This is a genomic window from Methylocystis sp. H4A (genome assembly GCF_015709545.1).
Taxonomy (GTDB): domain Bacteria; phylum Pseudomonadota; class Alphaproteobacteria; order Rhizobiales; family Beijerinckiaceae; genus Methylocystis; species Methylocystis silviterrae.
This window is the reverse complement of sequence record NZ_JADNQY010000028.1, coordinates 721269-947577: the sequence shown is the minus strand read 5'-3', so window position 1 is coordinate 947577 and position 226309 is coordinate 721269. Positions and strand designations below refer to the sequence as shown.

Here is a 226309-nt window from a genome sequence, read left to right as displayed (position 1 = left end):
AACTCGCAGCCGCAAAAGCCGCTGCGCGCGTTACAGACGCCGCATCGCTGGCGCGGGCCGCGCACTATCTCCTCTCCGAACCATCGCGCATGCGCAAAATGGGGCGCGCCGCCGGCGAAACTGTCGAGAGACTGGGCGGCGCCTCGCGCGGCATCATGACCGCCGTCGAACCCTATCTCGCGCAAATGGCGGTGGCCCAGCAATGAGCGTCGCGCGCGGCGCCGCTTTTTGAGATGCGCGCGCCCGCCTTCTGGCGTGAAGACGGCGCGGCGGCGCGGCTGCTGTCTCCGCTCGGCGCGCTCTATGGCGGCATCGCACGCAAGCGGCTCGCGCGCGAGGCGCCGCGCGCCAATTTACCGACGATTGTCATTGGGGGACTGACCGCAGGCGGCGACGGCAAGACGCCGCTCGCCATCGCCATCGCTCAGCGTCTCAACGCGGCGGGAGAGCGCCCTGCCCTTCTCACCCGGGGTTATCGCCGAAGGCGCGGCGGAACGTCCTCCTTCTTGGTGGACCTGACGCGTCACGGCGCCGACGACGTCGGTGACGAAGCGCTGCTGCTTGCGCGCGCCGCGCCGACGATCGTCGGCTCTGACCGACTTGCGAGCGCAGACTTGGCGCAGCGCCAAGGCGCCACCGTCGTCATTCTCGACGACGGCTTCCACAGCCGTCGCATCGCGCCCGACCTGACGCTCATCGCGATCGACTCGGACTATGGCGCCGGCAACAGCCGCTGCATCCCGGCCGGACCGTTGCGCGCGCCGCTCGATGCGCAGCTTGCGGCGGCGGATATTCTGGTCGTGATCGGCGACGGCGAACGCGGGCGCGACATCGCTGCGCGCGCGAACAAACCAATTATCGCCGCGCGTTTGGCGCCCGACAGCGGAGCCGCCGAAGCGATGCAAGGCGCGCGCGTCGTCGCTTTCGCCGGCATCGCGCGGCCAGAGAAATTCTTCTGCTTGCTGGAAGGATGCGGCGCCGAAGTCGCGGCGCAGGTTTCATTCGGCGATCACCGCCGCTTCACTCGCGACGATTACGCGATGCTATCGAAGTTGCGGCACGAGCATGGCGCGCGGCTCGTCACGACGGAAAAGGATGCGGCGCGGATGGGCCGCCAGCTTGCGACGCTCGGCGTCGATACGCTACCCGTCACTCTCGTTTTCGATGACGCCGACGTTCTAGACGAGGCGCTTCGCGGGCTGTGCAAGGCGCGCCGCTCTGAGCCTTAATCGGGCTTCTTCACGCCAAGACGCATCAGCTTAGCGTGCGGCCCGCTGTAAGGCTCCTGCAGATCGACGTTCCAATAGCGCAGATCCTCGAGCGGGATCGGCTCGCCGGTCACCGCGCAGCGCACATAGGCGCCGGGCTTGCGCACGCGATATTCGCCGTCAAGGTATTCGACGACAGCCTCTTCAGCGGGCTGAGGCTGGCGGTCATAGCGGTTCATGCGCGTTCTCAACCCGTAGCGCCGGGGAAATGGACGCCCCACGAGGCGCCTGAGCGTCGTCACAAGCGACCTCATCGGCGAAGCCGAACGCTCCCTTTCGGCGGATTAGATTCCACGAGATATAGCATCGCAGGGCGTATAAGGAAACGCCCGCCGGCGGTCGTTTGCCTGAAGGTGGCGCCGCTTACCAATAAATCTTGGCGCGAACCTCGAACAAATTGGGATGCGCGCCGGTATAGTTGGCGCCGAGAAGCATGGGGAGCGGACCGCCGTTGTAAAGGTTCAATGGCGCGACGATGTTCATCACGCGCGTCCAGTTCGCCTGGAATGCGATGCCCACGTCCGGGTACCAGTTCACGCCGATCGTAAGATTCTGCTGACGGCCGCCGTTGATCCCGGCGTTGGCGATGTAGGTCCGGGCGAATGGATTTGGCGTGACGAAGGTCGTCAGCGCCAGCAGGTTATAGAGGGTATTCCCGTTGTAGGGCCCGTTGTTGAGGTCAACGGAGCTGAAGCGCGCAGCCAAGCCCCAGGCTCCGTAACCGCCTGCGCTGAGGGGATTTTTGATCTTGAGCTGATTAAAGGTTGCGCCGTTCTTATCGCGGATATCATAGGACTGCGCGCGCTCCTCGCCGGTGATCCAATATGTGCCCTGGATGTAATAGCCGTCGAAATAGGCCGACCGTCCTCCCGGATTGAACGGAACCAGAGAGCCGTTAACGGGAATGACGCCGGTCGCCGCCGAAGCCGCCGTTAGATAGGTCGCACGGTTGATCGCGTTTTGATCGCGGTTGTAAAAGGCGCCGAAATATTCCGCCTGGATGCCGAACGGCCCATGCGACGCCGCCAATTCAACGCCGAAGGATTCGACGCTCTTGGTGCATTTTCCGGCGAAGGCGGAGCTGTTGAAGAGGTTTTGGGGGATTGGTCCCACGATCGTTCCGCAGGAAAGATCCGGCGTGCCAATGAGGCCCTGCCCGAGGATATTGGCTTCCGATCTGACGCGGTTGCCCAGCGCAAGGACCCGGTCGTTGTTCACCGCCGTGGAGTCGTTTGGCTGATGGTACCGGCCGGAGGCCCCGACGTGGAGGAGATCATGCTCGGTGTGGATCGGCGCATAGGTCAAGCGGCCGCTCACGTCGAAATACTGCCCGCCGCCTGTGGCTTGGAACCAAGTCGTGTTGGACGGGAATGGCGCGCCGCCGCCCGCGTTGGGTATGTAAAGTCGCGGAATGCCCCAGGTCGCCGGATAACCACGCGCGGGGTTCAGGCTCGCATCGCCAAAGCTGGTGCTGAATATGCCGCCCTTGAAGGTCCAGTCGTCGCCGTAGGCGCCCATTGCAAGGCCGATATGACGATCCGGCTGGAAGGTGTCGACCGCAAGCGAGCGTTCGATGAAATCGCGGTATTTTGAGGAATTGATCGCCTCGACGCTGAAGGGCTCGAACATGCTGCCGACCATGACGTAGGCCGGCTCCTTGGCGAAAGGCAGCGTGAACAGCGGGCTTTGGATGCCAAAATAGGCGTCGCGAATGCCGCCGTACACGTGATTGACGCCGGTGATCTGACTTGTTCCGGTGAAGTCGTATTGCAGCTTGTAGAAGTAGATCTGCGCGGCCTTGCCTTCGACCTCGAGCCGAAGCTGGCGCCCGCCGACCTGATTGTCGAAACCGTTGAGCGGCAGAGCGATGCCGCCGCCGTCGATGATGATGCGGCCGCCGACCTTGAAGCTATACGCCTTGTCTTCGGTCTCGACGAAGAGGCCGTTCTTGAAGCTGACGAACACTGGCGGCCGTGGGGGCGTATCGGACGCCCCCTTGGACGCCGCGGCGTTGGCGATATTCGATGCGCTTTGCTGTGAATGATCCTTCGCTGTCGCGCTTTGCGATTTTGCTTTGCGTGCGTCCTGACGAAGCTTGGCGACCTCGGCTTCCAGTGGACGAAGCCTGGCGATCTCCGCTTCCAGCATGCGCAATCGCGCCTCGATGGCGCTGTCGGATGCGCGAGCGCCTGTCGAGAGCAACGCCCCTATCGCCGCCAGGACGGATGCTTGCTTCGCCCGCCGAATCGCCAAATCCAGCCCCGCACGTCCCCTTTATGTTCGGCCACAGGGTGCGGCGTTAACCTTAACGAATGGTTAGCGACATTCTTGCCTCCTCGGCGCTGGTCCTCCAACAACGCCTGCTCGCGCTTGCGTTAGGCGAACTCCGCCATCGCGAGGACCGAGTCCTGCTCCTCCAGACAGCCAGACTTGCTGCGCCCGCGATCTTTAGGCATTTTGCCGTGCACTCCAGTATGCAGCCGATGCAAGATCGGAAGCTCATAGGCCGATCACAACGCACTCCGCTCGGCTTTATCGTAACGGCATGTTCTCGTAGAGCGTGGCGAGGGACGGATGCGACATATTCCTGTAGAAAGCGACGAACGTGCTGCTCATCGATGATTTCCTCGACGAAGACCAATGCGCGCGGTTCCGCCAGCGCATTCTCAACGCGCCCTTCGTTTCGGGGGCGTCCACGGCCGGCGGAATGGCGGCGAACGTCAAGAAAAATCTTCAGCTTGACGAGCGGAAGGCAGGCAAAGTCGTCGACGAGATCAAGTCACTGATTCTTGCGCACCCGGGCGTCGATCTTTTCGCGATGCCGGAGAAGCTCGTCGGCGTGATCATCAATCGCTACGACGAGGGAATGGAATACGGCAATCATTCGGATTCGCCGATCATGGAAGGCGTGCGCTGCGATTTGTCCTTCACTTTGTTTCTGGAGGATCACAGCAACTACGATGGCGGCGAACTTGTGCTCGAGCAGGAGCACGGGCTCATCAAGGTCAAACCGAAAATCGGCAGCATCTTCGTCTATTCGACCGGCCTGACGCATCGCGTCGCCAAGGTGACGCGCGGCAGCCGTCTCGCCTGCGTCGGCTGGATCAAGAGTCGCATCCGCGACGAAGGCCGCCGCAAAGTTCTACGCGATCTTAATGCCGTCCTTGGCGCCTATATGGAAAAGAACGGACATGACGCGATCGCCGATCTGCAGCTCAAAATCATCGGCGATCTGATCCGCATGTGGCACGAGTGATATGGATTCCGGCTAATTCGTTCGCTTGGACGGCGTCATTCCCGGCAGGCCAAAGGCCTGACCGGGAATCCAGAGCCAATTCAAGAAAGCTGGTTTTGCTCTGGATTCCCGATCGCGCATGGCGCGCGTCGGGAATGACAATCCGAGCCGTTCGAACGGATTTCGTGTGAAGCCCTGCCCCTGCGCGGTTCCCGCAAACGTAGATCAAAACAAAAATCCCGCCGGGAGAACCCAGCGGGATTGCTTGAGAGTCAGATGGGAGAGACTGTTACCACCAGACTTCCGCGCGGGTGAGGAAGGAGTTGGTGTCGTTCGCGCTGAGCCAGGGCTGGTTGAATGGCGCGACATTGGCAAGGACGCGGCCGTAATTGAACAGGAAGCGGTAGCCCTTTTCCGGATACCAGTTCAGACCCAGCGTGATCTTGTTGACGCGACCGCCGGTGAGCCCGACCGAATTCGCGGCGAGAACAGCCGGGAATAGACCACCGGGGGTGGCGACGCCGGGAACGAGGCCAAGCGCGCCATAGGCCGGGAGATAGCTCCAGGCGCCTTGCGAGCCGTTGTCGAGGTTGATCGAGCTCCAGCGCGCCGCGACTTCCCAAGCTCCATAGCCGCCCTTGCTGATCGGATTGAGGATCTTGGGCGCCGTCGAGAAGGTATAGGGCGTGTTGATGTTGTGCTCGATGTCCGTGTAGGCGGTGATGCGCGTTTCGCCGGTCAAGAACAGCTGAGCCTGCGCATAAAAGCCGTCAAATGCTGCGGAACTTTGGAGACCCTGTCCCGCAGCGAGCCGCGACGCCTGAAGCGCGGGAACGCCCGTAAGCGCACCGGGGGTAATCAGCAGAGCAGCCGAGTTGTAGGAGTTGCGGTTGTAGTAGGCCTGAGAGTATTCGGCCTGAATGCTGAAGGGCCCGTGAATGGCCACGAATTCGACGTTGAACTGGGTGGAGTTTTTTAGACAGTTGGTCTGAACGAGCGAGCCGCCGAACGCCGGGTTAGACGCCCACACTGAACCAGCGAGATTGAACGGACCGCCCGGATTGCACGCCATATCCGGCGTGCCGAGCAGCCGCGTGTTGAGCGCATTGGCTTCGTTGCGCACGCCGCGTCCGACGAGCAGTTCGTCGTTCGAAGTGCCGCTCGCGCCATTGTTTTGGTAATAGCGGCCCGTGGCGCCGATATGGATCAGATCTTCTTCGGTGCGGATCGGCAGGAAGACCGCGCGGCCGTCAACTTCCCAATACTGACCCAGTTTATTGTTGGTTGGACGGATGGCCGCGTCTTGCGGACTGGTGCTGTAGATGCCGGCCTTGACGCCCCAATTGTGACCGCCGCTGGAGATCGACGCGCCGAGATGTCGTCTTGGCGTGTTGAAGGCGTCCGACATCATCGAACGCTCGATGAAGGTGATGCCGGAGTTCGAGGTGCTCATCGCCTCGAGACCAAGAGGCCGAAGCTGGTTGGCCAACTGAATGACGACGGGCCACTGGTAGGGAAGTCCAACGGTGGTCAAAAGCGGGTATTTGAACGCCAACCAAGCGTCGCGGACGTTGGCTGAGCTTACGGAGCCGCTGCTTCCGCCGAATTCAAACTGCGTCCGGTAATACCAATATTTGAACGCCTTGCCGGCGATGTCGAGACGGGCGCGGCGCAGCAGCACATTGCTCGCGTCGCCATTGGCCGGATCGCTCTGCCAGCCGCCGTCCGCGTGGACACGGCCGCCGATATGGATCGAGAAGGCCTTGTCCTCGGTCTCGACGAACAGGCCGTTCTTGAAGCTGACGAAGACCGGCGGCGGCGGCGGATGGCCATGACCGTCCTTACTGACATGCGCCTGAGCGGCGTTCGCGATATTGGTCGCGTGCTTGACCTCGGCGCGCTGCTTGGCGACCTGCGCTTCAAGCTGCTGCAGCCGCGCCTTCAACTCGCGAAGTTCGGACGCGGTGTCGGCCGCGGCCGGAGTGGCCGAAGCCGTCGCAATTAAGCCGAACGCAGCGATGGCGAGCGCGCGTTGTCCAACTCCAAGTTTCATAAGTTTGATCCCCCGGTTAACTTTCGGGCGACAGTGAAGCCGACGCTGGATGACAGAGCCGTGACAATCTTTGCCCTAGCTGTAATGTGACGCTGCAAGGGACAGCAGGTGTGGCGCCAGCGCCACAGTCCTGGCGGCTGATCATTGTTTTTTGTGGCTTTGCCGCCACAGCAGCCGTTTTTTTTGGATTCGTCGCCGCAAATTTGGGGCTGTTTCGGCGCGACTCATCCCCTGGGGAAGAATCGATCGGCTACTTCTTTCGGGGTTGGCGTGGCATCACGGGTCACGCGTAATTCGGCGCGCGCAGCCGTACCACGCTGACTCCGCCGCCTCGTCGCTCGACGCAGATTTTCGTGGCGATGCGCTGCTGGAGCGAATCGACATGGCTGATCACCCCCACCCGCCTGCCCTGCCCCTGCAGCGTCTCCAACGCGTCTATGACGACGTCGAGGGTCGCGGAATCGAGCGCGCCGAATCCTTCATCGATGAACAGCGTGTCGACGAATGAATCGCGCCCCTCGAGTCCGGCAAGCGCTAAGGCAAGCGCCAGCGACGCGAGGAAGCGCTCCCCGCCGGAGAGCGAACGCGTCGAACGGCGCTCGTCGCCAAGATCGCGGTCGATGATCTGGAGGCCCAGCGATCCGGCGTCGCCCGAGCGCTCCAGGGCATAGCGCGGCGCAAGCAGCGCCAGGCGCTGATTGGCGAGCGCGACGAGATGCTGCAGCGTCGCGGCCTGCGCGAAACGGCGGAACTTGTCGCCGCTCGCCGATCCGATGGCTTCATTGATCTCGCCCCAGAGTTTGGCGCTTACGCGCGCCCGTTCGAGCTCGTCGGCGAGCGCTGTCGCGCGTTCCCGCGCCTCATCGTCCTTCGCGCCACGCTCGCGCAGCGCGCCGAGCCGCGCCGACAATTCGTCGAGGCGACCAGCGATACTCTTCTCCTCCGCGGCGAGCTGCTCACGCGAAACTTCCGCCGGGGCGACGGCCTTGGCTTCATCGTAATCAACCTGCCGCGCCCTGACGGCGGCCTCGGCCGCCGCGCGCTCGGCTTCCGCCGCTTCGACGGCGCGACGCAGCTCCGTCTGCTCTTCCCGCGACATTGCAAGAAGAGGCGCCGCAGTCGCCTCGTCGACGCCAGCGCCCGCGAGCGCCATTGCAAAGACCGCGCGCGCTTGCACGGCGCGCGCCGCCGCGCTTTCCGCCGCGCTTGCACAATGGGCGTGACGCGTCTCGCAGGCGGTTTTCGACTGCTGGGCTTCAGCGAGCCGCTGGCGCGCCTCGTCGCGCGCCGCAATAGCCGCCCGGTGGAGATTCTCAATACGCGACCGATGCGCGGCCGTCGCTTCTCCCCCCAGAAGCAGCGCGCGCGCATCGCGCGCCTCAACGAGACTCCTTGCGCGCGCCTCGTGATCGCCTTTGGCTTCGGCCTCGCGGGCGCATGCGCTGTCTGCTTCCGCCGCAACGCGCTCCGCCTTCAGTCCGATCGCGGCGAGGTTTGCGCCGACCTCATCTGACCGCCCCAGCGCCTCCCGATAATGCGCACCCGCCGTCTCGAGCCGGCGGCGCGCAGAAGCGGCGTCGCGACCGAGATCCGCGGCCGAGAGGTCGCAAAGCTGCAGATAAGGCGCGAGCGACCGATCGAGTGATTCGAGACGCTCGACGAGTCCGGCGCCTTCCGCTTCGGCGCGGGCGCGCGTCTCGCGCGCCGACTGGAGCGTCTGGGCGAGCCCCGCGCGCTCCTCCTGGCGTGCGTCCAGAGCCTGGCGGGTCTCCTCGCGCGCGCCGCGCAGTCGATCGCGCTCCTCGCGCAGCCGGCGCGCGACGAGAAGCTTTTGCGCGACGCCGTCGCGCGCCGCCGCCGCCTCCCTCGCCAGTTCGTCCAGCCGCGGCGAGGCTGACAGGATCGACGGCGGCGGCGCAAATTGGCGCGCAATGTTTCGCGCGCCATCGTCGCCGAGCGTCGACGCATATTCGGCTTCGGCGCGCGCGCGCGCCGACAGCGCTTCCGCCGCGCGACGCGACGCGTCCTTATGAAGCGCTTGGGCTTCGGCGGCGCGCGCGCGCAGCGCGAAAATCTCTTCGTCCATTTTGATGACCGTCCGCCGCGACTCATCGCGTCGTGCGCGCAGCTCTTCGATCAGTGCATTCGCTGCGTCATGGCGGTCGGCGAACGGGTGCTCCAGCGCGCCGCAGACCGGGCATGGCGCGTCGTCGCTGAGCGCCGCGCGCAGTCGCAGCGCATCGGGATCGGCCGCCGCGTCCGCCAGTTCGCCCAGGCGCTCGGCGTCGGCGCTCTGCGCCACATGTTGCGCGCGGCGCGTCCGCAATTCCTCCAGCGTCCGCCGAAGCGCGGCTTCGTCCTCGGCGCTGCGCGCAATCTCCTGATGCGCCGACGCCGCCGCCGCGCCGGCTTCGTCAAAGGCGCGCGCCCAGCGGCGCAAGCCGTCGACCAGCTGGATCGACGCCGAAAGGGCGTCGTCACGCGTGAGCAAACCCGGCTCATCGAGCGCCAGTAGCGCGCGATCGCGCTCGTCGATCTGCGTCGTCAGTCTCTCGCTGGCCGCTCGATCCTGCATATCGCGAGAATAGAAATCGGCGAGCGTCGCTTCGCTGCGGCCGAGTTCGGCGGTCGCCGCCGCCAGCGCGCCGTCACATATGCGCTTGGCCTCCAGAAGCTCGCCCCGCTTCGTCAGCCATTCGTCGATTTCCGGCCAGCGCTCGCTGAGCGGGCGCGCCGGCGCGAGGCGCTGAAGTTCGACGTTCGCCGCCACCTTCTCAGTTTGAACGTCGGCCAGCCGTGCGACCGCATCGGCGCGTTCGGCGCGCTTCTCCGCAGCGCGCAATGCGGCGCCCTCGGCGACGCCGCGCGCCTTCCCTTCCTCCTGCGCCAGATTGGCGATGCGCGCGTCGAGCGCCGCCGCTTCGCTCCATATCGGCGCGAACCGGGCCATCTCCGCTTCCGAGGCGGCGACCTCCTCTGAAGCCGAGCGCGCGCGCGTCTCCTCAGCGGCGAACGCTTCTTGAGCGGCGCCCGCTTTCGCTTTGGCGTCGGCGGACTCTTCGATCGCCGCGTTTTGCGTTTCCTCGGCGCGCCGCATCTCGTCCCGCGGGGCGCGCAGCGGCTCGACCTGCGCCAACGCCGCGAGCGTTTCGCGCCGCGGCGCCATCTCGTCAAACGCCCGTAATGCGCCCTCGCGCGCCGACATCGCCTGAGCAAGCTTTGCGTGCGCCTGAGCCAAGGCGTCGAACCGGCGCAGCGCATCGGCCATCGCGCTGCGCCTTTCGGCGACTTGCGCGCGTTCGGCTTCGGTCGCTGCGACGTCTGCGTCGATCGCGGCGCGCTCATCTTCCGACATCACGCCGATCTGGGCGCAACTGCTTTCGATAAGAGCTGTCGCCTGCTGCGCCTCGCGGGCGCGTTCAAAGGCCCGCTGCGACAGAACGCCATAAATTTCGGCGCCGGTGATTTTTTCGAGAAGTTCGGCGCGCTCCTTCGCGTCGGCGCGCAGAAACGCGTCGAATTCGCCCTGCGCCAAAAGCGCCGTGCGACGAAACTGGTCGAAGGTGAGATCGGTCAATTCGACGACGCGGGCGTTGACCGGCTCTATGCCGCTCTCGACCGGCGCGACGATTTCGCCGGCCTCGTCGATTCGCCACAGCGACCTGACGCGCTTTTGCAAGGCGCCCGACGCTCGACCGCGGGCGCGCTGCAGGTCGCAGCGCGCGCGATAGCGCAGCCCGTCCTTGCCAATAAAATCCACCTCCGCGAAACCGCGTCCGGCGCCGCGGCGAAGAATTGTGCGCGGGTCGCCAGAGCCGAGCGTCTCTCCAGACGGATCTGGCGCGCCTTCGCTCGCGCCGGCCGCGACGACGCGCGGGAATTTGTCGTAAAGCGCGAGACAGATCGCGTCGAGAATCGTCGACTTGCCCGCCCCGGTTTCTCCGGTGATGGCGAAGAGGCCCGCCGAGCGCAGCGGCTCGCTGTCGAAGTCGATGGCGAAGCCTTCGGCGAGACTGGCGAGATTAGCGCCTCTGATCGCCAGAATGCGCAATGTCACGCCTCCTGCAGAAGACGCTCGAAACAGTCGAAATGATTGTCGGTCGGGGCGACGCCGTGCGCCTGCTCAAAGGCTTCGCGAAATAAATCCATCGGTTTGCGCTCGGCGAGGCGCAGCGGCGTCGGGGCCGCCGCAGGGGCTTCCGGCCGCTCGACGCTGGTCGAAACGACGCGCAGCGGGAATTTCTCGCAAATGGCGTCGAGCTCGGCTTTCAATCCGACAGCGGGGCCGTCCACCCTGATCGCGAGATGCGCGAAGGGCCAGGCGTCGATCGGCGCCGAGGCGTCCAAATCGAGCGCCGCAAGCGCGGACTCAAGTTCAGCAAGGCGCAGAGCGCCGCTCGCCGGCGCCCGCAAATGACGGACGGGGCGGATGATCGGCGCATGTTGGACGACAACGGCGCCGCTGGCGTCGACATCGACGATGCTGACGCCATGCGCATAGCCGATTTCGGTCTTCGACATGGGAATAAGCGAGCCGGAGTAGCGGATCGTCTCGCGGCCGACGGATTGCGGACGATGCAGATGGCCAAGCGCAACATAAGCGATATCGGGCGAAAACATGTCGGACGGAAGCGCGTGTTCGCCGCCGATAAGAATCCGTCGTTCGGACCCTTCCGATTCGAGCGCGCCTGCGACATGAAGATGGCCGGTGACGATGAGCGGCGCCGCGCCGATTTCGCGCCGCGCGCTTTCGACCGCCTCTCGATAGGCCTCGCGCACGGCGCTGGCGGCCCCGCCTCCGCTCGTTACGGGCAGATCCACCGCGCGCGGATAAGGCAGCGCGAGCAAATATGCGCCAATTCTGCCGCTGGCGTCGCGGATTGGCGAAAGATGCGCGCGGGCGTCGAAGGCGCCGTCGCGACGCGCAAAGGCGCCGATCGAAACGACGTCCGCCATCTCGAACAATGCGCGCGGCGCTTCGAGTCGCGCCGCCGGGTCATGATTGCCGGCGACGAGCGCGATGCGCGCATGCGGACAGGCGACGCGCAAGTCGCGCAATGTGTCGTAGAGCAGTCGCTGGGCGTCGGCGGAAGGATTGAGGCTGTCAAAAACGTCGCCCGCCACGATGACGGCGTCGACCGCCCGGTCCCGGGCGATGGCGACAAGCTGCGCCAGCGCGTCGCGGTGCTCGGCGTCGCGCGACCAGCCCTGCAGCGTCGCGCCAAGATGCCAGTCGGCCGTGTGAAGGAGGCGAATCACTCCAGCAGTAGGCGCCAGGCCGTCGGCCGTGGGCAAGGGCCACGCTTGGGCGCGCTGGCCTGCGGACGAATAATTCGCGGTTTTTCGCCCCGATCCGACAGCCAAGGACGAGCGGCGAATAGGCGAGCGGCGATAGGTCAGCATAGAAGTCGTCGAAACAAAGACATACCGATTACTTTTTAGATCCAAGCCGCTTCTTGCAGCTTACTGTTTCGCCAGCATTTATCTCTTTCTAGAGACGTGGCGCTCCTCAGCGGCGGAAGTCGCGGCGCGGGCCTTCACAACCCTGTCGTCGTGCCTGTAAAATATGCTCCATCGCAAAGGGCTGGACCTTGGCGCGGTCCGTCAGGCCCCTCCATCCGAGAGGAAGCAGGGTGACTGCACATTTTCGTCAACAGACCGTGTCGCCGCAGGCGTGCCCCGCGCTCGTGCTCAACGCCGACTACAGGCCGCTGAGCTACTATCCGCTCTCGCTGTGGGGGTGGCAGGACGCAATCAAGGCGGTGTTTCTTGACCGCGTGAACATCGTCTCGGAATACGACAAGACCGTCAAAAGCCCGAGCTTCGAGATGCGTCTGCCCTCGGTCGTGTCGCTCAAGGAATATGTGCGGCCGACCCGTCAGCCGGCGTTCACACGGTTCAACGTGTTCCTGCGCGATCGCTTCACCTGCCAATATTGCGGAGAACATGACGAACTGACGTTCGATCACGTCATTCCTCGATCGAAGGGGGGCGCGACGACGTGGGAAAACGTCGTCGCGGCGTGTTCGCCGTGCAATCTGCGCAAGGGCGACCGCCTGCCGAAGGAGGCGCATATGTCGCCGGCGCAGGCGCCCTTTCAGCCGAGCGTCGCGGACCTGCATCGCAACGGGCGGCTGTTTCCGCCCAATTACCTGCACGAAAGCTGGATGGACTATCTCTATTGGGATTCGGTGCTCGAACCATAGCTTGGCGCGCCAGGAAAGACGGCATCCAATGATGCGCCGAATCGTGGTCATGGCTTTCGGCTTCGTCCTCGCTGTGGGCGTCGCCGCCATTTTTCTGATCGTCTCGGCGCTCCTTGATCCGGCGACGCGGGAAGCGGGATTTGCCGCCGCGACGTCCGGCCTGTTCGCCTTTGTCGACGAAGATGTGCGCGCCGGCGGATGGAGCGATCCTCTGGCGACATTCGGATTCATCGTTTGGTCGATGATCATCGCCACCTGCGTCGCGCCCCTCGCGGTCGCGGCGTTGATCGGCGAGATCGCCGGCGCACGCTCGCTCCTCTGGTATTCAGGCGCGAGCGCGACGCTCGCCGGCGCGTCGCCGTGGATCGCCCGCGCTGCAATGGGACTTGATCGCGCCCGCGAAGCGAGCCCGCTCGAATTAAGAATCGCGCTGCTGTTTTTTCTGACCGGCGCTCTGGCGGGGGCGATTTACTGGTTGATCGCCGCGCGTCCGCCCGCTCGTCAGATGGCGCGTCCCAAACCGCCGCTTGGCGAAGTTTAGCGCGCAGCCTTCCCGTGGCTGCGGCGCCAATAGACGCGAGCGGGTCGCAATAATTTTCGCGCGAGACGTCCGGCAAATCGCCGGCCATCTGAACGAGCGTCGAGTCGCAAGAATCCTTCATGCTCGAGGTCTTATCCATGCACAGCGTGCGCTGGCGCGCGAACGAAGTAAGCGAACGAAGCAAGAATGAGCGCTGAAGCGATCATTGCGCCAGGGAGTGCCTGATCTCCATTTGTCGATACGTTGAGTGAACTGAGGCGCATATGCGATCAAGACGCGCGGACGCCGGGAAATCCCCGGGTTTTCTTGGACTCCGGCGGCGTCAGGATTGACGCCAAAAGCCGGAAGTGCTCTTAACCGAACATGGCAGACTACCATTCTCTGATCGCGAGAGCGGTCGCCGCTCTGCCGCAGTCCACGCCGGACACGCGCCAAGCGGTCTATGAACGCGCCCGCAAAGCGTTGTTCAATCAGTTGCGCGGCATTCAGCCGCCGGTCGCAGAAGCCGACATCGCCGCCGAAGGCCGCGCGCTCGAAGACGCGATCCAGCAAGTCGAAACGGAGCGCGCCGCAAACGACGCGCAAGCGACACGGCCTCGCGATGGGATGTCTGCGCCGCAGCGCAAACCACATCCGATCAGCACGGCCAAGCCCGTCGAGCGCGCGCCGAGTGATGGCGCAGAATCGACTAGGCGCGACGCGCCTCACTCCTCCATCGCGGGCGACGACGATGTCCCGCTGCGTGAACCACAGAGGCCGCCAGCGCCGCTGCCGCCGGCGCCGAGGCCGCAGCGCTCGATGCGTCTCATTCTGTCCGTCGCCGGCGTCGTCGTCGCGCTCGTGGCGGTCGTCGGAACGCTCGCCTGGCAGCTTCGCGAGCAGCCCGAGGATTTGGCTAAGCTGAAACCGGAGCAGTCGCCCTCCAACGGACCAGAAAGCGGCAAGATCAACGATCGCGTCGGACGCGAAAGGGAGCCGGCCAAAGCGACCACGCCGCGCAGCCCCGCCGTGCCGGTGGCGCAAAAGGCGGAGATGTGGGTGGGCTCGCTCGCCGAGCCCACAAAAGTCGACAAGATCTACAATGGCTCCGCCGTCTGGCGCCTTGAGAACGTCGGCGGGCCCGGCGAACCCGTCGGATCGGCCATCCGCGGCGACATCGACGTCCCCGACGCGAAGCTGAAGATGACTCTGCTGTTTCGCAAGAACACCGACGCCACCCTTTCGGCCTCGCACACCATCAATGTGTCGTTCACGGTGGCGCCCGGCAGTCCCATCGGCGGCGTCAAGGCCATCGGCCCCATCCAGATGCGCCGCTCCGATGCACAGTCGGGAGAAAAAGTCGCCGGCATTCCCGTGCCGATCACCGAGAACAATTTCCTCATCGGCCTGATGCGCGGCGACCACGAGGCGCGCAATATTCTCCTGTTGCGGTCGCTCGCGGCGATCGACCTGCCAATGCAGCTCGCCGACGGCCGCGCGGCGACGATCAACATGGAAAAAGGCTCCTCTGGCGAGCGCGTCTTCGCTGACGCCATCGACGCCTGGGGAAAATAAATCCCGGCTTCGCTGCAACGGACGCGACGACAGCGGGCTTCGTTCTTGAGCGCTTCCCGATCACATGGAATCATGTGATCGATAAGGAATCGCTCGAAATCAAAATGGTGGAGCAGGTTCTCATCGAAAAAGTCTGTCAACTTTTTCGGAACCTGCTCTAAGCGTCACATGACGAGCGTCAGTCTCTTCGCGGCGCGCGTCACGCCCGTGTAGAGCCACCGCGCCCGATGTTCGCGGAAGGCGAAGGACTCATCGAAAAGCGTCACGTCGTCCCATTGCGACCCCTGCGCCTTGTGGACGGTGAGCGCATAACCGAAATCGAACTCGTCCGAGTCCTTGCGAAGCGCATAAGGAATGTCGCTTTCCGCGCCGAACAGTTGCGGCACGACCGCCACGCGCTGAAATTTAGCGGCTTCGCCATCTTCCGGCATCACCAGCATTCTCACCTTGCCGCGGCGCAGGGCCCCGGCGCTCTTTACCGTAAACAGCGCGCCGTTCAGAAGTCCCTTCTTGCGATTGTTGCGCAAGCAGACGAGCTTCTCGCCGGACTGCGGCAACTCGCCCGAAAAGCCGCGCAGCTGGCGCAGGCGTCCGTTATAGGCGCGCCGCGTTTTGTTCAGGCCGACGAGCACCTGATCGGCGCCGGTCACGAGCGCGGGATCGAGCGAGTCACGGCTGATGACGCGCGTATCGCCGAAGACGCCGCGCTCGACGCTCTCGCCCGCGCGGATCGCCATTGACAGGCGGATGATCGGATTGTCCGCCGCCTGCCGATGCACTTCTGTCAGCATCACGTCAGGCTCGGCGTCGGTGAAGAAGCCGCCGCCTTTCACCGGCGGCAATTGCGCCGGATCGCCGAGCACCAGCACCTTCTTGCCGAAGGACAGAAGATCGCGGCCGAGCTCCTCGTCGACCATCGAGCATTCATCGACCACGATGAGTTTCGCATGCGCCGCGGCGCTGTCGTCGTTGAGAACGAAGGACGGCTCTTCGGTCTCAGTGTCGGTCGCGCGATAGATGAGGCTATGAATCGTGCGCGCGTCCTTGCAGCCCTTGGAGCGCATGACGAGTGCCGCCTTGCCGGTGAAGGCCGCGAAGGCGACATCGCCGTCGACATGTTCGGCGAGATGACGCGCGAGCGTCGATTTGCCCGTTCCGGCGTATCCGAACAGCCGAAACACCTGCCGCGCGCCGGGCGTTTCAAGCCAGCGCGCGACGGCGGTCAGCGCTTGATCCTGTTCGGGCGTCCAGATGGGCATAGCTACGGCGTCGAATCCAGGCGTCACGATGGCGGAGGCGACGCCGGCGAACAAGCGCCATTATCACTCTTGTCAGGCGCTGAAGCCCGCGATCAACAGCGCGCCGCCGAGCGCGAAGGACACGAGCGCAAACACGGGATAGCGCTTTTCATATGCCATTCGGGCGAAAATGTCGCGCACCGTCTGCGGCGGCAGAAAGAGCGTCAGGAAACCGCTGATCAGCGTAATCCAGCCGACAAGCGAGACGAGCGCCGCGGCCGTGTCGCTCCAGATGTCGTGGCCGATCACGATGGCGAGACCGATCGCGAGGCGAATCATGCCGACGAAGGCGATGGCGACGGGCTCGCGCGAAACGCTCTCGATCATCTGGAGCGCCACGTCCCTGCGCACCAGCATCCAGGCGGACATGATCAGAGCGTAAGCGCCGATCAGCTTTGCGAGAAAAAGCGTAAGCGGCGGCATGAACGCCTCCTTGCCGAATCGCCTTCACACCACCGAGGAATGGCGGGCTGGCGCTGACTGCAGGTAGGCGTCAAAGGCGGCTGCGACAAGGCGAACGAAGGGCTTTCCACGTTCGGTGACGACGAGTCGTCGGTCCTGTACGTCGATGACGCCGTCGTCCGCAAGAGCGTCGAGAGAGGCCTGCGCAGCGTCGAAGGCGTCTTCCGCATAGCCATGACGCGCAGCCACCGCGCCGTAGTCGACGTCGAAATCGCACATGAGGCGTTCGATCAGATCCGCGCGGGCGATATCCTCGCGCGTGAACGCGACGCCGCGCGTCGTTGCAAAACGTCCTGACTCGATCGCGCGTCGCCATCCCGCAAGATCGGTGGCGTTTCCGACATAGCCCTCCGGAAGACGCCCGATGGACGAAACGCCAAACGGCAGCAGCGCGTCGGCGGCGTCAATCGTGTAGCCTTGAAAATTGCGGCGCATGCGTCTTCCCCGCGCGGCGATCGCCAGCGGGTCCTCTGGACGCGCAAAATGATCGAGTCCGATCGCCTCGAATCCCGCGCCTTCAAGGGTCGCCCGCACGGCCGCCGCCTGCGCCAAACGCTCGCCGGCGCCCGGCAGCGCCGCGGCGTCGATCAGCTTCTGGTGCGACTTGAACCAGGGCACATGCGCATAGCCGAAGACCGCGAGCCTCTGCGGTGCGAGCGACGCCGCGAGCGAGGCGGTGCGCTGGGCGTCTTCGACGCTCTGCTTGGGCAGGCCATACATCAGATCCAGATTGATCGCGGCAATCCCGGCCTCGCGCAGCAATTTCACGGCGCGCGCCACCGTTTCATAGGGCTGTATGCGGCCGGACGCCTCCTGCACATGCGCGTTGAGGTCCTGCACGCCGAGCGAGGCCCGCGTAACTCCGGCGCCGGCAAGCGCCTCGACGAGTTCGGCGTCAAGAATGCGCGGATCGAGTTCGATCGCGTGTTCCGTTTCAGCGGAAAGATCGAAATGATCGCGCAGAACTGCAACGATCGCACTGAAACGCGCAGGGCCGAGAATGCTCGGGGTGCCGCCGCCCCAATGGATGCTGGCGACGCGACGCGCGCGCGTCGCTTCCGCGGTCAGCACGATTTCGCGCTTGAGCGTCCGCGTATAAGCCTCAAGCGGGGCGTCCTGGCGCACCGCCTTCGTGTGACAGCCGCAATAGGCGCAGATTGCGGTGCAAAACGGAACGTGGAAATAGAGCGAGAGCGACGAGGAAGGATCGAGGTTCGCGAGCCACGCACGCGCGTCGTCGTCGCCGATCGACTTGGAGAAATGCGGCGCCGTGGGATAGCTCGTGTAGCGCGGCGCGGATCTTTCGGCCAAGGCCAGGGACGCTGGGTCCATCCTACTGACTCCCTCGCCGCCGCGCGGCGCCGCTCAAATTGATAGCGCGCCTCGGTCTGGCGCGCAAAAGCCCCGCCTGCCGCACTTTGACGCGGGCGCGCGCGAATCGGCTGGACGCAGGCCGGGAAAAAGGCAAAGTGAGGCAATTTCACGAGGGTGGGAGCATAGCGCAAATGGCGATATTTTCTGAGCGACGACTGCAACGGCTGGTGTTCTGCCTTGTCGCCGCCGCGAGCGCGTCGGCGCCGCTCGCGTATGCCGCCGGTTCGACGGATGCCTCTGGCCGCTACTCGATTCTTCGCGAGGGAGACAAGGATACGGGCTGCATGCTGACGCTCGACGCGCGCACGCGCGGCCGCGCCGGCCTGAAGGCGCAGCTTGCGCCGGCCTGCAGGGACAATGGCGTGGTGATTTTTGATCCGGTCGGCTGGGGGCTCGACCGGGGGCGTCTCGTGCTCACCGCCCGCAAGGGCCACAAGGCGCATTTTGACAAGGGCGCCGACGGCGTTTGGCGGCGCGACGACAAGGAAGGCAAGGCGCTCGGCCTTCGCCCCCTTTAGCAACCCTTAGCTCTTCATCAGTGAGAGACTTCTGCGAAAGAAGCCTCCCGGATTTCTCCGGGAGGCTCTCCGCCGTCGCCGCGCGAGAGGGGCGGGGTGCCGGCGACGGATCGTGTGGCGCGGTCGTCGGCTAATCGCAAACTCGTACCCGGCGATAGTCGACGATCTCGCCCCACTGCCCAAGAACCGGCTCCTGGAGGAAATGGCATTCTCCATAGCCGTAATAGGCGTCGGCGTGATCTGACCAGGAGCCGCGATAAGGCTCCGGAGCAAACCAGGCTTCGCGACCGTCATCATATGGATCGTAGCCATGACCAAAGCTTTCGCTTTGGTGGCGGCCATGACCAAAGCTCTCGCTTTGACCCCGGACATGACCAAAGCCTCCGCCTTGATAGGGAGCATGGCTTTCAGAGGAGTCGTCGCCCAGATCCTGCGCGACGACCGGGGAAGCCGCGAGCGCCAGGATGACAGCGAGGACGAAAGGCTGGCGCGACATGCTTGGCTCCGATCACTGGGGGAGAGCAGGCGTCGGGGAGGACAGTCATGCTCGCCCGCCCAATACGCACAATCTGACGCACGTTAGCTGAACCGGACATGGCCGCGTCGTTCATCCGACAGTCAGCTTTGCAGTGGGCTGCTGAGTTCTGCTGACGTCTGAGGCCACGGCGCCAAGGCGTATCATTTTGGTCCAGGCAGATCATTTCTTGCCTGCGCTGTCTCAAGATGGAACGCCTTTCTGCGTCTCGGCGCCGGCGTCAACAACCACTCGTCCACGAAATCGCTGTGCATGCAGCGTCCCGCGAAGGTGCGGCTCAAGCGCCGCGCGTTAGCACGCAATCTGCAGAATAACGAAGATATTGCGCCCAGTTGCGTCAAATTGGAACGTGCGGCGGCTTCTTGTCGATGCCTGAGATGCGCATTGAGAAGAGAGCCATTCGGAAATGCGACCTGCCGCACTTCTGAGCAATCAGGTTCCGACGCAAGTTGAGCGCAATCCCTCGGCCAAGCGGAAAGGCAAACCCCGCTTCCGGCCCAAAACTGGGGATTAGTGCGCTGATGTCGATCGCGAATCCAAAAGAGATGCTGAAGCCCTTCGTCGCGCGCGCCAATGGCGACGAAGTCGAACATAAATCGGCATCGCATGAAGACGGCGCGCGCGGCACGCTCACGCGCGAAGACATTGCGCTGGCGATCCATCGCCGGCTTGAAGGCATGTCCCGCCGCGAAGCCAAGCGCCTGACCGACCTGGTGATCGAGGAAATGGCGGCGACTCTGGCGTCCGGCGAGTCGCTCAAGCTGCACGACTTCGGCTCGTTCATCGTGCGCACGAAACGCGAGCGCGCGGGCCGCAATCCGCGCACCGGCGCGCCGGTGCCGATCGAAGCGCGGCGAGTCATTACGTTCAAGGCGTCTCCCAATATGAAGGCGGTCATTAATGGCGAAGTTGCCTTGACGAAGGTCAAGAAGCGCGCCCGTGGCCGCCTCGCGCCGCAGAACGGCGGCGCCGAAGTCGTGAGAATCTTCGCCCCTTGAATTTCCGGTAGTCCGCGCTCCTCCCTGTGAGCGGACGTGGGGCCCGATCGTTCGCCGCTCGCCCCGGCGAATCTTCGGGCCCTCTCTCTTTACGGCAAGGCCGCGCGATTGAGCTTGCCATTGGCGTTGCGTGGCAACGCATCGAGGAACATGACCGCGCGCGGACATTTGTAGGCGGCAAGATGCGCGCGGCAGTAGTCGAGAATGGCCGTCTCTTCCCGCGCCGCGCCGTCGCGCATCACCACATAGGCCTTGATGATCGTCGCGGTTGCGTCGCGGCCTGGCCGTTCCGCCGCCGCCGCTTCGACGACGCCGTTGATCTCGAGCAGCCTTTTCTCGACTTCCGCCGGCGAGACCCGGTAGCCTCCCGCATTCATGACCTCATCGACGCGGCCGTGGCGCCACATGTAGCCGTCGGCGTCGAATTCGACGATATCGCCCGAGACGAACCACTCGCCGCGAAACGCCTCGCGCTCCTCTTCTTCACGGTTCCAATAGCCGAGCATCATTCCCGGATCGTCGCGGCGCACGGCGAGGAGGCCGGTTTCGCCTGGCCGAAGGGGAGTCTCGCCGCCCTCTTGCGGCAGCGCCGCCACCGCCCTGCCCGGCTGCGGCCTGCCGGGCGAGTCGGGACGCACCGGCGCCGTCGGCCCACTGGAGACGAAGGTCGAAATCTCGCTCATGCCGAAGGCTTCGAAGATGTCTTTGCCCGTACGGCCGCGCCAATCGGCGAGCAGGCTCGACGGCAGCGCCGCGCCGGCCGAGAGCGCATGGCGCAGGCTCGATAGATTGGCGGTCTCCGGCGCGCCATATTTGAGGATCTGCCGAAAGACGCCTGGCACGGCGGCGAAGATCGTCGCGCGATACGTTTCGATGAGACGCGGCCATGCGGCAGGATCTGGATGCCCGTTGTAGAGCACCGCGCTGGCCCCGGCCGACAGCGGATCGACGACGCCGACGCCAAGCGTATAGGTCCAGTTGATGGCGCCGGCGTGCAACATCACGTCGCCGGGGCCAAGCCCCGTCCAATGCTCCCGCATCGGCCTCCGGCCCCAAGCGGCGCGATGCGCATGCAATACGCCTTTCGGCCGGCTCGTCGTGCCGGAGGTGTAAACGAGATAAGCGGGATCGTCGGCGGCGGTGTCGACATAGTCCGGGATGGGCGCGCTCTCGGCGAGCCGCGCCAGATCGGCGCCGCGCAAGACGTGGAAGTCTCCGCTATGCGGCTCGTTCTCGAAGGATGCGCCCAACGCCAGCGCGGACGCGCCGCAGTCGCGCGCCATGAACTCGGCTTCCTCGAAAGTGAGCTGAGAGGACGCGAGCAGCGCCACATAGCCGGCGGCGATTGACGCGAAATAGGCAAGCGCCGCATTTGCTTCGTTGCCCATGCGGATCATCACGCGCGCGCCCGCCGGAAGGCCGAGCGACTGCAAACCGGCGGCGAGACGCCGCACTTTCAGATCGAGTTCAGCGTGGGTCCAGCGCTGCGCGCCGGCGTCGCCGACGACGGTGAGCGCAGTGGCGTCGGGCCGCAGCCGCGCATTTTCGGCGAGGCAATAGCGCGCGAGATTGAAGCGCGGCGGAACGGGTTCGCGAGCGGAACAAATATTCGAAGGCACGCCGTCTTCTCGCATTTGCGGACATTCCGGCGCAAGGCCGACGCGCGCATACGCAGCGCGTCCCGACAAAACGGTTCGCAACACATCCGTTCGGAAAGTCCAGCTAGGCGCTGTGGACTCATTAGCGAAATTACGCTATACAACCCTGGGTTGTGATTTGAAGTTTATGAACGCGAGCTATTTCAATGAAAGTCGTATTGTTCGCACCGCCAATTATGGATGATTTCTTTTGGGGTGAACCCCAACCCATCGCCATGGATGCGGTCCGGGAATGCCCGCCATATGGCGTTTATCTTCTGCAGGCGGTTCTACGGCGCGCAGGATTTGACGCGATTGTCGCGGACCTGATCGCGGCCGGCACCGCGCGCATTGATCAATTCGCTCCCGAGATCGATGACTGCGGATTGGTTGGCATTGCCGCAACGTCGATGTCCTGGCCGACCGCCGTGAAGGTCATCGAACAAGTCAGATCGTTACGTCCCGACGTGCCGATTGTGCTCGGCGGAATCCATCCGACGATGTTCGATCATTACATCATGAATGCCTTCCCGGTCGATTTTATCATTCGAGGAGAGGGAGAGATCGCAATCGAAGCGCTCTGCGTCGCTTTGGACAGAGAAATTGGTTTTGAGGACGTGCCAAATCTAACTTGGCGACACAAAGATGGGAACATTTGTCGTAATCCGATTGGACCGAAAATCGCTAAAACGCAGTTGGCTGACTTTCCGTTGCCGGATTTCAGCGAAATCCCTTTGAACGTCTACAAGTCGCTCTCAATTGAATCGTCGCGCGGATGCGCCTTTGATTGTTCCTTTTGTAGCACGTCTTACCGTCAAACCTGGAGAGGCATGCCAGCAGACGCCTTTCTTGATCGGCTTGAGACGTTGATGAGTTACACGTACAGGACCCAGCACGACTTTATACATATTATCGACGACGAATTTTCGATGAATCCAAAGCGTGTTCTGCAGATGATCGAACTCTTTCGTGAACGAGATCTGCGCCCCGAACTGGTCTATGACTCAAGAGCCACCGACCTGCTCTACGACGGATTCGTGTCTCAAGTCGCCGAATACACCAGTCAATTTCTGGTCGGCGCGGAGGCTGGTTACGACGCTGGCCTAGACCTGATCGGCAAGGGCACAACGACCCAGATTCTCGAAGACGCAGCGCGTCTTCTCTACCGGCATAATCTTTCGGAAAGAGCCGATTTTTCATTTGTGCTGGGATTTCCCTGGGAGACGAAGGCCGAGGTTCTCAAAACGTGTCAATTCGCCTCTCACCTATTTTCTACTTACGGCGTAAGAATTTTATTGCAGTGGTATTGTCAAATTCCCGGATCTCGGCTTTGGGAAGAGGACCGAGGAAAGGGGCTGGTGAACGAGTCCATGTACAATAGCTTCGGATTTTTCCGGGATTTATATTTGTTTCGATCCGGCGTTAAACTAAGTCCGTCGGAAATACGTGACATCTCCACTGCCGTCATCGGATTGAAGACAGTCTCAAAACTCAAATATGGCGAGAGGCCGATGGTGGAATACGGCCATCCGGAACCGATCGCCCTCTATTTTCCCCAAGAGATACATGACGGGCAAGGCGGCCTTCAAAATCTTCGGGAAGTTTCTCACGGCGGCGAAAAGCGACCGATGCGCGAAGTGCTGGAATCGCGACCGCCGAAACAGGCCTCCATGGAGCGACCCCTTCGCCACATCGGAGTGTAGAGCCGCCTCAACAGCTGCAAGCCAGCTTTGGGCGAAATCACGGAGGCAAACATGACGCAAGCACAAAATGAAGAACATTTGAGAGCATTGGTTGGTCGTATCTTCACTGATCAAAAGTTCGCGCACCAACTGGAGTCTGATCCGGAAAACGCTCTGAAACAGGCTGGAATTAGCCTCTCGGAGCCTCAAAGAGAGGCTATCCAGGCCGGCGCTCGTCAACAACTGGCGGTCCCTGGCGCGGGAGAAGCTGTCGCGGCCTTCGTGTCGCCGGTCGTACGCGTCGTGACCCAGGGGACGAGACCGGTCGTCAACGTAGTGGTGTCATCGGCGGTCGTCGCCGAGAAAAAGTGATCTCCACACAGCCAACGCACAATTAATCACATGAGCTCTCCAGGCGCTGCTGGCCGATGGAGCATTCAATCCTGGGCGGCGGTCGCGGCGATTTGCGTCGCGCCGCCGTTGGCTTGCGTAGTTCTGTGGCGCGATTGGAAATCGGTCGCAGCAGGAGCCGCCGTTTGGGCGCTCTCCGTGACGGTGAAATACGCCATCGCGATCTTCCTAACGCCTCGGCTCCGAACGAGGCTCTCAACTAAAACCATCGCCGTGTTTCACGGGGCGCTCTCGGCCGTCACCGAGCTTGGGGCAGCTTTACTTTTTTTCTACTACGCCTGGCCAATAACCCTTACGCAGGCAATGGCTTTTGGCGTCGGCGCTGGCTCTGTTGAAGCAGCGTATGTATTCATCGTTGGGGTGTTCCTGAGCAAAGACGATCCGCAAGAATCCTCCGAGTGGGCGGCTGGAGCCGCAGACTCCTACTGCGTCAGATATATGGTGCCAATCGAGCGAGGGTCCGCGCTGTTAGGCCATATCAGCTCGCGCGGACTGGTCTACGTCGGGCTTGCGGCCCCAACTTACGCCGCTCAAGCGAGCCTCATAGCCATTGCGTTCCTGTTATTCTCTTGTGTGGACGGCGTTGCCGCCTACGGAATTCTGAAGCGCTGGAATTGGTATGATCCCAAGATATGCTTTCGCGCGCACCTGTTCTTTTTCTCAGTTAGCGTCATCGAGGGCATGTTATTTCTGGGCTCGTCATATATTTTGCTTAGCTGAGAATGAGACAACAGACTGAGTATAGAGCGCGGCCCGGCTATTCAGCCTGCATCCGCATCTCGCGCGCGGATTGTCCAAACCGCCGGCGAAACGCCCGGCTGAAGTGGGAAAAATCGCTGAAGCCCCAGCGAAAGGCGATCTCGCCAATCGGGGCGTGCGCTCGGGCGTTGAGGTCGGCGCGACAATGATCGAGACGCCTCGACCAAACATAGCGCATCAGCGATACGCCCTCAGCTTCGAAGAGCGCGTTGAGATAGCGGATTGAAAGCCCCAGCGCCTGGGCCGTCATGGTCGGATCAAGCTGGGGATCGCCCAAGCGGCCTTCGATGAAGCGCTTCACCCGTCGCAGCGTGGCGTCGCGACTGCGGGCGGTCGCGGGAATTTGTTGCGAATCGGCAACGGAAAGGGCGATGAGGTCGGCGCAATGGTCCGTCGCCGCCGCGAAGGACTCATCCGTGAGTACGGCGGCATGCGCGGCGATAGAACGGATATGCGCGGCGGCGATCGCGCCAAGTCCGCGCGCGCCGGCGATCGGTGTGGCCAAGCGACGGTCCATATCGGGCAAACGCATTCGCATGGCGGCGCGCGGCAGAGATACGATCAGTTTCGAGAATGAGCCAGGACAATAGATTTTGTGCGGCCGGGTGGCGTCGTAGATCGTCATGTCGCCAGGACGCAACGCCGCTCGCCGCTCGCCTTGCTCAAGAAAATATTCGCCCGAGAGCAGCACAACGGCGAGATACACGTCCTGACTGTCGGGCAGCGAAGGCCGCTTCGGTCGTTCGATGAGGATGGCGTTTGAGCGGATCGCCGAGAGTCGCACGTCAATTTCGCCATATATCGTCATTTCATTGAACAGCGGCTGCGTCGGCAGGGCGCAAGCGTCTGCGCGGGCGTATTCACGTCCGATCACCTCACAGAGCCACTCACGGCGCCGGGCATGCGGCACGCCTTCGGTCGAAAGGAATTGCGCTTTCGTCATCGACTCCCTTCCTCGCGCCCGGCAGATCCATTTCAGACAAGTTTTTCAGCCGCCTCGGTCAAGCATTGATTCGATCAATGTTGCTTATCCGCCCTACGGCGAACCGCCGAAATCGGCAGGAATGTCAAAATGAGTCAAAACGCGCGATCGGTCCAAGAAAACAACATTATTTTGCTAAGAGGCGCCGCCCTTTGGGTGCTCGTTGCGCTCGTTCTGGCCTGGTGTCTGGTGGCGCTCAAGATGGAAGCGCCGCTCATCTCGGCGATCTTTCCCGGGAAATTCTCGCGCGTCTTGCAGGCCCATATCGACTTCCTGCTGATGAGCGCGCTCCTGCTCGGCTTCTACGGAACGCGAATTCCTTTCGCCTGGCCCGTGCGCTGGGCAATGGTCGTGGGCGCATTCACCAATTCGAGCCTGTTCATCTTGCAGGCGGCGTTTCCAATCCTCGACGGCCCGCCGGCGGAAGGCTGGGGTCCGAACGTGTTCAGGCTCTATCTCATGGCGAGCATCGTAACGACCAGCTTCGGTTTCGCCGGCGCCTGCCTCACCGTCCTGCGTGCGAGCTTCCGCTCGGAGTCTTATTGACTCGATTGGCCGAGAAAGCCGCCTTGTGGCATATCCTCACGGAAGGCCTAATCGAACAGACTTGAGACGCTCTCCTCCCGCGCCGTGCGGGCGATCGCCTCGCCGATCAGATGGCCGATCGGAATGACGCGAATGTTGGGGGCGGCTTCGACCGCGGCCGTCGCGCGGATCGTGTCGGTGACGACAAGCTGCTTCAGCTTCGAGTTGGTGATGCGCTCCGCCGCCGCGCCCGACAGCACGCCATGGGTGATGAAGGCGTAGACGGAGCCGGCGCCCGCCGCGAGCAGGGCTTCGGCGGCGTTGCACAACGTTCCGCCCGAATCGACGATGTCGTCGATGAGGATGCAGTTGTGGCCGCTCACGTCGCCGATGATGTTCATGACCTCGGAGTCGCCGGCGCGCTCGCGGCGCTTGTCGACGATGGCCAGCGGCGCGTCGATGCGCTTCGCCAGCGCCCGCGCGCGCACCACGCCGCCGACGTCCGGCGACACAACCATGACATTCTTGAGCTCGAGGTGCGACTTAATGTCCGCCACGATGACCGGCGCGGCGAAGAGATTATCCGTTGGAATGTCAAAGAAGCCCTGAACCTGGCCGGCGTGCAGATCCACGGTCAGAACGCGATCCGCGCCCGCCCGCGTGATCAGATTGCTGACAAGCTTGGCCGAGATCGGCGTGCGCGGTCCCTGTTTGCGGTCCTGCCGGGCGTAGCCGAAATAGGGAATGACCGCCGTGATGCGACGCGCTGAGGCGCGGCGCAGCGCGTCGATCATGATCAGGAGCTCCATCAGATGGTCGTTGGCCGGCGCGGATGTGGACTGGATCACGAACGTGTCCTGCCCGCGCACATTCTCCAGGATTTCGACCCAGATTTCCTGGTCGGCGAAGCGGCGAACCTGGGCGCGACAGAGCGGAACGCCGAGGTGAGCGGCGATCGCCTCCGCGAGCGGCCTGTTGGAGTTGCCCGCCAGGAGTTTCATCGCCGCCATTTAGATCCATCCCCGCGCCCTAAACGCCGCGGCGTCATAGCAGCGATGGCGGCTGCGAACAATATGACGCCGGGATGGCGGCTTTCTCTGTCGAAAAATATCGACAGGATTGCCTCTTGGACGGGTAATGCTCTAAATGGTGACAGCGGCCTCACCGATGCGCGGCGGCCGGGCGCTTGATTTTCGCGCCTCCACCCATCTCGCCCACTTTCCGTGCTAGACAGGCGTCGCTTCCGTAAATGACGAATAGCGTATCGGATCATGCGTCGCAGCCCTCCTCGCCGCGCGAGACGCGCGTCGTCGTCGCCATGTCGGGCGGCGTCGACTCGAGCGTCGTCGCCGCGCTGCTGCAGGAGCAGGGCTACGACGTCGTGGGCGTCACGATGCAGCTTTATGATCACGGCGAAGCCACGCACCGCAAGGGGGCCTGCTGCGCCGGGCGCGACATTCACGATGCGCGAAATGTCGCGGCGCGACTCGGCATTCCGCACTTCGTTCTCGATTACGAGAGCAAGTTTCGCGAGAAGGTGATTGACGAATTCGCCGCGAGCTACGCCAGCGGCGAGACTCCCGTGCCTTGCATCGCCTGCAACCAGTTCATCAAATTCGCCGATCTCATGGAGACGGCGAAGGACCTCGGCGCGCACGCGCTCGCGACGGGCCATTACATTTCCGCCCGCGACGACGGACGCGGCGGCCGCGCGCTCTACCGCGCCAAGGATGCGGCGCGCGACCAGAGCTATTTCCTGTTCGCGACGACGCGCGAGCAGCTGCGGATGCTGCGCTTTCCGCTCGGCGACTATACCAAGGCCGAAGTTCGCGACATGGCGCGTCGCTTCGGGCTCGAGGTCGCCGACAAGCCGGACAGCCAGGACATCTGCTTCGTGCCGACCGGGCGCTACACCGACATCGTCGAAAAGCTTGCGCCCACGTCGGTGGTGCCCGGCGAGATCGTGCATCTCGACGGCCGCGTGCTGGGGCGCCACGCAGGCGTCATCCACTACACCATCGGGCAGCGCCGTGGCCTAGGGCTGGGCGCAAAAGTCGCCGGCCGCGACGCGGAGCCGCTTTACGTTTTGCGCCTTGACGCCGCGAAGGCTCAGGTCGTGGTCGGCCCGCGCGAGGCGCTGGAGACTCGCGCCGTGAAGCTGCGCGACGTGAATTGGATTGGCGAGGGCGCACTCTCTTCTCTGCCGTCCGAGGGCATCGACATTATGGCGCGGGTGCGCTCGACGCGGCCGCCAGTTCCGGCGCGGATGATCGCGGACGGCGACGGCAGCGCGCTGGTGGTCTTCGCGGCAAGCGAATTCGGCGTCTCGCCGGGGCAGGCATGCGTGTTCTACGACGCCGACGAAAACGAAGCGCGCGTGCTCGGCGGCGGATTCATCGCCGCAATCGAGCCTGCAACGATAACGATGACATCACATGCGCCGCCGCTGCGCGCCGCAGAAGCGCGAAGGTCGCCTCGATGAGCGAAGCAAGAAATTTTCTGCGCGAAGTGGAAACGCTGGACAACGGCAATGTCGAGGCCGCCTATGCGCGCTGGGCGCCGATATATGATCTGACGTTCGATATCTTGTTGAAGCCCGGCCGCCGCGCCGCCGCCGCCGCGGCCTCGAAGGCGCACGGACCGATCCTCGACGTCGGCGTCGGCACGGGACTCGAACTGCCGATGTTTGCGGCCAATACGCAGGTCATTGGCGTCGATCTGTCGGAGCCGATGCTGCGCCGCGCCGCGCAGCGCGTGCGCCGCGAGCGCCTCTCCCATGTCGCCGGCCTCGTGAAGATGGACGCGACGCGAATGGCGTTCTCGGACGCGAGTTTCGCTTGCGTCGTCGCGCCTTACGTCCTGACGGTCGTGCCGGAGCCGGAAGCCATGCTTGACGAACTCGCGCGCGTGCTTCGGCCAGGCGGCGAGATCGTGCTCGTCAATCATGTGAGCGGCAAGGACGACGCCATCGCGCTGTTTGAGGCGTGGCTCGACCGCCATATGGCGCCCAAGCTCGGCTGGCGTCCGCAATTTCCGTGGTCGATCATCGGCGACTGGATCGATCAAAATCCGCAAATGAAGCTCGTCGAGCGTCGCCCGCTCGCGCCCTTCGGTCTGTTTACGCTGACGCGGATCGAGCGTCTCCCAGTGGAGAGAAAAGAACGCGAAAAATCCGCGCCATTGGAATTGGCGCTCGCCTAGCGAATCTCTCAGACGCCACTGGCGCCCGGCCGCGCGCGGCGCTACATTCATCTGGCGGCGCTGCGGGGTGCGTGCAGGACTATTATTCCCCGGGGCCTTATCGATCCTTATGGGAGCTGTCCCTGGCCTCGCCCGTGGGCTTGGTCATATGGCGCCCACCTACGTTGTAGGTTCCCGGGATCGATGTCCCACGGCTCTTGTGGCCCGCACTCTCCTTCCCTGTTATTGCTCTCGCATGAGCGATTTGAAAGCCGAGCTGCGGCGCCGTTCGCTGGCGCGCCGCGATCTCATCGCGCCGCATGAAGCGCATGAGGCGGCCGCGTCCGTCGCGCGCCGGGGCGTCGCGCTGGTCGCCGACTTTGCGCGCGATGCGAAACTGAGCGCGCCGCCTGTCGTTTCCGTCTATTGGCCGATCCGCAGCGAGTTGAACACGCGTGCGCTCATCGATGCGCTTGCCGCCGAAGGCTATCGCGTGACGTTGCCGGTGATGCACAAGGTGCGTCAACCCTTGGTCTTTCGCGCCTTCGCGCCTGGCGACGACCTCGTCAAAGGGCCGTTCGGCCTGTCGGAGCCTTCGGACGACAAGCCTGCATACGACCCCGATATTGTGTTTTCGCCGCTCGCCGCCTTCGATCGGCGTGGTTTTCGGCTCGGCTATGGCGGCGGCATCTATGACGCCACCCTCTCCACCCTTCGCGCCAAAAAGCCGGTCGTCGCCGTCGGCGTCGCCTATTCCTGCCAGGAAGCCGACCATGTGCCGATCGAACCGCATGACCAGCGGCTCGACGCCGTCATGACCGAGCAGGAGACGCTGCGGTTCGCAACCGCGGTCGCCTAGAGCGCGCTGCGAAAAAGTGGGAACCGATTTTCCGCGTAGAGCGCGCTCTAAACTTTGGGAGTCGATCAATTTATCTGCATTTGGGCGATTCCGCCCAAATGCAGCGTGATCTAGGACGCGGAACCAATCAGAACGCGGCACGTTAACGGGGAGATGCGGACTATTTAAATTTCTTTTTCGGAGAGTTTGAGATGAAGGCTTGCTATACAGCGGCCGCCGTCACGGCGGCCCTCTTGTTTTTTCCGGCCAGCGCGCAAGCGACCTGCCGGATTTTTCAGCATCGAGACTATGGCGGCTCTGGCTACACGCTCCACAATTTCGAGCGGATGAAGATGGTGCGCGGCGAAAGCCTCGGATGCACGACGAACGGCCACGGCGGCGGGTGCGAAAGCACGATTTACAATCCGTCTTGGAACGATCACGTCTCGTCGTTCCGCGTGAAGAATGGATGTACGCTCACGTTGTGGCAGCATGTCAATCAGGGCGGCGCGAGATTTCGCTCCAACAGGAGCTACCGTTACGTCGGCGACCGCTGGAACGATAAGGCCTCCGAAGCGCTCTGCATGTGCTGATTTGGCGCGGAGCCGATCGGCAAGCGCAAATCGGAGACGTCTCGGCGGTTCGACAGGAGCCGCCGAGAATTGACCGTTCGCACATCACCGCGCCGGCGCCAGCGGCAGGTTGACGAGTTGACCGGCGCGCAGCCTTTTCGACTTCAGGTCGGGATTGAGTTCGGCGATCGCGCGCCATTTGCTTGTTGCGCCATAGAGACGCTTGGCGATGGATTTAAACGTATCGCCTGCGCGCGCCGTATAGATTCCCGGGTCCTTCGCCACGGTCGGCGGGGACTCGACAGGCGTATGGCCCGCGGCTTGCGGGGCGTCCGCCGGTGCGCTTTCCCGGCTCTCTGTCTTCGGCGCTTCGTTGGTCGCAGACGGATTCGCCTCCGAAGCGGGTTCCTCGCTGGTTGTCGTCTCGCCGCTCGCAGCGGTCTCTTCGGTCTGCGCCTCCTGCTGCGACGCCGAATCCGCTTCCGGATCGATATGCGCCGCTTGCGGCCCAGCGATGAGCAGAAAGGCGATGGCGATCGCCGCGGCCGCCAGTGAGGCTTCTGCGAAACCACGACGGCGCAGGGGCGGGAACAGCGGCGGCCGCGCGCGATCGCTCGCTCCCGGGGACTCTGCCGGCTCCTGCGCCTCGCGGCCGCGCAGCCAGACGAGCGCCTCGAACAGAAAATACAGGAACAGCGCCGCCGTCACCGGCGGCTTTCGAAACGAATCCGGCGCAAACATGTAAGCGACGACGCCGAGCTGGATCAGCGCCGAAAGCCAGGGCAGCCCAATCGCGCCGAGCGTCATACGGCGACGCGCCGCAATCCCCGCCGCGAGAAGGAAAAGCGCGAGGTAGACCCAAAGCAACGCGCCTTGTCGGTCGAACGTCCAGCCGAAGGCGGTCGCGCCCAGGAGATAAAACAGCCCCAGTGCGGCGGCGGCATAGGCCGCGTGAAGCAGCCGCTGCGGACCCAGTATCCGATTGAGATGAAAGGGCAGCGCCGCCGCAAGCGCCGCCATCAAGATCACGGCAGCGTAGGCGGATGTAAGATTGGAGTTCATGCAACCGCGCTCCTCAGGGGTCGGTTTTGACATTCAATGCGCTGCGGATGTGACAGTTTCTTGAGAGCAAGCCGCTGGCCATCCATGAATCATTCCGATTTTTCCGATACGCCCGCGCTCTCAAAAGTCGCCATATCCCTATGACACGCGAGCGCGGCTTTGATCAGGCCAATGGCGAGCGCCGCGCCCGAGCCTTCGCCAAGCCGCATGTCGAGATCGAGCAGCGGGCGCTTGCCAAGCCGCGTCAGAACGTCGCGATGCGCCCCCTCCGCCGAGACGTGGCCCGCTATGCAATGCGCGATCGACTCGGGCGCGATCGCATGGAGCAGCGCGGCGGCGGCGCAGGCGACATAGCCGTCAAGCACCACGGGAATGCGGTTGAGACGCGCGGCGGCGATCGCGCCCATCATGGCCGCGATTTCCCGCCCGCCGAGCCGGCGCAGGATTTCTAAAGGATCGGCGAGATGCGGCGCATTCAGCGTCAGCGCGGCGTCGATCGCGGCGTTCTTGCGCGAAAGCCCGGCGTCGTCGACGCCCGTGCCGCGTCCGGTCCAGCGTGACGCCGGCCCGCCGTAAAGCGCCGTATAGATCGCCGCCGCGCTCGTCGTATTGCCGATGCCCATCTCGCCAGGGGCGAGGAGATCAATATCGCCCTGGATCGCCTCCATCCCATAGGCGAAGGTCGCCGCCGCTTCGCGCTCGTCCATGGCCGGCGCCACAGTAAAGTCGGCCGTCGGCCGTTCGAGCGCCAGCTCATAGACCTTCAGGCCGACGCCATAGGACTTGCAGATCTGATTGATCGCCGCGCCGCCAGCGAGAAAATTCGCCACCATCTGCTGCGTGACGCTCGCCGGGAAAGCCGAAACGCCCTGCGCCACGACGCCGTGATTGGCGGCGAAAACCGCGACGAGCGGGCGCTCGATCGCGGGCTCCGCCCTGCCCTGCCAGGCTGCGAGCCATTCGACGATTTCTTCGAGACGACCGAGCGCGCCGGGCGGCTTGGTGAGCCGGCCGTCGCGCGAGCGGACCGCCGCCGCGGCTTGCGGATCGGGGCCGGGCAGAGCCGCCAGCAGGATACGGATTTCTTCGAAGGGATGAATGGCGTGAGACATGCCGCCGGCTTTACCGGGTCGCAGCGACATTGGCGAGCGCTCGCGGCATTCCGGCGCAGCGAAGCCATTTAGCCGTCATCGCGAGCGAAGCGAAGCAATCCAGATCTCGCGTCTCCTGGATTGCTTCGTCGGCTTCGCCTCCTCGCGTTGCCGCTATGCAGGTCGCAACGCCGCCTGGCTCCGCACGGTCTCGAAAGCGGCGAGCGCGCGCTCGCGGGCTTCGGCGTGATCGACGATCGGATGGGGATAGGTGACGCCAAGCACTACGCCGGCGGCGCGCAACACGTCCTCTGGCGCCGTCCACGGACGATGGATGTAGCGGACGTCAAGCGCCGCGAGCTCCGGCACGTAACGGCGCACATAAGCGCCATCCGGATCAAATTTTTCGCCCTGAAGCGCCGGATTGAAGATGCGGAAGTAAGGCGCGGCGTCGGCCCCGCAGCCCGCCACCCACTGCCAATTGGCGCTGTTGTTGGCGAGATCGGCGTCGACCAGCGTGTCCCAGAACCAGCGCTCTCCCTTCCGCCAGTCAATGAGCAGGTGCTTGATCAGGAAGCTCGCCGAAACCAGACGCGCGCGATTGTGCATCCAGCCCGTGATCCATAATTCGCGCATCGCCGCGTCGACGAGCGGATAGCCGGTCTGACCATTCCGCCAGGCGTCGAGCGAGGTCTCGTCGTCGCGATAGGGAAAGCGCTCGAAGGTCGTATCCAAAGGGCGGTCCGGCAGGTCCCAGTTGGAGATCAGCAAGTGATGGCAGAACTCCCGCCAACCAAGTTCCCTCAGATAGGCTTCGCCGCCGATGCTCTGAGGCTCGCTGATCGCGTGCCAGACTTCGCGCGGCGACAATTCGCCAAAGTGCAGATGCGGGGAAAGCCTGGAGACGCCGACGCGGCCCATGAAGTCGCGTTCAACCTTGTAGTCGACGACATGGTGGCGCGCGAAGTCTGCAAGTTCGGCGCGCGCGGCCGTCTCGCCGACGAGCCAGACCTTGCGCATGCCGATCGCCCAATCGGGGTTTTGGGGCAGCAGCCGCCACGCGTCGAGATCGTCGCTGTCAGGCGGAAGCGGCGCGGCGTGCAGGATTTCGGGCGCCGGAAGGGGCCGCTCCGGCGGCGGCGAGGCGAGGCAGGCCCGCCAAAAAGGCGTGAACAACCGGAAATTCTCGCCCTGTTTGGTGCGAAGCTTCTCCGGCTCGAAGAGTACAGAATCATGGAAACAATGAGTTTCTACGGCATCATCGCGCAGCTGCGCCTCGAGTTCAGCATCTCGCCGGATCGCCCAAGGCTCGTAAAGCTTGTTCCAAAAGACGGCGTCGGCGCCGGTTTCGGCGACAATCTGCTCGAAGACGTAATGAGCGCGCCCGCGGCGCAGGGTCAGCGACACGCCCCTGCCGTCGAGGCTCTGGGACAGCGCCCTCAGAGAATGGTGCAGCCACCAACGCGCCGCGGCGCCGGTGCGCCATTCTCCGGGACTCTCATCGTCCAGGATGTAAAGGGCGACGAGCGGCGCTCCCGTTCGGGCAGCCGCCAAAAGCGCCGGATTGTCAGAGATGCGCAAGTCATTGCGAAACCAGACGATCGCCGGCGCATTCATATCGCGAGAACCCCGATTGACGTTCCGAAAGGTCACGCCCGATCGCTCCGCTGCGACGAAGGATCGGGACTAAGTCGTAACCTCGCCGGCGGCCAAGGGTTCCCCCATCCGCGCTTTCATACCGTCAATACAGTCGCGCCAGCCGCCTAATGGAGGCGTTTGGCGTGCTTGAGGCCATAAAAGAGGTAGATCGCGACCCCGATGACGGTCCAGATCAGCAGCCGCAGCCAAGTATCGAGCGGAAGCGCGACCATCAGCGCGAAACAGGACAAAATGCCGGCGACCGGCAACCATGGGATCCCCGGCGCGCGGAACGGGCGGCGGAGTTCCGGGTGCATTCGACGCAGGCGCAGCACCGCCAAGCAAACGAGCGCGAAAGCCGCCAGCGTCCCGATGCTCACCATTTCGCCGAGAATATCGAGCGGCAACAGACCCGCCGCGAGCGCTACGACCACGCCGACGAGGATCTGGCTTACGGCGGGCGTGCGCCATGCCGGGTGAAGCCTCGCAAAGATCGGGGGCAGCAGGCCATCATGCGCCATGGCGAAGAAAATGCGCGTCTGTCCGTAGAGCAGCACCAGAATCGCGGTCGTCAGTCCGGCCAGTGCGCCGAGCTTCACCGCCCAGGCGAGCCACGAGACGCCGGTGCGATCCATGACCAGCGCCATCGGGTCCGGAACGCCCAGCTCCTTGTAGTTGACGACGCCGGTCGCCACCGCCGCCACGGCGATGTAGAGAATCGTGCAGATGATGAGCGAGCCGATGATGCCGATCGGCACGTCCCGCTGTGGATTATGCGCTTCCTGCGCCGCGGTCGAGACGGAGTCGAATCCGATGTAGGCGAAGAACACCACCGAAGCGCCGCGCACGACGCCGCTCCAGCCGTAAGTTCCGAACTCGCCCGCGTTCTCCGGAATGAGCGGCGACCAATTGGCTTGGTCGATATGCGCGGCGCCAAACACGATCACCATCAGCACGACAGTGACCTTGATAGCGACGATGACGTTATTGAATAGCGTCGACTCGGAGGTGCCGCGCACCAGCAGCGCGGTGAGCAGCAGAACGATTCCGGCGGCGGGAACATTGAACAACCCATGCACGGCGCCGGGCGGCGCCCCATGCGCGGTCGGATCGGCAAAAAAGGCGGTCGTCAATTCGGGCGGCACATGTATGCCGAGCCCTTGCATGACCCGATTGAAATAGCCGGCCCAACCGACCGCGACCGTGGCCGCGCCGGCGGCATATTCGAGCACCAGATTCCAGCCGATGATCCAGGCGAAAATCTCGCCGAGCGTCACATACGTATAAGTGTAGGTGCTCCCCGAGACGGGAATGAGCGACGCAAGCTCCGCGTAGCAGAGCGCGACGAAGGCGCAGGCGAGCCCCGACAGCATGAAGGAGATCATGACGCCGGGCCCGGCGTAATTCGCCGCCGCCGTGCCGGTCAGCACGAAAATGCCGGCGCCGATGATTCCGCCGACGCCAAGCGACATCAAAGACGCCCAGCCAAGCGCGCGCTTGAGGCCGTCTCCTTCGGCGGCGTCGTGATCGGCGATGATCTTGTTGACGGACTTGCGGCTCAGATAGCTCTTGCTGGCGCCTTGGAACAAGCGTCACCTCTTCGAATTCGCGACGTGGCGAGCGCGCCGCGCCTTCGGCGGCGCCGATTATCATTGCGACGCCAAAACATACAAGCGGAAAGACTGCGGGAAGCGGCGCGCGATCGCTCGCGCGTCAATAAGCGTTCCAGATCCGTGACTTCGCGCTCATCTGCCCACCGCGGCGCGGTCCGTCCGGCTTGCCTTGCAGCAGCCTTTGCTGTAGCACGACGCGAGCGCGGCGTTGGCCGCCTGTTAAGGGGTTGAGCTCGAGAATGACGTCATGAGCCAGAAGCCCATCAATTATCTGCGCCTGTCGACGCTCGTCGCCGTGGCGATCTTGGTCGGCACCGAGCTGGTCGGCGCCTCCTGGGCCGCCGGCTGGGCGTTGGGCGGCCTTTTTCAGCTTGATCCCCTCATCAGCCGCTCGCTCGAAATCATCTTCTCCCTCGCGGGGCTGATCGGACTCTATTTCTTCATGCGGACCGCCATCCGCAATGAGCCGATTCGCGGCTAATTAAGGTCCTGCGCCTTAATGTCTCGCGCCCCCCGACAGGCTCGCGGCGGCAGCAGACCCAAGCGCGCATCTGCCAAACTTCGCAACAAGGACGCCGAGATGGTCGAGAAGCAGGATCGTCGCTCGTTTATCAAAGCGGCGGCGGCGACGAGCGCGTTGGGCGCCGTAAGCGCGCCCCGCAGCGCGGCGGCGACGAGCGTCTCCAATCTTCGGCTCGGCGAAGCGCGGCCATTCTCCTTCGAGACGCTCAAGCAGACGGCGCAGCGCCTTATCAAAGAGCCTTACCGCAAGCCGAATATCCCTGCCCCCGAGATCACCTCGCAGATCGACTACGAGAAATGGGGACAGATCACCTACAACACCGATCACGCGCTTTTCGCCGACACCAAGGACCGCTTCCCCGTCGAGTTCTTCCACCTTGGGATGTTCTTCAAGAAGGCCGTGCGCATGAACGTCGTTGAAAACGGCGAGGCGCGCGAGGTTCTTTACGATACGAGCTACTTCAATATGCCGGCGGATTCGATCGCGCGCCAACTGCCGCCGGGCGCCGGCTTCGCGGGATTTCGCATTCAGGAGGCCAAGGACGGCGCGCTCGACTGGAAGAAGAACGATTGGGTGGCGTTTCTAGGCGCGTCATATTTCCGCGCGATCGGCGAATTGCGCCAGTATGGCATGTCGGCGCGCGGCGTCGCGCTCGACACCTGGCAGGCGGGATCGAATGAAGAATTCCCTGATTTCACTGAAATTTACATCGGCCCGGAAACCGCCGACGGCGTCGTCCTGCATGCGCTGCTCGAAGGGCCGTCGATCGTGGGCGCCTATCGCTTCCTGATGACGCGCGGCAAGGGCGTCGTCATGGACATCGATTGCTCGCTGTATCTGCGCGGCGCCTTCACGCGCTTTGGCGTCGCGCCGCTCACCTCGATGTTCTGGTTCTCGGAGACCGCAAAGCCGACGGCTGTCGATTGGCGGCCGGAAGTGCATGATTCCGACGGGCTGAGCATGTGGACCGGCGCAGGCGAGCGCTTGTGGCGGCCGTTGAACAATCCGAACCGGGTCATGGCGTCGGCGTTTGGCGACACCAATCCCAAGGGCTTCGGCCTGATGCAGCGCGACCGCAATTACGACCATTATCTCGACAATGTCTTCTATGATCGCCGTCCGAGCGTGTGGATCGAACCCAAGGGCGACTGGGGCAAGGGCGCGATTCAACTCATCGAAATCCCGACGGACGATGAGATCCACGACAATATCGTGGTCATCTGGGCGCCCGAGAAGCCCGCCGTTCCCGGCGCCTCCTTCGAATATTCCTATCGGCTGTATTGGCTTGCGGACGAGCCCTATCCGACCAAGCTCGCGCGCTGCGTCGCGACGAGGCTCGGCAACGGCGGCCAGCCCGGCAGGCCGCGGCCCAAGGGCGTCCGGAAGTTTATGGTGGAATTTCTCGGCGAGCCCCTCGCCAAGCTCCCCTTTGGGGTGAAGCCCGAACCCGTGTTATGGGCTTCGCGCGGAACATTCTCCTACGTTTTCACCGAAGCGGTTTTTGACAATGTGCCGGGCCATTGGCGGGCGCAATTCGACCTCACCGTCGAAGGCTCTGAGCCTGTGGAGATGCGCCTGTTCCTCAAGAACGGCGATGACGTGCTTTCGGAAAATTGGCTGTATCAATACCACCCGTTGTAACGTCGAGTTATTTTCTCCGGAGACAATTATGGACAACAATAGCGCCGTAAGCCGCTACTTTTTAGATGTTTTATACAGAGAGTATTTTTATCTGAAGAACGACAAGAAACCAAAGAATAACCGGCTCAGAGATTTTTTTTTGAAGCATATGCTCGAGCTCTATTGGTCGATAACCAGATTTATTGGCCTGGGTTTTTTGCATGATGGCCGACGGCAAGCGACGAACCGCGTCGATCAGCTCCTTGGCCAACGCCCGTCCACCCCACGCAGCTCCTGCATTCAGGCTTCAGAAAATGGGAGGATGTTGATCGATGTAACGTCCACCCATTTGTCGGGAAAAGAAACTGGGATCCAGCGGGTGGTGAAGGAGATTGCTTTCGCTGGCGCTGAAATGGGCGCGGCTCTCCCGGTTCTTCGTATTGAGGACAGGTTTTATCCATATTTCAGGAATGCGATCTCCTCGGATTCTGTTGAATTGGCGCCCGGCGACATCTTGCTACTTTTGGATGCGCCAGCGGCGGATTTGGAGAGCTATTCTGCGGCTATGAAGCAGTCAGAAGCCTAGGCGGCCAAAACGTCGTCTGCATATATGATCTGCTACCGAAAACGATACCATGGTCGTTCAGTCCCGAGCAGCTGCAGCATTATGAAAGTTGGTTCAGCGCAATAGTTTGCGAGTCCGACGCAGCGGTTTGCATCTCCGAATCTGTAGCGCATGAACTGAAGGCGCACTTGGCGGGCTTGCCGCAGCCCGTTCGAATGCCGGTCGGTTGGTTCCAGCTCGGAGGCAATTTCCGCTACAGTAAAACATTGCCCGTAGGCGCTGACGTCGCCGCTATCACGCGAACATCATCTCCGTTTTTTTTAAGCGTCGGAACGCTCGAGCCGCGCAAAGGGTATCATGTTTCACTTGATGCGATGGAGGAGTTGTGGAAACACGGAATCGACGTTCATTTCGTCATCGTTGGCCGTTACGGCTGGATGAGCGATGTTTTGCAACGAAGAATTCTTGAACACGAGGAGCAAGGAAAGCATTTGCACTGGTTGCAGAATGCAAATGACGCAGAATTGCACTGCTTGTACAGTTCCGCGCATGCGCTGGTCTTTGCTTCGATTGCAGAAGGATTCGGTCTTCCCATTATCGAGGCAGCAAATGACGGGCTGCCGGTGATTGCATCCGACATTCCCATTTTTCGAGAAGTGGGCGGCAAAAATATCTCCTATTTCAGAGCTTTAGATAGCTCAGACCTCGCGCGCAAATTGCGGGAGGCCATGACTAAGGAGAGGCAACCCCAAAAAATCGAAGTTCCCGGTTGGAAGCAGTCGACTCAGCAGCTTCTCGATATGGTGCGAACACAATCTTATCAGTTGAAATAGGTTCGTCCGCTTCATTCGGATTCGGCAAGCGCGCCCTTTGCTCCGTCGATAGCCGATATTCAGTGGCGCCATGATGCATTGCTAAGCGGCCATGAAGAGTTGTTGAACCGCCCCGGGTTTTGCCGGGGGCTGTTTCGCTTGGGGCACGCGCACGGGTATTTGAGAAGTTATCCAGACGGTTTGGGCCTGCGCATATTCACGCTAATAATTGCGGACCCTTATGCAATGTGATGAACGTGCCAGCGCCGGACGTCATCGAAGCCGCCTTCGCTCGTCGCAGCCGCTATAAGGCAAAGGACAGCGACGAAATATTCCCACGCTCCTTGATTCGACCAATGACCCACGCTCAGCGGACATCGTCATCGGGGCGTTCCGATTCTAGGAAGCAGCCGAATGGAGATCATTCCGTATCAATCCCAGTAGCGCCTGGGACGATTGCTTCCATGATAACACCGGCAGCGGTCTTCCGCGTCTTCCTGATGCAAGCGATTCGACAATCCGCGTCCCCAATGAATCGGCGTCGAGCATATTAAAATAGGTGATCGACTCGCCTCCCACTTCATGGAAAATTTCAATGTCGCTTGCAATGACGGGCGCGCCGGCGCGCGCCGCCTCTATCAGCGGCAAGCCAAAACCTTCCGCATAGGATGCGCAGATGACGGCATGAGCCTTTCGATAAAGGCAACCCAGTTCCGCGTCGCTCGCATCGCTGAACCAAAACAATCGGCGGCCATGCTCAACATGCTCGCACAAGCGCCGCTCGAGAGCCGCCGTGTTCCATCCACGTCGGCCGACGATCACAAACGCCACGTCGATCCCCCGCGCCCACAGGCGCTCAAATGCCGTAAGCGAAAGAGCCTGACCTTTATTTGGCGCGAGCGTTCCGACGCTTAGGAAAAAAATACGAGAACCGTCACAGATCATTCGAACGCGCGCCGTAGGCTCTATTTTTTCCTCTTCAGTAAAATCCGCGCCAAGCTTCCATACTCCGACCCTTTGTCCCTGCTTTCGCGCTAGAGCGCGTTCCTCGCAATGCTGCTCAAACTCCTGCGCGACGCTGCTCGAAATTGCTGCGACGGAATCGCATGACAGAACGATCTCCTCGAACCATTTGCTGAAGTCACTCCGCAGCCTCGCAGGAAAGCCCGCCGCGTAAAGAATGGGAAAAAGATCGTAGAGACAGACGACGTTGCGACCGCCGTTGGCCCAGACCAAGTCAATGATCGGTCGATATTCTGAGACGTAAATCCAGCCAGCATCGAGTAGAAGAAAAGTATCCCCGCTTCGAATATCGATAGCTACAGGCTCACTGGCGTCCGCGGTATGGCAACAGAGGCGGCCGTCGATAATCGTCACGGGAAAGCCTTGGCCCGACGCGATCGCCGCTTTCGCGACTTCCCGAACGACGCGCTGAATGCCAGTGCCGACGTCGCTACGGTATGTTGGCGTTACGTCGATTAGCAAGCGTCCGCAGTCCGCGTTGCTAACTCTGTTCTGATCGACCAACATCCACGACGGCGGCGCCTTTTGTTTCTCCCCACCCCATCCAATAAATTTCCAGACTCCCCGCAAAAGCCTGGAAATCGTCCAATATAGTTCACGCATCCGATCGTAAATCGCCTTGAAGCGAGCGTCGACGCTTTGGCGATCTCGTTCACAGACCTCCTCATAAAGTTGGCCGAGGAGGTAAGAACGTATGGCTTCTTTCACTGCCCTACCTCCACGGCCGAGTTCTTGGAAGTTAGGAGCCGCACCGCTTCGGCGTCGATTTGATAGGCGTTGTCCCGCAACATCCCAGCCAAGGCGTCAGCCGAAGCCTGCCAACTGACGAAGGAAATCCGGTGAGGCGCCTTCTTTGCGGCCAGTTCCGCTCGCACATGCGTTGCGAGCGAATGGGAATCGAGCAGGTCGAAATAGACATGGCCCTCGCCGCCAATTTCACGCAGCACTGGAATGTCGCTCGCGATGGCGCGCGTCCCATAATATGCAGCTTCCACCAGCGGCATGCCAAACCCCTCGGCAAAAGAAGGAAAAATTAGCGCCCGCGCAAGTGGATAGAGATATACAAGATCGACGTCGCTGGCGTTATCAAGCCAAAAGAGCTTCCGGTTGAATTCCGCGTGTTCAATGATCCGGCGTTGTAACGCGCGTGTGTTCCAGCCACAGCGGCCAGCGATCACATAACGCACATCACACCCTTCCGCCCAAAGCGCTTCGAATGCATCCAGAGCGATGGAATATGCCTTTCGCGGCTCGAGCGTGCCGACGCTCATGAAGAACGGCGTCGGCGCTGAAGCGATGCGCTCAGCGGCTCTTGAGGGCGCTTTCTCAGCGCCCGCGCGAAAATCCGCGCCAAGCGGCCACCAGCCAATTCGCATGTTGGCAGGGGGCGCAAGATGCTCCTCACGTATATATGCCACAAGATCCAGCGCCACGCTGTGCGAGATGCAGACGATCGCATCGCAGCGCATCAGAACATCTTTAAACCAGGGAACAAAGGGAGCGCTATTTTTCGGCGCCGTAGCGGCGGGGTAACGTAAGGGAATAAGATCATAGAGGCAGCCGACGACTTCGGCGCCTGCATCATGCGCTGCGCTCAAGAGCGGCGGATATTCCTCGACGAAGCCCCATCCTGAATCGAGCAGCAACAGCTTATCGCCCGATTGCAGTTCAACCGCGTCGGGCAAATTGTCGTGCTTGAAATGCCCGTAGAGCCGCCCGCCTTCAAGATAGACCGGAAGCGCTTCGCCGCTTTCAACGCAGGCGCGCGCGATTTCGCGCACGACGCGCTGGACGCCCGTATGGCCGCGAAAGCGATGTGTCGCCGTCATATCGATGAGGAGACGATTGCGCGCCGCCGGCGCCGGGATGTCGCCTTCAAGCCGCGTGCGCAGCGCCTGCGCTTTGACCGCATCCGGCTTGCGCCAGCGCCCGTCATGCAGGCGGCCAAGACCAAAGAAGCGCGAGAGCGTCCAATAAAACTCCAGCGCCTTCCCGTAAATGAAACGCGTGCGCGGATCGACGTCATACTGCTCGATATCGCTCAACTCGCGATGCATTTCTTCCAGCAGATAAGCTTCGATCTTTTCCTTCATTCCCGCTCTCCACACGTAGCTCCCGCCGCCAGCCGTTCGTACGGCGGCGCGTCGGCCGTAACAAGGGCTCCGCGCCAATGATGCTGGCTCGCTTCAGAGCGCTGACTGACCTAACGTTCAAGTGGGCTCAGACGCAGGTTCGCCTGATACAGACGGTAGCTCGTGGAAGAATTTTACAGCAGTGGGCGGATTGACTCGAGCTAAAGCGTGCGGCCAACGGCCACTCTGCTGGAAGGCATCGGAAAAATCACGATATTTCCGCCCTGCCCCGATGCGGCGATCACCGCCGCAGCAATCTCCGCCGACGCTTCGCTGACACAGCGCCGGAAAAATGAATGGGCGGCGCCTTCGTAATTCATGCTCAGCAAGTCATGGGCGCATTGTTCCGCGCGCATGAACGAGACTTCCGCCAGTGGCGGCACAGGATCAGCGCCCGACAATTTGGAGAATGCGTTCAACTCGCTTTCAAGCGCTCGGCGCGCAAAATCCGGCAGCGCCGCGAGCACTTGGCGCTCGAAATGGGTGCGAAGCTTATTCGCGGCGTCTTCAAAGAATGCGCACGCTCGGCTGTCCGTCAAAAGCTTAGCATTATTCGCATTCATCCTACACCCTTCCCGAAGCGCAAAGTCTAGGCTTTAAGACGCAAGCAGACGGAAACCTTATTGCTCAGGCATCTACCTCAAATACATAATTACGGCAAACAAAAGGAGACGCTAAAATCATCGATCCAGCCGGCGCTTAGGCGCGGCGCTCAGGGTGTGGGACGCGTGTGGCATACAAGCAACGCCTGCGCCGCTTACGCGAAAACCAATGATGCTGACCGCTCACGAGATTAGATCTTCGGTTGCGCCGATGACGGAAGGGAAAGGCATGATCCAGGTCGAACCCTCCCCTCAAGGGGGGGTATGCTCAATCCTGAAACGGATTGTGTACGAGGATCGTGTCGTCGCGTTCGGGACTCGTCGAGAGCAGAGCGACCGGCGCCTCGATCAGCTCCTCGATGCGACGGACATATTTGATCGCCTGCGCCGGCAGATGCGCCCAGGAGCGCGCGCCGCTCGTCGATTCCTTCCAGCCGGGGAAGCTTTCATAGACCGGCTGCACGCGCGCCTGCGCCGCCTGCGAGGCCGGCAAGCGCTCGATGCGCTTATCGTCGAGCATGTAATGCGTGCAGATTTTGATCTCGTCGAAACCATCGAGAATGTCGAGCTTCGTTAGCGCGACGCCATTGATGCCCGACGTCTTCACCGCCTGACGAGTGAGCACGGCGTCGAACCAGCCGCATCGGCGCCGCCGTCCGGTGTTGGTGCCGAATTCGCGGCCGCGATCGCCGATCAACTGGCCGATCTCGTCATGAAGCTCGGTCGGAAACGGGCCGCCGCCGACGCGCGTCGTATAGGCCTTGGCGATGCCGAGCACATAGCCGATCGCGCCGGGGCCAAGTCCCGAACCGCTCGCCGCCGACGCGGCGACGGTGTTGGACGATGTCACGTAAGGATAGGTGCCGTGGTCGACGTCGAGCAGCACGCCCTGCGCGCCCTCGAAGAGGATGCGCTTTCCGGCACGGCGATTGTCCTCGAGCAGTTCCCACACCGCGTCCATGAACGGCAGGATGCGCGGCGCGACGGAGAGGAGTTCCTCGCGCAGCGCCGCGGGGTCGACCTGGGGCAGGCCCAGGCCGCGCCGCAGCGGATCGTGATGCGCGAGCACGCGCGCGATCTTGTCGTCGAGCAGATCCGGCTCGGCGAGATCCATGAGCCGAATCGAACGGCGCCCGACTTTGTCCTCATAGGCGGGTCCGATGCCGCGCTTCGTCGTGCCGATCTTGGCGCCGCCGCCCGCGTCCTCGCGATGCGCGTCAAGCTCGCGATGCAGCGAGAGGATCAGCGGCGCGTTTTCCGCGATCTTGAGATTCATCGGCGAAATCTCGACGCCCTGCTCGCGCAGCCGGTCGATCTCGCCGACGAGAAAATGCGGGTCGACGACGACGCCATTGCCGATGACGGAAAGCTTGCCGGGCCGCACGATGCCCGAGGGCAGCAGCGCCAGCTTATAGGTCACGCCATCGATGACGAGCGTGTGCCCGGCGTTATGGCCGCCCTGAAAGCGCACGACGACGTCGGCCTCCAGCGACAGCCAGTCGACGATTTTGCCCTTGCCCTCGTCGCCCCACTGGGCGCCGACCACCGCCACATTCGCCATGGCCGTATCTCGATCTCCAAACAGAAAAAGCCCCGCGCGGTAACGCCGGGGCTCGTTACCGCCGGGGTTTAGCGCATGCCGCCGGGTCGGTAAAGGCCCGGCCAACCGGCCCGCAAGCAGGAACTTCGAGCGGTCTTTTCGGTTGGAAACAAATAAGGGGAGGTAGATGCATGCCGACCACGGTCGCTCGCGTTGCACAAAACACCGATGAGGACATCAATCGCGCCATTCGCAACGAAACGCAGGCGCGGCTGTCATACTTCGCCAAACACCCGGAGAAGATCGACGAACGTCTGGAGGAGCTTGATCGGGAGTGGGACATTGAGCGGGCGCTCGAAGCCAACGCCTCCTCTTTGGCGCTCGTTGGGCTTGCGCTCGGCTTAACGTCAGATCGCCGCTGGCTGGCGCTGCCGGTTCTGGTGAGCGGCTTCCTTTTCCAGCACGCGCTGCAGGGCTGGTGCCCGCCTCTGCCTCTCCTGCGTCGAATGTCGTTCCGAACGGCCGAGGAAATCGGTCAGGAGCGCAACGCGCTCAAGGCGCTGCGCGGCGATTTCGACAAGGTCAAAAAGGCCGGCAACAAGGTTCAGGAGGCGGCGCGCGCCGCCGGGCTGGGCTGCGAGATGCACGGGCGTACCGTGCATTAGGAGCGCGAGCCTCTATAAGAATTTTCGCGAAACTCGACGTGAACGAAACAGCGGAGGGAAGCGTCGCGCGTATATCGAAAAAAGCGCGCGCATGTATCGAAAGGTACATTCAATTTAGCGTGCAGCCAGTTTAGCTTGGCGCCGAAGATTGCATTGCTGACAGCTTGGCTGTCGAGGGGCGATCTTTTTTGCCTTGTCGAATTTGCCCGATAAGTTTCAATAAGCAGGGGTTTCAGAATGAAAAAGCCCGTTTCCATTTCCATAAGCAAGTTCACTGAATCCGTTCAGGCCGCCGTGAAGGCCGCGAGCGCGAAACATCCAAAATTCAAATTGGAGGTTCCTGACGCCGTTTCGGTGTCTTATTTAATTCGCGGCATTCCCGTTCCAGAGTTGATCGCTTCACAAGTGACGCTTGGCGAGACGCAGGCGCTTGCCAACGACATCGCAGGCCATCTGGGAGCGTTCGCGGGCGAACAGGGCGGCGCGGTCTATTCCATTGGTCGCCACATCATTGTCGGCATTCCCGTTCCCCCTGAAATTCTTCAGTTTGAACAAAAATAGCTGGATCTAAGCCCATGTCGAAACTTTGTCCGAGCGCGCAGCCCGGCATGGATCGAGCGATGGTCTTGGGCGTCGTTCAGCAGGACGGGCCGAGTCCCGTCGTCCAATATCTGAACGAGCGGCTTCCTGCGACGCCCGAGGTCCTTGCCCTGTCCGCCCCTTTAAAGCCGACCGAAGTATTTCGACTCGCGGCGACATGCGCTGAGCATAAATGTCCGCACTTCGACGGCGCAGATTGCCAGTTGGCGACGCGAGTCGTGAAAATGCTGCCCACTGCAGTCGACAGTTTGCCGCCATGCGCTATCCGAAAGGAATGCCGCTGGCATGCTCAGGAGGGCGAAGCGGCGTGCAAACGATGCCCTGAGGTCACCACTTTGAGCTACGACTTGTCCCAACATGCGCAGGACGTGTCAGGACTGCCGGTTGTCGAGGAGTCGATAGGGTAACCGCTTCGCGGGGGGATACGGCAGCCATCTTATTGCCGATGATACGGGTGCCCCGACAAGATCGTCATCGCCCGGTAAATCTGCTCCGCCGCGAGAATGCGCGCCAGCTGATGCGGCAGCGTCATTGCGCCGAAGGAGAAGACGGCCGTTGCTCGCGCGCGAACGCTCTCGTCGAGCCCTTCGGCGCCGCCAATTGCAAACCACAGCGCCTTGCAGCCCCTGTCGCGTTCTGAGGCGATGAATTGCGCGAAGGCTGCGCTCGTCTCCGCCCTGCCCCGTTCGTCAAACGCCGCAAGCCGCGATTCAGCGGGCAGCGCCGCAAGCAGTTCCATCGCTTCGCGCGACGCCCGCTCGGCTCCGGCGGCCTTGCTCTCGTCGATTTCCTTGAGTTCGAGACCTTCGAGGCCCAGCCGCCGCAAGGCGCGGATGCGCTCGGCATAGCGCGCGAAAAGCTCTCGCTCGGGACCCGCCTTCAGGCGGCCGACGCAGATCAGTCCCAGTTTCATCCGACGCCAGGCGAGACCAGAGGGTACAAGCGATCCCAAGGGGCGCTTGCGTCCGCTCCCGTCAGACCAGGCGAATCTCCACCGGTCGGTCGCCGCCCCACATCTTTTCGAGATTGTAGAACTGGCGCACCTCGGGACGGAAGATGTGGACGATGACGTCGCCGGCGTCGATCAGCACCCAGTCGCACTGGGACAGGCCTTCGACGCGCGGGGCAACGACGCCCGCGGCCTTGAGGGCCTTGATCGCCTTGTCGGCGATGGCGCCGACATGCACGGTCGAACGGCCCGTCGCGATGACCATGTCATCGGCGAGCGCCGTTTTTCCGCGCAGATCGATGGAGACGATGTCCTCGGCCTTGGTTTCGTCCAGGCTGGCGAGAACCTTTTGCACGATTGAGCCGGCCAATTGGGCGCTTGCGCCAATTTCCGGTCGGAGCGGACCACGAGCCGCCCCCGGATGAACACCTGTCGACAGCGTTGCAACCCTCATGCTTCGCGGCCCCACGCCCGTAAGAGAGCCGGCCGCGACACAAGGATGGGGCTCTTGCCGAAAAATTGCAATAGAAACTGGGGGGTTGTCGGGAGGGGCTAAGAAAAAAGCCCGGCTCAAGCGCCGGGCTTTGGAAGGCGGTTCGGGCTAATCGAGAGGCGGGAGGAACCTCAAAGCCGGAACATGGAAAGCATAATCGATTTGCGCCAAAAGCGTAGGAAGAAATTGTCGACTCGCCAGTCGACGGCGCGAAAAGCGGGGAAAAACTGCTGAACGCGTGCCGCGAGAGGCGCGCGGACGGCGCCCGATTCGGCTAAGCTAACAAAGCGTTGCGAAGCGCATCCGTCGGCCCAGTGCTTAAATTGCAACACAAGTCAAGTTTGTCGCCAGAGCCCTGCTTTCGCCGGTCCCTTTATGGCGAAATCATGGAATTAGAACCATGGAGCCGCTGGTGGCGCGTGATTCGAGCGCGGCGTGCACCTTGGCGGCGTCGGCGAGCGGATACCGCGCGGGCTCGGCGAGAGTCACGAAGCCCCGCTTCACCGCATGGACGAAATCATCCATCATCTCCTCATAGTCGCGCCGGCGGGCGATATGGGTGAAGAGCGAGGGACGGGTCGCATAGAGCGATCCTTTCAGCGCCAGAAGGCCGAGGTCGAACGCCGCGATCGGACCGGAGGCTGAGCCAAAACTTACGAACATGCCGAACGGCTTCAGGCAATCTAGCGAAGCCGGGAACGTCGCGCGCCCGACGCCGTCATAGACGACATCGCAGAACTTGCCTTTGGTGATGTCGCGCACGCGCTCGACGAAGTTCTCCTCGCGATAAAGAATCGTATGCTTGGCGCCCGCGTCTTCTGCGATCTTGGCCTTCTCAGGGGAGCCAACCGTCGCGATGACCTTCGCCCCGAGCGCGTTCGCCCATTGGCAAAGGATCTGCCCAACGCCGCCGGCGCCGGCATGGACGAGAACGCGATGATCTTTCTCCACCTTGAACGTCCTGCGCAGCAGATATTGCGCCGTCAGCCCTTTCAGCATCATCACCGCGCCCTGCTCGTAGCTGAAGGATTTCGGCAGATGGACTACTGAGCCGGCGGCGATGTTGCGCGCTTCCGAATAGCCGCCAAGCGCGCCGACATAAGCGACCCGATCCCCGACCTTGAAGTTCTTCACGTTCTCGCCGACGGAGATCACCTTGCCGGCGCCTTCATGTCCCGGGATAAACGGATATTCCGCGGGATAAGCGCCAGTACGGCGGTAGACGTCTATGAAATTGACGCCAATAGCGGCGTGGCGGATTTGCACGTCGTCGGCGGTCGGAGCCGGCAGATCGACGTCTTCCATGACGAGCGCATCCGGCCCGCCGGGTTGATGCACGCGAATCGCCTTAACCATCGTCCTCCCCTTTCGCGATCGCGCCGCCCTCGCGAAAAAGCGGCAAAGCGAGAAAATAGCACCCCGTCACGACCAGAGCCGCCTTTACGAAGAACGAGGCCGCCGCAAGATCCTGTGCGACCGCCGCGATCGCCGCCGCGCCCCAGACGCCGGTGACGAAGAGCGTTACCAGTCGTAGCCGCTTAACGCGCAGCGGATGAACAAAGGCGACCGGAACGAACATGAAGGCCGCCGTCACGAGAACCAGCATGAGACTCGCGGCGGCCGGCGGCCGCAGCACGAGAAGATAGAAGACCACGATGTTCCACAGCGACGGAAATCCGCGAAACCAGTAGTCCGCCGTTTTCATTCGCCGATCCGCGAAATAGAGCGCCGAACAGGCGCAGACCGCGGCGCAAACGGGCGCGGCGACCGCCGGATCCAAGAGGCCGGAGCGCCACAGCGCCACAAGCGGCGTGACCACATAGTTGAGAAAGTCGACGACGAGGTCGAGCGCGACGCCGTCGATGAAGGGCGCCGTTTCAGTCACTCTGAAATGCCGCGCCAGCGTTCCGTCGACGGCGTCGACGACGAGCGCCGCGCCAAGCCAGGCGAACATCGCGGCAAAGTGGCCGTCCGCCGCGAGGAACAGCGCGATCAGGCCGAGCGCCGCGCCGCTCGCCGTGAACAGGTGGACAGAAAGGCCGATGAGGCGAGAAGACGTCACGAGGCGCGGCGACTGGAGAAGCGGGACGTCAGCCTAGCACCGCCCCCGCGCCGAGCCAAAGCCATCCTGCTCGCGCCGGTCCTGCTCGCGCTCCGAAGAGTCTCCCGCTATAACAAGCGAAGGAGACGGATGAGATGACAGCGGCGCACGAAAACATCAGATCGGAAATTCTCGTCGCCGGCGCCGGGGCGACCGGCCTTGCAGCCGCGCTGGCCTTCGCGCGTGCGGGATTGAAAACGACCCTCGCCGGTCGCATTCCGCCGCCGCTGCCGGGACGCACGGTCGCCTTGTTCGAAGCGTCCGTCCGATTTCTCGATGCGCTCGGCGCGCTGGAGCGCGTCAGAGCGCGCGGCTGCGCCGTCGAAGCGATCCACATGATCGACGACACCGATCAGTTTCTGCCGGTGCCGGAACTCAGCCTGCGGGCGCGCGAGATCGGTCTGCCGGCGCTCGGCGTCAATGTGTCGAACGACGACCTCGTCGCGATCCTGCTGGATCTTTGTCGCGGCCGCTCCGAAATCGCGTTCGTCGACGCCGACATCGCGGATTATGAATTCAACAGCGACGGCGCCGTCGCCATTCTCGCAGACGGACGCCGGCTCCAGGCGGACTTCATCGTTGCGGCGGACGGGCGCAACAGCCGCGCCCGCGCGGTCGCCGGCATCGACGTGAAGGAGTGGACCTATCCGCAGATCGCGCTCACGATGATGCTGCGCCACGAGTTCCCGCACGAAAACGTCTCGACGGAATATCACACGCGCTCGGGCCCTTTCACGCTGGTGCCGCTGCCCGCGCGCGAGGATGCGCCGAATCGTTCGAGCCTCGTCTGGCTGATGAGCGTCGCCGACGCGCGGCGGCGCCTCGCGAAGCCGCGCGAAGACCTCGAATATGAAATCGAGGATTTCGCCAAGTCGGAACTGGGCGCGATGCGCATTGAAGGCGACATCGGGCAGTTCCGCATGGGCGGCATGCAGGTGTCGAAGCATGCCACGGGCCGCCTCGCGCTGGTTGGCGAGACATGTCACATTTTTCCGCCGATCGGCGCGCAAGGACTAAACTTAAGTCTGCGCGACGTGGCCGATCTCGAGGATTGTCTCGCCAGCGTCGATCTCAAGAATCCGCGCGAACTGTCGCGGGCGCTGGCGCGCTACGACCGTCACCGGCGCGCCGACATCGGCTTCAGAACGCATGGCGTCGACCTGCTCAACCGGTCGCTTATCATTCCCTATCTGCCGGTGGATTTGCTGCGCGGCGCAAGCTTCATCGCCATGGCGGCGCTCGGGCCGCTGCGGCGGGCTGTCATTCGCGAGGGCGTGTTGCCGCATCTCGTTCTGCCGCGCCTGATGCGACGGCCGGCGCACAAGCCCGAAGTCGCCGGCGCTCCGCACGGACGCGCCGGCCTGCGATCTTAGAGGCTGCGCTTGAGCGCCGCGTCTAACGCGGCGCTACTTGGCGGCAATCTCGATCTTCTTTTCTTCCTGCTTGGATTCCGGCGTTTTCGGCAGCTTGATTTTCAGCACGCCCTTTTCGAAGTCCGCGGTGATTTTCTCCGCGTCGACTCCTTCGGGAACCCTGAAGGCGCGGCGGAAGGAGCCGTATCGGCGCTCCGAACAGTAATAGCCCTCCTTCTTTTCTTCCTTCTCTTCGCTCTTCTCGCCGGAAATCGACAAGACGCCGTTCGAAAGCTTCACATCGACGCTCTTTTCATCGAGCCCCGGCAGTTCGGCGGTGATCTCGTATCCACCGTCCTTCTCGACGAAATCGACCGGCGGCGTCGCCGGCAGCTGCGACATCAGACGATCGAACGGTTGAAAGTCGGCGAGTCCTCTACGCGACGGAAAGTCGTCAAAGAGCCGATCGAACTGGCGCCGGACGGATTCCAAAGGATGCCAATCGAAAACGCCGCCCTGCGTGGACTCTCGTGACGCTGGCAGCTTGCTTTGTTCGGCCATGCTGATCTCCCTCCTTACGGACGATCGCCAAGCAACCGAAAATTCAGCAACGATGGCGCTGACGATCGATGTGGAAACGCTAGTGAAGTGGAGCGTCAGAGGTGTGACTTCAACGGGCGTGTTTGCGCCAATTTGTCGCGATCAAGCTCGTCGGAGTCTCCGAGCGACAACAGTCCCGCGTCGCCCCCCGAAGACGCGGTGTTGATCGTCAGCGTCGTCTCAAGAAGGAAGCGCAGGAGATAATCCGGCCCGCCGGCCTTGGGGCCGGTGCCGCTCAAGCCGAATCCGCCGAAAGGCTGACTGCCGACGACCGCGCCGATCATGTTGCGATTGACGTAGATATTGCCGGCCGGCGCTTGGCGCGACAACGCGCGAATGCGCTGTTCGATGCGCGTATGCATGCCGAGCGTGAGGCCATATCCGCTGGCTTCGATGTCCGTGAGCAGTTGCGACAGACGCTCGGACCGCCACGTCGCCACATGCAGGACGGGTCCGAAGATCTCTTCCTGCAAATCCTCGACGCGATCGAGTCTGACGATATGCGGCGCGACGAAAGTTCCCGTCGATGGCGCAACGCCAGCGTAAAGAATTCGCCCGGCTGCGCGCTGACGCGAAACATAGGCGTCGAGTTTGTCCTTCGCCTCGGCGTCAATCGCCGGGCCGACATGCGTGCCGATCTCGCGCGGATCGCCGACCCGCAACTCGCGCGCAGCGCCGATCAGCGTTTCGAGACAGACGGGCGCGATCTCCTCTTGCAGGCACAAGAGCCGCAATGCTGAACACCGCTGGCCGGCCGATCGGAAGGCTGACGTCATGACGTCGTCGACGACCTGTTCGATCAGCGCCGTCGAATCGACGATCATCGCATTGATCCCGCCGGTTTCGGCGATGAGCGGCGCGATCGCGCCATCTCGCTCGGCGAGCGTGCGATTGATCCGCTGCGCAACTTCGACCGAGCCGGTAAAAACGACGCCGGCGGTCAGCGGATCGGCGACAAGCGCGGCGCCGATCGCGCCGTCGCCCGGCGCAAAGAGCAGCGCGTCCTTCGGAACGCCGGATTCGCGCAGGAGTGCGATCGCCATGGCGGCGACGAGCGGCGTCTGCTCGGCGGGCTTGGCGACGACGCAATTTCCCGCGACCAGCGCCGCTGCGACCTGGCCGATGAAAATCGCGAGCGGGAAATTCCAGGGCGAAATGCAAATAAAGACGCCGCGTCCGTGCCGGCGCAGGACATTGGCTTCACCCGTCGGGCCCGGCAGCGGCATGTCGGCGCAGAGAATTCGCGCTTGACCGGCGTAGTAGCGGCAAAGATCGGCCGCCTCGCGCACCTCGGCGAGCGCATCGTCGAGAGTCTTGCCGCCCTCGCTTTGCAACAAGGCGATCAATGGGCCGCGTCGCGCCTCAATGAGATCGGCCGCGCGTTCGATCATCCGCGCCCGCGCCTCGAACGGAGTCCTGGACCATTCCGGGAAGGCGCGCGCCGCCGTCGCGACCGCAGCATGCGCCGCAGCTTCATCCGCTTCGACGACCTGACCGACGACGGCGCCGTCGATCGGCGACAGGACCGGGCGCGCCGCAGCCCGCAATTCGACGCTCGGTCGTGCATCTGGCGGCGGAAAAGGCGCGCGCGTCTCGTCGATCAGCGCCGCAAGCGCAGTCCGATCGCCAAATTCCACGCCTTTCGAATTGGCGCGTTGCGGCAGGTAAATCTCGCTTGGCGGCGGAAGGCGCGGATGACGCGCACGATTTGGCGCGCCGAGCGCTTCATAAGGGTCCGCGACGAGCGCGCGCTCCGGCGTCTCGGGATCGGCGGCGCGCGCAACGAAAGAGGAGTTGGCGCCGTTCTCGATCAAGCGCCGCACGAGATAGGCGAGAAGATCGCGGTGCGGGCCGACCGGCGCATAGATTCGAACGGCGACGTCACTCATTTCGGCCAGCGACTCATAGAGCGACTCGCCCATGCCGTGCAGGCGCTGAAACTCGAAGTCGCGCCGCCCGCCCGCCAGCGTTAGAACTGCGGCGACGCTCCGAGCGTTATGCGTGGCGATTTGCGGGAAGAGATGTGATTGGGCGAAGAGCCGCGCCGCGCAGGCGTCGAAATTGAGATCGGTCATCGCCTTGCGCGTGAACACGGGATAATCGGCGAGACCGCGCTCCTGCGCGCGCTTGATTTCGCTGTCCCAATAGGCGCCCTTGACGAGACGAAGCATGAAGCGCCGATGGTTCGCTTCCGCGAGCGAGGCGACATAGTCGATCGCGGCCATCGCGCGCTTCAGATAGGCCTGCACCGCGAGCCCGAATCCGTCCCAGCCGGAAAGCGACGGGTCTTCGACGACGCGTGCGATCACGTCCAGCGAAAGTTCGAGTCGATCCGCCTCCTCAGCATCGATGGTGAAAACGAGATCACGCTCCTTGGCGAGGCGCGCCAGATCGAGCAACCGCGGCGGCAATTCCCGCAATACGCGTTCGCGCGAAATCGCCTCATAGCGCGGATGCAGCGCCGAAAGCTTGATCGAAATTCCAGGGCGCACAGGGAGCCCGGAGCTTCCGGCCGAGTCGCCGATGGCTCGAATGGCGTGGGCGTAGGCCTCAAAATAGCGCTCGGCGTCTTCCGCCGTCCGCGCGCCCTCGCCGAGCATGTCATAAGAGAACCGCTCGCGCCGTCCCTGCTCCCGTCTGATCGCCGCTTCGATGGTTTCGCCAAAGACGAAATGCGCGCCCATCAGCCGCATCGCCTGACGCGCGGCGGCGCGCAGCGCCGGCAGGCCGAGACGCCGGGCAATGTCGGCGACGAGCCCGCGCGGCTCCGTGACGTCGACGATGCGCGCCGAAAATCCCAGCGCGAAGGCGCAGGCCTGAATGAGCAGCGCGTCGCTCGATATCTCGTGATGGGAGAAATCGCCCTCGGCGAGCTTATCCGTAAGGAGTTGATCGGCGGTCGCATCGTCGGGCACGCGCAGCAGCGCTTCGGCGAGCGCCATAACCGCCAGACCCTCCCGCGAGGAGAGGGAGAATTCGTGGAGGAAATCTTCGACGCCGCCAAGCGGATCGCGTTGTGCGCGAATGCCGCGCACGAGCGTCAGCGCAGCTTCTTCTACGACCCGTTGTGTCGCAGCATCCGGACGCGAACCGAGAAAGGCTTCAGCGAAGCTCTCGTCGGGGGGCGCGTAAGGCGCCGCAAAGGGCGCCGGCCGATCGTCTTTTCGATTCATTCGCCATGGAACCGACCGCGCCCGAAGGGCGCGATCAGATCTTGTCGCCTTCCGCTCCCGGCCGCGCGCAACGCCACTTCGTAACCGTCAGTTGCGGGTGTTCGCCGCACCATTGAGCGATATATGGCATCGCCTGCATCACGCAATTGCTGGTCGAGCCCGTGGTCGATTCGAGGACGAGCTTGCGCTCGTCGCAGGCGGCGGGCTGCGCCAGCGTGCAGACAGTAAGGATGAGTTCGACGAAAATCATCGCAATCTCCTTGCTCAGCGCCCGCTCGAGGGCGTTTCGCTTTCTAGCAAGGGTAATGCCCGTCAGTCGGCGGTCAATATCTCGCCCTTGCCAAAGACCGCCGTGTCGCCGCCATAGCGGCGCAGCTTGCGCGACAGGAGATCGGCGGCGGGGGTGCTATGATCCCTGAGAGAGCGTGCGAAAAGCCTTGCGAAAGTAAGCTCATGCGCGCCGCAGTCGACATAGGTCGAACCGAAGCAGCCGCCGTGCGCAAGGACAATCGAGCCGCGTTTGTTGAGATAGCCGACGCGCCCCTTGGCCTCGCCCAAAACCAGGATCGTGCCGGCGATGACGCGTGCGCCGAGATCTTCGCCGGCGTCACCCTCGATGACGAGAATGCCGCGACGCAGCCGGTCGCCGGCGCGTGCGCCCGCCTTGCCGCGCACGATGACGCGCCCGCCAGCCATGCCGGCGAGTTCGCCCGCGAGCGGACCGGCGAGGAAATCACCGACGTCGCCTTTGATCTCCATCTCGGCGCCAAGGTTGCCGGAAGCTGCATGCGGGCCGGCGTTTCCGGCGACGGTGATCCTGCCGCCCTTGGCGAGACGGCCGCACTGCGCCCCGACGTCGCCTTCGACATGAATCGCAAAGCCAGGCAGAAGCTTCGCGCCGAGACAATCGAAGCGCGCCGAGCCGCCCTCATAGCGAACAGTCTTCAGATCGCCTTCCGAAACTTTGAAGAGGTCGCCGACTTTCGTCGAAATGCGCGTCACGCCGATCTCGATCGCTTCGATCTGCGCGACGGATTTTCCCGCAAGGCGGTCGGGCGTCAGCGCCGAGAGATCGACACGCTGCGGCGGCTCCTGGCGAAGCGTGAAGGTAAAGGGCTTCACGGCAGCAATTCCTTCAGATGATAGTGAAACGGTCCGAGCTTACCGCCGTAATTGCCGGCGCCGACGCGCTTGGCGCCCTGCTCCGGCCCCATGTCGATGATGGCGTGAAGCCCCGCGCGCATCGCCTCGCGAACGGCGTTGTCGGTCAAGCCGTCGATGACGATTTCGAGCACGCAGCCGATATCCGCGTCGAGCTCGCTTTTGGTGACGCCCCGCAATGTCGGGCAATAAGCGTCATTGGTCGACGCGCTCATGCCCTTGTATTTCGAACCGACCTTTGAGCCCGAGCGCACGATGCCGCCGGGGAACGGCGCAATGGCGTCGGCGACGCCGTCGATCGCCGAGACGGCGGCCTCGGTCGCGCGCATGGTCTTGTCCCAGTCCGCGCCCATAATCAAAAGATTGCCGCCACCCACGGATTTCTTGGTCAGGCCGACCTTACCTTCGCAGAAAAACTCTCCGTCCATGACGGGCACGCGCCAGTAGCGCCGGTCGTCGACGACCTTGGACATCTGCCACTTGTCGCCGAACTGGCGCAGCGCGTCGCCGACCTTGATCTCGAATTCGCCGGGGACCGTCGAATAGACCGCGGAGCCCGGGCACGTCAGCACGCATTGGCCGAGTCGGTTGACGAGCTGCTTCTCGGCATCCTTCGATGACATGGCGAAGAGCAGCGCGCGAACGCCCGGACGTCCGTCCGGCGTTTCTTCGGGCGGCACTTCGCGATCGATTCCGGCCTCGCAGCCGCAGCCGATGACCGACGTTGCAAAACCCGTCATCGTCAGCGCCGCCTGCCGCGCCCATTTGGCGTTCGGCGCGGTGATCAGAATGCCCGTCCCGCTCATCGGGAAGGCTTCGGCGAAATTGTCGTCTATCGTCACGCCGTTGCGAATTATATCCGGCATGGAACCTCCGCAAAGGCGTCCTTGTGCGGCAGCGCGGCGTCAGGCACGTCGAAAATGCTGCGCGGCAGGCCGTAAAGGTCGTCGTAGTATGAATCGAGACGCTTCGTAATCTGCTGATCGTAGCGCGGGCGAATATGCAGCGTCTTGCCGTGCGTGTAATGCGAGACTTGGCCATCGCGCACGACGAGGGCGCCGTCCTTGAAGACGAGGGCCGCGCGCCGGAACATGCCGGCGACGTCGCGTCCGGGCTTATAAACGGCGATGTCGGCGACGGCGCCTGGACTGAGCCGGCCGCGATCGACAAAGCCAAAGAGCTTCGCGGCGCCGGAGCGGCTCATCTGCGCGATCTCGTAAAGCGTGTATTCGCGCGAAATCGACGGCAGCGTCGTGTGCTCCAGCACCTCGGCCGGAAGGCGCGCAAGATGCTGCGCGCGAAGGTCGGCGCTCATCAGCAGCGCAAAGAGTTCCGGATAGGTCGTGAAGGGACCGCCGTTCGGATGGTCGGTGGTGAAGAACACCTGCTCGGGATTGTCAATGAGCAGGAAGAGCTCGAGGCCCGCCGCCCATTGGATGGCGTTGTAGTAGTTCGAAATCTTATAGGCGTAAGGAACGATGCCGCCGCCATTGGCGTCGCCGTCGAAGATCGCGCCCTTCTTGGGGATCGCGCCGGGCAGGCTGTTGAACTGCTTCAGAACGTCGGACGAGATCGTCACCGTGTCCGAAAACATCACTTGGCCGACGTCGACGCTCACATTCTTATTGGCGTTGATCTTCTCGGCGAAGACCGCGCCGGCCGACGAGAAGCCGTTCTTGCCTTCCTTGCCATAGGCGTAGAACTGCACATGGGCGAGATGCAGCGGCAGCCCCTGCGCCGCGTCGATCGTGGCGAGCGCCGTGTCGATATTGCCGGCGAGCCCGAGATTGTTCATGTGCAGATGCAGCGGATGGGCGATGCCCACCGCCTGAGTCGACTTCTGCAGCGCCTGGAAAATCTGGCGCGACGTCAGCCCGTAAAAAGGCACGACGTCGTCAAGCCCGAAGGCGCGCATGTTCTCCTTGAAGGCCTCGACCCCGCCGGGATTGATGCACTTCAGTCCGAGCGAACGGGTGTTCTCGACGGTCTGCGCGACATAATCGTTGATCGCGCCGTCGGTCTCGCCGTCGCGCAACATGCCGAGCAGAAAGTCGTCGTTGCCGAGCACGGTGAGCGCGCCCTTGTCGATGATCGGCACGTCGTTGAATTCGAGATGGGTCTGCAGCGCGTGATGCGGCGCCATCGCCGGCTCGACGACCGTGGTGAAGCCCATCTGCGCGTAGAGACGGCCGGTCTCGTAGCTCGACCATTTGGCCGTCGACAGCGGCGTGTCGGCGAGCCGCGCGCGAATCGCGCGATGCAGCTCCGGCAGCAGCAGTCGCGCCGTGTTCACATTGCCGCCGGCGATGTGCGAATGGATATCGATTGCGCCGGCCATAACGATATGGCCGGAGACATCGATCTCGTGATCGGCGCTGCGCCCTTCGGGCCGCTCGACGATGCGGCCATCCTCGAACCACACGTCGCCGATCGCGTCCTGGCCGGTCGCCGGATCGACGATATGGCCGCCGCGCAAAACTGTCAGCGCCATGCGCCCTCCGAAACTTCCGCCATGATGGCGCCGATCGCCTGCGCGACGCTCGGCGCGTCGGTCGGCGCGCTGGCTTTGCGCAGCGTCATGCCGCCGGTTTCCTGACTCATCAGCACCGCGTCATGCGTGACTCCGGGCTGACCGACTTTAATGAACAGCCCGCGAGACGGCGAAGTATGCGCCGGCGCGAGCGTGATGAGCGGGATGTCGGGGCGAGACCAGGCGGGCTTCTCGCCGTCAAAGGCGGAAATCCACAGCGCCGCATCGGCCTCGCCGCTATCGACGAGCCGCGAGGCTTCGAAGCGCCACGGGTCGTGCTCCGGATAACCACGGCCAAAGCCCGTGCGCGGCGGAAAGCCCGTCATCCAGCCCGCCGTCTGTGTCACGCCCGAAGCGCCGCTGCGGCCGCCGATATGGACGCCGGTGAATCGGGTCGTGGCGTTGAGCTCGATCACCAAAGCCTGCATCATTTCGATCGCCAGCGGATCGAGCGTCGACGCCGACCAGACGAAGACGCCAAAGCGCGCGTTTCGCAGCGTCTCTACGAGGCCGTCGATGAGCGCGACTTTTTCGGCGCCAAGCGCCACCGGCCGTCCGCCGAAGCGGGCGCGCCACGCCGCCAGCACGCCGGAAAGTTCCTGCACAGAGGCCGGAATGACCTTTGCGCCGGGGACGGCGTTCGCTTCCTCGCCTTCCGGCCCGACCCAAATCAGCTTGCGCGGCTGCTGCGCTTGCGCCCCGCGGCGCGGCGGCTCGGCAAGCGCAAGGCGCTCCAGCATCCCGGGCCAGGCTTGAGTCAGCCCCGGGCCGATCAGCACGACGCAATCGCCGCGAAGGCGCGCTTCGTTCGCCGTCGTCGTGAACATGCCGAAGGAACGCTTGACATCGATATCGGCGAGCGTTTCGCGCGACGCGAGATGGTCGAAGGCGCCCTTCAGCCGCTCGGCCAAGAGGATCGCGGCGCGCACGCCGGCGACGTCGGCGCCGAGGCCGGCGACGAGCGGAAAGGCCGCCCCTCTGAGAATTTTGGCGGCATGTTTATAGGCGTCGCCAAGCGCAATCGCCTTGCCGTCGAGCGTCGCTGTCTCCATTCCTACCCCGATTTGCGACCTGCCCCGGCCAAGCTCAAAAGCTTAACGGCGAAGTGAACGCTATCCATTTGTTTTTTAGCGTCTACTCGCCGAGCCGGGCGGCTCCTCCCGTGTTTTGCTTATGCCTATCAGCCGTCACGGCGACTGTCGAGACGTTCGGCTGCGTCATTTGCATTCGAGGCTCCACAGAAGCGTTCAGCTGTCGTCGCCAGCGGCCGATATTGTGCGCCGCATCCCATTTGCGAAGCGGCGGCGATCATGTTAAATGCTGCGCCGAGCTTAAACCTGCGGGCGCGATGCGCCACATAAGCAGGCAGAGCCGTAAAGAGTCCTAATACGGAGGAAAAAATGGCCTGGACGACTCCCGTGATTGTCGAAGTCTGCGTCGGCATGGAAATCACCAGCTACGAGTCCGCCGAGATCTAAACTTGGCGCGGCCTTCGCTTGGTCGAAGGCGCCAACGAATTCCAAAAATCGAGCCGGCAAGAAGAGCGCTGCGCAATGCGGCTGCGCTTCGCATCGCCGGCTCGAATCATTTTGGCCAACGTCGGCGAGACGAGTGGCCGCGAACAGGAGCGTCGAATTTGCGCTCGCCTTCTTTTTTCATCGCCCTTGTCTCTCTCCTGTTCATCGCTGCGACCGCCCGAGCGGAAGGTCCGAACGCGAAGACGCTTCTTGAGGACGCGAAACAGAATTTCCAGCCGATCGTCGTTCCCTCCCCTGGCAATGATTCGGTGACGGCGGCGCGAATCGCGCTTGGTCGCCGGCTGTTTTTCGAAAACCGCGTGTCGATGGACGGCAACGTCAGTTGCGCGCATTGCCATTTGCCGGACAAGCAGGCGAGCGACGGGCTGCCGAAGGCGATTGGCGTGTTCGGCAAGGAAAATCCGCGCAACGCGCCGTCGATCTTCAACGCCGCGCTGAATTTCAAACAGCATTGGCGCGGCGAACGTGAATCGCTCGAAGACCAGGCGGAAAAATCGCTCCTCGGCCCTGCGAGCTTCGGCAATCCCGATCAGGCGACGGCGATGAGCAAGCTCAAGGCGATTCCCGCCTACGCCGGCGCTTTCGCAAAGGCGTTCCCCGGCGATCAGGACCCCATCAATTCGAAGAATTGGGGCGTCGCGGTCGGCGCCTTCGAGCGCATGCTGCTGACGCCCGCCAAATTCGACGCCTTCCTTGCGGGCGACGTTTCGGCGCTGACGAATCAAGAGCTGGCCGGGCTGCGCAAATTCATCGATCTCGGCTGCGCCTCTTGCCACAATGGCCCGGGCGTCGGCGGCAATTCCTTCCAGAAATTTGGCGTCGTGAGCGACTACTGGAAGGCGACAGGAGTCACGACGCCGGACAAAGGTCGCGCGGACGTCACAAAGAATGACGCCGACCTTTTTGTCTTCAAGGTCGCGGGCCTTCGCAATGTCGCGCAGACGGCGCCCTATTTTCACGACGGGTCGGTCGAGGACCTGACCAAAGCCGTGAAAATCATGGGCAAGACGCAGCTCGGGCAGGATCTGTCGGAGAAGGACGCGGCCGACATTGTCGCCTTTCTCGGGGCGCTGACGGGACCGATTCCGGCGAATTACGCGCCGCCGGAGCCCTATCCGGACGCCGAGACGAAATAGGCCGCGCGTCCCCTCTCCCGCTCGCGGGAGAGGGTGGCCCTGCAAAGCAGGGCCGGGTGAGGGCCCTCATCCGTCGTCGCTTCGCGACGACACCTTCTCCCGCATGCGGGAGAAGGGATACGCCTCTCACGTCAGTTTGTGTTCCAGCGCGATGCGCATCAGCTCCATCGGCGTGCGGGCGCCGAGCTTTCGTTTCATGATCGAGCAGCTGTTGGCGATGGTCTTGTAGGAGACTTGAGTCGCGTCGGCGATCTCCGTCGTTCCGAGCCCGCGCCCGAGCATTCGCAAAATCTCCAATTCGCGCGCGGTCAACGCGGAGAGCGGACTGGCCGAAGCGCCGCTCTTTTCGAAGGCGAGCTGGTTGGCGATTTTGGGCATGAGGAAAACGCCGCCGGACGCGACCTCGCGCACCGCCGTCAGCAAGAGATAGGGATCGTCGTTCTTCGTCACATAGCCTTTGGCCCCCATCTGAATCGCGCGCGCCGCGAAGATCGGATCGTCGTTCATGCTGAAGATGACGATGCGCGCCTGCGGATCAGCTGCGAGAATCCGCCGCGTTAATTCGAATCCCGAAACCCCCGGCAGACCGATGTCGACGACGGTCACGTCCGGCTTTTGCGCCGCGAAGACGGCAAGACCCGTCTCCGCGTCTCGCGCGTCGACGACGTCGATGTCGCCTTCACCGGCGAGCATCGCCGCGCAGCCGGAAACGATGATCGGATGGTCGTCGACGATAAGAACGCGCATAATCGAACGTGGCTCCAAGTCTCCCGGGCTTGCCGAAGGCAGGCGGCGAAACATTGCCGGCATTTGGGGCCTTTCGTAAAGTCGCATGCTTCTCTAGAGAATTGGCCCATGCTTCGAAGGCTCTCCCTGCGCCTTCGCCTGTCGCTGCTGCTCGGCGTCGTGCTTGCGCTGGGATTGGCGCTCGGCGTCGGCCTGCTCGTATTGCATGCGGGCGCGCGCGTTCGCGCCGAAGCCGACGGCGCGACGCGCCTTGCGCGCGAGCTCATAGAAGCGACGCTAACGCGGCTTGACGCGGCGCCAGACCCGCAGGCGGAGATCGCGCGACTTCTCGCTGACGCGCGGCGGCTGCGCCATGTTCGCGTCACGCTCGCCGGAGAGGAGACGCCCGCTCGGGAGGACGTTGACCGCGCGCCGCAGTGGTTCACCCGGCTCGTGCTGCCGAACGCCGCCGTGACCCGAATCGAAACCGGCCGCGGGGCCGCGATCATGATCGCTCCCAATCCCGCGGATGAGATCGCCGAGATTTGGCAGGAGATCGTCTGGCTCGCGATCGGCGGCGCGGGAATCGCCGTCGCCGCCTTCGCGCTCGTTTCGCTCGCCGTGTCGCGGACGCTACGCCCAGTCGCGACGCTCGCGGAGGGACTGAAGCGTCTGGAGCGCGGCGAACATTCGATGCGCGTTCCCGCCGACGGGTCTCCGGAATTCGTCATCATCGCCGAACGAATCAACGCGCTCGCCGCAACGCTGCAACGACTCGATGAAGAAAATCGCAAGCTCGTGCGGCGCATGATCCATGTGCAGGACGAAGAGCGAAAAGACATCGCCCGCGATCTGCATGACGAAATCGGCCCCTTTCTGTTCGCGGTGCGCGCTGGCGTGGGCGCGTTGGCGCGACGGGTGACGGCGTCGGGCGCAGACCCGACCCGGCTCGCCGAAGACTGCGCCCGCATCGACGCGCAGATCGCCGCTCTGCAACAGGTCAACAGGCGCATTCTCGGCCGGCTGCGTCCCGCCGCCCTCGAGGAGATGGGACTTGCCGACGCGTTAGAGGCGCTGGCGCAAGGCTGGCGCGAAACCAACCCGAAGGTCGCCATCGCGCTTTCGCTCGACGGCGCCTCAGGGGACATCGAAGAAGCGACCGCGCTCACCGCCTATCGCATCGTGCAGGAAGCGCTCGCCAATGCGCTTCGACATTCAGGCGCCAATCGAGTCGAGGTCGCCGTCAAGCGGTCGACGGGCGCATTGCATATTGTCGTGCGGGACAATGGGGCGGGTCTCCAAGCGACTCGTTCCGCGTCCTCGAGCGGTCTCGGCTTGCGCGGTATGAGCGAACGAGTCGGCGCGCTCGGCGGCGCGCTTACGCTTGCGAACGACGCAATGGGCGGCGCGCGGCTAACCGCGTCGCTGCCGATGCGCGAGGGCGGAGCGGCGCGTCACTGAGCGACAATCCAGTCGCGCGCCTGATCGGCTTGCGTGGTCGGAAACGCCTTCATGTCGCCGGGCATCATGAAGCTGAAAAACTGCATCGTGTGCTTGATCCACTCAACGTCCGTGACAAGCGCGACACGTTCCCAGCGCGTGAGATGCTCCATGCCAACCCTAAAGTCCTCCCACATCGCGCCCGGATCAAATCCCGAAAAATCAGGCGCGATTTCGTAATAGATCCTGACCTTGTCATATTTCTCGAGCGCGTCCCGAACCGCCGGCACAAGAACGGCGTCATAATCGGCTTTCGTCACGCGTCCCTTGCAGACGATCGCAACGACGTTCGCGGGAAAGTTCGAGAGCTGCTCGATCACCGGCATTCTCCTCAAATCTTCGCCGCGCAAGATGCGGCTATGCGCAGGACTCCACTTTGAGCGCAGGCATGAACGATCGCACGTCGGACATCGCGTAATTGTGCTGTCCGCCAGGAATTTGAAGACAATCGCCAAAATTTGGATCGGGCGATCATCCGCTCCGGCAGACGGCGCCGGGCCACCGTGAGGGTCAAGCCAAGGGCGCTCGCCCTCTCGCTTCAGCTCGCGGTCTTTCGCCTAACTGAGACTCAACTCGACCGGCGTCGCTTCGCCCCTATATGCGGCTTAACGGTCGACGCACCGCAATGCACGGGGTGGCGCGTGAACTCACAACATGTTGATTATCTCCCGCTACCGCCCATCCTCTATGCGGTCTTCCTGGGCGCGCTCATTGCGCTGTTCCTGCTGATCCAGTTTGGGGTGCTTCGCTATGCTTTCGGCCGCATCGGCCTGAGCTCGAAATTTGCGACGCTCCTCTTGCTCGCGTCGCTTCTGGGAAGCTATGTGAACATTCCGGTTGCGCACTTCGCTCAGGAACGCGTCGTTCCTCTAGAAATGGTCGACGATTTTGGCGGGCGCTATGTCGTTCCAGAGGTCGTCGACTGGCCAGGAATGATATTGGCCGTCAATGTCGGCGGCGCCGTTATTCCGCTATTGCTTTCGATCTATCTGCTCGTCCGCAATCCTATCTGGATCGTGGCGGCGCTGGCGACGGCGGTCGTCGCTTTGGTTGTCCATTACTTTGCGCGGATTGTGCCCGGCGCCGGCATTAGCGTGCCGATCCTGGCGCCGCCGCTGTTGTCGGCGGCTCTCGCGATCCTGCTGTCGCGCGATTTCGCTGCGCCGGTCGCCTATGTCAGCGGCAGTCTCGGCACGCTCATCGGCGCCGACTTACTCAATCTTGATAAGATAGAGGGCATCGGGACGCCGATCGTCTCGTTTGGCGGCGCCGGAACATTCGACGGCATTTTCGTCACAGGAATTCTTGCGGTTCTGGTCGCGAGCCTGCCCTTGCGGCGGAAAACCACTGGCGTTTCGGCGACGACTTAATCCGATCTGCGCCGAGCCAACAACAGCGTGCGAGCCGGCCTGTTCGACGCGCTCGACGGCAAATTTGCGCCGGACAAACACATTTATCCCGCCGGCATTCGGCTGTTGACGCTGGAGCGCACGGCCGTTCGCCCTCGTCGCGCGGTTCGGGATATCTTCCCGAAACATACGGGAATGTATCCGCAGATTTCCGTTATTTTTCAGAAGTGTAGCGGTCGTACAACAGACGGGAAATATTGCCGGTTTGTCGTCTCTGACCACTACCCGCAGCGAGCCGCGTCGATATAACTCGTTCAAACACGGTTCGAATTCCAGGTCTCTCATGCGCTACGTCAAACAGGTCTCGCTGATCGCGCTTTGCGCCTCCATCGCCACAACGGCCCGCGCGCAGCAGGCGCTGCCGACGATCGAGGTGGGAGGCGCGCCTCTGCGTTCGACCGCGCGGCCGCCGGTTCAGACGACGCCCTCGACCTCACGCGCGCCAGCAGCATCGGTGACGTCAGCGCCAGCGACGCCTGCTCTGCCGGCGTCTCCCATCGTGCGTTACGCTGTTCCAGCGGCGACCTATACGATCACCGGCAATGAGCTGCAGAACACGCGCGCGTTTAATCTCACGGACAACCTCGTCCGTCAGGCGCCCGGCGTCATCGTCAATGACGTAGCGGGCGGCCCCTTCCTGCCGGAAGTCGATTTCCGCGGCTTCGTCGCCTCGCCCATCGCCGGAACGCCGCAAGGCCTCGCTGTTTATCAGAACGGCATTCGCGTCAACGAAGCCTGGGGCGACAACGTCTACTGGGACATGATTCCGAGCGTTGCGATTGATCGCTTCACGCTCGTCACCGGCAACCCGCTGTTCGGCCTCAACGCCATCGGCGGCGCCGTCACGCTCGACATGAAGAACGGCTTCACTTGGCAGGGCTTCGAAATCGATGGGCGTTTCGGCAGCCGCGGCCGCCGCCAGGGCACGATGCAATATGGCGTGCAGTCCGGGCCCTTCGCGACCTATATGGCCATGGAGGCCTTGGGCGACGACGGCTATCGGCAGTTTTCCGGCGCGCATATCAAGCGCTTCTATGGCGATGTCGGCTATCGCGGCGACAGCGGCGAGATTCACGCGACCGCGACGCTCGCGCATAATAAATTCGGCGTCTCGGGCCCCGCGCCTGTCGATCTGACCAATCTCGACGAAAGCGCCGTCTTCACCACGCCGCAGACGATCAAGAATTCGCTCTCAATGTTCGACCTCAACGGCGTGTTCCAGGCCACGCCGACATGGAAACTCTTCGGCGACGTGCATTACCGCGCCTTCGATCAGGCGCGCGTCGACGGCAATACGACCGAATTCGAATGCGAGGAAGGCGAGGAGCGCTGCGAGTCCGACGCGGGCGACACGAACATCCCCAATTTCTTCAATGGGCAGGCGCCGCTCGGGGCCGTCGACCGCACCTGGACGCGCTCGCGCACGGTCGGCGGCACGGTGCAGGTCACGAACGACGATCTTTATTTTGGCTTCCACAACAAGATCACCTTCGGCGTCAGCTACGATCATGGTTGGACCGCCTTCTCGGCCAATGAGGAGCTGGGCATCATTCAGCCCAATCTCGTCGTCGGGGGCTTCGGCTATATTGTCGAAGAGCAGGCGACCGGCATCTCCAGCGTCTCTGTGCGCGCGGCGAACGATTATCTCGGCGTCTATGCGCTCGACTCGCTGGATTTGACCGACGATCTAAAGGTCACAGCGGGCGCCCGTTTCAACCGCGCCGGCATCGCTCTCTATGACATGAGAGGCACGACGCTGAACGGCAATGGCATTTTCACCCGCATCAATCCCGTCGCGGGCCTGACCTACAAAATACTGCCGAACGTCTCCGCCTACGCCAGTTACTCCGAATCTAACCGCGCGCCAACGCCGCTCGAACTCGGCTGCGCCGATCCCAACCGGCCCTGTCTGATCGACAACTTCCTCGTCGCCGATCCGCCGCTAAAGCAGGTGGAGGCGCAAACGATCGAAGCCGGCTTTCGGGGCGATCTTGCCATGCCCACGGTCCTGCCCGCCTATGCCGACGCGCTTCCCGGCAATCTCAACTGGAGCCTTGGCGTCTTCCGCACCTATAGCTTCAACGACATTCTGAGCGTGCCTAGTTCGATCAATGGCCGCGGCTATTTCACCAATGCCGGCACGACTCTACGCCAAGGCTTCGAATCGTCCTTCCGCTACACGACCGAAAGGGTGAACGCCTTTCTGAACTACACGCTGACGGACGCGACTTTCCGCTCGACGATCATGCTCGGCGCGCCCGATAATCCGCTGACGGGGATTTTTGGGACCGGCGGCTCCATCCTGGTGACGCCAGGCGCCAATCTCACCTCAGTGCCGCGCCACCGCTTTAAAAGCGGAATCGATTTCGCAGTTAACCCGCTGTGGAAAATCGGGGCAGACGTCGTCTACTCCTCCGGCCCATGGATTCGGGGCGACGAAATCAACGTCGCAGGCACGCTGCCCTCCTATGCGATCCTCAATTTTCGTACATCCTATCAGCTTGGCCCGAACATCCAGGTCTATGGCCTGCTCGAAAATGCCACCAACACCCGCGCGCGCAGCTTCGGCACGTTTTTCGACACGAATGACATCTCCTTCCTCGCCTTCAACAATCCGCGCATGGTCTCGATCGGGCCGCCGCTCGGCGTCTATGGGGGCGTGAAGATCACCTACTGACGCCAGAGGGCAGGAATGTCGCGGGCCGCTAGCCGGTTCGGCAGGGCCCGCGCTATATTGCGTGCGATGACCTTACCCAAAAGGAGTCGCACATGAAGAAAGCATTGCTGTTCGGCGCGCTCGCGCTTGCTGGCGTCATGGCGCTGCCGGCGACGTCCGCGCTCGCGAAGAAGGCGGCGGGCGCCGTGGCCGCGCTCGACACCGACGACGACGGAACTGTCGATCTCAAGGAAATCAACAAGTCTGCGACTGATCTCTTTGCGAGTCTCGAGACGGACGCTGACGGGACGGTCGATTTTAAAGAAATGAAAGGCCGCGTCTCAAAGAAGGATTTCAAAACGGCCGATCCGGACAATGACGGCACGCTCTCAAAGGACGAATTTCTGACGATGGTCTCCACCCTGTTCAAGGATGCGGATCCCGACAATGACGGCACGCTCGACGCCAAGGAACTCGCATCCAAGAAGGGTAAGGCGCTGCTGCGCGTGACACGGTGAATCGAGGAAGGCGCGCGGGCTCTGAAGAACTTGATCCTGCGCGCCAAAGCGGCCATCTAGGCAATATGAAAAGCTTGGTCGCCGCCTTCTGTTTCGTGCTTTTCGCCGCGCCGGTCGCGGCTGAAACGGTCAACGTCAAAGTCGGCGTCTTGCGCGAAACGCACGCCCGAGAAACCCTCTCCATTCTCGATATTCCGGCCGCCGACGATACGCTCGCGGGGGCGCTGATAGGCGCAGCCGACAACAACACCACAGGCAAATTCACCAACCAGACGTTCGAGGCGATCGACGCCAGGCTCGATGACGGCGATGACGTCGTGGCGGCCCTCGATGCGCTCCTGGACAAGGGCGCGCTGTTCATCATCGCCGATCTTTCGGCCGAACGTCTGCTTGCCGCTTCCGAGCGCGCGAAGCCGAAAGGCGCCCTGCTTTTTAATGTCTCCGCGACGGACGACAGGCTGCGCGAAAATAACTGCCGCGCCAATGTCATCCATGTCGCGCCGACGCGTTCGATGCTCGCCGATGGTCTCGCGCAATATCTCATCTGGAAGCAATGGCGCCGTTGGCTCCTCATCAAGGGCTCGCATCCGAAAGATGAACTTTTGGCGCAAGCCTTCCGTAACAGCGCGAAGAAATTCGGCGCGAAGGTCGTCGAGGAACGCGTCTATGAAGACACCGGCGGCGGACGGCGCAGCGACTCCGGCTCCGTGCAGACCCAGCGGCAAATCCCGGTCCTGACGCAGAACGCGCCCGCCTATGACGCGCTCATCGCCGCCGACGAGAGCGAGGTCTTTGGCGGCTATCTGCCTTACCGCACCTGGGACCCGCGTCCTGTGGCAGGCTCAGGCGGCCTGATGCCGACAAGCTGGGACGCCTCACATGAGCAATGGGGCGCGCTACAGTTGCAAAACCGCTTCACCAAGACGTTCAGGCGCCTGATGAATGCGCGAGACAATGCGGCGTGGACCGCCATGCGGATGATTGGCGAAGCAGCAACGCGCACCGGGTCGAACGACCCCGAGAAACTCCGCCTCTACCTGCTCGGCGCGGACTTCTCCATCGCCGCATTCAAAGGCGTGCGGCTTACGCTGCGGCCCTGGAACCAGCAATTGCGCCAGCCGATCCTGCTTTCCGACGGGCGGATGGTCGTCTCCGTTTCGCCCCAGGAAGGCTTTCTCCATCAAACGAGCGAACTCGACACGCTTGGAGTCGATCAGCCGGAGACGAAATGCAAATTGAAATGAAGAACGCCCCCACCTCGATACTGAGAGGCTGCAGACTCGGCCTTTCCTTTCTGCTTGCTCGCTTTCCGCGTCATGGCCGGGCTTGTCCCGGCCATCCACGCGTGAGTCCCAACGGCGTGGATGCCCGCGACAAGCGCGGGCATGACGCGAGTTATGCGATTAGCATGACGATATCCGCCTTCGTCTGCGCGATGTTCTCTTTGACGCCCGCCCACGCCTACAAGGCGTACGTCAGCAACGAGAAGGGCAATTCCATCACCGTCCTCGATACGGAGAAGATGGAAGCGACAGCGACCGTGAAAGTCGGCCGACGCCCGCGCGGCATTGCGCTCAATAAGGACGGCTCCGAACTCTATATCTGCGCCGGCGACGACGACGCCATTCAAGTGCTCGATACGAAGACTCTCAAGGTCACCGGCAAGCTGCCCTCGGGCCCAGATCCCGAGCTTCTGGCGCTCAGTCCCGATGGCGACGTGATTTATGTCTCAAACGAAAACGACAATCTCGTCACGCTGATCGACGTGAAGAAGAAGGAAATGATCGGCGACATTCCCGTCGGCGTCGAACCCGAGGGCATGGCCATCAGTCCCGACGGCAAGTTGCTCGTCAACACCTCGGAAACGACCAATATGGCGCATCTGATCGACACGCAGTCGAAACAGATCGTCGCGAACATCCTGGTCGATGCACGGCCGAGATTTGCGGAGTTCAAGAAGGACGGTTCGGAGCTTTGGGTTTCGTCGGAAGTCGGGGGGACGGTTTCGGTCATCAATCCTACGAAACGTGAGTTGAAGCAGAAGATTGCCTTCGACATTCCGGCGATGTCGAAAGAGGCGATCCAGCCGATCGGCATTTCATTCACGCGCGATGGAAAGCGCGCCTTCGTCGCGCTGGGGCCAGCCAATCGCGTCGCGGTGATCGACGCCGAGACGAAAAAGGTCGAAAAATATCTTCTCGTCGGTCAGCGCGTCTGGCACCTCGCTTTCACGCCAGACGAAAAATATCTGCTCACCGCCAATGGCGTCTCCAACGACGTCTCGGTGATCGACGTCGCATCGCTCAAAGTGGTGAAGTCGATCCCGGTCGGGGCCTTCCCCTGGGGCGTCGTCGTGGCACCGCAATGAGTGTGGGTCTTCCCGCCTGTCATTCCCGACGCGCGGAGCGCGATCGGGAATCCAGAGCCGCGATCGGCGCTGTTGGCCGCGGCTCTGGATTCCCGGTCATTCGCTTCGCGAATGCCGGGAATGACAATCCTGTCGGAGCGCCGCAATGACCCCCGCGCTCGCAATCAGAAATGTCAGCCACGCCTATGGCGCGCGCAAGGCGCTCGACGACGTCAGCTTTTCCGTCCCGGCGGGCAGCTTCACGGTGCTGCTTGGATTAAACGGCGCGGGCAAGAGCACGCTGTTCTCGCTGATCACGCGGCTCTATGCGGCGCGCCACGGCGAGATTGACATCTTCGGCCATAACGTCATGCGCCAGCCCGGCGCAGCGCTGCGCCAGCTTGGCGTCGTCTTTCAGGCGCGCACGCTCGATCTCGAACTCAGCGTGATGCAGAACCTCCTTTACCACGCAGCCCTGCATGGCATTGGCCCGATCGACGCGCGCCGCCTTGGACAGGCGGCGCTATCGCGTGCGGGCCTCGCCGACCGCGCCAAGGACAAGGCCCGCTCTCTGTCTGGGGGACAGATGCGCCGCGTCGAAATTGCCCGCGCGCTGCTGCATGATCCGCGGCTGTTGCTTCTTGACGAGCCGACCGTCGGGCTCGACATCAAGGCGCGCGCCGATCTCCTCGCGCTTGTCCGCGGTCTGGTGCGCGATCGACATCTCGGCGTTTTGTGGACCACGCATCTTGTCGACGAGATCGCCGACGATGATCAGGTGATCATTCTGCATCAGGGTAAGGTTCTGGCGACGGGACGCGCCGCCGAGATCGTCGCGGCGCAGGGCGCGGCGACCATTGGCGACGCTTTCGCGCGCATCGCCGGGATCGGTCAGGAGAAACTTTCGGCATGAGCGAAATTGCTGCGCCGAGAGGCTTCACCCTTCGCCAATATCTCATCTGTCTCTCGGGAGTCGTCTGGCGCGAGGGCCTGCGCTTTCTGCACCAGCGCGAACGCTTCGTCTCGGCGCTGGTGCGCCCGCTCGTCTGGCTCTTTATTTTTGCGGCGGGCTTCCGGCAGGTGCTCGGCGTTTCGATCATCCCGCCTTACGAAACTTACGTTCTCTACGAGGTCTATATCGCGCCCGGCCTGATGGCGATGATCCAGCTGTTCAACGGCATGCAGTCCTCGCTCTCGATGGTCTACGACCGCGAAATGGGCAGTATGCGCACGCTGCTCGTCTCGCCCTTTCCACGCTGGTTTCTGCTCGGCTCCAAACTTCTGGCCGGCGTCGCCGTCTCGATACTGCAGGTCTACGCCTTCCTGGTGATCGCCTATTTCTGGGAGATCGAGCCGCCAACGAAATGGGGCTATCTCACCCTGCTGCCGGCGCTCGCGCTCAGCGGCCTGATGCTCGGCGCGCTCGGCATGCTGCTGTCATCGCTGATCAAACAGCTCGAAAACTTCGCCGGGGTGATGAATTTCGTGATTTTTCCGATGTTCTTCGCCTCCTCCGCGCTCTACCCGCTGTGGCGCGTAAAGGAGTCGAGCCCCTGGCTCTATTACGTGTGCGAGGTCAATCCGTTCACGCATGCGGTCGAACTCATCCGCTTCGCCTTTTATGAGAAAGTCGCGTGGACCTCGCTCGCGATTGTCTTCGCCTACACGAGCGCCTTCCTCATCGCGGCAATCCTCGCTTATGATCCAGCGCGCGGCATGTTGATGCGAAAGGGATAGTGTCGCCTCGAACCTCCGGCGGCATTTGAATTCGTGACCAACTGAAAACATGATCGACGGAGCCGAGCGCATCATCGGGCTTTATCGGCGTCACGCGCATCTTTGGGCGGAGCGCCGAGGTGACCGGCTGATGGAAGCTCGTTGGCTCGATCGATTCAGAAATCTTCTGCCCGCCAAAGCCAACGTGCTCGATCTCGGCTGTGGCTCGGGCAAGCCCATCGCCCGCTATCTGGTCGAAAAAGGATGCGAGGTGACGGGCGTCGACTCCTCGCCCGAGCTCATCGAGCTGTGCCGGGAGAGCTTTCCTAAAAGCGAATGGCGCGTCGCCGACATGCGGGAGCTTTCGCTAGAGCGCCGCTTCGACGGAATCATCGCCTGGGACAGTTTCTTTCACTTGGGTTTCGACGATCAGCGCCAGATGTTTCCGATCTTTCGCGCTCACGCCGCGCGGGACGCCGCGCTGATGTTCACGAGCGGACCCGCGCATGGCGAGGCGATCGGCGAATTCGAAGGCGAGTCGCTTTATCACGCAAGTCTCGCGAGCGAAGAATATAAATTCCTGCTCAGCGCTAACGGTTTCGAGGTCGTCGCTCATGCGCTAGAGGATCCGACCTGCGGCAAACACACCATTTGGCTCGCGCGACAACGGTGATACCGGCGGCGCCTTGCTATTTCTTCTCGTCCTTCTTCGTGTTCTCCGCCGCGACCTCTTCGGCGACAGCAGGCGGCAACTTGACGCCAGCGGCGAGCTGCGCGCCAAGCGCAATGGCGCGGGCTTCGGTCAGTCTCAAGGCGCAATAGCCGAAATCCGGCTCGCGCGCATAGGACCGGCACACTTCCTCGCGCCAGGAGGAGAACCCCGCCTGCTCCTTCACGATGAAGTTGCGGATCGCCTTTTCCTTCTTGTTCTGGTCGTAAAGCGCCCGGAATGTGCTTCGCACCGTCTTCTCGACACGCGCGCGGGCGCCGAGCATCTCTTCGCCCTTCTTGGGGTCGATTTCATCCGCGCTCATCCCCCAGAGTCCTTCGGGATCAGCGCGGCAACCGGCGTCCTTCAGTTCACACGCCTTGCCCTCGTTGGTGACGAGAATCGCGCCGTCCAGAACGTCGAATGTGAAGGCGCAGGCTGGAAATGCGATCTGATAGCGCCGCAATCCGGTCTCGCTCTGGCGGGCCGTGAGCTTCAACGGCGTTCCGGCCACTTCGACTCGGCAGGCTTCGCCGGAGCGCCGCAAATCATCCCCGACGAATGTGAGCTTGGCGACCTGCAGGTCAGCTCCGGCTCGGGAGAATTCTATGGCGCTGCCCTCGCCGTCGCGTTTGATAATTTTTCCGACGATCGCGTCTTCGGCGGGCGCCTTTGGCATGATGGCCGGCCCCGCGGCCGCTCCCATCTCGCCGCCGACGCTTCTTTTCTTTGCTTGTCCGGGACTGGCGACCGTCCCTTCGGGAGTCGGGGCGACCGCCCCCGGGAGCACAAGCTGTGCTCTGGCCGGCGGGACGCCCCCAGCGATCAGCGCCGCCACGCCGAGAACGCAAGCGCGACGCGCGGTCAGAGTGCGAAATTGAAATCCAAACATAGCGATCGCCACCCCTCGGCCGCAGCCCGGCCCTGCCCTTGCGGCGAGACGCGCGCTATCGAGGCGCCAGCACCATCACCATCTGCCGTCCTTCCATGGACGGTTCGAGTTCGACCTTGGCCAGCGTGGCGGTCTCAGCCTTCACGCGGGAAAGAAGCCGATAGCCGATGTCCTGATGCGCGATTTCGCGGCCGCGAAAGCGAAGGGTGACCTTAACCTTGTCGCCTTCTTCGAAGAAGCGGCGCACCGCCTTCATTTTCACGCCGTAATCATGGTCATCGATGCCGGGCCGAAGCTTTATTTCCTTAACCTCGACGACTTTCTGTTTTTTGCGGGCCTCGGCGGCCTTCTTTTGCTCAGCGAAGCGAAAACGCCCGTAATCAAGAATTTTGCAGACGGGGGGCGTAGAGTTGGGCGCGATCTCGACGAGATCGAGTCCCGCCGCTTCGGCGATGCCCAGCGCGTCCGGCAATTGGATGACGCCGTGATTTTTCCCCTCGGAATCGATTAGCTGCACTTCTCGCGCGCGAATTTCCCGATTGATGCGCGGCCCTTCCTTCTGGGGGGCTGCGATGCTCTTCATTGGACGGCGAATGGATCATCTCCTTCTCTTGGCCAAAAGCCGGCCGCTGAGCCAAAGGCGCAAAACAGCTACCGCCGGACGCAGGGGTCCGGGACCATTGAACAGATTCCCACGCCAGCGCGCCAAGTCAACCGTTACTGGCCCCGGCACGCTGCTTTTTGCGATGGGAAGGTCGAATATTTTAAACAAAGCCCAAAATCAGCTCATTAACTTTTTCCGGCGCGTCTTCGGGCGTCCAATGCGACACGCCTGGCAGCCGCTCGATTCGCAGATCGCGAACATAGCATTCCGTGCCGTCAAGACAGGACTCGCCAAGCGCCACATCCTGCATCCCCCAGACCACAAGCGTCGGCGCATCTATCGGCGCCTCGAGGTCTTCCGCCGCCAGAATGTCACGTCCGGCGGCGCGATACCAATTGAGCATGGCGCTGGCGGCGCCTGGCGCCGCGACATTGGCGCGGTAGATGCCCATCGCCTCTTTTGAGAAGACGCCGTCCCGGCCTGCGGCGCGTTGCATCAGCCACGCGGCGCCGGCGCCGCGCCGCGCGGACAGCAGTCGTTCAGGCAGCCAGGGAAGCTGAAAGAAGGCCGCATAGGCGGACTTCAGCTTCTGTCTCCATTCCTGTTCGAGGGCGCGCCGGAAGCACAGGGGATGCGGAATGTTCAGAACGACGAGAGCGTCGATCGGCCGCAGCTTGCGAATGGCGACGACCCAGGCGACGAAACCGCCCCAGTCATGGCCGACAAGCGAGACCGAGGCGGGATTGGCGGCGTCGATCAATCCCGCGACGTCGGCTGTCAGCGCCTCGAGGGAATAGGCGTCTTTCTCCACGGGGCGCGTCGTGGCGCCATAGCCGCGCTGATTGACCGCCCAAACGCGATATCCGGCGGCGGCGAGCGGTCCGACGAGATCACGCCACATGACGGCGTGCTGGGGAAAGCCGTGCAGGAGCAGCGCGAGCCGATCGCCCGCGCCCGCCTCAAAAACCTCGAACTCAATTCCGTTGGCTGGAACGACCAGGCGACGCGCCCCGAGTAGAGTCGCCGCCGCGGACGTCACACCTGTCCCGCCAACGCCGGGCAACTCGGACAGGGCGAACCGCCCGCCATCGCGGCGCAGCTCTCCGCGGACTCGCCGCCCGCGGCGGGTCGCGCGATGAGCGACAACTGGCGCTCGACATGGGCGCCGCCGCACGCGGGGCACTCGGGAATCTCGTCGAAACGCGACAGGGTCTCGAACTGATGCGCGCAGTCACTGCAGCGATAGGCGAAAAGCGGCATTTGTCCCTCGGATCCGCCGAATTGGCGATCCGCCGATTTTACCGGCCGGCGCGCCTCGCGCAAGGCGGCGATTCGACATAGGCGAGCATCCAGCGCGCCCGCCGCGCAACGGCGGGATCGCTGCGCGCCGCACGGATCCGCAGCTCCTCTTGCAAGCCTGGGTGGTTAACCTTTGCGGCCAGTCGGCAATAGCGCCGAAATTCCTGCGACGCGCGCCGGTCGACGATCGCGAGAGCAACCGCGCGTAGGCGCTTCGCCTGATGCTCGGTCAGCGCCATGCGGTTAATGAAACGAATGAGATCGGCCTTGGCGTAGCCAGAGCCAAAAAACATCGGATCGGCTTCAAGAAAGCGAATCACGCCCTCGAGTCCACGCGCGTCGCCTGCTTTCAGTCGTTCGATATCCTCTCCGAAATCAGCCGGATAGGCGAGGCGCAATGCGTCACGAAAGCGGGCGATTGCCGCCTTCCAGGCGATCGTCGCAGGATCTTTCTCGTCATTGCGATTCTTGAGTCGCGCGAAAGTGCGGCCGATTTCCTGATGCGCCGCGCGCGCCGCCGCCGCCCGCTCCTCATAATTGAAGCGCCCTTTCTTACCCATACCTCTGCGAATGCCAGACCCATAAAGCGAAATATGCGTTTTGACGCACATAGAGGGGATGGACCTTACGCCCTCGCTGGCGCGCTAGATTCCGTGCAACGATTCGGATTGGAGAAAATCGGATGACTTACCGCGCGCCGCTCGACGACATTGTTTTCGCGCTTCGCCTCGCGGCCGGCGAAGGCGCGATCGAGGCCAACGGCGTCTACCGCGATCTCGCCGACGGCGTCGCCGAACAGACGCTGGCCGAGGCGGCCAAATTCGCGGAACAGGTTCTGCTGCCGCTCGATCAGATCGGCGATCGCGTCGGCGCGACATACGCCAATGGCGCCGTCACGACGCCTCCCGGATGGCGTGAAGCCTATGCGCAATGGCGGGATGGCGGCTGGAACGCCATCGCGGCCGGCGAGGACTATGGCGGACTGGACCTCCCTGCTCTGCTCAACGCCGGCTGCACGGAGATCTGGAACGCCGCCAATATGGCGTTCGCCGTTTGCCCGCTGCTCGGCCATGGCGCGATCGAAGCGATGGAGGCGCATGCCAGCGACGCGCTGAAGGAAACCTATCTGCGTAGAATCGTCAGCGGCGAATGGACGGCGACGATGAATCTGACCGAGCCCGGCGCGGGCTCCGATCTCGGATTGATGCGCACGCGCGCCGAACGCGCGCCCGACGGGTCCTATCGCCTCTTCGGCCAGAAGATTTTCATCACCTACGGCGAGCACGATCTCGCGCCGAATATCGTGCATCTCGTCCTGGCGCGCCTTCCCGACGCGCCCGAAGGAACGCGCGGCATTTCGCTGTTCCTGGCGCCGAAATTCCTGCCCGACGAAACGGGCGGCTTCACGCGGCGTAACGATGTGCGATGCGCCGGCATCGAGCACAAGCTCGGAATCCATGGCTCGCCGACCTGCACCATGATCTATGGCGATGAGGACGGCGCGGTCGCTTATCTCATCGGCGAGGAGAACAAGGGCCTCGCCTGCATGTTCACCATGATGAACAACGCCCGCCTCTCCGTCGGCCTGCAAGGCGTGGCGCTCGCCGAGCGCGCGACGCAAATGGCGCTCGGATACGCGCGCGAGCGCAAACAGGGGCGCGCGCCCGGCGCCCGCGAGACGAGCGCGATCATCGAGCATCCGGACGTCGCGCGCATGCTGCTGACCATGGCGAGTTCAACGGCCGCGGCGCGGGCGATTTGCTACGAGACGGCCGCCGCGATCGATCGCGCGCATCGGGAAAGCGATCCCGCGCGCGCAGCGGCGGCGCATGAGCGCGCTTCTCTCCTGACGCCCGTCGCCAAGGCGTTTTCGACCGATATCGCCAATGAGACGACCTCGCTCGCGGTGCAGGTCTTCGGCGGCATGGGCTACATCGAGGAGACCGGGGTTGCGCAGCTGATGCGCGACGCGCGTATCTGCGCCATCTACGAAGGCACGAACGGCATTCAGTCGATTGATCTCGTGACGCGCAAGATCCGCGGCGGCGACGGCGTGGCGCTCGCGCGCGAGATCGACGACATGCGCGCCATCGCGAGCGAAGCCGATGCCACGCGCGAGGCGTTGCGCGAGAGTGTCGAGGCGCTGGCGCAGGCGAGCGCGTTTTTGACGAAAGCCGAACTCGCCGGCGCGCTCGCCGGCGCGACGCCCTATCTGCGCCTCTTCGCGCTGGCCCGCGGCGCGACGCTGCTCGTCAAAGGCGCCAAGGTCGCGGCGAAGGAGCAGGATCCCAATGCGGCGCGCTACGCCGCGCTCGCCCGTTTCTTTGCCGAAAATATCGCGATCGCCGCGCCGGGATTGGCGAAAAACGTGATCGACGGCGGCGCTTCGGTGAACGAGTCGCATGCGGCGCTTGGGGAGTGAGGAAATTTGGAAGGCAGTCCAACGACGTCATGGCCGGCCTTGTGCCGGCCATCCACGCAAGGACATCGCGGAGCGATCGTCACAGGACCGTGACGGCGACGCGTGGATGGCCGCGACAAGCGCGGCCATGACCCGCGGGGATTGTCAGGCGCCGATAAACTCCCGCAGCGCCCGCTGCTGCGCGTCGCTCATATGCAAGCCCAGCTTCGAGCGGCGCCAGAGAATGTCGTCGCCGGTCCGCGCCCATTCTTTTTCGCGCAGATAGGCGATCTCCGCCTCAGTCAGGCCGCAGCCGAAATCGCGGCCAAGATCGCTCATTGTCCGCGCATCCTTCAAAATCTCGACGACTCGCGCTCCATAGGCGCGCGCAAGGCGAAGCGCGAGAGCATCTCCTAGAAAGGGCTTGTCGCGCTTGAGATCGTCGAGAAATCTGTCGAAGCCCTCCGGCATGTCGCCGCCTGGAAAGATCGCGTCCGCCGTCCAAGCCCCGCCATGCGCGGGAAGAAAAGGCGAGAGTTCGCTCAGCGCATGTTCGGCGAGCCGGCGCGCCGTGGTGATCTTGCCGCCGAAAATCGACAGCGACGGCGCCGCGTCTTCTGGCGCATCGAGATCGAAGGCATAGTCGCGCGTCACGACCGACGCTTTCAGCGCCCCGTCGTCATAGAGCGGCCGAAGCCCGGCGTAGCTCGACACGATGTCGCCGCGAGTCGCTGGAACGCGCAAGAAGTGATTGAGCGAATTGAGCAGATAGTCCGTCTCTGCGTCGCTGATCGCCACGGCGCCGGGAGGAGCGTCATAGGAGACGTCGGTCGTGCCGACGAGCGTGAACTCGCGCTCATAGGGGATCGCAAAGACGATGCGGCCATCGGGGTTCTGCAGAATATAGGCGTGCGCGCCCTCGAAGAGCTTGCGCAGAACCAGATGCGAACCTTTCACGAGCCGCACATGTTTGCGCGAAGGGATGTGCAGCGCGTCTTCGATCACCTGCGACACCCAAGGGCCGGCGGCGTTGACCAGCGCGTGCGTTTGAATCGTCTCGCCGTCCGCGAGCGTCGCCCGCCAGCGGTCACCCTGTCGCGCTGCGTGAACAAGCTTTGAGCCGACGCTGATCGTCGCGCCGCGTTCCGCCGCGTCGCGCGCGTTCAACACGACGAGGCGCGAATCGTCCACCCAGCAATCGGCGTAAGTGAAGCCCACACGGTAAGCGTCGCGTAGCGGCGCGCCGAGCGCATCCTGCGAAAGCCTCACCATATGCGAGGCTTCGAGCTGCTTGCGGCGCGCAAGGTGGTCATAAATGAAAAGCCCGAGACGCAGCAGCCAGACGGGCCGCAGCCCCTTCTCATAGGGCAGAACGAATTTTAAGGGCCAGATGATGTGCGGCGCGGCGGCAAGCAGCAGTTCGCGTTCGGCCAGCGCTTCATGCACCAGGCGAAATTCGTAGAGTTCGAGATAGCGCAAACCGCCGTGGATGAGCTTCGTCGAGGCGGACGACGTGCCCTGCGCGAGATCGCCCTGCTCGACGAGCCTGACGGCGAGGCCGCGGCCGGCGGCGTCGCGGGCGATGGCGCAGCCGTTGATCCCGCCGCCGACGATAAGAAGATCGTAGAGCATGGCCGTCCTCGATTCGGAACGGCCATGACTATAGCCTTATGCCTGCGGGCGGCTCGCCTGCTTGTACCGCGCGCCGCCATTGGCGCGCCGCTTCTGGCCGTTGTTGGCAGGCCCGTCGGCGCGCTTCGGGGCGGGACGCTGCCCATCGCGCCGAGGATGCTGCGCGCCGTTTCGATGCGGCGCCGGCGAATTCGGCCTCTTGGGCGCCGGGCGTGCGGAGTCGCCATCATCCTGGCGGGCGCCTTCGGCGCGCCGGTCAGTGAATTCAAGCGTCTGACGCGTCAGCTTTTCGATGGCGCGCAGCAACGGCCGCTCGCCATTGTCGCACAGCGAAATCGCCTGGCCGGTCGCGCCCGCTCGCGCAGTGCGGCCGATGCGATGCACATAGGCTTCTGCAACTTCCGGCAATTCGAAATTGACGACATGCGTTACGCCGTCGACGTCGATGCCGCGCGCGGCGATATCGGTCGCGACAAGCACCCGCGTGCGGCCCTTGCGGAAACCGTCAAGCGCGCGCAGCCGCTGGCTCTGGCTCTTGTTCCCGTGGATCGCGTCGGCGCCGACGCCGGCGCTCTCCAGATGCTGCGCGACGCGATCGGCGCCGCGCTTGGTGCGCGTAAACACGATCGCGCGCGAAATCTGGCGGTCGTTCAACAGTTCGACGAGCAGGTCGCGCTTGGCGCCGCCCGAGACCAGATAGACATGTTGCGCGACACGCTCGGCGGTGGTCGCCGCCGGCGTCACCGAGACTTTCGTCGGATCACGCAGCATGTCGTCCGCGAGCGTGGAAATCTCCCGCGGCATTGTCGCCGAGAACAGCAGCGTTTGGCGTTGCTTCGGCAATTTCGCGACGATCTGGCGGATCGGAACGATAAATCCAAGATCGAGCATATGGTCGGCTTCGTCGAGAACGAGCACTTCGGTCGTCCCGAGCTTCAAACGGCCGCTGCCGAGATGGTCGAGCAGACGCCCAGGCGTCGCCACCAGAACGTCGAGGCCGCGCGCCAGCATTTCATTTTGCGGACGATGCGACACGCCGCCGACGATGACGCCGACGCTTGGGCGAAAGAAATGGCCGTAAGAGCGGAAACTATCGGCGATCTGCGCCGCAAGTTCGCGTGTCGGCGCGAGAATCAGCGCGCGCGCCGTGTTGGGCGCCGGGCGGCGCTTGTCGGCCAGCAGCCGGTGCAGGATCGGCAGAGCGAAAGCCGCCGTCTTGCCGGTGCCGGTCTGGGCCACGCCGAGAAGGTCGCGACCTTGCAGAAGCGCAGGAATCGCCTGCGCCTGGACCGGGGTGGGCGTGGTGTAGCCTTCGCGCTCAAGCGCGCGGAGCAGGATCTCGTTCAAGCCGAGATCGGAGAATGTCATCACTTCAGTTGTTGCTTTCAGTTGTCGATTCGAGCCACGAGGACCGGCGAGGAGAGCGCCAGCTCAGGACCAAAAAAGAGTCGGCCCCGCGTAACGGGCCTCGGCGTGGGAAAAGGGGGCGCTCGACAGCTCGTCAACGGAAACGTCGACCTACGCGGCTGGAGCGCCTCATGCTGCGGCGCAGCGCAGTCTTCATACAGGAGCGTCGCCTCAGGGTCAACATTCCGCGAGACCGCGGCGTCGGCCGCGACAAGCTTCGTCCCGCCTTCTATAAGCCGAGCAGCGGAACGCCGATGGATTTAGGCCATGAACGCCATTGCAAATTTCGACAGCGCGGAAATTCTCAATACGTTTGTGTCGCTGCTCGTGGCGTTCGTTCTCGGGACCGCGATCGGCGCGGAACGCCAGTATCGGCAGCGCACCGCCGGGTTGCGGATTAACGCTCTCGTCGCGCTCGGCGCGTCCGCTTTCGTCGATCTCGGCATGCGGCTCATGGGCAATCAGGGCGCGACTCAGGTGCTGGCCTATGTGGCGTCGGGCGTCGGCTTTCTCGGCGCTGGCGTGATCATCAAGGAAGGCATGAATATCCGCGGACTGAGCACAGCGGCGACCGTCTGGTGCTCGGCGGTGACGGGCGGCTTCGCCGGCGCCGACCGTCCGGCGGAAGCCCTATTGCTGGCGGGTTTCGTGCTGGCTGGCAACACGCTCCTTCGACCGCTCGTGCGTCTGATCGAACGTACGCCGATCGACGAAACCGCAACGGAAGCGATCTATGAGGTCCGCGTCACGGCAAGCGGCGCCCGACGCGACGCCATTCGGGACACTTTGATCGAGCGGCTCGAAGCCGCCTCTTATCCGATCCAGGACATCGCCGAGAACGAACGCGAAGACGACGTCGAGATCGTCGCGACCCTCGCGACGTCGAGCGCGACGGGCGAACAGCTTGACGCGGTGGTCGAGGCGCTTGCCGCGCTCCACGGCGTCTCCCACGCGACCTGGTCCTCCCGTACAAGCGACTGAAATCGCGCCGCGAGTAAGCAGCGCCGTCATTCCCCGTGGTCCACGATCTTGACCCGGAGCGGACGCTTCCCGTCGAGGCTTAGGCAGGAATCGCTTGCGGCCGGAATGCTCTTTCGCTGGCGCGCCGCATGGCCTAATGGCTACCCAAACTTTCCTTCCCGGGTCCCCTGCACACATGATTCGTCTCGAAAACATCGGCAAACAGAACGGTCATCAGATCCTCTTCATCGAGGCCTCCGCGACGCTCCTTAAGGGCGAGAGGGTCGGCCTCGTCGGTCCCAACGGGGCCGGCAAGACGACGCTTTTCCGGATGATTACGGGACAGGAGCACCCCGACGAGGGCCAGGTGGCCGTCGATCGGGGCGTGACCATCGGCTACTTCAATCAGGACGTCGGCGAGATGTCGGGGCGCAGCGCCGTGTCCGAGGTGATGGACGGCGCGGGTCCGGTCAGCGCGGTGGCTTCCGAGTTGAAGCAGCTGGAGGACGCCATGGTCGATCCTGACCGGGCGGACGACATGGAAGAAATCATCGAGCGTTACGGCGAGGTGCAGGGGCGCTTCGAGGAACTGGACGGCTACGCCCTGGAAGGCCGCGCGCGCGAAATCCTCGCGGGCCTGAGTTTTACTCAGGAGATGATGGACGGCGATGTCGGCGCGCTGTCGGGCGGTTGGAAAATGCGCGTGGCGCTCGCCCGCATCCTCATCATGCGCCCCGACGCCATGCTTCTCGACGAGCCGAGCAACCATCTCGACTTGGAAAGCCTCATCTGGCTCGAGGAATTCCTCAAAGCCTATGAGGGGGTGCTGCTGATGACCTCGCATGACCGCGAGTTCATGAACCGCATCGTCACCAAGATCGTGGAAATCGACGGCGGCGCGTTGACGACCTATTCGGGCAATTACGTGTTCTACGAGCAACAACGCGCGCAGAACGAGAAGCAGGCGCAGGCGCAGTTTGAGCGTCAGCAGGCGATGCTCGCCAAGGAAATCAAATTTATCGAGCGATTCAAGGCGCGCGCATCGCACGCGGCGCAAGTGCAGAGCCGCGTGAAGAAGCTCGAGAAGATCGACAGGGTCGAGCCGCCCAAGCGCCGCCAGACGGTCTTGTTCGAATTCCCGCCGGCGCCGCGCTCCGGCGACGACGTGATCACCCTGAAGAACGTGCATAAGAGCTACGGCGCCCGGAGAATTTACGAGGGACTGAATTTTCAAGTGCGACGCAATGAGCGGTGGTGCGTCATGGGCGTCAACGGCGCGGGCAAGTCCACGCTGCTGAAATTGGTGGCTGGCTCCTCGCTGCCGGACGACGGCGCCGTCGCCCAGGGCGGCAGCGTTAAAATGGGCTATTTTGCGCAGCACGCCATGGAGGTGCTGGACGGCGAGCGCACCGTGTTCCAGTCGCTGGAGGACTCGTTCCCTCAGGCAGGACAGGGTTCACTGCGCACATTGGCCGGCTGCTTCGGTTTCTCCGGCGACGACGTTGAGAAGAAATGCCGGGTGCTGTCGGGCGGCGAAAAAGCGCGACTCGTCATGGCGAAATTGCTTTACGACCCGCCGAACTTTCTCGTGCTGGACGAACCCACGAACCACCTGGATCTGGCGACCAAGGAAATGCTCATCACGGCGCTGTCGCAATATGAGGGCGCCATGCTGTTCGTCTCGCACGACCGGCGCTTCCTGGCCGCGCTATCCAATCGGGTACTGGAACTGACGCCCGACGGCGTTCACGTTTATGGCGGCGGCTACACGGAATATGTGGCGCGCACGGGCCATGAGGCGCCCGGCCTCCGTAGCTGACGACAGCACGGCCGGCGACAAGGCTCGCACGGCGCTCAGACGACGTGAATCACGACGCCCTGACTCATGTGCTCAGGTTGGTGACTCCGAGGCGAACAAATTTTCTAACTCTGAGATCTTGATCGGTTTGACAAAATGCCGGTCAAATCCAGCCTCGGCGCTTCGTTCAAAATCCTCGGCCTGGCCCCAACCCGACAACGCTACGATGAAGAGAGAATCTCCGCCGGGAAGCTGTCTGATCCTCCGGACAGTCTCGTAACCATCAATCCCGGGCATGCCGATATCGACAAAGACGATGCGGGGCTGGAATTTCGGGATGACTTCCAGCGCCTCGGCTCCGCCAGCGACAACCTTCACCTCCATCCCAAAGGAGGCGATCAGCTCGCCAGTGAGTTTGCCGACAAGGTGTTCGTCGTCCACGACCAACACCTTCGTCTGGGACGCGCGCCGCTCCCTTGTATCTTGCGCGGGTTCAACGTTCGGGGCGACGCGCGCTTCGCTCAATGGAAGCCGGACGATGAACTCGCTGCCCTTATCCGCGCCGCCACTTCGGGCTTCGATTGCGCCTCCGTGCAGCGCTACAAGATTGCGGGTGAGCGATAGACCGACGCCAATCCCGCCTTGCGCCCTTCCGAGATTGCGATCGACCTGGGTAAAGATGTCGAAAACCCGCGTGATCATTTCGGGCGGAATGCCGACGCCCGTATCCTTGACGATGACCACCGCGGAACCACCGTCCCGCGTCACCGTTACGTCGATCGCGCCGACATCTGCTGTATATTTTGCGGCGTTGTTGAGAATATTTACAAAAACCTGACCCAGACGAATGGGATCACCCTCGATGAAAAGCTCTGTCGAGGGCGCGTAAAAGTGTTTGCGATGTTTCCCGGCCTGAAGCTTGTCGGCCCCATGTTCAAACACTTCGCGCACGAGCGAGACAAGATCCAGGCGCTCCTTGTGAAGCTCTAACTTGCCGCGGCTGATGCGCGAAACTTCCAGAAGGTCGTCGACAATACGCGTGAGCTGCTGAGTTTGCTTCTCGATCGCCGATAGCATGTCGTCGTCGTCCCCGTCGGCTGAGCGCCGCTTCTTGATGTGAATCGCCGCGCAAATCACAGCGAGAGGATTGCGCAGCTCGTGGGCCAGCACGGCGAGGAACTCGTCCTTGCGGCGATTGGCGGTCTGTAGCGCGTCCAATGCATCGCGAATGGCGTATTGCAGACGACGGGCTTCAATCGCGTTCTTGAGCGCGCTGATCAGCGAGCGCTTTTGCGCAGGGCGTTCGATGAAAACTATACTCGAGCGCTTTTCGATCGTTCGTAGCAAAGCCCAATCTTTTTGAGCGTGGCCGCGGGCGAGAAGCAACACCACGGGCAACTGGGACCAGGCCGGTTCAGGACCGAACAACTCGTCCCAGGTCACCGCGCGATCGCGCGGCAATGCCTCTTCCGCCATAAGAACGCAGCCTGCGCCTTTCGCGATCTCTCGGCGCAGTTCTTCTTCGTTGCTGCAAACGCAGCAGGAAAGACCGCTACGCTTGAGCGCGTCTTCGGCGAGGGCGGCATCGCGTCCCGTTGGCGTCATAATCAGAACGCGCAGGCTATCCTCGGCTCTCGGGACGACCTCCGCTGCGCTACTCTCCGCCGTCATTGAATCGGAACGATGGGCTCAGGATGATACACAGGCGTCCCCGTGAGGACCCCTGTAAAGCCTGTAAGCGGTTCGCTGACGTCGACGCCCCCCGCTCTCATCGTCAGTTTCCGGATCGTGTGCTCATGTTGGCCGCTACGCTTCTTGACGACCGACAAGGCCTTGTGCAGCGCGCCGCTAAGCTCGAAAAAACGTAGCAGGAACACATTGTCGGCCAGGAAGCTGAAGTCCATAGGCGAAGAGAGCTCCGTTCCGAAAATTCCGTGCTGTGTCAGCGTCATGATGGTGACAATCTGACGACGACTCAGAAAAGAGAGCAACTCCCGGATGTGAAGAATAACACTCGGTTCTTCCATCGCGGATTGCATATAGCCGTTCAGCGTGTCGATCACGACGAGCTTCACGCCCTGATTCTCGACTCGATCCATGACCAGGGCGGCGATTTCGCCGACGCTCAGTTCGGCCGGATCGAGATGCCTGAGTTCAATGCGGCCGGCTTCGACTTCAGCGCGCATGTCTAATCCCAATCCCTCGCTGCGACCGATATAGCTCTCCTTGGTCTCGTCGAACAGAAAAAGGGCGCATTTCTCGCCGCGCTTGGCCGCGGCCATCGCGTAGAGCGATGTTATGGTGGATTTTCCGACGCCTGCCGGCCCCGCGATGAGCGTGTTCGAGCCCCGGGGAAGTCCGCCTCCGACAAGCGCGTCAATCCCTGCATTGCCGGAGCCGAGCGCCGGCGCGGCCACGAGGTTCGGAAAGCTCTGTGCGACGAGGCGAGGGTGCACGGTCAGCCCTCCGGCGGCGATCGTTACGTCGTGTGAGCCGCTCACATAGCTGCAGCCACGCAGTTTGATCACGCGTAATGCGCGTCGGTCGGCCCCGTACGAAGACTGTTTTTGCCGCAATTCGATGATGCCGTCAGACAGCGTCTGGCTGCGAAGATCCTTTTCCGTCATCGATGCTTCGTCCAGCATCACCGTCGTGCAGTCGCGCGCCGCCATGAAGTCGCGAATACGCTTCAGTTGGCGCCGATGGAAAGCCGGCGTCGGCGCTACGACACGCAGACTCGAGATCGTATCGAGCACGAGCAGCTTCGGCTTCAACCGTTCGACTTCGGAAAAAAGATGGTCGAACGTCTCGCCGATCTCCACTTCCGCTTCCGGGAAGAGCGTGTAATCGAGCCCTTTGTCGTCCGCGCTGGGTGGCTCCGACAGGCCCGTGATATTGATCCCGTCGAGACTCCATCCGTGCGACGCTGCGATCGACCGCAACTGTTGCGGCGACTCGGCGCTCGTCGCGAGCAGGCAGCTTTCCCCGGCGCGAACCGCCTGGATCAGGAACTGGAGCGCCACGGTCGTCTTGCCGCTGCCGGGCGAACCTTCGACGAGAATAAGAGCGCAGCGTGGAAGTCCGCCGTGAAGAACCCTGTCGAGCCCCGGAACGCCTGTCGCAAAACGCGGGGTTGTCTCTATCGGCACGGACACTGTGGCGCTCCCGATAATCGTGAGTGTTCAGCTTACAGAACAGCAAGTATTTGACAACATTGCTTTCCGCAACGTGTCCCTGCCGCGGCCAAACAGCCCATCGCAGCCGTGGCCGCAAGGGCGTGGAATAGGTATTGGGAAGATAAAACACGGCTTCGCGCTCTCAACCCATCTTGCCCCCAAACCTTTTCCCGCTTAGCGTCTTCGTCCGAGTGCCGGTCGATTCGTCGAGTCAGCTGTCGTGAACGCTGAAAGTTCACGCTTCCGAGGGATCAGAACATGGATCGGGACACGCTCAGCGATATCGCCGAATCCGCCCCGCTGCCGGACGCAGGGGCCGAATTGCGCGGCTCCTCCGCTTCCGCCGCCAGCAAAACGTCGATCAGCGTTCCGGCGCAACTCGTTTCTCAAGGCGCGCACCGCTTCTATGCGCTGGTGCTGCCGAGTAGCCTGCTCGCCGAAACCTGCACGGTCGAACCGCGGGTCGAGAATCCGGAAGAGGGCTTCCAGCGCCTGCTCGATCCAAAGCGCGCGAAGTCGATCGCAAAATATATCGACGCCGGGTTCGGCACGGTTCCCGGCGCCGTGGTGCTGTCGGCTCAGTCGCGCGCGCATATGCATTATGACCGCGCCGCCGGAACGCTGACATTCCGGCAGGATCCCCGCGCCTTCCTGATCATCGACGGGCAACATCGCATTTTCGGCTTCAAGCTGGCGAAGCGCGCCGTCGACGTGCCGGTGGTGATCTACAACAAGCTGAAGCGTTCGGAAGAATGCCGGCTGTTCATGGACATCAACACCAAGCAGCGGCCGGTGCCCAATGAGCTGTTGCTCGACATCCGCCGCCTCTCGGAAGTCGAGACTAAAGCCGACGCGCTGCTGCACGACGTCTTCGATCTTTTTCACACACGCGGCGACAGCGCGCTCAAGGACCTGCTGAGTCCGGCGGAACGGCGCAAGGGCACGATTTCGCGCGTCACGTTCAACGCCGCGCTGCGCTCGATCAAGGGCGCATTCGTCGATGCGCGGGCGGAGGAAGTCTACGCGGTGCTCAACGCCTATTTACGCGCCTGCCGGCACGGCCTTGGCTTGCACAACGCCGATGAGCAGATCACGCATCCGGCCTTGTTCAAGGCGCTGGCGCTGCTGTTCGCCAATGTCGCCGAGCGGGTCGCCGATCGCCACGGCGGAAAATACACGGTGACGAATTTCGAGGACGTGCTCATTCCCTTCTTCAAACGATTGAAGAAATCGGATCTGCCGCGCGCGGGCATGAGCCATGTCGCGCTGCACGAGCATTACGGCAAGGCGCTAAGCGCCGGCTTCTTGATCAAACAGTGGCTCTTCTCTTGAGACGAATGGGCCGACGTCTTTTTCCGCCTCGACAACGCCGCGCGCGGTGAGGCCGTGCTCGGTCTTTTCCCAGTGGAAAGGGCGCCGACAGAGCTCATAAAGGGCGCGCCAGGCCGCGATGCTCAGCATCATCAGCCACAGCGGCAGATAGATCAGCGCACGGAGAAACCGCGTCAGGCCGCGCCGGCGCATCCCCATGGCGAGCGGCAAGATCAGCGAGATCGCTCCGGCGATCGCCAGACAGCACCAGAGCGTGCTCAAGGCGATTTCAAATGGCGCGACCGGCGCCAACAGAGCCCCAAAGATCGCGTCATAGGTCATACGCGCCGCCAGGAACGGGCCGAGCAACGGACCAAACAATCCGCTCGCGAACATTGCGAGCACCGCGATCGCGCGCCGGGAACCGAGATCGACGAAAAGCCGCATAGGCCGACGGCAGTGCACGATGAATGTCTGCATCCAGCCTTTGAACCAGCGCGTGCGCTGTTTCACCAGCGCGCCGAAGGCCGCCGGCGCCTCTTCGAAAGTTTGCGAGGCGAATGTGCGCACCTCAAAGCCCGCGCGCGCGAGCCGCAGGCCGAGATCCGCATCTTCGGTGACGTTGAAGGCGTCCCAGAAGCCGATGTCGCGCAGAGCCTCGATGCGAAAATGCGGCATTAGGTAGCAAACGCACCTAGCGGATTCTCGCGGATTGAGAGCGGTTTTGCAACAATCGCGGCATGGCCGACACGATCAAACTGGCGCGAACCGCCACCTATGAGCACACGATTTCCGGCTTGCTGACGAAGCGGGCGGACCTGTTCAACGAAGCGCAGCGCATCCGCGACCGGCTGGCAGAGATCAAGAACGATATCGGCGCACTGGATCGTGTGTTGGGAACGCTCGGCTATACCGGCAATCTGGACGCCGAAATGCCGCGCCAGAAGCGTCATGTGCTCTTTGGGCCGGGGGAGCTAACGCGGGCCATCCTAGACGTGCTCAGGGGCGCCACAGAGCCAATGGCGACGCGCGATATTGCGCGGGCTATCTTGGCCGTAAATGAGCAAGATGCGCGAGATAGGCGACTGCTCACTGAGCATACGCGGCGGGTTAGTAAGGCGCTGCGCATGTTATCGCGTAAAGGTTTTGCTGGACATTCGATAAATCATCCAGGCGCTGTCGTCTGGACGAGACCATCAAAAAAATGATTTGCTTCCACATGGATCGAAGCGTGGGGGCAATATGCCAGATCAAAACGGCAAGTTGACGGAATCTGATAAGCAAAAGGCGACCGACTGGTTAGAGACTAAGGCGCCCACGCTGCGATGCCCATCTTGCGGGCAAAGAAACTTTTCGCTTGGCGACCATTTGCTGTCGCCGACCATATTTACTGGCACCAACCTAATAATAGGCGGGCCATCATACCCAATGTTTTTTCTAGTGTGCTCTAATTGTTCTCACATTCTGACTTATAGCGCGGTAGCATCTGGTGTTTTGACACCCCAAAGTATCGGGGAGTCGAAAAATGACTGAGGCTCTCGATAACGGACCAAATATTCAGGCCCAAGGCGGGCTTTCCATCGCTCTCCCGGACCACCGGATGAGCGCACCTGAGCACGTGGATTGGCACATGATCTTAGATAGCGAACTGTCGCAACTTGAGCGGCCGGAATCAGGCATATTTGGAAGCGTTGGGTTCACTACGCTCGGCGCGTCAATAGGCCTAATTCCATCGGCCTTACAAGTTCTTGAAAAGATAACGACGGCCCCAAAGTCAATCGCAGACGCAACGCCGCCATCTATATTAGAGATATTAGCGGCCGTTGCGTGCCCGGTAGCATTTTCTATCTCAATAGTCTGTTTGATTGCATGGGGGATAAATAAATACAGAAATTCTGGGTTATCATCCAGCATTCGGAACAGAAAGAAGCAAACGGTTGGATCAGGCACCAACTGATCGTTACCAATACCCCTTCCACTGGCGTGACACGGGATGCGCCAGAGCAGCGTTCGCGATCATAAGATATTGCTCGCCATTGCTCACGCGGCGGTGATCTTCCCGCCAAGCCATTTCGCGGGCATAGGCTTTGAGATACGGCCCGGCGATGTGGTGATGCGTCCCAATTTCAGCGCGGCGCAGGCGAGAGAAGAAACTTTCAGCCTTGTTCGTGCAAGCGCCTTCGTCTGAATACGCCCATTCGTGATTGATGCGCTTCGTCAGGAAGCGAGCATGTAGGCGGTCCCAATGGGTCGCTTCGTCGGCATGAACTGTCGCGCTAGCGTCGATACGCGCCTCAAGCGTCGGCAGCGACTCCGCTTCGCTCTTGAAAACGAAAGGCAGCGTGCGGCCTTCACGCTCGCGCATGATGACGACGACGCGGCGCTTGCCGGTCTGATTGACTGCAAGGCGGCGGTCGCGGCGGTTTTCTTTGTAGTTGGCAGGCTTCACGTAACCGCCGAAATACGCGCCGTCTATTTCGACTTCGCCGCAGGCTTTCATCGTCTCGACTTCCGCAGCCATCGCCTCGCGGATTTTGTGGGCCATGACGTAGGCCGTCTTATACTGGCAATCGAGATCGCGGGAGAGCTGCAGGGCGCTATGGCCCTTGGCGCCGTTGACGAAGATCGCGATCGCCAGAAGATAGGTCGAAATCGGCAGCTTGCGGCTGGCGAAGATAGTGCCGGACGTGACGCTGAATTGATGGTCACAAGCCTTGCACTTGAAAACCGGACGGCTCTTGTAGCTGTAGACGCCAAGGCAGCCGCAGTGGGGGCAGACCGGCTCGCCTTCGGTAGAGGCCCAACGAATTTGTTTGAAGGCGTCGCGGGCTTCCTCTTCGGACATGCGAGCAACCCGAGCTAGGCTCAGGCTCCTTGCATGTTTCGAGAGAAGGAAGTGCTGCGACACGGTTCGAGGCCCAACGTTTTGCGTTGACCTCATTAATAAGTGACAAAAGTGCTGGCGTCAATACAAAATGATGACCTTGACGCTTTATGTTGGCGTCGCTATGTTTCGGGCATGACGCCGGGACAATGCCGCGCCGCGCGCGCATTTCTTGAAATTTCGCAACCCGAGCTGGCGAAAGCCGCGAACGTCGGCGTTTCGACTGTGCGGGATTTTGAGGCCGGGCGCCGGACTCCGATGGCGAACAACCTAAAGGCAATTCAAGCTGAGTTTGAGCAGCGGGGCGTTCGGTTTGCTGACCGTGACGGGAGCGGCGCATTGGGCGTCCTTTATGCCGAGCCGCTTAAAGACGCTGCGGCGAGAGACTGATTCTGATAAAAAGGAAGGGTGGAGACGGGGGGAGTCGAACCCCAAGGGGAGACGCTGCAAATCGTTCCTTGGCCCGGCCAACCGTCCCCATCGAGGGCTCCGATACGCGAGTATCTGAGCCCTCATTTTTTGGATTTTGGCTTGATCTGCTCCAGATCGTCGAAGGCCATACTGAGAGTTGTTTCCGGTTTTGGCAGCGCTCTTTGAAGCATCTCCTTGAACTGATTCCAGTGCGTCGCCGCGTTCAATAAAGCCATCACCGCAGAGAGGTGATTTTGCAATTCAGGTATTCCATGCCGCGAAGTCAGATAACGGTGTAACTGGTGTTTCAGTCGTCCACTTGCATTTCGACCGGCATATTCATGCAGTTGCTCACGCAAACCCGGACCAAGGCGGTCATAGATAATGTCGTTGGTCCATATGCCGATAACTCCGGGTCGAGAAAGAGACTCTGGGTCGTAATCCCACTCATTCAACTCAAATATTCGTTTGTAATATTGATCTGGGAACTGTTTGCGCCACGGTTGCAGCTCTTTTGTAAGCCATTCATCAAGTATTTTTTCAAGAGCATTACGCGCTCTAATGTATTGATAGCCTGTTGCTTCATCAACTAGACCAATAATTCCGAGCCTAGCTAACCCCCTCGTCAGTATCTCGCATCTTTGCGCTATTCCCATTTGCTGTTGCTGTAAGACGCCAGCCTGTCGTGCTGCAAGAACAGCTTCACATAGATCAACCAATATTTGAGCGTCGTAGCCGTATGCTTTCGCTCCGGTCGGAGTGAGGAAAACAATAGGGGAGCGGATTCGCTCGTATAACTCCTTGGAAATAAATGGATTAATCCTGTCTCTAGATACAAAAAGCTCTAAACGATTCATGCCCGCAATCATTGAACCGCCGCGAGCCAAACCTAAACCATCACTCATGCCTGTAGCGGTCAGGACTCTGATTTCGTCCTCAAGAACGTAGCAGGGGATTTGTATCTCACCGATGCATAACGGGCTTTCCAAGGAGCCGCATACGGCCCGTGAAAGGCTTACGCGAGACGGGTCCGCCTTTGCCCACCTAGCCTGCGCTCCAAGCGAGCCAATGGATTTCCTTTCGGATGGGGAAAGACTGGCCGCTCTGTTTTTGCCGCCCTTGCGCTGGCCAGCCATGCGAATCTCCATGCTTGGTAAAGCAAGCATAGATGCAATGCTTGCTATTGCAAGCATGCGGTGTCGATATCCACAGTTTCTCCTAGGTGCGTTTGCTACCTAATGCCGCGAAAATGATTGGACGTGCCGCCAAGGAAGAGCGGCATTCGCATCGCTGCGAGGCCCTTGTTGTACACGTCGAAGAGCGCCGCATATTCAAGCGCGAACATCGCCGTCATCCAATTTAGCTCGCCGTTGTCGATGGCGAGGCTCGCCTGCAGACAGGCGACGCTCGGCGGCGAGGCGGCGAAGAGCGTCGCGGCGCGGCGCAATTGGCGTGGCTCGGGCAAATCTTCCGCGTCGAACACCGCAACGAGCGAACCCCGGGCGAGCGGCATGGCGACGTTCAGCGCGCGTGGCTTGGTGCGCGGAGCGCCCTCGGGCGCAATGACGATCTCATGCGGCGCATGCGGCGGATGTGACCGCAACGCCGCAGCTGTTGGTTCATCATCGGCTTCAATAACGAATTTTATGTCGAGCTTGGCTCTCGGATAATCCGGTATTATGGCGCAAACGCCAGAAGCGATCTAGCCGGCAACGCCTTATTTTCTCGGCATGGCCGAGATTCGCACAGTCACCACGCTGCGCAGAAAGCGCGACGAAATCATATCCGTCATCAGGCTCTATGAGCGCCAGCTAGAACAAGCCCGCGCCGATCTCGCGCATGTTTCGGCGGCGATGCGGATATTTGACGCAGGCGAAGACGTGAAGCCCTACGTCGACATTCATCGCATCTTTAAACGGACAGAGAAGATCGCCCTATGCCGTGATGCACTCGCCGATGGACCGATGACGACGAAGGAACTGGCGCTGTTCCTGATGCGCAAGAAAGGCTTGGACGCGGGCGACAAGGTTCTTGCCAAGGCCATCGCCAACAATCTCATTCATTCGCTACGGATGCAGGCCCAACGCGGACGCATCGTTATGGACGGGAAGCGGAAGGGCGTTTGTGTGTGGAGCATCGGATAAGGATATAAGTACATATTTATATCTATTGACTAACTTGGGTTAATCAGGCAAAAGAATATTGGCCATGTGCCAAAAAAAGACCCCGCCGATTAAGGCGGGGCCGAGATAGTCAAACGCCGGTCCGGCTTAGCGCTCATGAACGGGGGCTGTGCCGGACCCCTTCACAAGCGCGATCGCGTGTTGGCAGTCGGTCTTGTTAAAGTAGCCTTCCCCAGAATTGGCTATCTTCTTGTTATTCGCGGAGAAAAGCGTCCAGCGCCACTGATGCGCGGCGTCTCGATACATGACGAAGTAGGATGTAGTCATCGGAGCATTCCCTATGGGAGTTGAGTTTAAGCGATACCTTTTCGAGTATCGCCACGAAGGCTCGGAATGGGGGATAGAAGTCGTCGCGTCATCGCCATCGGATGCGCGCGAGCGGCTTAAAGCCCTGACCTGGGCCAGATATCAAGGTGAAATCAAAGCAAAGGTCGCCGTCCCGAGCGCCGGTATGCTAGTGGGAGCTGCAAACCGGCTCGCTCGCTTACTCCAACTACGATGATTCGCATAGCCCTATAGTCCAAGCCTATTAAGCCGCGACATGCCGCTGCCAATAGCCCGTGAAATCCGGGCTGGCCTTTTTCTTCATCGCCAGACCGGCAATGCGGCTCGCCTGTTCGCCGTTGGACATGCGACGATGATCCTCTCGCCATGAGCTTTCCTGCGCATAGCGGAGCAGATACTGGCCAGCGACAGAATGGTGGTGGCCGATCTCGGCGCGGCGCAGGCGCGAGAAATAGGACTCGGCGTCATTCGTACACGCGCCGTCTTCACTGTATGCCTCTTCGTGATTGATCCGGCGCATTTCGAAGTTCTTATGCAGCGCATCCCAAGAACCGGCTTCGTCGGCATGAACGATTGATCCCTTGGCGATACGCGCGCGGATGAAATCGAGCGCATGGCCTTCCGCGCGGAAGACGGCCGGGACCGAGCGACCGTCGCGGGCGCGGACGATGACGACGCATTGACGCTTGCCGGTCTGATTGACGGCAAGACGACGATCGCGGCGGTTCTCGCGCATGTTGGCCGGCTTGACGTAGCCGCCGAAGTAGCCGCCGTCGATTTCCACTTCCTCGCCGGCGCCGCCGACGACGCGGCCTTTCATTTCTTCGGCCATCGCTTCGCGCAGTTTGTGCAACAGGACGAAGGCGGCCTTATAGGACGTTCCAAGATCGCGGGACATGGCGAGAGCGCTCTTGCCCTTCACCTCATTGGCGAAGATGGCGATAGCGGCGAGATAGACGCGCAGCGGCAGCTTGTGAGACGCAAAGAGCGTCCCGCTGGTCACGCTGAAATCCTTGGCACAGGCGCGGCAACGGAAGCGCGGCGCGCCGCTCGGGCGGCGACAATCATAGGCGTCAACGCCGCCGCAATGCGGGCAGACCGGCTTGCCGTCCGTCTCTGGCCAGCGAACGCGGCAAAACATTGTCTCGGCGTCCGCATCCGACATGCGGAAGATGCTGGCGAGCGAGAGTGTCTTAGCGGCGCGGGAGAGAAGGAAATGTTGCGACATGTCACCACATCCGATGATGTTATGCATCGGATATAGCGGTAGACGTAGCCATAAGCAAGGACTAATATCATCATATATGATGATATTTTGAGGATCCTATGGCGGCGAAGTCAGACCCTGCAACACAAGCGTATGAAACGAAGGCAAAAAACCTCCTGAAAGGGGAATTGAAGCGACGTGGCGTCACCTATGCGCAGCTTGCCGAAAAGCTGGCGGCGATCGGCGTGAAGGAGACAGACCGGAATCTGAACAATAAGATCAGTCGCGGCGGGTTTACTGCCGCGTTCATGTTCCAATGTATGGACGTCATTGGATGCAAAAATATCCATTTGACTGATGAATAATGGTTTCTGACCGCATAACATTGAACTTAAGTTCGGTTTTAACCACAGTATACTTGGATTTGGTGGTTTTGAATGATATAGTTACGCGATTTGAAAATCGAATTTCTTTTGATAATAGTCACGCTTTAACTCGGCCCAGCTCCGCTCTGTAAGGCTAAAGCTCCAATAGCCAATTTCGTCCATGACGATTCCGTTATTCATGGAAGGATCACGTTTTAGTGGATCAAAATTGAAATGAGGTCGTCGCCATTGTCTATCCCCAAGATCGACAGAAAACGGGAGCGTCCGTTCCGCTAGAACTTTTCCATCAACTCCAATACGTATTTCAGTGGACCTACCTGATATACCTATTTCTGCCATTAAATAAAATCTTCTGTTAATTGGTATCCCATCCGTTCCTAGCGGCAATTCCAGCGAATAGGTTTCACCATATGTATCCGTCACAGCAAACGTGAAGCGATTACTGGCTGAAATGTAGAATGCCGCGACAGCATTCCGGTTAGTCTTCCAATCCATAATTGGAAATCGGCTAGAGCCAGACGGTGCAGGCAATCGCAATACCGTGTGGAGCGACAAGCCTGGCAAATTTTCTTTTACGATCGATTCTGGCCTAGGTAGTGCGTTTGTGCTGCCGTTCTTTGCATCTTTGTCTTGGTTGAGGGTTTGCGCCATAATACCGCGAATTTTGAAGTGCCACAAAATCATCCCCACGCCAACCAAGGCGGCCAACATTGGGAACCATGGAGGGGGAGAGAGGATAAGTCCGATCACAGCCGGCCATCCTCCGAGATCATGGTAGGTCTGAATGGCTGCGTCGTAACGGCCTCGCCAATCAAGGATCGATAGTATCGCGTCCTTCGCCGGCCAGATAAGCGCGACTGCGCCAGCCAAAAGCTTCCAATATTGAAGCAACCAAGATCGCATGAATGATTTCTCCTGCGCTTAAAGATCAGCGCGCAGGGACAATGCCACAATTTGTGCAGGTGAGTCCCGAGCGCCGCAATCACTCTGCGGCTCCCGTTCTGGCGTTTGCGCCATAATACCGGGATAATCCAAACGGTCGATCGCTCGAGCGAGCTGGCGCGCCACGGCGGCTTCCTGGTAGAGCGCAAGCACGATCGTGTAGATCGGCAGTTGCGCCTCGCTTTCGAGCGGTTCGGCGTCTGCGCAGTGTTGAAAACTCGCCGCGCAGGCGAAAAGCCTCAGAAACACGCCGCAAAAGAATGCGCCTGCAAGGAGCAAAGCCGATGCAAGGCGTAGAAAGAAGAAAGGCGCGTAAAGGCTCGCCGCCAGTCCGACCAGCGCGACGAGCAGCAGTCCCACCTGTCCGCGCCGCAAGCCGCCGCGCGCGCATAGGTCCCTGTCGACGCGCTCGACGAGAAAGGCCGCGTTGCGCGCGACCTTGGCCGGATCGGCGCGGCGCACCGCCTCCAGGAACCGCGTTCGGGTGGTGATCGCGAAAAGCGGCCGGCCTCTTGCCGCACGCCGCGCGCTCATCAACCGAAAGACGCCGCTGCCGCTCGGCGCGAACAGCCAGAGGTACCCGCTCGACGGGTCCCGAACCCGCGCGTAGCCGCATTCGGCCGTCGCAACGCCTGACGCGGCGACGTCGACAGGACTGTCGATGAACTCGACCTTGAGATGCTTCGCCAGCGCCCGATAGAAGACTTCCTCGCAGACGAGCCCTTCGGCGAGCAGCGCTTCGTCGGCGCAAACGCCCTGGCGGCGCGCCGTCGCAGCGGCGAATTGCAGCACTTGCTCCGGCACGCCATGCGCCAAAAGAAAGGCGATTTCCACAGGAATGGATCTCGACGCGGTCGCACGCGACGGCGACGGCCGGCGAACGGCCGAGGAGTCAGCGAGCGCGCGGCGTCTGAATGGCTGAGGAGGAAGTTCGTCCTTGATCTGCGAAGCAGAGGAAGCAACACTATCGATCGGCACAAAATTCATGCAATAAATCCGGCAAGCGCAAGCAGCCTGCGCGCGACTATCGACCTCCAGCAAAGGCCAAGCAATCCTTTTATGCGCCGTCTCCCTCAGCCGCGCCGAACCGGTCTTCTCGCCTCCATTGGTGCGGCGCTCGCCGCGCTGTTCCTGACGTCCTGCTTCACGGCTGCGGCGGCTGACGGCGCGCCGCCCGCGCCGGCGCCCCCCGCGTCGACGCCGCCGGCCGCGAATACGCCCTCATTTTGGGACCCCAACCGCACGCCGGAAAAGCCGGATGTTTCCGGACTGCGCCAGATCCGCTTCCTGACCGAGGACGACTATCCGCCGTTCAATTTTCTACTCTCGGATGGGCAGGTCGCGGGCTTCAACATCGATCTCGCCCGGGCGATCTGCGTCGAACTCGACACCGCCTGCACGATCCAGCGGCGGCGGTGGGATCTGCTCGTTCCCGCGCTCAACGACAATAGCGGCGACGCCATCATCGCTTCGCTCGCGATCAATGACGAAACTCGAAAACAGGTCGATTTTTCCGGACCTTACATGCTGACGCCCGGCAGGTTCGCCATGCAGGCCGATACGACCCTGAAGTCGGCTTCTCCCGCCGCCCTCGCCGATCGCCCGATCGCGGTTGTCGCGGGCTCGCGACACGAGGCGTTTCTGCAAGCCTTCTATCCGCGCTCGACCTTGGTGACGTTCGAAACGCCCGCCCTCGCCCGCAGCGCGCTCAAGAACGGCCGCGTTCAGGCGACTTTCGGCGACGCGATCGCCCTTTCCTATTGGCTGAACGGCGCCGAAGCGGCCGGCTGCTGCGTCTTTCGGGATGGCCCCTTCACCGATCCGAAATATTTCGGCGAAGGCGTCGGCATCGCCGTGAAAAAAGGCAATGCGCCGCTGCGCCGGGCGCTCGACTACGCGCTCTCCCGCCTCGCCCAGCGCGGCGTTTTCGCCGAGCTTTATCTGAAATATTTCCCAGTGGGGCCGTTCTGAGCCGCGCCGCCCAGCAATAGGGCGATGGCGCCGCGCGCGCGGCCGATGGCGGCGCCGAGGATCTCGGACTTCTCTGCGGCGCTCGCATCCGCGCCGCGCAGCGCCTGTTCGTAGGCCTCCGCCGCCTGCCCCACCTCGAAGGCGCCGATCGCCCGCGCCGACCCCTTGATGGTATGCGCGAGCGCGATGCGCCAGTCGGCGTCGCCCTGCGCGGCGGGCGCGCGCAAGCGCTTCGCAAATTGCGCCGCCTGTGCGTCGAAAAGCGCCAGCAGCTCCCGTTCGAGATCATGATCGCCGAAGGTCTGTCGGGAGAGATGGACAAGGTCGATCGGCGACTCCGCGTCGGCCTCGGATAACGGCTGCGGTTGAGCTTCGCAATTTAGAAACGTGGAGTCCGCCAGTTTCGCCATCCCCATTCCTGTTCCCCTTGATATCTATCGCAAAGCGGTTCGTTTTGCAGCCCCGCGGAAAGGCCTGCCAAAAGCGGCGCCCAGAGTGGAGACTGACGCGTCGATCCTGAAGGGCGCGTTAACGAAGTTTCCCGATACGGCCCCGCCGGATGTTTCAATTGCCAGGGATGGGCTGTAAAGTTTGGTTAATCTTTATTCACTGGCGGTCGCTGAGCGGCGGGCCGTGAGATCGGGCCGGGCGACGCGTCTGCGCCGGCTGGAGAGGGCGAATGGCGACATCGGGAAAGATCCAGGACGCGGCGTCCGCCGCTCTGACGGCGATTGAGGAGGCGCTCGATATCGGCGCGCCGCCGGACGCCGCAGGCGCTGCGGATGAGGCGAACAGCCGGACCGGCCCAGCCCAGAGCCGGAGAGCGGAAGCGCACGCCGGGGACCAGAGAAGGCCGGCCTCGGCGGCTTACAGCGAGCCGCAGAACCGTGTTCAACCGCAGCCTGGAGCGATGACGCCCGCCCTTGCGCCCGCGAACGACGACCGCCGCACGGTCGGCGAGTTGCGGCAAGCGCTTCAGATCAAGCCCAATCGCTCGATCATGGCGCTCACCGTCGCTTCCATGGGGCTGTGGGCGGGCTGCTGGGCCCTGTACGTTTATTTCCATCAAGGCGAAATCCTTGACTTCGACGGCTCGATGCTCGCGCCGAAACCGGTTTTGACGCTCGCAGCGCTGATCGCGCCTCTCGTCTTCCTCTTCCTCACGGGATTGATGGCCCGCCGCGCCCATGAGATGCGGCTCATCGCCAACTCCATGACCGAAGTCGCCATTCGGCTCATCGAGCCCGAAACGGTCGCCACCGAACAGGTGGTCTCGCTCTCTCAGGCGATCCGACGCGAAGCCGCCTCCATGGGAGACGGCATTGAACGCGCGCTGGCGAGGGCCGGCGAATTGGAAGTGATCGTGCGCACCGAGGTCACCAACCTCGAACGCTCCTACACCGAGAATGAGCGGCGCATTCGGCTTCTCATCGACGAGCTGACGCGCGAACGCGAAGCGATCGTCGTCAACGCCGACAACGCCCGCACCGCGCTCTTTGGCGCGCGCGAGACGCTGTCTCAGGAACTCGCCACGACCTCGGTCCATCTCGCCGAAGCGGTGAGCCAGGCGGGAGCGCGCGTCACCTCCTCGCTCGGCTCCAAGGGCGAGGAGATCCGGCTCGCGCTTGACGAAGCGGGCGACGCCTTTGAATCGACGTTGGCCAGTCACGGCGAAAGAGTGCTGATCGCCCTGACCCAGACCGGCGACGAAGTCGCGCAGAAAGTGACCGGCGCGAGCGACGACGTCAGCCGCCGTTTCGCCGATGGAGTCGAGGAAGTTGGCCGCAAGCTGGAAGCCGCGAGCGAAGCGATCGCCGGCGATTTCGGCGCGCGCGGCGCAGATGTGCTCGGACGGTTCGAAGAGCTTGGCGCGAGTTTTTCCGAGGCGATCGGCGGCCAGGGGGAGCGGATCGTCGCGCAGCTCACGGAAACCGGCGGGGCCATTCGCGACACGATCGAGACGCAGGGCGGAGCCTTTGAGCGCTCGCTCGCCGAAACCCAGGAACGGCTGACGACGCGCGTCGCCGAACATGTCGAAAACGCCAGGGCGACATTCGAAACGGCGGAAACCCGAATCGTCGGCCTGCTCGAAGACACGCATCAGAAGGCGCAGAACGAATTTCAATTGCGCGGACAGGCGCTGCATGACGCAATCTCGTCCAGCTTGAACCAGAGCTCAACGGCGCTCGTCGAACAGGTCGACGCCGTGCAGGCGCGTTTCGTCGCCGCCGCCAGCGAAGCGGTGTCCGCGATCGGGGAGCATGGCGATCGAGTCAATGAAACGCTGGCCGACAACTTCCAGGCCTTCGAACAGACCGTGCTCGGCCGCGGCGGCGAAGTGGCGGAACGGATCGCCGAACGAGGGCTGCAGATCGAGACCACTCTCGCCGAGCGGCTTGCCGCCTTCGAAGACGCCGTGGTGCGCAACAGCACGGAAGCGGCCATGCGCGTCGCTGAACATGGCAACCGTGTCAGCTCCGTCATTTCGGACGGTCTTGCCGCCTTTGAAGACACATTCGCGCGCGACGGAGAGGAAGTCGTCTCGCGCGTCGCCGAACACAGCGAGCGAGCCGCGACGACCGTCGCGACGCAGCTCGCCGCCTTCGAGACGGCGGTTGCGCTGCGCAGCGAGGAACTTGCGCAGAGCGTCGGCGACCACAGCGAGCGCGCCACGTCGGCGCTCGCCACGCAGCTCGCCGCATTCGAAGAGTCGGTCAATAGCCGCAGCGAGGAAATCGCCGAACGGGTCAGCGAACAGAACATGCGCGCGACGGCGACATTGTCGTCTCAGCTCGCCGCATTTGAGGAAGCGATCACGCAGCACAGCGACGACGTCGCGACGCGCGTGAGCGAACATGGCGGACGCGCGACGTCGACCATTGCAACCCAGCTCGCCGCCTTTGAGGACACGGTCGCCCGCCACAGCGGGGAAGTCGCCCAGCGCGTCAGCGAACATGGCGAGCGCGCGACATTGACGCTGACGTCGCAGCTCGCCGCTTTCGAAGAGACAGTCGTACGCCACAGTGACGACATCGCCCTGCGCGTGAGCGAACAGAGCGAGCGGGCGACATCGACGCTCGCGGCTGAGCTGGCCTCGTTTGAAGACGCCGTCACGCGCCACGGAGAACAGATCGCGCAGCGTGTGGGCGAGCAAGGCGAACGCGCAACATCGACGCTCTCGGCGCAACTCACCGCCTTTGAGACCTCCATCATCCGCCACGGCGATGAGGTTGCCGAACGCGTCGGCGAGCGTGGTGAACGCGCCGCATCGACCCTCTCCGCGCAGCTCGCCGCCTTCGGAGAGGCCGTCGAGCGTCACAGCGAAGAAATCACCCAGCGCGTCAGCGAGCACGGCGAACGCGCAACGGCGGCCTTTTCGCAAGGCGTATCGACGTTCGAAGATGTCGTCGCGCGCCAGGGCGAAGATTTGGCGGCCCGGGTCGCGGCCCGTACCGAGCGCGCCGCCGCAGAACTTGGCGACAAGCTCGCCGCCTTTGAAGACAGCGTCGCTCGCAACAGCGGTCTGGTCAGCGAAGCTGTCGCGCAGAGTCTCGAAGCGATTGAAAACGTGCTTGTGCGCCAGGGCGGCGAGATCGCGCAGCGCCTGGCGGCGCGCGCCGACGGCGCCGAAATCGACATCGCCGAAAAGCTCGGCGCCTTCGAAGAAGCCGTCAGGCGCCATAGCGAAAGCGTGGCGTCGGTCGTCGGCGAACATGCGACGCGCGTCGACGAATTGCTCGGCGAGCGGCTCAACGCGCTCGAGACGGCGGGAATGCTCGTCGCCAAAACGATGGAGACGTCGCGCGAACTCGCGCTGCAGGAATTCGAGACGCACGGCGCGGCGTTGCGCGACAAGCTTCGCCAAAGCGTCGCCGACGCCTCCTCGGCTCTCGCCGAAAACGCCACGACGATGCATGAGCGCTTCGCAAATACGGCGAGCGACGCCGTTCTGGCGATCGCCACGCAGGGCGAGCGGCTGCATGAATTGGTGAACGATCGATTCGGCGCCTTCGAGAACGCCGTCCTGTCCGAAAGCAAAGACGTCGTGGCGTCGCTGGCCGACCATGGCGAGCGCATCGCGGTCACGCTCGGCGAACAGCTCACCCAATTCGAGAATGCGCTGCTGCGCGACGGCGGCGAACTCGCCGATCGGGTCGGCGCGCATGCCGAACGCCTCAGCGCCGAACTCACGCAGCGCTTCGCTGTCGTCGAAGACGTGATCGGCGGCCAGGGAACGCAGCTTGTCGACAATCTGACGACGCGGACGGTGGACGCGGCCGCCCGATTTGACGCGCAAGCGCAAGAGATTACGCATCGGATCGACGACCAGCTGCAGTCGCTGGATGAGACTATCCGCATGCAGGGCGGCGCGCTCGTCGAAAGGCTCTCGGCGCAAGTCGAGCATTACAACGCCCGGATCGGCGATAATTCCCGCCATTTCGCCGATCAGATCGACGCGAGACTGGCCGAAATCGACGGCGCGATCGAGAGCAAAGGCGGCCATCTGGTCGAAAAGCTTGGCGCGCGCGCGATCGACATCGCATCGACGATGTCGAACAAGATCGAAGCCTTCGAGAACGTCGCCAACGCCAGGACAATGGAGGCGGCCGACCGTATCGACGAACTGGTCGGCCGCGTTGACGCGGGCCTCGGCGTCGGCGGCCAGATGCTGCAGGAGGCGCTCTCCAAACACGCGGCTGAAGTCGCGCGGGTGATGGAGGACGGCGGGCGCCAAGTCATGCAAACGCTCGACGCAAAGATCAAGGACGTCGACTGGGTGCTGCTGTCGCGCTCGAGCGAACTCGCCCATACGATCGCCTCCAGAACAGAGGAAATCAACGAAGCGCTGGGTGGACACGCGAAGGAGCTGGAAACGACCCTCGACGGCCGTATCGCGCTGCTCGAGAACAATGTGATCAGCCGGCTCGGCGCCGTTTCTTCGGAGATCGACGAAGGAGGCCGACTGGTCGTGGACACGATCGGGGCCCGTCTGCAGGACATCAAAGACGTTCTGGCCGTCGCGCGGCGCGAATTCGATACGACGCTTCATGCGCGCACCGGCGATCTCGGCGAGTCGCTCGCCGAACGCGTCGCGGAGATCAGCGGCGCGCTGGATGAGCGCCTCACGCAAATGCAGACCATGCTCGACGCGCGCGGCGGCGCCGTCGCCCAGGAATTGACGACGATCGGCGATCTCGTGACGACCGCCGTTGAAAATAGCAGCGCCGCCCTTGTCTCACGCCTCGGCGTCAAGCGCGACGAGCTGACGAATGCGCTGGACGCCTCCCGCGAGGCGCTGGCGCTGACGCTGGAGACCAGCGCGCAGACCTCGATTGCGGCGCTGCTGGAGACAAACGAAAGGATTCGCACCGAGCTGCCGACCCTGCTCGACACGCTCGGCGAGACAAATGCCTCGCTCCATGCGGTCATCGACAAGACCGGCGGTAATCTGGTCACGCTCGAACATGAACTCGGCAGGCGCCTCGCCGAGTTCCACGGCGCGCTCAACGAGGCTTCGACGCAGGTTGAACATATCAGCGCCGTCGCTGGCGGCACGATGCAAGACGCTAACGCCATCGTCGCGGCGCTCGACGAGCGACAGCACACGCTGGCGCAGAGCGCGGAAAAACTGGCGCATAGCCAGGAGGCGCTCGACGCCGTGATGGCCGCCCGCCGGCGCTCGCTCGAAGAATTGGTGACGCTCATCGAAGGCCGCGGCGCCGAGATGGAAAGCGCCATGACAAGGTTCAGCGAGCTGATGGATCATTCGTTCCGCTCCATCGAAGCGCGGTCGCGCGACCTTGGAGGAGAGTTGAGCGAAACCTCCAGGCAAACCGCCGATTTGATCGAGACGCGCTTTGCAGCGGTGCGCGCCGCTGCGGAAGGCGAACGCGAGCAGACTTCGGAGGCGCTGCGCGCCGCCTTCTTCGAAGCCAATGAAGAGATCACCCGTCTCTTCGGCGACGCGCGCTCGAAATTCGACGCCGCGACAGACGAGATTCGCGGCCTCGCACGCAACATCCATCGCGAGATCGAGGAGACCCGCGAGGAGGTGCGCCGCGGCGCGACCGAAATTCCGCGCGAAACCGCACAGCAGGCGGCGGCGCTGCGGCGGGTCGTCGGCGATCAGGTGAAGGCGCTGAACGAGCTCACCGACATCGTGGCGCGCTCGGGCCGCGTCTATGACATCGCCGAACAAAGCGCGCCTTCGCTTCGTCAGCCGGTCCTGGATCAAGCGACGCGCGCCGAGGACGCAGCGCCACGCGTCGCGCAGAATCGCTCGGCAGAGCCGACACGCGAGCCGCAGGGCGGATGGTTGAGCAACCTGCTTGCGCGCGCCTCCTTCGACGACGCCGCGCCGCAGCCGCCGCGCACGGCGCGGTCACTGGCGACGGCGGGCGCCCTCGACAGCCTGACGCTCGACATTGCGCGTATGGTCGACAACGCCGCCGTGGCGGAGCTATGGCGCCGCTATCAGCGCGGCGAGAAGGGCGGACTTTTCGGTCGCCGTCTCTACACCGCGCAAGGCCATCAGACCTTCGAGGAAATTCGTCGCCGCTATAGCGTCGATCAGGCGTTTCGCGCGACCGCCGATCGCTACGTCACGCACTTCGAGGATCTGCTCATCGAGACAAGCCGCGGAGATCACGACGGCTCCAAAGCGCTCGACCTGCTGACGGGCGACGCCGGCAAGGTCTACACCATGCTCAGCCACGCCTCCGGACGCTTCGAATAGCGAGAGCCCTATTCGATCGATTCCGGCGGCTCGGCGCCGATGCGCGCTTCAAAAGCGACTTCGGCGCGCAGATTGTCGAGGTCGCGACCGATGGTCGCGACGGCCAGCAGCCGATCGCCCTTGAAGTAGGAAACGGCGCAGTCGGCGGCGGCCGGATCGCCTGAAATCTCCAGCCGGTCCCACGACGCGGCGTTTCCGATATAAGAAATCGCCTCGTCGTAATGCTGGCTCCAGAAGAAGGGCGCGGCGTCAAACTTTTCCTTGCGGCCGAGAATGTTACGCGCGGCTGTCTGGCCCTGACGCTCCGCGACCACCCAATGTTCGACGCGTATCCGCTCGCCCGTGATCTTGTCGGGCCAGCTGGCGATGTCGCCGGCGGCGTAAATATCGGGCGCGCTTGTCCGCAGATATTCGTCGACGAGCACGCCCCGGTCCACGGCGAGGCCCGCGGACTGGGCGAGCGAGAGATCTGGCCTCACGCCGACGCCGATGACCACGAGATCGGCGTCCAAAGTCGCGCCGCTTTTCAATTGGAGCGTGCGTTCGCCGATTTCCGTCGCTGTGTCCCCGAGATGGAAGATGACGCCGTGGCTCTCGTGAAGCTTTCTCACATGCGCGCCGATTTCAGGGCCGAGAATGCGCGCCATTGGTATCTCCTCGGGCGCAATGACGCGCACGTCGAGACCGCGGGCGCGCAGCGACGCCGCCACCTCAAGGCCGATGAAGCTCGCGCCGATCACGGCCACGCGGCGCGCCCCAGCGGAGGCCGCGATGAGACGGTCGGCGTCGGCGAGCGAGCGCAGATAATGAACGTGGCTCCGTTCGGCTCCCGGCGTCGGCAGCTTGGTGGGGAATGCGCCCGTGGCGAGAAGCAGTACGTCGTACGACAGCGTCGCCCCGTCAGCGAGGGTCAGCCGCTTGCCCGCCGGGTCGAGCGACTCGACGCGCCGTCCCAGACGCAGTTGGACGCCGTTGTCTCGATACCAGGTTGAGTCGCGCAACGGCAGCCAGTCCGCCTGCGCGGTTCCGGCCAAATAATCCTTGGACAGATTGGGCAGATCATAGGGCTCGGCCGAATCGGCGCTGATCAGCTCCAGAATGCCGTCATAGCCCTCCGCCCTGAGCATCTGCGCAGCGGCGAAGCCCGCGGCGCCGCCGCCGACGATGACGACGCCGCGCGGCTCGACAGCGCCGCCGTTGGGCCTTGCTGACGCGGAGTCCGGCAGCCTTTCGCGCGCAAACACCCTTCCATCGACCTGCTCGACCCGCCACCGCGGCAGCGGATCAAACGCCGGCGCGCGCAACGCGCGGCCGCTACGCAAGCTGAAACAGGCATGGTGCCAGGGGCACCGGATCGAGCCGCCGACCACGAGGCCCTCGGCCAAGGGCCCATGATAATGCGTGCAATGAGCGCCGATCACGAAGAAATCGTCGCCCTGTCGCGCCATCACGGCGTCCTCGCCGGCCACATGGCCAAGCACCGGGCGGCCTTCGGCAACCTCGGCTGGAGCGACTCCCTGCGTGAAGTCGGGGCCCCCGGGTTGATTTTGCCCCTCTTCCGCCATGTCGCCCTCTCCTGTTCCGCGCCGTCGCGCCCTGCGCGCCCGCCTATTGCCACGCTTACTAAAGAGGGCGGCGCTTGAAGAGAGGCAAGGCTCGATCTGGACGGAAGCGATCGTGATTCGTCAAGAAACGAACATTTGTCATCTTTTTAACGACGAGAGGCGCTATGAAATCAGCATCGGCCGCCGTGGAACCATCAAAAATTGTGACATTGCCGCCACACTCATTAGAACAATTTTTCGTCAGGGCTATTTTTGCTTAACAATTGAGCAGGTGCGCGGACGTTGGGCTTGAACGGAACTTCACTCGCGAGTGATATCAATCAGATCTCGCCTTCCAGACGGAGTTCCCAGCAATGAAATGGCCCTATCTTTCGACCGTCGCTGCACTTTCGCTAGCAACCAGCGTCACGAGCGCTGCTCATGCTCAGTCGAAGCTGATGGAGGTCGACCCGACTCTCATCGAAGAGAATCAACCCGCGCCTCCGTCTGCGGCCACGCCCGTCAGAAAAGGTAAGATCGTCAAGGGTCCGGCCGCGCCGCCGCCGTCGGCCTGGATCGATACGCTGACCATCGACGGCTACGTCGAAGGCGGCGTCGCCGTCAACTTCAATCAGCCGTTCAACAAGCTGAACTGGGGCCACCTCTATACGGACCGCGCCAACTGGCCGACGTTCAACGGCGCCCTCCTGACCGTGCAGCGTCCGCTCGATCCGAAGGCCGAAGGCTATGACTTCGGATTCAAGTTTCAGGGCATGATCGGCGAGGACATGCGCTACAACCACTACCTCGGCGTTCTCGATTATGCGATCGCCTCGCGCACGCAAATCGGACCGATCGAGGCCAATCTCCAGGCGCATCTGCCCTGGGTTAGCCCGATCAGCGAAGGCGGCGTCGACGTCAAGGTGGGCATGTTCGCCACCTACAACGGCGCGGAAGTGATCCCGGCGAAAGACAATCTGTTCTACAGCCACTCCTACATCTTCAACTACGGTCCGTTTATTCACACCGGCGCGATGGTCACCACCCACGTCAAGCCCTGGCTCGACGTCTATACGGGCGTGACCAGCGGCGTGAACACGAGCCTCGGCTGGCCTGGGGACAATAACGCCGCTGCGTCCTTCCACGGCGGTTTCGGCTTCAACCTGCTCGACGGCAATCTGACCATTATGGCGATCACCCACACGGGTCCGGAGAACCAGAGACAGACCGACCCGCTCGGCGTCGGCTGGCCCGTCGGTTTCGCTAACGGAACTCCGTTTACCCAGACCGGCTGGCCCAACGCTTTCACGGCGGGCTGGCCAGTCAACCAGGGCGGTTTCGGCGCCCCTAGCCTCTGCGCCTGCGACGTCAACACGGCGATCCGTTCGTTTAACAACCTCACGACGACCTGGAAGGCGACCGAGAATCTGACGTTCATCACCGACATCAGCTTCATGCTGGAAAGCGGCTGGAACAATAGCTCCTTCGGCCTGCCGCAGAAGGCTTGGGCCGCGGCCAACGCCATCACCGGCACGGGATTCTGGGGCACGGCGCCGGCCTATCCGATGGGAGCGCGCGCCTTCGGCATCGCGCAATATTTCTCCTATAAGATCAACGATATCTTCAAGCTCAACGGGCGCGCCGAATTCTATCGCGACAACAACAACTTCTTCGTCAGCGCCTATCCGGGCTATTTCGACGCGGTCAATCTGGCGCACGGCTTCTGGTGTCCGTCCTGCATCAGCCAGAACCTAGGAACGGGCCTTTATGCCAATCGGCCGGCCTATTCCGGCACGAGCTATCTCGCCTTCACGCTCGGCATGACGATTACGCCTGAACTGCCCGTCAAACTGCCCTACATCACCGGCCTGATCATCCGGCCGGAGCTGCGTTGGGACACGACGGTCAACGGCACCACGCCGTTCTTCAGCCGCAGCGGCCTGAGCTCGAACCAGGGCATGTTCAACATGGACGTGATCGTTCCCTTCACGCTCCTCTAGAACGCAGTTTTCAAGAGCGACCCAAGCAAGCCGCCCGGTTCGCCGGGCGGCTTTTTTTATTGTGGAAGTTCGTCGTTCGCGTGATTGCGCGGCTGATCGCGGATCAGAATTTCGACGTCCGAGTCCTTGGTCGACTGCACGCGGAAAGCGCCCTGATAGGTTTTGCCCTCGTGGCGCGCGATAGCGACATATTCGCCTTCAGCCAAAACGAGCGACGGGAAAGCGCCGATCATCTCGCGGATGACGTCGCCGCCCGGCGTGAGCACCGAGAAGCTGGTATTGGCGAGCGCCTCGCCGCCCGGCTGCTTGACGAGCTTCAAGGTCATGGTCGCCGCGCGATGGCGCAGTGTCGCTTCGATCAGCTTTCCGGCCGGGATTTTCAAATCCGCCGTAACCACGGAGTTGGTCTGGTTCGTCCCGCCCTGAGCGCCCTGCCCCGTGTCGAGTAAAGTGGAGACGATGTGATAGGCGCCCTCGGGGAGGCAGATCACTTGATCGGCGTTGGCGTTGGCGAGAATGAGCTTCGCTTCGGAATTGCCGCGTTCCGGCACATAGATCGAAATTGACAGCCGCTGAGCGGGAATTTGCGCGTCGCCCAGCTTATCGATGAGCTTCAGCCCGCCGGCGTTCAGAACGATCCGCTCGGACACATTGCCGCCCTCCATGGTGACGCGGCGCGTGACGCCTGCAAGCCCATAGGCGGCATGGACGATATAGGAGCCGTCAGGCAGCGGCAGCGTCGGGACCGCCTCCTCCGATTGCGCCACAAGCTTGTGCGATCCGTCCGGCTGGGCGCTCTCCTCGAAGACACGCCAAACGAGGCCCGAGTGGACCGGCTGCTGGTCGTTGGCTGCAAGCGTCGCGCTCAGCCGCAGCGTGGCGCGTCTTTCGGTCGGCGGCGCGGCCGGTCCCGCCGCTTCGCCGGCGCTATGCGGCGGATGGGGACGGCGCGGCGGCTGTTGCTGCGCTTGCGTCGGCTCGGGGAGAAGCGCTGCGCCGGCAAGCGCCGCCGCGGCGGCCCGGCCAAGCGCGTCCAATCGGAGCTTTTTCATCGTCCTGTTCTATGCCGACGATTGCGGTCTTTGTCGATTCTCGCCCGCCGGGAAGACCTCGTGGATGGCCGCGATCTGTCCGGGAAAAAGCGCCATCGCCCCCTGAAAACCGTCGCGGCGCGCCGCCGCATAGGCATTCTCCTCTCCGGTTTGCACGGGCGCAGCAAGCGCCGACACGCCGGCCGACGCCGCCGCCAGAACGACGGCCGCCCGCGCCATTTGAGCAGCGGCGCCGTCGCCGCAGGCGAGGCCCAGCGCCGCGCGCAGCCCAGCGTCGTCGAAGGCCAGCGCCGCGAGACGCGGCGACGCGCCGGCGAGGGAACGCAACGCCAACACGGCGGCGGGATCGCCGCCGGCGAAGGCGCCGATCCTGGTCGCGCCGTCGGCGAGGCCCGCTTGCGCCTCGCGCACGGCGAGCTTCACCGACATGCGCAGCAGGCTCGCGGCGCCGTCGCAGGAGGGAAGAAAGACGCCGTCCGGTCCCGGGCCGAACAGCGCGTCGAGGTCGGCCTCGATGAGTTCGCTGTCGAGAGAGGCCAACTCCACGAAGAGCTTCGGCGCCGCGCTCTTGCCTCGCGCCTCATTGATCAGCGCGCAGGCGCGGGCGCTGCGCCGCGCAGCGTCCTCCGCACAGGGGCCAAGCCGCAACAAAAGCGCATCGGCGCCGCAATCGAACGCCGCCGCGAGTTCCTCATCGCTGGCGTCGGACTCAAGGATCAAACAGGAGCGCATGCGATTGGGGCTTGTTGCGGGAGACGTCGGATCCCTTCTAGCACGCTCAGCGGGGCCGCTGATCAGTCCGGTGCCTCAATCGCCTCCAGCACGAAGCGGATCAACTCGTCGGCCGACGAATAGCTGATCCATTTCCCGCCAGGATAGACGACCGCGACAGGGCCGTGCTCGCATTGGCCGAGGCAGCCCGACTGCGACAGGCGCACGCCGTCGCGCTTGGCGAAGGGCAGCGCCTTGAGCGCTTCCTTCACCTTCGCCAGCGCCTCCTTGGCGCCGTGGTCCTCGCAGGCGGATCGTCCGTCGCGCGTGTTGACGCAGACGAAGACGTGGCGGCGGAAGGGTTTGATCGCGGATTCAGTCATTGTCCTTAGTATCCGAACTGCTCGCGGAGGATTCGCTCTTCCAGCGAATGGCCCGCATCATGGAGCAGGATCAGAGTGGTGGCGTGGTCCATCACAACGTCCACATAAGCAAGGTCGCGGAATTCGTCATGATCGGCGACGACAGAGACCGGCCGCTTCGCCGCTTCGAGGACCTCGATCCGCACCTTTGCGAGGTCGGGCAGCAGAGCGCCATGCCAGCGGCGCGGGCGGAATGCGGAGATCGGCGTCAGGGCCATCAGCGGCGCATCGAGCGGCAGGATCGGACCATTGGCGGAAAGATTGTAGGCGGTGGAGCCGGCGGGCGTCGACACCAGCACGCCGTCGGTGACGAGTTCCGGCAGGCGCTCCTGGCCGTTGACCAGAATGCGCAGCTTCGCGATCTGCGAGGTCTGGCGCAACAGCGACACCTCGTTGATGGCGTGCGCCGAAAACTCGTCGCCGCGCACATTGACGGCGTGCATCAGCAAGGGGTGAATGATCGATGGCTTGGCCTCGGCGATCCGCTTGCGCAGCCCTGTCTCGCGATATTGGTTCATCAGAAAGCCGACAGAGCCGCGATTCATGCCGTAGATCGGCTTGCCGGCGTCCATGAACCGATGCAGCGTGCGAAGCATGAGGCCGTCGCCCCCGAGCGCGACGATGCAATCGGCCTCCTCAGGCGGGCAGTCGCCGTATTTTTCAATGAGGCGCTGGCGCGAGTCCTCCGCCTCCGGCGCGCCCGAGGCGAGAAAAGCCAAATGGGCCCACGGCTTCTTCCCGTGATTCTGCCGATCTCCGGCGGCGCCCATCGCAAACTCCCCCTCACGCTCGCCGCAACCGCCGCGATTGCTTCGGCATACACCGGCGCGAGGCCGGAGGGAACGGCGCCGGCGCAAGCTGCACACGAGGCGCGCCGCGGCGGCCTCCAAATGTGCAACTCATTGGTCGGCCTCGCCGGCGCCCCATAGCCAGGCGGCGCCGCGCACGCCGCCCGAATCGCCATGCGCATTCGGCAGGATTTTCGTATCAAAGGCGTCGGTGACGGCGTTCTTCCCCACGCGCGCCGCGAGCCCCTCATAGAGGCGCGAGATGTTGGAAAGCCCGCCGCCGAGCACGATGACGTCAGGATCGATGAGATCGACGACCACCGCCAACGCCCGCGCCAGACGGTCCTGATAGCAATCGAGGCTTGCGCGCGCGGCGGGCTCGCCACCATCCGCCAGCGCGGCGATTTCGGCCGCAAGGCGGCGCTCGCCGGAGCGCTTCTCATAGTCGCGCGAAAGGCCGGCGCCGCAAAGAAACGTCTCGATACAGCCGCTGTGCCCGCAAAAGCAGGGGCTCCCTGGATATTCCTGCGGAGTCATCCACGGCAGCGGCGTATGGCCCCATTCGCCGGCGACGCGATTGCGCCCCTCGAGGATCTTTCCATTGACGATGACGCCGCCGCCGACGCCGGTGCCAAGAATGACGCCGAACACCACGCCGGCGCCGCGGCCGGCGCCGTCAATCGCCTCCGACAGCGCGAAACAATTGGCGTCATTGGCGACCCGCACCGGGCGTCGAAGCGCCCGCGCGAGATCGACGTCGAGCGGCTTGCCGTTGACGACGGCCGTGTTGGAGTTTTTCACGAGGCCGGTATGCGTTGAGATCGCGCCAGGCGCGCCGACGCCCACGACGCCGCGCCGCCCGATATGGGATTCGATCTCACGTACGATTGTCGCGACGGCTTCGATGATCGCCGCATAATCGTCGGCGGGCGTCGCGACGCGGCGGCGCGCCAGCGTCTCGCCCGCGGCGTCGAGCGCGATCGCCTCGATCTTGGTGCCGCCGAGATCAACGCCGATGCGGATAACGTCGCGCGTCATTTCACGCGGGCGCGATCGATGTTTTGCGCGCCTGCGAGCGCGCTCCCGGCGGCGGCGTCGATCTGCGCGGAATCGAGATCAAGACCGTCAGTCGTGGCGCCGGTCCAGTTTACGCCAGTCAAATCCGCGCCGGCGGCGTCGGCGCCCTTCAGATTCGCCTCGGAAAAATCCGCGCCTGCGGCGCGCGCGAAGCGCAAGTCGGCGCTCGCGAGATTGGCCTTGTGAAAACGAGCGCCTTCGAGCGCGGCCGAGCGCAGCACCGCGCGCATCAATCCCATCGACTGGTTCTTCATGTCGGCGGAGAGATCCGCCTCGCTGAAATTGGCGCCGCGCGCCGATGCGCCGGTCAAATCGCCGGCGAGACGCGCATGCGCGAAGTCCGCGCGGTCGGCCCGCATACGCTGCATTTGCGCAGCGAAGGCGTGCGCACCCTTCAGCGATGCGCCGGTGAGGTCGGCTTCGATCAGCCAGGCCTGATCGAGGATCGCGTCGTCGAGCCGCGCGCCGGCGAGCGATGTCTTGTTCATGCGGGCCGCGCGGAAATCGACGCCGTGCAGATCGAGCCCGGAAAGATCGAGCCCGTTGAGGCTTTTTTCCGAAAGATCGATCTTATGTCCGCTCTTGCGATGCAGCAGCGCCGCTTCGATGTCGGCGCGCGTCAGTTCAGCCTTGGAATAAGCCGGCTGCGCAAGATCGACGCCTTGCAGCATGTCCTGCGCGCGGAGGTCTTGGGCAGACAATGACGCGACGCAGATGAGGACGAAGCTCAGACCCATACGCATACGCACGAACTCGTCCCTCTGCCAACCTATGCCGCGTCGGCCTTGCGATCAGCCGAGGCGCCGCCGCTTAGCGCTTGCGCCTGCGCGATCCATCCGTTGCGCTTCACCCGTCCCGCCGCGCCGATCGACGCCTCGATCCATTTGATGTTGTCGTCGCTCCAGCCGGCGATCTGATCATAATGGAAAACGCCGAGCGCGTGCAGCTTCTCGACGCTCTTTGGTCCGACGCCCTTGATTTTTGCAAGATCGTCCGCCGCGCCGTCGCGTGGCGCGGGAAGCGCGGCAGGCGGTGCGCCCGGCGCCATCTTGCCGCCCGGCGCGCGCATTTGCGCGGCTTTTTCATTCAGCGCCTTGACGGCTGAAGCCGCGGTCTCTAGCGCCGGCTCAACGCTCGTCGGCGTCGCTGACTGCGCAATCGCGACAATCTCATCTTGCTCATCTTGCTCATCTTGCGGTTCGGTCGACGGCGCGACAGTCGATTCGTAAACGTCGCGCGTCGCGCCGCGCAATACAACAATCGGCCGCTTGCCGACATAAGCGGGCGCGGCCTTGGTCGTCTTGAGCGCGGCGCCAACCGGCAGACCGACGAGATAAGCGAGCATCGCGATCAGCGACACCTCCATCATCAGCGCGGCGCGCCCGTCGAGGAGCCCCAGCCAGGAGGCGGCTGCGCCGGCGCCAAGCGTCACGGCGATCGCGATAAGGTTCCAGCCGGGCGCCGCAGGGGCGTCCTTCGCCCGCGAGGTCGTCACATAGCCGGCAAGCGCGCCAAGCGCACAGGCAGCGGCGAACCAAGGCCAACCAAGCGTCAGCAAGTAGGACATGAGCCGTCTCCTTCTCTGGCGCTACTTGACGACGATTTCGACGCGGCGATTGCGCGCGCGATTTTCGTCGCTGTCATTGGAAGCGATTGGGCGCTCGCCGCCGTAGCCGACGGCGCTTATTCTGAACGGGTCGAGTCCGGCCTTCGCCAGGCGTTCGACGACCGCCTGTGCGCGACGCTTGCTGCGCCCCAGATTCACTTCGGCAATGCCGACGTTGTCGGTGTGCGATGCGATCTCGAGAGTGGCGCCCGGGCAGCGCAGCGCCGTCGCAGCGATCGCATCGACGAGAGGCGCGGATTCAGCGGCGATCGCCGAATCGTCGGACGCAAAGACGATTGGCGATTTGGCGAGAAGCTCGGAGAGCGCCGCGCCACATTGGCTTGCAACAAGCGGCGAGCCGACGATGCGTGTCGAGAGCTGCGCCTCGCCGCGGAAACTCTGCGGCAGCGCATCGGCGAAGCTCGCCGCGATCTCGGCGCGTGCGCTCTGATGACGCGCGACGCCCGCGAGCGAGATAGTCGAGTCGCTGATCGCGAGCTTGCCTTCGTCGAGCCGCGCCAATGCGGCCAGGGAACGATCCGTGGCGTCCGCGAAGTTTTGCGGCGCGCCTTTCGCGATCATGAGCCGGTCAACGACTTTCGCGTCGAAGAAATTCCTGCGCGCGGTTTCGACGAGGCGATTACGGACGGCCTCATCCGGCGCATAGCCGGAGAGCGTAACGTCTCCGCCGGCGCGCTGGGCGCTGAAAACATATGGCGTCATCGGACCCGCCATGACGTCGAGCCGCGCGATCTCAAATCCTGAAGGCAACCGCGCTTTCGCATCGGCCCGGATCGTCTCGCCCAATATGTTCTGGCGCCCCTGCCCTTCAATGATGATCTTGCCATCGGATACGGCGACTTTGCCTTGCGACAACTTGCCGAGTTCGCCCACCGCGAACGCAAGCGCTCCGGCGAAGTCTCCGGCGGGCGCGCCGGCGCCAAGCTCGGTCGCGTCGCTGACAGCGGCGCCGGCGCCCACGGTGGCCGCCATAGCGATGACCTGTTTGCGCAGATCGTCGCTCGGCAGGTGGCCGGAGAGGCTGATGACGCCGTCGCGCGCCGCCGCGGAAAACACGTAGGGAGAAACACGCGGCGGCGACACGTCCACTTTTACCGCGCTCTCAAACGGCGACGCCTTGAGCGCGGCGAGCGCCTTGTCGTAATCGGCCGCGCTGCGCGCTTCGCCGGAAACAGCCAGACTCGCGTCGGTCATCGTCGTCGTCGCGGGATCGAGTTCGGCGAGGCGACGCACGGCGAAGGACGCGAGATCGGGGAAGGATTTCGGCGCGCCGTCGGCGTAGGCGGCGGAGTCCGACACTTCCAGGCCTAAGGCGGCGATCTCCGCGCGCAGCTTTTCGCGCGCGCCCGTGGGAGGGACGTTGCCCGAGATCATCGCCTTGCCGCCGCGGCGTTCGAGTCGCAGCACGAAGGGCGTTGCGCGCGAGAGAGCCTGCGTCGCGTCCATGATGCGCCGCGCTGGCGTTTCAACGCCCAGCGCCGTCAAAAGCTGAGCTTTGACATCAGGCGACAGCGAAATGCCAGCGAGGACGACGTCACGGCCCGAGACGCGGACCTCCGGCCTGTCGATTGCGTCAGGCGACTGTGCGACTCGCAACAAGATCGCAGCGCGCAGATCGTCCTCTAGACGAGGCGCCAACGCGCCTTGCGCAAAATAGGCCAGTCCAAAAAGGACCGGCAGTCCAATCCACCATTTTTTGGGAAGGTGCATCGACGTCTTGCCCTCCATCGAAGAGAGAATCAGCAAAGACGCGCTTAACTCAACCGCACATGCTCGTTTTGCGCGGCGACGTGTCAATATGATGGCAAACAAAAATGGGGAACGCGGCCGCGCCGCGCTCCCCAAAGGCGAAGAAGAGTCCTGGTCGACTGTGAGATAGGCTTCGCCCGCTCTTCGACAAGGCTATCTTGATGAAAAGCGCGCGCTTGCAGGCGGCCTGCCGGGGAGGAAAGGCGCCATGCCGGCGCGCGCCAGTTCGTCGGCGCGCTCGTTCATGTCATGGCCCGAATGGCCTTTGACCCAATGCCAGTCGACGTCATGCCGCTCCGCCGCCGCTTCCAGCCTTTGCCACAGATCGACGTTCTTGACCGGCTTTCGGTCGGCGGTGCGCCAGCTGCGCGCTTTCCAGCCGGCGATCCATGAGGTGATCCCGCCGCGCAAATATTGCGAATCGGTATGCAGATCGACCGCGCAAGGACGCGTGAGAGTTTCAAGCGCCATGATCGCCGCCATCAACTCCATGCGGTTGTTGGTGGTGAGCGGCTCGCCGCCGTTGATCTCTCGTTCGCGATCGCCAAAGCGGAGAATCGCGCCCCAGCCGCCCGGCCCCGGATTGCCCGAGCAGGCGCCGTCGGTCCAGATCTCGACGCCGAGCGTCATGAACCGACTCCGTAGACGCGCGCATCGGCGGCGGACTGGTGAAACCGGAGCTTGGCGAGATATTCGCGCGGATCCTTGGGACGCACCAGCGCGCCCGGCGGCACGTTGAGCCAATCGACGTAGCGGGTGAGCAGAAAACGCAGCGCGGCGCCGCGCGCGAGCATGGGAAAGGCGTCGATCTCGGCGCAGGAGAGCGGCCGAATCCGCTGATAGGCGTCGAGCAGCGCGGCGCCCTTGTCCGGCTGATAGCGATGCTCGGCGTCAAAGCACCAGGCGTTCAGGCAGATCGCCAGATCGTAGGCGTAGGAGTCGGTGCAGGCGAAATAAAAGTCGATCAACCCCGAGATGCGCTCGCCGAGAAAGAAAACATTGTCGGGGAAGAGATCGGCGTGAATGACGCCGCTCGGCAGGTCCCGCGGCCAGCTCCGCTCCAGATGATCGAGCTCCGCGTCGACGAGCGCGCGCAATCCCGTCGCGACCTCTTCCGCACGGGACGCGCACGTCGAAAAGAGCGGCCGCCATCCCTCGACAGAAAGCGCGTTGCGGCGCCGCTGCGCGAAATCGGCGCCGGCGAGATGTAGTTGCGCGAGATTTGCGCCGAGCGCGGCGCAGTGCGCGATTTCCGGATGGTGAATCGAATAGCCGTCCAGAAAAGTGACGATGACGGCGGGTCGGCCGGCGAGGCGCCCCAGCGCGAGTCCGGCGCGGTTCTTCACCGGCAGCGGGCAGGTCACGCCCCGCGCCGCGAGATGTTCCATGAGGTTCAGGAAGAATGGCAAATCGGTTTCAGCGACGCGCTTCTCGTAAAGCGTGAGGATGAAGCTGCCGGCGCCGGTATGGAGATAATAATTGGAATTTTCGACGCCCTCGGCGATGCCTTTGCAGGAGAGCAGCGGCCCGAGATCATATGTCGCGAGAAAAGCGATCAGCTCCTCGTCGTCAACCAGCGTGTAGACGGCCATGGGCGCCGACCGTTCACTGCGGGCCGCCCTCAGGCGATCGCCCGCAGCTCCTTGGGCAGAGGGAAGGACACGTTCTCGTCGGCGCTGGAGATGGTTTCGACGACAATGTCATATCGCTCGGCGAATGCGTCCATGATCTCCTCAACCAGAACTTCGGGCGCGGACGCGCCGGCGGTAATGCCGAGCGACGATATGTTGCCAAAAATCTCCCAGTCGATCTCACCCCGGCCCTGCACGAGCTGCGCCGGCGCGCCAGCGCGCTCGGCCACCTCGCGCAGCCGCTGCGAGTTCGACGAATTGGGCGAGCCGACCACGATCACGGCCGCGACATGCGGAGCGACCTCCTTCACCGCAGCCTGGCGGTTCGTGGTCGCATAGCAGATGTCTTCCTTGTGCGGGCCAATGATCAATGGAAAGCGCCGCATCAGCGCGCTGACGATCTCCTGGGAATCGTCGAGCGACAGCGTTGTTTGCGTCACATAGGCCAGATTCGATTCGTCATCGAGTTTGAGCCGGTCAATGTCCTCCACGGATTCGACCAGCACCACCGCCCCGTCCGGCAGCTGTCCCATGGTGCCCACGACCTCAGGATGGCCGGAATGTCCGACGAGCAACACCCGGCGGCCGCGCCGCCTGTGAATTTCCGCCTCTCGATGCACCTTCGTGACGAGCGGGCAGGTCGCGTCGATGGCGAGGAGTCCGCGTCCCGCCGCTGCGGCCGAAACTGATTTGGCGACCCCGTGCGCCGAGAAGATCACCGGCGCGTTGGTATTGGGGATTTCGTCGAGCTCCTCGACGAAAATCGCGCCCTTCGCCTTAAGCGATTCGACGACGTAGCGATTGTGCACGATCTCATGGCGCACATAAACGGGCGGGCCAAACTTGGCCAGCGCCCGCTCGACGGCGTCGATCGCGCGCACGACGCCTGCGCAAAATCCCCGCGGCGAGCAAAGCAGAATCTTGAGCGGCGGCTTTGTCGGTCGGGGGTGAACGTTCATCTTCGCGCCTTTGGCAGAGGCGGCGCCGAGGCGGCGAGCCGCTCAAGCGCCAATCGCGGCCATCCGGATCACCCGGCTGAATGCCGGCAAGCAATGTCGCGCATGCGCGACGGTGTCAAGCCGCCGGCGCAGCGCGGATCCGCTGCGGGAGACCCCTCGGCGAACGCGGTCCATGCGTTGCTAACGCCGGCGCGGCGCAACAAGTTTCCAGCTCCGCCGCCGATTGGCGCGACCGCCGGACTGTGACACCATGACGGCGGGCTCGCCTTTCGGGCTCGCGTGAACGGAGCTGCGCGCATGTCCTATCTCGATGAGATTTTGCAGTCGGCGCAAGGCGGCCAGTTGGTCTCCAATCTCGCTCAGCGCTTCGGCCTCTCCGACGAACAGATGGACCGCGCCATCAAAGCCCTCTCCCCCGCGCTCGAAGTCGGCCTGAGCAACGCCGCCGAACAGCCGTTGCTGTTCGAAAAGGTCTTGGGCGACATCGCGTCCCCGCTGCGCGCGGCCGCCTTCGAGGACCCTGGCGCCGCGCAGGACGCGGACTCTCTCGCCCAGTCGCGACAGCTGCTCGAAGATCTCTTCGGCTCGCCGGCGGCCGCTGGGCAAGTCGTGCAGGTCGCGGCACGCGAGTCGGGGCTGCGTCCGGACATTCTCTCGCAATTGCTGCCGGTGCTCGTTTCCGTGCTCATCGGCGGATTATTCAAAAATGTGAGCAACCGGGGCCTCGGCGGCGTGCTCGGCCAGCTCGTCAACTCAGGCGCGCTCGGCTCCATTTTGGAGCAAATGCTCGGCGGCGGGCGGGCCTCGCAGCCCGAACCCGCGCCGATGCCGACGCCTCAAGGCGGCGCAACTGGCGGCGCAACGAGAGGCGGCGGCCTGCTTGGCGGACTTCTGGGGTCGATTCTGGGCTCGCTGCTCGGCGGCGGCCGCCGGCCCGCGCCCGACCCCTACGGCGGACCCATGGGTGGACCCATGGGTGGACCTGTTGGCGGACCGATGGGCGGCCCGCTTGACCTCGACCCGGGCGCTGGGCGCTCTCAAGGCCTGCCCGAGGACATGGATCAGGAGTCGATTCAGCAGGCGATCGAAGAGATCAAGCAGACGCTGCAGATCGGACGCGGCGGCGGCGGCGAAAACGCCGGCGCGCGCTCGGACTTTGAAAGCATTCTCGGCCAGATCTTCGGCAAGCGCTAGGGGCTGGCCGCCAAGCTCGGGACGGCCCGCGAAGTTCTAACCCAGGACGCCCTTCGGCGGGTCCCGGCGAGCCGGCGCGGGCGGAGGCTTGCGCAACGCCCGCTTTCCTGCAATCCATCGGCGCGATTCCTGCACCCGCGAGGCGCATCCCGCGCCGCAATCGCGCGTCTTCCTCTAGCATGGAAAATTCCCCGTAGATGGCCCGCGACGTATCCGACACGACGCCGATCACGTCGCGCAACATGTTGGTCGAATGGCTCGAATCTGGCTCCAAGACCGGCGGCGCGCCGTTGCTTATCGGCACGGAGCACGAGAAAATCCCTTTCTATGCGGCCGACGATTCGCCGGTCCCCTATGAGGGCTCCGGAGGCCAGGGCGGCGTGCGGGCGCTGCTAGAAGGCCTGCGCGACACGCTCGGCTGGGCCCCCATCCTCGACCGAGACGCGCTGATCGGCCTCTATCAGTCCGATGGCGGCGGCGCGATTTCGCTCGAGCCCGGCGGACAATTCGAACTCTCCGGGGCTCCTCTGGCCGACGTCCACGCCACGCATGACGAGCTCGACGCGCATTTCGCGGCCCTTGCGCCCGTGGCGCGAGCGCTGGGCGTGCGGTTCCTTGATCTTGGTTGCAGTCCGAAGTGGTCCCGCTCGGAGACGCCGACGATGCCCAAGCAGCGCTACGCCATCATGCAGGCCTACATGCCGAAAGTTGGCGCGCTCGGGCTCGATATGATGTTTCGCACCGCAACCGTGCAGGTCAACCTCGACTTCGTCGACGAGGCCGACATGGTTCAAAAAACGCGCGTCGGCCTCGCTTTACAGCCGCTCATCACCGCGATGTTCGCCAATTCGCCGTTTCTCGACGGCAAGCCGACCGGCCGGCTGTCGCAACGGTCCTACATTTGGCTCGACACCGATCCCGACCGAACCGGCATGCTGCCCTTCGCCTTCGAGAAGGGATTCGGCTTCGAACGCTACGTCGACTATGCGCTCGACGTGCCGATGTATTTCGTCAAACGCGGCGACGTCTATCACGACGTGGCGGGAGCGAGCTTTCGGGACTTGATGGAGGGCCGCCTTCAGCAACTTCCTGGCGAGCGCGCCACAATGTCCGACTGGGCCAATCACCTCTCGACGATCTTTCCGGAGGTGAGGTTAAAGACCTATCTCGAAATGCGTGGCGCGGACGCAGGCCCGCGCGCCCATTTCACCGCCCTTCCCGCGCTTTGCGCCGGTCTGTTCTATGACGCCGCCGGGCTCGATCAGGCGCGCGAACTGACGAAGGAGTGGAGCGCCGCCGCGCGTCAGGCGCTACGCGCGGATGTGCCCGGTCTGGCGCTCGATGCGAGAATCGAGGGCCGTAGCCTGCGCGACGTCGGGCGCGACGTTCTTGCGCTGGCGAAGGTCGGATTGCGCCGGCGCGCCCGCCTTGACGCCAAAGGGCGCGATGAGAGCGTTTTTCTTGCGCCGCTGGAAGCAATTCTCGAAGACGGACGCACCTTGGCACAGCGGCGCTTGGACGCCTATTACGGCGGGTGGGGGCAGTCGATCGACGCCGCCTTCACCGACTGCGTGCTTCCGCAATAATATTGGAGCCGGCGCCGACGCGATGGTTAGCGTGGGAAGAGGTCGTGCAACCCGAAGGGCGCCATCGGCGGCAGCGAGGAACGCGCGGCGGCATGCTGCATGCCGTCCCGGCGCATATCCGTGTAACCCAATGGGGCGACAGGGGTGCGAGGCATAGAGACGCGGACGTGACCGCCGAGCCGAACACAACCGTTTGACCCCGCGACTGCGACATAATCGGCGCCATATCGCGCGCATTGGCTGACATTATCGGCATGCGCCGGCGAAACGGCGATGGCCGTAAGCGCGATGGCGCCGAAAAAGCCCGCCGGCAGAAGACGGATACGGCGGCTGATGTTGTCTAGGGTCATGAGTTTTGGGCCTCATTTCCGAAAGTTCGCGCGCGTCGCGCGAGATTTCCGGAGCCTTGCGATCCCGACGGAGCCTTGCGATCCCGACAATTCTCGATACGCCGTAATTGCGCTGGCGGCGACGAGAACCTCCTCGCCTTCGAGCGGCGCATTCCGGCGCTGCAAATCCAACTAGAGCCAAACATCGTGGCAGGATCGTGTCTTGGACGCCCACGGGCGAAACCTATCGGCGCCACATGAGAACTACCCTTTATTTTCTATTTATTTATTTTTGGTTTAGACGGCGGCCGTCCGAGAACGCCAATCGCCGATCGCGGCCTGGACGATCGCCAGAGCCGCGACGGCGGCGGTGTCGGCGCGCAGCACGCGCGGTCCGAGCGAAAGGCGCGCGACGTTCGGCAGACCGGCGATGGCGGCCCGTTCGGCGTCATCGAAGCCGCCTTCCGGTCCAATGAGCACGCTCACGCCCTCTCGCGCCGTACGGCCCTCGAGCGCGTCCAAGGGGTTGGCGAGCGCGGCGCGTTCGTCGCAAAAAACCAAGAGCCGCCGCGCCGGCCAACGCGCTATAAAATCGGGGAGTTCGACGGCGGCTGCGACTTCGGGCACGGCCAGCACGCCGCATTGCTCGGCGGCCTCGATGACGTTGGACTCGAGCCGCCCCGTGTTGAGCCGGCGGACCTGGGTTCGGCGCGTCATCACCGGCAGGAGACGGCCGGTGCCCATCTCCGTCGCCTTCTGCGCCATGTAGTCGAGCCGCGCCTGCTTTAGGGGAGCGAAACAATAATCGAGATCGGCGCGTTCGGTCTGGGGGCGTAGCCGCTCGCCGACGCGTAATATTGCGGAGCGTCGTGAGACGTTCGCGAGCGTCGCGCGAAACTCGCCGTCGCGGCCATTGAACAGATGGATCGCGGCGCCCTCCCGCATGCGCAGGACATTGAGCAGATAGTTCGACGCCTCAGCTGAAGGCGCGAGTTCGACATCCGGCGCGAGATCGTCACGAACGAACAAGCGCTGCGCAGAAAAATCGTAAGCTGACACAATGGCTTCCCAAGCGGAGACGCGAGCGCAAGGCGCGCTCGCCATGAAGCCGCCGCTTTGTTGCGTGCAGGTTCGCCAAAACTTGCGTCGCCGGCAAGCCTGCTGGTAATGCTGCGAGCCTGATGAGCGGACCAAGACACATGATCATCGGCGCTGTCGATATTTCTCGCGCTCTCGCGCGACTTTCGCTGTTTGCGATGCTGCTCGCCTCTACCGGCGCGCATGCGCAGCAAGCCTGTCAGGAAGACTTCCGGAAGCTCACCGAGAAGCGCATGGCGGGAATCGAGGCGCTCAACACGCTCGGAAAGGCTGGCAAGGGCAAGATGGATCCCGAAGCCGCCTGCCCCGCGGCGAAACGTCTCGTCGCCGTCGAAACCGAGATGATGAATTACATCACCAAGAACAAGGAATGGTGCAACATTCCTGACAATGTCGCCGACGGCTTCAAGGAAGCGCGCGCCAAAACTCAGGGCTTCGCGTCGCAGGCCTGCGCGGCCGCAGCGAAGATGAAAGAGATGCGCGATCAAGCGGCGGCTGGGGGCGGCGGCGGCATGATGGCGCCGCCAAAGTTGCCTGCCGGACCGCTGTGAGCATAAGGCGAAGCGGCGAGTCGGCGGGAGCGACCGCGCTGCCCGACGCCATCGCGGATCATCCGTTACTGCGCCGCGCGCCGCCAGCATTCCTGCCCTATATCCAGCTTGCGCGCCTCGATCGGCCCATCGGCTGGTGGCTGCTGCTGCTTCCCTGCTGGGAAGCGAGCGCGCTCGCCTCAGTCGCATTGGGGGAGGCGCCTAACCTCTGGCATCTGACGCTGTTTTTCATTGGCGCCGTCGCCATGCGCGGCGCCGGCTCGACCTATAATGATTACGTTGATCGCGAGATCGACGCCAAGGTGGAGCGCACGCGCCTGCGGCCGCTCGCCAGCGGGCGCGTCACGCCTGCGGCGGCGGTGGGCTTCCTCGTCGCGCAATGCCTCGTCGGGCTCGCGGTGCTTGTGTCGTTCAACGGTCTCACGATCGGTCTTGGACTGATATCTCCGCTGATCGTGTTGATTTATCCCTTCGCCAAGCGCTTCACGTCCTGGCCGCAGGCGATCCTCGGATTAGCCTTCGCCTATGGCGCGCTGCTCGGCTGGACGGCGCGCACGGGCGAACTCGGCGCGCCGGCGCTTTTTCTCTATGCGGCGGCGATCTCATGGACGATCGGTTTCGACACGATATACGCGCTCCAGGACATGCGTGACGACGCGATCGTCGGCGTGCGCTCCACGGCGCGACTGTTCGGACCGCGGGTGCAATTGGCGGTCGGCGCGCTCTACGCCGTGTCCGCCGCATGCGCCGCTTTCGCCGTTTTTCTGGCGGGCGGCGGGTGGTTCGCCTATGCCGGAGTCGCCGCCTATGCGACGCATCTCGCCTGGCAGACCGCGCAGACCCGAGAAGATGTCGCGCCGATCACCGCTCTGCGCCTGTTCCGCTCAAATCGCGACGCCGGTCTGTTGCTATTCGCAGGCTTTTTTGCGCAGAGCCTCGCCTTTCTTTTCTAGAGGGCCTCGGGCGACGCGCGATGCGGAACCGCTCTACTTCTCGAGCTCCTTTTTGCGATCGACGCAAGAATCGATTTGTTTCTTGTCGAGCTCCCAATAGGAGCCGCCGCAAAGCGCCTCGTAGCGACTGCTGACGAAGAAGGACCAGATGTAATAGCCGGTCAGCACCACCGCGGCGACGGCGGCGATTTTCATGATGAAGTTGAATCGCGCTTCCGCGTCTTGGGTGTCCGACATTGTTTGTCTCCGCGCCAAAGTTAAGCCGCCGAAAATTGGGCCGTCAGTCCAGCGTCTGCCGGAAACGCATCACCGCGACGCTCATCGCAACAAGCGTAAAGGCCGCAAGCGCCCCGGCGTCGACGGCGAGATCGCCGAAGTTAGAGCCCTTCAACATCACCGAGCGCACAATGCGCAGATAATGGGTGAGCGGCAGCGCCTCGCCCGTATATTGCGCCCACATCGGCATTCCGTGGAAAGGAAAAAGGAAGCCCGAAAGAAGCATGCTCGGCAGAAAAAAGAAGAAGGTCATCTGCATCGCCTGCAGCTGATTTACCGCGACCGTCGAGAAAGTGTAGCCCACCGACAGATTGGCGACGATAAAAAGCAGAGTCAGCACGGTGAGCGTAAAGAGCGAGCCGACCACCGGCACCTGAAACAACAAGGAAGCGACGATGAGGATCGTCGACATCTGCACGGCGCCGACGACCACATAGGGCGCGATCTTGCCGAGCATGATCTCGACCGGGAGTATCGGCATGGCGAGCAACGCCTCCATCGTTCCCCGCTCGATTTCCCGCGTCACCGACATCGCCGTATACATCAGCATCGTCATGGTGAGAATCGTGCCTATCAGTCCGGGCACGATATTGCGGCGCGTCTCTCCGGCCGGATTGTAGCGCCGATGCACGCGGATCTCGTAAGGCGGCGCATTCTGCGCAAGCGACGCCAGCGGTCCGGTCAGTTCACGGTCGAGCGCCTGATTCGCGGCGCCAAGCGCGGCGGCGACCGCGCCCGCCGTCGCCGTCGGGTCCGTGGCGTCGGCGATGAGAAGCAGCCCGGGTTTTTCGCCGCGGACGAGCTGGCGAGAGAAATCGGGCGGAATTTGAATGACGAATTGCACCTTGTTCGAGAGGATCAATTTGTCGGCGTCGGCCTCGCCGCGCGCGACATATTTGATGTTGAAATAATCGGTGGCGCGCAAGGCGCCGATCAACGCGCGCGCGATCGGGCTGTCGTCGCCCGTCAACACCGCGGTCGGCAGATGTTTGGGATCGGTGTTGATCGCATATCCAAAGAGCATCAGCTGAATGAGCGGAATGCCGACGATCATCGCGAAGGTCGGCCGGTCGCGCCGAAGCTGAATGAATTCCTTGACGAACATCGCGACGACACGCTGCCAGGACTGCGCGAGCGGGCCGCGGCGCGCCGGACGCGGGACGACGCTCGGCGGGTCTTCCTGCGTGCTCACGGGTCGGCTCCAGCGCGAGTCATCAAATCAATGAACACGTCTTCGAGCGATGGCTCGTCGCGTCTCCAATGATGAACGCCTTCGGCGCTATAGCGATCCGCGACGCGCTCCATCGCCGCCTCATCGCGGCCGCCGACATGCAGCGCCGAGCCGAAGCGCGCAACCATGTCCACGCCGGGTTGACGTTTCAATTCGCGGCTGAGCAGATCGAGGCCTTCGCCCGTCACGACCCAGGTCGAGAGATTCGCGCCGGCGATAATCTCCGGAATCGTGCCCGAAGCGAGCAGCCGCCCATTGGCGATATAGGCGATCCGGTGACAGCGCTCCGCTTCGTCCATGTAGTGCGTCGAGACGAGCACCGTTAAGCCTTGCGTCGCCAGATGATGGATCTCGTCCCAGAAGTCGCGTCGCGCCTTCGGATCGACCCCCGCGGTCGGTTCGTCGAGGAGGAGCAGCGACGGGCCAGGCAAGATGCATGCGCCAAGCGCCAGACGCTGTTTCCAGCCGCCGGACAGCTCGCCGGCGAGTTGGTCGGCGCGCGCGACGAGGCCGAGGCGCTCGAGCGCCGCTTGAGCCGCGTCCTCCGGCGCTTCGAGACCGTAAACGCGCGCGACGAACTCCAGATTTTCGCGAATGGTGAGGTCGCGATAAAGCGAAAAGCCCTGCGTCATATAGCCGACATAGCGCTTGATCTCTTCCTGCTGCCGGCGAATGTCGTAGCCAAGACATTCGCCCTCGCCCGAATCGGGCGTCAGCAGGCCGCAGAGCATGCGGATCGTCGTCGTCTTGCCGCTGCCGTTCGGGCCGAGAAAGCCTTGGATGTGACCGCGCGCCACCTGCAGCGTGAAATTGTCGACGACCTTTTTGGCGCCGAAGGATTTGGTGAGCCCACGCACATCGATCGCGATGTCGCTCTCAGCGCTCACGGCGCCGCTCCCGTCGACTCCGGCGCCGGCCCGATGGCGACCGGCATGCCAAGGGGCAACGCGCGCGCCGCGCCTTCGAGCCGCGCTTCGGCCTTAAAAACGAGTTTTGCGCGCTCCTTGTCGCTGAAGATCACGGGGGGCGTGTATTCCTGCCGGCTGGCGATATAGCTGACGCGCCCAAAGAGATCATCGGCGCAGCCGTCGCAGGTGACGCGCATCCGCTCGCCCAGCGAGATCTTCGGCAGCTCCGGCTCTGAAATGAAGAAGCGCACCTTGCGATTATCGGGCGGCAATAGCGCAACGACCGGCTGACCAGCGTTGACGATCTCGCCGGGGCGGAAAAAAATGTCTTGCACGACGCCGTCGGCGGGCGCGACAACGCTCTGGCGCTTGATGCGGATGTTCAGCGCGTCGAGTTGCGCGCGCGCCTGTTTCAGACTGGCTTCAGCGGCTTCAATCTCCTGCGAGCGACTCGCCATGCGCGAAGCCTGAACCTGCCGGCGCGCTTCCTCCACGCTCGCCTCATCGCGCGCTCGGGCCATTTCGGCGCGATCTAGCGCGGCCTTCGCGACATGACCTTTGGCGTATAGTTTTCGCTGCCGCTCGTAATCAGCGCGGGACAATTCGAGGGCGGCCTCGGCGCGCTCCAGCGCGGCCTGCAGAACGGCGATCTGCTCGGGCCGATTCATCGCCGCCTGCAGATTTTCGACTTGCGCCTCGAGTTGGGCGAGGCGCGCCGACGACTCGTCGCGCACGCGATCGAGAAGCGTCGTCGACATCGTGAACAGCGGATCGCCCTGTTTGACCTGAGCGCCGGCCGAAACCGCGAGGCTCGCGACCCTCTCGGTCTCGTAAGGGCCGATGTAGAGCATCTCTCCTTCGACATAGCCCAGAAAGACATCGGCGAGAATCGCCGGACGATAGGCGACGCGCCAAACGACGACGGCGAGGAGCGCCAGCGCGATGAAGACCGCGAGACGCTTCATGCGGCGGGGGCGTAGAGCGGGTCGAGCATGGCCGGATTATGCACCTTCCCCGCCGCGCGACGAAACCTTGCCGCGAGGCGCCTCCAAAAGCCCCTCCCAAGGCGAAACTCCTTTTGCCGCGGCGGCGGCAAAAAGGCTAGAATGCCTCCAAGAAAAGGCAAAAGGGATTGAAAATGGCTGAAGATACGGAGCTGCCGCCACGCGAATCTATGGAATATGACGTGGTCGTGGTCGGCGCGGGCCCGGCCGGCCTCGCCGCGGCGATTCGCTTGAAGCAAGTTGCGCCGGATCTCTCCGTCGTGGTCATCGAGAAAGGCTCCGAGCCCGGCGCGCATATTCTCTCCGGCGCGGTCATTGATCCAATCGGCCTTGACCGGCTTCTGCCCGAGTGGCGCACGCGCGACGACGCACCGCTGAAGACGAAAGTGCATGAGGACCATTTCCTGTTGCTGTCGGAAAAAGCCAGCATTCGCATTCCTAATATTTTGATGCCGCGGCTGATGAACAATCACGGCAATTTCATCGGCTCGCTCGGCAATGTCGTGCGCTTTCTCGCGTCGGAAGCGGAAAACCTTGGCGTCGAGATCTATCCCGGATTCGCCGGCGCCGAAGTTCTTTACGGCGACAAGGGCGAAGTCGTCGGCGTCGCGACCGGCGACATGGGCGTGGGACGCGACGGCAAACCCAAGGACAGCTTCACCCGCGGGATGGAACTCAAAGGCAAATATACGATCTTCGCCGAAGGCGCGCGCGGTTCGCTCACCAAGCAGTTGCTGGCCAAATACGACCTTTGCGCAAACAGCGAGCCGCAAAAATTCGGCATCGGCTTCAAGGAGCTTTGGCGCATTCCGAAGGAGAAGCACAAGGATGGACTTGTGCAGCATTCCTTCGGCTGGCCGCTTGCGGCCGATACTGGCGGCGGCTCTTTCCTCTATCATTTCGACGACGATCTCGTGTCGATCGGGTTCGTCGTGCATCTCAACTATTCAAATCCGACGCTCTCTCCCTTCGACGAGTTTCAGCGCTTCAAGACGCATCCGATGATCGCGCCGACGCTCGAAGGCGGCGAACGTCTGTCCTATGGCGCGCGCGCGCTGACGGAAGGCGGGTGGCAGAGCGTGCCAAAGCTCGTCATGCCGGGCGGCGCGCTGGTCGGCTGCGCCGCGGGCTTCATGAACGTGCCGCGCATCAAAGGGTCCCACAACGCCATTGTTTCGGGCATTCTTTGCGCCGATCATATCGCGGCGGCGATCGGCGAAGGCCGCGCGCATGACGCGGTCGACGCCTATGACTCCGCCTGGCGCGCATCCGAGATCGGCCGCGATTTGAAGCCCGTGCGCAACGTGAAGCCGCTTTGGTCAAAATACGGCACCTATGTCGGCGCGCCGCTCTTTGGTCTCGACATGTGGACGAATGAGCTGTTCGGCTTTTCCTTCTTCGGCACGCTCAAGCACGGCAAGGCCGATTACGAGACCTTGAAGCCGCTCTCGGAAGTCACGCCGATCGTCTACCCGAAACGCGCCAGCGCGGTCGCCTTCGACAAGCTGTCGTCGGTGTTCGTCTCGAACACCAATCACGAGGAGGATCAGCCGGTTCATCTGAAGCTTGCCGATCCCGCGATTCCGATCGCGCGCAATCTCCCGATCTACGGCGAGCCCGCGCGACTCTATTGCCCGGCGGGCGTCTACGAGGTGGTCTTTGCCGATGAGGAGACGCGCCGCGATCCGCGCTTTGTGATCAACGCGCAGAATTGCGTGCACTGCAAAACGTGCGACATCAAGGATCCGGCGCAAAATATCACCTGGGTTCCGCCGGAAGGCGGCGGCGGACCGAACTATCCGAATATGTGACCGGTCGCAGCGAAGGGAATGGCGCCGTTAAGCGGCAGCATTCGGCGGATCGCGCGCCGATGATGCGACGAGGAGAAGCGTGAACCGATGTTCTTCATCGTCTCGAAAATCTTCGCGTTCGTTCTGGCGCCGGTCCACTTTTTCATTTTCCTCGCCGTCATCGGCGCGACGCTGCTGTTCACGCGCTGGAAAACTTGGGGACGCGCGCTCTCGACCGTCAGCGCGTTCGCCTTGCTGCTGATCGCCTTCGGACCGCTCGGCGGTCTCCTTGCGGGCCCGCTCGAAGCGCGTTTTCCCCCGCCGCCCGACGATATGCCGGCGCCCGACGGCATCATCGTTCTCGGCGGAACGATCGACGAGCGGCTGAGCGCCAGCCGCGATCGTCCGACGCTGGTCGACGCCGCCGAGCGCCTGACCGCGCCGATCGCGCTCAAACGCAAATATCCCAATGCGCGTCTCGTCTTTACCGGCGGCTCCGCCGCGCCGCAGGCTTCGCCCTACTCTGAAGCCGACGCCGTGCAGCGTTTCTGGCGTGAGATCGGACTCGATCAGGGCGACGTTCTCTACGAGCGCCGCTCGCGCAATAGTTACGAGAACGCCGTCTTCACGCGCGAACTGCTTGGCCCCAAGCCTGGCGCGCGTTGGCTGCTCGTCACCTCGGCGATTCACATGCCGCGCGCCGTCGGCGTGTTCCGCCAGGCGGGCTTCGACGTGATCGCCTATCCGGTCGACTATCGCACCAGCGGCGACTCTGGGCTCGAATTCCCGCGTTTCGCGACGAAAGCGCTCGGACTTGTGGAATTCGCCGCGCATGAGTGGGCGGGACTGGTCGCCTATCGGCTGACCGGAAAAAGCGACGCGCTGTTTCCCGCGCCATAGTCCGGCCATTGCCCATAGAGGGCGCCGCCCATGCGCGCCTAAAGCGCGGCTCGCGAAAAAGCGCGAACCGGTTTTTCGCGTTGAGCGCGCTCTAACCTTTTGGACTCGATCAATTTATCTGCATTTGGGCGATTCCGCCCAAATGCAGCGTGATCTAGTCCGAACGGTGCCGTCTTCCGCGCGACGCCCCGGCGGGCTCCATGCTGCGCCCGCCGGCCCCGCCTGGATATGCGCCGTGCTTCATCTCCAGGAAGAGCGCGATCGCCTGCGCCCGATTGCGCACATCGAGCTTTTCGAAAAGATTGCGCAGATGGAATTTGATGGTGTTGATCGAGACGCCGAAATCCTTGGCGAGCTGACTGTTGGTGTGGCCGGAGCCGAGCGCCGATAACAGGCTCCGCTCCCGTAGGGTTAGATTTTCCAGCGGGTCGCTCCGCATCTTGCGGATGTCGACGAAGGGAAACACCATGTCGCCCGCCGCCACCGCGGCCAACACATCCAGAAGCCTCTCCGGCGGCGCGCGCTTGGAGACGAAGCCTGCGCCGCCAAGCTGCAGAGTTTCGGCCGGCGCGGCAGGATCATTGGTGCCGCTGTAGACGACGATCTTGGGCGCCGCGACTTGCCGCGACAGCGCGCGCAAGACGTCGCGGGCGTGCAGCGTCGGCAATTGCCAGCCGATGACGGCGATCGTGAATTTCTGCTGACGCGCCGCTTCGAGAAATTCTTCGCCGTCCGTCAGCTTCGCCACAAGTGTGAACCGGCGGTCGTCCGACAGCAGCTTGTCCAGCCCAGCGAGGATCAGCGGGCTCTTATCGGCGATGGCGACGTCGATACGATCCGCCTCCGCCGTCGCGCGGACGCCGTCGGCGCCATTGGGCCGAGCGGCGCGCGCGCCGTCCCTGTGGTCATTCGCGGCCCTGATCGAAGAGGTAGGAGCCATTCAGCCTCCGCCGCTGCGCGAAGCGCAGCGTATTGGTCGAGATCGCCCCGCACTGGCCTTGGACGCACCCCAATCCTGGAGCCCGGCGGGTCCGGCGCGCCCTGCCCGTTAGAGGTGGGAGCGTAGGTCACAATACCGCAGGCTCCCACGGATGCAAGCCTCTTTGCGCGCGCCGAACGCGGGCGAGCAGACAAACGAAAACGGCGCGCTGGCCCAAGGCCAGCGCGCCGCGTTTTGAATGCTGAAGCTTGTTTTTAGTCGCTGAACACCCAGCGGGCGGCGAAATACGCGGCCGCGCCGATGACGATGATCGCGATCATGCCGACCGGGGTCGCTGCATAGCTCGTCAGTTCAAGAATAGCGCCCATAGTTTCCTCCTTCTGTCACACACACTGCCGGTTTCGCCACTAGCCGAGATTCAGGCTGCAATCCGCGACCGCGGCGTTGCTTTCTTCGTCGAATTGGTCAAGTGGAAAGCATGGCTGACGTCGGCCCGCCTCGGTTTTGGTTCAACGTCGACCTCACCTAGGCGGGAACGCGTCTGCATCGCTTATTCGGCCCTAGCCGCGTCCGGAGAGCTATAATGCTCGCAGCTCTCGGCCGCGGTTCCGAAATGCGGTGGTTTCGGAGTATTGCAGACGCAAAGCGCTGTCAAGCGACCGACAGGGCCGCCGCTGCGCTGCATCGCCGCATCAAAGCTCATACAAGCGCTCAGTTTGCGCTTGCCGCCGCTGCGCGCCGACGACTATCTATCGGAGCGCGGCAACAGTCCATCTCGCGAGCGTGACGTCCGATGTTCAAGTTTTTCATCATTGCTGTCGCTGTCGCTGCTGCAGGATTTTCAGCCTACTACGCGTTCCGACGCTCGCCCGTCTGTTCCGCCGACGGCAAATATATGGCGACGCAAAGCGACTGCGAGGCCTGGGGCTTCAACTCCGACGTCTGCAAGCAGGCGATCGAAAAAGCGCGCGCCGTCGTGGCGCGGGCGGCGCCAAAAAGCGAAACGATGTTTCAGTGCGAGGTGCGCTTCTCGGATTGCTTCGAGGCGCAGGACGGAGGCTTTTCGCCGCGCCCGTCATTCTGTCTGCGCCCGAATAAGGGCGCCGACCCGCTGGAAGTCAGATATCTCGAATATGAATCCGACCGCATGAACCGGAAAAAGACCAAGGAAGTTCGCGTCGAGTGAAATCGGCCGAAGCCGGTCAGCGCCTGAAATCGGCGCGGCGCTGCTCGATCTGGAAATCCGACGCGTCGATGACGAGCTTGCCGGCGGCGGTGCCGATCGCGATGTGAATCGGCACCACGACCCGCGCGTCGGGAAGCGGCGCGAGCCAGACGCTGATGTCGTTATTGTTCGCCATATAGCGCGTCGCGGAGCTGTCGGGGCGATGCCCGGCGATCGGGGTATAACGCGCCGAACATACGGTGACGGGGCCGGCATAACCTCGCGTTTGCGCCGTGTGATCGCCCGCATAGGCGAGCTCCACGTCGAAACGCGTCACGCCGTCAAAAACGGAAATGGTTCGGTTGCACGCCGAAGGACCCGTGAGTTCCTCTCCAGGCGGCACGCGCATGATCAGCGCGCTGACCGGATCCACGACGTGGCGCTTGGCGCTTTCCGTCACGGGGACGCGCGCTTCGGCGTCCCAGGGCGCGGGTCTCACCTCCACCGCGCGCACCGCGTTGCCGGCGAGCGACATGCGCACGGTGCGCGTCTCGTCGCTGTTCGAGGTGGTGTTGGCGTAATTTGCCGGCGACGGACCGCCGGCGGTCAGGCCGCCGCTCGCGCTGGCGGCCCCCTTGGCGTTGTTAATGAGATTGGCGAGCCCCGTCGTCCGCATCGAGATCTCAACGCGGTAGTTCTGCGCGTCGACGATGCCGGAAGCGGATGCGCTGCCGATGGAGAGCCCCATGAGACTCAGGGCGTAGTGCGCCCTGAGCATCTCCGCGGCGGCGGGCGCGCAGAGCGCTACCGACATCGCTGCGGCGGCGCAGCCGCCGCGCGCCGCAAGGCAAGAAAGCCGGGCGGCCGCTCTCATAGCCTCGAAGCGTCGCTCGGCGCAGACAATTCCTCGGAATTCTCGGTCGAACTCTCGGTCGAATTCTTGGTCGAATTCTTGGCGCGCGCGGCTCTGAGGCTCAGGCCCATTCTTGCCACCGTCCGTCGTCGAAAATGCGCCATGCCCGCAACCCCGCCTTTGCGACGACGAGCCGTCCCGCCTTCGCCTCGGCGACAAGATGCTTGAATACGAGAGGATTGCGCCAGGAAAACGGCTTTTCCGGGTCGCAGACCGCGTGGTATTCGTCGCTGTCCGGGTCGTCCATCAGCAGCGTGCCGACCTTGTCGGGTCGCAGTTGCGACGAAAAGCTGCGCTCATCTTTCCATCGGCAGTAGTAGTCGCGACACACGTCCGGACGCGTGTCATAAACGCCGCAGCCGCCCGTCAGCACGCAATGCTCGCAGAGCTTGCCCGCCGGCTTCTTGAATTCATCGATTTCAAGAACCTTGCAGCAGAAGAAGCAGGAGCCGCAGGCCTTGCCTGGAATGTCGAGCATGGATCAAGCGCCGATGGCGTGAGAATCGAATCGGCGTATTGTGAACGCCGGACCGCTGGATGCAAGCAGCGTCGGGCGCAGCGAGCGGACGATGTCGCGTAGAATTGATCCCGAAAAGCTTTTCGTCACCACGGCGTGGCTCGCAGAGCGTCTCGATGCGCCGGATCTCGTGGTCTTCGATGCGTCGTGGCACATGCCGGCGACTGGCCGCGACGCTCGCGCCGAGTTCCTTGCGAAGCATGTTCCCGGCGCGCAGTTCTTTGATATAGACGCGATCGCCGATCCGTCCACCGACTTGCCGCATATGTTGCCCACGCCCGAAGTCTTCGCGGCGGAAATGCGCCGGCTCGGATATGGAGATGGAATGCAGGCCGTCGTGTACGACAGCGTCGGCATATTTTCAGCGCCGCGTCTCTGGTGGACGCTTACCGTCTTCGGCGTGGAACGGGTCTCGATCCTTGCGGGCGGACTTCCTGCGTGGCAGGGCGAAGGCCGTCCGCTCGAACAGGGCGAGGCGCGCAAGAGAGCGCCGGCGGTTTTTACGCCCCGTTTCGACGCGAGCCTGGTCGCCGACGCGCAGGCGGTGCGGCGCGCGCTTGATCTCGGCGGGCCGCAGGTGGTCGACGCGCGCGGCGCGGAGCGTTTCCACGGATGGGCGCCTGAGCCGCGCCCGGGCCTACGCTCCGGCCACATGCCCGGCGCGCTGAACCTTCCATTCGGCAATGTCCTCGAAGGCGGAAGACTGAAGGACAAGCCCGGGCTCGAAGCGGCCTTTTCCTCGGCGGGCGTCAATCCCGACGCGCCGGTCATCGCCACCTGCGGCTCCGGGCTCACGGCTTGCCTCATCAGCCTCGCGCTCGCAGCGGCGGGGCGTCCGCCGGCCACGGTGTATGACGGCTCCTGGTCGGAATGGGGCGCCCGGGAAGACCTTCCTGCCATCGTCGACGATCGCAGCAGCGCCTAAAAACTAGGCTTATAGATTAAAATATGAGCATACAGTATATCAGATAGGCGCCAAGCCTAAGGTGGGCGCCGGAACTTTGGCCATGGCGCGACTAGGGCGGCAATGTTAGAAGCTCGGCGGCTCTTTCAGCAGAGCCAAAGTCGCTAGCGGGCCGGGGCTTAAGCTAAGCGCGCGGGGGATTTGATGAAAAAGGTCGAGGCGATCATTAAGCCGTTCAAGCTCGATGAAGTGAAGGAAGCGCTGCAGGCGGCGGGCCTCCAGGGGATTACGGTCACCGAGGCGAAGGGTTTTGGCCGTCAAAAAGGGCACACGGAGCTCTATCGCGGCGCCGAATATGTCGTTGATTTCCTACCGAAAGTTAAAATCGAGATCGTTCTTCCGGACGACGCCGTGGAGCGCGCCGTCGAGGCCATACGCACGGCGGCGCAGACGGGCCGAATCGGCGATGGCAAGATTTTTGTTTCCAACGTCGAAGGCGCGATCCGAATTCGCACCGGCGAGACCGGCGCGGACGCCATCTAGCACGAGCCCCCCATGAGCTTTCTCGCCAACATCTTCAGACGCTCCGCCGCGCCCAATACGAAAACAGCTAAACAGCAAGATCAGCAAAGAGAGGCATCGAACCACATGACAACGGCCAAGGACGTTCTTAAGCAGATCAAGGATAACGACGTTAAATACGTCGATTTCCGATTTACCGACCCGCGCGGCAAGTGGCAGCATGTGACGTTCGACGTTTCGATTGTCGATGAAGAAGCTTTGACCGAAGGCATCATGTTCGACGGCTCGTCGATCGCCGGCTGGAAAGCGATCAATGAATCGGACATGACGCTCCTTCCGGATCTGAATTCCATCGCCGTGGACCCCTTCTTCGCGGCGTCGACGCTCTCCGTCGTCTGCGACGTCGTAGAGCCCGCGACGGGCCAGCCCTACAACCGCGACCCGCGCGGCATGGCCAAGAAGGCGATGGAGCATCTGAAATCGACCGGCGTCGGCGACACGGCTTTTTTCGGTCCTGAGGCCGAATTCTTCGTCTTTGACGACGTGCGCTTTTCGACCGAGCCCTACGATACGGGCTTCACGCTCGATTCGACCGAGCTGCCCTCCAATAGCGGCACTGCCTATGAAGGCGGCAATCTCGGCCACCGCGTGCGCACCAAAGGCGGCTACTTCCCGGTGCCGCCGGTCGACTCTGCGCAGGACATGCGCAGCGAGATGCTCGCCGCCATGTCGGCCATGGGCGTCAAGGTCGAGAAGCACCATCACGAAGTCGCCTCCGCCCAGCACGAACTCGGTCTGAAGTTCGAGACGCTCGTCACGGTCGCCGACCACCTGCAGATCTACAAGTATGCGATCCATCAGGTGGCGCATTCCTACGGCAAGTCGGCGACCTTCATGCCGAAGCCGGTGTTTGGCGACAACGGTTCGGGCATGCACGTCCATCAGTCGATCTGGAAGGACGGCAAGCCGGTCTTCGCAGGCGACAAATACGCCGGCCTCTCTCAGGAGTGCCTGTGGTACATCGGCGGCATCATCAAGCATGCGAAGTCGCTGAACGCCTTCACCAACCCGTCGACCAACTCATATAAGCGTCTGGTTCCGGGCTATGAGGCGCCGGTGCTGCTCGCTTATTCTTCGCGCAACCGCTCGGCGTCGTGCCGCATCCCCTTCAGCTCCAACCCGAAGGCGAAGCGCGTCGAGGTTCGTTTCCCCGATCCGACGGCGAATCCCTATCTGGCCTTCGCCGCCATGCTGATGGCGGGCCTCGACGGCATCGCCAACAAGATCGATCCGGGCGGACCGGCCGACAAGGATCTCTACGATCTCCCGCCGGAAGAGTTGAAGGCCATCCCCACGGTGTGCGGCAGCCTGCGCGAAGCGCTCGAGAATCTCAAAGCCGACCATGCCTATCTGACGGCCGGCGGCGTCTTCAACGAGGACTTCATCAACTCCTACATCGACCTCAAGATGCAGGACGTGATGCGCTTCGAAATGACGCCGCATCCGGTCGAATTCGACATGTATTACAGCTACTGACGAACAGACGCGGCCGCGCCGTCGCGCACGGCCGCATCACGTCAAACCGGAAGGCGACGCCTCGCCTTCCGGTTTTTTTTTGCTTTTTTTCTTGAGCTGCACGCTGCGCGGCCGCGCCGTCGCATAGGCGTCACGCGCCTGTCATTTCGCCGAGCGAAATTGCGGCGAAAGCAAGAACGACTCACTGAACATCCGCCTTGAGGGCGATCCCCCAGCCGTTCCACGTCGATCGCGCACTTGCCGCCGCGAGGTGGTTTCGGCCGCAATGATTTGATGCAACGGAGAAAAGCCATGAAACTGCGAGCCCTCTCCGCCGCCATCGCCGCTTTGGTGGCTTTGACCGCCGGCGCTGTTGCGCTCGATATGGAGCTAACTCCGTACAAGGTCGTCAACGGACTGTCGGGAAAATTGAGGTCGGTCGGCTCGGACACGATGCATCACGAAATGGAGCTCTGGGCCGAAGGGTTTCAGTCGATCTACCCGAATGTGTCGATCGAACTTGTCGGCAAGGGCTCCAATACGGCGCCGCCGGCGCTCCTCTCGGGAGAAGCGCAACTCGGTCCAATGTCGCGACAAATGACGCCGGACGAGATCGCCGCCTTCCAAGCGAAATTCGGCTACAAGCCAACGGCGGTTCTGGTCGCGATCGACGCCCTCGCGATTTATGTCCATAAGGACAATCCGCTCCAATGCATCAGCATGGAGCAGATGGAACGGGTTTTTGCGGCCGATCCGAAAAGCGGCGGCGGAAAAAGCATCCGCACCTGGGGCGAGCTTGGTTTGACCGGCGAGTGGGCGGCCAAGCCAATCGCCATGTATAGCCGCAACACGCTTTCCGGCACTTACAAGTTCTTCAAACAGCATGTCTTGAGCGGCGCCGATTTCAAGGACGACATCAAGATGCAGGTTGGATCGGAAGCCGTCGTGAGCGCCGTCGGCGCCGACAAGTCTGCGATCGGCTATTCAGGCATCGGCTACAAGACGGCCGGAGTTCGCGCGGTTCCGCTGTCGTCGGGCAAGAGCTGCTATGACGCCTCCTTCGACAACACTTACTCGCGCAAATATCCGCTGGCGCGAGGCCTCTACGTCTATCTGCTGAAGGATCCCAAGAAGCCGATCGACACGCTGAGCGGCGAGTTCGTCACATATGTGCTTTCGAGAGATGGCCAGACCCAGGCGAAAAAAGGCGGCTACTATCCGATCACCCGCAACATTCGCGAGCACGAGCTGACGCGCCTCGGCCTACTCGCATCGGCGAGGTGAATTGCGACGGGTGAGACCGGTCTCCGTTTGACCGCGCTCACTTCGCCGAGTTCGTCCTGTCCGATCGTGCGCTCAAGGCTCGAGCGTGACGAGCTTGCCTTCTTCGGTCTCGACATGGACATAGCGCGGTCCGAACGACCGATAGCGGCCGCTCGCGATCGAGACGAAGTCGCAGAGCGGCAGTTGCGCCGCCTCCCCGGCGGGACGGGAAATGTAGAGGTCGGCGTGATAGAGGCCCTCCGCCTCTAGGTCATGCGTGTCTTTTCCGAGGGCCGCGAGAGTCTGCAACGTGCGCTCGAATTCATCGCCGTTTCGGAAGCGCCGCTGGATGAAGGTGGCCCCGTCGAGGTGTTCCGTGACGTAACCATGCTCGCCGAGAGCATGCGCGACGCCATCGAAAGGAAACATGCGCAGTACGAAGGAGATCACCCATGGCCGCCGCTTCATCTGCGCCAGCAGCTTGCGGAAAGTCGCTTCGCCCAGGTACCCGATGCAGCCCGTTGAGAGGATGACGTCCGCGCGGGAGACGATGCGCGCAGCGTCCGACGTCAACTCATTCTCCTCGAGATCGGCGATGACGCCGTCCGCGATCAGACCAACGCTTTTTGCGTAAAGGATCGCAGGCTCCGAGACGTCGAGGCCGATAAAGCTCGCCAGGCCGCGATCCGGCCAGGCCGCGAAATAATTGGCGTCGAGCCGCAACAAATCATCGGAGGATAGTTCCACCAGTTCGCGCCGTGCATATCGACGCCTCAGCGTATCGAAACTGAGCGGAAAACGGTGCACTGCGGCATTGATGCCGTACGAGCAACCGACGTCGAGAACGATGGGCTTTTTCCCGTCGGAAGCCTTGGCTGCGAGCACCTGACGAATGACGGGCGCCGCGACATCGGGAATCATGTAGTCCAACCCGCCCAGGACAGAATAGTACGACCTTGGGTCATCCATTACATAGATTTCGTCGAAGTTCGCCTTGGCTGTGTTGATCTCGCCATAGTCATCGATCACGATTCCAAGCCTCCCTGTGTTGTCCATCCGAAGTGACAACGCTGCATCGCTGCGGCGTGCCACGCCGGCGCGGCGCGTTCACCATGAAAGATGAACAGCACCTTAACGTTTCAGCGCAGGGAATTCTATTTTTTTCGACTATTGGCAGATTCGATAGCCGCCATTCGATCCATGGCGCTCGATGTCGAAATGAAGATGGCTCGCGTGATAGAGATCTGATCCAGGGCCAAGGACCGTGGTGAACCAGCCGCACGCCGCCGTTCGTAGCCCTCTGACGTAAGCGGTCGATTGAGCATCCGGCTGAGCGTCGACGGCGATCTTTCGACCGTCCGAGAAAACAAATGCGCCGACATCAAGAGCGAGCCCTTTGGCGTGCGCGCTCAGCTTGGCCCCGTTATCATGATTGCGGCCGCGGCATTCGTAGCCTGGACCTGTGTCAATCGCGACGAGCGACGCGCCCATCGTCCCGGCGCCGAGCGGCGCGAGCAGATTTTTCACATAATCGGAAAATTGCAGCGCGAAGGCGCACCCCAGCAGCGGCTTTGCGTTGAGCGCAACGCGCCGTATGCCGACCGTGACCGACGCGAGACGCACGGGCGCCTCGATCGCGCAACCGTCAAGCGCGCCGGCCGGCGCTTGGGCGGGTTCGAAAGCGACGCCAGCTGCGCGCAGATTCGCCATGCAATCCTCGGCGGACTGGGGCTCCACTTGCTGCGGCTTGGCCCCGACGGCAGGCTTTGCCTCGGGTAAGGGGACGGTCTGAAATTCCGGACGTCGTGGCGGCGACGGCGCGTCGAGCGCCCCAACGGAAGTTGCGACACCGCTCAACGCCAGAGCCAGCGCAACCTCGACTATAAAGCGTACACGCTCGCGCGAGATCGTCGTCCTCATCATCGCCTTTAGCCGCGCCATTCTTCTAATCCCCCAGAGGGGCGCCTACATTGGGGCGAGTGGAGGAAGCCAATGTCGAACGCCATCACCGTCACAGTGCCGCACGATCTCGGCGTCGACGCGGCGAAAGCCCGCGTCTCCGAACAGCTGGCAAGGATGCAACGCGAATATGTGGACAAGGTCGCGCATTCCGAAGTCACCTGGGCCGGCGACGTCGGAACGGTTCGGGTGACGGCGCTCGGTCAAACGGCGACGGCGCAGATCACGGTGCTGAAAGATTTGCTGCGCATCGACGTTCAGCTGCCCTGGGTGTTGGCGGCTATTTCCGGCAAGCTGCAGCAGGTCATCTCGCGCAACGCCGGCGACGCCTTACGCATCGGCCAAGCGTCGCAAAACGACGCTAGCGCCGCGCGTAAAACACCGTGAAGCGATGGCGCTTCCAGCCGATGTCGGCGTAGCGGAATCCCGCGTCTTCGAGCCAGGCGATCTGATCTGCGAAGGTCGCGCTGCGATCGAGTTCCGCGCGCTTTCTCGCCGCCGCGAAATCATCGGCGGCGATTCCTGAGCCTCGGACATCCGCTTCCCAGCGGCGTTGATAGGCGTCCTCGATTTCACCGGTCGCGCCGAGCGACTGGTCGGCGTTGATGAAAACGCCGCCGGGCCGCAGCGCATCATGAATCCGCCGGAAGAGGCGGCGCTTCGCCTCGTGATCGAGATGGTGGATGGAGAGCGCCGAGACGACGGCGTCGAGCGGCCCAGGGAGCGGCGCGGTTGCATAGTCCGCGAGCGACAAGCGCAGGCGCGCGCCGTAAATCGCAAGCCGTTCGCGCGCCGCATCGAGCATCTTCGGCGCGAGATCGACGCCTTCGACCTGCGCGCCGGGAAACCGGTTGAGAATCATTTCCGACAAGAGACCGGTGCCGACGCCAAGGTCGACGCATCGAAATTCTCCCTCGCCCACGACCTCTTCGAGAAGGTCGAGCGCGGTCCCATAGAAGGCGTCGAAATGCGGAATGAGTTTGCGTCGCAGCGCGTCATAGCCGGGAACGGCGTTTTCGAAAGCGGCGCGCAGCGCGTCGAAATTCGATTCGGTCATATGTGATTCCCGTGAAGACAGCGGCCGTGGAGAGACGGTTTTCACCGCCCTTCCGCTCGCCTTCCGAAGTCGGGCGCAGCCGTGTCCTGGCCCTGTTCGACGATCGAGCGGCGGATGTCGCGCGTGCGCGAGAAAAATTCCAGCAGTCCCTCCCCGTCGCCCCGCCTGATCATCCGCTGCAGCGCGCTGAGATCCTCATTGAAGCGTCCGAGCATCTGCAGGACGGCGTCCTTATTGGCGAGGAAGATGTCGCGCCACATGATGGGATCCGAGGCGGCGATGCGCGTGAAATCGCGGAATCCGGACGCCGAGAATTTGATGACCTCGGAACGCGTCTCATCGCCGAAATCATCCGCCGTGCCGACGATGTTATAAGCGATGAGATGCGGCAGATGGCTCGTGAGCGCGAGCACGGCGTCATGATGCGCGACGCTCATCGTCTCGACGTTCGCCCCCAAGCGCATCCAGAATTTCGTCAGCCTTTCCACGGCCGCGGCGTCGGCGTTGTCCGGCGGCGTGAGAATGCACCAACGGTTCTGAAACAGCGTGGCGAATCCTGCGTCCGGCCCGGAGAACTCCGTGCCGGCGATCGGATGGGCGGGAATGAAGCGCGCCGGTTCGGCAAGATGCGGCGTCATTTGCGCGACGACGGCGCCTTTCACCGAGCCGACGTCGGAAAGAACGGCGCCCTTTTCCAGATACGGCGCGAGGCTTTGTGCGACGTCGCCGCAAGCGCCGACAGGCGTGCACACGATGACGAGATCGGCTCCACCAACCGCCTGCGCATAATCTTGTGTCGCAACGTCGGCGAGACCGAGTTCGCTGGCGCGGCTGACGACCTTCGGCGATGAATCCATCACCGCGATCTGCCGCGCCGCGCCAAACTCACGCGCCGCGCGCGCGATCGATGAGCCGATGAGTCCGACGCCGATCAGCGCCAGGCGTTCACATACAGGATCAGCCATGAACGCCTGCTTGCGCGTCTTGCGGCGTCCGGGCGCTCTGCATGAATTCAGCAAGCGCTTCGACGACGCGTTCATTCGCCTCCTGCGCGCCGACGGTGAGCCGCAGGAATTCTCCCATGCCATAGGCGCCGATGGCGCGCAGCACCAGGCCGCGCGACATGAGGAAGCGGTCGGCGTCGAGGGCCGTCAATCCCGGCGCGTCGGGAAAACGTATGGCGACGAAATTGGCGACGCTCGGCAGAACGTCGAGGCCGAGTGCGGAAATTTCTCGCGAGAGCCACGGCAGCCAGCGGTCATTATGCGCGATCGCCGCGTCGAGATGGGCGCGATCCGACAGCGCGGCGATCGCCGCTGCTGAACCCACGCTTGAGACATTGAAGGGCGAGCGGATTCGGTTCAGCGCGTCGATCACATGCGCGGGTCCGTAGGCCCAGCCGACGCGCAGGCCCGCAAGGCCGTAGATTTTCGAGAAGGTGCGGGTCATCACGACATTTTCATGCGCATCGACAAGCGCGACCCCCGCCTCATAATCCTCGCGCAGGACATATTCGGCATAGGCGGAATCGAGCACGAGCAGCACACGCGCGGGCAGCGAACGCGCCAGCCGCGAGACTTCATTCGCGGGCAAAAACGTGCCGGTCGGATTGTTCGGATTGGCGAGAAAAACGATCTTTGTTCTCTCGCTCACAGAGGCAAGAAGCGCGTCAACTTCCGCTGTGTAGTTCGTCTCGGGAGCGACAACCGGCGTCCCCCCCGCGGCGAGAGTGACGATCTTATATTCAAGGAACCCATGCTGGCTGTAGACGCCCTCGTCTCCGGTCCCGATGTAAGCGAGCGCAAGCAGCTCCAGAAGATTGTCCGAGCCGGCGCCGGCGATGATCCGGTCCGGGTTCAGCGCGTAACGCGCGCCGATCGCCTCGCGCAGGGCGCGCGACGAGCCTTCGGGATAAAGCGCAATCTCGCCGGCCATGTTGCGCAGGGCCTCCACCGCGCGCGGAGATGGCCCGAGCGGCGTCTCATTGGCCGACAATTTGAACACGCGCGCAGCGCCTGGCGCGGCGCTCCTGCCGGGCACGTAAGCGTCGATCGCGAGAACACTGGTACGGGGAGCGGGTTTGGTCATGATCAATCGCCTGGCGCGAAGACGCCGCTGCGCGCATCGTTAAGTTGGAAGCGCATCGCATGGCTGCCGATCACGTCGACGCGCGCGCCCTCCACCCCTGCTTCGGCCAACGCTTTGGCGAAGGACTGGGCGTCAGCGTCGCCGGCGGCGGCGACAAGCAGCGCCAGCCCTTCCGGATGGGGGGCGCTCGCGAGGATTTCGCCTTTGAGCGTCTGGAAAGCGGCGGGCAGCGCGTGCGTCCAGCGCGCGAGGCCGACCGCATAAAGCGTCACGCCATGCGCCATCGCCTCGGCCGGAAGCCGCGCGACGACGAACATCGGCAGACCTGCGGGATGATTGGGCCGCTCGACGAAAGGCAGGCGCGCGATGATCTTGGGGGCGCCTTCGCCAACGAGGCGCATCCACCAGGCGCCATCCGATAGCCCGCCCGTCGCGCGCAAGATCCCCAGATCGCCGGTCGACGCGGCGACCGCGTCGATCACCGCGCCAGCGCCGTGATGCGCGACATAGGGAACGGTGAACCCGAAGTGGAAGCGCGCCGAATCGCGCATCTGCGCGTCGCCGCCGGAATCATCGGCATGCACCGAATAATTCGCCTGAACATAGGTGAAGGTCGAGACGATGACGCGCCAAACGCCTTCGACGGCGTCGAGCGGCAGGAGCCCCTGGTGACGCTCGACCAGCGCGCGCATCATCTGCGCCTCGCGATCGGGTCGAAAGGCGCAGCCGACGCCCTGCGCGCGCTTCACGGCGATCAGCCGGTCGATGATCTCGCCGCGCTCCATCAACAGCCGATGCATATCGCGATCGATCCGGTCGATCTCGTCGCGCAATTCGGCAAGCGTGTCCGCGGCGGGCATGAGCAAAGGCGCATTCTGCATGGCGCACTCTCTTAGGCCAGCGCGGGACAGGAGGCAACGAAAGGCGACGCGCCGTCCTCCCGGATATTGCTGAATGACAATTGTCGCCGACAGGCGGTGTGTTATGCTGTGTACATGCAATCACCGGCTGCAAAGATCAAGCGCACAAAGCGCGAAACATCCGAGACCTTCACCGTGAGGGTCGGTCCAGAGATCAAGAAGCGGCTCGCCAGCCTTGCGGCGAGCACGGGCCGCAGCCGCTCCTTTCTCACGGCCGAGGCCATCGCCGAATATCTCGACGCCAACGAATGGCAAGTCGCTGGAATTCGCCAAGCCCTGGGCTCTCTCGATCGCGGCGGCGGCGTTGAACATGAAGAGGTGCGTCATTGGATCGAGAGCTGGGAAACGCCTGACGAAACCCGCCGGCCGTGAAGATCATCTGGTCGCCCGAGGCGATCGACGATCTCGCCGCCCTACGCGCAGACATTTTGCGGGACAATCCCGCGGCTGCGCGACGCGTCGCCCTTCACCTTCTCGAAATGATCGAGACGACTCTTGCGGAGAATCCGCCTATCGGCCGCCCCGGCCGCGTGCCTGGAACGCGCGAATTCGTCATCGACAAGACGCCCTACAGCGTTCCTTATCGCGTCAAGGACAACGCGCTTCAGATATTGCGCATCTATCATGGCGCGCGTCGCTGGCCGGAGTCGCTGTGAAGTCAGCCACCCCTTCCAAAAGGCGGTAGGTTATCGGTTTGATTTTCAGCTTGCGACCCGCAGCAATCGTCCCGTTGAGCGGATGATGAATGGCTTGATTTGACCCTAAGCAGTCATATCTGGGCTGCGCGTCGCTTCAGCTTTCTCCTGAAAAGCGATTGCGGCTTTCTGTATGATTTCGTTGGCTCGTTCCTCGAAGATAGCTTTCATGAAAGCCTGCTTATCAGTCTCCATTTTCAATCGGTAGAAATCAATCGTTTGAGCGTCAGACAATTCGATAGGTACAGTAACCTCGCCTTGTTGTGGTATGCTTACAGTAATATCGACGATGATTGGGCGGGGCTTGAAGACTCGCATTACCATTTGCGCATCCTTCAAATCCATCGGTTCAGCGTATCCTTTAGTCGCATCAAACTTCAGAATTTGCATGTTGCTACGAAAACGTATCGTATTCAGCACATCAAACTCTAAGCTCTTGGTGTCCTTGCGTTGAATAAAACGAACTCCCGGCGTCAGAGGAACTGGAACCTGTGGGTATGTGACAATCCCAGCCCGCGACAAAAAGCCGGACCAAAAATTAAGAGCGTTCGTGAGCGCTAAGTCGAGATTACGCTTTGTTCCATCCGAGCATTTTGCCATTATGAAGGTTTGAAAATCCGAGTAGATTCCTTCGGCGTCTTCAAACAGCGTTATGGCAACTACCTCTTGAACATCATCTGCAGAGGCTATCAACGAAGTGCCCTGCGGAGTCCTTCGTTTGACTTGTGCGTGTTTGGTCGCATTCGCTACATCTGCGATAAGGCGATAATCGGGACATGCAGACTCAATGTCTCTTCGTGATTTGGCCAACTGGGCGGGCAAATGTTCCCGGATATGGAAAAGAGCAGTTGCTAAGCCTATAGCTGCTCTAAGATGCTGGTCCCTCCCGGACTTTCTTTCGTCACGTTTGACGACGTATTCATCATGTGCTGCAATGACACTATTCATAAACAATGCTCCGAGATCGTCGAACATTGTCGCCCTCCCGTGCTTTGCCGTGAAGCGGCCACTATACAGCACGGGCGGTTGCACCGAAGGCATGTGGTGGCGGAGCGCGCGCTTAGTTGCATAAGACCAAATCCGGGATCTAAAGCGATGTCCGGTAATGGCGCGAAGTGGCCACCTCCCCGCCAGCCAAAAGTTTCCGCTTCCCGCCAAAGGCCGAACTCTAGCGGAAATACCGCCCAAAGGCGGCCGTTAACCCGCCCCTTCCAGCAGCCGCGCTGCGGCGGCGCGCGCTTCTTCGGTGATGGCGGCGCCCGAGAGCATGCGGGCGATCTCCTCGCGCCGCTCGCCCTCGGCAAGCACCGCGACGCTGGTCGCGACGCGCTTGTCCTTGCCGGTCTTCGCCGGCGCGCCCTTGCTGATGCGTAGATGCTGGCCGGCGCGCGCGGCGACCTGCGGCGCATGGGTGACGGCCAGCACCTGCGCGCGCGCGGCGAGACGCGCCAGCCGCTGACCGATGGCGTCGGCCACGGCGCCGCCGACGCCCGTATCAATTTCGTCGAAGACGAGCGTGGGGGCCGAGCCGCGATCGGCGAGCACGACCTTTAGCGCCAACATGAAGCGCGCGAGTTCGCCGCCCGACGCGACCTTGGTCAGCGGACCGGGGCGCGATCCCGGATTGGTCTGCACCCAGAATTCGACGTGATCGATTCCTTCTGGCCCGGCGGACTCCGGGTCGCTCGTCACCTGCGTCGAAAAATGCGCGCCCTCCAGTCGCAGCGGCTTCAACTCGGCGTCGACCAGCGCATCGAGTGTCTTCGCCGCAGCGCGGCGCGCCGCGGACAGGGCCAAGGCCGCTTCGTCATAGGACTGCTTGGCGTCTGCAAGCGCGCGCCCCAGCGCGACCAGCCGCGCTTCGGAGGCGTCGAGCGCGGCGATGTCATCGGCGAATTTTTCTTCAAGCTTGGCAAGGTCGGCGACCGCGACCTGATGCTTGCGCGCGGCGCCGCGCAGCGCGAACAGCCGCTCCTCGACCCGCTCCAATTCCGCCGGATCGAACTTCGTCTCAGTGAGCGCCCGTTCAAGCGCTTCCTCGGCGAGACCCAACGCATCGACAGCCTGCGTCAAGGCGCGCGCCGGCGCGTCCAGCAGTTGCGGCGCCTGCGTCAGACGCCGCTCCAGCCGCCGCGCCGCCTGAGCGATTTCCCGCGCCGGCGCCCCGTCATTCGAAAACGCCGAGAGCGCATCGGAAATGTCCGCGGCGACCTTCTCGGCGCGCTGCATGAAGAGCCGCCGTTCGGCGAGCGTCTCTTCCTCGCCCTCCTGCGGCGCCAGCTCCGAAAGCTCGGCGTGGGCGTGGCGTAGATAGTCGGCGTCGGCGCGCGCCTTGGCGATGCGCGCTTCTTCTTCAACAAGCGCGCGGCGCGCCGCCTGCCACGCGCCATAGCGCGCGCGTACGCCCGTCGCTTGCGCGACAAGGCCGCCATGCGCGTCGACGAGCGCGCGATGCGCATTCGGATCGACCAGCGCGCGTTCGTCATGCTGACAATGAATTTCGACGAGTTCGCGCCCAATCGCGCGCAGCGCCTGCGCCGTCGCCGGCTGGTCGTTGACAAAGGCGCGGGTGCGCCCGTCCGCCGATTGCACGCGGCGCAACACCAGCTCGTCCTCGCTCGCGAGGCCGAATTCGCGCGCCGCGAGATGCGCGGGATGATTCGCCGGCGTATCGAACGCCGCCGTCACCTGTCCCTGTTCGCAGCCGGCGCGCACGAGCGACGCGTCGCCCCGCCCGCCGAGCGCCAGCACGAAGGCGTCGAGCAAGATCGATTTTCCCGCCCCGGTCTCTCCCGTAAGCGTCGTCAGACCCGGCGCGAATTCCAGGTCGAGCGCGTCAATCAGCACGATGTCGCGAATGGAAAGACGGACCAGCATGAGTCTTTGCTCAAATGCCTTGGGCGCGCACATGCGCCGGAAGCCGCGCGTCGGCGACGCGCGGACGGCTCTCGATTATAGTCGCCAGCGCCCTTTTCCAAACGGAGATTTTATGGCCGATCTCGGCATCGACGACATTCGCGCGCTGCTGAGCGCAAAACCGCGACCCGTCGGCTGGCCGGCGCGGCGCGTCCGCATCGAGGAAGTCGGCGCCGCTTGGCCGAGCGCGGCGGATGTCTCATTGGCGCGCGCGTCGATCGACGGCGTGGCCGCCGAATGGTCTTGCGCGCCAACGAGCGACCCGTCGCGCGCGCTGCTGTTCTTCCATGGCGGCGGCTATTGCTCCGGCTCGATCGTCAGCCACCGCCGGATGGCCACTGAAGCCGGACGCGCCGCGCGCGCCAGGGCGCTTGCCGTCGAATTCAGACTGGCGCCCGAGCATCCGTTTCCGGCCGCCTATGACGATGCGCTCGCGGCCTGGCGGTTTCTTCGGCAACAGGGGTTTGCCGCGCGCCAGATCGCGGTCGGCGGCGACAGCGCCGGCGGCGGCCTGACGCTTGCCTTGCTGATGCGGCTGCGCGACCTCAAGGAAGCGCTTCCCGCCTGCGCCTGGCTTGTCTCGCCTTGGACCGATCTCACCCTCTCCGGCGAAACGCTGGCAACGAAGGATGGCGTCGATCCGCTGCTGCATAAGGCCTATCTCGAGGAACTCGTGCAAGCTTATGTCCCGACCGGAATCGATCGCCGTGACCCGCGCGTCTCGCCGCTTTTTGGCGACCTGAGCGGCTTGCCGCCGCTCATGATTCAGGTGGGCTCAAACGAAACGCTGCTCGCCGATTCGACGCGACTCGCCGCTGCGGCCGGCGCCGCCGACGTCTCGGTCACGCTGGAGATCTGGCCGCGCATGATCCATGCGTGGCACTTATGGAATGCGAGGCTTGAGGACGGCCGACGCGCGCTCACGCACGCCGGCGCATTTATCCAGGCGTGTCTTTCGGAAGACGGCTAGATCGCGTGCAGCGTCTTGCCGATCTTGGAGAGCCACGAACCTGTGTATTCGTGCGGCTCGAGACCGTCGGTTTTCAGCAGCGCGTGAGCGTCCTTATACCACTGCGAATCCGGGAAATTATGCCCCAGGATGGCGGCGGCGGTCTGCGCTTCGTTGGTGACGCCCATCGCGAGATAGGCTTCGGTGAGACGATAGAGCGCCTCTTCGGTATGGCGCGTCATCTGATATTTGCCGAGAACGTCGTGGAAACGGTTGATCGCGGCGGGGTAGTTCTTGCGAAGCAGGTAGAAGCGTCCGACGTTCATCTCCTTGGCGGCGAGTTGGTCTCGCGTCACCTGGATTTTGTATCTGGCGTCGTTCACATATTCCGACTTCGGAAATTTCTGTATGAGCTGCGTGAAAACCTCCAGCGCCTTCTCCGCCGACTGCTGATCGCGCATGACGTCCGGCACCTGACTATAGAAGGACATGCCCGCGAGATAGTAGACATAGGGCGTGTCGGCGGAGTTCGGATAAAGCCCGATATAACGCATCGCCGACTGCACGGCGTCGTCATATTTGGGGTGCTCGTACTGCGCGAAGGTCGTCATCAGCAGCCCTTTGCGAGACCAGTCCGATGACGGATATTGCTTCTCCAATTCGCCGAATTTCTTGGCTGCTCCCTCGTAGTCCTTGGCCTTCAGCCGCGCCAGACCGGCGTTATAGAGATCCTCGGCCGGGATGTCGGGCGTGATCTCCGTCTGATATTTCGTCCCGCCGCTGCCAAAGAGACCGAAACCGCTGGTGATCGAGTCCATGAGGTCGGCGCGCGCCGGCGCCGCGCCGATCGACAAGGCCGACGCCAAAGCCAACACTTTGAATGAACGAGCGAAAACCGACATGTGTTGCCCCATTGCGGCGCTGCGCGAAGCTCGCGCGGTCCCGGCGCCTCGAAAGCTATCAGCCAAATGGCGTCGCAGGACGCCCCTGCCCTGCCTCACGGCGCGCGTCGGGGCGCCGATCCCGCCTTTGCGGTCGGCTGAAAGAAGAACCTTCATCTGGCGAGATTATGGCGATAGGCTTCGGCCTGTCGCACTCTTGCCTTCGTTATGCGCGTCGAGTTCGAGCGCCAGGGCGCCCGCGCGCGCCGCAGCTTCGAGCAGCGCGAGATTAAGGCTATGCCCGCCGCGATAGGAGCGGAAGGCGCCGATGATCGGCGCCCCGGCCAGCGCCAGATCGCCGACGACGTCGAGCATCTTGTGACGCACGCATTCGTCGGCGAATCGCTCCCCGTGCGGATTGATGGCGGCGCGCGCGTCAAAGACCAGCGTATTGTCGAGATTGGCGCCAAGCGCCAGACCTTCTCGCCAAAGCCGCTCCGCATCGCGCAAAAATCCGAAACTGCGAGCTCCGGCCAATTCGCGCCGAAACGTCTCGGGCGTCAGATCGAGCGCCAGGCGCTGGCGTCCGATTGGACAGGGGAAGGCGATTTCCACATCCAAACGAAGGCCGGCTTCCGCTGGCCGCAGCTCCGCCCAGCCGGCCCCGTCGGATACCCGCGCGGGCTTCACGACTCGCAGCGCGCGCCGCGGCGCGGATAGAGCGACGACGCCGGCTTCGTCGATCGCCGAGACGAAGTCGCGGGCCGAGCCGTCCATCGCCGGAACCTCGTCGCCGTCGAGCACAACCAGCGCATTGTCGACGCGAAGCGCCGCAAGCGCGGCCATCACATGCTCGACCGTCGACACGCTCGCGCCGTCGCCGGCGAGCCGTGTGCGCAATGTCGATGCGTCGACGCGCGACCAATGCGCTTCGATCTCGGCTCCGGCGACGCCGAAAACGATCCTGACGTCAGCGCCGGCCGGCGCGAGCGTCATCCTGGCGGGACGACCGCCATGCACGCCCTGGCCGGTTAATGTGAAGCTTCGTGCGAGTGTCTGCTGAACCGCTGGCGCGGCCGCGCTCCCGGGATGCGCGGCGCGGCGCGCGCGCAACGCAGGTCGGCGTGAATCCGATCGAATGGCGCAACCCTCCCCTAAAGCCCGGACGAACGATAGCAAATCCGGGCGCCGACGCTCCAGTCACGCTTTCTTACAGTTTGTTACAAGACCCAGCGGCCAAAATGAAAAGGCCCGCGCGAGGCGGGCCTTTGCCGATTGTCGAGAATGTTTCAGTGGTTGGCCTGGCGACGCAGGAAGGCCGGGATCTCCAGATGATCCTCCTCGGACGGGCGCGGCTGCAGGGCGCGACGACCGTGCGAATCGAGCGCGGCATGTCCGCCGGGAACAACCGGCGCCGGCGCGGCCGGTCGCTTGCCATATTCGGCGTGCGTCGCCGAAGGCTGGCCTGGGGGAGCCATTTGCGGGCGCGGGGTCGGCGCCGCAGGCGCGCCATGCATCGAGTCTTCCTGACGGCTCGCTCCGAAGGAGGCGAGCCGCTCGAAGATCGACTTGCGACGAGGATCGCCAGCGCCCATCTGCTGACGCAGCTGTTCCTGGATGGGCTGGGGAAAATCCTCGATCTGAGGCATGCGCGGCGCACGCGGCTGCTCCGGGGCCGGCGGCACATAGGCGCCGGCCGGCGCTTCGTGGCGCTCGGCTTCGAACCTCGGCTCGCCATAGGCGAGACGCGGCGGCGCCGGCTCGAGGTAGACGCCATGCGCCGGCGCCTGCTCCGAATAATAGCCGGCTGCGGCCTGCGGCTCTTCGCGATGACGCAGAACCGGCGCGGCCTCGACGGCCGGCGCCTGCTGCGCGCGCGCCTGCTGCAATTGGGCGCGCAGGCGCTCGGCGGCCTCGGCGAGACGCGATTCGCTCGTCGGATCATCGGCCGTGATCGCGGTCAGGTCGATGCCCGTCGCGACGACGGAGACGCGCACCACGCCTTCAAGCGACGAATCGAATGTCGCGCCCAGAATGATGTTGGCGTCCTCGTCGACCTCCTGGCGAATACGACTCGCCGCCTCGTCGACTTCATAGAGGGTCAGATCGTGGCCGCCGGTGATCGAGATCAGCAGGCCGCGCGCCCCCTTCATCGACACTTCGTCAAGCAGCGGATTCGCAATCGCGGCTTCCGCGGCAAGATTGGCGCGATTTTCGCCCGTGGCTTCGCCGGTGCCCATCATCGCCTTGCCCATGCCGCGCATGATCGAGCGAACGTCAGCAAAGTCGAGGTTGATGAGCCCTTCCTTGACCATCAAATCCGTGACCGAGGCGACTCCCGAATAGAGAACCTGGTCGGCCATCGCGAAGGCGTCGGCGAAGGTCGTCTTCTCCGTGGCGATGCGGAAGAGATTCTGATTCGGGATGACGATCAGCGTATCGACGCATTTTTGCAGTTCGGAGATGCCCGATTCGGCGATGCGCAGGCGACGCTGACCTTCGAAATGGAACGGCTTCGTGACGACGCCGACGGTGAGAATGCCCATTTCGCGCGCGATCTGCGCGATCACCGGCGCGGCGCCCGTGCCGGTGCCGCCGCCCATGCCGGCGGTGACGAAGCACATATGCGCGCCGGAGAGATGCTCGCGAATTTCTTCGCGCGCTTCTTCCGCGGCGGCGCGGCCGACTTCTGGCTGAGCGCCGGCGCCCAGTCCTTCCGTCACCTGCAGGCCCATTTGGATGATTCGCTCGGCCTGCGACGACGCGAGCGCCTGGGCGTCTGTATTGGCGACAAGGAAATCGACGCCCGACAGACCAGAGGTGATCATATTATTGACGGCGTTACAGCCGCCGCCGCCGACGCCGCAAACCATGATGCGGGGCTTCAATTCCCTGAGTTCGGGAGCTTTAAGGTTGATCGTCATCTGCCAGGCCTCTCACCAATGCGTTCACAACTCGGCGCCCGTTGTCCTTCGCCCTTGGACGCCCGGTCGCCGAACGCGTCGTCCTTGGCAATCATGCTCGGCGCGTCGAAGGGCGCGCCGGGTCGAAAGAATCACTCTCACGCGATACTAGAAGCTTTCTCTTAACCATCTCCCTACGCGCGAGATGTATCCGTCAGTTCCCGTCGCCGCGCGCTCGATCCGGCGCGGCTCGAAATATTCATGCGCGGCGACTTGCGGATAGACGAGCAGCCCGGCGGCGGCCGCGAAGGCGGGGCTCTTCGAGGAATCCGGCAAGCCTTCGACGCCGATCGGCCGTCCGACCCGAACCTGTCCGCCGAGAATGCGGCGCGCCGCCTCGGCGACGCCTGTGAGCTGGCTCGCGCCGCCCGTCAGCACGATACGACGGCCAGGACCGCTCGGATGGCCGGCCTTCGCCAAGCGGTCGCGCAGGAACTCCAGCGTTTCCTCGATGCGCGGGCGGATGATGCGCACGAGATGCGATTTCGGCGCATGCGCCTTGTGATCGCTCTCGCCGACGTGATCAAAGGAAATGGTTTCGCGCTCGTCGGAGGTCGAAGCGATCGCCGAGCCGTGAAAGGTCTTCAGCCGCTCCGCGTCGGAGAGCCGCGCGTCGAGTCCGCGCGCGATATCCATCGTGACGTGGGCGCCGCCAAGCGTCACGGCGTCCAGGTGAATCATCTCGCCCCGCGCGAAGACGGCCACGGACGTTGATCCAGCCCCCATGTCGACGACCATGACGCCCATCTCGGCCTCGTCGGGTTCGAGCGTGGAGAGCCCGGCGACATAAGGCGTGGCGGCCATGGCTTCGACGCTGAGATGGCTGCGCTCGACGGCGACGAGAAGATTGCGGGCGGCGGCCTGATCGCAGGTCGCGACGTGGAGATCGACCGCAAGCTCTTCGCCGATCATGTCCTTGGGCTCGCGGATGCCGGACACGCCGTCGAGCGAAAAGCCCGTCGGCAGCGAGTGAATGGCGACGCGGCCGCGATGGAGATGATGCGCGGCCGAAGCTTCGAGCACCCGATGAATATCGTGCTCGGCGACTTCGCGGCCGCCAATCACGCGTTTCGCCTGAAAATGCTGCGAGGACAGTCGGCCGCCCGACGCCGTGACGATGACGCGCTCCACCTGCATGCCGGCCATGCGCTCGGCGGCGTCCACGGTTTGCCGGATCGCGGCGTCGGCGGCGTCCATGTCGACCACCAGGCCGTTCTTCACGCCCAGAGAGCGCTGATGGCCAATGCCAACGACGCGAACGCGATGCGTGCGCCAATCGCCGGGCGCGACCGCGCCAAGGGGCGTGAGCCGCGCGATCAGGCAGGCGATCTTGGACGTGCCGACGTCAAGCGCCGCGAACGTCGCCGAGCGACGTGGCGAGAGCGGCTTCATGCGCGGCGGGACACCAGGGGAAATCATGCAGCTAACCACCACTCTTGGTCGACTTGCGCGGCGCAAGCTGCGCTTCGCGCGCCGCAGCGGCCTCTTCCGTCAGCCTTACGCTGACGCGGTCGGGGATGCGCAAGTCGATGAACATGACGTCCTTGTCGAGGATCCGCGCCTCTCGCTGCAGCCGCGCGAGCGTCTCCAGCGCGCTCGCGGGACCGATCTCCGGCAGTTTCACCGTGACGCCGTTCGTCATCTCGAAGTTCCAGCGGCGCCCCGCGACGAGCACGCCGGCCTTGATCCGATGCGCTAGGTCGCCGGCCGTCGTCATCAGCATGAGAAATTCGAGCAGCCGCTTCTGCGCGCCCTCGCCGACGACGAAAGGCAGACCGAGATAGCGCTGGTCGCGCAGCTCATCGATCGGCACCCCGTCTTCGGAAATGACGGCGACGCGTCCGTCGCGCTGCCATAAGGCGCTTGGCTGACGCTCCTCGATCGCGATGACCAGGCGATCGGGGTAGAGCTTCATCACCCGCGCGGATTTGACGAGGGGGACCTGCATCAGCCGGTCACGCACCGCCGTCGCATCGAGAAAGGGCAAGGAGTTTCGCGGCCCGACGCCAGCAGCGTCGAGGAGTTCGCGTTCGGTCAAACGCGATTGACCGGTGATGGTGACGGCGGAAATCGGAAACCCGGCGACGCGCGCCGCTATGTCGTAGAGTTCGCCCTCGCTTGCGACGAGAGCGGCGTAACCGCCGTTCTCGACGAATCCCGCCGCGCCGATCGCGGCGAAGAGCGCGAGCGTCGCCAGAGCGCCGACGCCGGGACGGCCCAGCAAGGCGAGGCGCGAAAGGAGACGTTCACCGCGGGTTCTTCGCGCCGACGCGCGCGGAGCGACCGCCGCGGGGGCGGCGGGAACGGCTGCCGGCGGGATGGACGCTACAGCGGCCGCCGCCAAGGCGTATGGGGCTTCTCCGGGAACGATGGGGACGAGCGAGTGCCGAGCCGCAAATGACTCTCTCAACGATCGCAGGATGCGTCTTCCACCATCCATCTGACCAACTCGCCGAATGAAAAACCTGCGTATGCCGCCATTTCTGGCACGAGCGAGGTCTCCGTCATTCCCGGCTGCGTGTTCACTTCCAATACGACGAGCTCGCCCGTACCTCCGGGGCGGTCGTCGTATCGGAAGTCCGCGCGGCTTACGCCGCGACAGCCGAGAGCTCGGTGAGCCTCAAGGGCCAAATGTTGGACCTCTTGGTAAATATTCAGTTTAAGATTTGCCGGAAGGACGTGTTTCGAGCCGCCCTTGGCGTATTTGGCGTGATAATCGTACCAGCCGCCGTCGGCCGCGAGAATTTCGATCACGTCGAGAGCCTTGTCGTTCATGACGGCGCATGTGAGTTCGCGCCCGGCGATGAACTGCTCCGCGAGCATCATGTCGCCATGAGTCCAATCCTCACGCCATAATTCCTGCGGGGGATGCTCTTGGCCCTCGCTGACGATGAAGACGCCGAAGGAGGAGCCTTCGGAGACGGGCTTGAGGACATAAGGAAGGGGCAGCGCGTGCGCTTTGGCGGCGTCCAGCCTGTGCAGAACGCGCCCTTTTGGCGTCGGAACGCCGGCGGCCGCCATCACCGTCTTCGCGATATCCTTTTTCATCGCCACCGAAGAGGCGAGCACGCCCGAGTGCGTATAGGGGATGCGCAGAAGCTCCAGCGCGCCCTGAATGCAGCCGTCCTCGCCAAACCTGCCATGGAGCGCGTTGAAGGCGACATCGGGTTTGAGCGCCGCAAGAATGTTTGCGACGTCATGCCCCGCATCGACGCGGGACACTTGAAATCCCTGCTCTTCGAGGGCTTTCGCGCAGGCCTCGCCCGAGCGCAAGGAAATTTCGCGTTCGGCGGAGAGTCCGCCCATCAGAACGGCGACGTGCTTGGTCATGTGCTCTCGACTTGAAAAATGCCAACTAAAGATCCGAATAGGCGGCTTCGTCGGCTTCCGAAGCCCATTCGGTGAATGTGGCGAAAGGACAGAGCGAGTCGCTTAACGCGCCTGACGCTCGCGAAACTCGCTCTTCGACCGAAGGACTCTTCTTCGGTCCCTGCTCGTCGCCGCTTTTCGACGTGGCCGCCGTTTCAGCGGCGTCCGAGAAACGGTGCGATTTTATTCGAGGCGGCACGGCGGGAATCTCCTCAAGCGTCCACGCTAAGATCTCAGCAGCGACGACGCAATCTTCTCGCGCCATTCATCTCAAGCGACGCCGATGCGCTTGATCTCCCAATGCAGCTCGACGCCGCTCGTCTCGCGCACGCGCCGGCGCACTTCCTCGCCGAGCGCCTCGATGTCGGCGGCGCTCGCGCGCCCACGGTTGATGAGAAAATTGCAGTGCATCTCGCTGACCTGCGCATCGCCGACGACCAGTCCGCGACAGCCGGCCGCGTCAATCAACCGCCACGCCTTTTCGCCGTCAGGATTCTTGAAGGTCGAGCCGCCGGTCTTTTCCTTGATCGGCTGCGAGGCCTCACGCGCCGCGGTGATGCGCTCCATCTCGGCGATGATCGTCGCCGGATCGCCGAAACGTCCCTGGTAAAGCGCCTGCGTGAAGATCACGTCGTCGGGGGCGGAACAATGGCGATAGGCGTAGCCCATGTCGGAGACGCCAAAGACGCGGACGTCGCCGGCGCGGTCGACGCCGCGCGCTTCAATCAGCGCGTCCTTCGTTTCGCCGCCATGCGCGCCGGCGTTCATGCGCAACGCGCCGCCGATGGCGCCGGGAATGCCGCGATAGAACGCCAGCCCGTCAACGCCCGCTTCCGCCGCGGCGCGCGCCGCCTTCACATCGGGGACCGCGGCGCCGACGCGCAGCCTGCACCCGTCTTCGACGACGATCTCGCCAAAGCCCTTGGCCGAAAGCCGTATGACCACGCCTTCGACGCCGCCGTCGCGCACGATCAGATTGGAGCCAAGGCCGACGACGGTCACGGCAATCTCTCGCGGCAATCGCGCGAGGAAATAGGCGAGATCGCCTTCGTCGGCCGGCATGAACAGGATCTGCGCCGGCCCGCCGACGCGAAACCAAGTGTAAGGCGCGAGCGGCTCATTCGCCGCGACGCGCCCGCGCAATTGCGGCATGGCGGCGGCGATGTCGGCGGAAATGTCGGGGAAGGTCATGTGCGACTTTCGGCTTGATCGACGTTACGTCACAGTTCCGCGATTTGGACGACACGCACGCCATGACCCGAGCGGAAGCGGCGATCGTTCGTGACGAAGATATCGCATTGCGAGGCCAACGCCGTTCGAAAATGCACCGCGTCTATCAGTCTCAGGCCGAGATCGGCGCCGAGGCGCGCCGCTCCAATGAGCGTTTCAAGGTCCACGGGCCGAATGTCGAAGGTCCTCTCCTCAAAGAACAGGCGATCGTAACCGTTTTCGAGCACCTGACTTTGTCGTCTGAAGGCGCCGTAGAAGCATTCCGCAACGCAGACTTCACTGGTGACAAAGCTCGTGTTTTGTTCGATGAGGGCATACCAGAGGCTGGAGATTTTCGAATAAAACGCCGGGTTCGCTTCGATAAAATAGATAACCGAATTTGAGTCGAAATAGGCCCGCCCGCCTTCGACCGGAAGCGACTCATTCATCGCCACGGAATTCACGGATGCGTGCGTCGATCTCCTCAATGGATTGCGGTCCGACGAGCCGGTAGCCGATGCCCTCAAGCTCCTTCAGGCGACGAATGCGCTCTTGCGGCGACGGCTGGGTTTCCTTCTGCACGATGCGCGGAAGAAACTGCTTCAGCGTTTCCTCCACGAGATAGGAACGCGAGCGGCGCGTGCGCCGCGCCGCCTCGTCGAGGATTTTGCGCGTTTCGTCGGTCAGACGAACGGATGTCGGCGCGGATGGCGCAGGTTTCATGACGAAGATAGGGCTGACTACGATGTAGTCAATTGTAGTAACAATCCTGCGGAAGTCAAATCAAGCCACATAAATTCACTTCCCTTCGTCACCCCGTCGAGAAACTGCTTGGGGTTGTGCTGACGAAGAATTTCCAAAAGCGGGTTTGGGCGCGCTCGCAGGCGGCGGCGACCATGGCCGGCATCACATGAGTGGCACAGGGGACAAGCTGGTTCATGGTAGACCGAGCTGTATTTTGATTTCGGCCTTTGCGATTTCCCACATAAGACCGAGGCCAGCGCCCCCTATTCCTTTCACCCGTGCTCTAATTTTGCGCCAGATTTCAGGATCGCGAACGTCATCGAGAAACTCATGACCAAGCCATCGGAAACCGTAGTACGACGCGATGTGGCCATTTGCGTCGATGCCTCCCATGGAGATTAGATCGCCTTGGGTCATGATGCGTATGTGATAGGCGATTTCGTCAGCCGAACGCCCCTTGAATACTAGCGGCTCCGCGCCGACGATCAGCGGAATTGGATTGTCAAAGTGCGCAGGGAGCGGCTCAAGCTTGAGCAAAATCTCCCTTACCAAGTCCATGTCGCGCTTCATCAGAGGCCTCGAAACACGGCTTCAACGTCTTGAATCGGAGTGGAATTGTCGAAACTGTGAAGCGCCGTGCCTGTCTGGGTGCGATCGCGAATTTCGATTCGGGCGGTGTGATGATTATAGGCAAGCGCATACCGGCGACCGCTGACGGTCAGCCACAGGACATTCGCCAGCTCGCCATCATATTGCTTGATTTCGATCGAGCCAGGATCGGCGCGCCAGATAATGCCGCCAAGTAGCGCGAGGGCGATCGCCTTCACCTGACCGGCATGGTGATCGGCCCGGCCCATGACCCCTTCGGCATAGGCGTGAAGGGTCGAAACGTCTTTCGCTGTGATCGCCACCTGACCTCCTTCTATATATACGATAAAGGACATTATCATCCCTTGCGAAGGCAAAGGTAGGGTGGCCATCGAAGGCAGCTGCTCGAAGGCTAACGCCTTTAGCGGCGCATTCAGGGTCTTCGCCAGCGCATAGGCTGCGCAATCGCAGATGTTGAGTCTCGCCTTGGGGTCGATTCCCTTGCCGTAGCGGTTGAACGCTTCGGCAGCGACGCCGCGGCGATTATATTGACGGAAATGTCGGGGAAGATCACGAGAAGCCCCCTCCCCAACCCTCCCCCGCTTCGCGGGAGAGGCAGCAGATCACGCGTTTCATCCAAGCTGCGCAAGAATCGCTCGTTAGGGTCCCCTCTCCCGCTTTAGCGGGGGAGGGACAGGGAGGGGGCGAAACCAACGCCCATCATCCCTGCCCCGCCGCAAGTTGCTCCGGCAGCGCATAGGCCCATTGCGTGATATTGCCGGCGCCAAGACAGACGACATAATCGCCCGGCGCGACGATCTCGCGAACCATCGCCGCCAGCACTTCGGGAGACGGCAGCCCCATCGCGCGGCGATGGCCATGCGCCTTGATCGCCGAGACGAGCGCGTCGCGATCGACGCCCGGTATCGGCTGCTCGCCTGCGGAATAGACGTCGGCGATGATGACCACGTCCGCGTCGTTGAAGCAGGTGGCGAAAGCATCAAAAAGCGACTGCAGCCGCGAATAGCGATGCGGCTGCATCAGCGCGACGACTTTGCCCTTGGTGGAGGCGCGCGCCGCGCGCAGCACGGCGGCGATTTCGACGGGATGATGTCCATAGTCGTCGAAAATCTGCACGCCGTTCCATTCGCCGGTCTTGGTGAAGCGCCGCTTCACGCCGCCAAAGCCGGCAAGCGCCTTGCGGATCTGTTCGGGCGACAGGCCGAGCTGATTGGCGACGGCGATCGCCGCCGTCGCGTTCAACGCATTGTGATGGCCCGGCATCGGCAGGACGAGATTTTCGAGATAGATCGCCTGCGACGTCTTGCGGTCGCGCAGCAGCACATTGAACTTCGACACGCCGCCCTCGAGATCGACGTCGAGCAGACGCACGTCGGCCTGCGGATTTTCGCCATAGGTGATGACGCGGCGGTCCTCGATGCGGCCGACGAGCTCCTGCACGGTCGGATGATCGAGGCACATCACCGCGAAGCCGTAGAAGGGAATATTTTCGACGAAGTTGCGGAAGGCTTCCTTGATGGCGTCGAATGTATGGAAATGGTCGAGATGTTCGGGATCGATATTGGTGACGATGGCGACGTCCGCCGGCAGTTTGAGAAACGTGCCGTCGCTTTCATCGGCCTCCACCACCATCCAGTCGCCGGCGCCAAGACGCGCATTCGTGCCATAGGCGTTGATGATGCCGCCGTTGATCACGGTCGGATCAAGGCCGCCGGCGTCGAGCAGCGTCGCAACGAGCGAGGTCGTCGTCGTCTTGCCATGCGTGCCGGCGATGGCGACGCATTGCTTGAGGCGCATCAGCTCGGCCAGCATTTCGGCGCGACGCACGACCGGCAGACGTTTTTCGCGCGCCAAGACAAGTTCGGGATTGTCGCGCTTTATTGCGGTCGAGACGACGACGACGGCGGCGGCGCCGAGATTTTTCGCGTCATGTCCGATGCTGACCGTCGCGCCCTTTTCGACGAGACGCTTGACATTGGCGTTTTCGGCGGCGTCCGACCCCTGCACCTTGTAGCCGAGATTGAGCAGCACTTCGGCGATGCCGGACATGCCGATGCCGCCGATGCCGACGAAATGAATCGGGCCCAACTCTTTCGGCAGTTTCATCCCTAGCTCCGTTTCGTAGCGCCTATCCGCGCCACATCGATAATCAGATCGGCGAGCCGATCGGCGGCGTCGGCGACGCCGACGCTCTTTGCGGCTTCGGCGCGCGCGGAAAGCTGCGCCGGCGCATTGATGAGGTCACAAAGCCGCCGCGTCAAAAATTCCGGCGTGAAGTCGCTCTGGCGCACGGTTTCCGCGCCGCCCGCCGCTTCGAGAAAAGCGGCGTTCGCCGCCTGATCCTGGTCGAGCGCATGCGGCAGCGGCACCAGCATCGCCGGTCGCCCGATAACCGCAAGCTCCGAGACCGTCGACGCGCCGGCGCGGGTGATGACGAAATGCGCCGCGGCGAGCCGCGCTGGGAAGTCGGCGAAAAAGGGCGCAATCTCGGCGCCGACCCCAGCGCCGGCGTAGATCGCCTCGACGCGCGCGATATCTTCGGGACGCGCCTGTTGCACGACGGCGACTTTCGCCCGCAGCGCGTCGGGGAGCGCCGCGACGGCCGCCGGCACGATGTCCGCCATGACGCGGGCGCCCTGAGAGCCGCCGGCGACGAGCAGCCGGAACATTCCATCGTCGAATGAAGGATAGGGAGTCTTGGCGGCCTCGAGCACATTAGGACGCACCGGATTGCCGGTGACGACGAGCTTGCTTTGCAGGGCCGCCGGCACGGCGAGAGTCGGCAGGCCGGCGGCGATCCTGTCGACGCGGCCGGCGAGGAAGCGGTTGGCCTTGCCCATGACGCCGTTCGCTTCGTGCAAAGCGCTCGGCACGCCGAGATAGGACGCCGCAAGCAGGGGCGGGACGGTCGGGTAGCCGCCGAAACCGATCACCGCGGCCGGTTTGACCTGGCGCAGCAGCGCGGCCGCCTGCGCCGTTCCGAGGGCGAGACGCGCAACCGCCTGGGCCTTGGCCAGCAGCGAGCCGCCCCGCGGCGTGCCGGCGGGGATCACATGCATGGCCCGCGCCGGAAAGGCGCCGCCGTAGCGCAGGGCGCGCTCCTCGGTGACGAGCTCCACCGCCAGCTCGCGGGCGGCGAGCGCATGCGCAAGCGCCTCGGCCGGAAAGAGATGGCCGCCGGTGCCGCCGGCGGCGAGGAGAATCGGCGAATCGATCATACCGAGGCTTTTATCACGCGGCGGCGGGCGCGCCCGTCGCGGCGAACTCAGACAGCACGCGGGACCGCGGCCGCTTACGCGTGACGGAGAGCAGAAAGCCCATGCCGAGCGACAGCGAAATAAGCGAAGAGCCGCCATAGGAGACGAAGGGCAACGTCATGCCCTTGGCGGGCATAAGATGCACGTTCACCGCCATATTGATGCAGCTCTGCAGGCCAAACAGCATCACGAGTCCCGCAGTCGCAAATCGGCAGAAGGGATCGCTGTTGCGCGCCGCCGAAAACAACCCCCGCACCACGACGAAGGCGAACACCGCGGCAAGCGCGATGCAGATAAGAACGCCGAACTCCTCGCCGATGACCGCGAAGATGAAATCCGTGTGCGAGTCGGGCAGGATGCGCTTGATGACCCCTTCGCCCGGGCCCTTGCCGAACCACGAACCGGCGATGAAGCTCTCAAGCGCCGTCTCCGACTGGAAATTCGCCGGCACGCCTGCGACCGGCGGCGGCGGCTCCAGAAAGGATTCGATGCGCGCATGGACGTGCGGCACGAATTTATAGGCGAGCAGCGCCGAGACGCCGCCAAGTCCGCCCAATCCGACAACCCAGATCCAGTGCAGGCCGGCCATAAAGAACAGCGCCGCCCAGACAATCGAAATCAGCATCGTCTGACCGTAGTCCGGCTGCATCATCAGCGGCACGATCGCGATCGGCAGGAGCAGAAGCGCGATCAGATTGCCTGGAACATCCTTGCGACGCGCCCCTTCGGAGAAGGCCCAGGCGACGAGCACGACGAAAGCGGGCTTCAAGAATTCCGAGGGCTGAACGCCGAAGATCCATCGCTTCGCGCCCTTCACTTCCTGACCGTAGAAGATGGTTGCGAAGACGAGCGCGAGAGAAACGATGAAAATCACGAGCGCCAGTCGGCGCACGTGACGCGGCGAAAGAAACGACGTCGCAATCATCAGGACCAGCGCCGGCAGAAGATAGAGCACCTGCCGGTTGACGAAGTGGAAGGTCGCCAGATGCAGCCGCTCCGCGACGGGCGGGCTGCCGGCCATGGAAAAGACGAGACCGGCGACGATCAGCAGGGCGAGGCTCGCGAGCAGCCAGCGATCCACTGTCCACGCCCAGTCGGAGAATAGCGTTCGTTCCGCGCGCGAGATCATGTCAGCTCTCCTTTTCGCGCCGCGATCACGGCGGGAAGCCCTTCGACGAAGCCGCGAAACGCGTCGCCCCGCGCCTCGAAATTGGCGAACTGGTCGTAGGAGGCGCAGGCCGGCGACAGCAGCACGACCGGCTCGGGGGCGCCTTCGGCAAGCGCGTCGAGCGCCGCGCGCGTCGTCGCGACGTCAAGCGTTCCGCAATGTTCGAAAGGCAGCGCGCCTTCCAGCGTGCGCGCAAAATCGTCGGCGGCCTCGCCGATCAGATAGGCTTTGCGGATGCGCGAGAAATGCGGTCGCAGCGGTTCGACGCCGCCCTCTTTCGATCGGCCGCCGAGAATCCAGTAGATATCGGTAAAGCTCACCAAGGCCTTTTCGGCCGCGTCGGCGTTGGTCGCCTTCGAGTCGTTGACGAACAGCGCGCGCTCGATGCGCCGGATTTCCTCCATCCGATGCGGCAGGCCGGGGAAGCTCAACAATCCGCGCAAAATCTCGTCGTCGTCCAATCCGCATTCCCACGCGGCGGCGGCGGCAAAGGCGGCGTTCTGCGCATTATGCGCGCCGCGAAGCGCGCGCGCGCCTTCGAGCGAACCGATCAGCTCGGCTTCCTCGGGCGGATGTCCCTGCTCGCGGAAATAGACGCTTCGATCCTCGACATAAAATCCCCAGTCGAGCGCACGCTTCCCGGAGACCGGCACGACGCGCCGCTCGGGGGTCTCGGCTTCAACGAGGCGCGCGCCGATCGCATGGCAATAGGCGTCGTCGACGCCGACCAGAGCCACTTCCGCCGCGGTGACGAGGCGCTCCTTGATGGCGGCGTAATTTTCGATTGTCCCGTGACGGTCGATATGGTCCGGCGTAATGTTGATCAGCACGCCGATGGTCGGCGCCAGCGAGGGCGCGAGATCGATCTGGAACGACGAGCATTCGATGACGTGAATGCGTTCGTCCGACGGCGGCTCAAGGTCGAGAATCGGCACGCCGATGTTGCCGCCGAGCTGAACGTCGCGGCCGGCTTCGCGCAAGATGTGCGCGATCAGCGCCGTGGTCGTCGATTTGCCGTTTGTGCCGGTGATGGCGATGAAGGGCGATCCCCCGGCGCGCGCTTCGCGTTCGCGGCAGAACAGTTCGACATCGCCGATGATCTCGACTCCGGCGGCCTTCGCCGCCAGCACCGTCCAATGCGGCTCGGGATGGGTCAGCGGCACGCCGGGAGAGAGAACGAGCGCATCGAAGCCGCTCCAGTCCGCGAGCGCGAGATCCTCGAGCGCGACGCCTTGCGCGATCGCCTTGAGCCGGCCGGCCTCGCCGTCGTCCCAGGCGGCGACCTCTGCCCCGCCTGCGATCAGGGCGCGGGCCGTGGCAAGGCCCGAACCGCCGAGGCCAAAAAGCGCGACGCGCTTGCCCTTGAACGTCTCGATCGGCGTCATCGTCACCTCAGCTTCAAGGTCGAGAGGCCCATCAGGGCCAGGACGAAGGCGATGATCCAGAAGCGGATAACGATCTGCGGCTCCTTCCAGCCCTTCTGTTCAAAATGGTGATGGATCGGCGCCATCAGGAAGATGCGCTTGCCGGTCAGCTTGAAATAGCCGACCTGGATGATGACCGAGGCGCCTTCGATCACGAAGAGCCCGCCGACGATGACAAGCACGAATTCCTGCTTCACCGCGACGGCGACGGCGCCCACGAGCCCGCCGAGCGCCAGCGAGCCGGTGTCGCCCATGAAGATTTGCGCCGGCGGCGCGTTGAACCACAGAAAGCCGAGTCCCGCGCCGATGAAGGCCGAGCAAACGATAGTCAGTTCGCCAACGCCCGCGACGTAATTGACGCCGAGATAGTTCGAAAAGATCGAATTGCCGACGAGATAGGCGAAGATCGCAAAGGCGCCGGCGGCGATCATCGACGGCACGATGGCGAGGCCGTCGAGTCCATCGGTGAGATTGACGCAATTGCCCGCGGCGACGATGACGAAGGCGCCAAACAGGATGAACAGCGGACCCAGGGTCGCGACATAGCCCCGCACCATGGGGATGGCGAGCTTCGTCATGTTCTCGCCGCCTGTTTCCATCAGCGCGTAGCAGGCCAGGCCGGCAATCAAAAACTCAAGCGCCAATCGCATCTTGCCCGAGAAGCCGGCGTGCGACTGCTTGGACACCTTGAGATAATCGTCATAAAAGCCGATGAGGCCGAAGCTGACGGTGACGAAGAGCACGATCCATACATAGGCGTTGCGCAAATTCGCCCAGAGCAGCGTCGCCGCGACCAGTCCCGAGAGGATCATCAGGCCGCCCATCGTCGGCGTGCCTTTTTTGGTCACAAGATGCGAAGCCGGTCCGTCCTCGCGGATCGGCTGGCCCTTGCCCTGTTTGATGCGCAACGCGGCGATGACGCCCGGTCCGAAGAAAAACACGAAGAACAGCGCCGTCGCCGCCCCCATAGCGGCGCGAAAAGTGATGTAGCGGAAGATGTTTAGCGGACTGTATAGATAAGAGAAGTCCGCAAGCAGCGTTAGCATCGTCTCTCCTCAGTTCGCCATTTCGCGAGCGAATGCGTTTTTCAAGGCCGAGACGATCCGCGCCATCCGCGAACCATTGGAGCCTTTCACCATCACCACATCGCCGGGACGAACCGCTGCGAGAACGGCCTCTTCCAACTCCAGCGGCGTCGCCCGATGCGCGGCGCGCATCGAATCAGGCACAGCGTAACTCAAGCGCGACATCAACGGTCCCGAGGTGAATAACAGATCGACGTTGGCGTCGATAAGGTCCGTAGCGAGTTCCGCGTGCAGTTCGGCCGCCTGAGGTCCGAGCTCCAGCATGTCGCCGAGCACGGCGATGCGCCGGCCGCCGGGTCCTGTGGCCGCGCCGCCCAGCAGCTGCAGCGCCGCCCGCATGGAGGTCGGGTTGGCGTTGTAGCTTTCGTCGATGAGCGTAAACTCGCCGTCTGGCGTCGCAATTTTCTCGCGCTGGCCGCGTCCGGACGGCGGCGTGAATTCGGCGAAGGCCGCCGCAGCTTCCTCCAGATCCACGTCGAAAACGACGCCCACGAGCAGCGCCGCCAGCGCGTTCATGGCGATATGCTTGCCTGGGGCGCCGATGCGAAAACGCAGTCGCCGCTCGAGAATTTCCGCCTCGACCAGCGCGCCTTCGCCAACGGCCTCGTAAGACAGGAGCCGCGCATGCGCGCCGTCCGTCTCGCCGAAACCAAAGACATGGCTGGCGGTTGGGGCAGCCGCCGCGGCAAGACGCTGGTAAAATCCGTCGTCGCGGTTGATGATCGCGACGCCGCCGTCCAGCGCGGAAAAAACCTCGGCCTTGGCGTCTGCGATCTTCTCGATCGATCCGAAATATTCGAGATGAACCGGGGCGATGCGGGTCACGACGGCGACGTGGGGGCGCACCTGAGCGACGAGCGCGGCGATCTCGCCCGCGTGATTCATGCCGAGTTCGAACACGCCGAAGCGCGCCTCCGCCGGCATGCGCGCAAGCGTCAACGGCACGCCCCAGTGATTGTTGTAAGACGCCGCCGAGGCATGCGTTTCGCCGAAACGCGACAGCATGAGCCGGATCATGTCCTTCGTCGAGGTCTTGCCGACGGAGCCGGTGATGGCGGCGATGAAGGCGGCGCTTCGCTCGCGCGCCCGCGCACCCAGCGACTCCAGCGATTGTTGCACGTCTCTGACGACGAAAAGCGGCCCGGCGCCGGAAAGCTCAGACGCATGCGCCTCGTCGATGACCGCCGCCGCCGCTCCTTTCTCGAACGCCATCCGCACGAAGTCGTGACCATCGCGCGTCTCGCCCTTGATCGCGATAAACAGATCGCCGGGCTGAAGGGTGCGGGTATCGATGGAAACGCCGGCGGCTTCGCGCGCAAGGCCGCCGCTCGCGCGCGCCCGCAGCGCGCCGACCAGCGCCAATCCCGACCATAACGGCCTCTTGGTCATGGATGATTCTCCTTGAGCGCCTGCGCAATCGCCTCATGATCGGAGAAAGGCAAAACGCGGTCGCCGACGATCTGCCCGGTTTCGTGGCCCTTTCCAGCCACGACGAGCGCATCGCCCGCTTCAAGCCCCGCGACGGCGTTGGCGATCGCCGCACGCCGGTCTCCGATCTCGATAATGTGCGCCGCGCCGCCGCGGGTTCCTTCGAGAATTTCTGCGCGAATGGCGGCGGCGTCCTCGCTGCGCGGATTGTCGTCCGTGACGATAGCGACATCCGCCGCCCGGGCGACGATGTCCCCCATCAGCGGGCGCTTGCCACGATCGCGATCGCCGCCGCACCCGAAGACGACAATCAGGCGTTTTTTTGTCAGCGGCCGTAAAGTGGCGAGCACTTTCTCCAGCGCGTCGGGCTTATGCGCGTAATCTACGAAAATCGGCGCGCCATTACACTGGCCGACGAGTTCGAGCCGCCCCGGCGCGCCTTTGAGCGCTTCGAGCGCCGCAAAGACCTGCCCCGGATCATCGCCGCTTGCGATAGCCAGCCCGGCGGCGACGAGCGCGTTCGAGACCTGGAAGGCCCCGGCAAGCGGCAGATCGACCTCATATTCGGCGCCATTATGGCGGAGCCGCAGCGACGTTGCCAAGGCGGACGGCGTCGCCGAAAGGAGCCTTATCGTCTCTCCCTTCGAACCGACGCTCAAAATTGTGAGGCCCCTCGCGCGGCAAATGTCGATGACGCGGGACGCAACGTCGCTGTCGGCGTCGATCACCGCCGTCTGGCCCGGGTGCAGCAGCGTGTCGAAGAGCCGCATCTTCGCCGCGAAATACTCCTCCATGCTGGCATGATGATCGAGATGGTCGCGCGAAAAATTGGTGAAGCCTGCGACGTCGACGCGCATGCCGTCGAGCCGACGCTGATCGATCCCCAGCGACGACGCCTCCATGGCGAGATGCGTCACGCCGCGTCCAGCAAGTTCGTCCAGCGTTCTATGCAGTTCGACGGGTCCGGGCGTCGTCAGCGCTCCACAATGCGCGCCGCGAGAATCGACGATTCCGACGGTGCCTAGCGAGGCCGCCTCATGTCCAAGCGCGGCCCAGATCTGGCGCAAGAAGGCCACGACCGAGGTCTTGCCGCTCGTTCCCGTAACAGCCGCGATCGTCGATGGCTGACGAGAAAAGAAACGCGCCGCGGCGAGGGCCAGGGCGCGCCGAACGTCATCGACGACGATAAGCGGCAGCGGGCTGTCCGCTCTCCGCTGAGCGACGACGACGCAGGCGCCGCGCGACTTCGCGTCGGCGACATAGGACAGGCCGTCGCCGGCGTGGCCCGGGATCGCAAAAAAGGCAAAGCCGCCGCGCGCCATTCGACTATCCGCCGTCAGGCCGGAGACCTTGAGCCCGCGCAAGGCGGGCTCAAGGTCTGGCGTGGCAAGCAGTTCCGAAATCAGCATCAATGTCCTCCGCCGCCGCGGGCCGGAACATTGGCATAGCCATAACCCAATTTGGCGAGGAGCGGGAAAGGCTGGTGCGGCGGCTCGAAACGCGGCGCGAGGCCGAGAATCGGACCGACGCGCTCGATGATCTCGCCCGTGACATGTCCCGCATTATAGGCCGCAGTGGCGTAGCCGCCGGTTTCCGGCAAGCCCTGCGGTTCGTCCATGATGGTCAGGAACAGATATTTCGGCTTGTCCGACGGCGCGACGGCCATGAAAGTGTTAAACAGCCGGTTCTTCGAATAATGGCCGTTAACGACCTTTTCCGCGGTGCCGGTCTTGCCGCCGACGTAATAGCCGGCGACGTTCACTCTTCGCGCCGTGCCGATTTCGGCGTTGAGGCGCATGAGATAGCGCATCGCCTCGCTCGTCTCCGGCTTCACGACGCGTTCGGCGCCCGCCTTCGCTTCCTCCTCACTGCGCTTGATGAAGGTCGGCGTGATCAGATAGCCGCCATTCATCAGCGCGCCGACGGCCATCATCGCCTGGAGCGGCGCCACCGCGAGGCCATGCCCGAAGGCGATGGTCATGGTGTTCAACTCGCCCCAATTTTTCGGCACGATGGGTTCGGCGCTTTCGGGCAGTTCGGTGCGCATGCGCGTGAGCTGGCCCATCTTGCGCAAAAACGCCTTGTGCCGCTCCACGCCCTGTCCCATCGCCATACGCGCGGTGCCGACATTGGAGGAATAGGTGAAAACTTCCGGCAATGTGAGCGCGCGATTTTGCGCGTGATAATCATGGATCTTGAAGCGCCCGAAAGAGAGCACGCCACGCGCGTCGAGCCGTGAATTCAAATTGACTTTGCCGGAGTCGAGCGCCATCGCGATGGTCAGCGCCTTGAAGGTCGAGCCCATCTCATAGACGCCGACGCTCATGCGGTTGATGTGGATCGGATCGAGCGCTTCCGTCGGCTTGTTCGGATCGTAGTCGGGAAGCGACGCGAGCGCGATGACCTCTCCGGTGTTGACGTCCAGGATCGCTGCGGCGCCTGCCTTCGCTTTGAAATGAACGACGCCCTTTTCGAGCTCGTCGCGCAACGCATGCGTAGCCCGAATGTCGAGCGAAAGCGACACGGGCTTGAGTTCCTCGGGCGTTACGCCGAAGCCGGCGCCGTGCAAATCGGCGAGGCCCTGCCCGTCGATGTATTTCTCGATGCCGGCAATGCCCTGATTGTCCACGTTGGCGAAGCCGAGCACATGCGCGCCGATCGGTCCGTTGGGATAAACGCGTTTGTTCTCGGCGATCAATCCAACGCCCGGCAGTCCGAGATGGAAAACTTCGTCGCGCTGATGCGACGTCACCTCGCGCTTCACCCAAACGAAGCCCTTCTTGGAGCCGAGCCGCTCTCGCAATTCGCGGGCGTCGAGGCCAGGCAAAACCGCGGTCAACAGCTCGGTCGCCTCGTCCTTGTCGATGATGCGGCGCGGCTCGGCGAACACCGACATCACCTTGACGTCGCTTGCGAGCGCCTCGCCGTTGCGATCGATGATGTCCGGGCGGGACGCCGCGACCGCCTCCGCCGCGGCGCGCCGCGACGTCGCCGCCTCCGGCTTAAAGCCGAGATAGACGAGCTTGATCGAAATCACCGCGTAGAGCACGAGAAAGCCCAGCGCCGCGAGCCGCATGCGCGATGCGCTCAGCGCGAGACTCGTCGAAAACAGGGCGCGCAGAAACGCGCGAATTTTGCCGTTCGGCGGCGGCGAAGGTTGCGTGTCGTGCATCGACTGCGTCATGGCTTGCGTCGCTCTTGGCTTTGTCCCTGCGCTTTGGGCGTGGTCGTCGGCGCGCTGCCGGGGACGGGCGGCGTCGCTGGCATGCTCAATCCGAGCGCGTCAAGCTTATTGCCGATGGAGTCGACGCGCGGCGATCTCTCGGGAAGCGATTGCGCGGCGACGATCTGCGTCGCTTCAAGCTGTTTCATGCCGGGCAGATAAGCGTCAGCGAGCTGCTGAATGCGCTCAGGCCGGGTCATATAAGCCCATTCGGCGCGCAGCACCGCAATCGCATCGCGCTCCTGCCTGATCTCGATCTTGGTCTTAGTGATCTGCTCGGCGCGAAAGCTCGTCTGATACTTGATCGAATAGGCGTAAACCGCCGAACCGACGAGCACGAGAACCGCAACGATATTGAGGAGCCGCAGCATCAGGCTTTTCCCTTGTCGCGATCGGGGAGATGAACGAGGCGCGCGAGCTTTGGGTCGAGCGGGTGAGGCGCCGCCGCCGTGCGCGTCGCGTAACGCAATTTGGCCGAACGCGCGCGCGGATTGGCGGCCGTTTCAGCGGGCGTAGGCGTCACCGGTTGGCGGCCTTCGCAAACGAAACTTGGTTGCGGCGGCGCGGGTTCGCCCGGCAGACGGCGGGAACCGGTTTCGCCGCGACCGCAGCGTTCGGAGAGAAACTGTTTGACGATGCGATCCTCAAGCGAATGGAACGTCACGACGACGAGCCGACCGCCTTCGGCAAGAAGCCGTTCAGCGCCAAGCAGCCCCTTCAGCAATTCCTGAAGCTCGTCGTTTACCGCGATGCGCAGCGCCTGAAAGCTTTTGGTCGCCGGATGAATGTCGCTGGCGCGGTTGGGAGCGACGCGAGCGATCATTTCGGCCAGCGCTCTCGTCGTTGTGAAAGGCGCAATCTCACGGTCGTGGACGATGGCGCGCGCGATACGCCGCGCGGCGCGCTCCTCGCCGTAGAAATACAGGATATCGGCGAGCGTCTCCGCATCCGCATCATTGACGATGTCGGCGGCGCTGCGCCCACGCCCCTCCATGCGCATGTCGAGTGGTCCCTCGGCGCGGAAGGAAAAGCCGCGCGCGGCTTGGTCGAACTGCATCGACGAAACGCCGATGTCGAAGACGACGCCGTCAAGCGGCGTGAAGCCTTGCGCGCGCGCAACGTCCTCGAGTTGAGAAAAGCGCGCTTCAACGAGCGTCAACCGTCCGCGCATCTCGTCGACAAGCGCCTGACCGGCTTTAACGGCGGTCTGATCGCGGTCGAAGGCGAGCACGCGCGTTTCCGGCTGCGCCATTATGGCGCGCGTATAGCCGCCGGCGCCGAAGGTGGCGTCGATATAGCGGCCGCCGCGATGAACGCCGAGGGCGGCGATCGCCTCCTCGCGCAGCACCGGAATATGCGGCGCCGACGTCATTCTCATGCTCCTCACCAGGCGGCGCGCGACGCGAGAGGGGCGGCGGCGCGACGCTGTGCGTCCGGCGAGCGCTGGCTCGCCAAGACGGTTCGATTGCGGCTGGGCGGTTTTGATCGACATGGAACCGCGAGGCGTCGGAAGCAGGCTGGTCGCCACGCGCCGATCGGCAACCGGTCTTATTAGGCTTTTTTATCGTTAAGGGAGCGTTTACGGTGGCACGAATTTGGCGGGCTCAAGGCGGCGCAAGCGAATGACGCAAAGCTTTCTGGTCCGGCCGACGCCGCTTTTTCGCCAAAGCTATCTCGACCGCTGATCTCCTCTACGAGATACCTCTGATTTAAACGCCAGTCGGCCTGTAAGCCGGGTTCTGTACGTTCTTTGCAGAACGTGACGACCATTCCTCTGGGACGGACGTTGCCGCCCGCCTCTAGCAACCAACCCGGGCGACAGTCCCGGAGACGGGTTGAAGGCAAAAGCTCACGCTTAAGGCCTTCCGTCGCCCCTATTCGGTCTTGCTCCCGGCGGGGCTTGCCGTGCCCCGAACGTCGCCGTTCGGGCGGTGCGCTCTTACCGCACCCTTTCACCCTTACCGCTTACGCGGCGGTTTGCTTTCTGTGGCGCTATCCCTGGGGTCGCCCCCGCCGGACCTTATCCGGCGCCGTGTCTCCGTGGAGCCCGGACTTTCCTCTGCGTTTCGGCAGCGGCCGTCCAGCCGACTGGCCTCTTGAGGGATAGGCGCCCCCGAGCCGGAATGCAAGAAGGGCGTCAAAACGTCGCCTTGGATAGCTAAGCAATAGTCGCCATCTCTTAAATTGGTTCTTCGCCTTGGCTAAGGCTGACGGGCGCCGAGCCGAGACCAAAGAGAAATGCGATAGGGGAGTAATATTCATGCTGGCACGTCGTTCGATTTTCGCCGCTTTGGCAATCGCGGCCGCTTTTCTTGTGACGCCGCATATGGCGTTGGCGCAAAGCCATAGCGAGCATCTCACTCAGGCGATCGAGGAGACGAATGAGGCGATCAAGGAGGGCAAGCAGCATAATGCCTCCTCCTTCGCCGAGCATGCGCATAACGCCTGGGATCACGCCAAGGCGGCCAGCGGGGAAGACCCCAAGGGCCACATCAAGACGGCGATGAAGCATCTCAGTCAGGCGCTCAAGACGGCCAAGCGCACCCACCACGCCAGCCGCATTGACAAAGGCGTTCGTCATGCCCAGTCCGCGCTCGTCCATTTGAAGGCGGCAAATCAATAAAGCGATGAGCCGCGATGCGCATGCTGCGCGTCGCGGCTCTCCCAAGTTGAAGCGTGCATTTCTCGATCCATACGCTGCTCATTTTTGAATTTCCGCGGGACCGCGCTGCGTCGCGCCCTGCACTGTCTGAGTTTGTTGCTTTGCCTCGGATGTCGGCGAGAAGGCGTCGCGCGAGGCGGGAACCTTGGCGCCTCTGACGGCTTAAATCTTGAGTCGCGATCGGCGGCTTGCCCAATCGACGACTCGCCTGCGCATGGATGGTTCATTATGCAGCAGCACAGCAGCGCCGCCGAGCGCAAACCTCGCGTCGTCATCATCGGCGGCGGCTTCGCCGGGATTGCGGCTGCGCAGGCGCTTGCTGGCGCCGAAGCGCGCATCTTCATCCTCGACAGCAACAATCATCATTGCTTCCAGCCCCTGCTCTATCAGGTCGCGACCGCAGCCCTTGCTTCGCCTGATGTCGCCTGGCCGATACGCCACATCGTGCGGCGCCAGAAGGATGTGACCGTCCTGATGCTCACGGTTGAGAGCGTCGACGCCGCCCGCAAAGTCGTGAAGACCGACAAATGCGAGATCGGCTATGATGTCCTCGTCGTCGCGACAGGGGCCACCCACTCCTACTTCGGTCACAACTGGGCGAGTTTGGCTCCGGGGCTGAAATCCATTTCCGACGCGACGCTCATCCGCCGCCGGCTGCTTCTCGCGTTCGAACGCGCCGAGGTCAGCGTCGATCCCGGCGAGCGTGAGAGACTGCTCACCATCATCATTGTCGGGGGCGGACCGACGGGAGTCGAACTCGCCGGCGCGATTTCCGAACTCGCCCGGCGAACGCTCCCACCGGAGTTTCGCCGCGCCGATCCACGCAAGGCGCGCATCATTTTGCTCGAGGCGGGGCCGCGCATTCTTGCAAGCTTTCCCGAACGGCTTTCGGACTATGCGCGCGATTCGCTCGAAGCAAAGGGCGTGGAAGTGCGAACGGATACGCCCGTCGACCAGATCTTCGAGGACCGACTCGTCGCTGGAGAAAAGGAGATTCCCGCCGGCGTCATCCTCTGGGCGGCTGGCGTGCGAGCGTCGCCCGCGGCGAACTGGCTGGGCGTTGAAAGCGACAGCGCCGGACGCATTCCGGTGAGCGGGGATCTGACGGTTCCCAGCCTTCCCGATGTCTACGTCATTGGAGATCTCGCCCTTCTGACGAGTTCCGACGGGACGCCCGTTCCAGCTCTCGCCGCTTCCGCCAAGCAGATGGGCAAATACGCCGGACGCGCCATCCGGCTCCGTCTGAAAGGGGGCTTTCCGCGCAAACCCTTCCGCTATCGGGACTACGGCAATTTGGCGACGATCGGCCGCAATTCCGCGATCGTCAAACTCGGCCGACTGGAATTGACCGGCTTTCCGGGTTGGCTCTTCTGGAGCGTCGTGCACATTTACTTTCTGGTGAATTTGCGCAGTCGCATCCTTGTCGCGATCAGCTGGATCGCGACCTATCTGACGGGCAATCGAGGCTCGCGACTGATCACACGCTAAGTCAGCGCCCACAGTTGGCCGGAGTCGCTAACTCTGCTCCATCTCCGCTTCCCCCAGAAGCGCGCGAGACGCCGCCGCGCCGCAGGCCAGACCGACCGCCAAGGCGGCAAAGGCCGCAACCATCGAGCGGTTCGACAACGCGAACTCCCAGCCTGGCGTGATTCGCTTGGGCGCGACTCCATAATCGACGGTGGCGGCGATTCCCGACATCATCGCCGCATCGCCGATCAGTTCGAACGTTGAGCGCGGCGGCTGCATCGCGAGGCAGGCCTCGAAGGGCAAGGCCCAGAAGACCGCCGATGCGTGATGCGTCGCGTAGCCCACCGCTGTGTGTGCGGCGTCGACGTCGCGCCGGCCGCGCGATTTGCGCCCCCAAAGCCAATGGCTGGTGGCGTTGGTCGGCTCAAGCGCGCCCCTGCCTTCAAGCTTCGCCAGCGCCGCCAGGGCGGCGGTCGAGATGACGCTTGCGACGCTTCCCGTCACAAGCGCTGACAGACCGATGCGCGACAATTTTTCCATCGAAGGCTCCGTGGAGAGGTTGAGATACTCGAACCCGGTCGCACGCCGCTTCGTTCCAGAAAATTTTCGCTGAGGGTGGGAAATGGATTAAGCCCTCGGCATGAGCGCGGCGCAGGACGAGCAAGAAAGAGCGCGAGTCGTCGAGATCTTGGCGCCCGTCGCGGTCGATACGACCTATTCCTACCTCGCCCCGGCGGCGATGCGGCTTTCCCCCGGCGATAGCGTCACGGCGCCATTGGGACGCCGGGAGGCTTATGGCGTCGTCTGGTCGATCGACGGCGACTCCGGCCCGGGCGGGAATCTCAAGACGGTCAGCGCACGTCTAGACCGGCCGCCGCTTTCGCAAAAGCTGCGCAGCTTCATCGACTGGCTCGCGCGCTACACGCTTAGCCCCCGCGGCATGGCGCTACGGCTCGCCACACGCGCGGCCGAAGACGCCGGGCCTGAGGCGCCGCGTATTCTTTATCGCGCGAGCGGCGTCGCGCCGGAACGATTGACGCCGACGCGCGCCCGCGTCCTCAAAGCCGCGGAAGGCGGCGTTGCTTTCGCCAAGAAAGCGCTTGCCGAAGCCGCCGCCTGCTCGTCAGGCGTCATCGACGCGCTTGTCGATGAGGGCGCGCTGGAGGCGATCGCCGCCGCGCCGGCGCCGATTTCGCCGCCGCTCGATCCTCTCTTCGCTGCGCCGGCGTTGGAGCCTGCGCAACAAGACGCCGCCGATGCCCTGAAGGCGTCGCTTTCGCCGCGGGCGTTCAAGCCTTTTCTGCTCGAGGGCGTCACCGGATCGGGCAAAACCGAGGTCTATTTCGAGGCGATCGCCCGGGCGCTGGAGGCAGGCGGACAGGCGCTCGTCATGATGCCGGAAATCGCGCTCACCACTCAATTTCTTGAGCGTTTCGCGGACCGTTTCGGCGAAAAGCCGGCCGAGTGGCATTCCGGCGTCGGGGCGCGCAAACGCGCGCGCATCTGGCGCGGCTGCGCGACGGGCGACGTTCGCGTAGTCGTCGGCGCGCGCTCGGCGCTGTTCCTGCCCTTTTCGGATTTGCGGCTGATCGTCGTCGATGAGGAGCATGAAGGCGCCTACAAGCAAGATGACGGCGTGAGCTATCACGCGCGCGACATGGCGGTCGTGCGCGCGCGGATGGAGGAAGCCACGATCGTTCTCGCCTCGGCGACGCCCTCCATCGAAACCCGCGTCAACGCCATGCGCGGGCGCTACGGCTATCTGCGACTCGATTCGCGGGCGCGCGCACGCCTCATGCCGACGCTCGAAGCGATCGACATGCGCAAGGAAGGCCCGCCGCGCGGCCGATGGATCGCGCCGCGGCTGGCGTTGGCGGTCGGCGAAACGATCGCGCGCGGCGAGCAGGCGCTGCTCTTTCTCAATCGGCGGGGCTATGCGCCGCTGACGGTTTGCCGCACATGCGGCCATCGCTTCCGCTGCGAAAATTGCGACGCGTGGCTCGTCGAGCATCGTTTTCGGCGTGCGCTCATGTGCCATCATTGCGGCCATATCGAGCGCCGTCCGAACCTGTGCCCGGAGTGCGGCAGCGAGGATTCGCTCGCCGCTTGCGGACCGGGCGTCGAGCGGCTCGCCGAAGAAGCGGCGACGCTCTTTCCAGATGCGCGCACACTCGTCCTCTCGTCGGATTTTCCTGGCGGCGCGGACCGGCTGCGGCGCGAATTGGAGGAGATCGCCAAAGGCGCCTTCGATATCGTCATCGGCACGCAGCTCGTCGCCAAAGGCCACAATTTTCCATTTCTCACGCTTGTCGGCGTCATCGACGCGGATCTGGGCCTGGGCAGCGGCGATCCACGCGCCGCCGAGCGCACATTTCAGCTGCTCAATCAGGTTACAGGACGCGCCGGGCGCGGCGACAAGCCCGGCCACGCGCTGATCCAGACGTTTCACCCGGCGCATCCGGTGATCGCGGCGCTTCTCTCGGGAGACGCGGAAAAGTTCTACGAACAGGAGATCGCCATACGCGAGCGCGCGGGACTTCCGCCCTTCGGCCGTCTCGCCGCGCTGATCGTTTCCGCCAAGGACGCCGCCACGGCGGAAGCGCATGCGCGCGCGCTCGCGCGCGCGGCGCATGAACTGCCGCCATCGCCGCGCTACAGAGTCGCCGCGCCCGGCGCCTGGCCAGAGCAGAATGAAATCGCGCTGCTTGGTCCGGCGGAGGCGCCCATCGCGCTTATCCGCGGCCGCTATCGATTCCGCTTGCTGGCCAAAGGACCGCGCAGCGCCGACATGCAGGCGTTTCTGCGCGACATGCTCGCGGGCGGACCGAAGGAGCGCGGCGGCGTGCGCGTGCAGGTGGACGTCGATCCGCAGAGTTTCTCGTGACCCTGTCGGCTATCGCCCGCTCCGCCTGAGCAGCCGATTTACCCTCCGATGACTCGCGCCACGACCCTGGCCGTATAGTCGACCATGGGCACGATCCGAGCGTAGTTGATCCGGGTCGGGCCAATGACGCCGAGCGCGCCGATGATCCGGCGTTCGCTGTCGCGCAGCGGCGCAGCAATCATCGATGAGCCTGACAGCGAGAACAGCTTGTTCTCCGAGCCGATGAAGATGCGGACCCCTTCGCCCTGCTCGGCGCGCTCCAAAAGGTCGATGACCTCGGTCTTTGTTTCGAGATCGGCAAACAGCAGCCGAACGCGTTCGAGGTCGACGGCGGCGGTCAGGTCCTCAAGAAGATGCGCCTGCCCGCGCACGATCAGCTGCCGCGATTCGCCCATGGCGCCCGCCCAGGTCGCCAGCCCGGCTTCGACGATCCGCGCGGCGAGTTCGTCGAGCTCCATTTGTGCGGCCTGACGCGAGCTTTCGATGCTTGCGCGCGCTTCCGCGATTGTCCGTCCGCAGACGCGCGCATTCAGATAGTTGGCGGCTTCGGTAAGCGCCGAGGCCGGGAGATCGCGCGCGACGGGAATCACGCGGTTTTCGACCGATCCGTCGTCGGCGACCAGAATAACCAGAGCCCGCTCGGGCTCGAGCCGCACGAAATCGATCTGCTTCAAGCGCACATTGCCCTTGGATGCGACGACGACGCCGGCGACGCGCGTCAGTCCCGACAGCAGACTCGTCGCTTCCGCAAGGACGCCGGGAAAATCATGATCTTTGGAAGCCGCTTCAACTTCGGCGGCGATGCGCGCGCGCTCATTCTCCTCAACGTCGCCGATCTGCAGCATGGAATCGACGAAAAAGCGCAGCCCAAGCTCGGTTGGAAGACGTCCGGCGCTCGTATGCGGCGCATAGATGAGGCCGAGCTCCTCCAGATCCTGCATGACATTGCGCACCGAGGCGGGTGACAGCGTCATCGGCAGGAGCCGGGCGAGATTGCGCGAGCCGACTGGATCGCCTGAGGCGAGATAGCTGTCGACGATATGCCTGAAAATTTCGCGGGAGCGCTCGCTGAGCTGCGCGAGACTCAGAGCCGAAGGGTGGGCAAGCGGGGCGTTGCGGATCATTCCACGAGAATATCGCATCGGAGCGCCAACAAAAAAAGCCCGGCCGCGAGGCCGGGCTTCGTCGACGTCGGGGGAGGACGGTCGATCAGAGGCCGAGTTCAGGCATGCCGATCAGCGCGCCGATGCTCTTGACCTGATAATTCACGCCGATGCGGGCGATGTTCGTATCCAGATAGTTGCCGGCGCCGGTGCGGTAAGCGAACGGGAAGCCGAGGTTCGCGCTGGAGGCCCCCTTCATGCGGGTGAAGATGTACTCCGCCTTGACGGTCCAATTGTCGAGGATGGCGTATTCGATGCCGGCGCCGATGGCGAAACCGCCCTGCCACACGGACTGGTTGACGGGGAACACACCCTGCTGGCCATAAGGACGCACCTTGCCATAGGCCAGGCCGCCCGTGATGTAAGGCAGAAACCGGCCGAAGGCGTAGCCGAAGCGCAGGCGCTCCATGCCAAACCATTGCAGGCGGCTGCTGGCGCCGCCTCCGAAATAGGAGCCCGCATTCGTCACGCGAACGTCGGCGTAGTTGAATTCGCTTTCGTAACCAGCGACGAGACCGTTGGCGAACACCCAGTTATAGCCGTTCTGGTAACCGACCAAATATCCGCTCGTGCCGAACGAAGTCGATGTCGGAATCGCCAGGAAGGTGCCGGTCAGCAGGTAGGTTTGCGAATATTGGCTGGAAACGCCGCCGGCGTAAGAGCCGCTGATGCCGATGTGGAAGCCTTCCCAGCTGAAGACCGGCGGCGGCGGCGGCGGCGGCGGAGCCTTGTAAATCGGGAGGTCAGCCGCCGAAACGGCGCTCACCGCCAGCACCGACGCAAAGGCGCCGACAATATAAGTTCTGAAAGTCATCCGAGGCGCCTCCAATAAGCTCGTCCGCTTGGGACGAACGGCAGTTTCGAATGCAAAGTATCACCATCAAACCTAAGACGTAATTACCGCAGGGGTCTGCAACGGCGTTTTTCCGGCGCCGTTGCCGATGGGACACACTTTCGCGCAACATGCTGATTTTCCCGGAAACTACTCCCCTGATCCGGCGCTGATCAGCGCGGCTGCGAGGACGCCGAGGCTCGCCTTATAGGCCGCGAGCGAAAGCCGCGACTCGTAATAGCGGCGCGCCGGGCTGCCGCGCCGCCCCGCTTCGTCCAAAGGCGCGCTGGCGGCCGTCCGGCTCAGCGCGTCGGCGAATTCTTGGGCTGAATCGACAATGACGACGCCGGAAAGGCGCGACGCTGCCTCATCCAACCCGCGCATCGCCTGCCTAGTGGCGATCAGCGGCAGGCCGCTCGACAGCGCTTCGACCGTTTTGATCGAAAGGCCCGTGCCGCTGATCGTCGGAAGCAGCGCGAGGCGGGCGTTCGCGTAGACGACGCCGGGATCTTCGACCCGACCCAGAAACCAGTCCTTGTAGGCGGCGTATTGCTCCGGCGCCTTTGAACGCACCCCCGCGTCGACGTTGCCGACGATCTTCACCGTGACGCCCGGCGCTTTCGGCGCGACTTCGCGCAAAAACCAGACGACGCTTTCGACATTGGCGGTGTTGTTGCTCGCGACAAGAACGATGTCCGGCCCGCCAGGGCCGGTCGGCGCCTCAGGCGTTGCGGGATAGAGCAGCGCATGCGCTTTCTCGGGAATCAGAGCGCGAAAGTCTTCGGCTTCCTGCGCATTGAGATGCAGCAGCAGATCCGCGCCGCGCATCGCCTCAAGTTCCTGCGCCAGCATCGATTCGTAGGAGGCGCGCGGGGACAGCCACGGCATTGTTTCGTTGATCAGCGCGAATTGCCGCGCCTGCAGATCATGCGTGTCGAGCAGGATCGGCGCGGCGCCGCGCGCGAGACGGCGCGCAATCGGCATCAGAAAAAAGTGGTTGCAATGCACGAGATCGAACGTCGCGCCCTCGATGGCGGGCGACAGCCGCGTGCGCTCCGCCATGGCGAGACGCACCACCGCCTGATCGCCATGGAGATAGGGCCACAGCACGTCACGCAAAAAGCGGGGCGAGAGCATCGCGTGGAACGGCGCGCCGCCGTAATAGCGCGCGCCGCCATCAAGTTCCGCAGTCGCCTGGTTGAAAGATTTCCAAAGCCAGTTCCGACCCGGAACGAAGCCTGGATCGGAACTGACCGCGATCGGAAAAACTTCGGCCCCCAGCGCGCGATAGGCGGCGATCTGGCCAAGGACGACGCGATAGGTGCCGCAGGAGTGCCAAGCCGGGTGGATAAGCGCGACACGCCGGCCAAGAAGCGGACGCTGCGCGCAGGCCAAGCAATCCCTCGATGCAACGCTCAACCCGTTCCTCCAGCTGGCGCGAGCCGCAGCCTATGCAGAACTCGCTGTTCCGACAATTGCCGCGTAGCTTTACGGGCATGATTCAGAGCGTGGCGGCGGCCATCGCCAAAGCGTGCGCATAAGCTTCGGGGCTGAACGCGTCTTCGTACAGGCGGCGCGTGTCGCTTCGCTCCGGCTCTGCAGATTCTCCGCTTACGGCCCGCGCCTGAGCGTCGCGCCACAACGCTGCAAATTGCCTGGCGTTTTCGGCGAGAGCGACATTTCCCAATTTGGCGGGATCGACCTGCATGCCGCGGAATGCCAGCGGGGCCGCGATCAGGGGCGCGCCACAGGAGAGCGCCTCGACCGCCTTGATCGACAGGCCGTGGCCTTCAACAGTCGGGAGCAGCACGCAGCCGGCGTTGGCGTAAACTGCGCCGATGTCGTCAACGCGGCCTTTGAACAACGCGCGATGCGACTCATAGAGCGCCGCGTCGCGTCTCTTCACGCCGCCGTCGATATTGCCGTAGATCGCGACGCGGGCGCCGCTCGCAAAGGGCATGACCTCCTGCAAGAACCAGCGAAGGCTCATGTAATTGGCGTAATTGTCGCTCGCCACGATGATGATGTCGCGTCCCCGCGCCAAGGGTGCCGACGCCACCGCCGGATAGATGAGCGCATGTCGCAACTCCGGAAGGAGCTTTTGAAAATCGCGATGCTCTTCCTCATTGAGATGCGCGCAAAGATCGGCGCGGCGCATCCATGAGAGTTCGACCTCGAGCATATCGTCGTAAGTCGCATGGGGCGTGACGAAGAACCCGCCCTTGTTGCGCAACACATATTGGCGCGCCTGAATGTCCTGCGTCTCCAAAACGACTGGAACTTTACGGCCGCGCATCAGCCTTTCCGCGAAGGGCAGCGTGAAGTAATGATTGGCGTGAATGAAGTCGATCGACTCGCTCTCGAATCCTTCGGGCAAGGGCGCGCGCTTTGCGAGTTCGATGAGCCATGACGCCTGATCGCCGTGGATCAGTCGCCACCAGCCATCGACGAGCAACCGGGACGCCAAGGCGGAGAACGGCGCGCCCGAATAAAAGCGGCGATCGGCGCCGATGTCGCGCGACGCCTCAAAATAGGCTGTCCAGCGCCCGCCGCGCGGCGGGCGGCGGGCGAGATCGTCCATCATCGCGACAGACACGACGCGCGCGCCAAGCGCCTTATAGGCGGCGATCTGACTGACGTTCACCTGATAACTGCCGCAACTGTGCCAGGCGGCATGAACGACGGCGACGGTTTTGCCGGCGAAAGGCCGCGCCTGCGGGCCTGCGGTCTCCGACCCCCGCGCCGCGGATGACGAAATGTGGCCCATCGTATCAGACATCGTGCTGCAACATGGTCGATCGTTCTCAAATATCATACGAAAATCGCGCGCTCGGCCTCTCAGGCGCGCCGACTCGCTGCTGTTTCAGATTGAGGCGTCCGACCCGCATCTTCCCTCAATGCCGAGCCGCCCCTTGCTTTTGCCCGCCATTTTCAAATACATCCCGTATATGAGGCTTCGCGTCCCAAATCCAGTCTTATCACCCGAGGGCGCCGCGGCGCCCAGCCCCGCCCCCGCCGCGCCCGCCAAGCGGTACGGCGTCGCCATCGTCGGCAATGACAAAATCATCGACTGGCTGCTCCCTTTTCTCGAAAGCTACCGAGACACAAATTCCACGCTGCCGCTTTATCTCATTCCCTATGACGACAATGTCGGCATGACGCGCCGCGCCGCGGAAATCTACGGGGCGCATTACGTCGGCGAAGAGCCGACCGAAATCGACAAGCTCTCGCACGAACTTTATCCCGGCATCTTCAACACCAATCGCCGTCGGCTGCGAAAGCTGCAAGCGCTCGCGCTGCCGCTTGATGAAGTCGCCTATGTCGACGTGGACGTCATTCTGTTTCGCGACTTCACGCCGCTGTTCGGCCGTCTGGACAAAGGCAAGACGGAGTTCATCGTCGCCTCGCCGAGCTTCGAATATGTCTACAACGACAGACGCGACCACTATCCGTTTCTCAAGGACGCGCTCCTCTTCAATGACGGATTCTGGATCACATCGAATCAATATCTGAAGCTGTCCGATTTCATCGAGACGATCCGCGACGACGCCGTCATTTTCCATGACGTGCGCAAGCGCGGTCAGCTCTTCGCCCAGCCGCTCGTCAATTTCGTCACGCACCGCCGGGGCCTGAAAATCGAGCTTTTGCCGAACGTCATCGCGGGCGCCTCCCACGAAAGCTTCTACAAGGCGCCAGGCGTCGAATTTAAGAACGGCAAGCCCGTCGACTACGAAGGCAAGGAGATCTATTTCGCGCATTGGGCCGGCGCGACAGCGCTGCCGAAGAATGGCGTGTTCGATGAGGCGTGGACGCACTATTCGCAGGCCGCCTGGGCGAGGTTCAAGCAGTGACGCGCGGCGTCTCGCCTCATGGCCCGCTTTGCGCCGGCGCGCCGCTCTTCGGCTTGGGCGGCGCGACGCGAACTTTCTTTGCCGCTCGGCGCGACGCCGAGCGATAGCGCGGAGCCCCCGCCATGCCGCGCCTGTTGTTCCGCTATCTGTTCAAGCGCATTGGGTTCGGCGTGCTCATCGTGCAGTTCGCGCTCTCCATTCCGGTCGTCTTGTCATATCTGCTTTACCAACTGCCGCCGGCCGCCGTGCGCGGCGGCCTTGTCATTCCCGCTTTGATCGGGGTGACTCCGACGGTGGCTTACGTGACTTTGCCGATGGCGGTTGGCGTCGCCACCGCGCTCGAGTTCGGCCGCATGTCGAGCGAAGGCATGATCGCCGTTCTCTACGCGCTGCGCCTTTCCGTCTGGGCCATCTGCCGCCCAGCACTGGTCTTGGCGGCCGGCGTCGTCGTCCTCGGCTATCTGCTCGCCAATTTCGCGGCGCCCTACTATTCGAGCGGCATGCAGGATGTGCTCAATGTCGTGCGCAATTCGCTTAACCATCGTATGCTCGACGCGGCGCGTTTCTACACTTTCGACAATGGCGTGAAGACGCTCTACATCGAGCGTTGGGAGACGCCTGACCTTGCGGTCAATCTGTTCGTGCGTCAGCTGTCCATCGAAAAGATGCAGGAAGAGACGGTGACGGCGGCGCGCGCGGAATTTCGCCGCAATGAATCAGGGGTGATCGTCGCGCTCTCCAACGGCAGCATCCAGACGCGCTCATTGACGACAGGCGACGTGCGCATCGCCAATTTCGATGAATACGCCATGGCGTTGCCGATGCAGGGCAGCGCATCGCTGCCCGACCGGGGCTGGCGCGGCGTCTATGAATTGTCGGCCGGCGCCTTTCTCGCCAATTATGCTGCGGCGCGGGGCGATCCGCGCCAGCTCGGAGAGTGGACGGCCGAGGCGGCGAAGCGCTTCGGCGTGCCGGCGCTCGCCTTTGCCCATACGCTCCTCGCGCTGGCGCTCGTCCTGACATTCGGGAACATCACCGGCCGGCGCGGCGCGGCGGGAGGCCTCGCCACGATTGCGGTTCCAGCCGTGCACATCGGCTTTCTCGTCGCGCTTGAATCGCTTCTGCGCATCAATGGGCTGTTCGTCTTGCTGCTTGCCGCGCTCGCCCTCGCCGAAGTCGGCGTTTCAGTTTGGCTCCTTGCCCGGCTCAACCGCAGCCCAAAGCCCAAGCGCCTTCTCGGCCAACGCGCTTCATCCGCGCGGGACGCCTACGCGACGCCGCTCGCCTGAGTTTCTTCGGCGCGCATCGCCTTACGGTAGTTGGCGACCACCTTCGCCGGGTCGCCGATCTCGCGCACGACGCCGTCTTCCAGCCAGAGCACGCGGTTGCACAGAGAGGCGAGAAAGTTGAGATCGTGCGACACCATCAGAATGGTGCCGGTTTTGGCGAATTCGGCGATATATTTCTCGCACTTGCGCTGAAATATTTCGTCGCCGACCGAAAGCGCTTCATCGACGATGAGCACGTCGGCCTTGGCGTAGGCGCAGATCGCGAAAGCCACTCGCGCGATCATGCCCATCGAATAGGTGCGCATCGGCTGCTCAAAAAATGGCCCGATGTCCGCGAAGGCGGCGATGTCTTCGATGCACGCGTCGACCTCCTTGCGCGACAGCCCCAGGATCGCCGCGCCGATGCGGGCGTTTTCGCGCCCCGTCAGCAGGCCGTCGAAGCCCGAGCCGAGCGCCAAAATTGGCGCGATACGGCCGCCGACCCTGAAATCGCCCTTCGTTGGCTGGGTAATGCCGCACAGAATCTGCAGTAGCGTTGTCTTGCCGGCGCCGTTGCGTCCCACGATGCCGACGCGCTCGCCTCGCTCAACCGTGAAATTGACGTCATGCAGAACCCATTTGTCCTTATAGAACTTCTTCCATAGGCCAAACAGGATCTGCTTGAGCTGATCGTTCTGATGCGCATAGAGCTGGAAAGCCTTGCCGACGCCCGCGCAGCGGATTGTGGGCTCAGATGACATCGACGATGACCGATTTGTAGCGCATGAAAAACTGATAGCCGCCAAGGAACACGGCGTAGGAGATCGCGACAAGCGCGAAATAGCCAAAGATGTTTGGAATTGTTCCATCAAGCGCAAGGCCACGCAGCATCTCGATGTAATCGCCGACGATGTTGAGACGAAGCCACAATGCGACCGATCCGGACATGGCGGCGATCTGGTCCAGGCGATAGAAGATCGGCGTCGCGAACATGAGCACCGGCACGACGGAGGCCATGATATGGGCGACGTCGCGCGTGAACGCCCCGAGCGCCATCAGAAACCACACGACGCCAATGGTAAAGAGAAAAAAGGGCGCGATCAGAAATGGCGTCAGCACGATCGTTAAGGGAATTGTTCCTGCCGTCAGCAACCGAAAGACGATGTAGACGGCGAAGCCCACTCCACCGTAGGTGAACGCCCGGATCGTCGCAGTCCAGGCGATGGTTTCGCTGGGGAAAATCGACTTCTTCACGAAGTTGACATGCTCGTGCAAGAGCATTGGCGCCCGATAGGCGAGTTCGCTAAACAGATTGAAGACAATAAGCCCGATGAAAATCGAGCTTGCATAGTCAGTGACGCTCACGCCGGCGGAAAGCTGCGGAACCGTGATCGAGAACAGCGCGGTATAGGTGAGCAGCATGAAGAGCGGCGAGAGCACCGCCCAGAGCGGTCCAAGCGCCGAGCCGCGAAATCGGGAAATGAACTCGCGCCGCACGACGGCGCGGATAAGCTCCCGGTTGCGCCAGGCCCGTTCGAAGGGCGCGACATAGACAGGAGGGATCGAGGCGAGCAAGTGTCGGCGCGTCCTTTCAGGTTCAGAACTTGGTTTCGAAAAGCGCGAGGCGTCCCTCGGACGGGATCGTGCGCCGATCGAAGCTATCGCGCCAGGCGCGGCGTCGCCCGCATAGACCAGTTCAGCCCGCCCCCTGTCAATGGCGACGCTCACCCTCAGTGGAACGGCATGCAGTATCGAGCTTGTTGTCTTTGGAAGCGGCCATGTTGACGCGTCGCGCGACGATCGCAGGACTGGGAGCCCTGGCGACTCAGCTGATCCTGCCGAGCGCCGAAGCGGCGCCAGAGCCGCCCTATCAGCTGGGCGAATGGACGGGCGACAGTTTCGCGCCCATGCACGCGATCCGCGACGGGCTTTGGCGCGCGCCGCTTTCGGCCCCCGAGCGGCGCGTCGACGTCGTCGTTATTGGCGGCGGCCTGGCCGGCCTCGCCGTCGCGGCGCTGCTACGGGATCGCGACGTGCTCGTCCTTGAGCGCGAGTCGGACTCTGGCGGCGTCGCCAAATCCGAGCGTTGGCGCGATGTCGATTATGCGCTCGGATCAGCCTATATCGTTGACATATCCCATCCTTTCATGGCGCTGTACGAGACGCTGGGCCTCACGCCGCGCCCTGTCAGCGAACCGGTCGACAGAGCGCTATCCGGGGCGGCCGGCGCGGGGGATCCAAGGGAAGGTGAATGGCGCAGCGGCTATGAGCGGCTAAAGGCGCTTTTGCGCCGCCTCGGCGAGAGCCCGGACTTTCCCAATATTCCGATCGGGGAGGCGACGGAGTCGGCGCTTGCGCTGGACCAGCTCTCCCTGCACGAATTCCTGCGGCGCGAGCATATCGACGCCGAACTCTTCGGCCTGCTTGACGCCTACAGCCTCTCGGCGCTCGGCGCGCCCACGGCCGAAATATCCGCCTATGCGGGCGTCAATTTTCTTTCGGAGATCAACGCGCCGATCTACGCCTTCCCAGGAGGCAACGCGGCGATCGCCCGCGCCTTGGTGGCGCGCTTTTCACGCGCCGGCGAGGGACGCATCGTCACGGGCGCCGCGGTTTACGCGATCGAGCCGGCGGAAGGCGGCTACGCCCGCGTGGGCTGGTTCGACGCGCAACACCCTGGGGAGCCCCGCTGTCTCGAGGCGCGCTGGGCGGTCGTCGCCGCGCCCTACTTTTTCGCCGGCCGCATTCTGCGCGGCCTCGATCCCGCCGCGACGGCGCAAATGACCAGGTTGCGGCAGGGTAGCTATCTCGTCGCCAACTGCTGTTTCGAGGGACCGCCGGCGGAGCTGCCCTATGACAGCTGGGCCCTGGGCGCCCAGAGCTTCAGCGACGCAATCAGCGCGACCGCAGTGCTACCTGCCGCCGAGCGGCCCAAGGATCACAGCGTCCTGACCGTCTATGCGCCGTTTCGAGACCCTCGCGCGGGTCGCGCCCGCCTGCTCGCGGGCGAACGCGCCGCCTTCGCCGCGCCGATCGTCGAAGAGCTGCGACGTTTCATGCCGGAGGCGTTCGGCAAGGCGCGGCTCGCCGAGGTGCGGCTGACGCGCTGGGGCCACCATCACCTCATCGCCGCGCCGGGGATCGTCGCCACGATGCGCGCCTTGCCAAAACGCTTCGGCAACGTCCTACTCGCCCATTCGGACGGTCAGGGCATGCCGGCGGTCGAGAGCGCCCTTGTCGAGGCGCAGAACGCCGTCGAGATCATCACGAGGGGCTGAGCGCCCTACTCCACCGTCACGCTCTTGGCGAGATTGCGCGGCTGATCCACGTCTTTGCCCATGAAGGTCGCGACGTGATAGGCGAGGAGCTGCGCCGGAACGGCGTAGACGATGACCGCGAACGGGCCCGCGACGCTTTCCGGCATTTCGATGAAACCGGCGAGTTCGGCGGCCGCGGCGTCCCGGGCGTGCGGCGAACCGATCAGAATCAGGTGGCCGCCGCGCGCGGCGACTTCCTGAAGATTCGAGACAGTTTTTTCTAGGCTCGCGTCCGGGGGCGCTAGCACGATCACCGGCATGGCGAAGTCGATGAGCGCGATCGGCCCATGTTTCAGTTCTCCCGCCGCATAGCCCTCCGCGTGGATATAGGAGAGTTCCTTGAGCTTCAGCGCGCCTTCCAGCGCCAGCGGAAAGGCCGGTCCACGACCGAGATAGAGCACGCTCGAGGCCCGCGCCACGTCGCGCGCCACGGGTTCGATCTGCGCCTCGTGCGCGAGCGCCTGCGCCATCTGCCCCGGCGCCGCGACAAGCTCGGCGACCAGTTCGCGTTCGCGCTCCTTGCTCATTACGCCGCGCGCGCGGCCCAGCGCCAATGCTAGACAGGCGAAAACCGCGAGCTGACAGGTGAAGGCCTTGGTCGAGGCGACCCCGATCTCGGGTCCCGCCAATGTCTGCGCCACCGTGTCGCTCTCGCGCGCGATCGTCGAGGTCTCGACGTTGACGATCGAGAGAATGTGCTGGCCCTGTTCGCGGGCGTAGCGCAGCGCGGCGAGCGTATCGGCGGTTTCGCCGGACTGCGAGACCACAATCGTCAAGCCATTCTCGGGCAGCGGCGCCTCGCGGTAGCGAAATTCGGAAGCGATATCGATTTCGACCGAAAGGCGGGCGAATCGCTCAAGCCAGTAGCGCGCCACGAGGCCGGCGTAATAGGCCGTGCCGCACGCCGAAATGGTCACGCGCGAGAGCGCGCGCGGATCGAATTTGAATTCGAACGGCAGGCGCACGACGCCCTCGGCCAGATCGAGATAATGCGCCAGCGTGCGGCCGACGACCTCCGGCTGCTCGTGGATTTCCTTGGCCATGAAATGGCGATAGTTGCCCTTGTCGACCAGGAAGGATCCGGCCGTCAGCGGTTGAAAGCGCCGCTCGACGAGCGTGTCGCTCGCGTCATGGAAGCGCGCGCCTTCGCGCGTCAGCGTCACCCAGTCGCCCTCGTCGAGATAGGCGATGGACGTCGCGAATGGCGCGAGCGCGAGAGCGTCGGAGCCGAGATAGGCGCCTTCGTCGCTCCAGCCGACGGCGAGCGGCGAACCGCGCCGCGCGCCGATCAGAAGATCGTTTTCGCCCTCAAAAAGAAAGACGAGCGCAAAGGCGCCCTTCAGGCGCTTCAACGCCGCCGCGACAGCTTTTTCCGGCGTCGCGCCAGTGCGCAGCGCGTCGGCGACAAGATGGGCGACGGCCTCGGAGTCGGTCTCGCTCGAAAAGACATGGCCTTTCGCCGTCAGCTCGGCGCGCAGCTCGCGGAAATTTTCGATGATGCCATTATGAACCACCGCGACGCGGTCGTTGACGTGCGGATGGGCGTTGTTCTCGGTGGGGCGGCCATGGGTGGCCCAGCGCGTATGGCCGATGCCGATGGCGCCGGAGAGCGGCGCGGTCGCGAGCTTTTCTTCGAGATTCTTGAGCTTGCCGCTCGCCCGCACACGGGTGAGCCGCCCATTCTCCAGAGTGGCGATCCCGGCGGAATCATAGCCCCGATATTCGAGACGCTTGAGCGCCTCGACGATTTTCCCGGCGACCGGAGCCGTTCCGATGATTCCCACAATGCCGCACATGACGACCTCCAAAAGCATAATAGCAAGTGCGCCGCCAAAGCGAATGGGCGCGAGTAAAGACGCGAATCAGGGTTGAGGGAGGCTCCCGCTCGCTCGGCCTCGCCGCAAGCTTCATAAACGACAGGCGCGCACGTCGGTCGCCGAAAAGTCGGCGCCTTTGAAAAGCAGCGGCCAATCGAGGGTCTTGGCGAGCGCATAGGAGGCGCAATCGGCGAGATTGAGGCGCGCCTTGGGATCGACGCCCTTGCCGTAGCGCCCATAGGCGGCGATCGCCGCGCGCGCCTGGGCCGCGTCGAAGGGCGCGATCTCAATCTCGAATTCCGCCATAAGCCGCCACATGAGCGCAACGCCGTCCTCACCGAGGCGCGCGCGCAAAACGCATGCGGACTCATGCACATTGACGGCCGACATCACGCCACGCTCGACGATGACGATGGCCTCGAACGCCTCCCTTTCCGGCTCGTTCAGGACGATGGCGATCAATGCCGAGCTATCCACGACGATCATAGCTCGTTAATGTCGTCCATGATTTCCTGCGGAGAACGCGGATCGAGGATCGGCAAGGCGGCAATTTCCGCGACGAGTTGGTCAATGCGCGCTTTTTTCGCGGCGATTTCGGCGTCGCTCAGCGCGCGCGCGGATCGCTGCGCCGGCGCCACGCCCGCCGCCCGCGCGGACGCTTCCAGCGCCTGACGGACGGCCTCATCGACCGAGACCCGCCGGGCGGCCGCGAGGCGCTCAGCCAAGACCTCGGTCTCGCGGGAAAGCGTAATCATAGCGCCTAATTTAGCATGAGCGTGAAAGAAAGTCCGGCCTATTCCACCTTCGCCTTTTTCGCCGCCTGCGCCATACGAAACGAGACCGCCCAGCCCGCCTTTTCCATCTGCCGGCCGCGCGCCACCGCGAGCGCGTCGGGCGCAACATCCTTGGTGATGACGGAGCCGGACCCGACATAGGCGCCCTGCCCGATCGTGACTGGCGCGACAAGCGACGAGTTTGAGCCAATAAAGGCGTTTTCGCCGATCGTCGTGCGATATTTGAGGAAGCCGTCGTAATTGCAGGTAATGGTTCCTGCGCCGATATTGGCGTTGGCGCCGATGTCGGCGTCGCCAATGTAGGACAGGTGATTGACCTTGGCGCCTGGCGCGACATTGGCGTTCTTGATCTCGACGAAATTCCCGACCTTGGCTTTCTCGGCAAGCGCCGCGCCCGGACGCAGTCGCGCGAAGGGACCGACGCTCGCGCGTTCGCCGACGCGCGCGCCTTCAAGATGCGAGAAGGCGTGGATCACCGCGCCGTCGGCGATTTCAACGCCCGGTCCGATGACGACATGCGGCTCGATCGTCACGTCGCGGCCGATCACGGTGTCGGCGGAGAGAAAAACCGTCTCCGGCGCGGTCATCGTCGCGCCCGCGGCCATTGCGGCGCGGCGAAGACGCGTCTGCGCGAGGGCCTCAGCCTGCGCAAGCTGGATACGGTCGTTGACGCCGAGAACTTCGGTTTCGTCAGCGATGACGACTCTCATTTCGCGTCCGTCGGCGCGCGCGAGCTCCACCACGTCGGTAAGATAGAACTCGCCCTTGGCGTTTTTGTTGTCGATCTTTTCCAGCAGGCGCAGCGCCTCTACCCCGTCGATCGCCATCAGACCGCCGTTGCAGAGCGTGACCGCGCGTTCTTCATCTGTGGCGTCTTTTTCCTCGCGGATGGCGACGAGACGCCCCGAGTCGTCGCGCAGCAGCCGTCCGTAGCCGAAGGGGTCCGACGCCTGAAACCCCAGAACGGCGACGGCGGCGCCCCCCGCAAGGGCGGCGCGCAAGGCGCCGATCGTCGGCGCCGTCACCAGCGGCGTGTCGGCGAAGAGCACCAGCAGGTCGTCGCATCCTTCCGCGATGGCGGCGCGCGCGGCGAGAACGGCGTGCGCCGTGCCAAGCCTTTCGCTCTGCACGAAGATGTCTGCGCCAGCGATAGAGCGGCGCGCTTCAGCGCCGACGTCGTCGCGTCCTGGGCCGACGATCACGGCGATGCGGCCGACGCCCGCCGTCACGGCGCTCGACAGCACATTGGCGAGCATGGAGCGGCCGGCGACCTCGTGCAGCGCCTTCGGCCGGTTGGATTTCATCCGCGTGCCTTCGCCGGCGGCAAGGACGATCGCGAGCGCGCTTCTGGATTTCGGCATCTGGCGCCCAAGGCTAGACGTTGGCGTAAGGAGCCGGCGTGCGACGCCGCTCAGGCCGCGGTTCTGGCAGATTCGAGCGGCGGAGCGCAAGCCGCCGCGGCTTTCGCGCGCAGCCTTCAAAAACCGCCAAGAAAACCATTTTGTCTCCTTAGCTTTCTTGTATAGAGGGGCTGTCGCCAGCCCAGCGCCGCAACAAGGCTCAATCACCCGTTCATGGACCGCGCGGATCGGCCTCCTTCGGTAGCTCATGTTTGAACGTCGAGATGTTTTGAAAGCGGGCTTGGGCGCAATCGCGGCGGGAATCGTTCCGCCGCCGTCAAGCGCGGGGACCGTCAGTCAAGTCGCCCCCCCGACTGTTCAAAAGTCTGCGCCATTCTCGCGCGACATGGTTGTCGAACTTGCCCGCGCGCTGGCCGCAAAGCCGTATACGCCGCCGCGAACCGACCTGCCCGAACCCTTCGCTAATCTCTCCTACGAACAATTCGTCGGGATCAAGACGAAGCCCGACGCGGCGATTTGGCGTCACGACAACACGGGTTTCAGCATCGAGCCGCTTCACCGCGGCCATATTTTTGCGGCTGCTGTGGATATCTACGTCGTGGAGACCGCCGTCGCCGCGCGACTGCCTTATGAGGCGAGCCGCTTCGACTATGGCGCGCTCAATGTCCCGGAGACGCTTCCCGACCTCAGCTTTTCAGGCTTTCGGGTGCTGCACGCCCAAAATGGCGGCGCTGAAGCGGAACTCGCCATATTCCAGGGGGCGAGTTTCTATCGGGCCGTCGCGCGCGGGCAGAATCTGGGCGTCACGGCGCGCGGCCTCTCCATTCGAACGGCCGATCCGCGCGGCGAGGAGTTCCCCGCCTTCCGCAGTTTCTGGATCGAGAAGCCCACGCTCGGCGACAACGCGCTCGTCATCCATGCTCTGCTCGATTCGCCCAGCGTCGCCGGCGTCTATCGCTTCACGCTGCGGCCCGGCGAAGCGACGCTCATCGACACGGAGTTGACGCTCTATCCGCGGACGGCGGTCGATCATTTGGGGATCGCGGGCTTTGCCGGGGCTTCGCTCTTTACGCCGCTCGACCGCCCCAGGCTCGACGATTGGCGGCCGATGGTCGCCGACATCAACGGCATTCAGATGCTCAGCGGCCAGGGCGAATGGCTCTGGCGACCCGTGTCGAACCGCGAAAGTCTGCAGTTCTCCTCCTTTGTCGACGACAATCCGCAGGGCTTTGGCTCGCTGATCCGGCAGCGCGACATCGACGACTATGAGGACGACCAGCAGCACTGGGAGCGCCGTCCCTCGCTATGGGTCGAACCGCTCGGCGAATGGGGCGAAGGAGGCCTGCAGCTCGTCGAAATTCCCTCGGAATCCGAAATCAACGCCAATATCGTCGCCTATTGGCGGCCCAAGACCGCTCTGGTCGCCGGCAACGAGATGTCCTTCGCCTATCGGCAGTTCTGGTGCTGGGGGCCGCCGACGCGGCCGCCGCTGGCGATCGCCATGCGCGCGCGCTCGGGCCGTGCGCCGGGCGGCAAGCTCCGCCGTTTTATTGTCGCCTTTTCCGGCGACGTGTTGGCGGACCCTCAACGCACAACGCAGCTGAAAGCAGCGTTGACGACCTCTCCGGGATTGGCGACGAATATTCGCACCTATTTAAATCCGTCGGCAAAGTCCTGCCGCGTCGCCTTCGACGTAGACCCTGCCGGCGAGAACTATTGCGAGCTTCGGCTCGTTTTGCAGTCCGACGAGCGACCGATCAGCGAGACCTGGCTTTATCGATGGACGTCGTGACCCTCGCTCCTTCAGACGATCCGCCGCGGGCAATGGCATGGCGGACCGCCAGCTCCGATCCTGCCGCCGCCCCGCCGACCCCGATCGAGAGCCGGCTGTCGATGCCGGCGCAAAATCTCTTCAAATTCGACAAGCGCCAGCGGCGCAAAGCCGAAGCGCCTTGGCTGTGGCGCACGCCATGGCTGGCGAGGATTTTGACTTTTGGCGGCGGCTTGGCGCTGACCGCCTATGGCGCTCACGAGATGTATAAGGTCGTCGACGTCGGCGGGGTGACGACATTGAAGTGGGCGCTGCTGGGGTTGTTCGTGCTGAACTTCTCCTGGATCGCGCTGTCCTTCACGAGCTGCGTCGTTGGCTTCGCCCTGCTGATGCGCCAGCGCCGGCGCCCGGCTTTACCGACGGCGCTCGCCGAAACCACCGCCGTTGTGATGCCGATCTACAATGAGGCGCCGAGCCGGGTGTTCGCCGCCCTGCAGACGATCTACGAAGACGTGCAAGCGACCGGCCTTGGCGCGCATTTCGATTGGTTCTTCCTCTCCGACACCACCAATCCCGACATCTGGGTCGCCGAAGAGCGCGCCTTCATCGGCATTCGCCGCCGGCTGGGCCCACAGGCGCGAATCTTCTACCGCCGGCGTGAAAAGAACACGGGACGCAAGGCGGGCAATATTGAAGACTTCGTCTCGCGCTGGGGCGGCGCCTATAAGCACATGGTGGTGCTCGACGCCGACAGCCTGATGAGCGGGCCGACCATTGTGCAGCTCGCCGCCGCAATGGAGGCCGACCCCGACAGCGGCATCATCCAGACGCTTCCGCTGATCATCAACCGCAACACGCTCTTCGCCCGCGTCCAGCAATTCGCCGCGCGCATCTATGGCCCCGTCATCGCAATGGGCCTCACGGCCTGGATGGGCCGCGACGGCAATTATTGGGGGCATAACGCGATCATCCGCACGGAGGCCTTCGCCCGCTACTGCGGCCTGCCCGACCTGCGCGGCCGCCCGCCCTGGGGCGGCCATATTCTGAGCCATGACTTCGTCGAAGCCGCGCTTATCCGCCGCGCCGGATATGCGGTCTACATGACGCCTACGCTCGGCGGCTCTTATGAAGAAAGCCCGCCCTCGCTGATCGATCTGTCGATTCGCGACCGGCGCTGGTGTCAGGGCAATCTGCAGCATTCGCGCGTACTGCTCGGCAAAGGTTTTCACTGGGCGTCGCGACAGCATTTTCTCACCGGCATCTTCGGCTATCTGACGTCGCCGCTCTGGCTGCTGCAACTTCTCATCGGTATCGTCATCGTCTTCCAGGCGAGCTATTTCCGACCGGAATATTTTACCGGCGAATTTGCGCTCTTTCCGACCTTCCCGCGGTTCGACGCCGAACGGTCGCTCGAACTCTTCGGACTGACGATGGGCATTCTGCTCGCCCCCAAGATGTTGGGCCTGATCGTCGCCATCTTTGAGCCGGAAACGCGCAAAGGCTCCGGCGGCGTGATCATGCTGCTGATCTCGACCCTTTTCGAAGTCGTGCTGTCCGCCCTGCTGGCGCCGATCATGATGCTGATTCAGACCGGCCATGTGCTGCACATCGTTTTCGGCTTCGATACCGGTTGGGATCCGCAGCGTCGCGACGACGGCTCGGTGCCGTTTGCCGATATCGTCCGCCGCCACATATGGCACGTGGCGCTGGGCGTCTTAAGCCTCGTCGCAGGCTTCATGATTTCGCCTTCGCTGGTCGCCTGGATGTCGCCGACGATCGCCGGCCTCGTGCTCGCGATCGTTATTTCCTGGGCGACGAGTCAACGTTGGCTTGGCCTGATGTTTCGTCGCGCCGGCGTGCTGACGACTCCCGAAGAAACGGCGACGCCGCCGATCGCCAAGCGCGGCAAAGCGCTTTCCAAGGCGCTGGCGCGCGCCGGCGAAGATGACGTCAATGGTCTGCTGGCGCTCCACGCCGATCCGGAGTTGCGCGCGCTGCACGAAAGCTGGCTGCCGACGCGACGCCCGAGGCAGCGCGGGCAGATCACCGCGGACCGCGCCTTGGCCGAAACTAAAATCGCCGACGCCGAGACGATCGAGGACGCGGTCAATTGGCTGAACCGCGGCGAGCGGCTGGTGGCGCTCTCCGACCGTGCGCTCATCGGCATGATCGCGCGTCTGCCGCGCCGCGCCGCGCTGGCGGCCGCTGCGCAGAGAACCCCGCACGCCGCGGAGTGACTCGGCGGGCTTGAGACAGGGCTGATGGGTTCGTGACTCATATCTACAAAATCGTTTCGCAATCCGAGTGGCGCGCGGCAGAAGCGGCGGGCGTCTTTAGCGGCGCGACGGTCGATCTCGCCGACGGCTTCATTCACTTTTCGGCCGCGGATCAGGTCGAGGAAACAGCGGCGAGATATTTCGCCGGCCAAACCGATCTGCTGCTCGTCGCGGTGAGCGCCGCCGCGCTCGGCGAGGCGCTCAGATGGGAGGTTTCGCGCGGCGGCGCGCCTTTCCCGCATCTTTATGCGCCGCTTCCTCTCGAGTCGGTTGCGCGCGTCCATCCGCTGCCCTTAGGCGCGGACGGCCGGCACGATTTTTCGGCCGTCCTGAAATGACGGACACCTTCGCGATCGCATCGCCGCTTTTGCGTCTGCTCGACGCTGAAACGGCGCATCATGCGACGATCGCCGCGCTGAAACTGCTGCCTGCTCATGCGCCGCCGGCGAATGATCCGCGTCTCGCGGTCCACGCCTTCGGTCTCGAGTTTCCCAACCCGATCGGCCTCGCGGCGGGCTTCGACAAAAATGCCGAAGTCGCCGACGCGATGCTCGGCCTCGGGTTCGGCTTCGTCGAAGTTGGAACGCTGACGCCGCGCGCGCAGCCCGGCAATCCGCGTCCGCGCGCCTTTCGACTCATCGAGGACCGCGCCGTCATCAATCGCTACGGCTTCAACAATGAGGGCCATGCGCCGGCGCTGGCGCGCCTGTCGAAGCGCGCGCGGCGAGGAATCGTCGGCGTCAATATCGGCGCAAACAAAGACGCGGCGGACCGCGTGGCGGACTATGTCGCTGGCGTCAGCGCCTTCGCCGACGTCGCAAGCTATTTTACGATCAACGTCAGTTCGCCGAATACGCCCGGCCTGCGCGATCTTCAGGAGCCGGCGGCGCTTTCAGATTTGCTGGCGCGTGTCGTAGAGGCGCGCGACGCGGCGCCGGTTCGGCGGCCTTTGCTCCTCAAAATCGCGCCCGATCTCACGCTCGAACAGCTCGACGCCATCGTGCGCGTCGCGCGCGACAAGCGCATCGACGGCATGATTGTGTCGAACACGACGATTTCGCGGCCCCTAACGCTGCGTTCGCATTTTGCGAAGGAGAGCGGCGGTCTCTCCGGCGCGCCACTGTTCGATCTCTCGACGCGCATGCTCGCGCAAACATTTTTGCGCGTTGAAGGCCAGTTTCCGCTGATCGGCGTCGGCGGCATCGACAGCGCCGACGCGGCGCTCTCCAAAATCGACGCCGGCGCGACGCTCGTCCAGCTCTATTCGGCGCTCATCTATGAGGGGCCGGGACTCGTCGCGCGCATCAAGCGCGGGTTGATCGAAACTCTCGCGCGCGACAAAGAGGCGCTGGCGGCGAGGATCGGCAAGTGCGCTACGACGGCATGCCGCGCGGAATAGATCCTCGATAGCCGCTTGGCCATCGCCAACGCGCCGCCCTGTCTGACGATCGCCGGCTTCCATGTGACGGCGCGCGATGCTATCGAGCGCTCGATCAACGCAAGAGGAACGACGATGACCGAGCATATCTGGCTGGCGACGGGCGAAGCGACGGTTCTGGCCGCGGACGGACAATATACCGACGCCATGCCGGAAGTGATGATCGGCAACGTCAAGGGTCCGGTCGGGCACGCCTTCGCCAGCATGGCGGGTCAGGTCGCGGGCCATCCGCGCATGTTCGTCATCCGCGACCTCAATCAGCAGGTGCGGCCGGCGACGATGATGACCACCAAGATGACGGTCAAATCGGAAGATTACGTCGAGCTTCTTGGCGGCGTGGTGCAGGCGGCGACCGGCGACGCCATCGTCGACTGCGTCGCCGAAGGAATTCTCCCTAAGGATCAGCTCAACGACCTGTGCATGATCATCATGGTCTGGCTCGATCCGCGTTGCGCCACCCATGCGGAGCTCGACAAGAAGGATCTCTATCGCACCAATTACGAAGCGACGAAGCTCGCGATCTCTCGCGCCATGAAGGGCGAGCCGACGGCCGACGAACTCATCGCCAACCGCAAGAGCGTCCAGCACTACGCGCTTGAAGGCGTATTCGAAGACTGATCGTCCCCGCGGACGCGCACGCCGATAATCATGCCGTCCTCGAACCAGCTCGACAGCGATTGCGCCAGCCGCTCCGGCGCAATCTCGCCCGCCTGCTGAAAGGCGGTCATCTGACAAATGTCGCCGAAGGCGTGGCCGGCGCGCGCTTCGGAAAGCGCGACATATTCGTCGGGCTCGAGCTGGCGATAGGCGGATTCATGATCGACGCGCCATACGGCGGCATATTCGATGTGACCGCCCGCCGCGGGCTTATCGACTTTCGCCGGCGGCTCCTCGCTGATCGCCGCGCTATACGCCTCGATCGTGCCGGCGGCGAGTTCGAGCAGCGTGAGGCTCGGGTCGAATTCGAAAGCGAGTCGCGCCCAATCGTCGGGCGCAAATCCCGCCAGCGCCTGCACCGTCACCGGCGTTTCGTCAGCTGTGTCGAAGGCGTCGACCATGGCGCGCTCAAACAGCGCCATGGACACGGCCGCACCATCGTCGCGCCAGCGCGCATTTTCGCGCATGAAGTCCGGCAGTCCGGTCGTAAACCAGCGGGCGTTCGGATCGCGCGACGGACATTGGTCGATGTAGTCGTCAACCAGCCCGTCAAACGCCTCGTCTCCGAGAATCGCGCGCAGCCCCGGGTGATCCTGCGAGACAAAGTCCGCCAGTCGAATGCGGTAGCCGGTCTGATAGACGTCCAGCAGCGTCTCTGGCGTGGCGCCGCGCGGCGACGGCCTCAATTTTTTCAGGAGAGGCTTGTCCGCCTCTCCTGAGCCGGCCAGCACGCGCTGCTGAAACAGAATCTGAAAATCTGCGAGTTTCATGCCGCGCTGAGCGCTTGCTCTTTTGAGATACGGGCGTCGATATCACGCATATTCTGGAGTTCGTCCAAAAGCTCCGCGAGCGGCGGATAATTGTCATCGCGCTCGATCATGGCGGAGACGTCGCCGCAGCGCCGACGCGCGTGCTCGTAGAGCGCCCAGACCTCGTCACAGACCGGCTGGTCGTGTGTGTCCACGCGATGCGTCTCATTGTTGGTATGACCCGCCATGTGAAATTGCACGACGCGATCGGCCGGAACGCCATCGATGAAGGCGACGGGATCGAAGCCGTGGTTGAAGCTCGAGACGAAAACATTGTTGACGTCGAGCAGCAACAGGCAGTCGGCGCGCTCGGCCATTTCGCGAACGAACTCGTGTTCGCTCATCTCGGAATCGACAAAGGACACGTAGGTCGAGGCGTTCTCAACGACCAGACGACGCTTGAGAAAATCCTGCACCCGTTGGATGCGCTCGACGACATGCGCAAGCGATTCGCGCGTGTAGGGAATCGGCAGCAGATCGTGGAGCGTCACCCCATGAACGCCTGTCCAGGCGATGTGATCTGAAACCCATGCCGGCTGGACGCGTTCGGCGAGCGCCTTCAACTGCCGCAAATAGTCGAAGTTGAGCGGGTCGGTTGACGCAAGCGACATCGAGACGCCATGCATGACGACGGGATAATCGGCGCGTATCCGCTCCAACATCGCCAAAGGTCGGCCGCCGGCGAGCATGTAGTTTTCAGAAATGATTTCGAACCAGTCGATCGGCGGGCGCGACGACAGGATCTCTTCATAATAGATTGGCCGCAGACCCAAGCCGTAGCCAAGCGGCGCGGGTTTTTCCATGACGTGTTCCCCTCTCAGGCATCGCCGCTCATGCCGGAGCCGCATCAGCGTGGCGGGGACGGCCGTAGGCGCCGCCCCCGCGCAAGCCGATTACTTGCTGTGGCAGCGGCTCTTCATGTTGCAGCGACCCTTGTGATGGTGACACTGCGCCTTGTGGTGGCACTTGGCCATGCCGCGGCATGTTCCCTTGGCGCCGCAATGGGTCTTCGCGTGGGTCGACTTCGCGGAATGCGCGTGGGCGGGCGCAACCGATGCGCCGCTCAGAGCAAGGGCGACGGCGGCGGCGGCGAGAGCCGAACCTGAAATAATATTCGTCTTCATCTCTTCTCCTCTTTATATCCCCGTCGCAACGACGGGAAGTCGACGCTCTCGCCGTCTGGACGGCGAGAGCGAAGTTCTACTGGGCTTCGGCCAAGCGGCCCGGCGCGCCAATGTTGCTCCGGGCGGCGGGCGCGCCGGCGCTGACGCTTGGCGGCGCGCCGAAGCGTGGCAGTAGGACGCAGACTATGCGTGCGGCTGCGATTCCGCTAGCGAGAAATTCGCCAACAAACGAGCCCTTTTGCATTATGATTATTATATTAAAACAGTATATTGTTAACTTATTGCAGTGCAATATCATGGCTTTGCGCAGGCTGCGTCGACTCTTTTCTTTTCGGCGCGCTTGCGACGGCGGCGCGCCGCTGGTAGATAGGCCCCGCCTCGGTAACCAAGCTGGGGCATTCGCTTTGGTTTTCGACATCGGGCCGCGCCGGCAGTTCGCTTAGCGAACTTTTCGTCCAGCCTCGCGTTTTAGCCGCGGGGGACGTCCGATCGCCGAAAGCCGATCTGCAACGCTAACCCTTGCCGGCGCCGCCCTCTCTGGGCTCTCGGGAGAACAAATGTCCGCTACGACCGATCGCGCGCCTACGCGCGAAGATTTCGCCGCTCTGCTTGATGAGAGCTATGGCCAGAACGAGGCCTTCGAAGGCTCCGTCATCAAGGGCCGCGTCGTCGCCATCGAAAAGGATGTCGCCGTCATCGACATCGGCCTCAAGACCGAGGGCCGCGTCGCCATCAAGGAATTCACCGGCTATGGCCGCGACCCCGCTCCCCAAGTGGGCGAAGAGGTCGAAGTCTACTTGGAGCGCGTCGAGAACGCGCTCGGCGAAGCCGTCATTTCGCGCGACAAGGCGCGGCGCGAAGAGAGCTGGGTTAAGCTCGAAAAAGCCTTCGAGACCAATGAAAAGGTCGAGGGCGTCATCTTCAATCAGGTCAAGGGCGGCTTCACCGTCGACCTCGACGGCGCCGTGGCCTTTCTGCCGCGCAGCCAGGTCGACATCCGACCGATCCGCGACGTCGGCCCGCTGATGAACGTGCCGCAGCCGTTCCACATCCTGAAGATGGACCGCCGGCGCGGCAATATCGTCGTCTCGCGCCGCACCGTGCTTGAAGAGAGCCGCGCCGAGCAGCGCCACGAGATCGTCGCCAACCTCGAAGAGGGTCAGGTGATCGACGGCGTCGTGAAGAATATCACCGACTACGGCGCCTTCGTGGATCTCGGCGGCATCGACGGCCTGCTGCATGTCACCGACATCGCCTGGCGGCGCGTCAATCACCCGTCCGAGGTGCTGACCATCGGTCAGACCGTCAAGGTGAAGATCATCAAGATCAATCACGAGACGCACCGCATCTCGCTCGGCATGAAGCAACTGCTCGAGGATCCCTGGCAGGGCATCGAGGCGAAATATCCGATCAGCGCCAGATTCCACGGCCGCGTGACCAACATCACCGACTACGGCGCTTTCGTCGAACTGGAGCCTGGCATCGAAGGCCTCGTCCACGTCTCGGAAATGAGCTGGACGAAAAAGAACGTCCATCCCGGCAAGATCGTCTCGACGAGCCAGGAAGTCGACGTTCAGGTGCTCGAGGTCGATCCGGTCAAACGCCGAATCTCGCTGGGCCTCAAGCAATGCTTGCAGAATCCGTGGGAGGCCTTCGCCGAGAAGCATCCGGTCGGCTCGACCGTCTCCGGCGAAGTGAAGAACAAGACCGAGTTCGGGCTCTTCATCGGCCTCGACGGCGACGTGGACGGCATGGTCCATCTATCGGATCTCGACTGGAACCGTCCCGGCGAGCAGGTCATCGAGGAGTATAAGAAGGGCGACACCATCAACGCCCAGGTCCTCGACGTCGACGTCGAGAAGGAGCGCATCTCGCTGGGCGTCAAGCAGCTTGCGGGCGATCCGTTCGCTTCTGTCAGCGCCGAAGAAGGCGGCGAACTCAGAAAGGGCCTCGTCGTCACCTGCGAAGTGATCGAGGTGAAGGAGTCCGGCATCGATGTGAAGATCGCCGGCACCGATCTCTCCACCTTCATCAAGCGCAGCGAACTCGCTCGCGACCGCGCCGACCAGCGCCCTGAACGGTTCGCCGTCGGCGAGAAGGTCGACGCCCGCGTGACGCTGTTCGACCGCAAGGCCCGCAAGGTCTCCGTCTCGATCAAGGCGCTCGAAGTCGCTGAAGAGAAGGAGGCCATCGCGCAATATGGCTCGGCCGACTCCGGCGCGTCGCTCGGCGACATTCTCGGCGCGGCGCTCAAGGCCCGCGAAGAGACGCCCAAGAAAGCCAAGAAGGACGAGGAAGAGTAAGACCTCCTCGACCGGCAGTTTCAGGCCCGCGCCCTCAAGGCGCGGGCTTTTCTTTGCGCATCGCGTAAACCTTTCGTTCACCATGCCCCAATTCACGCGGGGCCGTTAACGCTAACTTTTGAAACAACTGCGCAAACTCGGCGCGTTTTCCGCCCGTGGCCGCCGCGGGCCGCCGGAGTCGCGTCTCATGAGCGTTGCCGAATTGGACCCCAACTACAGGCGTTATGCGCAGACGCTGCGCGCCCGCCCGGCGGGCGTTCGCGCAGCGATCGGAATGGGCGTCGGGCCGACGATCATTCTCTTCGCCGCACTCGTCCTGCTTCCGCGCGGACCCGGGACCGCTGAACCGAAAGTCGCGGCGAACGTCGAGCAACCGCGCGTCCCTGTCGCGCCCTCGCGCAAGATTTCCACGAAGGTTTCCGTCGAAGCCATCGAGGCCTCGGCGCTGATGGCGAAGCCCTTCAGCGCATTCGACATCGCCGCGCCGGAATTCGACCGGGAGAAGAAAACAATCGCCGTGCGCGACAGCGAGAACGGCTCCGGCCGTATCGACACGATCGCCGTCGGGCAATTCGCAATGGGCGCGCCATTCATGCGCGTCGATATTCATCAGGATATCGTCGACAAGGAAAAGACGTCCGATTTCTTCCTCGACATGACCCGACACGCCGCCCAGGCCGGCCTTAACGTCGCGAAGATAGGCCAGCCGAGCGCGCTCATCACCAAATTCGGGGCGTTTGAGACAGCCGAAATACGGCTCTCGCAAACCGCATCCGAGGGCGTCGCGGCGAGCGAACGCAGCTGCGTTGCGGCGCGTTTCATCGATGGGAAGCTCGCTCTCGAAATCGCCGGACTGGCCTGCGGCGAATCGGCGAAACCGATCGACCGGGTCGCGCTCGGCTGCCTGCTGGACCGCATCAACTACACGGCGAGTCCGGATAATCCGGCGCTGAACGACTTCTTCGCGCAAGCGGCGTCGACGCGCGCCATTGGCTGCGGCGACATCTCGCGCGACGACCTGACCGCGACCATCCCAGCGCAAAAGAACGCCGCGCGTCCAGCGCAGGGCGCGCGCCGCGCGCATGCGCGGGCATCGCGCCAAGGCGCACAGATCACGCGCTAAGCGTTCCGCATTCACCCTGACGGCGTATTGCTGGCGGGAAAAGCCCGCTTTAATTCGCTTTTGCGAAACGATCCGCTATTATGATCTACGGCGTTCAGTCCAAAAGGGGATCGTGATGCGCAGGAATAAAGTGCTGTCGGCGGGGCTCGCCTGTCTGGTGTTGTTCGCGGCGGGCGATGCGCTCGCCAAGTCCCGCTATCGCGTGTCCTCGAGCGATGCTTGTTGCGCCCGCGGTCCGATCGACATCCAGCGCCGCAGCTGGCTCGATCCCGGCACCCAGGTGCCGGTCGGCAGCACCAACCGCTACATGGTCCAGCAGACCTACCTCAATCACGATCCGATCGAGCGCAACCAGCGCAGCTGGTATATGCAGGAGACGCTTCCGCAGCGGCCGCCCTACAACTCGAGCATGATCGTGCCTTACGATGAGGGTTTCCCGTTCTGGTGGCCGTAAGTCGGCTTTTCTCAAGAAATCTTGACTTAGGGAGCGCTTTCCTTTAGCTCCCCACGAGCCTGACGCGGCCCGTTCGCGCCAGGCCAGCACCCGTGGCGTTTGCTGCAAACGCCTGTCGGCCGGTTGACGGCAGAGGAGGGCGCGTTCTTGAAGCCCCGGCGCTGGCCGGGGGCGGCGAGAGACGCGAATTTGGACGACGTCCGAGCGCAATGCTCCGGACGCATTTCGTCTTTCGCCTCTCGCACGCCTCAAACGCGACCATGAGAGGACGAGAGTCAAAGTGACGAAGCGCGCAGAATCAAAATATAAGCTTGACCGCCGCCTGGGCCAGAACATCTGGGGCCGGCCGAAGAGCCCCGTCAATCGCCGCGAATATGGCCCCGGACAGCACGGACAGCGGCGCAAGGGCAAGCTCTCCGATTATGGCACGCAGCTCAAAGCCAAGCAGAAGCTCAAGGGCTACTACGGCAATATCTCGGAAAAGCAGTTTCGCAAATATTATGCGGAAGCGATCCGGTTGAAGGGCGACTCCGGCGACAATCTGATCGGCCTTTTGGAGCGGCGCCTTGACGCGATCGTCTATCGCGCGAAATTCGTTCCGACGGTCTTCGCCGCGCGCCAGTTTGTCAATCACGGCCACATCCGCGTCAACGGCAGGCGCGTCAACATTCCATCTTATCAGGTGAAGGTCGGCGACGTGATCGAGGTGAAGGAAGCCTCGAAACAGGCCGTGACCGTGCTCGAGGCGGTTCAGCTCGCGGAGCGCGACACGCCGGAATATTACGACGTCGACCACACCAAGATGGTTGCGAAGCTCATCCGGGTGCCGCATGCGACGGAGGTGCCCTACCCCGTGCAGATGGAGCCGAACCTCGTCATCGAGTTCTATTCGCGCTAACCTCGACGCGCAGCAATGTGAAGAAGACAGCCGCGTCGAGCGGCTGTTTTTTTATGCCCGTTCTTGACTGTGGGACCGCAATCGGAAACTCTGGTGCGCTTCCCGATCACATGGATTCATGTGATCGATAAGGAATCGCTCAAAATCAAAATGTTGGAGCAGGTTCTCATCGAAAAAGTCTGTCAACTTTTTCGGAACCTGCTCTAGCGCAAAAGCGCCGTCACCGCTTGCAAGCAAGCTGAAAGACGGCCAGACCGTCAAGGGAACGCAGAAGGAGAGGCGCGTGTCCGGGCTACCGAAGAAGCGGCCGGCGGAGAAGGAACGCGGTCAGCGTCCGCTCTGGATAGCGATCGGCGGCTTGCTGGTCAGCGTTCTAAGCTACACCATGAGGGACCTGATGCTCGGCGACGTCGTTTTCTGGTTCGGCGTCGTGCTCGCTTTTATCGGCGTGCTTTACTGGTTCATTCGGCCGAAACACGGGCTGTAGCGCCCGCTTAGCGACTCCACATCCTCGCCAGATTTGATTTGCCACAATTGTCGAAGACGTTATGGTCTTCGGCGTCTCAACAGTTACGGACCGCACATGCCCTTCGCTTTTATGCCCCGTCGTGGTTTCCTTGTCGGCGCCGCCTGTGCGCTCCTCGCTGCAGCGCCCGCCTTTGCCGACAAGTCGCCTTCGGGCAAGGTTGCGGTCGACGAGCTGATGGCGCCCAACGCCCTGCCGGACGTGGTGGAAGGCGCGGCGAACGCTCCCGTGACCATCGTCGAATATGCTTCGATGACGTGCAGCCACTGCGCGGCGTTCCATCACGACGTGTATCCGGAGCTGAAGAAGAATTATATCGACACGGGCAAGGCGAAATTCATTTTGCGGGAGTTCCCGCTCGATCCGCTCGCGACGGCCGCCTTCATGCTGGCGCGCGAACTCGGCGACAAGCGCGACGCGACGGTCGATCTTCTGTTCTCGCAGCAGAAGAATTGGGCCTTCTCCGATAAGCCGCTCGACGGTCTGGCCAATGTCTTGAAGCAGGCTGGTCTCGGCCAGGAGAAGTTCGAGGCCGTCTTAAAGGATCAGGCGCTTTACGAGAACGTCAATAAGGTGCGCAATCGCGCCGCTGAGAAATTTGGCGTCAACTCGACGCCGACCTTCTTCGTCAATGGCGACAAATACACCGGCGAGATCGGCGTCGAGGACTGGGACAAGATCATCACATCGAAAATCGCAGCAAAGTAATCGCTTCCTGCGCTGGATGGCGATGTCAAGCCAGCCCTGACGGCTCTCAAAAACGCACTCTAGAACGCCGTGCGCCGCTCCAGCGCCGCCGCTAGCGTTCCCTCATCGAGATAGTCGAGTTCGCCGCCGACCGGCACGCCGTGGGCGAGCCGCGTCACCTTCACGCCGGACGGCGCCAGCACATCGGCGATGTAATGCGCGGTCGTCTGGCCGTCGACCGTTGCGTTGACCGCAAGAACGACTTCGCGAGTCTCTCCGGCGCACACGCGCGTGACGAGGCTCGCAACGGCGAGATCGTCGGGGCCGACGCCGTCGAGCGGCGACAGCACGCCGCCGAGCACGTGATAGCGCGCATTGAGCAGCCCTGCCCGCTCCAGAGCCCAGAGATCGGCGACCGTCTCGACGACAACCAGGATCGACTCGTCGCGGCGCGCGTCGCGGCAGATCGTGCACGGATCGCTCGTATCGATATTGCCGCAGACCGAGCAAACGACGATGCGCTCATGTGCGACGCGCATCGCTTCGGCGAGCGGCGCCAGCAGTTCTTCGCGTTTGCGGATGAGATGCAACGCCGCGCGCCGCGCCGAACGCGGACCGAGCCCCGGCAATTTGGCCAGGAGCTGCACGAGTTTTTCGATCTCGGGACCGGCCACCTTTTCCGCCATAGCCGGATCAACGCCTCATGTGGTTTCGCGTCATGCCCGCGCTTGTCGCGGGCATCCACGTCAGAATGCTACGTATAATTGGAAGCTTTGGGCGGCGTCATCACATGGATGGCCGGCTCAAGGCCGGCCATGACGCGAGAATTGCAGCAATACGCATCAAAACGGCAGTTTGAAGCCTGGCGGCAACGGCAGCCCGCCGGTGAGCGCTTTCATTTTTTCGGCCATCGCCTCCTCGGCCTTGGCGCGCGCCTGCATGTGGGCCGTGAGGATCAGGTCTTGAAGAATTTCCTTTTCGTCGGGCGTCAACAGACTCGGGTCGATGGAAATGCTTTTCATTCCGCCTTTCGCGGTGAGCGTGACCTTCACCATGCCGCCGCCCGCCTCGCCTTCGACGACGGTCTGTTCGAGCTCCAACTGCGCTTCGGCCATCTTGGCCTGCATCTGCTGCGCCTGCTTCATCAGGCCCATGAAGTCCATCATTGCGCGTCTCCGTCGTCTTCCTCGATTGGCGTCGCGTCATCATAGAGCGTTTCGGCGGACGCTGCGCCCTCGTCCCTGCCCCGCACGGCGACGATCTGCGCGCCGGGAAAACGCGCGAGCACGCTCGCGACGAGCGGATCCGACTCGAGCGAGGAGCGGCGCTTGCGCTCCTCCGCGTCGCGCAGTTCCTTGAGCGTCGGCGCGCCGCCCGAAGCGACGACCGACACCATCCAGCGCTCGCCGGTCCAGGCCTGAAGCCTCTGCATCAGAGTCGACGCCAGTTCACGCGCGCCGCCCGGCGCCAGTTCAAATTCGATCCGTCCATGTTCGAACCGCACCAGCCGCACTTCGGATTCGAGCCCGATCTTGAGGCGCATGTCACGTTTCTGCGCTGCAAGCGCGACAAGCGCATCGAAGCTCTCGATGATGATTCCTGGCGCAGGCGCAGCAGATCTTGCCGCCGGCGCTGCAGAGGGCTGAGGAGCGGCGGAGCGCGGCGCGGACGCGAGCGCCTGGCCGCCGCCGCCCGCCCGCGGCGCAGCGCCAGCTCCGGCAGGCCCTGCGCCTCGCATCGGAGGCGACGCTGAATCGGCGCCCGACGCGTTCTCGCCAAAACCCAGTCGGCGCAGCGTCTCCGACGGCGTAGGCATGTCGGCGGCGTAAGCGAGCCTGACCAGCACCATGTCGGCGGCCGCCAACGGTCGCTGCGAGCCGCGCAATTCGTCGACGCCTTTCATCAAGATCTGCCAGGCGCGCGTGAGCGCAGGAACCGAGAGGCGCGTTGCGGCCTCTTCGCCACGGCGTTTCTCTTCGGGCGTCAGCGCCGCCGAATGGGCGGTCTCCGGCGCAAGCTTCAGGCGCGTGGCGAGATGCGTGAATTCGGCGAGTTCGAGCAGCACCTGCGCCGGATCGGCGCCGCCGTTATACTGATCTTCGAGAATGGCGATCGCCTTGGCGACGTCGCCCGACATCGCCGCTTCGAAAAGATCGATGATTCGCGCCTTGTCGGCGACGCCGAGCATCAGCCGCAGATCCTCGGCGGCGATCGCGCCGCCCGCCGAATGCGCCGCGCCATAGGCGATCGCCTGATCGAGCAAGGACAACGCATCGCGCGCCGAGCCTTCCGCCGCTCGCGCGATCATGGCGAGCGCTTCCGGCTCAATGGCGACGCCTTCAGCCTTGCAGACCCCAAGCAGATGATTGGCGAGCAGGCCGGCGTCGATGCGGCGCAGATCAAAGCGCTGGCAGCGCGAACGCACCGTCACCGGCACCTTGTCGATTTCGGTCGTCGCGAAGATGAACTTCACATGCTCAGGCGGCTCTTCAAGCGTCTTCAGCAGACCGTTGAACGCGGCCTTCGAGAGCATATGCACTTCGTCGATGATGTAGACTTTGGTCCGCGCCATGACCGGGCGGTAACGGGCGTTGTCGATGATCTCTCGGATGTCGTCGATGCCCGTGTGCGAAGCGGCGTCCATTTCGAGCACGTCGACATGGCGCGAGTCGATGATCGCCTGACAGTGGACGCCGAGCTCCTCCATATGAATCGTCGGCTGATTGACCGCAGGCCGCCCGTCTTCTGCCGGCAGTTCATAGTTGAACGCGCGCGCGAGAATGCGCGCGGTCGTCGTCTTGCCGACGCCGCGCACGCCGGTCAGCAGATAGGCCTGATGAATTCGGTTGAGATCGAATGCGTTTTCGAGCGTGCGCACCATCGGCTCTTGGCCGATCAGGTCTGCGAAGGTGGTCGGTCGATATTTGCGCGCCAGCACGCGATAGGCCGACGACGGCGCCTGATCGGCGCCAAACAGCGAAGGTCCGCCCTCGGACGCCAGCGATGGCCTCGGCGGATCGTGCTCGTGGTCCATCTGCATCCATCCGGCGGCAGACGAGCGACGAACAGCGCAGTATATTGCGCTACGCCATTCGCTGCTCGCCGAAGAAGGTGGGAGGCTGAACGAAGACCCGCCCAAGCTCGTTAGGGCTGCTTCCTTCCGGACCTGACCCGGTTGGCGAGTGAAGCGTCCACCGCCAACCTCCCGGCCCTTATTTGGCAGACGAGAGCGAGGGATGCAAGGCTCCGGACCGCGGCCTTTGCTTTGAGGCGTTCACCTTTCGCGCGGAGCAGGGGTGCGCCCGCGCGGCGCAGTTGCTAAAGAGAGCGCAAATTTCGAAGGATTTGCGCTTGAACGCCGTCACCGCCACTTCAGCAGAACGCGAAGCTACGAGCCTTGCGGCCATCCTCGCGCATTTCGCGCGCGAGGGGTTCGCGCGCTGCGAGCCGCGTCTCCTGCAGCCGGCGCATGTTTTCCTCGATCGTTCCGGAGAGGATTTCCGCGGCCGGCTCTATCTGACGAGCGATGGCTCAGGCGCTGAATTTTGCCTGCGGCCGGAATATACGATTCCAGTCTGCCTCGATTATCTCGCCTCCGCTCGGGCGGGCGAGCCGGCGGCATATGCTTATGGCGGCTCGATCTTTCGCGCGCCTGAACATGGCGCGACCGGCGACGGCGAATTTCTTCAGGCGGGGCTGGAGAGCTTCGGCCGCCAGGACCGCGAAGCCGCGGATGTCGAAATTCTGGCCGCTTCCCTCGACGCCGCGGCGGCGGCCGGCGCGACGGCGCTCAAGGTTCTGATCGGCGACGCCGGGCTTGTCGCCGCCTTCCTCGAACGGCTTGAGATGCCGCCGGTCTGGCGCCGCCGTCTGGCGGCCGGGCACGCACGCGGCCAAAGGATAGCCGATATTTTTGCGTCGCCCGAACGCAATGGCGGATCGGAACAGTCGGGCGTATTGGCGGCGCTGACGAAAGTCGATCCGTCGGATGCGCGCCGTCTCGTCGAGGATCTGCTGTCCATCGCCGGCATCACCGCCGTCGGCGGCCGCAGCGCGGCTGAAGTCGCCGAACGCTTTCTCGATCAGGCGACACTCGCCGAAGGCGCGGGCGTTTCCAACGAGACGCGCGCGCTGGCGGAGACTTTTTTCACCATCGAAGGCGCGCCCGAGTCAGCTTCCGCAGCCATGCGCCGGCTGGCCGCCGACGCGCAGCTTGACCTCTCCGCCGCGCTGGACGCGTTTGACGCGCGCGCTGAGGCCATTAGCGCGCGCGGCCTCACCGTTCACGAGATCCGCTTCTCGGCAAGTTTTGCGCGTCATCTCGACTATTACACCGGCTTCGTTTTCGAGGCCCGCCACTCCAGCGACGGCGCGCCGGTGATTGGCGGCGGACGCTACGACCGACTGCTCAAGACGCTCGGCGCGGCGTCGGACATACCGGCTGTCGGCGCCGCCATCTGGATCGACCGTCTTTCCCCGAGCGCGAGAAAAGCATGATGGCGCCCGCGCAAAAACTCATTATCGCCTCCCCGTCGAAAGGCCGGCTGCAGGAGAACGCCGCCGCCTTCTTCGCGCGCGCCGGCCTGGAGCTGACGCAAGGCCGCGGCGCGCGCGACTATCGCGGCGCCGTCGCCGGAGTCGAAGGCGCGGAAGTCGCCTATCTCTCCGCTTCCGAGATTACGCGGCGGCTGGCCTTGGGCGAAGCCCATCTCGGCGTCACCGGCGAAGATCTGGTGCGCGAGGAGATCGCCGACGCCGACAACAAAGTGGAGCTTCTCGCCCCGCTCGGCTTTGGCGCCGCGAATGTCGTCGTCGCGGTTCCGCAAGCCTGGATTGACGTGCGCTATATGAGCGATCTTGCCGACGTCGCCGATGGATTTCGCGCGCGCCACGGCCGCGGACTGCGCGTCGCGACGAAATACGTCAATACGACCCGTCGCTTCTTCGCCGCGCACGGCGTGTCCGACTACCGCATTGTGGAAAGCTCTGGCGCGACCGAAGGCGCGCCCGCCGCAGGCTCCGCCGATCTCATCGTCGACATCACGACGACAGGCGCGACGCTCGCGGCGAATGCGCTGAAGATCATCGAGGACGGCGTCATTCTGCGCTCGCAGGCCAATCTCGTCGCCTCGCTGACGGCGCCGTGGGACAAGGCCGCGCGCGAAGCGGCGCGCGTCATTCTCTCGCGCATCGCCGCGGAAGAAGAAGCGCGCACGACGCGCGACGTGCGCGCTACCCTGCCTGCGCCGAGCGTACATATCCTGCGAGAAGCGGAAGCGAACTTCGGCGCCGGATTGCGCAACATCGACGACGAGTCAGCGACATTCTCCTGTCCGACGAAAAAGGTGGCGGCGCTCGCCGATTGGCTAATCGCCCGAGGCGCCAAAAGCGTCACCAGCGCCCGGCTTGATTATATCTTTCAGGCGGAGAACGCCTTGTGGAGCAAGCTGGCGGCGCGGCTTGGGTGATCCGAATGTCATTCCCGGCAGGTCGAAGACCTGACCGGGAATCCAGAGCCGCTATACCGAATCCAAGATTTTTCTGGATTCCCGATCACGCGCATCGCGCGTGTCGGGAATGACAAACCGCAAACCGATTCACGCTTCCATCAATGCGCCGACATGCGCCGCGACGCAGCGCGCGAGATCTTCCGGGCGATAACCGCCTTCAAGCAGCGAGACGATGCGTCCCTTGCAGCAGCGCGCGGCGATCTCCATCACGCGCAGCGTGACATCCCTGAAATCGTTGGCGACGAATCTTAATCCGCCGAGCGGATCGTGGAGATGAGCGTCGAATCCGGCGCAAAGAATAATGAGATCGGGCGAGAAGGCGTCGAGACGCGGCAGAATGCGCGACGCCAGCGCCTCGCGGAATTGCGCGCCGGCATCGCCCTTTGCGAGCGGCGCGTTGACGATCGTGTCATGCGCGCCGGTTTCGCTCACTGCGCCCGTGCCGGGATAGAGCGGCATCTGATGCGTCGAAGCGTAAAGCGCGTTTCGATCGCTCCAGAAAATCTCCTGCACGCCATTGCCGTGGTGCACGTCAAAATCGACGATGGCGACGCGCCGCGCGCCATGCGCCGCGCGCGCATGTAGCGCCGCCACGGCGGCGTTATTGAAAAAGCAAAAGCCCCTCGGCAAGTCGCGCGTCGAATGATGTCCCGGCGGCCGCATGGCGACGAAAGCGTTCTTGGCGTCGCCGCGCATCACCGCATCGACGGCCGCGAGAGCGCCGCCCGCGGCGCGCAACGCCGCTTCATGCGTGGCGCCGTTCATGGCGACGTCCGGACCGATGCGCGCATATCCCTCTGGAGGCGCCGATTTCGCGAGATGCGCGAGGTGTTCGGAGCTATGCGCGCGCAGCAGCGCGTCCCGCGCCGCCAAAGGCGCCTCGGCGCGCATGAGGTCTGCGAAGCGCGCGTCGTCAAGCGCGCGCAGAATGGCGCGAAGGCGCTCCGGCCGCTCGACATGCGTCGGCCCCATGTCATGAGCGAGCGCAGCAGGATGTGTGACGAGCAGGGTCGAGGCCGTCGCGGCTCGCGCGCCGAAGGCGAGGCATGCGCCAGCGCCGGCGATTGCTTCTCGGCGCGTAAAGGCGGCGCGACGCTCTCCAGCCATTTCCCCGGTCCGTGGCTTCAAACATACAGCATAGGATCGCCCGGCGGGCGTGTCAGCCGGATTTGGATTTGACAGCAAGAAACGCATTGCGGCGGTCGTCGCAAAAGTTGGATGATGCGCGGCATGCAGACGAACGACCCGACGCAGGCAAATTCGCTCGACCTCGACGAGACGCGCTGGGCGGCGGCTGTCGCGCGCGATGCGCGCCGCGACGGCGACTTTTACTATTGCGTCGAAACGACTGGCGTCTATTGCCGCCCCTCCTGCCCGTCTCGGCCAGCGAAGCGCGCCAATGTGCGCTTTTCCGCCACGGCGGCGGAAGCGGAGGCGGCAGGTTTTCGTCCCTGCCGTCGTTGTCGGCCCGAGGCGCCGTCGCAGGGGGAGCGGGACGCGGAGAAGATCGCCCGCGCCTGCAGAATGATAGAGGCGGCGGAAGCGCCGCCGACGCTTGCGCAGCTGGCGCGCACGATCGGACTGAGCCCCTACCATTTCCACCGACTGTTTTCGCGCATCGCCGGGGTTACGCCCAAGGCCTATGCTCAGGCGCATCGGCGCTCGCGCCTGCGCGGCAAACTCTTGGAAGGTCAGACAGTGACCGAGGCGATCTATGATTCTGGCTATAATTCGAGCGCGCGGTTCTACGCGACGGCGCAGGACACATTGGGCATGACGCCAAGCGCCTATCGCGCCGGGGCGCCGCGCGAAACGATCCGCTTCGCCATCGGCCAGTCGTCTCTGGGCGCGGTGCTTGTCGCGGCCAGCGCGAAGGGCGTTTGCGCCATTTCACTTGGCGACGACCCTGAAGAACTGTTGCGCGATCTGCAAGATCGATTTCCGCGCGCGAGCCTCATCGGCGGCGATGAGTCATTCGAGCGCTATGTCGCCGCGGCGGTTGGCATGGTGGAGCGGCCGCAATCATCTTTCGATCTGCCGCTCGATATGCGCGGCACGGCCTTTCAGCAGCGTGTCTGGGCCGCGCTGCGCGAAATTCCCGCAGGAGAGACGGCAAGCTACGCCGAGATCGCGAAACGCATCGGCGCGCCGAAGGCGACGCGCGCCGTTGCGGGCGCCTGCGCGGCCAATCCGGTGTCGCTCGCGGTTCCCTGCCATCGCGTCGTGCGCAGCGACGGCGCGCTTTCCGGCTATTATTGGGGAGTGGAGCGCAAACGCGAGCTGCTCGAACGTGAACGCAAGCCGTGAACGGGCGGCGCACTACGCGCTTCGCAGCGCCGCATGTTCTTCATTGATCGCGTCGTGCAGCTCTTTCCACAGCGGGTTGATGCGCACGTCCGGCCCCCAATTGTAGAGCGCCTTGGCGACCTCCGCGATCGTCTCATTGATGGGCTCGCTCTCTCCCTCCTCCAACTCGAGAGAGAAAAGCCTCGGCGGCGCATCGCTTTTCCATGCGTCCCAATGTTCATTTGAATAGATCGAGACGCCGCGCTGCGCCGCGAGCAGTTCCGGCGCATATTTGGCGAAGCGTCGGTGCAAAGGTCCGTCGCTCGGTTCTGCGCGATAGGCGTCGCGCACAACGAAATAGCGCACATGCTGCAGTTCATGCGCAAGGCAGCAGCCGAGGCGCGCGTCGCTCATCTGCGGATCGTAAAAAATCTCGATGCTTCCATCGGAGAAAGACTGCCCCTCCGACGTGAAGCTTTGGCCGAGATAGTTGAACGTCTTTTTCTGTGGGCTGAGGGTCACTTTGCTGACGTCGTAGCCGAACTCCACCACGAGCGCCGCGAGCGTTTGCCGCTTCCTTGAGAAATCGGGCGCGTTTTCGATCTCGCTCACCGTCTGCGCGGGCGCTAGGTCGGCGTGCGCCAGGCGCCATACGGCAAGCCTTGAGCGGAGCAAAGACAGGGCGTCAAAACCCCGTCGCTCACGTCCTAGGCGCACTTCCGAACGGCTCCTCATGCGTGATCACCCAATCGAATTCCGGATGCGCCGCGGCGACATGCTCCCACCATCGCCTGCCATCCTGCAAGCGCGGAGAGAGATCGTTGACTCGCAGCAGCCGAAACGCGCCGGGACGCTCCTTTACCCCGGCGATGACCGCCTCCACCATCGCCCGCCCCAAGCCGCGCTGCAAAGAGTTGATCTGTTCGAAAACCAGCGACGGCGGCTCATACGCGCCAGCGAGTAGGAGCGCGATCCCGGACGCCTCCCTCCCGTCGGGCGTGGTGATGAGCTTTGGAGAGGTCGAGGCTTTGATTTCAAAGAACCCGCGCCCGTATGGCCGCGAATCGACGAAGAGGCCGAGGGCCGCGAGATTGCGGGAGATCGCCTCGGCGATCGCCAGCATCGCTGGGTCCGACTGTTGAACCGCCGGCTTCCTCCGCCAGAACCGCGAGACCTCCCAAAACGCCATGCAGCCTCCTAAAAGGGGGGTCCAGATCGCCGTGCCCTTCCCGCCATTCCGTGCGATAAAGAACCATGGCGACACCGATTCGCAATGCTTTCGACCCCGGCTTTGGCGTCTATGTCCACTGGCCGTTTTGCCTGTCGAAATGCCCCTATTGCGACTTCAACAGCCACGTGAGGCGCGGCGACGTCGACGAGGACCGTTTCGTCGAGGCCTTCAGCACGGAGCTTGCGCATCGCGCCGCTCTGACGCCCGGGCGCGAAGTCCGGTCGATCTTCTTTGGCGGCGGCACGCCGTCATTGATGGCGCCTTCGACCGCTCAAGCCATTCTATCCCAGATTTCGAGCCACTGGACCCTCGCCAAGGACTGCGAGATCACGCTCGAGGCCAATCCGACGAGCGTCGAGGCCTCGCGTTTCAAGGGGTTCAAAGCCGCAGGCGTCAATCGCGTCTCGCTCGGCGTGCAGGCCCTAAACGATATCGACCTGCGCGCCCTCGGCCGGCAGCACTCGGTCGCGGAGGCCCTGATGGCGCTCGACGTCGCCAATTCGGTCTTCGAGCGCACGTCCTTCGATCTGATCTACGGCCGATCGGGCCAGACGGCCGCCGCCTGGCGAAAGGAGCTGGAGCTGGCGCTCACCCGTTCGCCCGAGCATGTCTCGCTCTATCAGCTGACGATCGAGCCGGACACGATGTTCGAGCGCATGGTCAACACCGGCAAGATGGCGCTGCCCGACGCCGACACGCAGCGCGCGCTCTGGGACGTCACGCAGGAAGTCACCGCCCGCGCCGGCCTGCCGGCTTACGAAGTCTCCAATCATGCGCGGCCCGGCGCCGAGTGTCGGCACAATCTGGTGTATTGGCGCTACGGCGAATATATCGGCGTCGGTCCCGGCGCGCATGGGCGGGTGGTCACGCCTCGCGGACGCCGCGCCCAGTCCACCGAGCGGCATCCCGAGATGTGGCTGACCTGCGTCGAGACCGAAGGGCACGGCATCATCGAGGACGAATTGCTCTCGTCCGAGCAGGAAGGCGACGAATTCCTGCTGATGGGGCTGCGGCTGCGCGAAGGCGTCGATCCGCAGCGCTATTTCCTGCTAACCGGCAAGCGCCTGTCGCAATCGCGCATCAGCGAGCTCATAGGCGACGGGCTGGTCGAATTCACCCGCGACAATCGGCTGCGCGTCAGCTCGGAAGGATTCCCGGTGCTCGATGCGGTTGTCGCCGATCTCGCCGCTTAGCGGCGCGCCGCCGCTCTTGGCGCAATGGTCGCGACCGTGACCTACATCGTGAGGCTCTCAGCTCTTTCTGACGCAGACGCGGTGAGCGCCCTTCTGGCGGCGAGCTACTCAACTCTGTTGGCGTCGCATTACGAAAAGGCGCAGCTCGATCGAGCCTTGCCTTTCATGACAAAGGCAAATCCGACACTCCTCGCATCTGGCGCCTTCTACGTCGCGCAGAGCAGCCACGGCGAACTCATCGGGTGCGGAGGCTGGTCGCTTGAGCGTCCGGGAACTGCAAAGATCGTCCGAGGGGAGGCGCATATCCGACATTTCGCCACGCATCCCGACTGGACTCGCTTGGGCGTCGCGCGTGCCATTATGAATCGGTGCTGCATGGACGCCAGGGCTCGAGACGTAAGCGAACTTCATTGTTGCTCAACTTTCGGCGCCGAAAATTTTTACAAGGCGTTAGGCTTCAAAACCGTAGCGGGGGCGTATATCCCTCTCGACTCGCAGGTGTCATTCCCGGCCGTTCTGATGCAGCACGCATTGCCGTGAGCAAGATGTCCGCCGCATGGACGCGTCGGCCTCTGCACATGCGCCGAACCTGAGAATGCAACCGGCGCCGCTCCAACGAGCGGCGCCGGCTTCGCAATATGCGGCTAAGCGCCGGGCGAACTTAACGTCGATAGAGCTGCTCTAGCGCATCCGCGCCGAGGAGTTCGCGAAGACGGCCAAGGATCAGCAGCACGACGCCGAAAGTCGCCAGCGACATCCAGCCGAAAAAGACGAAGCCCCAGTGCAGCGGACCTGCAAAGCCTTCGTCCATCGCCCAGAACGTGTGACCCCATTCATTGAATCCCACATTCGGGATCGTCATGAAGACGCCAACGACAAGAACCACGAAAGCGAGAGAATATCCCTTCGCGAAAGTCGGCAGGCGCGTTTTCGCATAGAAGAACGCGCCGAGCCCGATGATCGCAAAGAGCGGATATGCAATGTAGAAGGTGATGATATTGCTCGGCGTGAAATCCGTGTCGCGCACGGCGGTCATGTGCCAGACAGCCGTCTGCTCCGAAAAGAAGCTTAAGCCCCAAAACAGGGCGAGCGAAAAAACGAGCAGCCACTGGACGAGATAAACGAGCCGTCGCGTTTCGGCTGCGGCGCTCAGGCTCGCCAGATCGCGATCGCGCGTGCGCCACAGAAAGCCGACAAGGCCGACCGCGCCCAAGCACGACGCGAGAATCGCAAATTGCAACAGGCCAATCCAATAGAGCTGAAACTCTGGCGAGAATGAATCGAGGCCAAATCTCCAGGCGAAAAGTTGTTCGTAGAGGCGCAGGATAGCCACGAACAGCATCAAGACCGAAACGCCGATAAGAACGGGCCTGGTGTCGATAATTCGTTCGGCGCTTCGCGCGGCGGAACGGGCCTCTGCTTTTGTCATGCTCATAAGTCATCTCCAAAATTCTGGTTATGTGGGGCATGAACGCCCCTTCGAATGGTTTGATGCGCGCGCTCGGCAGTCGTCGCGTCTGCTCTCGCAGCCGTGGCAACAGGATCCGTTTGAAAGATTTCGCGAACGCGCTCTCGCCGGCATCGCCATCGCAATGATGGCGGCTGCGTTGAATCTCAGCGCGTGAAAACCTTCAGCCCTGTCGGGGAGGAGCTCGTGGCGATTGTGGCGCGCGCCGTGGCTCGATGCGTGGCGCCTGACTGGACGTCTCCAGCGGAGACGCATGAGCCTCAGTGGGAAAAATCAGAGCGATCGAAACAACTGGCTTAGAAGGAGGCGCGTCCAACGCGCCATTGTGAACAACGCAACAGAATCCGTGGCGATGGCGTTCATTTGGGAAAAGCGGCAGCTCGCCGTTCACCGCATCCTGCGGCGCGCAGACTGTTCCGAAAGCGACGCCTTCTCCCAGCGCAACGGCGCCCGCGCCCGCGCTCGTGGTCTGCACGAGCATAAGGAAGGCGACGAGCGCCGCAAAAATGCGCGCACGCTGACTTGTCCGCTGGAAGACTGGATCCACCGCCGCCTCTCGGGTTCCAAGCACCGAACTTAGGTTTCAATCTTGCGTGCGGTCAAGCGAGGTGACGAAAAACCGCTGTGCGACGAAGCGACGCGTCGATTTTTGATGCAAGACAAAGCGAATGCGCGACGCCGCTTTGCGCTTGGTTACTTCGCTCGCGCTTGATCCGATTTGGTCGGACTCCGGAACAGTCAGACTTACTTCTCGAATTAGCCTTCCAGCTTTGCCGTCACTGTGCAGGGGCGCGCGACCTTCGATCGGCCTTCCGGGTTGACACGATGTTCCGCCGGGCAGACTCGCCGAGTCGCAGGCGCGACCATAGTTCTATCGGGTGACGCGTTATGCGCCGCACGAGTGGAAAAGCTATGCCGGAGGCGAAATCAGGCCCTGAGCGGGCGTCGATGCGCCCCGTGGAAGACCCCCAGGAGATCGTTCTTGAGGTCGTCCGCGGTCTCGTCATCGAGTTGCATCCGGATATGGTCGAGTCGCGTCTCGTGCAGCTCGACAGCGACCTCGATCGCGATTTGGCGCTGGATAGCCTGACCCGCGCCGAGCTGTTGCTGCGGCTCAACCGCAAATTCAAGGTGCAGCTCTCTGAACGGCTCCTCGGAGAGGTCAGCCGGCCCCGCGATCTCCTCAACGCCGTTCTCGCGGCCGGCGCCGCGGTCGCCCCTGCGGCGCCTCGTCCAGCTCCCCGTTTTTCGCTCGAGTCTGTGGACGAACCGCTCGAGGCCAAAACGCTGGTCGAGGCGCTGGCTCAACACGCAAAGCGGCATGGCGCGCGCGAAAATGTTCTGCTTTGGCGCGCTGAAGGGCCTCCGGAGCCTCTGACGTATCACGACCTCTATCACGCCGCCCGGGCCGCAGCTGGCGGCCTCATCGAACGAGGCGTTGGCTCTGGCGATCGCATCGCGATCATGCTGCCGACGAGCCGTGATTTCTTCGTCGCCTTTTTCGCGGTTTTGTTCTGCGGCGCTGTTCCCGTTCCGATTTACCCGCCATTTCGCTTGTCACAGATCGAGGATCATCTGCGCCGCCAAGCCGGCATATTGTCGAACGCCGAGGCCTGTGCGCTGATCACGAACGACGAGATCAGAATTGTCGGACGCTTGCTCTACGGGCTGGTCGGCGCGCTTCAGCACATTGTTACGATTCCTGAGCTGAGCACTGCGGCGCCTTTGCCCTCTCCATTGCCGGCGCCGCCCGACGCGACAGCGCTCATTCAATACACCTCAGGCAGCACAGGCGACCCTAAGGGCGTCGTGCTGTCGCACGCCAATCTTCTCGCCAATATTCGCGCCATGGGCGCCGTGTTGAAGGCCTCGTCGGCGGATAGGGTCGTCAGTTGGCTGCCGCTCTATCACGACATGGGGCTGATCGGTTGCTGGCTGGGCAGTCTCTACTATGGAGCGCCTGCGCTGATCATGTCGCCGCTGTCTTTTCTCGTTGATCCGGCCCGCTGGCTGTGGGCGATCGACGCTCACAAAGCGACGATCTCGGCGGCGCCGAATTTTGCTTACGAACTCTGCCTGAAGGCCATCGACGATACGAAGATCGCCAATCTCGATCTTTCTTCGCTGCGCGCGATCATGAACGGCGCCGAACCGGTGAGCCCGACGTCAATTGCGCGTTTTGTCCAACGGTTTTCAGCTTATGGCTTTCAGCAACAGATGATGACTCCCGTCTACGGCCTCGCGGAAAATGCGGTGGGGCTCGCCTTTCCGCCGCTCGGCAGAGGACCGCTCATCGATCGCGTCGATCGGAAAGCGCTCGATCGGGACAGCGTGGCGCGCGTGGCGGACCCCAGCGGCGAGGATGTCATTTCCTTGGTGGCCTGCGGGCGCCCTCTCCCGCATCACGAGATCCGCATCGTCGATGACTCCAGTCGCGAATTGCCTGAACGCCAGGAGGGACGCATCCAGTTTCGCGGGCCATCTGCAACGCGAGGATATTTCCAAAATCCGGAAAAGACTCGCGCGCTGTTCGACGGCGATTGGCTCGAGACGGGCGACCGCGGCTATGTCGCCGGTGGTGACGTTTTCGTCACCGGCCGCATCAAGGATTTGATCAAGCGCGCGGGGCGCAACATCTATCCGCAGGAGCTCGAAGAGGCTGTCGGGTCGCTTGAAGGGACGAGAAAAGGCTGCGTCGCGGTGTTTCCCGCGCTCGACGCGCGCGCCGGGACGGAACGACTCATCGTTTTGGCCGAAACGCGCCTGACCGAAGACGCGAGGCGGGAATCGCTGCGCAAAATGGTCGTCGAGGCGTCCCAAGCCTTGCTTGATCTCGCGCCGGATGAAGTCGTTCTCGTTCCACCGCACACCATCCCGAAAACGTCGAGCGGCAAGATACGACGCTCGGCGGCGCGCGCCATGTTCGAATCCGGCCGGCTGCGCGTAAAAAGCGAGAGCCCACAATTGCAGCTTGTCCGCCTCGCCCTATCGGGCGCCGGGCCCTGGCTGCGCAAAGCCCTGGCCAACCTCGCGACCTCGGCATACAACGGCTACGCATGGAGCGTGCTGGCGTTCATTGGCGTTTGCGTGTGGCCATGCGTGCTGGCGACGCCAAAGCGGTCATGGCGTCACCGCCTTGTCAGCGCGGCGGCTCGATCGTTTTTTCGCATGATCGGATGCCCCCTCTCGGTCACGCGCGACGCGCTGCTCCCGCAAGACAATGCGATCCTCGTCGCCAATCATTCCAGCTATCTAGACAGCGCAGTGCTGGTCGCCGTCTGTGCTGGAGAGCTCTCCTTCATTGCGAAGGAAGAGCTTGCCCATCAGCGCGTCGCCGGTCCCTTCTTGCGGCGACTCGGCGCCATTTTCGTTCGCCGCTCTGATCCGGCAGGCGGCGTTGCCGACGCCAGGGAAGCCTTGAAGTCGGCGCGCGCCGGCGTGCGTCTGGTCTGGTTTCCGGAGGGCACCTTTTCGCGAATGCCGGGACTGCTGGGGTTTCATATCGGCGCGTTTTCCAGCGCCGTGCAGTTGGGGCTTCCAATTGTGCCTATCACCATACGCGGCACGCGCTCGATTTTGCGCAGCGATTCATGGCTGTTCAGGCGAGGCCCGATCGCCGTGCATATCGGCGCGCCGATCGCGCCCGAGGGCGACGATTTCCAAGCGGCGATCGCGTTGCGCGACGCCGCCCGCCAAAGAATATTGGAGCGTTGCGGCGAACCTGACCTCGGTCACGAACGCGTGGCGTTGACGGGATGAGTCGACTCGCGGCAACTCGCGATCAGCCCCGCGACGCGGCCGTCACCCCACCTGCCCGCGATGGCGCAGGAAATGATCGGCGAGCACGCAAGCCATCATCGCTTCGCCCACCGGAACGGCGCGAATGCCGACGCAGGGATCGTGACGGCCTTTCGTAACAATCTCAGTCTCTTTGCCGAAGCGATCGATCGTGCGGCGCGGCGTCAGAATTGAGGATGTCGGCTTCACTGCGACGCGCACGACGACTGGCTGGCCTGTCGAAATGCCGCCGAGCACGCCGCCGGCGTTGTTCGACAAAAACTCCGGTCCGTTTTGTCCGGCGCGCATCTCGTCGGCGTTGTCTTCGCCGGTGAGTTCGGCCGCGGCGAATCCGGCGCCGATCTCGACGCCCTTCACTGCATTTATCGACATCATCGCCGCAGCGAGGTCGGCGTCGAGCTTGCCATAAATCGGCGCGCCCCAGCCGACCGGAACGCCTTCCGCGACAATCTCGATCACCGCGCCAATGGAGGAGCCGTCCTTGCGCACGTTATCGAGATAATCCGCCCATGATTCCGCCGCGCGGGCGTCGGGGCAAAAGAGCGGATTGCGCTCCACCTCGTCCCAATCGAAATTCGCGCGGTCGATCCTGTGCGGGCCCACCTGCACCAACGCGCCACGAATCGTCACGCCGGCGATCACTTTGCGCGCGACCGCCCCGGCGGCGACTCGCGCCGCGGTTTCCCGCGCCGAGGAGCGCCCGCCGCCGCGGTAATCCCGGACGCCATATTTCGCGTCGTAGACGTAATCGGCGTGGCCGGGCCGATATTTGTCGGCGATCTCGCCATAGTCCTTGGAGCGCTGGTCGGTATTTTCGATCATGAGCGCGATCGGCGTTCCGGTCGTCACCTGTCGGCCATCGCCGTCGGAAAAAACGCCCGAAAGAATCTTTACCTCATCGGCCTCCCGCCGCTGCGTGGTGAAGCGCGACTGTCCCGGCTTGCGCTTGTCCAGAAAGCCCTGGATCTCCTGCGCTTCCAGCGGGATGTTCGGCGGACATCCGTCAACGATCGCGCCGAGCGCCGGCCCGTGGCTCTCGCCGAAGGTGGTGACGCGGAAAAGATGGCCGAAACTGTTGTGGGACATGCGATCTTCTAGGCTTGGCGCCGGCGAGGGTCAAACGGCGGTTTCAGGCGCCCACGTCATGACGCGGCGCGCGCGCGCCGCTAAGATAGGCGCATGACCCTCACACATAAGCCCGTCGGCCCCGGGAGCCACATCTTCCTCGTTGACGGCTCCTCCTTCGTCTTTCGCGCCTATTTCCAGTCGATCCGACAGGATGCGAAATACAACTATCGCTCCGACCGGCTGCCGACCGGCGCCGTGCGGCTGTTCTGCACGAAGCTGTTGCAGTTCGTGCGCGAAGGCGCGGCCGGCGTGAAGCCCACGCATCTCGCCATCATCTTCGACAAGAGCGAGCATTCCTTCCGAAAGGACCTCTATCCCGACTACAAGGCGCATCGCTCCGAACCGCCGGACGATCTCATTCCGCAATTCCCGCTGATGCGCGCCGTCGTGCGCGCTTTCGGCCTCACCCCGATCGAACAGGACGTCTACGAGGCCGACGATCTCATCGCCACCTATGCGACGCAGGCGCAGGCCAAGGGCGCGGACGTGCTGATCGTCTCGGCCGACAAGGATCTGATGCAACTCGTCGGTCCCGGCGTCAGAATGTACGACCCCGCCTCGGGGACGGCTGGAACGAAAGGCGCGCGCGAAGAACGCCTCATCGGCGAAGCCGAGGTCGTCGACTATTTCGGCGTTCCGCCGGACAAGGTTGTCGACGTGCAGGCGCTCGCGGGCGATTCGACCGACAATGTGCCGGGCGCAAAAGGCATCGGCGTCAAGACCGCCGCTCAGCTCATCAACGAATATGGCGATCTTGAAACGCTGCTCGCCCAGGCGTCGGGCATCAAGCAGCCCAAGCGCCGCGAGGCGCTGACCGAGCCGGATGCGGTCGCGCGCATCCTTCTCTCGAAGAAGCTCTGCGAACTCGTGCGCGACGCGCCGCTCCAAACACCACTCGAAGAGCTTGGCCTTCATCAGCCGGACGCGGCGAAGCTCATCGCGTTTCTGCAGGCGATGGAGTTCACGACGATCACTCGCCGCGTCGCCGAGATGTATGGGGTCCAGGCGCAGGATATCGAGCCGGATCCCGGTTTTGTCGGCGCCGCCGGCTGGCGCGGGCGCAACGGCGAATTGTCCGAGATCGCGCCGCCCGCTTCTGAAGCGCCGAACCGCGCCGAGAAACCGACGAGCGACGCGCTCACGCCCGCGAACCTCGTCGCGGCGCGTCTCATCGAAGCAAAGGCGGTCAAGATCGACCGCTCTACTTATGAGACGGTCAGCTCGGCCGAGCGTCTGGATGATTGGATCACGGAAGCCGTTGGCGTAGGACTCGTCGCGATCAATGTCGAAACGACCTTGCCGGACCCGATGCGTTGCGAACTCATCGGCGTCTCGCTGGCGACCGCGCCGGGACGCGCCTGCTATATTCCGCTACAGCATCGCTCTGGCGACTCGGCCGACCTTTTTTCCGGCGCCGATTTGGTCGAGGGGCAGATCCCGCTCGACGCGGCTCTGGCGCGATTAAAGCCGTTGTTTGAGGACGCCTCGATCCTCAAGATCGCGCATAATATGAAGCATGATCTGCTGGTTCTTTCGCGCTACGGAATCGACGTCGCGCCGATCGACGACGCCATGCTCATGTCCTACGCGCTGGACTCTGGACGTGGCGATCATCGTCTCGAAGAGCTGGCGCGCAACTATTGCGGCCATGACGCTCTGACCTTCGCCTCCGTCGCCGGCGCGGGCCGCAATTTTCTCGGCTTTGCCCGCGCTGCGCTCACAGCGGCGACGGAATACGCTGCGGAACGGGCGGATGTCGCCTTACGCCTTTGGCGCGTGCTGAAACCGCGGCTCTTGGCCGAGCGCATGACCACGGTCTACGAGACCTTGGAGCGGCCGATGGTCGCGACGCTCGCGCGCATGGAGCGAAGGGGCGTCATGGTCGAGCGCGCGACCCTGTCGCGGCTCTCGGGCGAATTTGCGCAGGACATGGCGCGTCTCGAGGCCGAGATCTTCGAACTTGCCGGCGAGAGTTTCAACCTTGGCTCGCCCAAGCAGTTGGGCGACATTCTTTTCGGCAAGATGGGGCTGCCGGGCGCAAAAAAAACCGCGACGGGCGCCTGGTCGACTTCCGCAAGCGTTCTCGAAGACCTCGCCGTCGCCGGCAATGATTTTTCGCGCCACATTCTCGATTGGCGACAGCTCTCCAAGCTCAAGAGCACCTACGCCGACGCCCTGCCCGGCTATATCAATGCCGAGACCGGTCGCGTGCACACGAGCTATGCGCTCGCCGCCACGACGACGGGACGGCTCTCTTCATCCGAGCCGAATCTGCAGAACATTCCCGTGCGCAATGAGGCCGGCCGCAAAATCCGCAAGGCCTTTGTCTCGGCGCCCGGCCATGTGCTGATCTCTGCGGATTATTCGCAGATCGAGTTGCGGCTGCTCGCCCATATCGCCGACATTCCTCAGCTCAGACGCGCCTTCGCCGAAAATCTCGACATTCACGCGATGACGGCGAGCGAAATGTTCAATGTGCCCATCAAGGACATGCCGCCCGAAACGCGCCGCCGCGCCAAGGCGATCAATTTCGGCATCATCTACGGCATTTCCGCCTTCGGCCTCGCCAATCAGCTGAGCATTCCGCGCGAAGAGGCGAGCGCCTACATCAAACGCTATTTCGAACGCTTTCCCGGCATTCGGGACTATATGGATTCAACGCGCAAGACGGTGCGCGAGAAGGGCGAAGTCTCGACGATTTTCGGCCGCATCTACCACTTCCCCGGCATCTCATCGGCCAATGCGTCAGACCGCGCCTTCTATGAGCGCGCGGCGATCAACGCGCCGATCCAGGGCGCGGCCGCGGACATCATCAGGCGCGCGATGATACGAATGGATGACGCGCTCGCGCACGCCGGACTATCGGCGCAGATGCTTCTGCAGGTGCATGACGAGCTTGTGTTCGAAGCGCCAAACGATGAAGCCGAGGCGACGATCGAACTCGCGCGCCGCGTCATGGAGCAGGCGCCGTCGCCCGCCGTCCATCTCGCCGTGCCGCTGAAAGTCGATGCGCGCGCCGCCGCCAATTGGGACGAAGCCCACTGACGCCCTCACAGCGCCTAATCGTCGCTTCCCTGCGCCTCGCCCGTCGCGAGTCCGAAATTTAATCGCGACCAGAACCGTTCGTGGAAATAATAGAGCGCGAAGATCGCGATCATTTCGACGCCGGTGATTTCGGCGGCGAGTGCGGCGCTTTGGACGAAGGCGTAAACGATCAGGAACGTCGAAATGCTCGCCGGCAGGAGCCAGGTGAGCGCCTTCACCAGGCTGCGCGTCGGGGTCGGTCGAAACGACTCCCGCGCCAACGGCAGTCCTTCCATGGAGGCGTAGCTGAGCTCCGTCAGCGGCGGCGCGACGCGGCCATTCGATGCGGCGACGGCTTTGACCATGCCGACCGCGACCGTTTCATTGGTGATGCGGTCGATGAGAATGAATCCGCCGGTTTCGCGGTTCTCGCCATAGGGATCGCAGGCGATCACGGTCTCGAGCGACAGGCGCGCGCCGCCGATCTCGTTGAAGGCGAGCGTCGACCCTTCGGGCAGCGGCTGCGGCAGGCCGGTTTCGATGTCGATTCGCGCATCGACCGCGGTCACGGCGGCCGGCGCAGTCTTCGTCCCGAGCTTCAAGAGATAGCTCTTGCCGACGACAAGAGGCTCACGCACCAGCCACAACAGCCTCGCTTCGAGACGATCCCCGGTCTTCGCCGGCGAGACCGGCGAACACAAGAGATCGCCGCGCGAAATGTCTATCTCTTCGGTGAGCGTGAGGGTCGCCGACTGACCCGAAACGGCGCTTTCGAGATCGCCGTCGAAGGTCACGATCCTGGCGACGCGCGTGTCGCGCCCCGAGGGCAGAACGCGCACGATGTCGCCCGGCTGAATATTGCCGCCGCTGATGAAGCCCGAGAAGCCGCGGAAGTCGAGATTGGGCCGATTCA

208 protein-coding genes, 3 other RNA genes and 2 pseudogenes (2 of these 213 only partly in view) are annotated in these 226309 nt (G+C 63.3%); 87 read left to right on the top strand and 126 right to left on the bottom strand.

Annotated elements, in window-relative coordinates:
- Positions 1–206 carry the 3' end of a 3-deoxy-D-manno-octulosonic acid transferase gene (locus IYW40_RS21125; RefSeq protein WP_196402160.1) on the top strand. Its footprint begins 1072 nt before the window's first position, so only the last 206 of its 1278 coding nucleotides appear in the window; the start codon falls outside the window, past its left edge; its stop codon occupies positions 204–206.
- A gap of 27 nt (positions 207–233) precedes the next feature.
- Positions 234–1229 (top strand): tetraacyldisaccharide 4'-kinase, encoded by a 996-nt coding sequence (lpxK, locus tag IYW40_RS21120; RefSeq protein ID WP_196402159.1) that lies wholly within the window; start codon positions 234–236, stop codon positions 1227–1229.
- Here lpxK and IYW40_RS21115 read toward each other — a convergent pair.
- Together IYW40_RS21115 and IYW40_RS21110 are read right to left on the bottom strand one after the other, a co-directional pair.
- Positions 1226–1447 carry a DUF2093 domain-containing protein gene (locus tag IYW40_RS21115; RefSeq protein ID WP_014890019.1) on the bottom strand — a complete coding sequence of 74 codons (222 nt, stop codon included), beginning with the start codon at positions 1445–1447 and terminating at the stop codon, positions 1226–1228. The two genes, lpxK and IYW40_RS21115, sit on opposite strands and share 4 nt — an antisense overlap.
- A gap of 184 nt (positions 1448–1631) precedes the next feature.
- A complete protein-coding gene (locus tag IYW40_RS21110) occupies positions 1632–3416 on the bottom strand; it encodes a porin (RefSeq protein ID WP_246720949.1) in 1785 nt (594 codons plus the stop codon).
- 457 nt (positions 3417–3873) lie between these two features.
- Here IYW40_RS21110 and IYW40_RS21105 point away from each other — a divergent pair, with 457 nt between their 5' ends.
- A complete protein-coding gene (locus IYW40_RS21105; RefSeq protein ID WP_196402158.1) occupies positions 3874–4524 on the top strand; it encodes a Fe2+-dependent dioxygenase in 651 nt (216 codons plus the stop codon).
- 268 nt (positions 4525–4792) lie between these two features.
- On the opposite strand, the gene IYW40_RS21100 is transcribed toward IYW40_RS21105, so the two are convergent.
- The 3 genes from IYW40_RS21100 to IYW40_RS21090 form a co-directional block, all read right to left on the bottom strand.
- A complete protein-coding gene (locus IYW40_RS21100) occupies positions 4793–6556 on the bottom strand; it encodes a porin (protein ID WP_196402157.1) in 1764 nt (587 codons plus the stop codon).
- 283 nt (positions 6557–6839) lie between these two features.
- Entirely contained in the window at positions 6840–10613 is a 3774-nt protein-coding gene (locus IYW40_RS21095) for an AAA family ATPase (RefSeq protein WP_196402156.1), read from the bottom strand.
- On the bottom strand, positions 10610–11815 hold the full coding sequence (locus tag IYW40_RS21090) for an exonuclease SbcCD subunit D (protein ID WP_196402155.1): 1206 nt from the start codon (positions 11813–11815) through the stop codon (positions 10610–10612). Before IYW40_RS21090 ends, IYW40_RS21095 begins: the two co-directional genes overlap by 4 nt.
- A 374-nt stretch (positions 11816–12189) precedes the next feature.
- Here IYW40_RS21090 and IYW40_RS21085 point away from each other — a divergent pair, with 374 nt between their 5' ends.
- From IYW40_RS21085 to IYW40_RS21075, 3 genes are all read left to right on the top strand, one after another.
- Entirely contained in the window at positions 12190–12762 is a 573-nt protein-coding gene (locus tag IYW40_RS21085) for an HNH endonuclease (protein ID WP_196402154.1), read from the top strand.
- 28 nt (positions 12763–12790) lie between these two features.
- Complete coding sequence (locus IYW40_RS21080; RefSeq protein WP_196402153.1) at positions 12791–13303, top strand: hypothetical protein; 513 nt, start codon at positions 12791–12793, stop codon at positions 13301–13303.
- 363 nt (positions 13304–13666) lie between these two features.
- Positions 13667–14857 carry a hypothetical protein gene (locus IYW40_RS21075; RefSeq protein ID WP_196402152.1) on the top strand — a complete coding sequence of 397 codons (1191 nt, stop codon included), beginning with the start codon at positions 13667–13669 and terminating at the stop codon, positions 14855–14857.
- 164 nt (positions 14858–15021) lie between these two features.
- Here IYW40_RS21075 and IYW40_RS21070 read toward each other — a convergent pair whose 3' ends face one another.
- The 3 genes from IYW40_RS21070 to hemN form a co-directional block, all read right to left on the bottom strand.
- Positions 15022–16116, bottom strand: coding sequence for an AAA family ATPase (locus IYW40_RS21070; protein WP_196402251.1), 1095 nt, complete (start codon positions 16114–16116; stop codon positions 15022–15024).
- Positions 16117–16188: 72 nt separating this feature from the next.
- Entirely contained in the window at positions 16189–16578 is a 390-nt protein-coding gene (locus IYW40_RS21065) for a hypothetical protein (RefSeq protein ID WP_196402151.1), read from the bottom strand.
- Positions 16579–16602: 24 nt separating this feature from the next.
- Complete coding sequence (gene hemN / locus IYW40_RS21060) at positions 16603–17949, bottom strand: oxygen-independent coproporphyrinogen III oxidase (RefSeq protein WP_196402150.1); 1347 nt, start codon at positions 17947–17949, stop codon at positions 16603–16605.
- Between the two features lie 173 nt (positions 17950–18122).
- Between hemN and IYW40_RS21055 the strand changes: the two genes are divergently transcribed.
- Positions 18123–18509 carry an AprI/Inh family metalloprotease inhibitor gene (locus tag IYW40_RS21055; RefSeq protein WP_196402149.1) on the top strand — a complete coding sequence of 129 codons (387 nt, stop codon included), beginning with the start codon at positions 18123–18125 and terminating at the stop codon, positions 18507–18509.
- A 130-nt stretch (positions 18510–18639) separates the two neighbouring features.
- Here IYW40_RS21055 and IYW40_RS21050 read toward each other — a convergent pair whose 3' ends face one another.
- A complete protein-coding gene (locus IYW40_RS21050; protein ID WP_196402148.1) occupies positions 18640–19005 on the bottom strand; it encodes a hypothetical protein in 366 nt (121 codons plus the stop codon).
- Between the two features lie 560 nt (positions 19006–19565).
- Between IYW40_RS21050 and IYW40_RS21045 the strand changes: the two genes are divergently transcribed.
- Positions 19566–20042: an integration host factor subunit alpha gene (locus IYW40_RS21045; protein ID WP_196402147.1), complete on the top strand. Its 477-nt coding sequence runs from the start codon at positions 19566–19568 to the stop codon at positions 20040–20042.
- A gap of 89 nt (positions 20043–20131) precedes the next feature.
- On the opposite strand, the gene IYW40_RS21040 is transcribed toward IYW40_RS21045, so the two are convergent.
- Complete coding sequence (locus IYW40_RS21040; RefSeq protein WP_348644318.1) at positions 20132–21661, bottom strand: acyl-CoA synthetase; 1530 nt, start codon at positions 21659–21661, stop codon at positions 20132–20134.
- Between the two features lie 185 nt (positions 21662–21846).
- Here IYW40_RS21040 and IYW40_RS21035 point away from each other — a divergent pair, with 185 nt between their 5' ends.
- The 3 genes from IYW40_RS21035 (at position 21847) to IYW40_RS21025 (ending at position 24492) form a co-directional block, all read left to right on the top strand.
- Positions 21847–23382, top strand: coding sequence for a radical SAM protein (locus IYW40_RS21035; protein WP_196402145.1), 1536 nt, complete (start codon positions 21847–21849; stop codon positions 23380–23382).
- A gap of 51 nt (positions 23383–23433) precedes the next feature.
- Positions 23434–23733 carry an Os1348 family NHLP clan protein gene (locus IYW40_RS21030; RefSeq protein ID WP_196402144.1) on the top strand — a complete coding sequence of 100 codons (300 nt, stop codon included), beginning with the start codon at positions 23434–23436 and terminating at the stop codon, positions 23731–23733.
- A gap of 177 nt (positions 23734–23910) precedes the next feature.
- Entirely contained in the window at positions 23911–24492 is a 582-nt protein-coding gene (locus tag IYW40_RS21025) for a hypothetical protein (RefSeq protein WP_196402143.1), read from the top strand.
- Positions 24493–24529: 37 nt separating this feature from the next.
- On the opposite strand, the gene IYW40_RS21020 is transcribed toward IYW40_RS21025, so the two are convergent.
- Positions 24530–25474 (bottom strand): helix-turn-helix domain-containing protein, encoded by a 945-nt coding sequence (locus IYW40_RS21020; protein ID WP_196402142.1) that lies wholly within the window; start codon positions 25472–25474, stop codon positions 24530–24532.
- A gap of 129 nt (positions 25475–25603) precedes the next feature.
- Between IYW40_RS21020 and IYW40_RS21015 the strand changes: the two genes are divergently transcribed.
- Complete coding sequence (locus tag IYW40_RS21015; protein ID WP_196402141.1) at positions 25604–26059, top strand: hypothetical protein; 456 nt, start codon at positions 25604–25606, stop codon at positions 26057–26059.
- Between the two features lie 47 nt (positions 26060–26106).
- Here IYW40_RS21015 and IYW40_RS21010 read toward each other — a convergent pair whose 3' ends face one another.
- The gene (locus IYW40_RS21010; protein ID WP_196402250.1) at positions 26107–27039 is read right to left on the bottom strand and encodes a ribose-phosphate pyrophosphokinase; all 933 of its coding nucleotides are present in this window, start codon (positions 27037–27039) and stop codon (positions 26107–26109) included.
- A gap of 248 nt (positions 27040–27287) precedes the next feature.
- Between IYW40_RS21010 and mnmA the strand changes: the two genes are divergently transcribed.
- The 5 genes from mnmA to IYW40_RS20985 all read left to right on the top strand — a co-directional run bounded on the left by mnmA (position 27288) and on the right by IYW40_RS20985 (position 30649).
- Complete coding sequence (mnmA, locus tag IYW40_RS21005) at positions 27288–28520, top strand: tRNA 2-thiouridine(34) synthase MnmA (RefSeq protein ID WP_196402140.1); 1233 nt, start codon at positions 27288–27290, stop codon at positions 28518–28520.
- Positions 28517–29239 (top strand): class I SAM-dependent methyltransferase, encoded by a 723-nt coding sequence (locus IYW40_RS21000; protein ID WP_196402139.1) that lies wholly within the window; start codon positions 28517–28519, stop codon positions 29237–29239. The genes mnmA and IYW40_RS21000 overlap by 4 nt, the downstream gene beginning before the upstream one ends.
- Before the next feature lie 54 nt (positions 29240–29293).
- Positions 29294–29448: non-coding RNA, 6S RNA (gene ssrS, locus IYW40_RS20995), on the top strand.
- 26 nt (positions 29449–29474) lie between these two features.
- Positions 29475–30077, top strand: coding sequence for a 5-formyltetrahydrofolate cyclo-ligase (locus IYW40_RS20990; protein WP_196402138.1), 603 nt, complete (start codon positions 29475–29477; stop codon positions 30075–30077).
- Positions 30078–30268: 191 nt separating this feature from the next.
- Positions 30269–30649: a hypothetical protein gene (locus tag IYW40_RS20985; RefSeq protein ID WP_196402137.1), complete on the top strand. Its 381-nt coding sequence runs from the start codon at positions 30269–30271 to the stop codon at positions 30647–30649.
- An 84-nt stretch (positions 30650–30733) separates the two neighbouring features.
- On the opposite strand, the gene IYW40_RS20980 is transcribed toward IYW40_RS20985, so the two are convergent.
- The 4 genes from IYW40_RS20980 to IYW40_RS20965 form a co-directional block, all read right to left on the bottom strand.
- On the bottom strand, positions 30734–31690 hold the full coding sequence (locus tag IYW40_RS20980; protein ID WP_246720948.1) for a LysM peptidoglycan-binding domain-containing protein: 957 nt from the start codon (positions 31688–31690) through the stop codon (positions 30734–30736).
- Between the two features lie 89 nt (positions 31691–31779).
- Positions 31780–32802 carry a nicotinate-nucleotide--dimethylbenzimidazole phosphoribosyltransferase gene (cobT, locus tag IYW40_RS20975; protein ID WP_196402249.1) on the bottom strand — a complete coding sequence of 341 codons (1023 nt, stop codon included), beginning with the start codon at positions 32800–32802 and terminating at the stop codon, positions 31780–31782.
- Between the two features lie 153 nt (positions 32803–32955).
- Positions 32956–34398, bottom strand: a complete 1443-nt coding sequence (locus tag IYW40_RS20970) for a deoxyribodipyrimidine photo-lyase (protein WP_196402248.1) — start codon at positions 34396–34398, stop codon at positions 32956–32958.
- Positions 34399–34544: 146 nt separating this feature from the next.
- Entirely contained in the window at positions 34545–36008 is a 1464-nt protein-coding gene (locus IYW40_RS20965; protein WP_196402135.1) for an amino acid permease, read from the bottom strand.
- A 271-nt stretch (positions 36009–36279) separates the two neighbouring features.
- On the opposite strand from IYW40_RS20965, the gene IYW40_RS20960 reads away from it, so the two are divergent.
- From IYW40_RS20960 to IYW40_RS20945, 4 genes are all read left to right on the top strand, one after another.
- The gene (locus tag IYW40_RS20960; RefSeq protein WP_014890049.1) at positions 36280–36513 is read left to right on the top strand and encodes a hypothetical protein; all 234 of its coding nucleotides are present in this window, start codon (positions 36280–36282) and stop codon (positions 36511–36513) included.
- Positions 36514–36612: 99 nt separating this feature from the next.
- Positions 36613–38196 (top strand): glucan biosynthesis protein D, encoded by a 1584-nt coding sequence (locus IYW40_RS20955; protein WP_196402134.1) that lies wholly within the window; start codon positions 36613–36615, stop codon positions 38194–38196.
- Between the two features lie 28 nt (positions 38197–38224).
- Positions 38225–38761: a hypothetical protein gene (locus tag IYW40_RS21975; protein ID WP_246720947.1), complete on the top strand. Its 537-nt coding sequence runs from the start codon at positions 38225–38227 to the stop codon at positions 38759–38761.
- Complete coding sequence (locus IYW40_RS20945) at positions 38671–39573, top strand: glycosyltransferase family 1 protein (protein ID WP_348644320.1); 903 nt, start codon at positions 38671–38673, stop codon at positions 39571–39573. Before IYW40_RS21975 ends, IYW40_RS20945 begins: the two co-directional genes overlap by 91 nt.
- A 378-nt stretch (positions 39574–39951) precedes the next feature.
- Here the strand turns inward: IYW40_RS20945 and IYW40_RS22305 are convergent, their stop codons facing one another.
- The 4 genes from IYW40_RS22305 to IYW40_RS20925 all read right to left on the bottom strand — a co-directional run bounded on the left by IYW40_RS22305 (position 39952) and on the right by IYW40_RS20925 (position 44870).
- Positions 39952–41283: a glycosyltransferase family 1 protein gene (locus IYW40_RS22305; protein ID WP_196402132.1), complete on the bottom strand. Its 1332-nt coding sequence runs from the start codon at positions 41281–41283 to the stop codon at positions 39952–39954.
- Positions 41280–42668, bottom strand: coding sequence for a glycosyltransferase family 1 protein (locus IYW40_RS20935; protein ID WP_196402131.1), 1389 nt, complete (start codon positions 42666–42668; stop codon positions 41280–41282). The genes IYW40_RS22305 and IYW40_RS20935 overlap by 4 nt, the downstream gene beginning before the upstream one ends.
- A 200-nt stretch (positions 42669–42868) precedes the next feature.
- Positions 42869–43270, bottom strand: a complete 402-nt coding sequence (locus IYW40_RS20930; protein ID WP_196402130.1) for a hypothetical protein — start codon at positions 43268–43270, stop codon at positions 42869–42871.
- Between the two features lie 307 nt (positions 43271–43577).
- Positions 43578–44870: an adenylosuccinate synthase gene (locus IYW40_RS20925; protein ID WP_196402129.1), complete on the bottom strand. Its 1293-nt coding sequence runs from the start codon at positions 44868–44870 to the stop codon at positions 43578–43580.
- A 170-nt stretch (positions 44871–45040) separates the two neighbouring features.
- Here IYW40_RS20925 and IYW40_RS20920 point away from each other — a divergent pair, with 170 nt between their 5' ends.
- The gene (locus IYW40_RS20920) at positions 45041–45514 is read left to right on the top strand and encodes a hypothetical protein (protein ID WP_196402128.1); all 474 of its coding nucleotides are present in this window, start codon (positions 45041–45043) and stop codon (positions 45512–45514) included.
- A gap of 237 nt (positions 45515–45751) precedes the next feature.
- A complete protein-coding gene (locus IYW40_RS20915) occupies positions 45752–46075 on the top strand; it encodes a hypothetical protein (RefSeq protein ID WP_196402127.1) in 324 nt (107 codons plus the stop codon).
- Between the two features lie 475 nt (positions 46076–46550).
- Here the strand turns inward: IYW40_RS20915 and rlmH are convergent, their stop codons facing one another.
- The 4 genes from rlmH to IYW40_RS20895 form a co-directional block, all read right to left on the bottom strand.
- Complete coding sequence (gene rlmH, locus IYW40_RS20910) at positions 46551–47027, bottom strand: 23S rRNA (pseudouridine(1915)-N(3))-methyltransferase RlmH (protein WP_196402126.1); 477 nt, start codon at positions 47025–47027, stop codon at positions 46551–46553.
- 61 nt (positions 47028–47088) lie between these two features.
- Positions 47089–47433, bottom strand: a complete 345-nt coding sequence (gene rsfS / locus IYW40_RS20905; protein WP_196402125.1) for a ribosome silencing factor — start codon at positions 47431–47433, stop codon at positions 47089–47091.
- A 507-nt stretch (positions 47434–47940) separates the two neighbouring features.
- Positions 47941–48912 (bottom strand): quinone oxidoreductase, encoded by a 972-nt coding sequence (locus IYW40_RS20900; RefSeq protein ID WP_196402124.1) that lies wholly within the window; start codon positions 48910–48912, stop codon positions 47941–47943.
- Positions 48905–49618, bottom strand: coding sequence for a CDP-alcohol phosphatidyltransferase family protein (locus IYW40_RS20895; RefSeq protein WP_196402123.1), 714 nt, complete (start codon positions 49616–49618; stop codon positions 48905–48907). The genes IYW40_RS20900 and IYW40_RS20895 overlap by 8 nt, the downstream gene beginning before the upstream one ends.
- 134 nt (positions 49619–49752) lie before the next feature.
- On the opposite strand from IYW40_RS20895, the gene IYW40_RS20890 reads away from it, so the two are divergent.
- Entirely contained in the window at positions 49753–51030 is a 1278-nt protein-coding gene (locus IYW40_RS20890) for an FAD-dependent monooxygenase (protein ID WP_196402122.1), read from the top strand.
- Between the two features lie 33 nt (positions 51031–51063).
- Here the strand turns inward: IYW40_RS20890 and IYW40_RS20885 are convergent, their stop codons facing one another.
- The 7 genes from IYW40_RS20885 to IYW40_RS20855 form a co-directional block, all read right to left on the bottom strand.
- Entirely contained in the window at positions 51064–51570 is a 507-nt protein-coding gene (locus IYW40_RS20885) for an Hsp20/alpha crystallin family protein (protein ID WP_196402121.1), read from the bottom strand.
- A gap of 95 nt (positions 51571–51665) precedes the next feature.
- Positions 51666–54782 (bottom strand): bifunctional proline dehydrogenase/L-glutamate gamma-semialdehyde dehydrogenase PutA, encoded by a 3117-nt coding sequence (gene putA, locus IYW40_RS20880; protein WP_196402120.1) that lies wholly within the window; start codon positions 54780–54782, stop codon positions 51666–51668.
- A 34-nt stretch (positions 54783–54816) separates the two neighbouring features.
- Entirely contained in the window at positions 54817–55032 is a 216-nt protein-coding gene (locus IYW40_RS20875) for a hypothetical protein (RefSeq protein WP_196402119.1), read from the bottom strand.
- Positions 55033–55094: 62 nt separating this feature from the next.
- Positions 55095–55904 (bottom strand): formylmethanofuran dehydrogenase subunit C, encoded by an 810-nt coding sequence (locus IYW40_RS20870; RefSeq protein WP_196402118.1) that lies wholly within the window; start codon positions 55902–55904, stop codon positions 55095–55097.
- Complete coding sequence (gene fhcD, locus IYW40_RS20865; RefSeq protein WP_196402117.1) at positions 55901–56809, bottom strand: formylmethanofuran--tetrahydromethanopterin N-formyltransferase; 909 nt, start codon at positions 56807–56809, stop codon at positions 55901–55903. Before fhcD ends, IYW40_RS20870 begins: the two co-directional genes overlap by 4 nt.
- Entirely contained in the window at positions 56797–58434 is a 1638-nt protein-coding gene (locus IYW40_RS20860) for a formylmethanofuran dehydrogenase subunit A (RefSeq protein ID WP_196402116.1), read from the bottom strand. The genes fhcD and IYW40_RS20860 overlap by 13 nt, the downstream gene beginning before the upstream one ends.
- Complete coding sequence (locus tag IYW40_RS20855) at positions 58425–59525, bottom strand: formylmethanofuran dehydrogenase (RefSeq protein ID WP_196402115.1); 1101 nt, start codon at positions 59523–59525, stop codon at positions 58425–58427. The genes IYW40_RS20860 and IYW40_RS20855 overlap by 10 nt, the downstream gene beginning before the upstream one ends.
- A gap of 584 nt (positions 59526–60109) precedes the next feature.
- Between IYW40_RS20855 and IYW40_RS20845 the strand changes: the two genes are divergently transcribed.
- A complete protein-coding gene (locus IYW40_RS20845; RefSeq protein ID WP_246720945.1) occupies positions 60110–61147 on the top strand; it encodes a cytochrome c peroxidase in 1038 nt (345 codons plus the stop codon).
- Between the two features lie 126 nt (positions 61148–61273).
- Here IYW40_RS20845 and IYW40_RS20840 read toward each other — a convergent pair whose 3' ends face one another.
- Positions 61274–61894 carry a response regulator transcription factor gene (locus tag IYW40_RS20840; protein ID WP_196402114.1) on the bottom strand — a complete coding sequence of 207 codons (621 nt, stop codon included), beginning with the start codon at positions 61892–61894 and terminating at the stop codon, positions 61274–61276.
- Positions 61895–62002: 108 nt separating this feature from the next.
- Here IYW40_RS20840 and IYW40_RS20835 point away from each other — a divergent pair, with 108 nt between their 5' ends.
- Positions 62003–63334: an ATP-binding protein gene (locus IYW40_RS20835; protein WP_196402113.1), complete on the top strand. Its 1332-nt coding sequence runs from the start codon at positions 62003–62005 to the stop codon at positions 63332–63334.
- On the opposite strand, the gene IYW40_RS20830 is transcribed toward IYW40_RS20835, so the two are convergent.
- Positions 63328–63699, bottom strand: coding sequence for an STAS/SEC14 domain-containing protein (locus IYW40_RS20830; protein WP_210327390.1), 372 nt, complete (start codon positions 63697–63699; stop codon positions 63328–63330). The two genes, IYW40_RS20835 and IYW40_RS20830, sit on opposite strands and share 7 nt — an antisense overlap.
- A 315-nt stretch (positions 63700–64014) precedes the next feature.
- Here IYW40_RS20830 and IYW40_RS20825 point away from each other — a divergent pair, with 315 nt between their 5' ends.
- The 8 genes from IYW40_RS20825 (at position 64015) to IYW40_RS20790 (ending at position 72692) form a co-directional block, all read left to right on the top strand.
- Positions 64015–64743: a DUF1614 domain-containing protein gene (locus IYW40_RS20825; RefSeq protein WP_196402111.1), complete on the top strand. Its 729-nt coding sequence runs from the start codon at positions 64015–64017 to the stop codon at positions 64741–64743.
- Between the two features lie 322 nt (positions 64744–65065).
- Positions 65066–67459 (top strand): TonB-dependent receptor, encoded by a 2394-nt coding sequence (locus IYW40_RS20820; protein ID WP_196402110.1) that lies wholly within the window; start codon positions 65066–65068, stop codon positions 67457–67459.
- Between the two features lie 92 nt (positions 67460–67551).
- Positions 67552–67956 (top strand): EF-hand domain-containing protein, encoded by a 405-nt coding sequence (locus tag IYW40_RS20815; RefSeq protein WP_196402109.1) that lies wholly within the window; start codon positions 67552–67554, stop codon positions 67954–67956.
- Positions 67957–68021: 65 nt separating this feature from the next.
- Complete coding sequence (locus IYW40_RS20810) at positions 68022–69200, top strand: ABC transporter substrate-binding protein (protein WP_196402108.1); 1179 nt, start codon at positions 68022–68024, stop codon at positions 69198–69200.
- A 164-nt stretch (positions 69201–69364) separates the two neighbouring features.
- Positions 69365–70324, top strand: coding sequence for a YVTN family beta-propeller repeat protein (locus IYW40_RS20805; RefSeq protein WP_196402107.1), 960 nt, complete (start codon positions 69365–69367; stop codon positions 70322–70324).
- A 145-nt stretch (positions 70325–70469) separates the two neighbouring features.
- Complete coding sequence (locus tag IYW40_RS20800) at positions 70470–71216, top strand: ATP-binding cassette domain-containing protein (protein ID WP_196402106.1); 747 nt, start codon at positions 70470–70472, stop codon at positions 71214–71216.
- Positions 71213–72040: an ABC transporter permease gene (locus IYW40_RS20795; protein WP_196402105.1), complete on the top strand. Its 828-nt coding sequence runs from the start codon at positions 71213–71215 to the stop codon at positions 72038–72040. Before IYW40_RS20800 ends, IYW40_RS20795 begins: the two co-directional genes overlap by 4 nt.
- Positions 72041–72089: 49 nt before the next feature.
- Entirely contained in the window at positions 72090–72692 is a 603-nt protein-coding gene (locus tag IYW40_RS20790; RefSeq protein ID WP_196402104.1) for a class I SAM-dependent methyltransferase, read from the top strand.
- A 16-nt stretch (positions 72693–72708) separates the two neighbouring features.
- Here IYW40_RS20790 and IYW40_RS20785 read toward each other — a convergent pair whose 3' ends face one another.
- From IYW40_RS20785 to IYW40_RS20765, 5 genes are all read right to left on the bottom strand, one after another.
- Positions 72709–73620: a hypothetical protein gene (locus IYW40_RS20785; RefSeq protein WP_196402103.1), complete on the bottom strand. Its 912-nt coding sequence runs from the start codon at positions 73618–73620 to the stop codon at positions 72709–72711.
- A gap of 55 nt (positions 73621–73675) precedes the next feature.
- Entirely contained in the window at positions 73676–74203 is a 528-nt protein-coding gene (gene infC / locus IYW40_RS20780) for a translation initiation factor IF-3 (protein ID WP_018408763.1), read from the bottom strand.
- Positions 74204–74384: 181 nt separating this feature from the next.
- Complete coding sequence (locus tag IYW40_RS20775; RefSeq protein ID WP_196402102.1) at positions 74385–75263, bottom strand: alpha/beta hydrolase; 879 nt, start codon at positions 75261–75263, stop codon at positions 74385–74387.
- On the bottom strand, positions 75260–75484 hold the full coding sequence (locus tag IYW40_RS20770) for a zinc ribbon domain-containing protein (protein WP_196393037.1): 225 nt from the start codon (positions 75482–75484) through the stop codon (positions 75260–75262). Before IYW40_RS20770 ends, IYW40_RS20775 begins: the two co-directional genes overlap by 4 nt.
- A 38-nt stretch (positions 75485–75522) precedes the next feature.
- Entirely contained in the window at positions 75523–76083 is a 561-nt protein-coding gene (locus tag IYW40_RS20765) for a hypothetical protein (RefSeq protein WP_196402101.1), read from the bottom strand.
- 122 nt (positions 76084–76205) lie between these two features.
- Here IYW40_RS20765 and IYW40_RS20760 point away from each other — a divergent pair, with 122 nt between their 5' ends.
- Positions 76206–77945 carry an acyl-CoA dehydrogenase gene (locus IYW40_RS20760; RefSeq protein WP_196402100.1) on the top strand — a complete coding sequence of 580 codons (1740 nt, stop codon included), beginning with the start codon at positions 76206–76208 and terminating at the stop codon, positions 77943–77945.
- A gap of 144 nt (positions 77946–78089) precedes the next feature.
- Here IYW40_RS20760 and glpD read toward each other — a convergent pair whose 3' ends face one another.
- The gene (gene glpD / locus IYW40_RS20755) at positions 78090–79556 is read right to left on the bottom strand and encodes a glycerol-3-phosphate dehydrogenase (protein ID WP_196402099.1); all 1467 of its coding nucleotides are present in this window, start codon (positions 79554–79556) and stop codon (positions 78090–78092) included.
- A 36-nt stretch (positions 79557–79592) separates the two neighbouring features.
- Positions 79593–80924, bottom strand: a complete 1332-nt coding sequence (locus IYW40_RS20750) for a DEAD/DEAH box helicase (RefSeq protein WP_196402098.1) — start codon at positions 80922–80924, stop codon at positions 79593–79595.
- Positions 80925–81230: 306 nt separating this feature from the next.
- Between IYW40_RS20750 and IYW40_RS20745 the strand changes: the two genes are divergently transcribed.
- Both IYW40_RS20745 and IYW40_RS20740 read left to right on the top strand, forming a co-directional pair.
- The gene (locus IYW40_RS20745) at positions 81231–81944 is read left to right on the top strand and encodes an MgtC/SapB family protein (protein WP_196402097.1); all 714 of its coding nucleotides are present in this window, start codon (positions 81231–81233) and stop codon (positions 81942–81944) included.
- A gap of 175 nt (positions 81945–82119) precedes the next feature.
- Entirely contained in the window at positions 82120–83742 is a 1623-nt protein-coding gene (locus IYW40_RS20740) for an ABC-F family ATP-binding cassette domain-containing protein (RefSeq protein ID WP_196402096.1), read from the top strand.
- 72 nt (positions 83743–83814) lie between these two features.
- Here IYW40_RS20740 and IYW40_RS20735 read toward each other — a convergent pair whose 3' ends face one another.
- Together IYW40_RS20735 and IYW40_RS22300 are read right to left on the bottom strand one after the other, a co-directional pair.
- The gene (locus IYW40_RS20735; protein WP_246720944.1) at positions 83815–85326 is read right to left on the bottom strand and encodes an ATP-binding protein; all 1512 of its coding nucleotides are present in this window, start codon (positions 85324–85326) and stop codon (positions 83815–83817) included.
- A gap of 62 nt (positions 85327–85388) precedes the next feature.
- Positions 85389–86876 carry an ATPase domain-containing protein gene (locus tag IYW40_RS22300; RefSeq protein ID WP_348644317.1) on the bottom strand — a complete coding sequence of 496 codons (1488 nt, stop codon included), beginning with the start codon at positions 86874–86876 and terminating at the stop codon, positions 85389–85391.
- Between the two features lie 279 nt (positions 86877–87155).
- Here IYW40_RS22300 and IYW40_RS20725 point away from each other — a divergent pair, with 279 nt between their 5' ends.
- Positions 87156–88229, top strand: coding sequence for a DGQHR domain-containing protein (locus IYW40_RS20725; protein WP_196402094.1), 1074 nt, complete (start codon positions 87156–87158; stop codon positions 88227–88229).
- Here IYW40_RS20725 and IYW40_RS20720 read toward each other — a convergent pair.
- Positions 88188–88886 (bottom strand): glycosyltransferase, encoded by a 699-nt coding sequence (locus tag IYW40_RS20720; RefSeq protein ID WP_246720943.1) that lies wholly within the window; start codon positions 88884–88886, stop codon positions 88188–88190. The genes IYW40_RS20725 and IYW40_RS20720 overlap by 42 nt on opposite strands.
- Before the next feature lie 62 nt (positions 88887–88948).
- On the opposite strand from IYW40_RS20720, the gene IYW40_RS20715 reads away from it, so the two are divergent.
- Positions 88949–89416 carry a hypothetical protein gene (locus IYW40_RS20715; protein ID WP_246720941.1) on the top strand — a complete coding sequence of 156 codons (468 nt, stop codon included), beginning with the start codon at positions 88949–88951 and terminating at the stop codon, positions 89414–89416.
- Positions 89417–90168: 752 nt separating this feature from the next.
- Here the strand turns inward: IYW40_RS20715 and IYW40_RS20710 are convergent.
- Positions 90169–91149 carry an IS1595 family transposase gene (locus IYW40_RS20710; RefSeq protein ID WP_196402093.1) on the bottom strand — a complete coding sequence of 327 codons (981 nt, stop codon included), beginning with the start codon at positions 91147–91149 and terminating at the stop codon, positions 90169–90171.
- 6 nt (positions 91150–91155) lie between these two features.
- Between IYW40_RS20710 and IYW40_RS20705 the strand changes: the two genes are divergently transcribed.
- Complete coding sequence (locus tag IYW40_RS20705) at positions 91156–91482, top strand: helix-turn-helix domain-containing protein (protein ID WP_348644316.1); 327 nt, start codon at positions 91156–91158, stop codon at positions 91480–91482.
- Between the two features lie 122 nt (positions 91483–91604).
- Here the strand turns inward: IYW40_RS20705 and IYW40_RS20700 are convergent, their stop codons facing one another.
- Positions 91605–92639, bottom strand: coding sequence for a P63C domain-containing protein (locus tag IYW40_RS20700; RefSeq protein WP_196402092.1), 1035 nt, complete (start codon positions 92637–92639; stop codon positions 91605–91607).
- Positions 92640–92746: 107 nt separating this feature from the next.
- Positions 92747–93175: pseudogene (locus tag IYW40_RS20695) on the bottom strand (glycosyltransferase); the annotation flags it as partial.
- 58 nt (positions 93176–93233) lie between these two features.
- Between IYW40_RS20695 and IYW40_RS20690 the strand changes: the two are divergent.
- Complete coding sequence (locus IYW40_RS20690; protein WP_196402091.1) at positions 93234–93647, top strand: hypothetical protein; 414 nt, start codon at positions 93234–93236, stop codon at positions 93645–93647.
- A 126-nt stretch (positions 93648–93773) separates the two neighbouring features.
- Here the strand turns inward: IYW40_RS20690 and IYW40_RS20685 are convergent, their stop codons facing one another.
- Both IYW40_RS20685 and IYW40_RS20680 read right to left on the bottom strand, forming a co-directional pair.
- On the bottom strand, positions 93774–93953 hold the full coding sequence (locus IYW40_RS20685) for a DUF1508 domain-containing protein (RefSeq protein WP_196402090.1): 180 nt from the start codon (positions 93951–93953) through the stop codon (positions 93774–93776).
- A gap of 262 nt (positions 93954–94215) precedes the next feature.
- Positions 94216–95199: an IS1595 family transposase gene (locus IYW40_RS20680; RefSeq protein ID WP_196402089.1), complete on the bottom strand. Its 984-nt coding sequence runs from the start codon at positions 95197–95199 to the stop codon at positions 94216–94218.
- A 98-nt stretch (positions 95200–95297) separates the two neighbouring features.
- On the opposite strand from IYW40_RS20680, the gene IYW40_RS20675 reads away from it, so the two are divergent.
- Positions 95298–95543: a DUF6471 domain-containing protein gene (locus IYW40_RS20675; protein WP_196402088.1), complete on the top strand. Its 246-nt coding sequence runs from the start codon at positions 95298–95300 to the stop codon at positions 95541–95543.
- Positions 95544–95624: 81 nt separating this feature from the next.
- Here the strand turns inward: IYW40_RS20675 and IYW40_RS20670 are convergent, their stop codons facing one another.
- Positions 95625–96467: a hypothetical protein gene (locus IYW40_RS20670; protein ID WP_196402087.1), complete on the bottom strand. Its 843-nt coding sequence runs from the start codon at positions 96465–96467 to the stop codon at positions 95625–95627.
- Between the two features lie 18 nt (positions 96468–96485).
- A complete protein-coding gene (locus tag IYW40_RS20665) occupies positions 96486–97340 on the bottom strand; it encodes a hypothetical protein (RefSeq protein WP_196402086.1) in 855 nt (284 codons plus the stop codon).
- 225 nt (positions 97341–97565) lie between these two features.
- Here IYW40_RS20665 and IYW40_RS20660 point away from each other — a divergent pair, with 225 nt between their 5' ends.
- Positions 97566–98477, top strand: coding sequence for a transporter substrate-binding domain-containing protein (locus tag IYW40_RS20660; protein WP_196402085.1), 912 nt, complete (start codon positions 97566–97568; stop codon positions 98475–98477).
- Here IYW40_RS20660 and IYW40_RS20655 read toward each other — a convergent pair.
- A complete protein-coding gene (locus IYW40_RS20655) occupies positions 98444–98893 on the bottom strand; it encodes an Hpt domain-containing protein (RefSeq protein ID WP_196402084.1) in 450 nt (149 codons plus the stop codon). The genes IYW40_RS20660 and IYW40_RS20655 overlap by 34 nt on opposite strands.
- A 263-nt stretch (positions 98894–99156) precedes the next feature.
- Between IYW40_RS20655 and IYW40_RS20650 the strand changes: the two genes are divergently transcribed.
- Positions 99157–105213, top strand: a complete 6057-nt coding sequence (locus IYW40_RS20650) for an apolipoprotein acyltransferase (RefSeq protein ID WP_196402083.1) — start codon at positions 99157–99159, stop codon at positions 105211–105213.
- Between the two features lie 8 nt (positions 105214–105221).
- On the opposite strand, the gene IYW40_RS20645 is transcribed toward IYW40_RS20650, so the two are convergent.
- The gene (locus tag IYW40_RS20645; protein WP_196402082.1) at positions 105222–106778 is read right to left on the bottom strand and encodes an FAD-dependent oxidoreductase; all 1557 of its coding nucleotides are present in this window, start codon (positions 106776–106778) and stop codon (positions 105222–105224) included.
- Between the two features lie 112 nt (positions 106779–106890).
- Here IYW40_RS20645 and IYW40_RS20640 point away from each other — a divergent pair, with 112 nt between their 5' ends.
- Complete coding sequence (locus IYW40_RS20640) at positions 106891–107070, top strand: hypothetical protein (protein WP_196402081.1); 180 nt, start codon at positions 106891–106893, stop codon at positions 107068–107070.
- 61 nt (positions 107071–107131) lie between these two features.
- The gene (locus IYW40_RS20635; protein ID WP_196402080.1) at positions 107132–108757 is read left to right on the top strand and encodes an outer membrane beta-barrel protein; all 1626 of its coding nucleotides are present in this window, start codon (positions 107132–107134) and stop codon (positions 108755–108757) included.
- A gap of 56 nt (positions 108758–108813) precedes the next feature.
- Here IYW40_RS20635 and IYW40_RS20630 read toward each other — a convergent pair whose 3' ends face one another.
- The 11 genes from IYW40_RS20630 to ispH form a co-directional block, all read right to left on the bottom strand.
- Positions 108814–109809 (bottom strand): hypothetical protein, encoded by a 996-nt coding sequence (locus tag IYW40_RS20630; protein WP_196402079.1) that lies wholly within the window; start codon positions 109807–109809, stop codon positions 108814–108816.
- Between the two features lie 9 nt (positions 109810–109818).
- On the bottom strand, positions 109819–110529 hold the full coding sequence (locus IYW40_RS20625) for an aldolase/citrate lyase family protein (protein ID WP_246720939.1): 711 nt from the start codon (positions 110527–110529) through the stop codon (positions 109819–109821).
- Between the two features lie 74 nt (positions 110530–110603).
- Positions 110604–110903, bottom strand: a complete 300-nt coding sequence (locus tag IYW40_RS20620) for a (2Fe-2S) ferredoxin domain-containing protein (protein ID WP_029650194.1) — start codon at positions 110901–110903, stop codon at positions 110604–110606.
- A 5-nt stretch (positions 110904–110908) separates the two neighbouring features.
- Positions 110909–111712 carry an NAD kinase gene (locus IYW40_RS20615; RefSeq protein WP_196402077.1) on the bottom strand — a complete coding sequence of 268 codons (804 nt, stop codon included), beginning with the start codon at positions 111710–111712 and terminating at the stop codon, positions 110909–110911.
- A gap of 129 nt (positions 111713–111841) precedes the next feature.
- Positions 111842–112768 (bottom strand): ROK family protein, encoded by a 927-nt coding sequence (locus tag IYW40_RS20610; protein ID WP_196402076.1) that lies wholly within the window; start codon positions 112766–112768, stop codon positions 111842–111844.
- Positions 112765–113544 carry a pentapeptide repeat-containing protein gene (locus tag IYW40_RS20605; protein WP_196402244.1) on the bottom strand — a complete coding sequence of 260 codons (780 nt, stop codon included), beginning with the start codon at positions 113542–113544 and terminating at the stop codon, positions 112765–112767. Before IYW40_RS20605 ends, IYW40_RS20610 begins: the two co-directional genes overlap by 4 nt.
- A gap of 32 nt (positions 113545–113576) precedes the next feature.
- Positions 113577–114374, bottom strand: coding sequence for a hypothetical protein (locus tag IYW40_RS20600; RefSeq protein WP_196402075.1), 798 nt, complete (start codon positions 114372–114374; stop codon positions 113577–113579).
- A gap of 21 nt (positions 114375–114395) precedes the next feature.
- Entirely contained in the window at positions 114396–116144 is a 1749-nt protein-coding gene (locus IYW40_RS20595; RefSeq protein WP_246720937.1) for an OmpA family protein, read from the bottom strand.
- Between the two features lie 192 nt (positions 116145–116336).
- Positions 116337–116813, bottom strand: a complete 477-nt coding sequence (gene rnhA, locus IYW40_RS20590) for a ribonuclease HI (protein ID WP_196402074.1) — start codon at positions 116811–116813, stop codon at positions 116337–116339.
- Entirely contained in the window at positions 116810–117775 is a 966-nt protein-coding gene (gene thrB / locus IYW40_RS20585; RefSeq protein WP_196402073.1) for a homoserine kinase, read from the bottom strand. Before thrB ends, rnhA begins: the two co-directional genes overlap by 4 nt.
- 29 nt (positions 117776–117804) lie before the next feature.
- Positions 117805–118773 carry a 4-hydroxy-3-methylbut-2-enyl diphosphate reductase gene (ispH, locus tag IYW40_RS20580; RefSeq protein WP_196402072.1) on the bottom strand — a complete coding sequence of 323 codons (969 nt, stop codon included), beginning with the start codon at positions 118771–118773 and terminating at the stop codon, positions 117805–117807.
- A 297-nt stretch (positions 118774–119070) separates the two neighbouring features.
- On the opposite strand from ispH, the gene IYW40_RS20575 reads away from it, so the two are divergent.
- Complete coding sequence (locus IYW40_RS20575) at positions 119071–119967, top strand: DUF937 domain-containing protein (RefSeq protein ID WP_196402071.1); 897 nt, start codon at positions 119071–119073, stop codon at positions 119965–119967.
- Positions 119968–120164: 197 nt separating this feature from the next.
- The gene (locus tag IYW40_RS20570; protein WP_196402070.1) at positions 120165–121553 is read left to right on the top strand and encodes a glutamate--cysteine ligase; all 1389 of its coding nucleotides are present in this window, start codon (positions 120165–120167) and stop codon (positions 121551–121553) included.
- A gap of 26 nt (positions 121554–121579) precedes the next feature.
- On the opposite strand, the gene IYW40_RS20565 is transcribed toward IYW40_RS20570, so the two are convergent.
- Positions 121580–121903, bottom strand: a complete 324-nt coding sequence (locus IYW40_RS20565) for a hypothetical protein (RefSeq protein ID WP_196402069.1) — start codon at positions 121901–121903, stop codon at positions 121580–121582.
- A 276-nt stretch (positions 121904–122179) separates the two neighbouring features.
- Positions 122180–122941: a 16S rRNA (uracil(1498)-N(3))-methyltransferase gene (locus IYW40_RS20560; protein ID WP_196402068.1), complete on the bottom strand. Its 762-nt coding sequence runs from the start codon at positions 122939–122941 to the stop codon at positions 122180–122182.
- A gap of 140 nt (positions 122942–123081) precedes the next feature.
- On the opposite strand from IYW40_RS20560, the gene IYW40_RS20555 reads away from it, so the two are divergent.
- Positions 123082–123531, top strand: a complete 450-nt coding sequence (locus IYW40_RS20555; protein WP_196402067.1) for a hypothetical protein — start codon at positions 123082–123084, stop codon at positions 123529–123531.
- Complete coding sequence (ubiA, locus tag IYW40_RS20550) at positions 123528–124484, top strand: 4-hydroxybenzoate octaprenyltransferase (RefSeq protein WP_196402066.1); 957 nt, start codon at positions 123528–123530, stop codon at positions 124482–124484. The genes IYW40_RS20555 and ubiA overlap by 4 nt, the downstream gene beginning before the upstream one ends.
- Before the next feature lie 33 nt (positions 124485–124517).
- On the opposite strand, the gene IYW40_RS20545 is transcribed toward ubiA, so the two are convergent.
- From IYW40_RS20545 to IYW40_RS20530, 4 genes are all read right to left on the bottom strand, one after another.
- Positions 124518–124721 carry a hypothetical protein gene (locus tag IYW40_RS20545; protein WP_123175821.1) on the bottom strand — a complete coding sequence of 68 codons (204 nt, stop codon included), beginning with the start codon at positions 124719–124721 and terminating at the stop codon, positions 124518–124520.
- 43 nt (positions 124722–124764) lie between these two features.
- Positions 124765–125865: an ABC transporter permease gene (locus IYW40_RS20540; RefSeq protein ID WP_196402242.1), complete on the bottom strand. Its 1101-nt coding sequence runs from the start codon at positions 125863–125865 to the stop codon at positions 124765–124767.
- An 83-nt stretch (positions 125866–125948) separates the two neighbouring features.
- Positions 125949–126878: an ABC transporter ATP-binding protein gene (locus IYW40_RS20535; RefSeq protein WP_196402065.1), complete on the bottom strand. Its 930-nt coding sequence runs from the start codon at positions 126876–126878 to the stop codon at positions 125949–125951.
- Positions 126875–127864: an HlyD family efflux transporter periplasmic adaptor subunit gene (locus IYW40_RS20530; protein ID WP_196402064.1), complete on the bottom strand. Its 990-nt coding sequence runs from the start codon at positions 127862–127864 to the stop codon at positions 126875–126877. The genes IYW40_RS20535 and IYW40_RS20530 overlap by 4 nt, the downstream gene beginning before the upstream one ends.
- 173 nt (positions 127865–128037) lie before the next feature.
- On the opposite strand from IYW40_RS20530, the gene IYW40_RS20525 reads away from it, so the two are divergent.
- Positions 128038–129714, top strand: a complete 1677-nt coding sequence (locus tag IYW40_RS20525) for an electron transfer flavoprotein-ubiquinone oxidoreductase (RefSeq protein ID WP_196402063.1) — start codon at positions 128038–128040, stop codon at positions 129712–129714.
- Positions 129715–129801: 87 nt separating this feature from the next.
- Positions 129802–130593 carry a YdcF family protein gene (locus tag IYW40_RS20520; protein WP_196402062.1) on the top strand — a complete coding sequence of 264 codons (792 nt, stop codon included), beginning with the start codon at positions 129802–129804 and terminating at the stop codon, positions 130591–130593.
- Positions 130594–130747: 154 nt separating this feature from the next.
- Here IYW40_RS20520 and IYW40_RS20515 read toward each other — a convergent pair whose 3' ends face one another.
- Positions 130748–131533, bottom strand: a complete 786-nt coding sequence (locus IYW40_RS20515) for a response regulator transcription factor (RefSeq protein WP_175092766.1) — start codon at positions 131531–131533, stop codon at positions 130748–130750.
- A 793-nt stretch (positions 131534–132326) separates the two neighbouring features.
- On the opposite strand from IYW40_RS20515, the gene IYW40_RS20510 reads away from it, so the two are divergent.
- Entirely contained in the window at positions 132327–132719 is a 393-nt protein-coding gene (locus tag IYW40_RS20510) for a DUF1190 domain-containing protein (RefSeq protein WP_196402061.1), read from the top strand.
- A gap of 16 nt (positions 132720–132735) precedes the next feature.
- Here IYW40_RS20510 and IYW40_RS20505 read toward each other — a convergent pair whose 3' ends face one another.
- Positions 132736–133572, bottom strand: coding sequence for a DUF3108 domain-containing protein (locus IYW40_RS20505; RefSeq protein WP_196402060.1), 837 nt, complete (start codon positions 133570–133572; stop codon positions 132736–132738).
- 100 nt (positions 133573–133672) lie between these two features.
- The gene (locus IYW40_RS20500; RefSeq protein WP_175092763.1) at positions 133673–134089 is read right to left on the bottom strand and encodes a hypothetical protein; all 417 of its coding nucleotides are present in this window, start codon (positions 134087–134089) and stop codon (positions 133673–133675) included.
- A 91-nt stretch (positions 134090–134180) separates the two neighbouring features.
- On the opposite strand from IYW40_RS20500, the gene sseA reads away from it, so the two are divergent.
- The 4 genes from sseA (at position 134181) to IYW40_RS20480 (ending at position 138353) form a co-directional block, all read left to right on the top strand.
- Positions 134181–135053: a 3-mercaptopyruvate sulfurtransferase gene (sseA, locus tag IYW40_RS20495; protein WP_196402059.1), complete on the top strand. Its 873-nt coding sequence runs from the start codon at positions 134181–134183 to the stop codon at positions 135051–135053.
- Positions 135054–135236: 183 nt separating this feature from the next.
- Complete coding sequence (locus IYW40_RS20490) at positions 135237–135575, top strand: P-II family nitrogen regulator (RefSeq protein ID WP_196402058.1); 339 nt, start codon at positions 135237–135239, stop codon at positions 135573–135575.
- A 105-nt stretch (positions 135576–135680) separates the two neighbouring features.
- Entirely contained in the window at positions 135681–137090 is a 1410-nt protein-coding gene (gene glnA, locus IYW40_RS20485) for a type I glutamate--ammonia ligase (protein ID WP_196402057.1), read from the top strand.
- A gap of 291 nt (positions 137091–137381) precedes the next feature.
- The gene (locus IYW40_RS20480) at positions 137382–138353 is read left to right on the top strand and encodes a phosphate ABC transporter substrate-binding protein (RefSeq protein ID WP_196402056.1); all 972 of its coding nucleotides are present in this window, start codon (positions 137382–137384) and stop codon (positions 138351–138353) included.
- Between the two features lie 72 nt (positions 138354–138425).
- Here the strand turns inward: IYW40_RS20480 and IYW40_RS20475 are convergent, their stop codons facing one another.
- Positions 138426–139388 (bottom strand): class I SAM-dependent methyltransferase, encoded by a 963-nt coding sequence (locus IYW40_RS20475; RefSeq protein ID WP_196402055.1) that lies wholly within the window; start codon positions 139386–139388, stop codon positions 138426–138428.
- 111 nt (positions 139389–139499) lie between these two features.
- Entirely contained in the window at positions 139500–140042 is a 543-nt protein-coding gene (locus IYW40_RS20470) for an extensin family protein (protein WP_246720936.1), read from the bottom strand.
- A gap of 282 nt (positions 140043–140324) precedes the next feature.
- On the opposite strand from IYW40_RS20470, the gene IYW40_RS20465 reads away from it, so the two are divergent.
- Positions 140325–140678 carry a polyhydroxyalkanoic acid system family protein gene (locus tag IYW40_RS20465; RefSeq protein WP_196402053.1) on the top strand — a complete coding sequence of 118 codons (354 nt, stop codon included), beginning with the start codon at positions 140325–140327 and terminating at the stop codon, positions 140676–140678.
- Here IYW40_RS20465 and IYW40_RS20460 read toward each other — a convergent pair.
- Genes IYW40_RS20460 through IYW40_RS20445 form a run of 4 tightly spaced genes read right to left on the bottom strand, consistent with a single transcriptional unit; the run spans position 140653 to position 144317 of the window.
- Positions 140653–141348 (bottom strand): class I SAM-dependent methyltransferase, encoded by a 696-nt coding sequence (locus tag IYW40_RS20460; protein ID WP_196402052.1) that lies wholly within the window; start codon positions 141346–141348, stop codon positions 140653–140655. The two genes, IYW40_RS20465 and IYW40_RS20460, sit on opposite strands and share 26 nt — an antisense overlap.
- 41 nt (positions 141349–141389) lie before the next feature.
- Positions 141390–142313 (bottom strand): prephenate/arogenate dehydrogenase family protein, encoded by a 924-nt coding sequence (locus IYW40_RS20455; protein WP_196402051.1) that lies wholly within the window; start codon positions 142311–142313, stop codon positions 141390–141392.
- Positions 142306–143436 carry a histidinol-phosphate transaminase gene (gene hisC, locus IYW40_RS20450; RefSeq protein WP_196402050.1) on the bottom strand — a complete coding sequence of 377 codons (1131 nt, stop codon included), beginning with the start codon at positions 143434–143436 and terminating at the stop codon, positions 142306–142308. The genes IYW40_RS20455 and hisC overlap by 8 nt, the downstream gene beginning before the upstream one ends.
- A 2-nt stretch (positions 143437–143438) precedes the next feature.
- Entirely contained in the window at positions 143439–144317 is an 879-nt protein-coding gene (locus IYW40_RS20445; RefSeq protein ID WP_196402049.1) for a chorismate mutase, read from the bottom strand.
- Positions 144318–144431: 114 nt separating this feature from the next.
- Here IYW40_RS20445 and IYW40_RS20440 point away from each other — a divergent pair, with 114 nt between their 5' ends.
- Both IYW40_RS20440 and IYW40_RS20435 read left to right on the top strand, forming a co-directional pair.
- Positions 144432–144728, top strand: a complete 297-nt coding sequence (locus IYW40_RS20440) for a CopG family ribbon-helix-helix protein (RefSeq protein WP_196402048.1) — start codon at positions 144432–144434, stop codon at positions 144726–144728.
- Positions 144725–145012 (top strand): type II toxin-antitoxin system RelE/ParE family toxin, encoded by a 288-nt coding sequence (locus IYW40_RS20435; RefSeq protein ID WP_196402047.1) that lies wholly within the window; start codon positions 144725–144727, stop codon positions 145010–145012. Before IYW40_RS20440 ends, IYW40_RS20435 begins: the two co-directional genes overlap by 4 nt.
- Before the next feature lie 105 nt (positions 145013–145117).
- Here IYW40_RS20435 and IYW40_RS20430 read toward each other — a convergent pair whose 3' ends face one another.
- Both IYW40_RS20430 and recN read right to left on the bottom strand, forming a co-directional pair.
- The gene (locus IYW40_RS20430) at positions 145118–146026 is read right to left on the bottom strand and encodes a hypothetical protein (protein ID WP_196402046.1); all 909 of its coding nucleotides are present in this window, start codon (positions 146024–146026) and stop codon (positions 145118–145120) included.
- Between the two features lie 222 nt (positions 146027–146248).
- The gene (recN, locus tag IYW40_RS20425) at positions 146249–147928 is read right to left on the bottom strand and encodes a DNA repair protein RecN (RefSeq protein WP_196402045.1); all 1680 of its coding nucleotides are present in this window, start codon (positions 147926–147928) and stop codon (positions 146249–146251) included.
- 112 nt (positions 147929–148040) lie between these two features.
- On the opposite strand from recN, the gene IYW40_RS20420 reads away from it, so the two are divergent.
- Entirely contained in the window at positions 148041–148937 is an 897-nt protein-coding gene (locus IYW40_RS20420) for an alpha/beta hydrolase (RefSeq protein ID WP_196402044.1), read from the top strand.
- On the opposite strand, the gene IYW40_RS20415 is transcribed toward IYW40_RS20420, so the two are convergent.
- From IYW40_RS20415 to murB, 7 genes are all read right to left on the bottom strand, one after another.
- Positions 148934–149818 carry an outer membrane protein assembly factor BamD gene (locus IYW40_RS20415; protein WP_196402043.1) on the bottom strand — a complete coding sequence of 295 codons (885 nt, stop codon included), beginning with the start codon at positions 149816–149818 and terminating at the stop codon, positions 148934–148936. The genes IYW40_RS20420 and IYW40_RS20415 overlap by 4 nt on opposite strands.
- 165 nt (positions 149819–149983) lie before the next feature.
- Positions 149984–150910 (bottom strand): UDP-3-O-acyl-N-acetylglucosamine deacetylase, encoded by a 927-nt coding sequence (lpxC, locus tag IYW40_RS20410; RefSeq protein ID WP_196402042.1) that lies wholly within the window; start codon positions 150908–150910, stop codon positions 149984–149986.
- Positions 150911–151086: 176 nt separating this feature from the next.
- Entirely contained in the window at positions 151087–152721 is a 1635-nt protein-coding gene (gene ftsZ, locus IYW40_RS20405; RefSeq protein WP_196402041.1) for a cell division protein FtsZ, read from the bottom strand.
- Positions 152722–152868: 147 nt separating this feature from the next.
- The gene (gene ftsA / locus IYW40_RS20400) at positions 152869–154179 is read right to left on the bottom strand and encodes a cell division protein FtsA (RefSeq protein ID WP_196402040.1); all 1311 of its coding nucleotides are present in this window, start codon (positions 154177–154179) and stop codon (positions 152869–152871) included.
- Positions 154180–154183: 4 nt separating this feature from the next.
- Positions 154184–154984 (bottom strand): FtsQ-type POTRA domain-containing protein, encoded by an 801-nt coding sequence (locus tag IYW40_RS20395; protein WP_246720934.1) that lies wholly within the window; start codon positions 154982–154984, stop codon positions 154184–154186.
- A gap of 182 nt (positions 154985–155166) precedes the next feature.
- Entirely contained in the window at positions 155167–156090 is a 924-nt protein-coding gene (locus tag IYW40_RS20390) for a D-alanine--D-alanine ligase (RefSeq protein ID WP_196402038.1), read from the bottom strand.
- Between the two features lie 309 nt (positions 156091–156399).
- The gene (gene murB, locus IYW40_RS20380) at positions 156400–157320 is read right to left on the bottom strand and encodes a UDP-N-acetylmuramate dehydrogenase (protein WP_196402036.1); all 921 of its coding nucleotides are present in this window, start codon (positions 157318–157320) and stop codon (positions 156400–156402) included.
- Positions 157321–157334: 14 nt separating this feature from the next.
- On the opposite strand from murB, the gene IYW40_RS21955 reads away from it, so the two are divergent.
- Positions 157335–157742 carry a hypothetical protein gene (locus IYW40_RS21955; RefSeq protein WP_246720933.1) on the top strand — a complete coding sequence of 136 codons (408 nt, stop codon included), beginning with the start codon at positions 157335–157337 and terminating at the stop codon, positions 157740–157742.
- Positions 157743–157779: 37 nt separating this feature from the next.
- Here IYW40_RS21955 and IYW40_RS20370 read toward each other — a convergent pair whose 3' ends face one another.
- The 15 genes and pseudogenes from IYW40_RS20370 to rnpB form a co-directional block, all read right to left on the bottom strand.
- Positions 157780–158061: a ribbon-helix-helix protein, CopG family gene (locus IYW40_RS20370; RefSeq protein WP_196402034.1), complete on the bottom strand. Its 282-nt coding sequence runs from the start codon at positions 158059–158061 to the stop codon at positions 157780–157782.
- 213 nt (positions 158062–158274) lie between these two features.
- Positions 158275–158652: a DUF2513 domain-containing protein gene (locus tag IYW40_RS20365; RefSeq protein ID WP_196402033.1), complete on the bottom strand. Its 378-nt coding sequence runs from the start codon at positions 158650–158652 to the stop codon at positions 158275–158277.
- Complete coding sequence (locus IYW40_RS20360) at positions 158652–158993, bottom strand: hypothetical protein (RefSeq protein ID WP_210327381.1); 342 nt, start codon at positions 158991–158993, stop codon at positions 158652–158654. The genes IYW40_RS20365 and IYW40_RS20360 overlap by 1 nt, the downstream gene beginning before the upstream one ends.
- Before the next feature lie 99 nt (positions 158994–159092).
- Positions 159093–159200, bottom strand: a pseudogene (locus tag IYW40_RS21950) (type II toxin-antitoxin system VapC family toxin); the annotation flags it as partial.
- A 190-nt stretch (positions 159201–159390) separates the two neighbouring features.
- On the bottom strand, positions 159391–160797 hold the full coding sequence (gene murC / locus IYW40_RS20355; RefSeq protein WP_196402031.1) for a UDP-N-acetylmuramate--L-alanine ligase: 1407 nt from the start codon (positions 160795–160797) through the stop codon (positions 159391–159393).
- Positions 160798–160799: 2 nt separating this feature from the next.
- On the bottom strand, positions 160800–161909 hold the full coding sequence (murG, locus tag IYW40_RS20350; protein ID WP_196402030.1) for an undecaprenyldiphospho-muramoylpentapeptide beta-N-acetylglucosaminyltransferase: 1110 nt from the start codon (positions 161907–161909) through the stop codon (positions 160800–160802).
- A 13-nt stretch (positions 161910–161922) separates the two neighbouring features.
- Positions 161923–163077 carry a putative peptidoglycan glycosyltransferase FtsW gene (locus tag IYW40_RS20345; protein WP_196402029.1) on the bottom strand — a complete coding sequence of 385 codons (1155 nt, stop codon included), beginning with the start codon at positions 163075–163077 and terminating at the stop codon, positions 161923–161925.
- Positions 163074–164501 carry a UDP-N-acetylmuramoyl-L-alanine--D-glutamate ligase gene (gene murD / locus IYW40_RS20340; protein WP_196402028.1) on the bottom strand — a complete coding sequence of 476 codons (1428 nt, stop codon included), beginning with the start codon at positions 164499–164501 and terminating at the stop codon, positions 163074–163076. Before murD ends, IYW40_RS20345 begins: the two co-directional genes overlap by 4 nt.
- Positions 164502–164503: 2 nt before the next feature.
- Positions 164504–165586: a phospho-N-acetylmuramoyl-pentapeptide-transferase gene (gene mraY, locus IYW40_RS20335; protein WP_175092736.1), complete on the bottom strand. Its 1083-nt coding sequence runs from the start codon at positions 165584–165586 to the stop codon at positions 164504–164506.
- Between the two features lie 9 nt (positions 165587–165595).
- On the bottom strand, positions 165596–167014 hold the full coding sequence (locus tag IYW40_RS20330) for a UDP-N-acetylmuramoylalanyl-D-glutamyl-2,6-diaminopimelate--D-alanyl-D-alanine ligase (protein ID WP_196402027.1): 1419 nt from the start codon (positions 167012–167014) through the stop codon (positions 165596–165598).
- Positions 167011–168462 (bottom strand): UDP-N-acetylmuramoyl-L-alanyl-D-glutamate--2,6-diaminopimelate ligase, encoded by a 1452-nt coding sequence (locus IYW40_RS20325; RefSeq protein ID WP_196402026.1) that lies wholly within the window; start codon positions 168460–168462, stop codon positions 167011–167013. The genes IYW40_RS20330 and IYW40_RS20325 overlap by 4 nt, the downstream gene beginning before the upstream one ends.
- Entirely contained in the window at positions 168462–170237 is a 1776-nt protein-coding gene (locus IYW40_RS20320; RefSeq protein ID WP_196402025.1) for a penicillin-binding protein 2, read from the bottom strand. Before IYW40_RS20320 ends, IYW40_RS20325 begins: the two co-directional genes overlap by 1 nt.
- Positions 170234–170647 (bottom strand): hypothetical protein, encoded by a 414-nt coding sequence (locus IYW40_RS20315; RefSeq protein ID WP_196402024.1) that lies wholly within the window; start codon positions 170645–170647, stop codon positions 170234–170236. Before IYW40_RS20315 ends, IYW40_RS20320 begins: the two co-directional genes overlap by 4 nt.
- Complete coding sequence (rsmH, locus tag IYW40_RS20310; RefSeq protein WP_246720931.1) at positions 170647–171648, bottom strand: 16S rRNA (cytosine(1402)-N(4))-methyltransferase RsmH; 1002 nt, start codon at positions 171646–171648, stop codon at positions 170647–170649. The genes IYW40_RS20315 and rsmH overlap by 1 nt, the downstream gene beginning before the upstream one ends.
- Positions 171649–171988: 340 nt before the next feature.
- Positions 171989–172368: RNase P RNA component class A (gene rnpB / locus IYW40_RS20305), an RNA gene on the bottom strand.
- Between the two features lie 168 nt (positions 172369–172536).
- Between rnpB and smbP the strand changes: the two genes are divergently transcribed.
- Both smbP and IYW40_RS20295 read left to right on the top strand, forming a co-directional pair.
- Positions 172537–172899 (top strand): small metal-binding protein SmbP, encoded by a 363-nt coding sequence (gene smbP, locus IYW40_RS20300; RefSeq protein WP_196402022.1) that lies wholly within the window; start codon positions 172537–172539, stop codon positions 172897–172899.
- Positions 172900–173166: 267 nt separating this feature from the next.
- Positions 173167–174426 (top strand): NAD(P)/FAD-dependent oxidoreductase, encoded by a 1260-nt coding sequence (locus tag IYW40_RS20295; protein WP_196402021.1) that lies wholly within the window; start codon positions 173167–173169, stop codon positions 174424–174426.
- Positions 174427–174453: 27 nt separating this feature from the next.
- On the opposite strand, the gene IYW40_RS20290 is transcribed toward IYW40_RS20295, so the two are convergent.
- A complete protein-coding gene (locus tag IYW40_RS20290) occupies positions 174454–174945 on the bottom strand; it encodes a hypothetical protein (protein ID WP_196402020.1) in 492 nt (163 codons plus the stop codon).
- A gap of 100 nt (positions 174946–175045) precedes the next feature.
- Here IYW40_RS20290 and IYW40_RS20285 point away from each other — a divergent pair, with 100 nt between their 5' ends.
- Complete coding sequence (locus IYW40_RS20285) at positions 175046–177289, top strand: primosomal protein N' (protein ID WP_196402019.1); 2244 nt, start codon at positions 175046–175048, stop codon at positions 177287–177289.
- A gap of 38 nt (positions 177290–177327) precedes the next feature.
- Here IYW40_RS20285 and hrcA read toward each other — a convergent pair whose 3' ends face one another.
- From hrcA to IYW40_RS20265, 4 genes are all read right to left on the bottom strand, one after another.
- Positions 177328–178413: a heat-inducible transcriptional repressor HrcA gene (gene hrcA, locus IYW40_RS20280; protein ID WP_175092819.1), complete on the bottom strand. Its 1086-nt coding sequence runs from the start codon at positions 178411–178413 to the stop codon at positions 177328–177330.
- Between the two features lie 85 nt (positions 178414–178498).
- On the bottom strand, positions 178499–179266 hold the full coding sequence (locus tag IYW40_RS20275) for an outer membrane beta-barrel protein (RefSeq protein ID WP_196402018.1): 768 nt from the start codon (positions 179264–179266) through the stop codon (positions 178499–178501).
- A gap of 168 nt (positions 179267–179434) precedes the next feature.
- Positions 179435–180703 (bottom strand): glycosyltransferase, encoded by a 1269-nt coding sequence (locus IYW40_RS20270; RefSeq protein WP_196402017.1) that lies wholly within the window; start codon positions 180701–180703, stop codon positions 179435–179437.
- A gap of 82 nt (positions 180704–180785) precedes the next feature.
- Positions 180786–182063: a glycosyltransferase gene (locus IYW40_RS20265; RefSeq protein ID WP_246720929.1), complete on the bottom strand. Its 1278-nt coding sequence runs from the start codon at positions 182061–182063 to the stop codon at positions 180786–180788.
- A gap of 169 nt (positions 182064–182232) precedes the next feature.
- Here IYW40_RS20265 and IYW40_RS20260 point away from each other — a divergent pair, with 169 nt between their 5' ends.
- Together IYW40_RS20260 and IYW40_RS20255 are read left to right on the top strand one after the other, a co-directional pair.
- Positions 182233–183135, top strand: a complete 903-nt coding sequence (locus tag IYW40_RS20260) for a hypothetical protein (protein WP_246720926.1) — start codon at positions 182233–182235, stop codon at positions 183133–183135.
- A 122-nt stretch (positions 183136–183257) separates the two neighbouring features.
- Positions 183258–184424, top strand: coding sequence for an LptF/LptG family permease (locus tag IYW40_RS20255; protein ID WP_196402015.1), 1167 nt, complete (start codon positions 183258–183260; stop codon positions 184422–184424).
- Here IYW40_RS20255 and IYW40_RS20250 read toward each other — a convergent pair.
- Together IYW40_RS20250 and IYW40_RS20245 are read right to left on the bottom strand one after the other, a co-directional pair.
- Positions 184403–185164: an ABC transporter ATP-binding protein gene (locus IYW40_RS20250; RefSeq protein WP_196402014.1), complete on the bottom strand. Its 762-nt coding sequence runs from the start codon at positions 185162–185164 to the stop codon at positions 184403–184405. The two genes, IYW40_RS20255 and IYW40_RS20250, sit on opposite strands and share 22 nt — an antisense overlap.
- Entirely contained in the window at positions 185154–185978 is an 825-nt protein-coding gene (locus IYW40_RS20245) for an ABC transporter permease (protein WP_196402013.1), read from the bottom strand. Before IYW40_RS20245 ends, IYW40_RS20250 begins: the two co-directional genes overlap by 11 nt.
- Before the next feature lie 203 nt (positions 185979–186181).
- Here IYW40_RS20245 and IYW40_RS20240 point away from each other — a divergent pair, with 203 nt between their 5' ends.
- Positions 186182–187681: an NAD(P)-binding protein gene (locus IYW40_RS20240; RefSeq protein WP_196402012.1), complete on the top strand. Its 1500-nt coding sequence runs from the start codon at positions 186182–186184 to the stop codon at positions 187679–187681.
- Positions 187682–187686: 5 nt separating this feature from the next.
- Here the strand turns inward: IYW40_RS20240 and glmS are convergent, their stop codons facing one another.
- From glmS to glmU, 4 genes are all read right to left on the bottom strand, one after another.
- Complete coding sequence (gene glmS, locus IYW40_RS20235; protein ID WP_196402011.1) at positions 187687–189516, bottom strand: glutamine--fructose-6-phosphate transaminase (isomerizing); 1830 nt, start codon at positions 189514–189516, stop codon at positions 187687–187689.
- Between the two features lie 111 nt (positions 189517–189627).
- Positions 189628–190023 carry a type II toxin-antitoxin system VapC family toxin gene (locus tag IYW40_RS20230; RefSeq protein WP_196402010.1) on the bottom strand — a complete coding sequence of 132 codons (396 nt, stop codon included), beginning with the start codon at positions 190021–190023 and terminating at the stop codon, positions 189628–189630.
- Entirely contained in the window at positions 190020–190292 is a 273-nt protein-coding gene (locus tag IYW40_RS20225; RefSeq protein WP_196402009.1) for a hypothetical protein, read from the bottom strand. Before IYW40_RS20225 ends, IYW40_RS20230 begins: the two co-directional genes overlap by 4 nt.
- 38 nt (positions 190293–190330) lie before the next feature.
- Positions 190331–191692, bottom strand: a complete 1362-nt coding sequence (glmU, locus tag IYW40_RS20220) for a bifunctional UDP-N-acetylglucosamine diphosphorylase/glucosamine-1-phosphate N-acetyltransferase GlmU (protein WP_196402008.1) — start codon at positions 191690–191692, stop codon at positions 190331–190333.
- A gap of 247 nt (positions 191693–191939) precedes the next feature.
- Between glmU and IYW40_RS20215 the strand changes: the two genes are divergently transcribed.
- From IYW40_RS20215 to fae, 5 genes are all read left to right on the top strand, one after another.
- The gene (locus IYW40_RS20215; protein ID WP_196402007.1) at positions 191940–193484 is read left to right on the top strand and encodes a glucan biosynthesis protein; all 1545 of its coding nucleotides are present in this window, start codon (positions 191940–191942) and stop codon (positions 193482–193484) included.
- Between the two features lie 32 nt (positions 193485–193516).
- Positions 193517–195700 carry a glucans biosynthesis glucosyltransferase MdoH gene (gene mdoH / locus IYW40_RS20210; protein WP_196402006.1) on the top strand — a complete coding sequence of 728 codons (2184 nt, stop codon included), beginning with the start codon at positions 193517–193519 and terminating at the stop codon, positions 195698–195700.
- Positions 195701–195732: 32 nt separating this feature from the next.
- The gene (locus tag IYW40_RS20205; RefSeq protein ID WP_196402005.1) at positions 195733–196077 is read left to right on the top strand and encodes a DUF952 domain-containing protein; all 345 of its coding nucleotides are present in this window, start codon (positions 195733–195735) and stop codon (positions 196075–196077) included.
- Complete coding sequence (locus IYW40_RS20200) at positions 196074–197138, top strand: quinone-dependent dihydroorotate dehydrogenase (RefSeq protein WP_196402004.1); 1065 nt, start codon at positions 196074–196076, stop codon at positions 197136–197138. The genes IYW40_RS20205 and IYW40_RS20200 overlap by 4 nt, the downstream gene beginning before the upstream one ends.
- Positions 197139–197252: 114 nt before the next feature.
- A complete protein-coding gene (fae, locus tag IYW40_RS20195) occupies positions 197253–197795 on the top strand; it encodes a formaldehyde-activating enzyme (RefSeq protein WP_196402240.1) in 543 nt (180 codons plus the stop codon).
- On the opposite strand, the gene IYW40_RS20190 is transcribed toward fae, so the two are convergent.
- The 3 genes from IYW40_RS20190 to IYW40_RS20180 form a co-directional block, all read right to left on the bottom strand.
- The gene (locus tag IYW40_RS20190; protein WP_196402003.1) at positions 197765–198604 is read right to left on the bottom strand and encodes a DNA-binding domain-containing protein; all 840 of its coding nucleotides are present in this window, start codon (positions 198602–198604) and stop codon (positions 197765–197767) included. The two genes, fae and IYW40_RS20190, sit on opposite strands and share 31 nt — an antisense overlap.
- A complete protein-coding gene (locus IYW40_RS20185; RefSeq protein ID WP_175092711.1) occupies positions 198601–199446 on the bottom strand; it encodes a DUF692 domain-containing protein in 846 nt (281 codons plus the stop codon). Before IYW40_RS20185 ends, IYW40_RS20190 begins: the two co-directional genes overlap by 4 nt.
- A gap of 90 nt (positions 199447–199536) precedes the next feature.
- Positions 199537–199767, bottom strand: coding sequence for a hypothetical protein (locus tag IYW40_RS20180; protein ID WP_124738695.1), 231 nt, complete (start codon positions 199765–199767; stop codon positions 199537–199539).
- A 557-nt stretch (positions 199768–200324) separates the two neighbouring features.
- On the opposite strand from IYW40_RS20180, the gene rpsA reads away from it, so the two are divergent.
- The 6 genes from rpsA (at position 200325) to IYW40_RS20150 (ending at position 205779) form a co-directional block, all read left to right on the top strand.
- Positions 200325–202070, top strand: coding sequence for a 30S ribosomal protein S1 (gene rpsA / locus IYW40_RS20175; protein ID WP_175092710.1), 1746 nt, complete (start codon positions 200325–200327; stop codon positions 202068–202070).
- Positions 202071–202257: 187 nt separating this feature from the next.
- Entirely contained in the window at positions 202258–203193 is a 936-nt protein-coding gene (locus IYW40_RS20170; protein WP_196402002.1) for a hypothetical protein, read from the top strand.
- Positions 203194–203308: 115 nt separating this feature from the next.
- Positions 203309–203647 carry a hypothetical protein gene (locus IYW40_RS20165; RefSeq protein WP_196402001.1) on the top strand — a complete coding sequence of 113 codons (339 nt, stop codon included), beginning with the start codon at positions 203309–203311 and terminating at the stop codon, positions 203645–203647.
- 280 nt (positions 203648–203927) lie between these two features.
- Positions 203928–204545, top strand: coding sequence for a 30S ribosomal protein S4 (gene rpsD, locus IYW40_RS20160; RefSeq protein WP_175092707.1), 618 nt, complete (start codon positions 203928–203930; stop codon positions 204543–204545).
- Positions 204546–204828: 283 nt separating this feature from the next.
- Positions 204829–205032, top strand: coding sequence for a hypothetical protein (locus IYW40_RS20155; protein ID WP_196402000.1), 204 nt, complete (start codon positions 204829–204831; stop codon positions 205030–205032).
- A gap of 96 nt (positions 205033–205128) precedes the next feature.
- Entirely contained in the window at positions 205129–205779 is a 651-nt protein-coding gene (locus tag IYW40_RS20150) for a DsbA family protein (RefSeq protein WP_196401999.1), read from the top strand.
- A gap of 59 nt (positions 205780–205838) precedes the next feature.
- Here IYW40_RS20150 and recR read toward each other — a convergent pair whose 3' ends face one another.
- From recR to ffs, 4 genes are all read right to left on the bottom strand, one after another.
- The gene (gene recR, locus IYW40_RS20145; protein ID WP_196401998.1) at positions 205839–206444 is read right to left on the bottom strand and encodes a recombination mediator RecR; all 606 of its coding nucleotides are present in this window, start codon (positions 206442–206444) and stop codon (positions 205839–205841) included.
- A gap of 156 nt (positions 206445–206600) precedes the next feature.
- A complete protein-coding gene (locus IYW40_RS20140; protein ID WP_196401997.1) occupies positions 206601–206924 on the bottom strand; it encodes a YbaB/EbfC family nucleoid-associated protein in 324 nt (107 codons plus the stop codon).
- Entirely contained in the window at positions 206921–208792 is a 1872-nt protein-coding gene (locus IYW40_RS20135) for a DNA polymerase III subunit gamma/tau (protein ID WP_196401996.1), read from the bottom strand. Before IYW40_RS20135 ends, IYW40_RS20140 begins: the two co-directional genes overlap by 4 nt.
- 76 nt (positions 208793–208868) lie before the next feature.
- An RNA gene (gene ffs / locus IYW40_RS20130) (signal recognition particle sRNA small type) lies at positions 208869–208965 on the bottom strand.
- 138 nt (positions 208966–209103) lie between these two features.
- Here ffs and IYW40_RS20125 point away from each other — a divergent pair.
- Both IYW40_RS20125 and hisG read left to right on the top strand, forming a co-directional pair.
- Positions 209104–210255, top strand: coding sequence for an ATP phosphoribosyltransferase regulatory subunit (locus tag IYW40_RS20125; RefSeq protein WP_196402239.1), 1152 nt, complete (start codon positions 209104–209106; stop codon positions 210253–210255).
- The gene (gene hisG / locus IYW40_RS20120) at positions 210255–211226 is read left to right on the top strand and encodes an ATP phosphoribosyltransferase (protein ID WP_196402238.1); all 972 of its coding nucleotides are present in this window, start codon (positions 210255–210257) and stop codon (positions 211224–211226) included. Before IYW40_RS20125 ends, hisG begins: the two co-directional genes overlap by 1 nt.
- Before the next feature lie 129 nt (positions 211227–211355).
- Here hisG and IYW40_RS20115 read toward each other — a convergent pair whose 3' ends face one another.
- On the bottom strand, positions 211356–212375 hold the full coding sequence (locus tag IYW40_RS20115; protein ID WP_196401995.1) for a histone deacetylase family protein: 1020 nt from the start codon (positions 212373–212375) through the stop codon (positions 211356–211358).
- A gap of 123 nt (positions 212376–212498) precedes the next feature.
- On the opposite strand from IYW40_RS20115, the gene ada reads away from it, so the two are divergent.
- The gene (gene ada, locus IYW40_RS20110) at positions 212499–213575 is read left to right on the top strand and encodes a bifunctional DNA-binding transcriptional regulator/O6-methylguanine-DNA methyltransferase Ada (RefSeq protein WP_196401994.1); all 1077 of its coding nucleotides are present in this window, start codon (positions 212499–212501) and stop codon (positions 213573–213575) included.
- Between the two features lie 12 nt (positions 213576–213587).
- Here the strand turns inward: ada and IYW40_RS20105 are convergent, their stop codons facing one another.
- Both IYW40_RS20105 and IYW40_RS20100 read right to left on the bottom strand, forming a co-directional pair.
- Entirely contained in the window at positions 213588–214166 is a 579-nt protein-coding gene (locus IYW40_RS20105; protein ID WP_348644314.1) for a hypothetical protein, read from the bottom strand.
- Positions 214167–214254: 88 nt separating this feature from the next.
- Entirely contained in the window at positions 214255–214743 is a 489-nt protein-coding gene (locus IYW40_RS20100; RefSeq protein WP_196401993.1) for a hypothetical protein, read from the bottom strand.
- A gap of 65 nt (positions 214744–214808) precedes the next feature.
- Between IYW40_RS20100 and hemW the strand changes: the two genes are divergently transcribed.
- Positions 214809–215978: a radical SAM family heme chaperone HemW gene (gene hemW, locus IYW40_RS20095; RefSeq protein ID WP_196401992.1), complete on the top strand. Its 1170-nt coding sequence runs from the start codon at positions 214809–214811 to the stop codon at positions 215976–215978.
- Between the two features lie 24 nt (positions 215979–216002).
- The gene (locus IYW40_RS20090; protein WP_196401991.1) at positions 216003–216518 is read left to right on the top strand and encodes a GNAT family N-acetyltransferase; all 516 of its coding nucleotides are present in this window, start codon (positions 216003–216005) and stop codon (positions 216516–216518) included.
- 121 nt (positions 216519–216639) lie between these two features.
- Here the strand turns inward: IYW40_RS20090 and IYW40_RS20085 are convergent, their stop codons facing one another.
- The gene (locus IYW40_RS20085; protein ID WP_196401990.1) at positions 216640–217413 is read right to left on the bottom strand and encodes a methane monooxygenase/ammonia monooxygenase subunit C; all 774 of its coding nucleotides are present in this window, start codon (positions 217411–217413) and stop codon (positions 216640–216642) included.
- Between the two features lie 358 nt (positions 217414–217771).
- Here IYW40_RS20085 and IYW40_RS20080 point away from each other — a divergent pair, with 358 nt between their 5' ends.
- Positions 217772–218026, top strand: coding sequence for a hypothetical protein (locus tag IYW40_RS20080; RefSeq protein ID WP_196401989.1), 255 nt, complete (start codon positions 217772–217774; stop codon positions 218024–218026).
- A 332-nt stretch (positions 218027–218358) separates the two neighbouring features.
- The gene (locus IYW40_RS20075) at positions 218359–221205 is read left to right on the top strand and encodes an AMP-binding protein (protein WP_196401988.1); all 2847 of its coding nucleotides are present in this window, start codon (positions 218359–218361) and stop codon (positions 221203–221205) included.
- A 42-nt stretch (positions 221206–221247) separates the two neighbouring features.
- Here IYW40_RS20075 and aroC read toward each other — a convergent pair whose 3' ends face one another.
- Complete coding sequence (gene aroC, locus IYW40_RS20070; RefSeq protein WP_196401987.1) at positions 221248–222330, bottom strand: chorismate synthase; 1083 nt, start codon at positions 222328–222330, stop codon at positions 221248–221250.
- A 93-nt stretch (positions 222331–222423) separates the two neighbouring features.
- Between aroC and polA the strand changes: the two genes are divergently transcribed.
- Positions 222424–225417 carry a DNA polymerase I gene (polA, locus tag IYW40_RS20065; RefSeq protein WP_196401986.1) on the top strand — a complete coding sequence of 998 codons (2994 nt, stop codon included), beginning with the start codon at positions 222424–222426 and terminating at the stop codon, positions 225415–225417.
- Between the two features lie 14 nt (positions 225418–225431).
- On the opposite strand, the gene cysN is transcribed toward polA, so the two are convergent.
- On the bottom strand, positions 225432–226309 hold the 3' portion of the coding sequence (gene cysN, locus IYW40_RS20060) for a sulfate adenylyltransferase subunit CysN (protein WP_196401985.1). The gene runs 742 nt beyond the window's last position; 878 of the gene's 1620 nt are visible here — the last part of the coding sequence; its start codon lies beyond the right edge, outside the window; its stop codon occupies positions 225432–225434.

What these genes read in the sequence shown, in the direction of transcription:
- IYW40_RS20720 (WP_246720943.1), bottom strand. Translation starts at nt 88,886, where the DNA reads ATGCCGCATTTTCGCATCGAGGCTCTGCGCGACATCGGCTTCTGGGAC.
- IYW40_RS20185 (WP_175092711.1), bottom strand. Translation starts at nt 199,446, where the DNA reads ATGGAAAAACCCGCGCCGCTTGGCTACGGCTTGGGTCTGCGGCCAATC.
- recN (WP_196402045.1), bottom strand. Translation starts at nt 147,928, where the DNA reads ATGCTGGTCCGTCTTTCCATTCGCGACATCGTGCTGATTGACGCGCTC.
- IYW40_RS20675 (WP_196402088.1), top strand. Translation starts at nt 95,298, where the DNA reads ATGGCGGCGAAGTCAGACCCTGCAACACAAGCGTATGAAACGAAGGCA.
- IYW40_RS21070 (WP_196402251.1), bottom strand. Translation starts at nt 16,116, where the DNA reads ATGCCCATCTGGACGCCCGAACAGGATCAAGCGCTGACCGCCGTCGCG.
- IYW40_RS20920 (WP_196402128.1), top strand. Translation starts at nt 45,041, where the DNA reads ATGCCGACCACGGTCGCTCGCGTTGCACAAAACACCGATGAGGACATC.
- murD (WP_196402028.1), bottom strand. Translation starts at nt 164,501, where the DNA reads ATGACGCCGATCGAGACGTTCAAGGGCAAGCGCGTCGCGCTTTTTGGC.
- IYW40_RS21065 (WP_196402151.1), bottom strand. Translation starts at nt 16,578, where the DNA reads ATGCCGCCGCTTACGCTTTTTCTCGCAAAGCTGATCGGCGCTTACGCT.
- IYW40_RS20970 (WP_196402248.1), bottom strand. Translation starts at nt 34,398, where the DNA reads ATGAATGCGCCGGCGATCGTCTGGTTTCGCAATGACTTGCGCATCTCT.
- IYW40_RS20475 (WP_196402055.1), bottom strand. Translation starts at nt 139,388, where the DNA reads ATGGACAACACAGGGAGGCTTGGAATCGTGATCGATGACTATGGCGAG.
- ada (WP_196401994.1), top strand. Translation starts at nt 212,499, where the DNA reads ATGCAGACGAACGACCCGACGCAGGCAAATTCGCTCGACCTCGACGAG.
- IYW40_RS21080 (WP_196402153.1), top strand. Translation starts at nt 12,791, where the DNA reads ATGATGCGCCGAATCGTGGTCATGGCTTTCGGCTTCGTCCTCGCTGTG.
- IYW40_RS20165 (WP_196402001.1), top strand. Translation starts at nt 203,309, where the DNA reads ATGCGCAGGAATAAAGTGCTGTCGGCGGGGCTCGCCTGTCTGGTGTTG.
- IYW40_RS20745 (WP_196402097.1), top strand. Translation starts at nt 81,231, where the DNA reads ATGAACGCCATTGCAAATTTCGACAGCGCGGAAATTCTCAATACGTTT.
- IYW40_RS21100 (WP_196402157.1), bottom strand. Translation starts at nt 6,556, where the DNA reads ATGAAACTTGGAGTTGGACAACGCGCGCTCGCCATCGCTGCGTTCGGC.
- IYW40_RS20570 (WP_196402070.1), top strand. Translation starts at nt 120,165, where the DNA reads ATGGCCCGCGACGTATCCGACACGACGCCGATCACGTCGCGCAACATG.
- IYW40_RS20390 (WP_196402038.1), bottom strand. Translation starts at nt 156,090, where the DNA reads ATGACCAAGCACGTCGCCGTTCTGATGGGCGGACTCTCCGCCGAACGC.
- IYW40_RS20430 (WP_196402046.1), bottom strand. Translation starts at nt 146,026, where the DNA reads ATGTTCGACGATCTCGGAGCATTGTTTATGAATAGTGTCATTGCAGCA.
- IYW40_RS20515 (WP_175092766.1), bottom strand. Translation starts at nt 131,533, where the DNA reads ATGGCTCCTACCTCTTCGATCAGGGCCGCGAATGACCACAGGGACGGC.
- IYW40_RS20955 (WP_196402134.1), top strand. Translation starts at nt 36,613, where the DNA reads ATGGTCGAGAAGCAGGATCGTCGCTCGTTTATCAAAGCGGCGGCGGCG.
- ispH (WP_196402072.1), bottom strand. Translation starts at nt 118,773, where the DNA reads ATGAACGTTCACCCCCGACCGACAAAGCCGCCGCTCAAGATTCTGCTT.
- IYW40_RS20215 (WP_196402007.1), top strand. Translation starts at nt 191,940, where the DNA reads ATGTTTGAACGTCGAGATGTTTTGAAAGCGGGCTTGGGCGCAATCGCG.
- sseA (WP_196402059.1), top strand. Translation starts at nt 134,181, where the DNA reads ATGTCGCGTAGAATTGATCCCGAAAAGCTTTTCGTCACCACGGCGTGG.
- IYW40_RS20595 (WP_246720937.1), bottom strand. Translation starts at nt 116,144, where the DNA reads ATGCACCTTCCCAAAAAATGGTGGATTGGACTGCCGGTCCTTTTTGGA.
- IYW40_RS20180 (WP_124738695.1), bottom strand. Translation starts at nt 199,767, where the DNA reads ATGAAGACGAATATTATTTCAGGTTCGGCTCTCGCCGCCGCCGCCGTC.
- IYW40_RS20770 (WP_196393037.1), bottom strand. Translation starts at nt 75,484, where the DNA reads ATGCCGCTTTTCGCCTATCGCTGCAGTGACTGCGCGCATCAGTTCGAG.
- IYW40_RS20890 (WP_196402122.1), top strand. Translation starts at nt 49,753, where the DNA reads ATGACAGCGGCGCACGAAAACATCAGATCGGAAATTCTCGTCGCCGGC.
- hisC (WP_196402050.1), bottom strand. Translation starts at nt 143,436, where the DNA reads ATGACCAAACCCGCTCCCCGTACCAGTGTTCTCGCGATCGACGCTTAC.
- IYW40_RS20525 (WP_196402063.1), top strand. Translation starts at nt 128,038, where the DNA reads ATGGCTGAAGATACGGAGCTGCCGCCACGCGAATCTATGGAATATGAC.
- IYW40_RS20635 (WP_196402080.1), top strand. Translation starts at nt 107,132, where the DNA reads ATGAAATGGCCCTATCTTTCGACCGTCGCTGCACTTTCGCTAGCAACC.
- murC (WP_196402031.1), bottom strand. Translation starts at nt 160,797, where the DNA reads ATGAAACTGCCGAAAGAGTTGGGCCCGATTCATTTCGTCGGCATCGGC.
- IYW40_RS20420 (WP_196402044.1), top strand. Translation starts at nt 148,041, where the DNA reads ATGGCCGATCTCGGCATCGACGACATTCGCGCGCTGCTGAGCGCAAAA.
- IYW40_RS20765 (WP_196402101.1), bottom strand. Translation starts at nt 76,083, where the DNA reads ATGGGTAAGAAAGGGCGCTTCAATTATGAGGAGCGGGCGGCGGCGGCG.
- IYW40_RS20750 (WP_196402098.1), bottom strand. Translation starts at nt 80,924, where the DNA reads ATGACATTCTCCGATCTCGGCTTGAACGAGATCCTGCTCCGCGCGCTT.
- lpxK (WP_196402159.1), top strand. Translation starts at nt 234, where the DNA reads ATGCGCGCGCCCGCCTTCTGGCGTGAAGACGGCGCGGCGGCGCGGCTG.
- hemN (WP_196402150.1), bottom strand. Translation starts at nt 17,949, where the DNA reads ATGGACCCAGCGTCCCTGGCCTTGGCCGAAAGATCCGCGCCGCGCTAC.
- IYW40_RS20415 (WP_196402043.1), bottom strand. Translation starts at nt 149,818, where the DNA reads ATGTCGGTTTTCGCTCGTTCATTCAAAGTGTTGGCTTTGGCGTCGGCC.
- IYW40_RS20735 (WP_246720944.1), bottom strand. Translation starts at nt 85,326, where the DNA reads ATGACGCCAACGGGACGCGATGCCGCCCTCGCCGAAGACGCGCTCAAG.
- IYW40_RS20170 (WP_196402002.1), top strand. Translation starts at nt 202,258, where the DNA reads ATGAGCGTTGCCGAATTGGACCCCAACTACAGGCGTTATGCGCAGACG.
- IYW40_RS20460 (WP_196402052.1), bottom strand. Translation starts at nt 141,348, where the DNA reads ATGACCGAATCGAATTTCGACGCGCTGCGCGCCGCTTTCGAAAACGCC.
- IYW40_RS20740 (WP_196402096.1), top strand. Translation starts at nt 82,120, where the DNA reads ATGATTCGTCTCGAAAACATCGGCAAACAGAACGGTCATCAGATCCTC.
- IYW40_RS20840 (WP_196402114.1), bottom strand. Translation starts at nt 61,894, where the DNA reads ATGCGCGTTCTTATCGTCGACGACCATCCGATCATCGTTTCCGGCTGC.
- fae (WP_196402240.1), top strand. Translation starts at nt 197,253, where the DNA reads ATGACCGAGCATATCTGGCTGGCGACGGGCGAAGCGACGGTTCTGGCC.
- IYW40_RS20540 (WP_196402242.1), bottom strand. Translation starts at nt 125,865, where the DNA reads ATGTTCGTCAAGGAATTCATTCAGCTTCGGCGCGACCGGCCGACCTTC.
- IYW40_RS20800 (WP_196402106.1), top strand. Translation starts at nt 70,470, where the DNA reads ATGACCCCCGCGCTCGCAATCAGAAATGTCAGCCACGCCTATGGCGCG.
- IYW40_RS20440 (WP_196402048.1), top strand. Translation starts at nt 144,432, where the DNA reads ATGCAATCACCGGCTGCAAAGATCAAGCGCACAAAGCGCGAAACATCC.
- IYW40_RS20855 (WP_196402115.1), bottom strand. Translation starts at nt 59,525, where the DNA reads ATGGAGACAGCGACGCTCGACGGCAAGGCGATTGCGCTTGGCGACGCC.
- IYW40_RS20260 (WP_246720926.1), top strand. Translation starts at nt 182,233, where the DNA reads ATGAGGCTTCGCGTCCCAAATCCAGTCTTATCACCCGAGGGCGCCGCG.
- IYW40_RS20555 (WP_196402067.1), top strand. Translation starts at nt 123,082, where the DNA reads ATGATCATCGGCGCTGTCGATATTTCTCGCGCTCTCGCGCGACTTTCG.
- infC (WP_018408763.1), bottom strand. Translation starts at nt 74,203, where the DNA reads ATGAAGAGCATCGCAGCCCCCCAGAAGGAAGGGCCGCGCATCAATCGG.
- glmU (WP_196402008.1), bottom strand. Translation starts at nt 191,692, where the DNA reads ATGCCGAAATCCAGAAGCGCGCTCGCGATCGTCCTTGCCGCCGGCGAA.
- IYW40_RS21030 (WP_196402144.1), top strand. Translation starts at nt 23,434, where the DNA reads ATGACGCAAGCACAAAATGAAGAACATTTGAGAGCATTGGTTGGTCGT.
- IYW40_RS20330 (WP_196402027.1), bottom strand. Translation starts at nt 167,014, where the DNA reads ATGACCAAGAGGCCGTTATGGTCGGGATTGGCGCTGGTCGGCGCGCTG.
- IYW40_RS20785 (WP_196402103.1), bottom strand. Translation starts at nt 73,620, where the DNA reads ATGTTTGGATTTCAATTTCGCACTCTGACCGCGCGTCGCGCTTGCGTT.
- IYW40_RS20655 (WP_196402084.1), bottom strand. Translation starts at nt 98,893, where the DNA reads ATGGGGATGGCGAAACTGGCGGACTCCACGTTTCTAAATTGCGAAGCT.
- IYW40_RS20315 (WP_196402024.1), bottom strand. Translation starts at nt 170,647, where the DNA reads ATGCTGCGGCTCCTCAATATCGTTGCGGTTCTCGTGCTCGTCGGTTCG.
- IYW40_RS21020 (WP_196402142.1), bottom strand. Translation starts at nt 25,474, where the DNA reads ATGACGAAAGCGCAATTCCTTTCGACCGAAGGCGTGCCGCATGCCCGG.
- rnhA (WP_196402074.1), bottom strand. Translation starts at nt 116,813, where the DNA reads ATGACGCTCGGCGTCGAGATCTGGACCGACGGCGCCTGCTCGGGCAAT.
- IYW40_RS20445 (WP_196402049.1), bottom strand. Translation starts at nt 144,317, where the DNA reads ATGCAGAATGCGCCTTTGCTCATGCCCGCCGCGGACACGCTTGCCGAA.
- IYW40_RS20600 (WP_196402075.1), bottom strand. Translation starts at nt 114,374, where the DNA reads ATGTCCTACTTGCTGACGCTTGGTTGGCCTTGGTTCGCCGCTGCCTGT.
- IYW40_RS20255 (WP_196402015.1), top strand. Translation starts at nt 183,258, where the DNA reads ATGCCGCGCCTGTTGTTCCGCTATCTGTTCAAGCGCATTGGGTTCGGC.
- IYW40_RS20650 (WP_196402083.1), top strand. Translation starts at nt 99,157, where the DNA reads ATGGCGACATCGGGAAAGATCCAGGACGCGGCGTCCGCCGCTCTGACG.
- glnA (WP_196402057.1), top strand. Translation starts at nt 135,681, where the DNA reads ATGACAACGGCCAAGGACGTTCTTAAGCAGATCAAGGATAACGACGTT.
- IYW40_RS20150 (WP_196401999.1), top strand. Translation starts at nt 205,129, where the DNA reads ATGCCCTTCGCTTTTATGCCCCGTCGTGGTTTCCTTGTCGGCGCCGCC.
- IYW40_RS20575 (WP_196402071.1), top strand. Translation starts at nt 119,071, where the DNA reads ATGTCCTATCTCGATGAGATTTTGCAGTCGGCGCAAGGCGGCCAGTTG.
- rlmH (WP_196402126.1), bottom strand. Translation starts at nt 47,027, where the DNA reads ATGAAACTGGGACTGATCTGCGTCGGCCGCCTGAAGGCGGGTCCCGAG.
- IYW40_RS20295 (WP_196402021.1), top strand. Translation starts at nt 173,167, where the DNA reads ATGCAGCAGCACAGCAGCGCCGCCGAGCGCAAACCTCGCGTCGTCATC.
- cobT (WP_196402249.1), bottom strand. Translation starts at nt 32,802, where the DNA reads ATGTCTCACGCCATTCATCCCTTCGAAGAAATCCGTATCCTGCTGGCG.
- IYW40_RS20345 (WP_196402029.1), bottom strand. Translation starts at nt 163,077, where the DNA reads ATGATCTCGCGCGCGGAACGAACGCTATTCTCCGACTGGGCGTGGACA.
- IYW40_RS20240 (WP_196402012.1), top strand. Translation starts at nt 186,182, where the DNA reads ATGTTGACGCGTCGCGCGACGATCGCAGGACTGGGAGCCCTGGCGACT.
- IYW40_RS20690 (WP_196402091.1), top strand. Translation starts at nt 93,234, where the DNA reads ATGGCCGAGATTCGCACAGTCACCACGCTGCGCAGAAAGCGCGACGAA.
- IYW40_RS20715 (WP_246720941.1), top strand. Translation starts at nt 88,949, where the DNA reads ATGGCCGACACGATCAAACTGGCGCGAACCGCCACCTATGAGCACACG.
- IYW40_RS20530 (WP_196402064.1), bottom strand. Translation starts at nt 127,864, where the DNA reads ATGAAGCGTCTCGCGGTCTTCATCGCGCTGGCGCTCCTCGCCGTCGTC.
- IYW40_RS20875 (WP_196402119.1), bottom strand. Translation starts at nt 55,032, where the DNA reads ATGATTTTCGTCGAACTCATCCTTACTGTCTGCACGCTGGCGCAGCCC.
- hisG (WP_196402238.1), top strand. Translation starts at nt 210,255, where the DNA reads ATGGCGCCCGCGCAAAAACTCATTATCGCCTCCCCGTCGAAAGGCCGG.
- ftsA (WP_196402040.1), bottom strand. Translation starts at nt 154,179, where the DNA reads ATGATTTCCCCTGGTGTCCCGCCGCGCATGAAGCCGCTCTCGCCACGT.
- IYW40_RS20500 (WP_175092763.1), bottom strand. Translation starts at nt 134,089, where the DNA reads ATGCTCGACATTCCAGGCAAGGCCTGCGGCTCCTGCTTCTTCTGCTGC.
- murB (WP_196402036.1), bottom strand. Translation starts at nt 157,320, where the DNA reads ATGACCTTCCCCGACATTTCCGCCGACATCGCCGCCGCCATGCCGCAA.
- IYW40_RS20900 (WP_196402124.1), bottom strand. Translation starts at nt 48,912, where the DNA reads ATGGTTAAGGCGATTCGCGTGCATCAACCCGGCGGGCCGGATGCGCTC.
- recR (WP_196401998.1), bottom strand. Translation starts at nt 206,444, where the DNA reads ATGGCGGAAAAGGTGGCCGGTCCCGAGATCGAAAAACTCGTGCAGCTC.
- mnmA (WP_196402140.1), top strand. Translation starts at nt 27,288, where the DNA reads ATGACGAATAGCGTATCGGATCATGCGTCGCAGCCCTCCTCGCCGCGC.
- IYW40_RS20915 (WP_196402127.1), top strand. Translation starts at nt 45,752, where the DNA reads ATGAAAAAGCCCGTTTCCATTTCCATAAGCAAGTTCACTGAATCCGTT.
- IYW40_RS20135 (WP_196401996.1), bottom strand. Translation starts at nt 208,792, where the DNA reads ATGGACCACGAGCACGATCCGCCGAGGCCATCGCTGGCGTCCGAGGGC.
- IYW40_RS21050 (WP_196402148.1), bottom strand. Translation starts at nt 19,005, where the DNA reads ATGTCGCGCCAGCCTTTCGTCCTCGCTGTCATCCTGGCGCTCGCGGCT.
- IYW40_RS20490 (WP_196402058.1), top strand. Translation starts at nt 135,237, where the DNA reads ATGAAAAAGGTCGAGGCGATCATTAAGCCGTTCAAGCTCGATGAAGTG.
- IYW40_RS20320 (WP_196402025.1), bottom strand. Translation starts at nt 170,237, where the DNA reads ATGACGCAGTCGATGCACGACACGCAACCTTCGCCGCCGCCGAACGGC.
- IYW40_RS20075 (WP_196401988.1), top strand. Translation starts at nt 218,359, where the DNA reads ATGCCGGAGGCGAAATCAGGCCCTGAGCGGGCGTCGATGCGCCCCGTG.
- IYW40_RS20480 (WP_196402056.1), top strand. Translation starts at nt 137,382, where the DNA reads ATGAAACTGCGAGCCCTCTCCGCCGCCATCGCCGCTTTGGTGGCTTTG.
- IYW40_RS20365 (WP_196402033.1), bottom strand. Translation starts at nt 158,652, where the DNA reads ATGAAGCGCGACATGGACTTGGTAAGGGAGATTTTGCTCAAGCTTGAG.
- smbP (WP_196402022.1), top strand. Translation starts at nt 172,537, where the DNA reads ATGCTGGCACGTCGTTCGATTTTCGCCGCTTTGGCAATCGCGGCCGCT.
- IYW40_RS20815 (WP_196402109.1), top strand. Translation starts at nt 67,552, where the DNA reads ATGAAGAAAGCATTGCTGTTCGGCGCGCTCGCGCTTGCTGGCGTCATG.
- IYW40_RS20835 (WP_196402113.1), top strand. Translation starts at nt 62,003, where the DNA reads ATGCTTCGAAGGCTCTCCCTGCGCCTTCGCCTGTCGCTGCTGCTCGGC.
- IYW40_RS20805 (WP_196402107.1), top strand. Translation starts at nt 69,365, where the DNA reads ATGACGATATCCGCCTTCGTCTGCGCGATGTTCTCTTTGACGCCCGCC.
- IYW40_RS21110 (WP_246720949.1), bottom strand. Translation starts at nt 3,416, where the DNA reads ATGCTGGAAGCGGAGATCGCCAGGCTTCGTCCACTGGAAGCCGAGGTC.
- IYW40_RS20285 (WP_196402019.1), top strand. Translation starts at nt 175,046, where the DNA reads ATGAGCGCGGCGCAGGACGAGCAAGAAAGAGCGCGAGTCGTCGAGATC.
- IYW40_RS20985 (WP_196402137.1), top strand. Translation starts at nt 30,269, where the DNA reads ATGAAGGCTTGCTATACAGCGGCCGCCGTCACGGCGGCCCTCTTGTTT.
- IYW40_RS21045 (WP_196402147.1), top strand. Translation starts at nt 19,566, where the DNA reads ATGTCGATCGCGAATCCAAAAGAGATGCTGAAGCCCTTCGTCGCGCGC.
- thrB (WP_196402073.1), bottom strand. Translation starts at nt 117,775, where the DNA reads ATGGCCGTCTACACGCTGGTTGACGACGAGGAGCTGATCGCTTTTCTC.
- IYW40_RS20470 (WP_246720936.1), bottom strand. Translation starts at nt 140,042, where the DNA reads ATGGCGAATCTGCGCGCAGCTGGCGTCGCTTTCGAACCCGCCCAAGCG.
- IYW40_RS20090 (WP_196401991.1), top strand. Translation starts at nt 216,003, where the DNA reads ATGGTCGCGACCGTGACCTACATCGTGAGGCTCTCAGCTCTTTCTGAC.
- IYW40_RS20275 (WP_196402018.1), bottom strand. Translation starts at nt 179,266, where the DNA reads ATGACTTTCAGAACTTATATTGTCGGCGCCTTTGCGTCGGTGCTGGCG.
- IYW40_RS20885 (WP_196402121.1), bottom strand. Translation starts at nt 51,570, where the DNA reads ATGGCCGAACAAAGCAAGCTGCCAGCGTCACGAGAGTCCACGCAGGGC.
- IYW40_RS20810 (WP_196402108.1), top strand. Translation starts at nt 68,022, where the DNA reads ATGAAAAGCTTGGTCGCCGCCTTCTGTTTCGTGCTTTTCGCCGCGCCG.
- IYW40_RS20980 (WP_246720948.1), bottom strand. Translation starts at nt 31,690, where the DNA reads ATGAACTCCAATCTTACATCCGCCTACGCTGCCGTGATCTTGATGGCG.
- IYW40_RS20930 (WP_196402130.1), bottom strand. Translation starts at nt 43,270, where the DNA reads ATGAATGCGAATAATGCTAAGCTTTTGACGGACAGCCGAGCGTGCGCA.
- IYW40_RS20960 (WP_014890049.1), top strand. Translation starts at nt 36,280, where the DNA reads ATGAGCCAGAAGCCCATCAATTATCTGCGCCTGTCGACGCTCGTCGCC.
- IYW40_RS20190 (WP_196402003.1), bottom strand. Translation starts at nt 198,604, where the DNA reads ATGAAACTCGCAGATTTTCAGATTCTGTTTCAGCAGCGCGTGCTGGCC.
- rsmH (WP_246720931.1), bottom strand. Translation starts at nt 171,648, where the DNA reads ATGACGTCGGCGCCGCATATTCCGGTGCTGCGCGAGGAGGCGATCGCC.
- IYW40_RS20935 (WP_196402131.1), bottom strand. Translation starts at nt 42,668, where the DNA reads ATGAAGGAAAAGATCGAAGCTTATCTGCTGGAAGAAATGCATCGCGAG.
- IYW40_RS20565 (WP_196402069.1), bottom strand. Translation starts at nt 121,903, where the DNA reads ATGACCCTAGACAACATCAGCCGCCGTATCCGTCTTCTGCCGGCGGGC.
- IYW40_RS20510 (WP_196402061.1), top strand. Translation starts at nt 132,327, where the DNA reads ATGTTCAAGTTTTTCATCATTGCTGTCGCTGTCGCTGCTGCAGGATTT.
- aroC (WP_196401987.1), bottom strand. Translation starts at nt 222,330, where the DNA reads ATGTCCCACAACAGTTTCGGCCATCTTTTCCGCGTCACCACCTTCGGC.
- glpD (WP_196402099.1), bottom strand. Translation starts at nt 79,556, where the DNA reads ATGCTCTACGATCTTCTTATCGTCGGCGGCGGGATCAACGGCTGCGCC.
- IYW40_RS20505 (WP_196402060.1), bottom strand. Translation starts at nt 133,572, where the DNA reads ATGAGAGCGGCCGCCCGGCTTTCTTGCCTTGCGGCGCGCGGCGGCTGC.
- IYW40_RS20760 (WP_196402100.1), top strand. Translation starts at nt 76,206, where the DNA reads ATGACTTACCGCGCGCCGCTCGACGACATTGTTTTCGCGCTTCGCCTC.
- IYW40_RS20605 (WP_196402244.1), bottom strand. Translation starts at nt 113,544, where the DNA reads ATGGGTCTGAGCTTCGTCCTCATCTGCGTCGCGTCATTGTCTGCCCAA.
- IYW40_RS20830 (WP_210327390.1), bottom strand. Translation starts at nt 63,699, where the DNA reads ATGCCGGTGATCGAGCAGCTCTCGAACTTTCCCGCGAACGTCGTTGCG.
- IYW40_RS21075 (WP_196402152.1), top strand. Translation starts at nt 13,667, where the DNA reads ATGGCAGACTACCATTCTCTGATCGCGAGAGCGGTCGCCGCTCTGCCG.
- IYW40_RS21115 (WP_014890019.1), bottom strand. Translation starts at nt 1,447, where the DNA reads ATGAACCGCTATGACCGCCAGCCTCAGCCCGCTGAAGAGGCTGTCGTC.
- hrcA (WP_175092819.1), bottom strand. Translation starts at nt 178,413, where the DNA reads ATGATCCGCAACGCCCCGCTTGCCCACCCTTCGGCTCTGAGTCTCGCG.
- IYW40_RS20250 (WP_196402014.1), bottom strand. Translation starts at nt 185,164, where the DNA reads ATGTCATCTGAGCCCACAATCCGCTGCGCGGGCGTCGGCAAGGCTTTC.
- rpsA (WP_175092710.1), top strand. Translation starts at nt 200,325, where the DNA reads ATGTCCGCTACGACCGATCGCGCGCCTACGCGCGAAGATTTCGCCGCT.
- hemW (WP_196401992.1), top strand. Translation starts at nt 214,809, where the DNA reads ATGGCGACACCGATTCGCAATGCTTTCGACCCCGGCTTTGGCGTCTAT.
- mraY (WP_175092736.1), bottom strand. Translation starts at nt 165,586, where the DNA reads ATGCTAACGCTGCTTGCGGACTTCTCTTATCTATACAGTCCGCTAAAC.
- IYW40_RS20610 (WP_196402076.1), bottom strand. Translation starts at nt 112,768, where the DNA reads ATGACGCGCGACGTTATCCGCATCGGCGTTGATCTCGGCGGCACCAAG.
- IYW40_RS20325 (WP_196402026.1), bottom strand. Translation starts at nt 168,462, where the DNA reads ATGCTGATTTCGGAACTGCTTGCCACGCCAGACCTTGAGCCCGCCTTG.
- IYW40_RS20290 (WP_196402020.1), bottom strand. Translation starts at nt 174,945, where the DNA reads ATGGAAAAATTGTCGCGCATCGGTCTGTCAGCGCTTGTGACGGGAAGC.
- putA (WP_196402120.1), bottom strand. Translation starts at nt 54,782, where the DNA reads ATGAATCGAAAAGACGATCGGCCGGCGCCCTTTGCGGCGCCTTACGCG.
- IYW40_RS20545 (WP_123175821.1), bottom strand. Translation starts at nt 124,721, where the DNA reads ATGTCGGACACCCAAGACGCGGAAGCGCGATTCAACTTCATCATGAAA.
- IYW40_RS20725 (WP_196402094.1), top strand. Translation starts at nt 87,156, where the DNA reads ATGGATCGGGACACGCTCAGCGATATCGCCGAATCCGCCCCGCTGCCG.
- mdoH (WP_196402006.1), top strand. Translation starts at nt 193,517, where the DNA reads ATGGCATGGCGGACCGCCAGCTCCGATCCTGCCGCCGCCCCGCCGACC.
- glmS (WP_196402011.1), bottom strand. Translation starts at nt 189,516, where the DNA reads ATGTGCGGCATTGTGGGAATCATCGGAACGGCTCCGGTCGCCGGGAAA.
- IYW40_RS20465 (WP_196402053.1), top strand. Translation starts at nt 140,325, where the DNA reads ATGTCGAACGCCATCACCGTCACAGTGCCGCACGATCTCGGCGTCGAC.
- fhcD (WP_196402117.1), bottom strand. Translation starts at nt 56,809, where the DNA reads ATGCCGGATATAATTCGCAACGGCGTGACGATAGACGACAATTTCGCC.
- IYW40_RS20520 (WP_196402062.1), top strand. Translation starts at nt 129,802, where the DNA reads ATGTTCTTCATCGTCTCGAAAATCTTCGCGTTCGTTCTGGCGCCGGTC.
- IYW40_RS21035 (WP_196402145.1), top strand. Translation starts at nt 21,847, where the DNA reads ATGAAAGTCGTATTGTTCGCACCGCCAATTATGGATGATTTCTTTTGG.
- IYW40_RS21000 (WP_196402139.1), top strand. Translation starts at nt 28,517, where the DNA reads ATGAGCGAAGCAAGAAATTTTCTGCGCGAAGTGGAAACGCTGGACAAC.
- IYW40_RS20645 (WP_196402082.1), bottom strand. Translation starts at nt 106,778, where the DNA reads ATGGCGGAAGAGGGGCAAAATCAACCCGGGGGCCCCGACTTCACGCAG.
- IYW40_RS20710 (WP_196402093.1), bottom strand. Translation starts at nt 91,149, where the DNA reads ATGAGGTCAACGCAAAACGTTGGGCCTCGAACCGTGTCGCAGCACTTC.
- IYW40_RS20230 (WP_196402010.1), bottom strand. Translation starts at nt 190,023, where the DNA reads ATGATCGTCGTGGATAGCTCGGCATTGATCGCCATCGTCCTGAACGAG.
- IYW40_RS20370 (WP_196402034.1), bottom strand. Translation starts at nt 158,061, where the DNA reads ATGAAACCTGCGCCATCCGCGCCGACATCCGTTCGTCTGACCGACGAA.
- IYW40_RS20630 (WP_196402079.1), bottom strand. Translation starts at nt 109,809, where the DNA reads ATGAAAAAGCTCCGATTGGACGCGCTTGGCCGGGCCGCCGCGGCGGCG.
- IYW40_RS20100 (WP_196401993.1), bottom strand. Translation starts at nt 214,743, where the DNA reads ATGGCGTTTTGGGAGGTCTCGCGGTTCTGGCGGAGGAAGCCGGCGGTT.
- IYW40_RS20115 (WP_196401995.1), bottom strand. Translation starts at nt 212,375, where the DNA reads ATGGCTGGAGAGCGTCGCGCCGCCTTTACGCGCCGAGAAGCAATCGCC.
- ftsZ (WP_196402041.1), bottom strand. Translation starts at nt 152,721, where the DNA reads ATGACGATCAACCTTAAAGCTCCCGAACTCAGGGAATTGAAGCCCCGC.
- IYW40_RS20140 (WP_196401997.1), bottom strand. Translation starts at nt 206,924, where the DNA reads ATGATGGACTTCATGGGCCTGATGAAGCAGGCGCAGCAGATGCAGGCC.
- IYW40_RS20795 (WP_196402105.1), top strand. Translation starts at nt 71,213, where the DNA reads ATGAGCGAAATTGCTGCGCCGAGAGGCTTCACCCTTCGCCAATATCTC.
- IYW40_RS20085 (WP_196401990.1), bottom strand. Translation starts at nt 217,413, where the DNA reads ATGAGCATGACAAAAGCAGAGGCCCGTTCCGCCGCGCGAAGCGCCGAA.
- IYW40_RS21975 (WP_246720947.1), top strand. Translation starts at nt 38,225, where the DNA reads ATGGACAACAATAGCGCCGTAAGCCGCTACTTTTTAGATGTTTTATAC.
- IYW40_RS20990 (WP_196402138.1), top strand. Translation starts at nt 29,475, where the DNA reads ATGAGCGATTTGAAAGCCGAGCTGCGGCGCCGTTCGCTGGCGCGCCGC.
- IYW40_RS20200 (WP_196402004.1), top strand. Translation starts at nt 196,074, where the DNA reads ATGACGGACACCTTCGCGATCGCATCGCCGCTTTTGCGTCTGCTCGAC.
- IYW40_RS20700 (WP_196402092.1), bottom strand. Translation starts at nt 92,639, where the DNA reads ATGGCTGGCCAGCGCAAGGGCGGCAAAAACAGAGCGGCCAGTCTTTCC.
- IYW40_RS20860 (WP_196402116.1), bottom strand. Translation starts at nt 58,434, where the DNA reads ATGGCGCTGACAGTTTTGCGCGGCGGCCATATCGTCGATCCGGCGACC.
- IYW40_RS20455 (WP_196402051.1), bottom strand. Translation starts at nt 142,313, where the DNA reads ATGGCTGATCCTGTATGTGAACGCCTGGCGCTGATCGGCGTCGGACTC.
- IYW40_RS20225 (WP_196402009.1), bottom strand. Translation starts at nt 190,292, where the DNA reads ATGATTACGCTTTCCCGCGAGACCGAGGTCTTGGCTGAGCGCCTCGCG.
- IYW40_RS20685 (WP_196402090.1), bottom strand. Translation starts at nt 93,953, where the DNA reads ATGACTACATCCTACTTCGTCATGTATCGAGACGCCGCGCATCAGTGG.
- polA (WP_196401986.1), top strand. Translation starts at nt 222,424, where the DNA reads ATGACCCTCACACATAAGCCCGTCGGCCCCGGGAGCCACATCTTCCTC.
- IYW40_RS20680 (WP_196402089.1), bottom strand. Translation starts at nt 95,199, where the DNA reads ATGTCGCAACATTTCCTTCTCTCCCGCGCCGCTAAGACACTCTCGCTC.
- IYW40_RS20790 (WP_196402104.1), top strand. Translation starts at nt 72,090, where the DNA reads ATGATCGACGGAGCCGAGCGCATCATCGGGCTTTATCGGCGTCACGCG.
- IYW40_RS20615 (WP_196402077.1), bottom strand. Translation starts at nt 111,712, where the DNA reads ATGGGCGCCGCCGGAGATCGGCAGAATCACGGGAAGAAGCCGTGGGCC.
- IYW40_RS21055 (WP_196402149.1), top strand. Translation starts at nt 18,123, where the DNA reads ATGGCGATATTTTCTGAGCGACGACTGCAACGGCTGGTGTTCTGCCTT.
- murG (WP_196402030.1), bottom strand. Translation starts at nt 161,909, where the DNA reads ATGATCGATTCGCCGATTCTCCTCGCCGCCGGCGGCACCGGCGGCCAT.
- IYW40_RS21010 (WP_196402250.1), bottom strand. Translation starts at nt 27,039, where the DNA reads ATGAAACTCCTGGCGGGCAACTCCAACAGGCCGCTCGCGGAGGCGATC.
- IYW40_RS20265 (WP_246720929.1), bottom strand. Translation starts at nt 182,063, where the DNA reads ATGTCTGATACGATGGGCCACATTTCGTCATCCGCGGCGCGGGGGTCG.
- IYW40_RS20820 (WP_196402110.1), top strand. Translation starts at nt 65,066, where the DNA reads ATGCGCTACGTCAAACAGGTCTCGCTGATCGCGCTTTGCGCCTCCATC.
- IYW40_RS20660 (WP_196402085.1), top strand. Translation starts at nt 97,566, where the DNA reads ATGCGCCGTCTCCCTCAGCCGCGCCGAACCGGTCTTCTCGCCTCCATT.
- IYW40_RS20925 (WP_196402129.1), bottom strand. Translation starts at nt 44,870, where the DNA reads ATGGCGAATGTGGCGGTGGTCGGCGCCCAGTGGGGCGACGAGGGCAAG.
- IYW40_RS20670 (WP_196402087.1), bottom strand. Translation starts at nt 96,467, where the DNA reads ATGCGATCTTGGTTGCTTCAATATTGGAAGCTTTTGGCTGGCGCAGTC.
- IYW40_RS21015 (WP_196402141.1), top strand. Translation starts at nt 25,604, where the DNA reads ATGAGTCAAAACGCGCGATCGGTCCAAGAAAACAACATTATTTTGCTA.
- IYW40_RS20620 (WP_029650194.1), bottom strand. Translation starts at nt 110,903, where the DNA reads ATGACTGAATCCGCGATCAAACCCTTCCGCCGCCACGTCTTCGTCTGC.